Below are 226142 nucleotides of genomic sequence, written 5' to 3'. Positions count from 1 at the left end.
CAGGGCCGCGAGGTCTCGGTGATCCCGATGTGCGAGCGCGACCAGCTCCAGGGCGATGCCGCCTCCGCCGCGCGCGGCTGGAAGCACCCGGTGCTCCCGTTCAATCCGCAGGCGATCGGAAGGCCTGCGCTGATCATCGATGCGCTGTTCGGTGCGGGACTCAGCCGCCCCGTCGATGGCGAGGCGCGCGCGATGATCGAGGCGATCAACGCCAACGGTGCCCCGGTGCTCGCGGTCGACCTGCCGAGCGGCATCAACGGCACCAGCGCGGCCGTAATGGGCGCTGCGGTAAACGCCACCGAGACCGTCACCTTCTTCCGCAAGAAGCCGGCGCATTTGCTGCTGCCGGGCCGGATGCATTGCGGCCGCGTGCGCGTCGCCGACATCGGCATCGACGCGCAGGTGCTGGACGAGATCGCCCCGCAGACCTTCGAGAACAGTCCGGAGGTCTGGGGCGCCGCCTTTCCGCTGCCGCGCATCGACGGCCACAAATACGCGCGCGGGCACGTGCTGGCAGTCTCCGGCGATGCGGCCGCGACCGGGGCCGCGCGGCTCGCCGCGCGGGGCGCGCTGCGGGCAGGGGCGGGCCTGGTGACGCTGGCGAGCCCGCGCGATACGCTCGCGATCAACGCGGCGGCGCTGACTGCGGTGATGGTTCGCCCCGTCGACACCGTCGTCGAATTCGGCGAGCTGCTCGCCGACAAGCGCTACGGCACCTGCATCATCGGTCCCGGCGCGGGCATCGGTGAGCGCACCTGCGATCTCGTCCATACCGCGCTGAGCGCGCAGCGCCATCTGGTGCTCGATGCCGATGCGTTGACCAGCTTTGCCGCGACCCCCGAGCGCCTGTTCGAATCGATCAAGTCCTCACAGGACAATGCCGTGGTGCTGACACCGCACGAAGGCGAGTTTCCACGCCTGTTCTCGGACCTCAGCAACAAGTTCCCGGGCCGTTCCAAGCTGGAGCGAGTGCGCGCCGCCGCCGAGCGGTCCGGCGCCGTCGTGCTGCTGAAGGGGCCCGACACCACGATCGCTGCCCCCGACGGCCGCGCCACCATCGCCGCCAACGCGCCGCCCTGGCTCGCCACCGCCGGCGCCGGTGACGTGCTGTCCGGCATCATCGCAGGCCTGTTGGCCCAGGGCGTGCCGGCGTTCGAGGCCGCGAGCATGGGCGTCTGGATGCATGGCGAGGCGGCAAGCGAAGCCGGGCCGGGACTGATCGCGGAGGATCTCACCGAGACGCTGCCGGCGGTGCACCGGCGAATCTACTCCGCGCTGGGGGTGGAGTACTGAGCGTTCACTCCACGGCGTACCAGCGCACTAGCCGCGGCGCGGCCCAGTCGGTGGCGACGGATTCGAGCAACCATCGGCCGGGCGCCGTCGCCGCGAAGGCGACGCGCTCGGTCTTGCCGGGCTCGATCGCGAGCGTGTCGAGCCAATAGGGCTTCCAGCCGTCGTCGAGCCTGTCGAGCAGGCGGAAGGGATGGCCGTGCAGGTGGAACACGTTGGTGACAGCGCCGGGGTTGCTCAGGGCCAGCACGACGGTGCGGCCGGTTCTGGCCCTGAAGGCGGGTGCGGAAGCCGTGGAGAAGTTCGCCGGCCGGGCCCAGCCGGCATTGGCGGCGCCGGGCGCGACATCGAACCGCAGGGCGCCTTTCAGATCGAGCTTCTCGGGCAGGTCGTTCGGAGCGAGCGGCTGCGGCGGCGCCAGCGGAACGCGCCGCGCCAGCTGGTCTGAGATCTTGAGGCTGCCGACCCGGTGCGCCGCCTTGCCGTCGTGCAGCAGGAACTGGGCTGATGCAGCCGCATCCACGACGGCGTCGGCGCGTGCGCCGGGCGCCAGCACCAGGGCGCCGTTGCGCGCCGAAAACGGCTCGGCGGGCTGTCCGTCCAAGGCCAGCACGCGGACGTCGTGGCTTTCCAGTTTGATAGCCAGAACAGTGCGTTGCGAGCCGTTGATAAAGCGCAGCCGCAGCCGTTGGTGGACCTGGGCTGAGAGTTCGAATGAAGTCTGACCATTGATCGTATAGGCCGGCGTCGCGTCCTTCGGGTCCTGGCCCGGCGGGACGGCGGTGCCATCGGGGCGCAGGCGCCATTCCTCGATCAAGAGCACCTCGTCACGGTCGACGACGGCCGGGCTGGTCTCGGCCGCGACGATCGCGAGCGGGCGTGCCGGCTGCTTCAAGCCGTCCTCGAACAGGCGGAAGTCGGCCAGCAAGGTCCCGGCATGAGGTATTGAAATAATTGATGTTTCGACCGCGTTCGGGGGCGCGGGCGCGCGTCCCCGCAGCGGATCGGCCGGAACGGGACCATTGAGGCCGTACCAGACTGGCGCAAGCGGCACAGCAAGGTCGTTTCGAAACACCACTTCTCAGCGGTCGCCGCGCTTGAGCCGGACGTCCCGGAGATGGCTGACGGCGGCGAGCTCCCAGACCGGTGTGGCCGGCTGCCCCGATCTGAGAGCCAGCGTTGACGCCCTAGCCTGGAGGGCAAGCTGGGCAGTCACTGGCGGGGTTGCTCCGCCTGCGATCAAAGCGGCCGCGGAGGCGCCAAGCCCGGCCAGAACCTCGCGCCGATTGGGGTCAAAGATCCGCGGTTTCATGCGGCAATCCGGACCACGCCGTGCTGGATAAGTCCAGCCATCGTGCCTACTTGAAGCCTGCCTCCATCAGACCATTTTTTTGCTGCGAACAGTCAGGCACATGCTATAAGCCCGGCCGCCCGCGGCATCGCGGCCGGTCTTGATGCAACTTCACGCGGGCGTGGCGGAACTGGTAGACGCGCTGGATTTAGGTTCCAGTGACGAAAGTTGTGGGGGTTCGAGTCCCTCCGCCCGCACCAAGCGCTTATCGCGTTTGCACGGATTACGAGGGCCTGCTTTCGCGCGGATGTCTGTCCGCTGAAGCCGGTCCGATGCAGCACCGGCGTCGAGGGTTTGCCTCGCGCCGGATCGATTAATGACAGCGTCCCGACGCATGCGCGCCGGGACCGAACGAGAAGAAGATTGGACGCCATGCAGGTCACAGAGACCCTCTCGGAAGGTTTGAAGCACGAGTTCAAGATCAGCGTTCCCGCGTCTGATCTCGACGCCAAGGCCGGCGCCAAGCTCGTCGACCTCAAGGACAAGGTCCGCATCAACGGCTTCCGTCCCGGCAAGGTACCGGTCTCGCACCTGAAGAAGGTCTACGGCCGCTCGGTGATGGCCGAGACCATCGACCAGACCATCCGCGACACCAACACGCAGCTGTTCTCCGAGCGCGGCTTCCGCCTTGCGACCGAGCCGAAGATCACCATGCCGAGCGAGCAGGCCGAGGTCGAGGAGCTGCTGAGCGGCAAGACCGATCTGACCTACACGGTCGCGATCGAGGTGGTGCCGGCGATCGCGCTCGCCGACTTCAAGACCTTCGAGGTCGAGAAGCCCGTCGCCGAAGTCACCGAGGCCGACGTCAACGAGGCGATCAAGCGCATCGCCGACAGCAACCGTACCTATGCCGCGAAGGCCGAGGGCGCCAAGGCCGAATCCGGCGACCGCGTCACCATCAACTTCAAGGGCACCATCAACGGCGAAGTCTTCGAGGGCGGCACCGGCGAGGGCATCCAGGTCGCGATCGGCTCCAACACCTTCATCCCGGGCTTCGAGGAGCAGCTGATCGGCATCGGCGCCGGCGAGACCCGCACGCTGAAGGTGTCGTTCCCGCAGAACTATATGAGTGACAAGCTCGCCGGCCAGCCGGCCGAGTTCGAGACCACCGCGACCTTGATCGAGGCGCCGCAGGACGTTGCGATCGACGACGAGTTCGCCAAGACGCTTGGCCTGGAATCGCTGGACAAGCTGAAGGAAGCCGCGCGCGAGCGTCTGGTTGCCGAGTTCGCGACCGCGACGCGCCAGCGCGTCAAGCGCGCCTTGCTCGACCGGCTCGACGAAGCGCATCGCTTCGAGGCGCCGCCCTCGCTGGTGGACGAAGAGTTCAATCTGATGTGGAACTCGGTCAAGGCCGAGATGGCCTCCGCCGGCAAGACCTTCGCCGACGAGGACACCACTGAAGACAAGGCCCAGGAAGAGTACCGCAAGATCGCCGACCGCCGCGTGCGGCTTGGCCTTGTGCTCTCCGAGATCGGCGAGAAGAACAAGATCACCGTGACGGATGACGAGGTCGGCCGCGCCGTGATCGAGCGCGCGCGCTCGATGCCGGGCCGCGAGAAGGAGGTCTGGGACTATTACCGCAGCAACGCCCAGGCGTTGGCCCAGCTCCGTGCACCGATCTATGAGGACAAGGTCGTCGACTTCATCCTCGAGCTCGCCAACGTGACCGAGAAGAAGGTCTCGCGCGAGGATCTCTACAAGGACGACGAGGCGGAAAAGACTGCGGCCTGAGGGCTCCAAAGCGTTTTCAAGCGAAGTGGACACCGGTTCGCGTCGAGAAAACGCGTCAAAACCAAACCCAGAGTCCCGTTCCGACGTCATCGGGATGGGGCTCTGAAACAGCCATCTGTTAAGGATGATCAGCGAAGGGGCCCAGCTAGCCAGATGGCCGGCTGGGCCTCTTTGTGCGAATCAGCTTCAACTGCCCGACGGATTAAGCCTTAATGCGCGCCGCACTTGTCAGAAGCGAATTGGGCTATATCTGTCGGTACGCCTTCTACCCTACCAAGTTCCTGCATCACAGGACGTCCATTCGCCCTTCCGGCAGTTCCAGCTGGCAAGCCTTGCCCGGCGATGGCCGTCTCCGAAAACCCTAGGTGACTCATGCGCGATCCGGTTGAAACCTACATGAACCTCGTGCCCATGGTGGTCGAGCAGACCAACCGTGGCGAGCGCGCCTACGACATCTTCTCGCGCCTCCTCAAGGAGCGCATCATCTTCGTGACCGGCCCGGTCGAGGACGGCATGTCGACGCTGATCGTCGCGCAGCTCCTCTTCCTCGAAGCGGAAAATCCGAAGAAGGAAATCTCGATGTACATCAACTCGCCGGGCGGCGTGGTGACGTCGGGCCTTGCGATCTACGACACCATGCAGTTCATCCGCCCGCCGGTCTCGACGCTGTGCACGGGGCAGGCCGCCTCGATGGGCTCGCTGCTGCTCTGCGCCGGCGAGAAGGACATGCGCTTCTCGCTGCCGAACGCGCGCATCATGGTGCACCAGCCCTCCGGCGGCTTCCAGGGCCAGGCCACCGACATCATGCTGCACGCCCAGGAAATCCTGAACCTGAAGAAGCGGCTCAACGAGATCTACGTGAAGCACACCGGCCAGACCTACAAGTCGATCGAGGATGCGCTGGAACGCGACAAGTTCCTGACGGCGAACGACGCCAAGGAGTTCGGCCTGGTCGACAAGGTCATCGACAAGCGCGCCGAGGAAGCCGCGCCGGCGAAGACACAGTAACACTACCGGGGTGACGGCGATCCCTCGGCAACCCCTGAGGAGATCGCCTGTCGCCTTCAGGTGGCGTTCACGCTATGGACGCATATGCGCGCTGCAAAATGCGTTTTTCCGCCCTGCGACAGGCAGAAGGTTCCGCTTTCGTGCCTGTTTTTCGTGGCAATCCAGCAACGCCGTGGTGATTTCGGTCACTTCGCCCATGCCAAGACCGGAAATCACGGTATTGTCACGGGTAGCCGGCGACCCCCGATTAGCGAATTCTTGATAGTCGGGTGACAGCATGGTTGGCTACGATTGATCGGCTATGATCGCGGGGAATCGAACGACCGTGATTCGCACGGGATGTAATGCGTAGGGTCTTTTTTGGTACGGAATTTGCTCTACTTAAGCTTCATGCCGACCATCGTGTCGGAATGAAGCGATCGAGCGGAACGGGATCGAACCGCGGACGGAGACATGAATGAGTAAGGTCGGCACGAGCGACTCCAAGAACACGCTATATTGCTCGTTCTGCGGCAAGAGCCAGCACGAAGTCCGCAAACTGATCGCGGGTCCCACGGTCTTCATCTGCGACGAGTGCGTCGAGCTCTGCATGGACATCATCCGCGAGGAGAACAAATCCTCGCTGGTCAAGTCGCGCGACGGCATTCCGACGCCGAAGGAAATCTGCAAGGTCCTGGACGACTACGTGATCGGCCAGAGCCATGCGAAGAAGGTGCTGTCGGTCGCGGTGCACAATCACTACAAGCGCCTCAACCACCAGACCAAGCACAACGATGTCGAGCTCGCGAAGTCGAACATCCTGCTGATCGGTCCGACCGGTTCGGGCAAGACGCTGCTCGCGCAGACGCTCGCCCGTATCCTGGACGTGCCGTTCACCATGGCGGATGCGACGACGCTGACCGAGGCCGGCTATGTCGGTGAGGACGTCGAGAACATCATCCTGAAGCTGCTCCAGGCTGCCGACTACAATGTCGAGCGGGCCCAGCGCGGCATCGTCTACATCGACGAAATCGACAAGATCAGCCGTAAGTCCGACAATCCCTCGATCACGCGCGACGTGTCGGGTGAGGGCGTGCAGCAGGCGCTGCTGAAGATCATGGAAGGCACGGTGGCGTCGGTTCCCCCGCAGGGCGGCCGCAAGCATCCGCAGCAGGAGTTCCTGCAGGTGGATACCACCAACATCCTGTTCATCTGCGGCGGCGCGTTCGCGGGCCTGGAGAAGATCATCTCCGCGCGCGGACGGTCAACCTCGATCGGTTTCGCGGCCCAGGTGATGGCGCCGGAAGACCGCCGGACCGGCGAGATCTTCCGTCACGTCGAGCCTGAGGACCTGCTGAAGTACGGCCTCATCCCCGAGTTCGTCGGCCGTCTTCCGGTCGTGGCGACGCTCGAGGATCTCGACGAGACCTCGCTGAAGAAGATCCTCACCGAGCCGAAGAACGCGCTGGTGAAACAGTACCAGCGGCTATTCGAGATGGAGAACATCGAGCTGACCTTCGCCGACGAGGCGCTTGGCGCGGTCGCCCGCAAGGCGATCGAGCGCAAGACCGGCGCGCGCGGCCTGCGTTCGATCCTCGAAGCGATCCTGCTCGAGACCATGTTCGACCTGCCGGGCCTGGAAGGTGTGGAGGAGGTCGTGATCTCCCGCGAGGTCGTGGAAGGCACGGCGCGTCCGCTCTACATCTACGCCGATCGGTCCGATCGCGCCGTCGAGAACGCCAGCGCCTGATCTAGGCGTTGAACGCTCCAATCGTCTCCTCAAGTCGGGCTGCGGAAGAATATCTCCGCAGCCGGTGTTGCGTCGCTTACCGCGTTGCGTAAGCGCCTGATGGCGCGCGTTTTTCAATGACTTGACACCCCCCGGGTCGATAGCCACCTAATGTCGGCGGCGAGCGAAAATTCTCTTCCAGATTCGCCTCAGTTCCGATCCGGCGAGCCGGTCCAACTCGTAACAGGACCGACCGGCCTTGCGGATCACCTCGGCACCTTGTGGCGGTTGCGCATAGGCATGGCGGGCTGCGTGCAAGGGGGCAAAGCAAAAGGAAAAGGCCATGACTAATCCAAAACCCCGGCCAACCATCGTCCATGGCGAAACGCACGCCTATCCTGTGCTGCCGCTGCGCGACATCGTCGTCTTCCCGCACATGATCGTTCCGCTCTTCGTCGGCCGCGAGAAGTCGATCCGCGCGCTCGAAGAGGTGATGAAGAACGACGCGCTGATCATGCTCGCGACGCAGAAGAACGCGTCCGACGATGATCCGGCGCCCGACGCCATTTACGAGACCGGTACGCTCGCCAGCGTGCTGCAGCTCTTGAAGCTTCCCGACGGCACCGTGAAGGTGCTGGTCGAAGGGCTCGAGCGTGCGCGCGTGTCGAAATACACCGATCGCGTCGATTATTACGAAGCGACGGCCGTCGCGCTTGCCGACACTGATGCGAAGTCGGTCGAGGCGGAGGCGCTGGCCCGCTCGGTCGTGTCCGACTTCGAGAGCTATGTGAAGCTCAACAAGAAGATCTCGGCCGAGGTCGTCGGCGTCGTGCAGGCGATCACTGATTTCGCCAAGCTCGCCGACACCGTTGCCTCGCATCTCGCAGTCAAGATCGCCGATCGCCAGGGCATCCTGGAGACGCTGTCCGTCACCACGCGCCTGGAGAAGGTGCTGGGCCTGATGGAGAGCGAGATCTCGGTGCTGCAGGTCGAAAAGCGCATCCGCTCGCGCGTCAAGCGCCAGATGGAGAAGACCCAGCGCGAGTATTATCTCAACGAGCAGATGAAGGCGATCCAGAAGGAACTCGGCGACGACGACGGTCGCGACGAGCTCGCCGATCTCGAAGAGAAGATCTCCAAGACCAAGCTCTCCAAGGAAGCGCGCGAGAAGGCGCAGCATGAATTGAAGAAGCTGCGCCAGATGTCGCCGATGTCCGCGGAAGCGACCGTCGTGCGCAACTATCTGGATTGGCTGCTGTCGATCCCGTGGAACAAGAAGTCCAAGGTGAAGAAGGACCTGGAGCAGGCGCAAGCCATCCTGGACTCCGATCATTACGGGCTCGAGAAGGTCAAGGAACGCATCGTCGAGTATCTCGCGGTGCAGTCGCGCGCCAACAAGTTGACGGGCCCGATCCTGTGCCTCGTCGGGCCCCCCGGCGTCGGCAAGACCTCGCTCGGCAAGTCGATCGCGAAGGCGACGGGGCGCGAATTCGTGCGCGTCTCGCTCGGCGGCGTGCGCGACGAGGCCGAGATCCGCGGTCACCGCCGCACCTATATCGGTTCGATGCCCGGCAAGATCATCCAGTCGATGCGGAAGGCGAAGTCGTCCAACCCGCTGTTCCTGCTGGACGAGATCGACAAGATGGGCGCCGATTTCCGCGGCGATCCGTCGTCCGCCTTGCTCGAGGTGCTCGACCCCGAGCAGAACGGGACGTTCAACGACCACTATCTCGAGGTCGATTACGATCTGTCCAACGTGATGTTCATCACCACCGCGAATACGCTCAATATTCCGGGACCGCTGATGGACCGCATGGAGATCATCCGGATCGCGGGCTACACCGAAAACGAGAAGGTCGAGATCGCGCGCAAGCATCTGATCCCGAACGCGGTGTCCAAGCATGGCCTGGACTCCAAGGAGTTCTCGATCGACGACGACGCGCTGCTGCTGCTGATCCGCCGCTACACCCGCGAAGCGGGCGTGCGCAACCTGGAGCGTGAGCTCTCCACACTCGCCCGCAAGGCGGTGAAGGAGCTGATGATCTCCAAGAAGAAGTCGGTCAAGGTCACCGAGAAGACTCTGGAAGAGCTGCTCGGCGTGCCGAAGTATCGCTTCGGCGAGATCGAGAGCGAGCCGCAGGTCGGCATCGTCACGGGCCTTGCCTGGACCGACGTCGGCGGCGAGCTGTTGACGATCGAAGGCGTCATGATGCCCGGCAAGGGCAAGATGACGGTCACCGGCAATCTGCGCGACGTGATGAAGGAGTCGATCTCGGCGGCGGCATCCTATGTCCGCTCGCGCGCGATCAACTACGGCATCGAACCGCCGATGTTCGACCGCCGCGACATCCACGTGCATGTGCCGGAAGGCGCGACACCGAAGGACGGTCCGTCCGCGGGCGTGGCGATGGCCACCGCGATCATCTCGGTCATGACCGGCATCCCGGTCCGGCACGATGTCGCGATGACCGGCGAGATCACGCTGCGCGGCCGCGTGCTGCCGATCGGCGGCCTGAAGGAGAAGCTGCTGGCTGCGGCCCGCGGCGGCATCAAGACGGTGCTGATCCCCGAGGACAACGCCAAGGATCTCACGGAGATTTCCGATGCGATCAAGGGCGGCATGGAGATCATCCCGGTCTCCCGCCTCGACGACGTCATCGCCAAGGCCTTGGTGAAGAAGCCGACGCCAATCGTCTGGGAAGAGGACACCAAGGTGACGGTGAAGCCCGATGGCGACGAGGCCGCCGGCGGTCTGACCGCTCACTGAGTGTGTGGCTCGAAAAGATGATAAAACGGCGCCTTCGGGCGCCGTTTTTATTTGGGGCAAGGAGAGAGGGGCGATGCAGATCGACGGGCAATGCCATTGCGGCAAGATCGCCTATCAAGCCGAGATCGACCCCGAAGCCGTATCGGTTTGCAATTGCACCGATTGCCAGACCCTGACCGGCTCGCCGTTCCGCGTGACCGCCATCTGTGCGGGGGCCGACGTCCGCCTGACCCGCGGCACGCCAAAAATCTACGGCAAGCGCGGCGACAACGGCCGGATGCGCTTCCAGCACTTCTGCGCCGATTGCGGTTCCCCGCTGTTCACCAGCGGTGAGGGCGACCAGGCCGACGATTGGGGCATCCGCTGGGGCTCGATCCGCCAGCGCGACCAGCTGCGCCCGGTCCGGCAGATCTGGTGCCAGTCGGCCGCGGTGTGGATCGACGCGGTGCCGCTGCTGCCGGGGCGGCCGCAGGATTGAGCCTGGAATGACGTTCCGCGCTTGCCCGTCCGGGGCCTGGGAGGCTAAAGAGGCGGCGAGGGCGGTTAGCTCAGCTGGTTAGAGCATCTCGTTTACACCGAGAGGGTCCGCGGTTCGAATCCGTGACCGCCCACCAGCATTCATCCCGTTGCGTCGGGTCACCCGATCGGCAAATCCTGGCGCGCGACGTCGCCGCTGCGCTCTGTGGCCTTGTATCCGCCTCGTGCCATTGCCGGCTGCCATTGCCGAAGCCAGCCGATCGGATCGGTCAGGAAACGGGTCAGCGGCTTGATGGTGGGTTTTTCGACCAGCGCGTAGACCAGCCAGGCGACGGCAGCGAGGAATGCGGGAAGCACGAACGCGCGGATCAGCATGTCGCCCGCGGAGTCACGGCCCACTTGCGCCCAGTGCAGGATCATCATCCCGACGTCCTGATGAATCAGATAGAGCGGATAGCTGATGACGCCGATGAAGGCGAGGGCGCTCGACCACCGTGGCAGAAGGTGGTCATACCGCGCGGCAAGATAGACGGCGGCCGTGCCAAACCACAGCAGCAGCGACCGGTACAGCTCGATCTGGGCGGACGGCTGCTTGACGCCCATCTTCAGGTGATAGAGCTCCACCGAGAACGCCACGACGATGCCCGCGATCGCCTCCCTGGTGCGTCCCCTGACGAGGGCAGCCACGCTCATGCCGGCGATGAAGAACGGAAAGAAGTCGTTGGAGGTGTAATAGTCCGTGCTGGTGGTCACCGTCCGGAAGATGGTCACCGCGCACAGCAGTGCCAGCAGCCGCTGCTTGAGCCCCAGCACCATCATCAGGAAGCAGAAGAAGTAGAATTGAAACTCGATCTGCAACGACCAATAGGCACCGTCGGGCAGGTTATAGTTCACCTGCAGGACGTTGAGCGTCGGAAGCGCGATCAGCGTATAGACGTAGTGGATCCATTTCAGCCCGCGGCCGGGCTCGACCAGCTCGGGCGCCAGAAACTTGAACAGCGTCGTCAGGAAGCCGCAGACGATCAGCGCGGGAAGCAGGCGGCCGAGCCGCTTGGCATAGAAGTGCCAGGCCGTTTGCGATGTCTCGGCGCTGAACGCGATGCAATAGCCGCTGATGATGAAGAACAGCAGCACGCCGAACGTGCCCCGGTTGAAAGCCTGCAGCGGGACAAAATGGTAGAGCAGCACCCAGATGATGGAGATGGCGCGCAGGCAATCGATGCCGACCGATCGTTCGGATTTCAAAGGGTTTCCTCAGGTTTCCAAAGTTAGAACAGTGGCTTCCCATTGTGTCAACTCTGGACCCCGTGCTCGCGCCGGTCCGGTGCCGACTGCGCGCGACGGCGGCGGCACTTAGATCGTCTCGCCGGAATTGGTCTTGCGTCCGGCAACTGCATGCGGATATGCGTCTTCTGGTTTGGCGGACGACCGGCGCTCCGAGGGAGAATGCAATGCAACAGCCTGGCCACGAGCAAAACGCCGACCAGATCGCCTATTGGAACGGCCCGAGCGGGCAGCGCTGGGCCGATCGCCACGCAGCCCAGGAAAACCTGCTCGGACCCATTGCCGACGTGCTGATCGACCGCGCCCGGCCCAAGCCGGGTGAGCGCGTCCTCGACGTCGGCTGCGGCTCCGGCGCGACGACGTTCGCGTTCGCCAAAGCCGTTGCGCCTGACGGATTCGCGCTCGGCCTCGACGTGTCCGAGCCGATGCTGTCGCAGGCGCGTGCGCTGGCACCAAAAGGCCTGCCGCTCGATTTCGTGCTGGCGGATGCGACGGTCCATCCGTTCGAGCCGGCCAGCTTCGATCTGCTCGCCTCACGCTTCGGCGTGATGTTCTTCGCCGATCCCGTTGCGTCCTTCACCAACCTCCGCCGAGCGCTGAAGCCGTCCGGCCGGCTCGCCTTCGCCTGCTGGCGCGAGCCGAAGGAGAATCCCTGGATGATGGCGCCGCTGATGGCGGTCTACAAGCACGTGCCGAAGATGCCGCCGGTCGGGCCGGAGGAGCCCGGCCCGTTCGCCTTCGCCTCGGAGGAGCGCGTGATGCGAATCCTCAAAGCGGCCGGCTTCGTCGACGCGGCGATGGAGCCGCACAATCTGCCGATGGATGTTGCGATCGGCGGCGGCCTCGATGCGGCGGTCGACGGCGCGTTGCAGATCGGCCCGGCCAGCCGTGCCCTGCAGGGCCATCCGCCCGAGACATATGAGGCTGCCAAGGCTTCGATCCGCGAGGCGCTCGCGCCGTTCCTGAAGGGGCAGCGCGTTGAGCTGCAGGGCGCGATCTGGATCGTGACGGCAAAGGCGGGGTGAGGCTGCCGCGGCGGTGCCGATCTATGATCGTGACGGACGGGCGAGGAGAATGAGCTGAATTGCGCGATCAGAGGTGAAAGCGGTGTGGTTGTGCCAGACCGTGCATTCTGCTAAGCGCAGCCTCAAATGTCCGATCATCAGCTTCATGGGCGGCTGCCAGGCATCCAGCTCGGGCGCGCATTCGCCGCCCTGGCGGTCTTTTACTTCCATACGCATCTCGCGCTGAAATACTTTGATCCCGCCGGGCTCTATACATGGCGGTTCTTGGCCGATCGCGGTGCGGCCGGCGTCGATCTCTTCTTTGCGATTTCCGGTTTCATCGTTTGCTACGTCTCGAAGGCGCCGGGCTATACGCCCACCAGCTTCCTCGCCAAACGATTCTTCCGGATCTATCCTCTCAATGCCCTGGCCACGCTCGTCATGATCGTGCTCTTCAGCCGCAGCATTGGTGCCCCGCCGCATGAGATCGAGTTCGGCCGGGTGTTGAAGTCGCTCCTGATCATCCCGCAACAGACACCGATGAATGCGGTGGGCTGGACACTCGAATACGAAGTCATTTTCTACATCGTCTCCGCCATCCTCATCCCTATCGGCGGCGTCAGGCTGTTGTTGCTCTGGTGCATTGCGGCTGCTGCCATCGGAACCGAAATAGCGCCACAGCCTCCGCAGATCTCGCGTTTCGGTGACGATCACTACGCCGACTTTGCCGCAGGGGTGTTCGCCTACATGACGGTTTCGCGGCTTCAGCCTAGCTGGCGCTCCAGTCTGGCATTGCTGACGCTCGCGATCTGGGTTTACGCATTCGGGCTGCCCTTGTCGTCATGGATGACACCGGTCGCATGCTGGCTCGCCGTTGCCGGGCTTGCGCTCTTGCCGGCTGCGCCGCGCCTCGGCGTCAAGCTTGGCGACATCTCTTATGGCCTCTACATCTGGCACTGGCCATTGTTCTTGATCCTGCCCTGGCTGGCGCTGCGAAAGCAGCTCGACCCTGGCACCGGCGAGATGTGGCGCTGGATTCTGCTCGCGCTTCTCCTCGCCATCGCGTCTGCGTCCTGGATGTGCTTCGAGCGCCCGATCAATCGCTGGGCGGCGCGCTGGCTGGCGCAGCGCTCGAGGACCAGCGGTGTCGTCGCCGGCGGACAGCGCCCCGATGCGGTGACATAGCCGACGTCCTTCGCGCCATCGGTGTCGTTCCTTCGCACGCGGGAATTGGCGCGGGCAGCGCAATGGCTCAAACGACATCATCCGGCGCCAGCGCACAGCCGTTGTCGGGAAGGGTCTCGACCTGAAGCGTGGTGTGGCCGATGCGGAACGACGTCTTCAAGAGCTGCGCGGTCTCCATCAGGAATGCATCGCCGGTGCCGGCGGGCATGACGAGGTGACAGGTCAGCGCCGTCTCGGTGGTCGAGATCGGCCAGACATGGAGATCGTGGATCGCCGAGACGCCCGGGCGGGCCAGCAGGAACGCCCTGATCGCGGCGAGGTCGGTGCCCTTGGGCGCCGCGGCCATCGACATGTCGATGGAGCCGCGCAAGAGGCTGGTGGTGCTCCACAGGATCGTGGCGCAGATGACGAGGCTGGTGACCGGATCGAGCCAGAGCCAGCCGGTCCAGATGATCAGCGCCGCCGAGATCACGACGCCGAGCGACACCGCGGCGTCCGCGGCCATGTGCAGGTACGCGCCCTCGATGTTGATGTCGTCCTGGCGTCCGCGCGCGAACAGCAGCGCGGTGAAGCCGTTGATGACGATGCCGATGCCGGCGACCACCATCACGGTGATCCCCGCGACCGGCTCCGGCTCGCGCAGGCGCAGGATCGCCTCCCAGCCGATCGCGCCGGTCGCGACCAGCAGAAACACCGCGTTGGCCAGTGCGGCCAGGATGGTGGAGGCACGAAAACCGTAGGTGAAGCGGCCGCGCGGCGCGCGGCGCGCCGCGATCGAGGCGCCCCAGGCGATGACGAGGCCGAGCACGTCGGACAGGTTATGGCCGGCGTCGGCGAGCAGGGCGGTGGAGTTACCGATGTAGCCGTAGATCGCCTCGGCCACGACCAGCGCGATGTTGAGCGAGATGCCGAGCGCGAACGCCTTGCCGAAATTGGCGGGGGCATGGACATGGCCGTGCCCGTGATCATGCCCATGGCCATGATCATGCGAATGGCCGGCATGATCACGGTGGTGGTGATGACCGTGATGGTCGTGGTCCAATTCTAGCGCTCCCCGGACGCCGCCAAATCGGCGTCATTGTAGGCGCTTCCCGCGTCCCGTCACGGCGGAACAGCACGTAGAGCGCCGGCAGCACCAGCAGCGTCAGGATGGTCGACGAGATGATGCCGCCGATCACCACGGTCGCGAGCGGCCGCTGCACCTCGGCGCCGGCGCCGGTGGCGAGCGCCATCGGCACGAAGCCGAGCGAGGCGACGAGGGCCGTCATCAGCACCGGTCGCAGCCGCGTCAGTGCGCCTTCGCGAACAGCCTCGATAACGGATCGTCCCTCGCTGCGCAGCCGCTCGATGAAGGCGATGATGACGAGCCCGTTGAGCACGGCGACGCCCGACAGCGCGATGAAGCCGACGCCGGCGCTGATGGACAGGGGGATGTCGCGCAGCAACAGCGCCGCAACGCCGCCGGTCAGCGCCAGCGGCACGCCGGAGAACACCAGCGCGGCGTCGGCCGCCGATCCCATGCTCATGAACAGCAGCAGGAACACCATGAGCAGCGCCACCGGCACCACGATGGTCAGCCGCTTGGTCGCCGAGACCAGCTGCTCGAACTGGCCGCCCCAGCCGATGAAATAGCCCGGCGGCAGCTTGACCTTCTCGGCCACCGCCGCCTCGGCCTCGGCCACGAAGGAACCGAGGTCGCGGGCGCGGACATTGGCGGTGACGACGATCCGTCTCTTGCCGTTCTCGCGGCTGATCTGGTTGGGCCCGGGCGTCGCATCGACGGTCGCGACCGACGACAGCGGCACGTAGCGCATCTGGGCGAGGGGAGAGGCGGCCAATGTCGTTCGAATGGCCGGGCCTGAGCCGGCGTCCTCGCCGGGCGGCAGCGGGATCGGGATCGCCCGGATCGCCTCGAGATTGCCGCGCAAATGCTCGGGCAGGCGGACCACGATGTCGAAACGGCGATCGCCCTCGAACAGCTTGCCCGCGGACTTGCCGCCGACGGCGATCTCGACGATGCCCTGCACCTCGGCGACGCTGAGGCCGTAGCGGGCGAGCGCCTGGCGGTCGAGGCGGACGGTGAGGATCGGCAGGCCTGCGACCTGCTCGATCTTGACGTCGCTGGCGCCTCGGATACCCCGGATCGCGGCCTCGACCTGCTTTGCGGCACCTTGCAGGATGTCGAGGTCGTCGCCGAAAATCTTGACGCCGACATCGCTGCGCACGCCGGAGGTCAGCTCGTTGACCCGGAACTGGATCGGCTGGGAAAGTTCATAGGCGCTGCCCGGAATGTCGTCCGCGGCATGATCGATGGCCTCGACCACCTCCGATTTCGGCTTGTCCGGGTCGGGCCATTCGCTGCGCGGCTTGAGCATGATGTAGCCGTCGGTCTGCGCCGGCGACATCGGGTCGGTCGCGATCTCGGCGGTGCCGATGCGGGTGAAGAACTCCTTCACTTCGGGAATTTGCGTGACGCGCTTTTCCAGCGCCTTCTGCAGATCCAGCGATTGCGTCAGGCTGGTGCCGGGAATCCGGATCGAGGCGAGCGCCACGTCGCCTTCGTCCAGGCTCGGAATGAACTCGCCGCCCATCCGCGAAGCGGCGATCCCGCTGGCGATGACGATGAGCCCGGCCATGATGGCGACGGCCGCGCGGTTGTCGATGGCCCAGCGGAGCAGGGGGAGATAGCCGCGCTTGGCCATCCGCATGAACAGGTTTTCGTGCTCGGACACCTTGCCGGTGACGAAGATCGCCACCGCCGCCGGCACGAAAGTGACGGAGAACAGCACGGCGGCGCCCAGCGCCATCAGCACGGTCAGCGCCATCGGCGTGAACATCTTGCCCTCGACGCCGGTCAGCGTCAGCACGGGCAGATAGACCACCGCGATGATCAGCGTTCCGAACAGGCTCGGCTTGATGACTTCGCCCGACCCGCGCAGGATCGCGCGCAGCCGCTCCGTGGTCGTGAGCAGGCCGCCTTTCTCGCGTTGGGCTGCCGCCAGCATGCGCAGGCAATTCTCGACAATGATCACGGCGCCGTCGACGATGATACCGAAATCGATCGCGCCCAGGCTCATCAGATTGGCGCTGACCTTGGTCTCGACCATGCCGGTGATCGTCATCGCCATCGACAGCGGAATGACGCAGGCCACGACGAGCGCCGCGCGGATGTTGCCGAGGATCAGGAACAGCACCGCCACCACCAGCGCCGCGCCCTCCAGCAAATTGTTCCTGACGGTGCGGATGGTGGCTTCGACGAGGTCGGTGCGATCGTAGACGGTGCGCGTCACGACGCCTTCGGGCAGCGACTTGGCGATGTCCTCGAGCCGGGCCGCGACGCGGCGCGCCACCGTGCGGCTGTTCTCGCCGATCAGCAGCATGGCGGTGCCGAGCACGGTTTCCTCGCCGTCGCGTGTCGCAGCGCCGGTGCGCAGATCGCGGCCCTCGGTGACGGTCGCGACGTCCCTGATCCTGACGGGATTGCCGCCGCGCGAGCCGATCACGACGTCCTGGATCTCGGCGATGTTGCCGACCTGGCCCGGCGAGCGCACCAGATATTGCTCGCCGTTGCGCTCGATATAGCCGGCGCCGACATTGGCGTTGTTGGCGGCCAGCGCCGTCATCACGTCGCGGAAGCCGAGCCGGTAGGCCATCAGCTTGCCGGGATCAGGCAGCACGTGGAATTGCCGTTCGAAGCCGCCGATGGTGTTGATCTCGATCACGCCGGGCACGTTGCGGAGCTGCGGCTTGATGATCCAGTCCTGGACGGTGCGCAAATCGGTCAGCGAATAATCGTGGCCGCCTTGCGTCTTCGCGCCCGTCTTGTCGTCCCTTTTGGCTTCGACCGTGTACATGAAGATTTCGCCGAGCCCGGTCGAGACCGGGCCCATCGCGACCTCGACGCCAACAGGCAGCTGGTCCTTCACCTGCTGGATCCGCTCGCCGACGAGCTGGCGAGCGAAGAAGATGTCGGTGCCGTCCTTGAAGACGACCGTCACCTGGCTGAGGCCGTAGCGCGACAGCGAGCGGGTGTAGTCGAGTTTCGGCAGCCCTCCCATCGCGGTCTCGACCGGGAAGGTGATGCGTTGCTCGGTCTCGAGCGGCGAATAGCCGGGCGCGCGGGTGTTGATCTGGACCTGAACGTTGGTGACGTCGGGGACGGCGTCGATCGGCAGGCGCTGGAAGTTCCAGGCCCCGAAGGCGACGGCGCCGAGTGCGAGCAGGAGGACCAGCCAGCGCTGGGCAAGCGAGGCTGCGATGAGGCGCTCAATCATGCTCGGCCTCGCCCTTGCCCATCTCCGCTTTCACGACGAAGCTGTTCTCTGCGACGTAGTGCTCGCCGGCCGCGAGCCCGGCCTTGATCTCGACGAATCTCGGATCGGAATCGCCAAGCTCGACCGGGCGGGCCTCGATCTTGTCGCCGTCCTCGCGGACGAACACGATGGTCCGGCCTTCCAGCGTCTGGATCGCGCTCCGGCGCACCGCGACCGCGACGTTGCGTGCGGCGAGGATCAGCCGCGCCGTGACGAACAGGCCGGGGCGCAGGCGTCCGTCCGGGTTTTGCAGCACCACGCGTGCCAATGCGGTCTGGGTCTCGCTCGATCCGATCGGCGCCATGTAGGAGATCGTGCCCTTGATCTCGCCGCGGCCGTCGTCGGGATCGATCAGCACCTCGTCGTTGAGGCGGACGCGCCGGAGGTCCTGCCGGTAGATCGACAGGTCGACCCAGATAGTGGAGAGGTCGGCGACGACGAAAGCGGGCTTCTGCTCGGAGGCGTATTCGCCGAGCGAGATCTGCCGCTCGATGACGGTTCCGGCCATCGGCGCCTTCAGCTCGTAGACGGTGAGGCTCTGGTTGCTCTCGATCGCGGCCAGCAGGTCGTCCTTGGCGACCTTGTCGCCGATGCGCTTCAGGATCGATTTGGCGAGGCCCGGAAAGCGCGGCGTCACCTGGACCACGGCTTCCTGGTTCGCGCGCAGGATGCCGTTGAAGGCGAGCGTGTCGGTCAGCGTCGCGCTTGCGGCTTCCGCCAGCGTGACGCCGGCCGCCGCCAGCTTGACGTCGGAGATGCGGATGCGGTCGGCGCCGTGCTCGTCCTGCTCGACATGGTCGTTCGGCTTCTTGTGTTCGGAATGCTCGGCATGCTCGGTGTGCGCGACCTTGGCCGGCGCGAGCAGGGCGTAACTGTAAGCGCCGAGCGCGGCGCCAACGAGTGCGACGAGAACGGTGGAGGACATCTTCATCGTGCGCTCTCCCGCGCCAGCGTAAAGGGATTGCCGACGAGGCCTTCGATGGTCGCCACCCCTACATGAAAATTCTGCAGCGCCTCCTGCTCGCGCAGCCGCGCCTGGGTGACGCTGGCCTGGGCGTCGAGCACCTCGAGCAGGGTGAAGCGGCCCTGGCCGTAGCCTTGCGAGATCGCCTCGGACGCCTCAACCGCCTTTGGAATGGCGATCTCGCGCAGCACCGCGAGCTCGCGCAGGGAGCCCTGCAGCGAGTCGTAGGCCCGCCCGGCGATCACGATCAGCGTGTTGCGGTTGGCCTCGCGCTCGGCCTTGGTCTTGGCGAGGCTCTCCTGCGCCGAGAGGATGTTGCCCTGGTTGCGGTCGAACACGGGAATGGGCACCGAAAGCGTGAAGCGCACGGCATCGTCATTGGTTTCGTTGAAATGACGCCAGCCGGCCGCGATCCGCACGTCCGGATAGGGCTTGAGCCGCGCCAGCAAGAGCTCGGCGTTGCGCTGGGCAAAGACCGCTGTCCAGCGCACCAGCTGCGGATTGGCGTCGATCGCGGCGACGACGGATTGGAACGTCGGCGGCTTGCCCATGGTGTCGAGCCGGCCGGAGACCTCGCCGAATTGCGTGGCGGGATCGCCCATCAGCACCGCAAGCTCGCGCCGGGCGCTGGCCAGCGTCGCCTTGAAGCGTTCGCGGTCGGCCTTCACCAGGGCGGAGGCGACCTCGGCGCGGCCGGTCTCGGCCGGTGAGGAGGCCCCGGCCTCGACGCGGCGGCGCAGCAGCGGGGTCAGCCGGTCGATGGCGGCGATCTGCTCGTCGAGGATCTGGATGCGGCGCTGCGCGCCGAGCACGCTGAGGAAGGCGATCGCGGTTTCCGACAGCACCTCGAGCCTGACGGCCTTGCGCTGGATCGCCGCGACTTCGACACCGGCCGCTCCGGCCGCGATCCGCGCGTCGCGCTTGCCGAACAGCTCGAAGGCCTGGCTGATCTGCAGCGTGGTCTCGGCCGATCGCGTCCCGCGATATTTGCCCGAGCCGAGTGAATCGTCCTGTTCGTAGGACAGCTCTGGATTGAGCAGCGCGCCGGCCTGGATGCGCTGGCCCGTGGCGATGCCAACGTCGCGCTCCGCCGCCGTCAGCCGCGGGCTCGCGGCCAGCGCGCGCGACAGTGCGCTGCGCATCGTCAAAGTCTGGGCCTGCGCCGGCGGCGCAAGCGCCCCTCCGGCAATCAGGCACGCTGCCGCGCACGCCAGGCGCGCAGCCGTTCCCCTGCGAAACATGAAACCGACCTGTGAAGGATGAACTCAATGGGCGCGGAACGCCCGACCAATCCGTTCAGGCAATGTGTTTGGGAGGCGGAGAATCTGTCTCGGGGATAATGCCGGCGAGCCGGGAGGCATGTTGCGGGCGTGTTGCCGGCGCAGGCGCGACCAATGCCGCCGATGGCACCGGCTGGGTGACCGTCAGCGAGAAGCAGCCATGGCAATGATGTCCGGCGATGGCCCTGTCGTCGCCATGGTCCGAGGGGCCGTCCAGCACCGCGGCGATCTCCGAGCCGCCCCCGGGCGTGGTGACGTCGATATCGTGCGAGCCGTGCAGCGCGCCCGCGAGCAGATAGATCACCGCGATCAGCACGGACAGCACTCCGCGCCAATGGCGCGGGCGGCAGGTTCCTGAGGGCTGGCGGTTGGCGAGCACGACGTCACTCTCGTTGCGGTCGATGCCCGGCCTAGCATGGCGGCCGGAACAGTGTCGACCCGCAACATTGTTACGTCCCTGGAACAATTGCCGCAGCGGCGCGTCCGTCGTGATCGCCTCTTACTGGCGGGCGATGATGCGGCGGTGGGAGGCCACGGTTTCGATGAGAGGCGTGCGGTTCGCCTCCGGAGCGTGGCTGCCCTCGTCGGCCTCCACGGTGATCGCGGCGCGACAACTGGCCTCCATTGCTCGTTCCAGCCACTTGATGGCCTCGTCGATCCATTGGTCGTGGTGCTCGGGATCGGCAAGGGCCTTCTCCCGGAATGCGTCCGCCTGGTGCAGGCACGCCGTTCTGCGGTCCACGGGCCTCTCCCGATCTACAGGCTCCGCCCCGATAGCATCTTTGATGATCTAAAGGCCGGCGTCGTTAACATAGGACAGGAGGCGGGGGTCTCAGACGCGGAAAGGCCCCAGCCGGACTCGCCGACTGAGGCCTTGTGCTCACAATCTTCATCCTCGGGACTCCAGCACTCAATTCGGATCTCGCCCATTCGTTCCGCCGATCTGTCTAATTTGGAACGTTCCTCATACGCCGCGATTAGCGGTCAGAAGAAACTGAGGAGGACGGACAATGGACGGACTGATTTATCTGATCGGCTTGATCGTCGTCATCATGGCGATCCTGTCGTTCTTCGGCCTGCGCTGAGAGAGCCGCAATGACGGTTGAAACGCTCATGCGGGAAGAAATCATCGAAGGCGGCCTGGAGGGCGAAGCTCCCCGAACCATCCAGTGGAGCTCGGTGTTCGCGGGTGCTCTCGCCGCCGGCGCAATGTCGTTCATCCTGGTCGGATTTGGTGTCGCGGTCGGCTTGGGGGTTAGTTCGGCCTCGCCGACCTGGCGCGACGCGTCGGCCGCGCTGGCGCTGCTCTCCGGGCTCTACTTGATCATCCAGGCAATCGTCAGCTTCGGCTTCGGCGGCTACATCGCGGGCCGGACCACCCGACCGGCGCCTGCGCTGGCAACGATCGAGGATGATGGCGAGCGGCGGGACGGCCTGCACGGGCTCACCTCCTGGGCCCTGGCCGTGCTGGCCGGCGCGGCTCTGCTTGCGCTTCTCGGCGCTGCTGCGCTCGACCGCTCGCCGATGCGAAGCTCGGCCAGCAATATGTCCGCAGCCGAGCCTCTGCTGAGCTATGAGCTCGATAAGCTGTTCCGCGCACCCCGCCGCGCGCCGAACATCGACCTGAGGGAGGCGCGTGCCGAAGCGGGACGCATTCTGATGACCTCGTCCAGCCACAGCGGCGTCAGCACCGATGACCGGACCTACTTGATACAACAGGTTGCTGGTCTGACGGGGCTGCAGGCCGCCGACGCCGAACGGCGCGTCGATGCGCTGATCGCGGACTCGAAGACGGCGATCAACCGTGCGCGGCGCAACTCGATCATCGTCGCATTCTCGGTCGCCGCCGCGACCCTGATCGGCGCTGCGGTGGCCTGGGCGGCGGCGGTTGCCGGCGGACGGCACCGCGATGGCGAGCCGTTGCCGAACTGGATGGCGAGCTCAAATCGCTTCCATCGCAATCCACGCGCGATGCCGGTGCCGTAAGCTCGAAAACCAATGGCCGGGCGCCAGCCCGGCCATGACGGACGCCGTCGAGAAGCCTCAGGCCTTCTCCTCCCAGATCATCGCGAGATGGACGATGGTCTGCACCGCCTTTTCCATGTCCTGCCGGCTGACCCATTCGAGCCGGGAGTGAAAGGCGTGCTCGCCGGCAAAGATGTTGGGGCAGGGCAGGCCCATGAAGGACAGGCGCGAGCCGTCGGTGCCGCCGCGGATCGCGGTGCGCATCGGACGAAGTCCGGCGCGGCGGATCGCCTCGATGGCGTATTCGAGCACATGCGGGTGACGGTCGATCACCTGCTTCATGTTGCGGTACTGCTCCTTCACCTCGAATTTGTAGGTCGAGCGCGGATAGTCCTTCATCACGTCCTTGACGATGGTCTCGAGCAGGTCCTCCTTCTCCTTCAGCCCTTCCTCGGTGAAGTCGCGGACGATGAAGGACAGCGTCGCCTGCTCCAGCGCGCCCTCGATGCCGATCGGATGCAGAAAGCCCTGCTTGCCCGAGGTCGTCTCCGGCGAGCAGCCCTCGCGAGGCAGCCGCTCGACGATGGCGGCCACGATCTTGATGGCGTGCTCCATCTTGCCCTTGGCGTAGCCGGGATGAGCGCTGACGCCGTTGATGGTGATGGTGGCGCCGTCGGCCGAGAAGGTCTCGTCCTCGACGCAGCCGGCGCTTTCGCCGTCCATGGTGTAGCCGAAATCGGCGCCCAGCTTGTTCAGGTCGACATTGTCGACCCCGCGGCCGATCTCTTCGTCCGGCGTGAACAGGATCTTGATGGTGCCGTGCTTCACCTCGGGATTGTTGATGAAGAAATGCGCGGCATCCATGATCTCGGCGACGCCGGCCTTGTTGTCGGCGCCCAATAGCGTCGTGCCGTCGGTGGTGATGATGTCGTTGCCGATCTGGTTCTTCAGCGCCGGATGTTCATTGAAGCGGATCACCTGGCTGGGGTCGCCGGGCAGGGCGATGTCGCCGCCGCGATAATTCTTCCAGATCTGCGGCTTGACGTCCTTGCCGGTCACGTCGGGCGAGGTGTCCATATGCGAGCAGAAGCAGATCACCGGCACCTTCTTGTCGGTGTTGGCCGGAATGGTGCCGTAGACGTAGCCGTACTCGTCGAGATGCGCATCCGCGACGCCCATCGCTTTCAGCTCGGCAGCGAGCACGCGGCCGAGATCCTTCTGCTTCTCGGTCGAGGGTGAGCGGGGGGAGTCCGGATCGGACTGGGTGTCGATGGTGACGTAGCGCAGGAAGCGTTCGGTCACGGTATGCGAAAAGGTGAGGGAAGACATTTCTGGTCAATCCACCGGGGTCAGGGGATGACAGGCGGTATACCAGAAAGCGGGCCGCGTCGCGGCTGGATCGAGATGAGATCAGGCCTAACGAAACCTTGCCTCAGATCGCCTCTTTCAGTTCCTTGACCGGACGGAAGGTGACCTTCTTGCTGGCCTTGATGTGGATCGCCTCGCCGGTTGAGGGATTGCGGCCGGTGCGGGCGGCGCGCTTGCGGACCTGGAGGATGCCGAGCCCGACGATGCGGACACGGTCGCCCTTCCGCAGGTGCTTGGCGATCAGGTCGACCATGTCGGTCAGGACCGCCTCGGCGTGCTTTTTCGAGAGGTCCTGGCTCTCGGCGATATCGGCGGCGAGGTGCTTGAGCGTGATCGTGGCGGGAGTGGCCGCCTTCTTCGCCGTATCCTTCTTAGCCAAATCCTTCTTGGACATGTCTGGCCTCCTCGATTCCTGGCGACCATGAGGCGCGAGCCCGGGAACCGCACAAGTCACGGAAGCCGTAGACGATTCGGGCCCGAATTGACTACGTCGCGCGCATGGAGGGGGCAGCCTCGCTACGCGATCGTGACGAGACGGGAGTATTCCGGCTTTGGGTGCCAACGTCCTTGACTTCACCCGGGCCCGCCTTTAATTCCCCCCTCGTTCCGCGCGGACACATACGCGTCACGCGGGAGTAGCTCAGTTGGTTAGAGCGCCGGCCTGTCACGCCGGAGGTCGCGGGTTCGAGCCCCGTCTCTCGCGCCATTTTTGGCAAATAAATCAAGCAGTTGTTATTTGAGCTCCCAGCCGCCTCTGGGGCTGTTGCACCTTGGCCGCCACCCCCGCCGGATTTCGCCTATCGCGCTTTGGGCTCGACATGAGCCAGGATGCGCCGGGCGTCCGCGCTGCCGGCCTGCGCCGCCTTGGCCAGAAGCCGTCTGGCCTGGCCTAGGTCGCGCGGGCCGCCGATCCCATTGGCGTAGCATCGGGCGAGATTGACCATGGCTTCGAGGTCGCCCATTGCGGCGCTCTTCTGGTAGAAGGCCCGAGCCGATTTCAGGTTCTGCCTGGTCCCCAGTCCTTTCTCGGCAAGCTCGCCCATCCTGTTGAGGGCGGTCGCATCGCCGAGCTCGGCGGCCCGCTGGTACAGGGCATAGGCTCGTGCAGGGTCGCTCGCCGTGCCGATTCCGCGCTCCTGTTGCAGGCCGAGGCTGACGAGCGCCGGCGCAATCTTCTTCTCGGCGGCCATCTCGTAGTAGAAGCGGGCGCGGGCGGGATCTTTCTCGACGCCGTTGCCGCTCTCGTACATCAATCCGAGCTCGTAGAGCGCCCGCGCGTTGCCGAGTTCGGATGCCGCCTTGTAGCTCGCCATCGCCCCGGCGTAGTCGCGCGCGGCGTGCAGTGAGCGCCCGAGCTGATAGTGCAGCCGGTCCGCTCCCGGAGACAGCTTGACCGCATCCGAGCACGCCGCAACCGCTGCGACCGCGATCGGATTCTCTCGCGCCTCGTCCTGGTCGGCGCCGATCGCCCTAGCTTCCGCAAGGCCAGCAACGGAATTGTCGCAGCGCTGCAGGACGGCGGGATCACCGTGCGCGACCTGCTTGACGGGATTGAGATAGATCCTCTCCTTGGAGAGCTGGCCATACATGTACGGCGTCTGCTTGCGCCGCGTTGCCAGCCGGACGTCGTCGCGAACGTTGCGAAACATGAAGTTGATCTCAAGGTCGGCTTGCGGCAGGTATTTGAGCAGCGCAGCAGCAAAAGGACTGTTGCGGCCTTCGCCTTCTTCCACCGTCCGACCCGGCTCCGCCGGAAAGAACATCAGCGTGTTGCGGATCGGTGCTCGTGCGGCCGAGGCAACGGAAGCGCCGTTGCGGCGGCCATCCGGCGTGGCAGGAAACGGATTCTCCCGCATGGCATCCAGGATCACCAGGCCCAGCTTGCGGGCCCGCGCCGCGGCGGCCGTCACCGCAGCCAAGGGAACGGTCTCCGCGATCGCGGACTGAGGCGTCGCCAGATGCGCATCGACAGGGATCAGGTAACCGCCGACACCCGCAGCTGCGCTGTATCCGGCAAAATAGAAAATCGCGATGTCCGCGCCGGCGGACTTTTCGGTGAAGGCGCCAAGTCCCGCGCGCAGATCGCCGATGGTCGCGTCCTTGCGCAGATCGACGTCGAAGCCGAGGCCGACGAGAGCTGCGGCGATGTCCTCGGCGTCGTTGACGGGAGTGCCGAGCCGCGGCGCATGCGCGTAGCTCGCGTTTCCAACGACCAGGGCGATGCGGCTGCTGGAGGCATCTGCTTCGGCGTCGAAGAGGAGCCCGATGGCGATGAACAGGGCCAGCCAGCGCACAATCAAGTCGCGTCCCTCAGTCGATGTCGGAATGGGGTTGCCGCCCGATCCAGTCGCGATAGGTCAGGAAATCGAGGCCGAGCAGACCATAGTCAACGCGCAGGAACCCGTCCACTCCCGATGACACCGCGGCGGGAGCCAGCCGAGCGACCTCCTGCGCCATCACGCCGACATAGAACGTTGCATCGCCCTTGTATCTGTAGCGATAGAGGTTGAGACCGCCGGCCGTCCGGCCGAGAGCAGTGATGTCCTCCTTGAGCCGGACGTCGGACGGAATGGTGACACGGCTCGCCGCATTCGAGGCGGCCGCAGACGCGGCTCTGCCGGCCGCGCTCGATGCGGCACTCGACGCCGAGCGGCCGGCGGCGTTCGACGCGGCAGACGACGCGGCGCGGCTGGCTGCATTTGATGCGGCCTGCGATGCTGCGCGGCTGGCGGCGCTGGATGCGGCGTTGCTGACCGCCGTCGAAACGGCATTGCTGACGACGTTGCCGACCACATTGCTGACGACGCCGCTGACCACGTTGCCGACATTCTGATTCACGCGGGCAACGACGCGGCGATATTCGCGATTGCGAACCTTTTCCTGTTCCGACCGGGTATACGCGGAAACCAGGAGCCCGCGCCTGCGCGCCTCGGCCACCGCGTTGGCCATGCATCCCCTGGGATTGCCCTTGGACCGGCACAGCTGGAATTGCAGCTGGACGTAGTCGGGGTATGTCTTGATGGATCTGACGCAAGCCGCGGCATCGCCGTCGAAGCAGGCGTTCACGTCGCCGTCCTGGGCTGATCGCAGCATCAGTTCGGTGGAACTGACCGGGCGCAATGCGAGGTCGCTGCCCGGCGGCAGCCGGTTGTGGCGCGAGCTCGGGTAGCGCTCGGCAAACCGGCCGACCACGCTCTTGTCGCGCGACTCCTTCAGAACGTCCCATGCCTTCTCGATCGCCTCCGAATTGCCGGCGGTCGTTGCGGCCGATGCGAGCTGATAGCTCGCGGGCGGCGGCGCGGGCATGTCGATCTGGCCGCCGGCCTGGCCCGGCTTCGCCGACTTCTCGAGCGCGGCCAACGTCACCCGCGCGCTTTCGACATGCTCGCCGAACGGATAGAGATCCAGATAGGCGCGGTAGGCCGCGGGCGACTTCTGTCGCTCGACGACGGTCCAGGCGTTGGCTTCGGCGGTCTGCAACTGCGCAATGCGCTGATCGATTGCGGCGGCATGGGGGCTCGCCGGGAATTGCTGGACGAAACGACGCAAGGTCGCGATCTCGGTGGTCGAGCGGACGAATTCCCAGGCGAGCTGCTCGGCATCGGCTCCGCCATCGCCGTGTGCCACGGCGGCTTCGCCGTAGAGATAGATGTCGTCCTTCGGGAGCGTCCCATAGATCGCGGGCTCCTGCGTCCCGGTCTCTTTCCAGACCTCGTCGTGCACGATCCGGAAGAGATAGTTGATCTCGAGCTGCGGCGTTTCGACATGACGCAGCAGCGAGCCGGAGTAGGGGCTGTTGCGCCCGGCGCCGTCGCTCGCCGTCGTGCCGGCAGCGGCCGCGAAGGCAACGAGCACGTTGTCGCTGACCTCGACAGGGGCGAGGCCGCGTGCGCCGGCCGCGAGCGGCGTCGGGGCACCGGACGGGCCGGATGCCGTCTTGGGCGGCCGCGGCGACAGCGCGCGCCCCGCAGCGGCAACCTTGGTCGTTTCGAACGGATCATTGCGGCAGGCGTCGAGAACCACGAGGCCGATCGTCTTCGGCATCACCGAGATGTCGATCAGGGTCTCGAGATTGATCGCCTCGGCATAGACGTCGATCTCGGACTTGATTTCGGCATCGACCGGGATCAGCCAGTTCTTGCCGTCCAACTCGACGCCGTGGCCGGCGAAGAAGATCACCGCCTTGTCGGCCGTCTTCGCCGCGTTGCCGAATTCGATGAGGGCCTGCCGGAAGCGGTTGTAGTCGAGGTCGGCGAGGTGCCTGACGGAGTAGCCGAGCCGGCCCAGCGAAGCCGCCATGTCCGCGGCGTCGTTGGCGGGGTTGATGAGTTTGGGGACCTTGCGATAGTCGCTGTTGCCGACGACGAGCGCAATCCTGTCGCCAGCGGCGGCCTGCAGTTTCGTCGACACCAGGATCGACAGCGCGACGCAGCCGAGAACGGCGACCCGGCGCGCCAGATCCTGCAACTTGAAGACGGGACGCGCGCTTGCGAGAACGAAGATCCCGAAATGACCAGGCATCAGTGGAAACTCAGAAAATGAAAAAAGCGAAGAAACGCGCTTGGGTGGCTCGTTCCGGGATTCTACATCAAGGGATGCGGGATGACGACATCAAAGGCCCCGGTGTTCAGCGCTTCGTGAACCGGGTCCGGCGACGCCTCGACCAAATGCTGCCCGTCGCGAGCGGTGAAACCAACCGTGCTGCGCTGTGTTGAGGGCGAGCAGGGCGGCCCAAGCCGGCGACATGTTCGGAGACTCCGATGATCAGGACCGTCAATTTCGCCCGTGCGCCGATGCTCGCCCTTCCGCTGCTCGTCGCTTTGTGCGGCGTGGCCCGCTGCAATGATCCGGCCGAGTCGTCGCGCGACACGATCATCCAGAACGTGCGTGAGGACGTGCGGCGACACATCCGATCACGGGAAGCAGGCAAGGCCACGAAACGTCCGGAACAGAGCCAAGCGGCAACGCAGGCTCGCGCCACGAAGAAGCGAAACCGTGCGGGGGCGGAGTAGACGGAGATCGGCGCGCGCCCCCGTGGCCCGGGGAAAGTGTTGCAAATGAGTATCAGGTGAGCGCGCTTGATGCACCCGCCCCCACAATTCAGCCAATCGGGTGAAGACGCGGCGGGTGGTCTGCCCATAAAACTCTGCACCAGAAGCTTGCGGGATTTTTCTCCCGCCAAGGCTCGGGCTGAACCAAGCAGGGGGCTGATCGAATACCATGAAGGCAGGAATTCTCCGCCGCGGCTTTGCCGTTGCCGTACCTTTTTTGCTTAGTCTGTTTGCGACGCGATCGGCCTCGGCACAGGAGGTCAATGTTCCGCAGCAAGTCATCAACAACACCGTCCAGAACATCATCCAGACCGTTCGCGATCAGATCCAGAAGCGCAGGGTCGTTGCGCCTCCGGGAATGCTGCGCTTCAGCGGAGAGGAGTCGGATTTCGACCGCCGCGACCCCTTCGCGTCCAGAGGGGTCAGCAATCCGTTCGGCGCGCTGGCCTACGCCAAGGATCCGTACGTCAAGGCTCCGGCCCTTGCGGCGCCGCCCCCCGCCGCGTGGCTTTACGGCGCGAACCTGGTCGGCAGCGGCGACAGGGCGCAGGCGTCCGGGGTCGAAGTCAGCGTCGCGACGATGACCGGCGCGGTCGATGTGACCAGGATCGGCATCTTCACCGCAACCGACGCGCTGACCTTCATTGCGACCGGCTCCCATTCATGGGCGCACACCTTCACGACGGGCGGAGTGACGACCGATGGCTCAATTCCATCGACCTCCGGCACCCTCTCTTATCTCAACGGTGGTTTTTCGACCGACTTCACGGCGCTCGCGAGCTGGACGCGCAACACGTCCAGCGTGGCCCTTGTTGCGCCCGCGGACGGCAGCAGCATGGCCTATACCTGGAACGGCCAATATCGGTTCGACTTCCCGTACACGGTGTGGATGGAGCCCACCGTCGGGTTGACCTATTCGGAGAGCTATACCGCCAATTTCGGCACCAAGGCGGGCGATTCAACCGAATTTCACGGTGGCATGCGCGTCGGATTCGAGGCGGACTTGCTGGGCTTTAAGATCCAGCCGTCGATCTCGGGTCAGTACTACAGGATCGTGGATGCGGGCGGCGCCGGCGCCCTTGGAGGTGCGGTTCCCGTTGCGGCCGGCGTGATCGGTACCAATGGCCTTCGCGGTTCCGCAAAGGTCAACGTGCTCTGGACGCCGCAGCTGTCGTCCTACCTCGAAGTTCATGGCAGCAGCATCAACGTGCCGAACCCGCTTCTGCCTGGCGTTGGCGGACTCGGAACCTCGATCGCCGGTACTCAGGCCGGCCTTCGCTATACCTGGTAGGGCGATTTCCAAGACGGATGCCCGCCGTAGCCAAACGGAAAGGCCGCCCAAAGGCGGCCTTTTTGTACCAAATCGGACCTTTTCGGTTGTTTAGCGGATCGCCGACGTCCCGGCGCTGGTCACCACCACCGGCTTGCCGGCCTTGATCACCTGGCTGGACTGGGCGGTCTGGCTGTAATCGGCATTGGTGCGGGCCGCGATCCCGAAGCCGGCCACCATGATGCCGGCAACCAGCGCCACCACCACGATCTTCAGGTGGGTCGCACGATCAGCAGAGTGAATTGAGTGGTTCATCTGAGCCTCCCGACGGGCTTTGCCGCCGTCTATGGCTCTTGTCTTAAGGACCATCTGTTTCCGGATGGTTTCGCGGGTTCCGCAAAATGGTTTCATCTTGCCGCCCGGCTGGTTTCGTCGCTCGGCAGCCTGAAGCCGGGAGCCCGCTGGTCGCGTCCGGCTCCGCCGGCGCCTGGCGAGCGCCCGGGCTTCCGCTAGCGGACCCGTGGATCGGCTAATCCGAAGAGTGCGTCGGCCGCAATCTTGGGAGCAATTGGATCGGTTCTAAGAGTCTTTCTAAGAAGCTTTCAATTAGGGAATTTGCGCGCCCTCCCATAAGCGTGACCTCCAAGCGCATGCCGTCGGGGGACAGGCGGCATGTCGTAGCGAACATGCAGCTTTGGGGTGGCGCGTTGAACAGTCTTGGAATGCTGCGGTCGGCCGTGTTGGCGACCGCATCCGCTTTGGTGTTGATGCCGCAGGCATCGCTTGCCCAATCGTCCGCGCAGAGTGGGGCGCAAAATTTGCCGGCGGTGACCGTCACCGCGCCGGAAGCGCGTCGCCGCGCAGCCACGACCTCGCAGCGCCGTGCGCCGCGGGCGTCGGACCAGGTCGCCACGCGAAACAGACCGCAGCAACCGCAGCGCAATGTCGGCTTCGTCGAGACGCCGCGCGGTCCGGTGAACGGCTACGTCGCCGGGCGCAGCTCGTCCGGCACCAAGACCAACACGCCGATCATCGAGACGCCGCAATCGGTGTCGGTGATCGGCGCCGAGCAGATCCGTGACCAGAAGCCGAACAAGCTCGACGAGGTGCTGCGCTACACCGCCGGCGTGCGGGCAGGGACGTTCGGCACCGACACCCGCAACGATTGGTGGCTGATCCGCGGCTTCAAGTCCGAGGATATCGGGCTGTTCCTCGACGGCATGCAGCTGTTCTACACCTCCTATGCCAGCTGGAAGCTGCAGCCGTTCAACATGGAGCGCGTCGAGGTGCTGCGCGGTCCGTCGGCGGTGCTGTACGGCGGATCGAGCCCGAGCGGCATCGTCAATGTCATCAGCAAGATGCCGCCGGCCGAGCCGATCCGCTACGTCGAGACCGGCGTCAACAATTTCGGCAACGCCTATGTCGGCTTCGATTTCGGCGGACCGGTCACGGTCGCGCCCGAGAACGGCAAGCTGTTCTATCGCGTCGTTGGCCAGGTCCAGAACGGTGGTACCCAGGTCAACTTCACGCCCGACAACAATTATTTCATCGCGCCGTCGTTTACGTGGAAGCCGGATGCCGACACCACCTTCACGGTGCTGGCCTCGGCCTCGAAGCAGGATACCCGCGGTATCAACTTCCTGCCCTACCAGGGCACGGTGACCTCCGCACCCTTCGGCAAGATACCCACCAGCTTCTTCGTCGGCGACCCCACCGTCGACAAGTTCACGCGCGAGCAGGAGATGCTGGGCTATCGGTTCGAGCGCAACCTCACCGACGACCTGACGTTCCGTCAGAACGCTCGCTTTGCGCATGTCGATATCAGCTATCGCGGCTACGTCGGTAACGATTGGGCCAACATCAATACGGCGACGCTCAATCGCTACAATTGGTATGCGAAGAACACGGCCAATCAGGCCAATCTCGACAACCAGCTCGAGTATCGCTTCAACACCGGTCCGGTCAGGCACACGATGCTGTTCGGGGTTGACCTGAAGGGCTATCAGATCGACGACTACCAGGCCTTCGGGTTCGGTGTGCCCTCGATCAACGTCTTCAATCCGGCCTATGGGGCAGCCGAGGTTTCCTTGCCGAGCGCGCCGTTCCGTAACTTCCTCATTACGCAGAAGCAGGCCGGCACCTATCTCCAGGACCAGATGAAGCTCGGCAATTTCACCCTAGTGCTGAGCGGCCGCAACGACTGGGTCGAGACGACACAGGAAGCCCGTGACACCGGCGGTTTGGTCAGCAGCCGCGACGACAGCAGGTTCAGCGGACGCGCCGGCCTGATCTACAATTTCGACAACGGCATCGCGCCCTACGTCTCTTATTCGACGAGCTACAATCCGATCATCGGGCTCAACGCGGCGAACCAGCTGTTCCTGCCGGAGACCGGCAAGCAGGCCGAAATCGGCGTGAAGGTCGCGCCGGTGGGATTCGACGGCTATTTCACGGTCTCGGCTTTCGATCTGGTCCGTCAGAATGTCGCGACCACATTGCCGGGCAGCGTCCCGATTCTGCAAAATCAGACCGGCGAGGTGACCTCGCGCGGCATCGAGCTTGAAGCGGTGGCCAATGCCACCAAGGAGCTGAAATTCATCGGCTCCTTCACGTCCTACAATCTCTTTGTGAGCAAGGATCTCGATCCGACGCTGATCGGCAAGACGCCGACCAACACGCCCGAACTTCTGGTCTCGGGCTGGGCCGACTACACATTCCGGGACGGACCGCTCGCAGGATTCGGCTTCGGCGGTGGCGTGCGCTACATCGGCGCGTCCTGGGCGGATACAGCCAATACGCTCGAGGTCCCCGCAGTCGTGCTCGGCGATCTCGCGCTCCACTACGAATGGCAGAACTGGCGTACCGCGCTGAACGTGATCAACCTGACCGACAAGATCTACGTCGCGAGCTGCGCGTCTGCCGCGTCATGCTTCTACGGCGATCGCCGGCGCGTGACCGCCAGCGTGTCCTACAAATGGTGAGGAGGGGCGAGGGGCGATATCGGTCGGGCCGGCCTGATCTCAACGGTCCTTCCGTCCCTGTTTGGCCTGCCGCAACGCTTCCCTCAGGAGATAGATGAGCTCCCGGGCCATGCCTCCGGCCCGAAGCTCATCCGAGCGCGGCACGCGCGACGGCCCTCCACGTCGCCGTCGCCGCGCTCGCGGCGGGGCCCCGGCCGGCTCCGTCCCTACCGCGATGCATGGCTCGTCTGATGGCCTGCGCCTGTGGATAGGTGTCCTTGCTCCAGCTTGACCTGGACCTGTTTTGGCTCGCGGCTGCACAACCCCCGGGCCCTCGGGCGTTGAAGCCGATAAGGCCAGCCAAGATGTCACCGGCGGGGGGCAGGGCGAAGGTTCCTGAAGTGGGTCTTATCCCGGGTTGCCTGTGCTGCCGCAGCCGAAAAGCCGGTATTTTTCTCAGGCGATCGACGGCAAGACGCTGCCGTGGCCCGCGCGCCGCAATCTCCGCGTTGCTCCCCTGCAAAACCGGCGGCTGCCCTTGCTGGGCCCTGCGATCTGCTCCATACCAGCGCGGGGTGATTCCGGGATTTTCACCATTCTGGCAGCGGCAAAGGGCCTGAAAAGAGCGTGTCTTGCGCCCATTGGTGCACTGCGCTAAGGCTCAGAATAATTCCAAATCGGACGAATCCGTGGCTGTCCCGAGGCTGCGGGAAAAAGGGCTCGCCAATGAGCGGCATTCTGCAGAACTATCTTCCACTCGTCGTCTTTATAGGGGTAGCGGGCCTGATTGGCCTCGTGCTGCTGATCGCGCCGTTCATCGTGGCGTTCCAGCAGCCGGATCCGGAAAAGCTGTCGGCGTATGAGTGCGGCTTCAACGCCTTCGACGACGCGCGCATGAAGTTCGACGTCCGCTTCTACCTGGTCGCCATCCTCTTCATCATCTTCGACCTCGAGGTGGCGTTCCTGTTTCCCTGGGCGGTGGCGTTCGGCAAGCTTGGCGCGACCGGCTTCTGGTCCATGGTGGTGTTCCTCGCCGTGCTGACGGTCGGGTTCGCCTATGAATGGAAGAAGGGAGCACTGGAATGGGATTGACCCCTGCAGCGTCCACGGGTCCGGTCGTCGCGCCGGCCCCCAAGGGCATCCTGGACCCGTCGACCGGCAAGCCGGTCGGGGCCAATGATCCGTTCTTCCTCGAGGTCAATTCCGAGCTGTCCGACAAGGGCTTCTTCGTTGCCGCGACCGACGACCTCATCACTTGGGCGCGCACCGGCTCGCTGATGTGGATGACCTTCGGTCTCGCCTGCTGCGCGGTCGAGATGATGCAGGTGTCGATGCCGCGCTACGACGTCGAGCGCTTCGGCTTCGCGCCGCGCGCCTCGCCGCGCCAGTCCGACGTGATGATCGTTGCCGGCACGCTGACCAACAAGATGGCGCCGGCGTTGCGCAAGGTCTACGACCAGATGCCAGAGCCGCGCTACGTCATCTCGATGGGCTCCTGCGCCAATGGCGGCGGCTATTATCACTATTCCTACTCGGTCGTGCGCGGCTGCGACCGCATCGTGCCGATCGACATCTACGTGCCGGGCTGCCCGCCCACGGCGGAAGCGCTGCTCTACGGCGTGCTGCTGCTGCAGAAGAAGATCCGGCGTACCGGCACCATCGAACGCTAAGGTTTTACGTCATGGACGACGCCAAGCTCGACGCCCTGGGGCAGACGATCGTTAGCGCGCTTCCGGGCGCCGCCACCGGTCATTCGGTCGCCTTCAACCAGCTCACGGTCGAGGTCGAGGCCAGCAAGATCGTCGAGGTGGTCAAGTACCTCCGCGACGACCCCGGCTGCCGCTTCGTCAACTTCACCGACATCACCGCCGCGGACTATCCGTCGCGCGAAAAGCGCTTCGACGTGATCTATCACTTCCTGTCACCGACCCTGAACGCACGGATCCGGCTCAAGGCACAGGCTGACGAGACCACCCAGGTGCCGTCGCTGATCGACGTCTTCCCCGGCGCCGACTGGTTCGAGCGCGAGGCCTATGACCTCTACGGCGTATTCTTCGTCGGCCATCCCGACATGCGCCGCATCCTCACCGATTACGGCTTCGAAGGGCATCCGCTGCGCAAGGACTTCCCGACCACCGGTTTCGTCGAGGTCCGCTACGACGACCAGGAGAAGCGGGTGGTGTACGAGCCCGTGCGTCTGAACCAGGAATTCCGCAAGTTTGATTTCTTGTCGCCTTGGGAGGGTGCGGATTACCCGCTGCCTGGCGATGAGAAAGCAGGACCGAAGGCCTGATCATGAACGAGCAACCTGAACAGCTTCGCAACTTCACCATCAATTTTGGACCGCAGCATCCCGCGGCCCACGGCGTGCTGCGCCTTGTGCTCGAATTGGACGGCGAAGTCGTCGCGCGCGTCGATCCCCATATCGGCCTGCTGCACCGCGGCACCGAAAAGCTGATCGAGCAGAAGACCTATCTGCAGGCGATCCCTTACTTCGACCGGCTCGACTACGTCGCGCCGATGAACCAGGAGCACGCCTTCTGCCTCGCGGCCGAAAAGTTGCTCGGCATCGAGGTGCCGCGCCGCGGCCAGTTGATCCGCGTGCTCTATTGCGAGATCGGCCGCATTCTCTCTCACCTTCTCAACGTTACCACGCAGGCGATGGACGTCGGCGCGCTGACCCCGCCGCTGTGGGGCTTCGAGGAGCGCGAGAAGCTGATGGTGTTCTACGAGCGCGCCTCGGGCAGCCGTATGCACGCAGCTTACTTCCGTGTCGGCGGCGTGCATCAGGATCTGCCGCAGAAGCTGGTCGACGACATCGAGGCCTGGTGCGATCCGTTCCTGAAGGTCGTCGACGATCTCGACCGCCTGCTCACCGCCAACCGCATCTTCAAGCAACGCAACGTCGACATCGGCGTGGTGCCGCTGAAGGAGGCCTGGGAGTGGGGCTTCTCCGGCGTGATGGTGCGCGGCTCGGGCGCGGCCTGGGACCTGCGCAAGTCGCAGCCCTATGAGTGCTACGCCGAGATGGATTTCGACATTCCGATCGGCAAGAACGGCGATTGCTACGACCGCTATCTGATCCGCATGGAAGAGATGCGCCAGTCCGTGCGCATCATGAAGCAGTGCATCCAGAAGCTGAACGCGCCTGACGGCAAGGGTCCGGTCGTCGTTGAGGACAACAAGGTCGCGCCGCCGCGGCGCGGCGAGATGAAGCGCTCGATGGAAGCGCTGATCCATCACTTCAAGCTCTACACCGAGGGCGTGCACGTGCCGGCCGGCGAGGTCTACGCCGCGGTCGAGGCGCCCAAGGGCGAGTTCGGCGTCTATCTGATCTCCGATGGCACCAACAAGCCGTACAAGTGCAAGATCCGCGCGCCGGGCTTCGCCCATCTGCAGGCCATGGACCACATCTGCCGCGGCCATCTGCTCGCCGACGTCTCCGCGATCCTCGGCTCGCTCGACATCGTGTTCGGAGAGGTCGATCGTTGATGGGGCAACAGGCGCCGATCCAGTTCGACCGTGCCTCGGGGGCCCTGGAAGGGGCCAACCTGTGGGAGCGGACGGCTGCCTTGGCGCTGGTGACGGGATCGAAGATCTCCTCGCACTTCTCGCACATGGGCTACATCGCCTGCGCGAATTTGCTGCGCAAGACGCTGCCCGAGCGCAACATCGCGATCAGGCTCAACCCCGACGCCGTGTTCGAATTCCCCTACGGCGACGGCTATTGGAGCAAGCTGCTCAACCGCTCCTACAATTACGAGGACGAGCTCGAGCTGCTGTTCGCCAATTCCATCGACGTCGACTACACCTTGCTCGATTGCGGCGCCAATTACGGCTACTGGTCGGTGCTGGTCTCGAGCAAGCCGTTCGGCGCGCACAAGGCGATCGCGATCGAGCCGTCGAGGCAGAACTACCCGAAGCTCGTCAACAACGCCCGCGTCAACGGCAATCGCTTCGAGACCATGAAATGCGCGATTGGTGCCGTCCGCGGCACCGCGCGGCTGTCCGGCACCAAGCACGAGGCCTTCAGCATCGCCGGCGATCCCTCGGCGGGCGGTGAGGAGGTGCCGGTCATCTCGCTCGACGATCTGATCGAGGACGGCAAGGTCGCGGCATCAGGCAAGTATCTGATCAAGCTCGACGTCGAGGGCGTCGAGATCGAGGCGATCAAGGGCGGCGCGCGGCTGCTCCAGGCCGACAGCGTCATCATGTGCGAGGAGCACGGCAGCGACCGCAATCACTCGGTGTCGCGCTACATCCTCGAACAGACCCCGCTGAAGCTGATCGTGTTCGATCCGCGCAGCAGACGGATGGAGACCGTGACCGAGCTGTCGATCCTCGACCGCATCAAGGTCTCGACTCACGTCGGCTACAACGTTTTCGGCACCGCAAGCGCATTCTGGCAGGACAGGATCGAAGCCCTGAATGCGAAGACCGCGCGCCGTATGCAGTGAGAGATTGAAGAGATGTCCGTTCGTCGATTAGCACCGAAGGAAGTCCAGCCCGCGAGCTTCGCGTTCACGGAGGAGAACCTTGCGTTCGCCAGGCAGCAGATCGCGAAATATCCGGCCGGTCGGCAGGCTTCGGCCGTCATCGCCATCCTCTGGCGCGCGCAGGAGCAGAACGAGGGCTGGGTGTCCGAGGCCGCGATCCGCGTCATCGCCGACATGCTCGACATGCCCTATATCCGGGTGCTGGAGGTCGCGACCTTCTACACCATGTTCCAGCTCGCCCCGGTCGGGAAGAAGGCCCACGTCCAGGTCTGCGGCACCACGCCGTGCCGGCTGCGCGGCGCCGAGGATCTGATCCACGTCTGCGAGCACCGCATCCATCACGAGCCGTTCCATCTGTCCAAGGACGGCAATTTCAGCTGGGAAGAGGTGGAGTGCCTGGGCGCCTGCGTGAACGCGCCGATGGTGCTGATCGGCAAGGACACCTATGAGGACCTGACCAAGGAAAGCTTCGGCAAGGTGCTCGACGGCTTCGCCTCGGGCAATCCGCCCAAGCCCGGTCCGCAGAACGGCCGCCAGTTCTCGGCGCCGATCACCGGGCCGACCACATTGAAGGAGATCACCTGATGCGTGATCTCGTCGCAATCGGAGGGACCGAGGTCGTGAAGAAATGGGGCTTCGTCGCCATGCACGCCGCGATCGCGGCTTCCTTCATGTTCCTGCTGCAGCGTTTCTTCCTGAACGCGTCGCAGGAGACCAGCTTGCTCTGGGCGCTGTTCTTCGCAGTCTGCGCCGCCGGACTTGCCTACAAGCAGTCCACTCGTTGATCGGAAAGCACTGACATGCTCGAGGACAAGGACCGCATCTTCAAGAACCTCTACGGCCTCCACGATTGGGGTCTCGAGGGCGCGCGGCGCCGGGGCGCCTGGGACGGCACCAAGGCCATCATCGACAAGGGCCGCGACTGGATCATCAACGAGATGAAGGCCTCAGGGCTGCGCGGCCGCGGCGGCGCCGGTTTCCCGACCGGCCTGAAATGGTCCTTCATGCCGAAGGAATCCACCGACGGTCGTCCCAGCTATCTCGTCGTCAACGCCGACGAGTCCGAGCCCGGCACCTGCAAGGATCGCGAGATCATGCGGCACGACCCGCATCTTCTCGTCGAGGGCTGCCTGATCGCCAGTTTCGCGATGAACGCGCATGCCTGCTACATCTACGTCCGCGGCGAGTTCATCCGCGAGCGCGAGCGCCTGCAGGCCGCCATCGACCAGGCTTATGAGGCCAAGCTGGTCGGCAAGGACAACGTCAACGGCTGGCCGTTCGACATCTATGTCGCGCACGGCGCCGGCGCCTATATCTGCGGCGAGGAGACCGCGCTACTCGAAAGCCTCGAAGGCAAGAAGGGCCAGCCGCGCCTGAAGCCGCCGTTCCCGGCCAATGTCGGCTTGTTCGGCTGCCCGACCACCGTCAACAACGTCGAGTCAATCGCGGTTGCGCCTGATATCCTGCGCCGCGGCGCGGCCTGGTTCGCCGGCATCGGCCGCCCGAACAATGTCGGCACCAAGCTGTTCTGCATCTCCGGCCATGTCGAGCGGCCCTGCAACGTCGAAGAGGCCATGGGCATTCCGTTCCGTGAGCTGATCGAGAAGCATTGCGGCGGCATCCGCGGCGGCTGGGACAATCTCAAGGCCGTGATCCCCGGCGGCTCGTCGGTGCGCATGGTGCCGGCCGAGCAGATCATCGACACGCCGATGGATTTCGACTCCTTGAGCAAGCTGCGCTCGGGCCTCGGCACCGCGGCCGTGATCGTGATGGACAAGTCGACCGATCTGATCCGCGCCATCGCCCGCATCTCCTATTTCTACAAGCACGAGAGCTGCGGCCAGTGCACGCCGTGCCGCGAGGGCACGGGGTGGATGTGGCGCGTCTTGACCCGCATGGCCGAGGGCCGCGCCCACAAGCGCGAGATCGACATGCTGCTCGAGGTGACCAAGCAGGTCGAAGGCCACACCATCTGCGCGCTCGGCGATGCGGCGGCATGGCCGATCCAGGGCCTGATCGCGCATTTCCGTCACGAGATCGAAGCGCGCATCGACCAGTATTCGCACAGGGCAGACATTGACGATATCGGCGTCCGCGATCCCGTGAACATGGTCGCGGCGGAGTAAGAGACATGACCAAGCTCATCATCGACGGCAAAGAGATCGATGTCCCGCCGGAGTACACGCTGCTTCAGGCGTGCGAGGCGGCCGGCGCCGAGATTCCGCGCTTCTGCTACCACGAGCGGCTGTCGATCGCCGGCAATTGCCGGATGTGCCTCGTCGAGGTGAAGGGTGGACCGAAGCCGGTCGCGAGCTGCGCCTGGGGCGTGCGCGACTGCCGTCCGGGCCCCAAAGGCGAGCCGCCGGAGATTTCGACGCGTTCGCCGATGGTGAAGAAGGCGCGCGAAGGCGTGATGGAATTCCTGCTGATCAACCATCCGCTGGACTGCCCGATCTGCGACCAGGGCGGCGAGTGCGATTTGCAAGACCAGGCGATGGGCTATGGTGTCGACACCAGCCGCTTTGCCGAGAACAAGCGCGCGGTCGAAGACAAATATCTCGGCGCGCTGGTCAAGACCTCGATGAACCGCTGCATCCAGTGCACGCGCTGCGTTCGCTTCTCGGCGGAAGTCGCCGGCGCGCCCGAGATGGGTGCCACCGGCCGCGGCGAGGACATGGAGATCACGACCTATCTCGAGCACGCGCTGACCTCGGAATTGCAGGGCAACCTCGTCGACATCTGCCCGGTCGGCGCCTTGACCTCGAAGCCCTATGCCTTCGCGGCGCGTCCGTGGGAGCTCGGCAAGACCCAGTCGATCGACGTGATGGACGGCGTGGGCTCTGCGATCCGCGTCGACACCCGCGGCCGCGAGGTGATGCGCATCCTGCCGCGCATCAACGAGGCCGTGAACGAGGAGTGGATCTCCGACAAGACCCGCCACGTCGTCGACGGACTGCGCACGCAGCGGCTCGACCGCCCCTATGTCCGTGAGGCCGGCAAGCTGCGCGCGGCGAGCTGGCAGGAAGCCTTTGCCGCGATCGCCGCCAAGGCGGCGCGCACCGACGGCAAGCGCATCGGCGCGATCGCCGGCGACCTCGCCGGTGTCGAGGAGATGTTCGCGCTGAAGGACCTGCTCGCCAAGTTCGGCTCCGGCAATCTGGCGGTGCAGGGCGGCGATGCCTTCGATCCCGCGCTCGGCCGCGGCTCCTATATCTTCAACCCGACGCTGGCGGGCGTGGAGCAGGCGGATGCGCTGCTCATTATCGGCGCCAACCCGCGGAAGGAGGCGGCCGTGTTCAACGCCCGCATCCGCAAGCGCTGGCGCGCCGGCGGCTTCAAGGTCGGCGTGATCGGCTCCAAAGTCGATCTCACTTACGACTACGATCATCTCGGCGCGGGCACCGAGACCCTCGGTGAGCTTGCGGCCGGCAAGCACTCCTTCATGGACGTGCTGAAGAACGCCAAGAATCCGATCATCCTGGTCGGCGGAGGCGCCACCTCGCGCCACGACGGCGCCGCCATCCTCGCCGCCGCTGCCAAGCTCGCGCTCGACGTCGGCGTGCTCAAGGACGGCTGGAACGGCTTCGGCGTGCTGCACGAGACCGCCTCGCGCGTGGGCGCGCTCGACATCGGCTTCTCCGCAACCGGCGGCGGCCTGAACGCCGCGCAGATGACGACCTTCGGCACGCTCGACCTGCTGTTCCTGCTGGGGGCCGACGAGATCAACGCGCCTGATGGCACCTTCGTCGTCTATATCGGCACCCATGGCGACCGCGGCGCGCACCGCGCCGACGTCATCCTGCCGGCGGCAGCCTACACCGAGAAGTCCGCGATCTATGTCAACACCGAGGGCCGCGCGCAGATGACGGGCCGCGCCGCGTTCCCGCCGGGCGAAGCCCGCGAGGACTGGGCGATCGTCCGCGCATTGTCCGAGGCGCTCGGCAAGAAGCTCGGCTACGACTCGCTCGCGCAGCTGCGCCAGGCGATCTTCAAGGCCGTGCCGCACCTGATCCGTCTCGACCAGATCGAGGCCGGCTCCGCCGACCAGGTCAGGAAGCTGGCTGGGAAGGGCGGCTCGCCCGAGAAGGCGCCGTTCAAGCCGCTGGTCGAGGACTTCTATTTGACCAACCCAATCGCGCGTGCGTCCGCCGTGATGGCGGAATGCTCGCGCCTCGCCTCCGGGCACATGCTGACCGCAGCGGAGTGAGCGTGATCTGATGGAATTCTTCGAAAGCGCATTCTGGACCGGTTTCCTCTGGCCGCTGATCATCATGGTCGCGCAGAGCGTGTTGGTGCTCGTCGTCCTGCTGGTGGCGATCGCCTACATCCTGCTCGCCGACCGCAAGATCTGGGCGGCGGTGCAGATCCGGCGCGGCCCGAACGTGGTCGGCCCCTGGGGCCTGCTGCAATCCTTCGCCGACCTCTTGAAGTTCGTGCTGAAGGAGCCGATCATTCCGGCCGGCGCCAACAAGGGCGTGTTCCTGCTGGCGCCGCTGGTCTCATGCGTGCTCGCGCTCGCCGCCTGGGCCGTGATCCCGACCAATCTCGGCTGGGTGATCGCCGACATCAATGTCGGCATCCTCTTCATCTTCGCGATCTCGTCGCTGTCGATCTACGGCATCATCATGGCCGGCTGGTCGTCGAACTCGAAATATCCGTTCCTGGCCGCGCTGCGCTCGGCTGCACAGATGGTGTCCTACGAGGTCTCGATCGGCTTCGTCATCATCACGGTGCTGCTCTGCGCCGGCACGCTGAACCTCACCGGCGTGGTCGAGGCCCAGCACGCGCGCGGTCTCGCCAGCCTGATCGGCCTGCCGCAGCTCACCATCCTGAACTGGTACGTCTGGCCGCTGTTCCCGATGTTCGTGGTGTTCTACGTCTCGGCGCTGGCGGAAACCAACCGTCCGCCCTTCGACCTCGTCGAAGCCGAATCCGAGCTCGTCGCCGGCTTCATGGTCGAATACGGCTCGACGCCGTATCTGCTGTTCATGCTCGGCGAGTATGTCGCGATCGTCACGATGTGCGCGCTGGCGACGATCCTGTTCCTCGGAGGCTGGCTGCCGCCGGTGGACCTGCCGCCCTTCAACTGGGTGCCGGGGATCATCTGGTTCTCGCTGAAACTGTTCTTCATGTTCTTCCTGTTCGCGATGGCGAAGGCGATCGTGCCCCGCTACCGCTACGATCAATTGATGCGCCTCGGCTGGAAGGTGTTCCTGCCGCTGTCGCTGGTGATGGTGATCGTGGTGGCCGGCGTGCTGCATTTCGCCGGCATCGCGCCGAAGTGAGGGCTGTCATGGGTATCAACGTCAACGCCACTGCACGCTCGCTTCTGCTGTCGGAATTCGTCTCGGCGTTCTTCCTCGCCATGCGCTATTTCTTCCAGCCGAAGCCGACGCTGAACTATCCGTTCGAGAAGGGCCCGATCTCGCCGCGCTTCCGCGGCGAGCACGCGCTGCGCCGTTATCCGAACGGCGAAGAGCGCTGCATCGCCTGCAAGCTGTGCGAAGCGGTCTGCCCGGCGCAGGCCATCACGATCGAAGCCGGCCCGCGCCGCAACGACGGCACCCGCCGCACCGTGCGCTACGACATCGACATGGTGAAGTGCATCTATTGCGGCCTCTGCCAGGAGGCCTGTCCTGTGGACGCCATCGTCGAAGGCCCGAACTTCGAGTTCGCGACCGAGACCCGCGAGGAACTGTTCTATGACAAGGCCAAGCTGCTCGCCAACGGCGACCGCTGGGAACGCGAGATCGCGAAAGCGATCGAGCTCGACGCGCCGTACCGGTGAGGTGAGGGCATGATCCTTCCCGCGCTGTTCTTCTATCTCTTCGCCGGAATCTGCGTCGCCTCGGCGGTGATGGTGATTGTCTCGCGCAATCCCGTGCACTCCGTGCTGTACCTGATCCTGGCCTTCGTCAACGCCTCCGGCCTGTTCGTGCTGATGGGGGCCGAATTCCTCGGCATGATGCTGATCGTCGTCTATGTCGGCGCGGTCGCGGTGCTGTTCCTTTTCGTGATCATGATGCTCGACGTCGACTTCCTCGAGCTGCGCGAAGGCTTCATCGAGTACCTGCCGGTAGGCCTGGTGATCGGCGGCATCTTCCTGTTCGAGCTGCTGCTCACCGTCGGCTTCTGGGTCATCAATCCCGGCGTCTCCAAGACGATCACGGCGGCGATCCCGGCCAACGTCTCCAACACCGAGGCGCTCGGGCTCGTGCTCTATACGAAGTACATCCACTACTTCCAGCTCTCGGGCATGGTGCTGCTGGTCGCCATGATCGGCGCCATCGTGCTGACGCTGCGCCACAAGGCGAGCGTGAAGCGGCAGGACATCAACGTTCAGAACGCGCGCACGCCCGAGATGGCGATGGCGATGCGCAAGGTGGCGCCGGGGCAGGGGCTCTCGGATGCCGATGCGGCGGAGTGGGTGAAATGACGATCGGGCTCGGACATTACCTGGCGGTCGGCGCGATCCTGTTCACGCTCGGCATCCTCGGCATCTTCCTGAACCGCAAGAACATCATCGTCATCCTGATGTCGATCGAGCTGATCCTGCTCTCGGTCAACATCAACCTCGTGGCATTCTCGACCTTCCTCGGCGACATCGTCGGCCAGGTCTTCGCGCTGCTGGTGCTCACCGTCGCGGCGGCTGAAGCTGCGATCGGTCTTGCCATCCTGGTGGTCTATTTCCGCAACCGCGGCTCGATCGCGGTTGAGGACGTCAATCTGATGAAGGGCTGAGCTCTCAAATGGTTCAGGCAATCGTTTTCCTGCCTCTCTTGGGCGCCATTCTGGCCGGCCTGATCGCGCTCGTCGGCGCGCATGCCCGCAACCCCTCGGGTGACGAGCTCGATCATCACGGCGACCACGGACATGGCGACGCTCACGCCTCGACGGCCCATGACGCCCATGCCCATGACGCCCATGGCCATGACGACTATGGCCACGACGATCACGCTCACGGCCCGGCCGAGCCGCCGGCCGCCGGCTCGCGCGCTGCCGAGCTGATCACGACCGCGCTGCTGTTCGTCTCGGCCGCGCTGTCCTGGATGACGCTGGTCGATGTCGGCTTCATGCACCATGACGCCCGCATTCAGCTGCTGCCCTGGATCTTCTCCGGCGACCTCCAGGTCTGGTGGACGCTGCGGGTCGACACGCTCACCGCCGTGATGCTGGTGGTGGTGACCACCGTGTCCTCGCTCGTGCACCTCTATTCCATCGGCTACATGGACGAGGACCCGAACCGGCCGCGCTTCTTCGGTTATCTCAGCCTGTTCACCTTCGCGATGCTGATGCTGGTGACCGCGGACAACCTCGTGCAGCTGTTCTTCGGCTGGGAAGGCGTCGGCCTCGCCAGCTACCTCTTGATCGGCTTCTGGTACCAGAAGCCGTCGGCGAACGCGGCCGCCATCAAGGCTTTCGTGGTCAACCGCGTCGGCGACTTCGGCTTCGCGCTCGGCATCTTCGCCGTCTTCATGCTGGTCGGCTCGACCGATTTCGAGACGATCTTCCATGCCGCACCTGGCCTCACCGGCAAGACCATCAACTTCCTCGGCTGGCACGCCGACGCGCTGACCCTGACCTGCCTGCTGCTGTTCATGGGCGCGATGGGCAAGTCGGCGCAGTTCCTGCTGCACACCTGGTTGCCCGACGCGATGGAAGGCCCGACCCCCGTGTCGGCGCTGATCCATGCCGCGACCATGGTCACCGCGGGCGTGTTCATGGTGGCGCGCCTGTCGCCGCTGTTCGAGCTCGCCCCGACCGCGCAGGCCGTCGTGATGTTTTTCGGCGCCACCACGGCGTTCTTCGCGGCCACGATCGGCCTCGTCCAGAACGACATCAAGCGCATCGTCGCCTACTCGACCTGCTCGCAGCTCGGCTACATGTTCGTGGCGATGGGAGCGGGGGCCTATTCGGTCGGCATGTTCCACCTGTTCACGCACGCCTTCTTCAAGGCGCTGCTGTTCCTAGGCTCCGGCTCGGTGATCTACGCGATGCACCACGAGCAGGACATCCGCAACATGGGCGGGCTCTGGAAGAAGATCCCCTACACCTATGCAGTGATGGTGGTCGGCACCCTGGCGCTGACCGGCTTCCCGCTCACCGCCGGATACTTCTCCAAGGACGCCATCATCGAAGCGGCCTACGCCTCGCACAATCCGTTCGGGATGTACGGCTTCCTGATGACGATCGTCGCCGCCGGCCTGACCTCGTTCTACTCCTGGCGCCTGATCTTCAAGACCTTCCACGGCGAGCCGCATGACGAGCATCATTACGAGGCCGCGCATGAAGCTCCGCTCTGGATCCTGGTCCCGATCGGCGTGCTCGCGGTCGGCTCGTTCGTCGCGGGGTTCCCGTTCAAGGAGCTGTTCGCCGGTCACGGCGTCGAGGAATTCTTCCGCGAGTCCGTGAAGATGAACCCGCACATCATCGAGGAGATGCACCACATCCCGCAGACCATCGCATTCCTGCCGACGGTCATGATGGTGCTGGGCTTCCTGGTCTCGTACCTGTTCTACATCCGTCGGCCCTATCTGCCGGTCGAGCTCGCGAACACGCAGCCGATGCTGTACCAGTTCCTGCTCAACAAATGGTACTTCGACGAGCTCTACGACATCATCTTCGTCCGTCCGGCGAAGTGGCTCGGCTACCAGCTCTGGAAGAAGGGCGACGGCTTCGTCATCGACGGCTTCGGTCCCGACGGCGTCTCGGCCCGCGTGCTGGATGTCACCCGCAACGTCGTGAAGATCCAGACCGGCTATCTCTATCACTACGCGTTCGCCATGCTGATCGGTGCCGCCGGCCTGATCACCTGGTTCATGTTCGGCTTTGGAGGCCAGTAAATGACAACCTGGCCCATCCTTTCGGTCACGACGTTCCTGCCGCTGGTCGGCGCGCTGATCGTCTATCTCAGCCGCGGCGACGACGAGGCGGCCAAGCGCAATTCGCGCTGGATCGCGCTCTGGACCACGCTGATCACCTTCGCGGTGTCGGTGATCCTGGTCATGCGCTTCGACCCCGCCAATCCCGACTTTCAGTTCGTCGAGAAGGCGAACTGGCTCGCCACCGGCATCACCTACCACATGGGCGTCGACGGCATCTCGCTGCCGCTGGTGATCCTCACCACTGCCGTGATGCCGTTCTGCATCATCGCGAGCTGGAAGGCGATCAACAACCGCGTTCGCGAATATATGATGGCGTTCCTGATCCTGGAAACGCTGATGATCGGCACCTTCTCGGCGCTCGATCTCGTGCTGTTCTACCTGTTCTTCGAGGGCGGCCTGATCCCGATGTTCCTGATCATCGGCGTCTGGGGCGGCCCGCGCCGGGTCTACGCGTCGTTCAAGTTCTTCCTCTACACGCTGCTCGGCTCGGTCCTGATGCTGCTCGCCATCATGGCGCTGTACTGGAACGGCGGCACCACTGACATCCCGACCCTGATGCATACCGCCGTGCCGCGGAACTTGCAGACCTGGGCCTGGCTCGCCTTCTTCGCCTCCTTCGCGGTGAAGATGCCGATGTGGCCGGTGCACACCTGGCTCCCGGACGCGCACGTCGAAGCGCCGACCGCGGGCTCGGTGGTGCTGGCCGCGATCCTGCTGAAGATGGGCGGCTACGGCTTCCTGCGCTTCTCGCTGCCGATGTTCCCACTGGCCTCGCACGACTTCGCGCCGCTGATCTTCACGCTCTCGGCCATCGCCATCATCTACACCTCGCTGGTGGCCTTGATGCAGGAGGACATGAAGAAGCTGATCGCGTACTCCTCGGTGGCGCATATGGGCTTCGTCACCATGGGCATCTTCGCCGGCACCATGCAGGGCGTCGCCGGCGGCGTGTTCCAGATGATCTCGCACGGCATCGTCTCCGGCGCGCTGTTCCTCTGCGTCGGCGTCGTCTACGACCGCCTGCACACCCGCGAGATCGCGGCCTATGGCGGCCTCGTCAACCGGATGCCGCTCTACGCGATGACCTTCATGGTCTTCACCATGGCCAATGTCGGCCTGCCCGGCACCAGCGGCTTCGTCGGCGAGTTCATGACGCTGCTCGGCACCTTCAAGGTCTCGATCCCGACGGCGTTCTTCGCCAGCTTCGGCGTGATCCTGTCGGCGGCCTATGCGCTGTGGCTCTACCGCAAGGTCGTGTTCGGGGCGCTGGCCAAGCCGTCGCTGGCGAGCATGAAGGATCTCACCTTGCGCGAGTGCGTGATCCTGTTCCCGATGATCGCGCTGACGATCCTGTTCGGCGTCTATCCGAAGCCGGTGCTCGACATGTCGGCCGCCTCGGTCCAGCAACTCGTCAACAATTACAACAACGCTGTGACGGCCGTGAAGGCCGCCGCACTGCTCCATTGATCGGGCAGGTCAGGATATCGCCATGAGCTTCGAGACTGCAGGTTATCAACTGGCGCCAGTGCTGCCCGAGATCGTGCTCGCGATCGGCGCCATGGCTCTGCTGATGCTGGGCGCCTATCGCGGGCAGGGGACGACCGGTGCGATCACCTCCCTGGCGGTCGTGCTCCTGGTCGTGGTCGGCGTGCTCGAATACATGCTGCCCGCCGGCAAGCATGTGACCTTCGGCGGCAGCTTCATCGTCGACGATTTCGCCCGCTTCATGAAGATCCTGGCGTTGATCGGCTCGGCGGTGACGCTCGTGCTGTCGACCGAGTTCCTGTCCGACCCGTCGCGCCGCATCTTCGAATATTCCATCCTGGTGCTGCTCTCGACGCTCGGCATGATGGTGCTGATCTCGGCCGGCGACCTGATCTCGCTCTATCTCGGCCTCGAATTGATGTCGCTGGCGCTCTATGTCGTGGCGGCCTCCAACCGCGACAACGCCAAGTCGACCGAAGCCGGCCTGAAGTACTTCGTGCTCGGCGCGCTGTCCTCGGGCATGCTGCTCTACGGCGCCTCGCTGGTCTACGGCTTCACCGGCACGGTCAGCTTCACCGGCATCGCCGCGGCCGCGACGGTCTCGAATGTCGGGCTGGTGTTCGGTCTCGTCTTCCTGCTGGTCGGTCTCTGCTTCAAGGTTTCGGCGGTGCCGTTCCACATGTGGACGCCCGACGTCTACGAGGGCGCGCCGACCCCGGTCACCGCCTTCTTCGCCTCGGCGCCGAAGGTCGCTGCACTCGCCGTGTTCACCCGCGTCACGCTGACCGCTTTCCCGGGCATCGTCTCGCAGTGGCAGCAGATCCTGGTGTTCGTCTCGATCGCCTCGATGGCGCTCGGCTCCTTCGCCGCGATCGGCCAGACCAACATCAAGCGCCTGATGGCCTATTCCTCGATCGGCCACATGGGCTTTGCCCTGGTCGGTCTTGCCTCCGGCACGGTCGAGGGCGCCCAGGGCGTCCTGATGTACATCGTGATCTATGTCGCGATGACGCTGGGCTCGTTCTCGATCATCCTCGCCATGCGCCGCAACGGCCAGGCCGTCGAGCAGATCAGCGATTTCGCCGGCCTGTCGCGCACCAATCCGCTGCTCGCCTTCATGTTCGCGATGCTGCTGTTCTCGCTCGCCGGCATTCCGCCGCTCGCCGGCTTCTTCGCCAAATGGTACGTCTTCGTCGCCGCCATCAAGGCGAATTTGTTCACGCTCGCCGTCGTCGGCGTGCTGACCAGCGTGGTCGGCGCCTACTATTATCTCGCCATCGTCAAGACGATGTATTTCGACGAGCCGGCCGGACAGGTCGATCCGGTGCGCGTCGAGGTGAAGACGGTGCTGGCGGTTGCCGGCCTTTTCAACATCCTGTTCGCGCTGTTCGCAGGTCCCGTGGTGAGCGTCGCCTCCGCCGCGGCAAAGTCGCTGTTTTAGGATGGCTTTCGCGCTCGGTCCTCGCGCCTCATCCGCGGGCTACAAGCTCGCGGCGTTCGAGCGGACCGGCTCGACCAACACCGAGGCGATCGAGCGCGCCAGGGCCGGCGAACGCGGCCCGATGTGGTTCGTCACGTCCGAGCAGACCGCCGGCCGCGGCCGCCGTCAGCGGCCCTGGATCGCGCCGCGCGGCAATCTCGCCGCCAGCGTCCTCGAAGTCCTGGACGTCGCGCCGGCAATTGCCGCCACCATCGGCTTTGCCGCCGGGCTGGCCGAGGAGGCCGCCCTGGAGAAGGTCAGCCTCGAGGCCGCGCTCCGGCTCGGCGAGGGCCGTCCCCGCTACGCGCTGAAATGGCCCAATGACGTGCTGGCCAACGGCAAGAAGCTGGTCGGCATCGGTCTGGAAGCCGAGGCCGTCGGCGACCGCCTCGCCATCGTCGTCGGCATCGGCACCAATGTCGTCGCGGCGCCCGAGGGCACACCGACGCCCGCGGTGTCGCTGGCGGCGCTCGGCGTCCAGATCAGCGCCGAGGAGCTGTTCTCGGCCCTATCTGATGCCTGGGTCGAGTTCCGCGGGATCTGGGACAATGGAAGCGGCTTTGTCGAGATCCGAAGACTGTGGCTGGAGCGCGCCGCCGGCCTCGGCGAGAAAGTCTCGATCCACACGGGGGCGATGACGCTGGAAGGCATTTTTGACACCATCGACGACACCGGCTGCCTGATCGTGCGCACCGATGACGGCCGACGCCTGCCGGTGGCGGCAGGCGAGGTGTTCTTCGGCCCGGTCCGCTCGGTGGGAGCTGCATGATGGCGAAGCCCGAGGAACTGGTCTTTGCGCCGCTCGGTGGTGTCGGCGAGATCGGCATGAACCTGTCGATCTACGGCCTAGGCAACCGCCAGCAGCGCGCCTGGATGGCCGTCGATCTCGGCGTCTCCTTCGGCGACGAGGAGCATCTGCCGGGCATCGACCTGATCATGCCGGACATCTCCTTCCTGGAGAAGGAGCGCAAGAATCTGATGGGCCTGGTGCTGACCCATGCCCATGAGGATCATTTCGGCGCCATCATCGACCTCTGGCCGAAGCTGAAATGCCCGATCTATGCGACGCAGTTCAGCGCCGCGCTGTTCGAGGCCAAATGCGCCGCCGAGCGCAACGCGCCAAAAATCCCGGTGACGGTGGTGCCGTCAGGCGGGCGCATCGACGTCGGCCCGTTCAACGTCGAATTCATCCCCGTCGCGCATTCGATTCCCGAAGCGCACGCGCTGGCGATCCACACCTCGGCCGGCACGGTGCTGCACACCGGCGATTGGAAGATCGACCCGACCCCGACGCTCGGGGCTCCCACCGACGAGAAGCGGCTGCGTGAGCTCGGCGAAGAGGGCCTGCTCGCCTTGATCGGCGATTCCACCAACGCGGTGCGCGACGGGCGCTCGCCCTCGGAAGCCGAGGTCGCCCGGACCATCATCGATCTCGTGAAGGCTGCCAAGGGCCGCGTCGCCGTGACGACCTTCGCCTCCAACGTCGCGCGCATCAAGGCGGTTGCCGCCGCCGCCAAGGCCGCCGACCGCGAGGTCGTCGTGGTCGGCCGCGCCATGGAGCGCGTGGTGCAGGTCGCGCGCGAGACCGGCTATCTCGACGGCGTGCAGAATTTCCGCTCGCCCGAGGTCTACGGCCATCTGCCGCAGGACAAGGTGCTGGCGCTGTGCACCGGCAGCCAGGGCGAGCCGCGCGCCGCGCTGGCGCGCATCGCCAATGACGACCATCCCGAGATCACGCTCAACCGCGGCGACAGCGTCATCTTCTCCTCGCGCACCATTCCCGGCAACGAGAAGGCCGTCAGCTCGATCGTCAACAATCTGGTGCTGCAGGGCGTCGAGATCATCACCGACCGCGACGCGCTGGTTCATGTCTCCGGCCATCCCCGCCGAGACGAATTGCGCGACCTGATCGCCTGGACCAGGCCACAGCTCCTGATCCCCGTCCACGGCGAGGCCCTGCATCTGCACGAGCACGCCAAGCTGGCGCGGGCCGCCGGCGTGCCGCGCGTGCTGGTCTGCCGCAACGGCGACCTCGTCAAGCTCGGCCCCGGCGATCCCGGCATCGTCGGCGAGGTGCCGTCGGGGCGCCTCTACAAGGACGGCTCGATCTTGGAGGATTCCAAGTCCCGCGCCGTGGTCGAGCGGCGGCGCATGGCCTTCTCCGGCTGCGCCTTCGTCGCCATTGCCATGACCGAGCAGGGGGAGCTCGCCGACGATCCCGAGGTCGACCTGGTCGGAATCCCCGAGAAGAACCGGGCGGGCGAGCCGTTCGACGACATCGTCTTCGACGCCGTGATGTCGACGATCGAGGGTCTGCCGAAGGCGCGCCGCCGCGATGCGGATGCGCTGGCCGAGTCGGTGCGACGCGCCGTCCGGGCCGTCATCAACGAACATTGGGGCAAGAAGCCCCCCTGTCTGGTACACGTACTGACAGTCTAATTTGGGCATGATCTTTTCGGAAAACCGCTTCACACTTTTCCGGATCATGCCTTAAGGGGAGAGAACCATGCTGGGCCGGCTCAACCATGTCGCGATCGCGACCAAGGATGCCGTCAAGGCGGCCAGGATCTACGGTGCCGCGTTCGGCGCCCAGATCTCGGACGCGGTGCCGCTGCCCGAGCACGGCGTCATCACCGTATTCGCAACCCTGCCCAACACCAAGATCGAGTTCATCGAGCCGCTAGGGGAGGCCTCGCCGATCGCGAAATTCGTCGAGCGCAACCCCGACGGCGGCATCCACCACGTCTGCTACGAGGTGGTCGACATCATCGCCTCGCGCGACACCCTGGTGAAGGAGGGGGCACGGGTGCTCGGTGACGGCGTGCCGAAGATCGGCGCCCACGGCAAGCCGGTGCTGTTCCTGCATCCGAAGGACTTTTCCGGCGCGCTAGTCGAAATCGAGCAGGCATAAGCCCGTCCCATGGCCATCCAGATATCGACCGCGATCGCGATCTACTTCGTCATCTGGTGGGTGGCGCTGTTCGTGACGCTGCCGTTCGGCGTGCGCAGCCAGCACGAGGACGGCGTCGGCGCGCCCGGCACCGATCCCGGCGCCCCGATCCTGACCCGGATGGGCCGCAAGCTGATCTGGACCACGATCATCTCTGCGATCGTCTACGGCCTCGGCATGGTCGCCTATCAGGCCGGCTATCTCTCGATCGAGCGCCTGTCGAAGCTGATGGGCATGCCGTTCTAGGTCTATCTGCGTGCGGCCCATCCTTCGAGACGCCCGCCTTGGGCGGGCTCCTCAGGATGAGGACGGCGTGCGCGGCCGCAGTTTCAACGGGCGGCGATGTCCGTTAGCCTCATCCTGAGGAGACCGCGAAGCGGTCGTCTCGAAGGACGAGGCGCTTGCTTCATCTCGCCGCGTGCTTAGATTTTTTCGCTTGGCGCATTGTTTCGGGGGGACACAAATGACTTTTCAACGCATCGTCATTGCGCTTCTGGTGCTGATCGTCGCAGGGCTCGGCGCCATCGGCTATGTCGAGTGGAAGATGGCCGTGCAGGTGCGAACGCTGAAGGCGTTCGTCGAAGGCTACGTCTTCAACGAAGCGGTGATGGCCTGCGAGCAGGCCAAGAGTTCGACACCGTTCAAATGGAACGGCGGCAAGAGCACCTCGGTGATCGGCCTAAACTCGGTCAAGCTCGACAAATACAACGTCAGCGCCAGCTATACGCTGGTCGCAGATCTCGTTTATTGTGATTACGATCCGATCAAGAGAAAGGCCGAGATCGGCTCGAGCTTCCTGGAGCGGGAGTAATTGTTCGGTGTCCTGCGTGAGCGCGGCGCAGAACTGCGCAGCTCCTGACAGGAGTGCGCAGCCTCGTCGCGCTTTTCACGCAAGACCATCAAATCGTTCGGCGTTGGCGGCCCGCGATCATTCCGTAGACGAGCAGCACGATGATCGCGCCAACGACCGCGCCGATCAATCCTGCTCCTTCTTCGGGGCGATACCAGCCGAGGGCCTGGCCGAGGTAGGTCGCAACGAATGCGCCCACGATGCCGAGGATGGTCGTCAGGATGAAGCCGGACGGCTCGTTGTCTCCGGGCATGATGAATTTGGCTATGACGCCGGCGACGAAGCCGATGATGATCGTCCAGAGAATGCTCATTTCAAACCCCTTCGAGTTAGGCAGCGGCAGTCAAGCCTGCGGCAGGCGCCCGTCCGGTGTGTACTTGTCGATCGCCGACGGCAATTCCCGGGACAGCCTTGCAAGGATCTCGTCTTGAGAGAGCCCCGTCTGCTGTTCGAGCTTCTCGAGCACGTCGGCGCCAACGGCGGTTTTCAGCTCAGGCGGCGCAATCTCCTTGTTGGGGCCGGGCTTGACCCAGGAGTCGGCTACCTCGCCCCGTCCATTCTGGTTAAACCTTTCCAGGAGCTCGCCAATTCCTCCATTGAGCAGCCCACCGATGCCGCCCGCGCCGAGCATGCCGCCCAAATTGCCCAGCATTCCCCCAAGCGGCTCCTGAGCACTCCCGCCGGCACGCCCTCCGCCCGCAGACCCTGCGCCTGAACCCTTCAGCAGTTCGGCCAGCTTGTCGCGGTTTTGATAGCCAGCTATGGCCAGCATTGCCAGAAGGGCAGTCATGGAAGGCATTCCGCGCGCCATTGGCGTCTCCTTGAGATCCGGGATCCGAGAAGAGCGAAACTGTCTCGACACGCCTGAGTTCCCGAGATCGCACATGATCAGTCGCGGCGAAGCGTCTCGCTGCCGTGAGGGGAGAGAAGCAAGGACGGGGTGGGGCTGGCCGGAGATGGCGGCAGGAGGTAGTAAACCCGATCTCAGCTCGACCCCGGCGGAGCCGGACGATCTCAGGACCAAGCGCCGCGCGAGAACGCATATGCCGTCATCGGAAGCCGCCGACCGGATCATCGATCTCTACCAGCGCCAGGCCTCGGACTGGATCGCGAAGCGCGCCCAGAGCCGCCTGTTCGAGCGAGCCTGGCTCGACCGCTTTCGCGCGCTGCTGCCTCCCGCCGGCCCGGTCCTCGATTTGGGCTGTGGCTCCGCCATGCCGATCGCCGGGTATCTGATCGGTCTTGGTCACCCCGTCGTGGGCGTGGATTCCGCCCCGGCGATGATCGCGGAGTGCCGACGTCGTTTCCCGCAGCAGGAGTGGAATGTCGGCGACATGCGCCAGCTTGCGTTGGGGCGACGCTTCTGCGGAATCCTGGCCTGGGACAGCTTCTTTCATCTGTCCTTTGAGGACCAGCGCCGCATGTTCCAGATCTTTCGCGAGCATGCCGCGCCGGATGCGGCGCTGATGTTCACGAGCGGTCCCGCGCACGGGGAGGCAATCGGACAATTCGGCGGCGAGCCGCTGTATCATGCGAGCCTGGATGCCAGCGAATATCGGTCGCTCCTGGGCCGGAACGGCTTCCGCGTCGTGTCGCATGTCGCCGACGATCGCGATTGCGGCGGGCACACGATCTGGCTTGCACAGCGCATCGAGACGCTCGGTTTAGTCGAATGATCGTGGCGATAGGCGCCAGGGCGCTTTGCGGCTATGATGATCCGAAAAGAAGGCCGGCTCAAATCCTGACATGGGAGTGAACAGCTGCTCCCGCCGGCATAGTGGGGGAGACCGGCATGAGTTCAGCGCCTCGACCGTTGGCCGATCCGCGGCGGCAGGATTATCGAATTCTCCATGAAGCCGATTTGCGGGATTACATTGCCGAGGTCTTCGATGTTGCGGCCCGGCTGGGCGGCGAGCCGGCGTCCTGGACCATCACCGAGGTCGGCGACGGCAACCTCAACCTCGTCTTCATCGTCAAGGGCCCGCGCGGCGGCATCGCCGTCAAGCAGGCGCTGCCCTATGTCCGCCTCGTCGGCGAGAGCTGGCCGTTGCCGCTGTCGCGGGCCCATTACGAATATCTGGCGCTGTCGAAGCAGGCCCAGCTCGCGCCCGGCCTCGTGCCGGCTTTGCTGCATCACAACGAGGATCTGGCGCTGACGGTGATGGAGCTGCTCGAGCCCCATATCATCATGCGCAAGGGGCTGGTTGCCGGCACGCGATATCCCGGCTTCGTCGGCGACATCACCACCTTCATGGCGCGAACGCTGTTCTTCACCTCCGATCTCGCGCTGTCCGCGGCCGAGAAGAAGGAGGGCATCGCAGCCTTCGCCGGCAACCACGCGCTGTGCAAGATCACCGAGGATTTGATCTTCACCGATCCCTACCGTATCGCCGAGCAGAACCGCTGGACCGCGCCGTATCTCGATGGCCTTGCCGCTGAGCTGCGCGACGACATGGAGCTGCACGTCGCGATCTCCCGGCTGAAGCTGAAGTTCATGGCAAGCCCGGAAGCGCTGCTGCACGGCGATCTCCACACCGGATCGATCATGGTCACGGAGAGCGAGACCCGGGTGATCGATCCCGAATTCGCATTCTACGGCCCGATGGGCTTCGACGTCGGCGCCGTGCTCGCCAACCTCCTAATGGCCTATTTCGCCTCCGCCGGCCACGAGCGTGCGCCGGGCGGGCGGGCCGCGTTCGAGGCCTGGGTCCTGGAGACGGTCGAGCAGGTCTGGAGCGAGTTCGCTCGCAAATTCCTCGAGCTCTGGCGCGCCGGCGCGGCAGGCGACGCCTACCCGGCCTCGCTGTTTGCCGGAGAGAAGGGCGCCGCGCGCCTGGAGGCCGAGCGGCAGGCTTACATACAACGCCTGTTCGCCGACACGATCGGCCTCGCCGCCGCAAAGATCATCCGCCGCATCTTCGGTCTCGCCCACAACATCGACTTCGAGCTGATCGAGGATCCGAAGACGCGCGCCATCAGCGAAGCGCGCGCGGTGCGGCTGGCACGCGCCATGATGGTCGAGACGCCGACGTTCCGGACGATCGCCGACGTCACGGGTGCTGCGCGAAAACTGCGGCACTGGATGCCGGAATTGTCGGGCTGAAGACATCGCGAAGGGGCAGTGCCGCACCCTCCGTCATTGCGAGGAGCCCTTGCGACGAAGCAATCCAGACCGTCGCCGCGCAAAGGCTCTGGGTTACTTCCGCCGTCGCCAAGGCTTCGGCGGACAAGTCGCTGGCGCCGGCAATGTCGGAGAGAGCTCGGACGGTCGCCAAAACGGTCGCAAAGGGAAGGGGGCGTCGGCTGCCCGATGACGCACTGCGTCAATGCGGATTGCATCGCTGCGGGGATGCAACCCCATCCTCGGGATCTCCGCCGAAGCGCCACTTCCAGGAACTGACATTGGTCTCCAGCAAAAACGAAGCTTGCATTCGATGGGCTGCGAATGATCAAATCTCTGATCGGCATCGACCTGCGTTGTTGGGGGACACATGATGTTCAGGATGATCGCAATCATCGCGGGGATGGGGCTGGCGCTCGCCGCAACGGCGGAGGCCCAGACGCCGCGCAAGGGCGGAACCATCCGCATGACGGCGCCTTACGGCTCGAGCTTCACCAGCCTCGACATTCACACCACGCAACGCGCCCAGGACGAGATCTACGCCAAGGCGCTGCATCGCTCGCTCTACATCTGGAATTCCGCGGAGGGTAAGCCGGTTCTGGAACTCGCCAAGGAGGATGTGGTCTCCGGCGGCGGCCTGGTTCACACCTTCAAGCTGCGCGACGACGCTTATTTCCACAATGGCGTCAAGATGACGGCCGACGACGTCATCTGGTCCTATAACCGCATCATGGACGGCACCAAGGCTTATCCCGGGGCGCGCTTTGTCCGCGTCATCGAGGGCGCCGCCGCGGTGGAGAAGGGCCAGGCCAAGGAAATCTCCGGCCTGAAGAAGATCGACGATTTCACCATTGAGATGAAGCTGACCGACAAGGTCGATCCCGGCTTCTACTTCTTTACCGCGCTGACTTCGATCTATCCCGCCGACGAGGGCGCCAAGGAGAGCTTCATCCAGAAGCCGATCGGTCTCGGACCGTTCAAGTTCGTCGAGCACGTGCCGGGGTCACGCATCGTGCTGGAGCGGTGGGACCGGTTCTACAAGCCCGGCAAGCCCTACGCCGACAAGGTCATCGTGTCGATCATGGCCGAGGCCGCGGCGCGCGACGTCGCCTTCCGCAACAAGGAGATCGACACCTCGGTGCTGGGGCCAGCGCAATACGTCGCCTATCAGTCCGACGCCGCCCTCAAGGGCACCATCGTCGAGGTCGCCGAGGTCTTCACCCGCTACATGGGCATGAATCCCACGTTCAAGCCGTTCTCCGACAAGCGCGTGCGGCAGGCGATCAATTACGCGATCGATACCGATCTGATCATCAACAAGCTGGTCAAGGGCAAGGCCTATCGCGCCACCAGCTGGCTGCCGCTGACCTCGCCCGCCTACGACAAGGCCATGAAGCCTTACCCCTACGACCCCGCCAAGGCCAAGCAGTTGCTCGCCGAGGCCGGCTATCCCCAAGGCTTCGAGTTCGAATGGACCGCCAGCCAGAATGAAAGCTGGGGCCTGCCGATCGTGTCGGCGGTGATCCCGATGCTGGACAAGGTCGGCATCAAGGCCAAGGTCAAGCAGGTCGAGACCGCCGTGCTGGCGGAGGTGGTCCGCACCGGCGACTACCAGGCCTTCATCTATTCCCAGGCCAGCGGGCCGGATCCGCTGGCCGCCCTCAAATGCTTCCACTCGTCGACGCCGCAGCCGGCCTGCAACTACATGACCTACAAGAATGCCGATTTCGACAAGCTCGTCGATCAGGCAGGGCAGGCCGACGACGTCGCAAAGCGCAGCGAACTGCTGCAAAAGGCCAATGCGCTGCTCTATGAGGAGGCTCCGGTCTGGTTCTTCAACTACAACAAGGCGGTCATGGCGGTGCAGCCTTGGCTGAAGGGGATCCAGTTGAACGCGACGGAGCTGACCCATCAGAACGTCGAGGATCTCTGGGTCGACGAGACCTCGCCCGCGAAGTGACGTACGCTCGCGCGCTCCCTCCATCGCCTCAAGCGATGGAGGGAGCGAGGAATGGTGCCGATGCTCTCCTTCCTGATCCGTCGATTGCTGCAGACCGTCCCGACCGCGCTCGCCGTCGTGCTGCTGGTCTTCGTGCTGTTCAGCGTCGTTCCCGGCAGCATCGTCACCTCCATGAGCGACGACAGCGACCCGCAGGTCGAGCTGCGCATGAAGAAGCAGCTCGGGCTCGACGATCCCGTTCATGTGCGTTTCGGCACCTACATCGCCAAGCTGGCGACCGGTGATTTCGGCACCTCGTTCCGGACGCGCGAGCCGGTCACGACCATGATCGCCAAGCGGGCATGGCCGACGCTGCAGCTGATCTTCGCGGCCATGGCGTTCGCGATCGTGATCGGCGTTCCCCTCGGCTTCATCGCCGCGCTGAAACCCGGCGGCATCGTCGACACGCTCGCGATGGTCGTGGCGGTGTCGGGCCTCTCCATCGCCAAGTTCTGGCTCGGCCTCGTCCTGATGTACCTGTTCGCGCTGAAGCTCGGCTGGCTGCCGAGCTTCGGCTATGGCGACGGCGGATTGAACTATCTGCTGCTGCCGGCCGTCACGCTCGGCGTCTCGCCGATGGCGCTGTTTGCCCGAACGACGCGCGCCGCGGTCCTGGAGATCATGACGGCCGATTTCGTCCGCACGGCGCGCTCCAAGGGCATGAGCGAATTCAGGGTCGTGAAGTGGCATGTGATGCGCAATGCGCTCGTCATCATCCTCACCACCGTCGGCCTGCAATTCGGCGGGTTGATGGGGCAGGCGGTCGTCGTCGAGAAATTGTTCTCCTGGCCGGGCATCGGCTCGCTCCTGGTCGACAGCGTTCTGCAGCGCGACATTCCGGCGGTCCAGGGCTCCATCCTCGTGGTGGTGATGGCCTTTCTCGCGATCAATCTGCTGATCGATGTGCTCTACGGCGTGATCGATCCCAGGATCAGATACGCATGAAGCTCCGCCCCAACCTCGTCATCGGTGGCGTCTTGTTCGCGCTGGCGATCCTGGTCGGCCTGCTCGCGCCTTGGCTCGCACACACCGATCCCGTGATGGACGCCAACCTGATGAACGCGGAAGAGCCGCCGAGCTGGACCTGGTGGTTCGGCACCGACGATCAGGGCCGTGACATCTATTCACGCGTCGTGTACGGCGCGCGGGTCTCGCTGACGGTCGGCATCGTCTCGCAGCTGATCAACAGCGTCATCGGCGTGGCCCTGGGGCTGAGCGCCGGCTATTTCGGCGGCTGGTGGGACGATTTCGTCAACGCCCTGACCAATCTCATGCTCGCCATCCCTTCGCTGATCTTCGCGCTGGCCATCATGGCCGTGCTGGGCCCCGGCCTCACCAGCCTGTTGATCGCGCTCGGGCTGACCAACTGGTCCTTCACCTGCCGGATCGCGCGGGCCTCGGCGCTGTCGCTGCGCAGCCAGGGCTATGTGCAGGCGGCGACCGTGCTCGGCTACGGCGATCTGCGCATCATGATGACGCAGCTGCTGCCGAACATGCTCGGGCCGATCATCGTCATCGGCACGCTCGGCATGGGCAGCGCGGTGTTGTCCGAGGCCGCCCTGTCGTTCCTCGGCCTCGGCGTCCGTCCGCCCTTTCCAAGCTGGGGCAGCATGTTGTCGGAGGCCCGCGAGCAGATCACGACGGCGCCGTGGCTTTCGGTGTTTCCGGGCCTCGCCATCTTCCTGACGGTGCTCGGCCTCAATCTGCTCGGCGACGGCCTGCGCGACATTCTCGATCCGCAATCGCGGAGCCGGCGCACATGACGGGCGCGCCGCTGCTCGAAGTCGAGAATCTCCGGCTCGATATCGATGTCGGATCGGGCCGTGTCGCGGCGGCTGAGGACGTTTCATTCCGCATCGATCGCGGCGAGACCTTCGGCCTCGTCGGCGAATCCGGCTGCGGCAAGAGCATCACGGCGCTCGCCCTGATCGGCCTGTTGCGCCCGCCCTTGGCGATCGGCGGCGGCGTCATCCGGTTCGAGGGCAGGGAGATCCAGCATCTTTCGGCAGCCAGGCAGCGGGAGCTGCGCGGCAACCGGATCGCCATGATCTTCCAGGAGCCGATGACGGCGCTGAATCCGGTCTCACCGGTGGGCCGGCAGATCGCCGAGATGTTCGTGCTGCACAAGGGCAAGAGCTGGCAGGAAGCCAACCGGCTGGCGGTCGAGGCGTTGGCAAGCGTCCGCGTGCCCGCGCCGGAGCGGCGGGTGAAGGATTATCCGCACCAGCTGTCCGGCGGCATGCGCCAGCGCGTGATGATCGCCATCGCGCTGGCCTGCGGTCCGGATCTGCTGATCGCCGACGAGCCGACCACCGCGCTCGACGTCACCGTGCAGGCGGAGATCATCGAGCTGATGCGCAATCTCTGCGCCGAGCGGGGAACCGCGATCCTGATGATCAGCCACGATCTCGGCCTCGTCGCCAATGTCTGCCGCCGCGTCGCGGTGATGTATGCCGGCCGCATCGTCGAGGAGCGCGGCTCGGCCGATATCTTTCGGGCGCCCTCGCACCCCTACACGCAAGGGCTGGTCGACTCGCTGCCGCGGCTCGGCAGCCGCGCCGCGCTCGGCCGCGCCAGGCTCCAGGAAATCGCGGGCGTCGTTCCCGCCATCACCAACTTCCCCGATGGCTGCCGGTTCAATCCGCGCTGCGCGCAGGCGACCGAGATTTGCCGGAGGGTCGTGCCGGAGACGGACTTGCTGGCGGCAGGCGGCCTGGTGAGGTGTCATCACCATGCATGAGCCGCACAGCATGCCGGGTGAGCGGCGGCCGGACGACGATCTCATTCTCAGCGTCGAGGATCTCGCGGTTCATTTTCAACTGGGCGGCGGCCTGCTGGGCCGCGGCCGCCGGCTGCTTCGTGCCGTGGACGGTGTCGACCTCAAGCTGAAGCGTGGCGAATGCCTCGGCCTCGTCGGCGAGTCCGGCTCGGGCAAGTCGACGGTCGCCTTGTCGATCCTCGGCCTGCTGACGCCGACGCGCGGCCGCATCGTGCTGGACGGGGAGGTCGTCAGGACCAGGCAATCCGGCGACCGCAAGGCGCTGGCGCGCACCGTGCAGATGGTGTTTCAGGATCCCTACGCCTCGCTCAATCCGCGCCAGACCGTCCGCCGCACGCTGGAAGACCCGCTGCGGGTGCACGGCGTGACCGCCAAAAGCGAGATCGAGGACCGCGTCGCGACCATGCTGCGGCATGTCGGCCTGCGGCCCGAGCAGGCCGGCCGCTACCCGCATGAGTTCTCCGGCGGCCAGCGCCAGCGCATCGGCATCGCCCGCGCCCTGATCCTCAATCCCAAGATCGTCATCTGCGACGAGCCGGTGTCGGCGCTCGACGTCTCGATCCGGGCCCAGATCATCAATCTACTGCTGGAGCTGAAGGAGACGCTCGGCCTGTCCTACATCATGATCAGCCACGATCTCGGCGTGGTCGAGCACATGAGCGACCGCGTCGCCGTGATGTATCTCGGCCGCATCGTCGAGAACGGCCATTGGCGCGAGATCTTCGAGCGGCCGGCGCACCCCTACACGCAAGCCCTGATATCAGCCATCCCCGATCCCCTGCGCCACGCGCCGCTGGCGACGACGGGCGGCGACCTTCCCAACCCGCTCAATCCGCCGAACGGCTGCGCCTTCAGCCCGCGCTGTCGTCATGCGGAAGCGGTGTGCCGGAGCGAGCCCGGCCCGGCGCTGGAGACGCGCGCCGATGGACATGCGGTGCGGTGCTGGCGGAGCGAGGAGATTGGTGCAGCGAGTCTCGCGCTATCGCTGTCACCCTAAAGCATGATGGAGCGAGGCTTGATCGGCGCGGTCGCCTCAGCTTCCGACGCCGCCAACCAGGCGCGGGCGGCGGTTGGCGCGCGGCAGCTCGGTCGGCGGGGCCCGCAGCCATGCGCGAAAACTGACGATCTCAGGACAATCCGCAGTGCCCTCGGGGGCAATCAGCCAATCGCCCAGGCCCGCATCTTCGCTGATCCGCTCGCAGCGATAGCCCGGATGATGGCGGAGGCCGCGGGCGATCAACAGGTCGACCTTGCCCTCGACCAATTCGTGCAGGCCGGCCGGCTGCAGCACCCGCAAGCCGATCTCCGCATGCGTGCTGCGGAACGCCGCCAGATCGAGGCGGCGCAAGTCGAAACTGCCATGGACTCCCAATTGAAGCTGCACCGCGCCTGCCGGTTTCAATTGGGAGGTCGCCTCCGCAATGTGGCGAAAGCCTTCGGATATGCCGGGCAGGTAGGCCCGGCCGGCCGCGGTGAGGATGAGCTGCTTGTGCAGCCGCTGGAACAGCTGCACACCGAGGCGCGCCTCCAGCGCCTTCACCTGCTGCCCCACCGCAGCAGGCGTGACGTGGAGCTCGTGCGCGGCCAGCTTGAAGCTGAGATGCCGGGCGGCGGCTTCGAAGGCGCGGAGCGCGTTAAGTGGTGGAAGAGCGTAGGTCATTGCGCGCACTTTGACACCGATGGCAGGCGGCCTTGCAATAGATTTTCTTGCGCTGAACCGCAGGAATGATGCTTTGCGCGGCCGCGAGTCCGGCGGGTAGGGTCGGCTCGCAATCCGGAGAAACGTCATGCCGCCAGCTCACCTCGTCTGCCACAATCCCGCAACGATCAACGCGCCCCTGGGCGGCTACAGCATGGGACTCGAGCTGAGGCAGCATCGCCGCCTGCTGTTCATCAGCGGCCAGGTCCCTGAAAGCGCAGGCGGCAGCGTGCCGCAGGGTTTCGAGGCGCAATGCGAGCAGGCCTGGCGCAACGTCAAGGAGGTGCTCGCCGCGGCTGGCCTTGGCGTGGAGCATCTGGTCAAGATCACGACGTTCCTGACCGACCGTAACCAGGTCGTGCCCAACCGCATCATTCGGCGCGCGATGCTCGGGGAGCACCAGCCCGCGCTGACGGTCGTGATCGTCGAGACTGTCGACAGCAAATGGCTGCTGGAGATCGAGGCGATCGCCGCGGAGTGAAACCGGGCCATGCCAGCCTCGCAATGAAACGAACCGAAATGGGGGTCCAATGACCGAGATCGTCCATCCCTTCTACGAGGCCCATCGCAGCGCCATGGAGGCCGCCATGCGCGACCGCATCGACCTTGCCGGAACGATGTTGCGCGAGCGCGGGCACCTGTCCGAGACCGGCAGACTCAGCCGGGAGGTGATGGACGAGTTCGAGATCGTGCTCACCCAGATGCCCTATGTCGGCGGCGCGGCAAGCCGCATGAGCGATTTCTTCATGCGTCTGACCGGCTTCATGGCCATCAGCCGGGTGCTGCAACGGCATGGCGTGCCGGTGGCCGTGATCGGCGAGATCGAGCGGGACACCTACAAGGCGCAATTGCTCGGGGTGCCCGAAGCCGAGCGCCTCGCCGCGGGCCGCCATTTCATGTCGCCGGAGAACCAGGCGTTGTTGCGCGAGCAGGCGGCGAGCAGCGTCACGGAGAGCCATCAGCAGCAGTTTCCGGAAGACTTCGTCTACGATTTCGTCGAGCCGGGTCCGCAGGACAGGTTCGAATTCGGCATCAATTACAAGGCCTGCGGCTTCTGCAAGCTCGCGGCGCGCCACGGCGACAAGGACATCCTGCCGAACATTTGCGGGCTCGACTTCGACGCCTATGCGACGCGAGGCATCCGTCTGGAAAGGACGCAAACATTGGCTTGCGGTGCGAGCCACTGCGATTTCAGATTTTCGCGCCTTGCGGAAATCGAACCGTCACCCTGAGGTTCTGATGACATCGTGGCCTGTTTTGCCCGACGCGTCAAACGGACTTCGTGAAATCCGCAAGCTCGCTGCGTCGCCGGCAAGCCATTGATTCCACTGGCCCCGGCTACTGTGCATGGGGTTGTTTTCGCACTTTTTGCTTTGGCGGTCGTCTACTCCGCCGCCTTCTCCCTCAAGCGCTGCGCGTAGACGTTGATGACCAGCGCCGCCAGCAGGATCAGGCCGCGGATCAGGATCTTCAGGAAGCTGTCGATGTTGACGTGGTCGAGGCCGTTGTTGAGAACACCGAGCACGAACAGCCCGACGATGGTGTTGCCGATGCCGCCGCGGCCGCCGAACAGGCTGGTGCCGCCGACCACGACCGCGGCGATGGAATCGAGCAGATAGGTGTCGAACTCGTTCTGCTGCGCGCTGCCGAAATGGGCGACGCCGAGCATGCCGCCGATGCCGGAGCAGACCGCCGAGATCACCATCACGGCGCCGAGGATGAGCTTGACGTTGAGGCCGGAATATTCGGCCGCCTCGCGGTTGCCCCCGACCATGTAGACGTAGCGGCCGAAGCGCGTGTAGGTCAGCACCAGGTGACCGCCGAGCAGCATCAGCGCGGCGATGATGACGAGCCAGGGGATGCCGCCGATCGAGCCGGAGCCGAGCGTCGTGATCAGGCTCGGCACCTTGTAGGCGATCTGGCCGCGCACCAGCAGCGCGGAGATGCCGGCGGCGATCTGCATCATCGCCAGGGTCATGATGAAGGAGGGGATGCCGATCACGGTCAGCCCCAGCGCGTTGACGAGGCCAAGCAGGGCGCAGAGCAGGATCGACAGGATGATCGCGACCGCGCCGGGCAGCGGCACGTTGGCGATGTTGACGTAGGATTCCTGCAGCGTGAAGTAGGCGACCGCGATGCCGGTGACGTTGGCGATGGCGGCAATCGACAGATCGATCTCGGCGCAGAGGATCACGAAGGTGAGGCCGACGGCGATGATGCCGGTGATCGATACCTGCGTCAGGATGTTGCCAAGATTGTCCAGCGTCGCGAAGGAGGGGCTGGCGAAGGCGAAGAAGGCAGACAGGAAGATCAGGGTGAGGAACGGCGCGATGTTGCGCATCTGCGAGCGCAGGAAGGGCGCAAGGCCCCGCGGCCGCCGTCCTGTCGCCAAGGCCGTCTCGCTGCTCATGTGCTTCTCCGTCACGCCGCTTCCAGCAGGCGGTCCTTGCTAACCGGCTCGTTCTTGAATTCCCGCACCAATGCGCCGCGCTTGAGCACGAGGATGCGGTCGGCCAGCGACAGCACCGTCTCCGGCTCGGTCGACAGCACGATGATCGCCAGCCCCTTGGCGCGGAGGTCGCGGACGATATTGATGACGTCGTTCTTGGCGCCGACGTCCATGCCGCGGGTCGGCTCGCACAGCACCAGCAGCTTTGGCGGATAGGTCAGCCATTTCGCCAGCGCAACCTTCTGCTGGTTGCCGCCGGAGAGCATGCCGAGGTCGAGACCGACCACCGGCGGCCTGATCTGCAGCTGCTCGACCTGACGCTTGGCGATGTCGCGCTCCTGCGCCGGCTTGAGCAGCAGCGCGGAGATGCGATCGAGGATGCTGATCGAGATGTTCTTGTAGACCGGCTCCTGGTGGAACAGCATGTCGCGCCGGCTCTCCGGCACCAGCGCCACGCCGGCGCGCCGCGCCGCCGCCGTGCTGGCGAAGGTTTTCGGCGTGCCGCCGACGACAAGCGTGCCGCTATCGGGCTTGAGCTTGCCGAACAGGATGCGCGACAGCTCCTGCTGGCCGCAGCCCATGAAGCCGTAGATGCCGAGCACCTCGCCGGCACGCGCCTCGAACGAGACGTCCTTCAGGCTGCGGGACAGCGAGAGCTGATCGACCTTGAGAACGACCTGGCTGTCGCTCGGCCGCGGCAGCATCAGATCGTCGGTGTAGCTGTGCTCGAGCGCCTCGCCGCCGCGGCCGATCATGGCCTCGATCAGCGCGCCCTTGCTGGTCGCGGCGCTCGCGGTCTCCGCGACCTTCCGCCCGTTGCGGAACACGGTCACCGTGTCGGAGACGAGCAGGATGTCCTCGATGAAATGCGAGATGAAGACGATGGCAGTGCCTTGCTCGCGCAGCCGCCTGAGCGTTGCGAACAGCCGCTCGACCTCGGGCGGGGAGAGCGCGGAGGTCGGCTCGTCCAGGATGACGATGCGGGCGCCGGAGAACAGCACGCGCGCGAGCTCGATCAGCTGCTGCAGCCCGATCGGGAGATCGCCGAGCCGCGCCATCGGGTCGACGTCGATGCCGAAACGGGCGAGCTGCTCGCCCGCTTCCCGCGCCATCCGCCGCCATTGCACGAGGCCGAGGGCGTTGGTGGGCTGGTTGCCCAGGAAGACGTTCTCCGCGACCGTCAGGTCGGGCGCAACGCTGAGCTCTTGATGCACCATGGCGATGCCGGCGGCATGTGCATCGCGGGCCGAGCGGAAATGCATCTCCTTCCCGTCGACCAGGAAGCGGCCGGAGAACTCGGTGTGCACGCCGGCGATGATCTTCATCAGCGTGCTTTTCCCGGCGCCGTTCTCGCCGACGAGACCGTGGATCTCGCCGGGATGGAGCGCGAAATCGACACCACGAAGTGCTTCGACGCCGCCGAAGCTCTTCGTGATGCCCTGCAGTTCAAGGATGGGCGAACGACCCTCGGACATGAAAGTTCAGATCAGGAAGTGATCCTGCATCCACTGCATCCCGGCGGCATTGGCCTTGGTCACGACCGGGCCGTCGGTGACGACGTTCTTGGGAATGCCCTGTCCGCTCTTCTCGCCGCCGACCACGGCCGAGACGCCGGCGATGATGGCGCCGCCGTGGATGCGGCAGGAGGGATTGCGCACGGTCGCGAACATACGGCCTTCGCTCACCGCCTGAATCGCCGGCGGCATGGCGTCGACGCCGCCGATCAATATGTTGGTGCGGCCTCGTGCCTTCATGATGTTGGCGGCGGCAAGCGCCATGTCGTCGTTGTGGAAGAATGCCGCGTCGATCTGCGGATATTTGGTCAGGTAGGTTTCCCACAGACGCGCCGTCTTGGAGACGTCCCAGTCGGCGGGCTGGGTGTCGAGGACCTCGATGCCGGGGAATTGCTTGACCACCGAGTTGAAGCCCTTGGCGCGTCCTTGCGCGCCGGTATGTCCGAGCGCGCCCTGCGTCATGATGATCTTGCCTTTGCCGCCCATCGCGTTGCAGAGGGCCTGCGTCACCGAGGCGCCCATGAACTCGTTGTCGGGCGCGAGGAAGGAATGGACGTTGATCTGGTCGAGCGGGGCGATCAGCGTGTCCATGTCGATCACCGGCGTGCCGGCGTCGATCATCTTCTGCACGGGCTGGGTGAGGGTGCCGATGCCGAAGGCCTGGATCGCGACGAAGTCCCATTTCTGCGAAGCCATGTTGTCGATCGCTGCGCGCTGCTTCACCGCGTCGAGCTGGCCGTCGAACCAGGTGACCTCGACGTTGAACAGCTTGCCCCAGAATTCTGCGGCCTGCTTGCCCTGCGCGCACCAGGTGGCCTGCAGGCCTGCGTTGGAGAACGCCGCCTTCAGCGGCTTCTCGCTTCGCCCGGCTGCGGCGGCCAATGCGGGGTTTATGCCCATGCTGCCGAGAAGGGCAGCTCCGGCGCCGGCGGTCGCGGCCGCCTGAAGAAGATCGCGCCTCGTCGTCGAGAAATCTTTCGTCCCGGACATCGCTCGCTCCCATAAAATTTAGCGTCGGTGCGTCATTGGTTGCGCTACCGATCTCCGAAAGTGTCTCACAAGAGTTGGCGCCACTCAATCCGCAATCACTCGCACCGTGGCAGCACGCCGCGTTGGTGCAGCGCAAAGAGTCAGGTCGCTGCGTCGGCGAATGCGTCGATCTCGACGAGCAGCTGGTCCCAAGCGCGGGCCATCTCGGTTGACCATTGATCGCCGAGCAGGTCGCGCAGCGTATCCCTGATGATGGCGAAGAACGCGATGAACAGCTGACGCGGCGTGCCATAGCCATCGTGCGAGGCGACCTCGCAGGCGATCAGCCGGAAATGTCCGCGACGTTGACCGGCGAAATCGAGGATCGCCTCGATCGCCAGCGCGAGCATCGACCCCGTCACGAGGTCGCGGCCCTCGATACGGAACATTCTCTGTGTCTCGGGATGGACGTCGAACAGGCGTCGGTAGACGAGGGGCGTGAGATCTTCGCAGCGCGAGGCCGCCAGTTCGAAACTGATTTCGATCGGATTGGGCGAAGCATTCATCCGCGCGTCAGCCCCTTGCCAACAAAACTTGCGGACAAAAAAAGAGCGGGGCCCTGGCCCCGCTCAAAAATTGTGTCGACCCTATTATCCCCGATTCTAAGATTTGCTCTTGATTGGCGGGGCGACGCTGCATTTTGCGCGTCAGGGGCTCCTCCCGAGACTTGGACCACCAGACTTCGACCTCGCGGCCAGCCTGAGCGAGGGGGATGCTAGATCAACTTTTCTCACTTGTCATCATTTTCGGCAACGAATGTTCAAAATTCGATCAGTGGACGAAATGATCGGGCGCCGCGGCGCGCAAGTATATGACAAATAAAAGAAATCTGTGGAGGGCGGCGCCGTTTGACCTGCCTCAAATGGCCTCCTCGGTCCGATGCGCGGTTATCCAGGTCACGATTTCCGAGAAATTTGCGCTGGGCCAAGAAGGGAGGCGGAACTGGCCTCGACTTGGGGCTTGGTGCGGTGTTTAGTTAGCAGGCGAACGAACGGTTCGGCGGATGCGCGCTCGGCTACAAAAATTCCTGCCTCTGGTCCTGCTCGCTTTGGCGATGCAGGTGCTGGCGCCGATTGCCGCCTGCTGGGCGACCGGCCTGGCCATTGCCGATCCGCTGTCTGCCGCCGTCATCTGCCATAGTGCGAGCGCGCAGGGCGGCCTGAACGGTCAGACCGGCGTGCCGACAGCGCATGCGGGCGCTTGCGCCCTGTGCTGCCTGGCCCAGGCCAACGCCTCGCTCGATTCGCCGACGCCTGCGGCATTCTCGATTCCCGTCCGCCATGCCGAGCGGGTGGTGTGGCATCCGGTCGATGCGTTCGCCATCGCCGCCCCAGAGGGCTCGAGTGCCCAGGCGCGCGGCCCGCCTCAATTTTCCTGACGTAGCGACAAACCGAACCGTTGGCGCGCCATTGCTGTGCCGACGGCGTGCTCAATGGACCGGCCGACGTGCCGGATGTCAGGAATTCAGGAAATGTTACGCATTCGTGCGATCGGGCGCGCGGGCTTGCCCGTGCTTGTCGGATTGGTGTCGCCGATCGGTTCAGACGCGCTGGCCCAGCCAGCCTCGGAAGCGATCCCCGCGGTGACGGTCGAAGCGCCGCAGAGATCCCGTCCCAAACCCATCATCCGGTCGTCGCGACTGCGCACCAGTGCGACGGCCAACACAGCGAGGCCGGTTGCGCAGAACGCGACCGATGGCAGCCAGGGGCAAAACAACACGAGGAGCGCCGGCGAGGTGCGGGCTGGCCTCAACCAGTCGCCGGCCGGACAGACCGCGACCACGATCGATCGCGGCCAGTTCGACAATCGCCCGTCGTTCTCGGTCAGCGACGTCTTGCGGGACAGTCCGGGCATTTCGATCAAGCAGGGCAACGGCCCCAGGGATTTCGGCATCTCGATTCGGGGCTCCAATGCGCGCAACGGGTTCGCCATCCGCAATCTCGTGATCTTCGAGGACGGCTTCCCGGTGACGCAGCCGGACGGCCTGTCGCGCAGCGACCTGATCGATCCCCACGCCTATGGTGCGATCGACGTGATCCGCGGGCCCTCGTCGGCGCTCTACGGCAATTACGCGACCGGCGGCGCGCTCAATTTTCGGACGCGCCCGGGCGGCACGATCGACGGCGTCGAATATGGTGTGGACGGCGGCAGCTATGGCTATCTCAACAATTACCTGGCGGCCGGCAAGAAGGTCGGGAATTTCGAAGGCTCGCTGTTCGCGAGCGACGTGCGGGGTGACGGCTATATCGGGAACAGCTGGTTCAACACCCAGACCGTCAACTTTCTTGGCACGCTCCGGGCGACGCCGGACGACCGCTTCACGGTCAAGATCATCAACAATGATCTCAGCGCGCGACTGCCGATCCGACAATCGCTGAACCAGTATCATCTCAACCCGTTCCAGCAGGGATGTGCGACCGGTGCCACCGCCGCGCCGGGATGCGGCACGGTCCGGCTGTTCAACAACGGCTTCAACGCAACAGCCGGGACCGACACGGAGACGGCCCTGCAGGCCGGGCTCGGCCGCAACGATCGCCGAACCATTGTCGGCGGCCGGTGGGACCACGATTTCGACAACACCATGACGTGGCGCAACCAGTTCGTCTTCGACGACCGAAACATCAGCCAGCCGACCGGTACGACCGGCTCGATCGGAGATTTTCCGTCGTACAATTACATGAGCGACCTGACCAAGCGCGGCGAGTTTCTTGGCCTGGAGTCGACCACGTTCTTCGGTGCGTTCTACAACACCCTGACGGCGTCGAGTGACACGCGGAACGTGATGCCAGGGGGCAATGCGACGCTCGGCAGGCTCTCGCGCAATCTCTTCAGTGAGACGACCAATTATGGCGTGCGTGCCAGGCAGGAGGTCAGGCTGACGACCTCGCTGACGGCGATCGCCGGCGTCGGCTGGGAGACCACCCTGCTGAAGGGGACGAATACGGCCTACGCGTATGCAGGTCCCACCGGTATCACCACAACGACCCTCACGACGGCGGACCGGCAGTTCCAAAATGCTGCGCCGGAGTTGGCACTCCTCTACAATCTCAACAACGAGTGGCTGTTCCGCGGACGGGTCGCGACGGGATACGGCACGCCGCAGGTTTCGGATCTCTTCGTTCTTCCGACCGGCTTGTCAGGCAATAACACCCAGCTTCAGGCGCAGAAAAATCTCGGCTATGATCTCGGTTTCGACTGGACCCCGAACAATACGCTCAAGCTCGGCGCGACCGGCTTCTACGAGTTCTTTCGCAACGAGATCGTCAGTCAGGCGACGCCTGCCGGCTCACCCAACACGACTTACACGTTCAACGCGCCGCGATCGGAGCACCGCGGCATCGAACTCGCCGCCGACTGGAAGTTCTATCCGGGCTGGCGGTTCATGGCGGCGTATACCTATCTCGACGAGGTCTATACCGAATATGTCGAGAACATCACCAACGGCGCGGTGTTCAGCTTCAACCGCGCCGGCAACAAGATCCCAGGAATATCGCCCAACGAGCTGACGGCCCGAATTGGCTACGACGAGTTCGCCGGGCCGCTGGCAGGCCTCGGTGGTTTCGTCGAGGTCCAGTGGAAGGACTCCTTCTACATGGACAACGCAAACCTGCTGAAGGCGCCGGGCTATGAACTGGTCAATGTGAACGTTCACTACAAGACCGACCTGATGTCCGACACCTTCAGATCCCTGAACTTGTTTCTCGAGGTCAGGAACGCGTTCGATCGCACCTACATCGCCTCCGCCAACAACATTGCCAACACCGTCACCGGCGCAGGCCTTCAAAATCCTGCGAGCGTGCTGGCAAACACGACGGGATCGATCTATGCGGGCTCGCCGCGCACATTCGTTGCGGGTATGAAGGTGGCATTCAGATGATCCGGACTCTCTCGGCGAACAGGGCCATGATGCGAACTGGCCTGATTTCCATCGTCGCGCTCGCATTCGCGCATGGTTCAGCGCTCGCACAGATGCGAGCTCCGCCCGCATCTGAAGCGGCCTGTGAGCAGCCGACGCTGCGCTGTGCGACCAAGGCGACGCCGGCCTTCGGTCCGGATGGGACCTTGTGGCTGGTCTGGATGGCGGGAGGGCAGGTCTCTGTCGCAAGCTCGCAGGATGAGGGGCGCAATTTTTCGGCGCCGACGCAGGTCACGACGAAGCGCTTGAACCTCGATTGGGGGCCGGATGCGCGGCCGAAGATCGTGGTCGATCGCAACGGCGGCGTCGCGCTCGCATTCTCGACCTTCAGGGACGAGGCCTTCAACGGAGAAGTGCTCTACACGCGCTCAGCCGACGGGGGAAAGAGCTTTGCGGAGCTGAAGCCCATCACCGCCAACCACGAGAGCCAGCGGTTCGAGGCGCTGGCGCTCGATCAGGATGGAACGGTCTTTGCAACCTGGATCGACAAGCGCAATCGTGTCCCTGCGAAAGAGGCGGGGCGGAAGTACGAGGGCGCGGCGCTGTTCTTTGCCGCCTCGCGCGACGGCGGCGCCGGTTACACAGAGGCCAGTCTCGCGCGCGACGGCACCTGCGAGTGCTGCCGTTTGGGGCTGGCATTCGCCGCGCCCGGGCGGCCGGCCGTGATCTTCAGGAACATTTTCGACGGTGGCGTGCGCGATCATGCGGTGATGACCTTCACCGACGTTGCAACGCCGGGTGAGATCCGCCGGGTCAGCACCGACGAGTGGCAGATCAACGCCTGCCCGCATCATGGGCCGAGCCTCACGGTGGCGCCGAACGGGACCTATCATGTGGTCTGGTACACGAACGGGAAGGCGCGAAAGGGGGTGTTCTATGCGCATTCCCGCGACGAAGGCCGCAACTTCTCCGCGCCCATGGCGCTGGGGCAGCCGGGCCGCAACCCGACGCGGCCCTTCGTGCTGGCAGGGCCTGTGGGGACGGTGATGGTCTGGAAGGAATTCGACGGCGAGAAGACCTCGGTGCAGATGACGATCTCCCGCGATGATGGCGAGACCTGGTCACCGCCGAAGACGATATCGAGCACGAGCGACACCTCCGATCACCCCTTGCTCGTCTCCAACGGCAAGAAGACTTACCTGTCGTGGATGACGAAGGCGGACGGCTATCGGCTGACAGTTATCGAGGACACGCCATGAGATTTCGATTCGCAGCCATTGCGAGCCTTGCCGTTCTGATCGCGTCAGCGGCGGCGCTGGACGCATCTCCCGCCCTGAAGCCGTTCGAACGCGGCACCTGGCAAAGCGTCCTCAAGGGACACGCCGGCCGCCCCGTGCTCGTGCATTTCTGGGGCGTGACCTGTGGCCCCTGCAAGATCGAGCTGCCGCTGCTCGGGCAGTTTGCCAAGGATCATCCTGACGTCGACGTCGTCACGGTCAGCGCCGATCTCGTGCCGAACCTGCCGGCGGCGACGCAAGCGATGCTCGACAAGGCGGGTCTGTCGTCGACCGAGAACTTCATCTTCAACGACGGCTTCGTCGAGCGCCTGCGGTTCGAGATCGACCCGACGTGGCAAGGCGACATCCCCAGGACCATGCTCATCTCTCCGGAAGGGACCATCACGACGATCGAAGGCTCGGCCGAGATGGCCGATCTCGAAAAATGGTCGTCGCAACAACGCTCCAAACACTGAACCTCAAATCTGCAAAGGGAATACCGATATGAAGACGATCTCGAAAAACGTGCTGCTCGCCGCGTTCGCTCTCGCGATCTCCGCAGCGCCGGCAATCGCCGACGACGTCAAGGCCGGCGATCTCGTCATCTCGCAGGCGTGGAGCCGTGCGACCCCGGGCGGTGCAAAGGTCGCCGGCGGCTATCTCGTCATCGAGAACAAGGGGACGGCGCCGGACAGGCTGGTCGGCGTCTCCGCCGATATCGCCGGCAAGTCCGAGATCCACGAGATGGCGATGGACAACGGCGTGATGAAGATGCGCGCGCTCGACAAGGGGCTGGTGGTCGAAGCCGGCAAGACGGTGAAGCTCGCGCCCGGCGGCAATCATTTGATGCTCCAGGAGCTGAAGGGTCCGCTCAAGCAGGGCGACAAGGTGCCGGTGACGCTGCAATTCGAGAAGGCCGGCAAGGTCGCCGTCTCCCTCGACGTGCAGGGCGTCGGCGCGCAGGCTCCCGGCGATGCCGGACATTCCGGGATGGACATGAAGAAGATGCCGGATCATTCGGGAATGAAGATGAAATGAGGCTGATCCGGGCTCTCGAAAGGCCTGATATGCCGAACTGATCCAGACTATCTCGTTGCAGCGCTCGCCGCCTTCCGGCGGCGGCGCACGTGTCCCTCGACACCAAGCGAGCGGAGGTGGGCGCGGCGTCCCACAAGCTGTTCGCTCCATTGCGGAGGGCTCGCGAACACCGTCAGCCGTTGGATCGAGATCCGGTCGAGGGGTAGGGCATTGTTCAAGGGCAAGCCGGCAGCGCCGGACGTGAAGCTGCTGTCCTTCCCTGCGTCTGAAGTTCGCGCTGAACTTGAAGTCCGACGGAAAAATGACAGGAATTCCGCTGCTTAGCGGCTTTTCCTCATTCCCGGTCTTGTGTTTTCGCTCTTAATCCGGTTTCACTGCAACCGATCACTGATTCCCAGAGTATTGCCATGCGGTTGTCGCGGTTCTTTCTGCCCATCCTGAAGGAAAATCCGAAAGAGGCGGAGATCGTCTCGCATCGGCTGATGCTGCGCGCCGGCATGATCCGGCAGGAGGCGGCCGGCATCTATGCCTGGCTGCCGCTCGGCTTCCGCGTGCTGAAGAAGATCGAGCAGATCGTGCGCGAGGAGCAGGACCGCTCCGGCGCGATCGAGGTTTTGATGCCGACGCTCCAGCTGGCCGATCTCTGGCGCGAGAGCGGCCGTTACGACGCCTATGGCCCGGAGATGCTGCGCATCGCCGATCGCCACAAGCGGGAGCTGCTTTACGGGCCGACCAACGAGGAAATGATCACCGAGATCTTTCGCGCCTATGTGAAGTCCTACAAGAGCCTCCCGCTCAATCTCTATCATATCCAATGGAAATTCCGCGACGAGCAGCGTCCGCGTTTCGGCGTGATGCGCGGCCGCGAGTTCCTGATGAAGGACGCCTATTCGTTCGACCTCAACGAGGCCGCGGCGCGCGTCGCCTACAACAAGATGTTCGTCGCCTATTTGCGCACCTTCGCACGGATGGGGCTGAAGGCGATCCCGATGCGCGCCGAGACCGGCCCGATCGGCGGCGACCTCAGCCACGAGTTCATCGTGCTGGCGGAGACCGGCGAATCCGGCGTGTTCATCAATCGCGACGTGCTGGATTTGCCGGTGCCCGGCGAGGATGTCGACTACGAGAGCGACCTGACGCCGATCATCAAGCAATGGACGTCAGTCTATGCGGCGACGGAGGACGTGCACGACGCCGCGCGCTTCGAGCAGGAAGTGCCCGCAGACAAGCGGGTGAACACCCGCGGCATCGAGGTCGGCCAGATCTTCTATTTCGGCACGAAGTATTCCGAACCGATGAAGGCGCTGGTCGCCGGCCCCGATGGCGTCGACGTGCCGATCCATGGCGGGTCCTACGGCGTCGGCGTCTCGCGCCTGCTCGGTGCCATCATCGAGGCCTGCCATGACGATGCCGGCATCAAATGGCCGGAAGCCGTTGCCCCGTTCCGCGTGTCGATTCTCAACCTCAAGCAGGGGGATGCCGCGGTCGACGCAGCCTGCGAGAAGCTCTATGCCGAGCTCACCGCCAAGGGCGTCGACGTGCTCTACGACGACACCGACCAGCGCGCCGGCGCCAAGTTCGCTGCCGCCGACCTGATCGGCATTCCCTGGCAGATCATGATCGGGCCGAAGGGGCTCGCCGACGGCAAGGTCGAGATCAAGCGGCGAAGTGACGGCTCCCGCGAGACCATGTCGCCTGCGGACGCGGTCGCAAGACTTGTGGGCTGATAAGGCTGTCGGCTGAATATTGTTCATCGCGCGATATCGCGGCCGCCAATCCGGCCACAATTGACCCCGAATCATGGGATTATCGAGCGATGGATGAGACCATGACCGAAACCGTGCAGACCGCGCCTTTTGCGCCATTCGAGTGGATGCTGTCGGCGCGCTATTTGCGGGCGCGCCGCAAGGAGGGATTCATCTCGGTCATCGCCGGGTTCTCCTTTCTCGGCATCATGCTGGGCGTGGCGACGCTAATCATCGTCATGGCGGTGATGAACGGCTTCCGCAAGGAGCTGCTCGACAAGATCCTCGGGCTCAACGGCCACATCCTGGTGCAGCCGCTGGAATCGCCGCTGACCGACTGGAAGGACGTCGCCGATCGCCTCAGCCAGGTCGGCGGCATCCGGCTCGCCGCACCCGTGGTGGACGGCCAGGCGCTGGCGTCCTCGCCATGGAACGCCTCGGGCGTCCTGGTGCGCGGCATCCGCTCCGACGACCTCAACAACCTCACCTCGATCGCCAAGAACATCAAGCAGGGCTCGCTCGAAGGCTTCGACGAAGGGCAGGGCGTGGCGATCGGCCGGCGCCTCGCCGACCAGCTCTCGCTGCATGCCGGCGACAGCATCACGCTGGTGGCGCCGAAGGGCGCGGTGACCCCGATGGGCACGACGCCGCGCATCAAGCCGTACAAGATCGTCGCGGTGTTCGAGATCGGCATGTCCGAATACGACCTCGGCTTCGTGTTCATGCCGCTCACCGAAGCGCAGGCCTATTTCAACCGCAGCAACGATGTCACCTCGATCGAGGTGTTCACCACCAATCCCGACAGGATCGACGCCTTCCGCAAGGCGGTGACGGAGGCCGCGGGACGTCCGGTGTTCCTGGTCGATTGGCGGCAGCGCAACTCGACCTTCTTCAACGCGCTCCAGGTCGAGCGCAACGTGATGTTCCTGATCCTGACCATGATCGTGCTGGTCGCGGCGCTGAACATCGTGTCGGGCCTGATCATGCTGGTGAAGGACAAGGGCAGCGACATCGCGATCCTGCGCACGATGGGCGCCTCGCAGGGCTCGATCATGCGGATATTCCTGATCACGGGCGCCTCGATCGGCGTGGTCGGCACGCTGGTCGGCTTCTTCGTCGGCCTCGTCATCTGCCTCAACATCGAATCGATCAGGCAATTCCTGTCCTGGCTGACCTCGACCGAGCTGTTCTCGCCAGAGCTCTATTTCCTGTCGAAGCTGCCTGCCGAAATCGACATCGGCGAGACCACGGCCGTCGTCATCATGGCGCTGACGCTGTCGTTCCTGGCGACGCTGTATCCGTCGTGGCGCGCCGCGCGCCTCGATCCCGTCGAAGCGCTGCGGTACGAGTGAGGGGCTGATGGAGCAGCAGGGGGCTGACGATGTACCGGTCATTTATCTCCACGAGATAAAGCGGCAGTACTTGCAGGGCGAGGTGCCGCTGACGATCTTGGACGGTGCCAAGCTGGCGCTGTGGGCCGGTCAATCGGTCGCGCTGGTGGCTCCCTCGGGCTCCGGCAAGTCGACGCTGCTGCATATCGCAGGGCTGCTCGAGGCGCCGGATTCCGGCGAGGTCTATGTCAACGGCGCGCCGACCTCGCAGCTGCCCGACATCGAACGCACCCAGCTGCGCCGTACCGATATCGGCTTCGTCTACCAGTCGCACCGGCTGTTGCCGGAGTTCTCCGCGCTCGAGAACGTCATGCTGCCGCAGATGATCCGCGGCCTGAAGAAGTCCGAGAGCGTCGTCCGCGCCAAGGAGATCCTCGGCTATCTCGGCCTCGGCGACCGCATCACCCATCGCCCCGCCGAGCTGTCGGGCGGCGAGCAGCAGCGCGTCGCGATCGCCCGCGCGGTGGCCAACGCGCCGCGGGTGCTGTTCGCGGACGAGCCGACCGGCAACCTCGATCCGCACACGGCCGATCACGTGTTCCAGGCCCTGATGCAGCTGGTCAAGGCGACCAAGGTGTCGATGCTGATCGCCACCCACAACATGGAGCTCGCCGGCCGCATGGACCGACGCGTCTCGCTGTCCAACGGCCAGGTCATCGAGCTCGACTAGCAAAATGTGCGAAAACAACCCCATGCACAGTAGCCAAGTGCTTGGACCGACTGACGAAAAAATCGGCGACGACGGGCACTCCGTCGCCTGAAGTTCTCAAGGCCTGATCACCGTCATCTTGAACGGCCCGCCATTGGCAGCGGCGTGCGCCACGGCCTCGTTGGCGTGGTCGAGGTCGAAGGAAGTTGCCTGGTACTCCTCCAGTCTCAGCAATCCTGCACGGACCAGCGCGATCAGACGGCTCGCGGCATCCGGCGGGTACATCCAGACGCCGTGGATGCTGATGCAGTTGCGCATGATCCAGGGATAGGGCAGCTCGAGCCCCGCGCCGCCGGCCATGCCGACGCCGCCCATCAGCGCGACGCGTCCATAGGGGCGCACCGTCATGATCGCGGCCCGCACCACCGTCGGGCTGACCGAGGGCGGCATGATGTCGAGCACGCAATCGATCGGCGAGGGCGTCGCGCGCTTCATCGCTTCGCGGTCGTGATCTTCATGGCCTGTGAGCTTGACCGGTTGCACGCGGCTGCCGAAGCGGCGGACGAGGTCGGCAAGGATTTTCTCGTTGCGGCCCGGCGTGACCACGCAGGCCGCGCCCATCGCGAGGGCCACCGAGACGGCGGCGCTGCCGAAATTACCCGTGGCGCCACTCACCAGCACGGTCTCGCCGGGCTGAAGGTTTGCGGCGAGGAAGCCGCCATAGGGCACCAGCAGCGTTCCCAGCGCGCACCATTGTGTCGCGTCCTCCGACGCGATCGGCCCGAGGGGTTTGACGTTCTCCGTCGGTACGCGCATTTGCTCGGTAAACGAGCCGTGGCGAAAATGCTGTTGCAGGCGCATGCCGCCGGGGCCGGCGGCAGTGAGCCCTTGCAGCGCGATGTCGGGCGCCACCGCGTCGTCGCGCGAACGCACTGTCGGATCGCAGAACACCCAGTCGCCGATGCTGAGCCGGGTTGCGTCCGGGCCGATCGCGCGCACCCGGCCAATGCCGCCGGGGCCCGGGATGATCGGCAGGTCGAGTGCGTAATTGCGCGTCCCGTCGAAGACTTCGTTCATGTAGGACAAGACGCGCGTGGCGACGACATCGACGATGATCTCGCCGGTGCCGAGCACCGGTTCAGGTACATTCTCGATCGCCAGTGGCGAACCGAAGGATTTGAGCACGGCAGCTTTCATGATGTTTACCTCGAAGTCGGATGATGCCGATATGCGCCGCCTCGGAAGAGCCATGAAGGCCTGGTATTATCCTAGTATTCTGGAGACCCTCCATCCGCGGGAGCGACAGCGATGGCCGATCCACGCCGCGTCGAGTTCGGCGATTTTCTCAGGTCCCGCCGCGAGAAGCTGTCGCCGAAGACCGTCGGGCTTCCGGCAGGGCGCCGCCGGCGCACCGCGGGGCTGCGCCGCGAGGAGGTCGCGCAGCTGGCCGGTATCGGCGTCGACTGGTACATCCGCCTCGAGCAGGGCCGTACCGTCAGCCCGTCCGTCACCACCATCGACGCGCTGGCCCGTGCGCTCCGTCTGAGCAAGGCCGAGCACGCGCACCTCAAGGCATTAGCGCGTGATGGCGCCAGAGGTGCGTTCACGCGAGAGATCGTGCCGGCGTCGATCCGGCGGATGATCGCGAGCCTGCAACACCCGGCCTATGTCACCGGCCGGCGATGGGACGTGCTGGCCTGGAACGAGGCCGCCGAGGATATCTTCGCCTTCGGGCAATTGCCGGAGCAGGATCGCAATACGCTGCTGCTGGTGCTGACGAACAAGCAGACGCGAAAGTTCTACGGCGCGAGCTGGACCGACGTCGCCAAGAGCATGGTCGCGATGTTTCGCGCCACCCACGACGTCTGGGCCGGCGATCCCGCCTTTACGGAGCTGCTGACGCGGCTGCGCCAGGGCAGCCCGGAATTCGTCAAATGGTGGGAGGCCCACGACATCCGCAGCACGATGTCCGGCCTCAAGACCATGAACCACCCAACCAGGGGCCTGCTCCGGTTCGAGCACACCAGCTTCCAGGCCAACGACGACCCCGCGCTGAAGCTGGTGATCTACACGCCGGTCGAGAGTGAGGACTGATCGGCAGGCTTCAGCTTCTCCAGATCGACGGCGAGGACCACGCGGTGAATATCGACGCGGCTGCGATCCGGCCCGCGACCTCGCCGGAACCTTAGCGCCTTCATGAGGTTATCAGGACGCGCGGGGCGTCGACCTCTCGCTGGCGTCGTCGTGGCCGGAAGCGGATGTCGCGAGGTTGCCTTGAACGCTATTCGGTGAAACGAGCAAGTGTCGGGGGGAGGCAGATGACAACGGCGGCCGGGGGGACCTCGACCGATCGCAATGCCGTCCTGGCTGCACTTGGCGACTACATCCGAGAGATCAATAATCCCGACGATCTTGCCTACGCCGCGGCCGAGCTGCTCGGCCGGAGTCTGAAGGTCAGCCGGGCAGGCTATGGCACGGTCGATACATCCGCCGAAACCATCACCATCGTCCGCGACTGGAACGCACCAGGCATTTCGAGCCTCGCTGGCGTGCTGCACTTTCGCGACTATGGCAGCTACATCGAAGATCTGAAGCGGGGCGAGACCGTCGTCTGTGCCGATGCGGAAAAAGATCCTCGCGTCGGCGACCGCGCCGCAGCGCTCGAAGCCATCTCTGCGCGCGCGCTCGTCAATATGCCGATCTCCGAGGCCGACGGGGTCGTCGCGCTGCTGTACCTCAATAACGCGGCGCCGCGCGAATGGAGCCCTGACGAGCTGGAGCTCATCCGCGACGTCGCCGAGCGCACGCGCACCGCGGTCGAGCGTCGCCGCGCGGAGACGGCCGTGCGGGAGAATGAGGCCCGGCTGCTCTTTCTGGACGCACTCAACAAGGAGACGGCCAAGATCCAAGATGCCGATGGTGTGATGGCGGTGACGACCAGGATGCTCGGCAAGCATCTCGGCGTTTCCAATTGCGCCTACGCGGACATGGATCCCGATCAGGACGGCTTCACCATTCGCGGCGATTGGGCCGCGCCCGGTGCGATACACATCCTTGGGCATTACAGCCTGGCCGATTTCGGCCGGAAGGCGGTGCGAGAGCTTGGGGCCGGCAGGCCTCTCATCATCAACGACAATTTGAAGGAGATCGCGCCCGAGGAAGCTGCCGCGTTCCAGAATATCGGGATCGGTTCGACGATCTGCATGCCCCTCGTCAAGGAGGGCCGGCTCAGTGCCCTGATGGCCATTCATCACCGCGGCCCGCACCGCTGGACGTCGCGCGAACTCGCCTTGCTCTCCGAGGTGACCGAACGATCATGGGCGCATATCGAGCGCGTCCGCTCGGAGCAGGCGGCCCGGAACGCGGCCGAACGGCTGGTCCTCGCGAACAAGGCGGCCGGCATCGGCACGTGGGACTACGACCCGGTCAGCGACGTCTTGCGATGGGACAGCCGTTGCAAGGAGGTGTTCGGCCTCTCGCCCGACGCCGAGGTCAGCTATGAGGGATCGTTCCTGAAGGGCATCCATCCCGATGACAGGCAGCGCGCTCACGAAGCCGTTTCGGCGGCGCTGAATTCTCATGCTCCGACGAGTTACAACATCCAATACCGAACCGTCGGCATCGAGGATGGTATCGAGCGCTGGATCGCCGCGACGGGGCAGGCCTTCTTCTCCGATGGCCAGGCCGTTCGTTTCATCGGGACGGTGCTGGACATCTCAGCGCAAAAGAAAACCGAGCGCCACCTGAGGATATTGAACGACACGGGCGCGTCGGTGGCCCGCGAGCGCGACCTCGATAAGATCGTGCAGATCGTGACGGATGCCGGCGTCGAGCTGACGGGCGCGCAGTTCGGGGCCTTCTTCTACAATGTCGTGACGGCGGATGGCGGCAGCTACATGCTCTATTCGCTATCGGGCGCGCCGCGATCCGCTTTCGAGAGCTTCCCGATGCCGCGCAGCACGGCCGTGTTCGAGCCGACGTTCAAGGGCGTGGGCGTGGTGCGGTCCGACGACATCCTGCAGGACCCGCGCTATGGCAAGAATGCGCCGCGGAAGGGCATGCCCGAGGGCCATCTTCCGGTTCGATCTTATCTGGCGGTGCCGGTGATCTCGCGAACGGGCGAGGTCCTGGGCGGGCTTTTCTTCGGCCACGCCGAGACCGGCAAATTCCAGGCCGAGCATGAGGCCGCGCTGCTCGGAATTGCCGGTCATGCCGCCACCGCGATCGACAACGCCCAGCTTCTGACCCGGCTCGAGGCGCTCAATGCCGATCTGGAGCAGCGCGTCGCCGACGAGATCGCCGAACGCATGAAGGCCGAGGAGCAATTGCGGCAATCCCAGAAGATGGAGGCCGTCGGGCAGCTGACCGGCGGGATCGCGCACGACTTCAACAACATGCTGGCCGTGATTCTCGGCAGCTTGAATCTCGCCAAGCGACGGCTCGGCAAGGGAGAGGTCAACATCGACCGTTTTCTCGAGGGGGCCATCGACGGTGCGAACCGCGCTGCCACCTTGACCCAGAGGCTGCTTGCGTTCTCGCGGCAACAGCCTCTGGCGCCGGAAGTCGTGGACATCAACAAGATGGTCGGGGGGATGAGCGAGTTGCTCGAACGCTCGCTCGGAGAGCTTATTCGCCTCGAGACCGTGCTGGCGGCCGGCCTTTGGCGCGTCAAGGCCGATCCGGCTCAGCTGGAAAGCGCCATTATCAATCTCGCGGTCAATGCGCGCGATGCCATGCCGAAAGGCGGCCGGTTGACGTTGGAGACCAGCAACGCCTCGATCGACCGCAAATATGCCCGCGAATTTGCATTGTCGCCCGGGCAGTACGTCCTGATTGCGGTCACGGACAACGGCACCGGAATTCCGACCGACCTGCTGGGAAAGGTGTTCGATCCGTTCTTCACGACCAAGGTCGTGGGCAAGGGCACCGGTCTCGGCCTCAGTCAGGTCTACGGCTTCGTGCGGCAGTCGGGCGGGCACGTGAAAATCTACTCGGAAGTCGACGTCGGCACGACGGTGAAGATCTATCTTCCGCGCTTCGCGGGCGAGGAGGCTGTCTCGACTTCGTCGCCAGGCGCGGCGCATCCCGGTGCAAGCCTTCAGGGCGAGACCATCCTGGTCGTCGAGGACGATGAGCGGGTCCGCAGCGTCTCGTCCGAAAGCCTGCGTGAGCTTGGCTATACGGTCGTCGAAGCGGCGAGCGCCAAGGACGCGATCAAGACGATTGAAGACGGTTTCGTTCCAGATCTGCTGTTTACCGACGTCGTCATGCCCGACATGACCGGCGCCGAACTTGCTGCCGAACTGTCGAAGCGGCGCCCGGATCTGAAGGTGCTGTTCACCACCGGTTACACGCGCAACGCCATCGTCCACAACGGCATGCTCGATGCCGGCAAGCATCTGCTGTCCAAGCCCTTCGCGATCGAAGACCTCGCTGCCAAGGTTCGCAGTCTGCTCGACGAGGTTTGAAGAGCTATCGCATCGCGCCGCAGGCTCGACAGGAATGCAAATGTGGGCGAGTGCGAGCGAAAATGTGGCGACAATGGGGAGCAATTCGTCCGCGCATTTTCAGCTCTGCATCACGCGAATGTGCGCGCGACGATCTTGCGCGAGTTCGCAGCCCAAGCTCCGCAGCAAATACTCGAACTACGGAAAAACACTTGTTTCAAACGCTTTCGGACGCGTGCTGGTAAATCTTCACTAACGAAGCGCGGCCCTTTGGCGCGAACTGTGGCGTCGCGGTTACAGCAATTCTGTCGATCGCTGATATGACGACGGCACGGCCCGGGGGCCTCTGAAGAAACTGGAACGGGAATCAAATGAGAAAGAATTTGTTGCTTGCCGGTGTGAGCCTCGTCGCGCTGAGCGCGGCGGCGCCGGCGCTGGCTGCTGACCTCGCGGCGCGGCCTTACACCAAGGCTCCGCCGGCGGCGCTCGCTGCGGTGTACGACTGGAGCGGTTTCTACATCGGCATCAACGGCGGCGGCGGTTCCGCGCACAGCACCTGGGATCTCGTCGGTGGTGGCCGCGAAGGTTCGCACGACGCGACCGGCGGCACGGTCGGTGGTCAGATCGGCTATCGCTGGCAGTCCGGTCAGTTCGTGTTCGGCCTCGAAGGCCAGGGCAACTGGGCCGACTTCACGGGCGACAACGTCAGCGCACTGTTCGCCACCCGCAACCGCTCGAAGATCGACTCGTTCGGTCTGATCACGGGCCAGGTCGGTTACGCCTGGAACAACGTGTTGCTCTACGTCAAGGGCGGTGCGGCTGTGGTCGGCGCCAAGTACGACGTCTACAGCACGGCTTCGGGTGCGCTGCTGGCCTCCAACGACCAGACCCGTTGGGGCGGCACGGTCGGTGCCGGCCTCGAGTTCGGCTTCGCGCCGAATTGGTCGGTTGGCGTCGAATACAACCACATCTTCCTGCAGGACAAGGACGTCACGTTCGCCCTGGTGCCGTCGACCGACCGCATCCGTCAGGACGTCGACATGGGCCTCGTCCGCCTGAACTACAAGTTCGGCGGTCCGATGATGGGTCGCTACTGATATAGACCGCTCTCCTTCGAGTGGTCGTCGAAAGCCCCGGCCTTGGCCGGGGCTTTTTTGTTGCGTGGATTCAGCGAGTTAACCATTGGCCCTCGAGATGTTTCGCTGAGCTTGACTCCCGAGAACGAAATGAGAACAATGTTCTTCATACGTTCTAGCAAGGGAGCGAGACATGTTCAGGGTTTTCGTTGAAGAAGCCGCCGCGTTGGCGTCGATCACGCTGTTCGTCGGGATGATCGCGATCTGGGCCCAGGTCATACCGCAGCTCTGAGTCCGGAGGCTTCAAGCGTGTCTGGTTGGGGAAAAGCGGGACGACGGGGCGAAGTCGTCGCTCCGGCGTGGACTCTCGCGGCGCGGCACCCCACCATTGGGCTGCGAGTCGGCCAGACAGGCGCATGATGCCTTGAGGAGCCGGCGACCGCTCCATTCCATCTGCAAGAGGCCGTCACGCGACCATGCCGAGCGCCGGATTTGTCCACCTTCACGTTCACTCGGCCTATTCGCTGCTCAAAGGCTCGATCAAGATCGCCAAGCTCGCCGAGCTTGCCAAGAAGGACCACCAGCCGGCGCTGGCGCTGACCGACACCGACAACATGTTCGGTGCGCTGGAGTTCTCCGACAAGATGGCGGGCTCGGGTATCCAGCCGATCGTCGGCTGCGAGCTGGCGATCGATTTCGGCGACCAGGATCCGAATGCCCGCAACGCGATGGGGCCCTCGCGCGTGGTGCTGCTGGGGGCGCAGGAGCGCGGCTATCGCAGCCTGATGCGGCTGAACTCACGCGCGTTCCTGGAGACGCCGGACAGCCATGCGCCGTTCATCAAATTCGACTGGCTTGAGGGGGAGAGCGAGGGTCTGATCGCGCTGACGGGTGGACCGGACGGGCCGATCTCGCTGGCGCTTGCCGGCGGTCATGCCGAGCTCGCGGCCTTGCGCTGCGAGCGTCTGGCCGGCCTGTTCGGCGATCGCCTCTACATCGAATTGCAGCGTCACAACACCGAGAAGGAGCGGCGGGTCGAAAGCGGCTTGATCGACATCGCCTACGCCAAGGGCCTGCCCCTGGTCGCGACCAACGAGCCTTATTTCGCGACGACCGACGATTACGAGGCGCATGACGCGCTGCTCTGCATCGCCGGCGGGCGGCTGATCGCCGAGACCGAGCGCGAGCAGCTCACGCCCGATCACCGTTTCAAGACCCGCGCCGAGATGGCGGTGTTGTTCGCCGACATTCCCGAGGCGCTGGCCTCGACGGTGGAGATCGCCGAGCGCTGCTCGTTCCGCCCGATGACACGCAAGCCGATCCTGCCGTTCTTCACCGTCGGTGCCGCGCAAAGCTCGGACGCCGCGTCGGTGGAGGCCGCCGAGCTGAAGCGCCAGGCGGAGGAGGGGCTCGCCAACCGTCTCCGCGTTCACGGCCTGTCGCAGGGCACCACCGAAGAGGACTACAGCAAGCGCCTGGCGTTCGAGCTCGACGTCATCATGCGCATGAAATACGCGGGCTACTTCCTGATCGTGTCCGACTTCATCAAATGGGCGAAGAGCCAAGGCATTCCGGTCGGGCCGGGCCGCGGCTCGGGCGCGGGCTCGCTGGTGGCCTGGGCGCTGACCATCACCGACCTCGATCCGATCAAGTTCGGCCTGCTGTTCGAGCGCTTCCTCAATCCCGAACGCGTCTCGATGCCGGACTTCGACATCGACTTCTGCCAGGACCGCCGCGTCGAAGTGATCAGGTACGTTCAGGAGCGTTACGGCCGCGACCAGGTCGCGCAGATCATCACCTTCGGAACGCTGCAGGCGCGCGGGGTGCTGCGCGACGTCGGCCGCGTGCTGCAGATGCCCTATGGCCAGGTCGACAAGCTGACCAAGCTGGTGCCGCAGAATCCGGCAGCACCGGTGACCCTTGCGGCCGCGATCGAGAGCGAGCCGAAGCTCCAGGCGTTCCGCGACGAAGATCCCATCGTGGCGCGCGCCTTCGACATCGCGCAGCGCCTCGAAGGCCTGACGCGGCACGCCTCGACCCACGCCGCCGGCATCGTGATCGGCGATCGCCCGTTGAGCGAGCTCGTGCCGCTCTACCGCGATCCCAAATCCGACATGCCAGTGACCCAGTTCAACATGAAATGGGTCGAGCCGGCCGGCCTCGTCAAATTCGACTTCCTCGGCCTGAAGACGCTCACCGTCCTCGACGTTGCGGTGAAGCTGCTCAAGCCGCGCAACATCCACGTCGATCTCGCCACGCTGCCGATCGACGATGCCGAGAGCTACCAGATGCTGGCCCGCGGCGAGGTGGTCGGCGTGTTCCAGGTTGAAAGCCAGGGCATGCGTCGCGCGCTGGTCGACATGCGCCCGGACCGTTTCGAGGACATCATCGCGCTGGTGGCGCTGTATCGGCCGGGCCCGATGGCGAACATCCCGACCTATTGCGCGCGCAAGCACGGCGACGAGGAGCCGGAATACCTGCATCCCGTGCTGGAGCCGATCCTGAAGGAGACCTTCGGCGTCATCATCTACCAGGAACAGGTGATGCAGATCGCCCAGGTGATGTCGGGCTATTCGCTCGGCGACGCCGACCTGCTCCGCCGCGCCATGGGCAAGAAGATCCGCGCAGAGATGGACAAGCAGCGCGACATCTTCGTCGCGGGCGCGGTGAAGAACGGCGTGCCGAAGGGGCAGGCCGAGACCATCTTCGAGCTGCTGGCGAAGTTCGCCGATTACGGCTTCAACAAGAGCCACGCGGCAGCCTACGCGCTGGTGTCCTACCACACCGCCTACATGAAGGCGCATTACCCGGTGGAGTTCATCGCGGCGTCGATGACGCTCGATCTCAACAACACCGACAAGCTCTCCGAATTCCGCTCCGAGGCGCAGCGCCTCGGCATCAAGGTGGAGCCGCCGAACATCAACCGCTCGGGGGCGACCTTCGAGGTCGGCGACAAGACGATCTACTACGCGCTCGCAGCGCTCAAGGGCGTCGGCATCCAGGCGATCGAGCAGATCATCGAGGAGCGCACCAAGCGCGGATTGTTCACCTCGCTCGCCGACTTCGCTGCACGGGTCAATCCGCGCGCGATCAACAAGCGCATCATCGAAAGTCTCGCCGCCGCCGGCGCCTTCGACACGCTGGAGCCGAATCGCGCCCGGGTCTTCGCCGGCGCGGACTCGATCCTGGCCGCCTGCCAGCGCGCGCATCAGGCCGAGACCATCGGCCAGAACGACATGTTCGGGATGTCGGCGGATGCGCCGACCATCATGCTGCCGCAGATCGAGCCCTGGCTGCCGGCCGAAAAGCTCCGCCGCGAATACGACGCCGTCGGCTTCTTCCTGTCGGGCCATCCGCTCGACGATTACGCCACCGTGCTGAAGCGGCTGCGGGTGCAGAGCTGGGCGGAATTCTCCCGCGCGGTGAAGACCGGCGCCACCGCCGGCAAGGTCGCCGCCACCGTGGTCTCGCGCATGGAGCGGCGCACCAAGACCGGCAACAAGATGGGCATCATGGGACTGTCCGATCCCACCGGCCATTTCGAGGCGGTGCTGTTCTCCGAAGGCCTCGCGCAATATCGCGACGTGCTGGAGCCCGGCGCCGCCGTGCTGCTGCAACTGGGCGCCGAGCTGCAGGGCGAGGACGTCCGCGCCCGCGTGCTGCATGCCGAGCCGCTCGATGATGCCGCCGCCAAGACGCAGAAGGGCCTGCGCATCTTCGTGCGCGACACCAAGTCGCTGGATTCGATCGCCAAGCGTCTGGTCGGCCCCGACATGGCGGCCTCGAACGGCGCTGCGCCGAAGGTCGGCAGTCCGGGCATCGCGCCACGCGGAAACGGCGACGGCGAGGTCTCGCTGGTGATGATGCTCGACCTCGAGACCGAGGTCGAGATGAAGCTGCCCGGCCGCTTCAAGGTCTCGCCGCAGATCGCCGGCGCGATCAAGGCGGTCGCGGGCGTGGTGGACGTGCAGCAGATCTGACGCGGCCTGCATCGCCGCAAACCAAAGCTTAACTATCAAGCTCACGCATGGTTTCGAAGTCTGCCGGGCACAGCTATCAGTTGCTTCCCGGCGCGCAACCAAGAAAGAACAACCATGTGTGACAAATGCTCTGAAAATCCGCATCAATCGCTCGCTCCCTCCCGCCGCTCGATGATGCTCTTCGCCGCCTCCGCGCTCGGAGCCGCCGCGCTTGGCGGGGCGGCGTCGGCCAAGGAGGCGAAGGCGCCGCCGAAACCCCAGAACGTGCTGTCGCCCGATGCGGCGCTGAAGCGGTTGATGGAGGGCAATTCGCGCTACGTGTCGGGCGTGTCGCGCCGTCACGATTTCAAGCATGAGCGCGAGGCACTGGTCGGCGGCCAAAATCCCTATGCGGCCGTTCTGAGCTGCGCCGATTCGCGCATCGCGCCCGAATATGCCTTCGACAGCGGACGCGGCGATCTGTTCGTGTGCCGCGTCGCCGGGAATTTTGCCGGCGATGAGACCGTCGCGAGCATGGAATATACCGTCGCTGTGCTCGGCACGCCGCTGATCCTGGTGCTCGGCCACGACAATTGTGGTGCCGTCGACGCCACGATCAAGTCGCTGAAGGACGACAAGCCGCTGCCCGGGCACATCCCGACGCTGGTCTCCGCGATCGCGCCGGCGGTGAAGACGGCGGCCCAGCAGAGCGGCAATGCGCTCGACAACGCCATCCGTCAGAACGTCGTCGACAACGTCGCCAAGCTGAAATCGGCCGCACCGATCCTCAATGCGGCGGTCGAGCAGGGCAAGCTCAAGGTGGTCGGCGGCATCTATCGGCTGAGCACGGGCGCCGTCGAGTTGCTGGCCCAGGGCTGAGCGCATCGGATGCCAGACTGTCGCGCCTCTAGCCGCGAGAGGCCGGCCGCCAGACGTTCGGCCGGCTCGATTGTCCGGTCTGATCGCATGTTGGGGACTTGAACGAGCCTCGCGCGTTTTCCAGGCTGCGCCGCGGTTGCCGTGAGGCTGCTGCGGCGCTGACGCGCGCGGCGGCATGGCCACGCCTCCGCCTCAATCCGAGCTTTTCGTTCAAGCGCCGTTCAGCCGGCCGCGCGCCTGATGCGTGGTGGCACCTCAACAAGAATAACGGGCAGGCGAGCCATGCGCGGGACGTTCAGAGCCTTCATTTGCCTTCTCCTGCCGATCATGGCCCTTGCCGCCGGCGCGCCGGACGCGGCCCGCGCGCAGCAGCCGGAAAAGCGCATTGCGCTCGTGGTCGGCAATGGCGCCTATGCCAAGTCGCCGCTGGCGACCACTGCGAACGATGCCGGCCTGATCGCGCAGACGCTGCAGGCGGCCGGCTTCGACGTCGTCGGAGCGCGCGATCTCGACGGCGACACGCTGCGCAAGAGCCTTCGCGACTTCATCCAGAAGGCCCAGGCCTCCGGGCCCGGAACCGTCGCGATGATCTATCTTGCCGGCTATGGCGTGCAGCTTGCCGGCGAGAACTATTTCATCCCGGTCGATTCCAACATCGCGCGCGATACTGACATTCCGACCGAAGCCCTGCGCATCAGCGATTACGTGCGTCAGCTCGCTGCCATTCCGCTCAAGGCCAACATCGTCGTGCTCGACTCGGCCCGCGCGCAGCCCTTCATCGAGGGCGGACAGCCGATCGCGGGCGGCCTCGCGCTGGTCGAGCCCGAGGCGAACATGCTGATCGCGTTCAACGCGGCGCCCGGCACGGTGGCGCCGGAGGAGCCGGGGCCGTACGGCATCTATGCGCAATCGCTGGCCGAGATGATCCGCACTGGCGGCCTGCCGCTGGCGGAGGTGTTCGACCGCGTGCGCCTGCGCGTCAACGAAGCCAGCAAGGGCGCGCAGGTGCCCTGGCACGAGCAGAAGATCTCGGCGCCATTCTCGTTCTTCGAGCGCGGGCCCGACGCGCCGCCGGAGGCCGCACCCGACCAGGTCGCCGCGATCCGCAGCAAGCCGATCCGCGATCTCGGCGTGCAGGACGCCTACGCCGCCGCGCTCGCGCGCGACACGCTGGCGGCCTATGAGGAATTTCTCGCGGCGTATCCGGGCGATCCGCTCGCAAAGCGCGTCTTGGCGATCGTGGCGGCGCGCCGCGAGGCGATCACCTGGAGGCGGACCTATCGCGCCGATACGCCGGACGCCTATTGGTCGTATCTGCGCCGTTATCCGCGCGGGCCGCATGCCGGCGATGCCCGGCGCCGGCTCGCGATCCTGACCGCGCCACTCGAACCGCCGCCGACATTCACGATGCTGGACTACGACGTGCCGCCACCGCCGCCGGAGGAGGTGATCTATGTCGACCGTCCGGTGCTGTATTTCAGCGATCCCGATTTCGGCTTCGCGCCGCCACCGCCGCCGGCGGTCTATTACCTGCCGCCGCCGCCGCCGGATTTCGTCGTGCTGCCGCCGCCGCTGCCGGTGATCGGCCTGTTCGTGCTGCCGCAGCCGGTGTTCGTGCCGATCCCGGTGTTCGTCCGGCCGCCGGTCTATGTCGCGCCGCCGCCGAACAACATCATTTACCAGAACATCCACAATACGACGGTGATCAACACGGTGATCAATCGCCCGCCGGCACCTGCGCCGGTCGCGGGGCCGGGGCCTGGTCCGGCCAATCTGGCGCCCGCGGTTGCCGGCCGTGCCAATCCGGCGGGCCCGGCCGTGCCGCAGGCGGTCGCGCAGCGCGCCGCGCTGATCCAGCAGGGCAAGGCACCGATGCCGCCGAGTGCGACGATCCAGCCGGCGGCAAGGCCGGGTATTCCGGCACCTGCTCCGGCGAATGTCGCTCCCACCACGACAGCGCAGCCTCCGGCCGCGGCCAAGCTGCCTCCGGCCAATCCCCTGCCGGCGCCGGGGACTGCGGGCGCTCCGCCGACGGGGGCGGCGGTTGCGCCCGGCGCTGCTGCGCCGAACGCCGCGCCGAGTCCGACCGCGACGGCCCCTGCTGGCAATGTTGCGGCGACGCCGCAGCCACCCGCATCGGCCAAGCTGCCGCAGGCGAACAAGCTGCCGCAGGCGAATACGCATCCGCAGGCAAACACACTGCCGGTTCCCGGGACCGCTGGTGGACCGCCGCCGTCGTCAGGTGCGGGGCGCGCCACCGGCGCTGCCTCACCCCCCGGCAAACCCGTTGCGACCACCACACCGCCGGCCGGCAACATCCCGCCCGCGCAGCCGAACGCGCCGACCGCGGCGGCGCCCAAACAGCCGCCGTCCGGGGCTGACCGGCAGGGCAGGCCGACCGGGCCCCAGCCGGGCGCATTGCCGCCTCCGAACACGGCCACCGGCCGACCGGGGATCCCGAGCGCGGTCAGGCCGGCGGCGCCTCCGCCGCCACCGGTGGCAGCGCGGGAGCCGTCCAGAGTGCCAGATCGCCGGCCCGTTCCGCCCCCGCAGGCCGCCAAGCCCGTCGCGGCGCCGCCGCCTCCGCAGGCTCTGGCGAGACCGACGCCGCCGCCACCGCCGCGGGTCGCACCGCCTCCGCCGCCCCGGGCTGCGCCACCGCCGGTGGCCGTGGCACGGCCGGCCCCACCGCCGCCCGTGGCCCGGCCCGCACCGCCGCCAATGGCGCGGCCGGCGCCACCTCCGCCTCCGGTTGCACGGCCCGCGCCGCCGCCACCGCCTGTCGCGCGGTCGGCGCCGCCGCCGATGGCCGCCGCGCCGCCGCGTGCGGCACCGCCCCCGCCGCCGCCGCCGCGGCCCGCCGGGCCTCCCTCAAAGCCGTGCCCGCCCGGCCAGCCGAGGTGCTAGCCGGTCGAGCAGGACGCCGGAATCGGCAGGAGCGTGACGACCGCAGCTTTCGGGCGGCCGCGACGGCCGCCTTATTTCCTTGCTTCTGGCCGAAATGGCGCTATATAGCGCGCCATCTCACACGGAAACATGGCTCACAAGGCCGTCCGGTGGCAGCCGGGGCGAACGCTCCGTTTTGCTCACACGTTTCCGGAGGAACCAACCGGAGAATCAGAACGATGGCACTACCCGATTTCACTATGCGTCAGCTGCTCGAAGCTGGCGTGCACTTTGGTCACCAGTCGCACCGCTGGAATCCGAAAATGGCTCCGTTCATTTTCGGCACCCGCAACAACATCCACATCGTCGATCTCGCCCAGACCGTGCCGATGCTGCACCAGGCCCTTCAGGCCGTCAGCGACACGGTGGCCAAGGGCGGCCGCATCCTGTTCGTCGGCACCAAGCGCCAGGCGCAGGACGGCGTCGCGGACGCGGCGAAGCGCTGCGCGCAGTATTTCGTCAATTCGCGCTGGCTCGGCGGCACGCTGACCAACTGGAAGACGATCTCGGCCTCGATCAAGCGCCTGCGTCACCTCGACGACGTGCTGGCCGGTGGCGATGCCAGCTCCTACACCAAGAAGGAGCGCCTGACGCTTCAGCGCGAGCGCGACAAGCTCGACCGCTCGCTCGGCGGCATCAAGGACATGGGCGGTCTGCCCGACCTGATCTTCGTGATCGACACCAACAAGGAAGACATCGCGATCCAGGAGGCCCAGCGCCTCAACATCCCGGTCGCCGCGATCGTCGACACCAATTCGGACCCGAAGGGCATCACCTATGTGGTGCCGGGCAATGACGATGCCGGCCGCGCCATCTCGCTGTATTGCGATCTCATCGCGCGTGCGGCGATCGACGGCATCTCGCGGGCCCAGGGTGATTCGGGCATCGACGTCGGCGCCTCGGCTCAGCCGGTCGCCGAGGAGCTGCCGGCGGCGTCGTCGAGCGGCTTCCAGGGCCTTGCAGGTCCGCGCGGCACCGCCGACGACCTCAAGAAGCTCCCGGGCGTGTCGGGCACGATCGAGAAGAAGTTCAACGACCTCGGCATCTTCCACTACTGGCAGCTCGCCGAGCTCGACCACGACACCGCGCACACGATCGGCGAAGAAGTCGGTCTGCCGAGCCGTGCGGATGCCTGGGTGGCCAAGGCCAAGGCGCTGACCGCGGAAGCGGAATAGTCGAGAGAGCGATGGGCTGGCCGGACGAGATCCGGCCACCATTTCAGTTGACGCGAATTCCTGAGATGGACCGCGGCGGGGCGCCTCCAAGCCACGCCGCGGCGAACCGGCAGGCACAAAGGATTTTCAACGATGGCAACGATCACAGCTGCGATGGTCAAGGACCTGCGCGAGTCGACCGGCGCGGGCATGATGGACTGCAAGGCCGCGCTGACCGAGAACGACGGCAACATGGAAGCGGCGCAGGATTGGCTGCGCAAGAAGGGCCTGTCCAAGGCCGCCAAGAAGTCGGGCCGCGTCGCCGCCGAAGGTCTGATCGGCGCGCTCACCAAGGGCACCAAGGGCGTCGTGGTCGAGGTCAATTCCGAGACCGACTTCGTCGCGCGCAACGGTCAGTTCCAGGGGCTGGTCAAGATGATCGCCCAGGTCGCGTTCGACGTCGGCGCGGATGTCGAGAAGATCAAGGCCGCCAAGGTCGGTGACGTCACCGTCGAAGCCGCCATCAATGACGCGATCGCCACCATCGGCGAGAACATGACGCTGCGCCGCGCAGCTGCGCTCGAAGTGAGCCAGGGCGTTGTGGCGCATTACGTCCACGGTGCCGTCGTCGACGGCGCCGGCAAGATGGGCGTGATCGTTGCGCTGGAATCGCCCGGCAAGGCCGACGAGCTCGCCAGCCTCGGCCGCCAGATCGCGATGCATGTCGCCGCCGCCAACCCGCTCGCGCTCGATCCGTCCGGTCTCGATCCGGCGGTCGTCAAGCGCGAGAAGGACGTGCTCGCCGACAAATATCGCCAGCAGGGCAAGCCCGAGAACGTGATCGAGAAGATCGTCGAGTCCGGCCTGAAGACCTATTACAAGGAAGTCTGCCTGCTCGAGCAGGCCTTCATCCACGACACCGGCAAGTCGGTGGCGCAGGCGGTGAAGGAAGCCGAGGGCAAGGTCGGCGGGCCTGTGAAGATCGCCGGCTTTGTGCGCTATGCTCTCGGTGAGGGAATCGAGAAGCAGGAAAGCGACTTCGCGGCCGAGGTCGCCGCGGCCAGCGGCAAGAAGTAAGCGCCGGAACGTTCCTTCCGGCGTGCCGCCGGAAGCGGCGCCCGGACGAGGAAAGTGCTCATGACTGATCCGGTCTATCGTCGCGTCGTGATCAAGCTGTCCGGCGAATATCTCGCGGGACAGCAAGGCTTTGGCATCGACCAGCCGACCGTCGACCGGGTTGCCGACGATCTGATCGCCGCCCGCAAGCTCGGCACCGAGGTTGCGGTCGTGATCGGCGGCGGCAACATCGTGCGCGGCGTCGAGGTCTCCAGCCGCGGCGTGTCGCGCCCGACCGGCGACACCATGGGCATGCTGGCCACCATGATGAACTGCCTCGCGCTGGAGGCGGCGATCGAGCGCAAGGGCACGCCGGCGCGCACGCTGTCGGCCTTCGTCATGCCCGAGATTTCCGAGCTGTTCACCCGCACTGCGGCGCACAAATACCTCGCCGAGGGCCGCATCGTGCTGCTCGGCGGCGGAACCGGCAATCCGTTCTTCACCACCGACACGACCGCGGTGCTGCGCGCCGCGGAGATCGGCGCCCAGGCGGTGCTGAAAGCGACCAATGTCGACGGCGTCTACTCGGCCGATCCGAAGAAAGATCCCGCCGCCACGCGGTTTGACCGGCTGACCCATTCGCAGGCGATCGAGGGCGGCTACAAGGTGATGGATGCGACCGCCTTCGCGCTTGCCCGCGAGACGTCGCTGCCTATCATCGTATTCTCGATCGCGGAGCCGGGGTCGATCGGCGCGATTCTGCGCGGCGTCGGCCACGGGACCATCGTCGCCGGCTGAAGGCTCGTCTGGCGCGCCCGAAAGCGAAGGCGCGGGAGCGGTCGCCGGGATTTTGAAGGAGAAACGTGATGCCCACGGGTAATTTCGACCTCAACGAAGTGAAGCGCCGCATGCAGGGCGCCGTCGCCTCGCTCAAGCACGAGCTCGGCGGCTTGCGGACGGGCCGCGCCTCCGCCTCGATGCTCGATCCGGTGCAGGTCGATGCCTATGGCGGTCACATGCCGCTGAACCAGCTCGCCACCGTCAGCGTGCCGGAGCCGCGCCTGATCTCGGTGCAGGTCTGGGACAAGTCGATGGTCAAGGCGGTGGAGAAGGCGATCGTCGATTCCAATCTCGGCCTGTCGCCCGCGACCGAAGGCCAGGTGCTGCGCCTGCGCATTCCCGAGCTGAATGAAGAGCGGCGCAAGGAATTGGTGAAGGTCGCGCACAAATATGCGGAAGCCGCAAAGGTCGCCGCGCGCCACGTCCGCCGCGACGGGCTCGACGTGCTCAAGAAGCTGGAGAAGAATCACGAGATGTCGGAGGACGACCAGAAGCGTCACGCCGACGAGGTGCAGAAGGCGACCGACGGCACCATCGCCGAGATCGACCAATTGCTGGCCGCCAAGGAAAAAGAAATCCTCACCGTTTAAGGCATCGCCTTCATGTCCAACGCCGCCGCGCCCGCAACGGAAGGACCTGACAGGTCCGAGGCGCCTGCGCATGTCGCCATCATCATGGATGGCAACGGGCGTTGGGCGGCCGCGCGCGGCCTGCCGCGTGCGGAGGGGCATCGCCGCGGCGTCGAGGCCTTGCGCCGCGTCGTGCGGGCCTCGCACGAGCTCGGCATCCGCTATCTCACGATCTTCTCGTTCTCGTCGGAGAACTGGTCGCGCCCGGCGAGCGAGATCGGCGATCTCTTCGGCCTGCTGCGCCGCTTCATCCGCAACGACCTGGCGAGCCTGCATCGCGACGGCGTCAAGGTCCGCATCATCGGCGAGCGCGAGGGGCTCGAGAGCGACATCTGCGCGCTGCTCAACGAGGCCGAGGAGCTGACACGCGACAATTCCCGCCTCACGCTCGTCGTTGCCTTCAACTACGGCTCGCGGCAGGAGATCGCCAAGGCGGCGCAAAAGCTCGCCCGCGAGGTCGCGGAAGGAATGCGCGATCCGGCCACGATCGATGCCGAGACGCTCGGGGCGCATCTCGATGCGCCCGACATTCCGGATCCCGATCTCATCATCCGCACCAGCGGGGAGCAGCGCCTGTCGAATTTCCTGATGTGGCAGGCCGCCTATAGCGAGCTCGTGTTCGTGCCGATCCACTGGCCCGACTTCGACAAGGCGGCGCTCGAAGGCGCGATCGCCGAATTCGCCAGGCGCGAGCGCCGTTTCGGCGGCCTGGTCGCGAAAACCGCCTCGTGAGCGAACACGATTCCGCACCGGTGGGCGCCAAGCCCGCCCCGAGCAATCTGGTGATGCGAATCCTCGCAGCGCTGGTGCTGGCGCCGCTCGCCATTGCGATCGCTTATGCCGGCGGCTGGCTCTGGGCGCTGCTCGTGACCCTGGTCTCGATCGGGCTGTTCGCGGAATGGCTGACGGTGGTCGGCGCAGCCTCCGTCGCGCTGACCGGGGCAGGGACGGTCGTCATCGCCATGATGGGCGCCGCGGTCGCTTTTGGCGGGCTCAAGACCTCCATCGTCGTCGGCCTCGTCGGCGGCGCGATCGTGACGCTGATCGCGCGCGGCAAGTTCGTCTGGGCCGCGACCGGTTTTGCCTACGCAGCGGCGGCGTTGCTGGCCTCGATCCTGCTGCGCAAGGACCTCGTCAACGGCTTCTCCGCGCTGATGTTCGTGCTGCTCGTGGTGTGGGCGACCGATATCGGCGGCTATTTCGCCGGCCGCAGCATCGGCGGGCCGAAGCTCTGGCCGCGCGTAAGCCCGAAGAAGACCTGGTCCGGCGCGCTCGGCGGCTTCGTGGCGAGCCTTGCGGTGGCCGGAGGTTTTGCCGCCTGCGGTATCGGCAAGGCAGTTCCGCTGCTCCTGGTCAGTGCCGTCCTGTCGGTGGTGTCGCAACTCGGAGATCTCTTCGAATCCGCCGTGAAGCGGCGCTTCGGTGTCAAGGATTCCAGTCACTTAATTCCCGGCCATGGCGGGCTAATGGACCGCCTGGACGGCTTTGTCGCCGCCATCCTGGCGGCTTGGATTATCGGCTTTCTCCGCCATGGTGTGCATAGCGCCGGAAGCGGTCTTATGGTTTGGTGAGGATATGAGCGCGGTCCCATTGCGAAACAACAAGGCTGCGGCGTCATCCGTCCGCAGCGTCACGGTTCTCGGCGCCACCGGCTCGATCGGCGACAGCACGATGGATCTGCTGCGGGCCTCGCCCGAGCGCTACCGCGTCGAAGCGCTGACGGCGAACGGCAATGTCGCGGCGCTGGCGAAGCTCGCAAAGGAATTTTCCGCGCGTTATGTCGCGATCGCCGACGCCTCCAAATTCGCCGAGCTCAAGGCCGCACTGGCGGGAACGAGCACGGAATGCGGGGCCGGCGAAGGCGCGGTGATCGAAGCCGGCGCCCGTCCGGCCGACTGGGTGATGGCGGCCGTGAGCGGCGCCGCCGGATTGAAGCCGGCACTGGCGGCGGTCGATCGCGGCGCGCATGTGGCGCTGGCCAACAAGGAATGCCTGGTTTGCGCCGGTGATTTCTTCATGCAGCGTGCCGCCAAGGCGGGCGCCTGCATCCTGCCGGCCGATTCCGAGCACAATGCGCTGTTCCAGGCGCTGAGCTCCGGCAATCGCGACGAACTGGTCCGCGTCATCATCACGGCCTCGGGCGGCCCATTCCGCACCTGGAAGCCGGCGGACATCGAGCAGGCGACCCTCGCGCAGGCCCTGAAGCATCCGAACTGGAGCATGGGCCAGAAGATCACGATCGATTCCGCCTCGATGATGAACAAGGGCCTCGAGGTGATCGAGGCGTCCTATCTGTTCGCGCTCGCGCCCGAGGAGATCGACGTTCTCGTTCATCCGCAGTCGATCATCCACGGCATGGTCGAGTTCTCCGACTGCTCGGTGGTGGCCCAGCTCGGCGCGCCCGACATGCGCACCCCGATCGCGCATTGCCTCGGCTGGCCCGACCGGATCAAGGGGCCGGCGGCCAAGCTGGACCTCGCCAAGATCGGCCAGCTGACCTTCGAGGCGCCCGATTTCGAGCGCTTCCCCGGCCTGCGCCTGGCGTTCGATTCGCTCAGGACCGGGAAGGGGGCGACAACGGTCTACAACGCGGCCAACGAGGTCGCGGTCGCCGCCTTCATCGCCGGCAAGATCCGGTTCGGCGCGATCGCCCGGCTGGTGGAGGCGACGCTGGACGACTGGATCCGCAGCGGGAACCAGGCACCGCTGACGTCCGCCGACGATGCAATCTCTGTTGACCATGTTGCGCGAAATAGGGCTGCCGCCCTATTGCCTCAAATTGCCTTAAAGGCATCCTAGTTGGTTCGGACCAGGGCCTTGCGGCGCTGGAAGAGGGAATTCGATGATCGATTTTTTCACCCATAGTTTCAATACGTTGAGCCATGGGGTCCTGGGCTACGCGGTTCCCTTCCTGTTCGTCCTGACGATCGTCGTGTTCTTCCACGAGCTCGGCCACTTTCTGGTCGCGCGCTGGGCAGGCGTGCGGGTGCTGACCTTCTCGCTCGGTTTCGGCCCCGAGCTGATCGGCTTCAACGACCGCCATGGCACCCGCTGGAAGGTGTCGGCGATCCCGCTCGGCGGCTACGTCAAGTTCTTCGGCGACGAGAGCGAGGCCTCGACCCCGTCCGCGCAGACGCTTGCATCCATGACGGCCGAGGAGCGCTCCGGCAGCTTCCACCACAAGAAGGTCGGCCCGCGCGCCGCCATCGTTGCGGCCGGCCCGATCGCCAACTTCATCCTGGGTGCGCTGATCTTCGCCGGCATGGCGCTGTATTACGGCAAGCCGAGCACGATCGCGCGCGTCGACGGCGTCGTTGCCGACGGCGCTGCGGCTGCGGCAGGTTTCAAGGTCGGGGACGTGGTCGTCCAGATCGACGGCAAGCCGATCGAGAGCTTTGCCGACATGCAGCGAATCGTTGCTATGAACGCGGGTTCGGCGCTTGCCTTCCAGGTGAAGCGGGACGGTACCATCGTCTCGCTGACGGCGACCCCGGCGCTGCTTGAGCGCAAGGATCCGTTCGGCAACAGCCACCGTCTCGGCGTGCTCGGCATCGAGCACAAGGCGCAGGCCGGCGAGGCCTCGACCGCGCCGGTGGGCATCGGCGAGGCACTCAAGATCGGGGTCGAGCAGGTCTGGTTCATCATCACCAGCACCTTCAAGTTCCTGGGCTCGCTGTTCGTCGGGCAAGGCAATCCCAACGAGGTCAGCGGCGTCCTGGGAATCGCGAAGATGTCGGGGCAGGCGGCCAGCGCCGGGTTCCAGTTCGTGATCAACCTGTGCGCGGTGCTGTCGGTGTCGATCGGTCTGCTGAACCTGTTCCCGATCCCGCTGCTCGATGGCGGCCACCTTATGTTCTACGCGGCGGAAGTGCTCCGCGGCCGGCCGCTGTCCGAGCGGACCCAGGAGATGGGGTTCCGAATCGGGCTCGGCTTGGTGCTGATGCTGATGGTGTTTGCGACCTACAACGACATCCTGCGGATGGCGGCATCTTGATGGAGGCTTTTTTGTGGCGTTGCTGTTGAGCAACGTCTTGGAATGAAATTGAAATCACGACGCTTTCGGCCGTTTGCGGCGTCGGCGAAATTGGCTACAAGCGGCCTCGACTTGGGGAATCTCCGGACCGGCGTTGGGGTTGGGTCTGGCACGGAATGATAAGGGCGCGTTGCGCGATGAAGTTTGGACTGCGACTCCGGGGGGGCTTGCTCGCAACCCTGATCATGTTCGGCGCGCCGGTGGTTGCCCCGGTCGGGGCTGTTTTTGTGTCTTCGTCTGCGCTCGCTCAGACCGTTCAGTCGATTTCCGTCCAGGGAAATCGCCGCGTCGAGGTGGAGACGATCCGCTCCTATTTCAAGCCGGGTCCGGGCGGTCGCCTGGATCAAGGCGCGATCGACGACGGCCTCAAGGCGCTGATCGAGACCGGCCTGTTCCAGGACGTCAGGATCAACCGCGGTCCCGGCGGCCAGCTCGTCGTTTCGGTGGTCGAAAACCCGGTGATCGGCCGGATCGCCTTCGAGGGCAACAAGAAGATCAAGGACGAGCAGCTCACCGTTGAGGTGCAGTCCAAGGCGCGCGGCACCTTCTCCCGCGCCATGGTGCAGTCCGACACGCTGCGAATCGCCGAGATCTATCGCCGGTCCGGCCGCTACGACGTGCGCGTCACGCCCGAGATCATCGAGCAGCCGAACAACCGCGTCGATCTCATCTTCACCGTCGAGGAAGGCGTGAAGACCGGCGTCAAGTCGATCGAGTTCGTCGGTAACAACGCGTTCTCGTCCTACCGCCTCCGGGACGTCATCAAGACGCGCGAGACGAACCTGCTGAGCTTCCTCGGCAGCGGTGACGTCTACGATCCCGACCGCGTCGAAGCCGACCGCGACCTGATCCGCCGCTTCTATCTCAAGAACGGCTACGCCGACGTCCAGGTGGTGGCTGCGCTGACCGAATACGACCCCGAGAAGAAGGGCTTCAACGTCACCTTCAAGATCGAGGAAGGCGCGCAGTACCGCGTCGGCTCGGTCGACTTCCGCTCCAGCATCCCGAACTTCGATCCATCGTCGATGCGCGGCTATTCGCGCGTCCATGCCGGCTCGCTCTACAACGTCGAATCGGTCGAAAAATCGGTCGAGGAGATGCAGATCGAGGCCTCGCGCCGCGGTTACGCCTTCGCCGTGGTCCGTCCCGGCGGCGACCGCAACTTCGAGGCGCACACCGTCTCCGTCGTGTTCAACATCGACGAGGGCCCGCGCACCTATATCGAGCGCATCAACCTGCGCGGCAACACGCGCACCCGCGACTACGTCATCCGCCGCGAGTTCGACATCTCCGAGGGCGATGCCTACAACCGCGCCCTGGTCGATCGTGCCGAGCGGCGCCTGAAGAACCTCGACTACTTCAAGAGCGTGAAGATCACGACCGAGCCGGGCTCGTCGAGCGATCGCGTGATCCTGGTCGTCGACATGGAAGAGAAATCGACCGGCGACTTCTCGATCTCGGGCGGTTACTCCACCACCGACGGCGCTTTGGCCGAAGTCTCGGTCTCCGAGCGCAATCTGCTCGGCCGCGGCCTGTTCGCCAAGGCGGCGGTGACCTACGGCCAGTATGCCCGAGGCTACTCGCTGTCGTTCGTCGAACCCTATCTGCTCGACTACCGCGTCGCGCTCGGCCTCGACCTCTATCAGCGCCAGCAGCTCGCCAACAACTACATCTCCTACGGCACCAAGACGCTCGGCTTCTCGCCGCGCCTCGGCTTCTCGTTGCGTGAAGATCTGTCGCTGCAGCTGCGCTACTCGATCTACCAGCAGGAAATCACGCTGCCGAGCTACCTGGCGAATTGTAACAACAATCCGGCCAGCGGGGCGTTCAATCCAAGCCCGGCCTACGCGGCCGCCAACGGCATCGACCTGAGCTCGACCAGTGGCCTCGGTTGCTACAACGATGGCGAAGCCTCGCTGCCAGTGCGCAGGGAGCTTGCCAACGGCAAGACCCTGACCTCGGCGCTGGGCTACACGCTCACCTACAACACGCTCGACAACAACAAGAACCCGACCGACGGTCTGCTCATCGACTTCCGGCAGGATTTCGCCGGCGTCGGCGGCGACGTGTCCTATCTGAAGACCGTGGCGGACGGAAAGTACTACGCCCCGCTGGTGTCCGACATCGTCGGTCTTGTCCGTCTGCAGGGCGGCATTCTGACCAAGATGAACGACGATCTGCGGATGCTCGACCATTTCCAGATGGGTCCGAACCTGGTCCGCGGCTTTGCTCCCAACGGCATCGGCCCGCGTGACTTGAACCCGTTCGGTTCGCGCGACGCGCTCGGTGGCACCAAGTACTGGGGCGCTTCGCTCGAACTGCAGATGCCGTTCTGGTTCCTGCCGAAGGAAGTGGGTCTGAAGGGCGCGGTCTATGCCGATGCCGGCGGCCTCTACGACTATAAGGGACCGACGAGCTGGACCACGACCAACGAAGTCAATGCGCCGGGCTGCATCCCGTCGAGCATCAACCCGTCAACGACGGGGACCTGTACCGGCCTCGTCTATGACGACAGCAAGGTCATCCGCTCGTCGGTTGGTGTCGGCCTGATCTGGCAGTCGCCGTTCGGTCCGCTGCGCTTCGACTACGCCGTGCCGCTCAGCAAGGGCAAGTACGACCGTACGCAGGAATTCCGGTTCGGCGGCGGCACCACGTTCTAGTTCGATCAGCACGGCACGATCCGGATCAATGGAGCCGGTTTCCGAAGGGGATCGTGCCATTCCAAGAGATGGGGCATGATGCGGCCTGACCGCTTCATGCCGAAGCCGGACCGCGACGGGGTGGAATGGCGCAGCCGATCTTCTTCACAAAGCCGCCTGCCTTAGGGCTGGCCGACATTGCCACGCTGGCAAAGGCCGAGCTGGTCGATCCCGGCAGGGGCGGCCACGTCATCACCGGCCTTGCTTCGCTCGACGAAGCGGGCCCGATGCATCTGGCGTTCTTCGACAACCTCAAATATGCCGACGAGTTGAAGGCGACCAAGGCCGGCGCTTGCCTGGTCAGCCCGCGCTTCGAGGCCCAGGTGCCCGCCCATGTGGCCGTGCTGCGGGTGGCGCAGCCGTTCCGGGCCTTCGTCAGGATCGCGCGGGAATGGCACGGGGACGCGCTGAGGCCGCAATCCTGGGTCGGCAATGACGGTATCGCACCGTCGGCGATCATCGATCCCTCGGCCCGGCTCGAGGACGGCGTGATCGTCGACCCCCTGGCGGTGATCGGCCCGGATGTGGAGATCGGCAGCGGCACCGTGGTCGGCGTCGGGGCGGTGATCGGTCCCGGGGTCAAGATCGGCCGGGACTGCAACGTCGGTGCCCGGACCGTGATCCAGTGCGCCCTGATCGGCAACAACGTCCTGATCCATCCCGGCTGCTCGATCGGCCAGGACGGCTACGGCTTCATCTTCTTCGGCCCCGAGGGCCATCTGAAAGTGCCGCAGACCGGCCGGGTCCTGATTCAGAACGATGTCGAGGTCGGCGCCGGGACCACGATCGACCGTGGCAGCCTGCGTGACACCGTGATCGGCGAGGGGACCAAAATCGACAATCAGGTCCAGATCGGCCACAATGTGACCATTGGCCGGCACTGTTTGCTGGCGGCCCAGATCGGCCTCGCCGGTAGCCTGACCATCGGCGACAACGTGGCGCTCGGAGCAAAGGTTGGCATCAACAACCACCTCAAGATCGGAGATGGAGCCCAGGTCACCGCGATGAGCGGCGTCAAGGACGACATCCCGCCGGGGGGACGCTGGGGTGGCTTCTTTGCCAAGCCGACCAAGCAATGGTTCAAGGAGATCATCGCGGTGGAGCGCCTGGTGCGCGACAGCAAGGCCGATGCGAAGGACGAGGGACGGGAATGACGGCGGAATCACCTGTGAAGTTCGAGCTGGTGGATATCAATGCCATCCTCCAGACCCTGCCGCACCGCTTTCCGATGCTGTTGATCGATCGCGTGATCAACATCCGCGCCGACTACAGCGGTATCGGCATCAAGAACGTCACCTTCAACGAGCCGGCCTTCCAGGGACATTTCCCGGAGCGCCCGGTCTATCCCGGCGTCATGATGATCGAGGCGATGGCGCAGACCGCCGGCGTGATCGGCATCAAGTCGGTCGAAGGCACCGAGAAGCCGCGCGCGGTCTATTTTCTCACCATCGACAAGTGCAAGTTCCGCAAGCCGGTGCTGCCCGGCGACACCATCGAGTATCACATGCGCTCGCTCGGGCGCCGCAAGGCGATGTGGTGGTTTCACGGCGATGCCAAGGTCAATGGCGTCGTCGTCGCCGAGGCCGATGTCGGGGCCATGCTGACGGACTGAGCGGCTCCGGGCCCAGCGGTGGGGGCTCAGGCGCTGCAATCGTAGCGGCCGCCGGCGGCCTCGCGCCGGATGTGCCGGTTGAAGAACTGGCCCATGGACGGCGCGCCGAGCAGGCGGTCGACCGTCTCGGCGGCGACGCCGCAATAGCGCACATAGGAGCCGCCGGTCGCGACGACGAGAGCGTGCCGCGCGCGGTCGTAGCAGACACGCTGAAGCACGGTGCTGCGATTGATGTCGCGGCATTCGAATGCCGCGAGGTCGACCGGTCGGCGATCGCCGGTCTCGACCGTCTCGGATACGATCGGCGCGGCCGCGAGCTGTGCGAGCAGAAGTGCCAAGGCCCTGACCACGGGTGTTGAAGCTCCGCATGAACTCCGGGGCGGACCGGGACGGCCGCCTCATCCGATACTTGAAACACGGCGAGATGATACGTCACTGGACAGATCGGGCATAGACGCGGTAACCACCGGAAAACCGAATGACTTCAACACATAATCAGAACTTCCTGACGAGTAAGATTGCTTGATGAGCAGGATTGATCCCACCGCACGGGTCGCGGACGGCGCCGTGATCGGCGAGGGTACCGAGATCGGGCCCTATTGCATCATCGGCCCGAATGTCGTGATCGGCGCGAACTGCAAGCTGATCGGGCATGTGCATGTCACGGCGCAGACGAGTATCGGCGACGATTGCACCATCTATCCTTTTGCCTCGCTCGGCACGCCGCCGCAGTCGCTCAGCTACCGGGGCGAGCTGACGAAGCTCAAGATCGGATCGGGCTGCACCATCCGGGAATCCGTGACGATGAACGCCGGCACCGTCGCCGGCGGCGGCATCACCACGGTCGGCGATCGCGGCTACTTCATGAATTGCAGCCACGTCGGCCATGACTGCCATGTCGGCAATGACGTGATCTTCGCGACCTCGGCGACGCTCGGCGGTCATTGCGAGATCGGCGACTTCGTCTTCATCGGCGGCCTGTCCGCCGTGCACCAGTTCACCCGCATCGGGCCTCAGGTCATGGTCGGCGGCGTCTGTGGCGTGCGCGACGACATCATCCCGTTCGGCCTCGTCAACGGCCAATATGCGGTGCTGGAAGGCCTCAACCTGATCGGCATGAAGCGGCGCAAGTTCACCAAGCAGCGGCTGGCGACGGTGCGTGGATTCTACCAGAAACTCTTCCTCGGCCCCGGTACCTTCGCCGAGCGGTTGGAGGCATCCAGGCCGCTCGCGGGCGAGGATCCGGCGATCGCGGAAATCCTCGACTTCATCGGCAAGGGCAAACGCCCGCTCTGCCTTCCCGCCATCGCGAAGTGACCTTGGGATGGCCCCGGGCATGACATCGGCGGCTTCGCAGGTCTCATCGCCGGTCGGCATCGTCGCCGGCGGCGGCGCCATGCCGTTCGCGGTTGCCGACTCGCTCGCCGCCCGCGGTATCACGCCGGTGCTGTTTCCGCTTCGCGGGGCCTGCGATCCGGCCCGGGTCGAGAAATTCCGTCACCGCTGGATCTCGGTCGGCCAGCTCGGCCGTGCGATGCGGCTGTTTCGCGAGGAGGGCTGCCGCGACCTGATCTTCATCGGCACCCTGGTGCGCCCCTCGCTCGCGGAGATCCGGTTCGACGTCAAGACGCTGCGCCTGCTCGGCAACGTCATCCGCGCCTTTCGCGGCGGCGACGATCATCTCCTGTCCGGCGTCGGCCGCCTCCTCGAGCAGGACGGCTTTCGCATGGTCGGCATCAAGGATGTCGCCCCGGATCTCCTGATGCCGGAGGGCTGCATCAGCCGCGCCTGGCCGAACGACAACAGCAAGGCCGACATCGAGCGGGGCCGTGCGGTGCTGACCGCGCTCGGCCCGTTCGACATCGGCCAGGCGGCGGTGGTGATCGACGGCCATGTGGTGGCGGTCGAGGACATCGAGGGCACCGACGCGCTGCTCGCGCGCGTGGCGCGGCTGCGCGAGGAGGGACGCATTCGCGCGGCGGCCGGCCGCGGCGTGCTGGTGAAGGCGCCGAAGAGCGGCCAGGACCTGCGCTTCGACCTGCCGACGATCGGCCCGCGCACGCTCGAAGGCGTGGCCGCCGCAGGGCTCGCCGGCATCGCCGTCATCGCCGGCAACACCATCGCGGCCGAGCCGCAGGCGATGATCGCGCTGGCCAACGCCAAATATCTCTTCGTCATCGGTCTGCCGGCGTGATGCAGTCGCGCGATCCTAAGCGCCGGATCTGCCTGATCGCCACCGAGGAATCCGGCGACCGGCTCGGCAGCGCCTTGATGAAGGTGCTGCGCCAGCGCCTCGGCGACGGCGTCGAATTCGTCGGCGTCGGCGGCCGCACCATGGCGCGCGAGGGGCTCGAATCGCTGTTTCCGATCGAGGAGCTGTCGATCGTCGGCTTCGCCGCGGTGGTGCAGCAATTGCCGAAGATATTGCGGTTGATCCGCCAAACCGTGGATGCCGTGCTGGAAGCCGCGCCGGACGCGCTCGTCATCATCGACAGCCCCGATTTCACCCATCGCGTTGCCCGCCGCGTGCGCGCGAAGAATTCCGCGATTCCGATCGTCGATTACGTCTCGCCGCAGCTCTGGGCGTGGCGGCCGGGACGGGCGCGCACCATGCTCGGCTATGTCGACCATGTGCTGGGCCTGTTGCCGTTCGAGCCGGAGGAATACCGCAAGCTCGGCGGACCGCCATGCAGCTATGTCGGCCATCCCCTGATCGAGCAATTGTCCTCGCTGCGGCCGAGCGCCGAGGAGCAGGCGCGCCGCAACGGCGAGCCACCGGTGCTGCTGGTGCTGCCCGGCAGCCGCCGCAGCGAGGTCAGGCATCATCTCGGCGTGTTCGGCGCAACGATCGGCCGCCTGCAGGCGGAAGGCTGTGTCTTCGAGCTGATGCTGCCGACCATGCCGCATCTGGAAGCCACCATCCGCGAGGGCATCGCAAGCTGGCCGGTCAAGCCGAGCATCGTGATCGGCGAGAACGAGAAGCGCGCCGCCTTCCGCATCGCGCATGCGGCGCTGGCCAAATCCGGCACGGTGACGCTGGAGCTCGCGCTGTCGGGCATTCCGATGGTGACGGCCTATCGCGTCGGCGCGATCGAGGCCTTCATCCTGCGCCGCGCCATCCGCGTCTCCTCGGTGATTCTCGCCAATCTCGTATTCGGCAGGGATGTCATTCCGGAATATCTTCAGGAAGACTGCACGCCAGAGAAGCTGGCGCCCGCGCTTCATGACGTGCTGACCGATTCCCCGCTGCGGCGGCAGCAGGTCGAGGCCTTTGCCCAGCTCGACCGGATTATGTCGACCGGCAACAAGTCACCGAGCGTGCTCGCCGCCGACGTCGTGCTGGCCACGATGCGTCAGGGCCGGCGAGGGAGCTGAGGTCGGCTGCTTGCGACCTTATTCGAGTCACTTCTCGAGGAGGCCGCCGAATAAATCGGCGTCCTCAAGTTTGGTGGCCGGGTGACGTGCCGGAAAGATCGTGTTCAGCCCACGAAGCTGGTTTGTACGGTTTGCTGGTCCAGTTTTTCCGGTTTTGACAGTGGCGCGGTCCGATGCGGATGGTCGCGGGTCTCGATCATCTTGATCAGTCTGGCATTCCCCAGATCTTGAGGCTGATAGCCGATTCCGCCGGTGCCCGCGAGCGCGAAGCAGTCGTCGAACGTTACCGAGCCATAATTGGGCAAGCGATAAAGGTCGGTCGCATGCAAGATCGTCGGCCGCTCCGTGACCCATTCTGCCGTACGGCCTCGTGCCGGAAATTCGATCGGAAGTCCAATCGGGTATGGAAGCGGAATCGTCGGCGCTAGGAGATCGACCGAAAGCGACTTTCCGCCCTGCGTTTCATTCTTGATGAAGAAACGGACGTGGTCTTGCGCTATGACGGTCAGAACACATCTGACGTGGTCCCCCGGTTGCACCGGAAAGTTGGGGAGTGTCCACGGGCCAGTGTCGCGGTCACCGCGAAACCACCATTGAACCCATGCTTCCGCGGAAGGCGGAGCAACGCTGCCGTCAGCGGCAACCACAATCCTTTGCGTCGTCCCGATCTGCGGCAGCGAATTATCGAAGCGCCGATGACCATCTATCCCGATCCAGGTCGAACAGCGATAATCGCCCGGCGCAGGCGAGGGAGCACTCGGCTTGGGGACCTCCCAGGCGCCCCACACCTGCGTGAACTGGGTCCCCTCCGTCGCCGCAATACATGCGCCCGACCAATTGAAGCTGGTTTCGTGACGGCCGGGATAGCCCGAGCCCAAACGGCCCCGGTTGACACGAAAGTCGGTCGCGGAGCCCGGATAGATCATAGGCAGAACTTCGATAGGCTTGGAAAGAAGCCTCGCCCATAGTGACTCGGCCCTGCGTCCCGCGCGCAGGGGCGGCTTGGGCGGAAGCCGGTAGAATTCGAGCGCCCGCGCATCAGCACTCAGCGCGTCGAAGTCCTTGGGCGGCGGTGGCGGTGGCAACAATATCTGCCGGCGCAGACCCGCGTTCAAATCGTCCCGCGTAGGAAGCTCGTGTTGTTCGACACCACTCGCGCGCGCGATCATGGCCACTCCCCCTGAGCAGCTGTGATCAAGGCATCAAAACTCGGGACCGAGGTCGTGTCGACTAAGATATTGTAGATGTCACTGGCCAATCGTACGCCGGCGTCCGTGTCACTCTGGTAGTGGAGACCGGCGATCTGGCGGTTTCGCGCGATCCGGCCGGCGAGAACGGTGAGATCATCGGCCATTGGCCTCACCGACGCCGGTATCACCGACTTCAGGCCGAGCGCGATCAAATGCGCCTGAGTCGCGTGCCCGCTGGGATACGATGCGTGGCCGGGAACCTGGATCGGCGGCAATAGCGCTGGACAGATTTGCGACGGTCGCGGCCGCTTGTAGTGGGCTTTCCAGTGCATCGCGACCTGAAGCGCGATCAGGCTTGCCGTGGCGATTACCCGACAAGTGTTTGGATGCGAGTTCGGCGTGACGCTGAGAAGCGCCATGAAGTAGCTTAGAAACTCGTCGTTCTGCGCAAAAATCTCGCCGAGCGCATCCGCCCGCTCGTCTTTGGCCATTGTCACGAGCGCGTCGATCTCAGCCCCGGTGTTCGCTAAGTTTGGTGGGGCAACCGTGATCGAGCTCCACCCGCCGTGAATGGCGAATTCGGCCAGCAGCCGCCAGGCGTACCAGTCCGGAGTCCAGCTCCGGTCAGGGAACTCGGTGACGGTGGTGCGGTTGGTGCTGACGCCCGTTTCCGTAATGAACGGCAAGTCCACGCGATCCGGAAAGATCCAGCCGCCGCCGCCCGAGCCTGCATTAGCGACGTTTCCCGCATTCCCAGCGTTACCTGCGTTTCCCGCATTCCCGGCGTTGCCTGCCATCGCAGCCTCCCAATGATTTGACGCCTATCGCTTGCATAAAACTCAGTCTGGAAATCCTGCCGCCTTGAGTCGTTGCCGAAGGTTGTCGCGGGTGGCCGCGTTGAGGGGCGTGCGGTCCGCCCAAGCCTGCAGACGGAAATGCGGATCGATCAGCATATGGCGTTGCGCGATCTGGCGCGCGTCTACAAATTTTCCGATGGCCACCAGGCTGGCTGCCAGGATGCGGAAGTTCGAGGTGAAACGCTCGTTATGCTTCGCGGCTCGCCAACCCCAGGCGGCCGCTTCATCGAAATTGCCGTTGATGTAGTGCGCCTGGGAAAGCAGGTGCTCGTGCCAGAACACGTGTGAATCCATGGGCGACAAGCGCAGGCCGTGCTCGGCGCGCAAGACCGCGGTAGATCCTTCGCCGAGATAACCGCAGGTCGCACTGCTCATCGTCCACGCCATGGCCGAATTGGGGCCGACCGTGATCGCCCGGTCCAACAGGCGGGTCGCTGTCTCGAAATCCTTGAACAGATACGAATGCACGTGACCGTCGATTGCCAGAGCGAGCGCATCGTTGCTATCGCGCTCGATTGCCTTGGAGGCACTGCGCGACGCCTCGAGGCTATCGGCCGCTGCGTCGGTGGACCAGCCCTGGCCAACCCTGAACATGTACCAATATGCCAGGTATGAATAGGCCGGCGCGTAGTTCGGATCATGCGTGATGGCCTGCTGCAGCAATCCGCGCGCCCGCGAGAACGAGTCGTAGTCCATACGGTACAGATAGCTCAGCGCCTGGAGAACCAGATCGTAGGCCGTCAAATTCTGTGGATGCTTGCGCAGAGCCCGTGCCCGTTCCCACTCGCGAACATGCGGCGCGATCGTCGTGACCACACGCGTCGAGATTTGCTCCTGTAGTGCGAACAGCTCGCTGAGCTCGCCTTCATGACGATCGGAGTAGATGATATTGCCCGACTCGGTGTCGTTGAGCTCGGTATTGATACGCAGCCGCCCGCCGGAGCGGCGAACGCTGCCGTAGAGCACATAGCGCACGCCCAGCTCGCGACCGATGGTGCGGACGTCGATGATCTCGCTGCCATAACCCAGCGTAGACCCGCGCGATATCACGAACAGCTCCTTCAGCGCGGAGAGCGCGTGAATGATTTCGTCGACAATCCCCTCGGCAAAGTAGGCATCATCCTGACTGGCCAGATTGCGAAATGGCAGAACGACGATGGATGGTCGTCCCTGTGCTGTGACCGGACTATCTGCCACCGGATGCGGTGAACGCTCGATGCGCAGCCCGAACGCTTTGACGGGGCGCGACAGATTCCGCAGATGCAGATCGCCGAAGTCGACGACGGAGACGCCGGCCTGCTCAATGATCTGATCCGCGACGGCACCTGAGACGACGATGCCCCCGGGCTCGGAGTAGGTCTGAAGCCGGGCGGCGATGTTCACACCATCGCCATAGATGTCATCCCGTTCAAAAATCGCATCCGCAACGTTGATCCCCATCCGGAGACTGATGAAGCGATGTTCCGGTTCTTCCGCCGACATCGCATTGGCGCCGTGCTGAATTGCAAGCGCACATCGGGAGGCGTCATTTGCGCTGTCAAACACCGCAAGAAAACCGTCCCCGGTGTTCTTGATCACCTGCCCCCTGTACTTCGCGATCATCGGGTCGATAATGGTCGCGCGCAACTCGAGGACCCGCTTGTGGGTATCTTCCTCGTCCGCTTCCATCAATCGGCTATAGCCCACGATGTCGGCCGCGAGCACGGCGACCAGCTTGCGCTGACCAGGAGCAATCTCTCGCGAGGCGTTCGGCGCTACAAGGGAGGCGGGTCCCGGGCTGGCATCGGGTTCACGGGGGGAGGCCATAGCTGTATCCGTGGTCACTCTGACGCGTAGGTCCGTGCCGCCGCTTGGACGCTGCTCCCTAGCTAAGCCTGTTTTCCCAGGTTTCACAAGCCGCGGTTGTCTCGCGCAACTAGATCAATCCTCGTTTTCGCAACCAGCCCGTGAACGACGGTCAGGGGCGGTTGCCGAGTATGCCGGCGAGAACGGCACCGGCCTCAACGTGGTTCATCAAAGATGATCCAAAGCAGGGCGGACCGTAGACGATTTTCATGGCGCCCACCCTAAAGCGTGATGCGATACACTTTTCCGGGACCATGCCCTACGCCAATCCGCCATCGACCCGAAAACACTGGCCGGTGATGCGCTGGCTGTCGTCGGAGGCGAGGAACAGCGCCATGTTGGCGATGTCCTCGGGCGTGACCGCATCCGGAACGGCCTGGCGCGAGCGCATCTCGGCGATGACCTTGTCGTCCGGATACCACAGCCGGCGCTGCCGCTCGGTCACGACCATGCCGGGCGCGATCGCGTTGACGCGGATGCGGTTCGGGCCGACCGAACGGGCCAGCGAGTTGGTGAAGCCGACGATCGCCGCCTTGGCCCCGGCGTAGACCGGCAGCGCCGGGGCGCCGCGCATCCAGGCGATCGAGGACATGTTGATGATCGAGCCGCCGCCGCGCGCCTGCATCTGCGGCACCACCGCTTGCGCCGCAAAGAAGACGTGCTTGAAGTTGACGCCGATCATCCAGTCGAACTCGGCAGGCGTCACCTCGGCCAGCACCTGGCGCTGGTCGTTGGCGGCGTTGTTGACGAGCACGGCGGCGTCGCCGAGCGATCGCCGAACCTCGGCCATGGCGGCGCGCAAGGCTTCGATGTCGAGGAGATCGCAGGGCAGGAACTGCGGCGCGGTGCCGCTTGCGGCTGCGACCTCGGCGGCCAGCGCCTTGCCGGCTGCTGCATCGATATCGAGGAACGCGACCCGGGCGCGCTGGGCGGCGAAGGCGCGCACGAAGGCGGCACCGATGCCGCTGGCACCGCCGGTGATCAGCACCACGCGGTCGGCGAGGCCGGCATAGCTCGTCTTGGTCATACGATCAGTCGCTCCGTCTTGGGGTCGAACAGGCAAATGCGGCGGGTGTCGAGGGCGAAGGAGGCGGACGTGCCCGGCACCGGCCGGATATCGGGCGAGATGCGCGCCATCGCCGGTTCGCCGCCCAGCCGCAGCGACACCATCGTCTCGGCGCCGGTCGGCTCGACCATGTCCACGGGCGCCTCGACGAGGACGGGCGCATCGTTCGAAAACACGCGGCTGCCCTCGGCGATGCATTCCGGCCTGATGCCGAACACCACGTCGCGTCCGACAAAGGAGGCTGCGCTGTCATAGCCGCTCAGGCGCAGGCGGATCTGGTCCGGCCGGCCGGCGCCGATCACGACCGCCAGACCGTCAGTTTCGGCTTCGAGCCGTGCCGGCAGCGTGTTCATCGGGGGCGAGCCCATGAAGCGCGCGACGAACAGGTTGGCGGGATAACGGTACACGGTATCGGGGTCGGCGAATTGCTGCACGCAGCCCTGATGCATCACGGCGATCCGCGTCGCCATCGTCATGGCCTCGATCTGGTCGTGGGTGACATAGACGATGGTGGCGCCGATGCGCTGGTGCAGGCGCTTGATCTCCATCCGCATCTCGACGCGCAGCTTGGCGTCGAGATTGGAGAGCGGCTCGTCGAACAGGAAGAGCAGGGGATCCCGGACCAGCGCGCGCCCCATCGCGACGCGCTGGCGCTGGCCGCCGGAGAGTTGCGACGGCTTGCGGCCGAGTAGCGTCTCGATCTGAAGCAGCTTTGCGACATTGGCGACCGCCGCGTCCTGCTCGGCCTTGGGCACGTGACGGCATTCCATCCCGAAGGTGATGTTCTGCCGCACCGTCATCGACGGGTAGAGCGCGTAGGACTGGAACACCATGGCGATGTCGCGGTCCTTGGGCGGGACGTCGTTGACGACGCGGCCGCCGATCTCGATCGTTCCCGCGCTCGGGCTATCCAGCCCAGCGACGATGTTGAGCAGCGTGGACTTGCCGCAGCCGGACGGTCCGACCAGCACGGTGAATTCGCCGCTCTCGATGTCGAGCGCGATGTCCTTCAGCACTTCCAGATTGGCGTAGCGCTTGGACAGGGCGCGAATGCTCAGTGCTGCCATGACAACTCCATCATTTCACGGCCCCGGCAGTCAGGCCGCGGACGAAGTACTTGCCGCCGAGCAGGTAGATCAACAGCGTCGGCAGCGCGGCGATGATCACCGCCGCGCTCTGCACGCCATGCTGCGGGATGTCGGCGACTGCGGCGGAGAGCGCGATGAGAGCCGCCGTGACCGGCTGCTGCTGGCCGGTCGTGAACGTCACGCCATAGAGGAACTCGTTCCAGATATGCGTGAACTGCCAGATCACCGTGACGATCAGGATCGGCCCCGAGAGCGGCAGAATGATGCGCCAGAAGATGCGGAAGAAGCCGGCGCCGTCGATCCGCGCGGCCCTGATCAATTCATGGGGAATGGCGACGTAGTAATTGCGGCAGAACAGCGTGGTGAAGGAGAGACCCTGGATGGTGTGGATCAGCACGAGGCCCGCCAACGTGTTGATGAGACCGATGTCCCGCAGCACGATGGTCCAGGGAAGCAGACGCATCTGCTGGGGCAGGAAAAGGCCGAGGGTCACGATCCCGTAGATCCAGTTGTCGCCGCGAAAGCGCCAGAGCGACACCGCGTAGCCGGCGATGGCGCCGAGCAAGGTCGAGAAGATCGTCGCGGGGATCGTGACCAGCGCGGAGTTCAGCATGTAGGGCCGGATGCCGGAGCAGGTCTCGGCCACGCAGAAGCCGCTCCAGGCGGCGGCGTAGTTGCTCCAGGCCAGATGTTGCGGCCAGCCGATCATCGAACCTTGCGCGATCTCCTCGTTGGTCCGCAGCGAGTTCAGGACGACGACCACCAGCGGCGCGAGCCAGGCCGCGGCGATCAGTGAAACGACGAGGTAGATCAAGATCCGACTCGGGGTGAAGCTGCGCTCACGCATGGACGGCCCGCCGTCGCTGGAGATATCGCCATGCCGCATAGGGCACGAGCACCGCGAGAAGGATGAGCAGCATCAGCACTGCCGCCGCGGCGCCGCGGCCGAGCAGGCTGCGCTGGAACATGAGGTCATAGACGACGAGGGCTGGCAGCTGGGTCGCAATTCCCGGCCCGCCATTGGTGAGCGCGCGGACGAGGTCGAACGTCGAGATCGCGAACTGCAGCTGGATCACGACGACGGTGATGGTGATCGGCCAAAGCGACGGCAGGATGATGCGCCGGTAGATCCGGACCGGTCCGGCGCCGTCGATCTGTGCGGCCTTGATGATGTCGGCGTCGACGGAGCGAAGGCCGGCAAGAAAGAGAGCCATGGCAAAGCCCGAGGATTGCCAGATCGCGGCGACGACGATGGTCCAGATCGCCATGTCGCGGTCGATCAGCCAGTCGAACTTGAAGGAGGTCCAGCCGAGATCGTGGACCAGCTTCTGAATCCCGAGGCCGGGATTGAGCAGCCAGCTCCAGACCGTGCCGGTGACCACGAACGACACGGCGAGGGGGTAGAGGAAGATGGATCGCAGCACGTTCTCGCCGCGGATGCGTTGATCGAGCAGGATCGCAAGAACGAGGCCGGTCGCCGCACTCAACACCACGAACGCAATGCCGAACAGCAGCAAATTGTCGAAGGCGATCTGCCAGTTCCGCGATGCCAGGACGGCCGTGTAGTTGCGCAAGCCCACCCAGCCCGAGACCGGGATCAGCGTGGAGGGCGTGAACGAGATCCAGATCGTCCACAGCGAGAACGAGACGAGGTGCGCTGCGGAGAGCAGCAGCGGCACCCAGATCATCAGATATTCGGGCAGCCGGCGCACCCATTCAGGAAGCGCCGGCCGGCCCGGTCTTATCGCGGCGGCATTGCTCAACGCGCGCCCTCGACGGCCTCGGCGAGGCGGGTCGCCGCCTGCTCGGGCTTGATGGTCTTGTTCTTCACGAACTCCGTGATCACGTCGATCATCGCTGCGGTCATGCCGTTTTCCTGCGCCATGTTGTGCGCCATGCTGAGGACGGCCTGATTGCTGGCGATGGCGTCCTTCAGGGCCTTTGCGGTGGTGCGTTGACCCTCCGACCAGCCTTCGCCGGACAGATCGACATCGGTGCGCACGGGGATCGATCCGGTGATCTGCGAGTACATGGTCTGGATCGCCGGATCCATGACCAGCTGGGCCATCAGCGTCTGGCCGGCCTGCAGGTCTGCCTCCTTGCGCTGCCAGAAGATGAAGGCGTCGGCATTCAGCAGGAAGACCGGCTTGCTGTTGTCGCTGGGACCTGGCGCAATCACGAAGTCCTCGAGCTTGAAGCCGGCATTGCGCAATACGCCCTGGGCCCAGCCGCCCATGATCATCATGCCCATGTCGCCGTCGATGAAGCGTTTCAGATTGGTCGAGAAGTGCTGGGCGCCGACATTGGGATCCATCCAATCGGCGATCTTGCGCACCTGCGCGAACGCAGCCTTGATCTCGGGACCTTCCAGAGCCTTCTTCTCGAGATTCATGATGGCGGCGCGGTAGGCGAGCGGACTGATGCCGGCCAGCGCGGCCTCGAATTTCTGCCCGTCATCCGGGCGGGTCCCGCCGTTGGCGATCGGATGGGCGACGCCGCCGGCCTTCATCTTTTCAGCAAGGTCGTTGAAGTCCGCCCAGGTGACGGGGACCTTGTCGGCCTTGGCCTTGTCCATGGCGCGCTTGGACAGGAACAGCATGTTGGTGCTGTAGATCTGTAGCGGCAGTGCGATCCATTTGCCGCCCGGCTTGTGCAATTTCGCAAGGTCCGGCGCGACGACCTTCTCGTAACCGGCGGCAGAGACGACGGCGTCGAGATCGACGGTCGGGGCGATCTTCGACCAGGCCGCAATCTCGGGACCCTTGAGCTGCGAGCAGGCCGGCGGATCGCCAGCCATGATCTGAGCGCGCAGCTTGTTCATCATCTCGGTGGTGAAGCCGGGCACGGGCGAATGCTGCCAAACGCCGCCCTTCTCCTCGAACTTCTTGCCGAGCGCGGTGATGGCCGCGCCGTCGCTGCCCGCGGACCATTGCGAGATCGCGGTCAGGCGCGGCTTGACCGCGCCTTGCGCGCGGGCAAAGGCCGGCAGTGCGAGCGTAGCGACGGAGCCAGCGAGCAGACGGCGCCTTGTTGTGGTGATCGGCATGGCAGTTCCTCCCGGTGTGAAGTTTCGGCGCGTGTAGGACGTTCAGGTTCAGCGCATGTCAGGCCGCCTCCGTCGAGGCCGCGGGCATGCCGCCACGGCTGGCGAGACAAAAGGCGGCGAAGGCGAGCGCGGCCTGCGGATCGTTGCCCGTCGACGACGGCACGAAGGCGATGGACACCTGCGCCAATTTGCGCCCGCCGAGCAGGCAGGCATCGATCCCTTCGATCACGGCGTTGCGATCGTCTGCGGCGAGAAGCGACGGCCAACCGCTGATCGCAACGCCACCGCACGGTTTCACGTTCAGCGTGTTGCCGATCGCAAGGCCGAGGCGGAACAGCCGCCGGCGCAGCTCCTGCCGCACGCGCGATGAGATCGGAATCGTGTTCACCCATTCGTTGCCGAGCCGAAGCAGTTCGGCTTCGGCAACGCCGAGAAGCTCGGCCAGGGCCGGAATCGACGCATAGGCCTCGACGCAGCCATGATGTCCGCAGCGGCAGCGCGGGCCTTCGGGCTCGAACACCATGTGCCCGAGCTCGATCGGTTGCAACGCCTCGGCCTTCGCCGGATCATCCATCCAGGCGCCGGCGACGCCGTGGCTGACGAGCACGAACAGATGCGTGTCGCTGAAGGGATAATTCTGGGTGCGGCAGCGGTGAAAGGTGGCGTGGGCGACCACCGAATTGGTGATCTCGAGCGGCACGTCGGCGAACATCTCGTCGAACATCTCGCTGAGGCGCCCGACATCGCAGGGAATGATCGGATTGGCCGAGATGCTGAGACGGCCGAGGCCTGGAATGGAGACGCCGATCTGCGCGAGGATGATGCGGCGGCGCCGCGTCCAGTCGCGCAGCAATGTCATGGCTTCGCGAAATGCCCGGCCGACGGTCTCGGCGGTCGGCGTCTTCGGCAGTTTCACGCGCTCGGCGTAGTGCAGCTCGCCCGACAGGCCGCCGACGCCGACGCTGAGATGCTGCGCGGTCAGCTCGAAGGCTGCGAGGGCGACCGAGCCGTCGAGCGACACGAGGCCGGTCGGGCCGCCGACGTAAGGGGCAGGGCGCCGCACCTCCTCGATCAGGCCTTCGGCCTTCAGGTCGAACAGGATGCGCGACAGGCTCGCTTCCGACAGGCGCACGGCCTTGGCCAGCGGCGGACGGAACGAGCCGCCCGACTGAAGCAGATGGGTCAAAATGGCAGCGCGCGTCTGCCGCCGACTTCTCGGCTGCTCCGGCATTTCCATCCCTGTCGTCATTCTTACTCAGTGTAAGAATGCGCGCGGGGCTGCTCGACTGTCAAGCCGCTTGCCGCCATGTCATGGACTTGTTGTTGTGCGCGGCAGCAAGAGCAAGGGACGGTTTCGTAGGGTGGGCAAAGCGAAGCGTGCCCACGATTTCATACCCGTTGCGGAGAGGTGGTGGGCACGCTGCGCTTTGCCCACCCTACAAGAGCGCAAACAAAAACGGCGCCATCTTGCGATGGCGCCGTTTCGAGAGCCGTAGTGGCTCGGGACTTACTTGCGATCCTTCATCGCGACGTAGTCGCGCTTGGTGACGCCGGTGTAGAGCTGGCGCGGACGGCCGATCTTCTGCTGCGGGTCCTCGATCATCTCGCTCCACTGGCTGATCCAGCCGACGGTGCGGGCGACCGCGAACAGCACGGTGAACATCGAGACCGGGAAGCCCATCGCCTTCAGCGTGATGCCCGAATAGAAGTCGACGTTCGGGTAGAGCTTGCGGTCGATGAAGTACTGGTCGCTGAGCGCGATCTTCTCGAGCTCCATCGCCACCTTCAGCATCGGATCGTCGCCGTGGCCGGTCTCCTTGAGCACGGCGTGACACATCTTCTGCATCAGCTTGGCGCGCGGATCGTAGTTCTTGTAGACGCGGTGACCGAAACCCATCAGGCGGACTTCGGAGTTCTTGTCCTTCACCTTGGCGATGAATTCGGGAATCTTGTCCACGGTGCCGATCTCGGCGAGCATCGCGAGCGCGGCTTCGTTGGCGCCGCCATGCGCCGGGCCCCAGAGGCAGGCGATGCCGGCGGCGATGCAGGCGAACGGGTTGGCCCCGGACGAGCCGGCGATGCGGACCGTCGAGGTCGAGGCGTTCTGCTCGTGGTCGGCGTGCAGGATGAAGATCTTGTCCAGCGCGTCGGCGAGCACCGGGTTGATCTTGTAGTCCTCGCACGGCACGGCGAAGCACATGTGCAGGAAGTTCTCGGCGAACTTCAGCGAGTTCTTCGGGTACACGAAGGGCTGGCCGATCGTGTACTTGTAGGCCATCGCCGCCAGGGTCGGGATCTTCGCGATCATGCGCATGGATGCGATCATGCGCTGCTTCGGATCGTTGATGTCGGTGCTGTCGTGATAGAACGCGGCGAGCGCCCCGACTGCGGCCACCATGATCGCCATCGGATGAGCGTCGCGGCGGAAGCCCTGGAAGAAGCGGGCCATCTGCTCGTGCACCATCGTGTGATGGATCACGCGGTCGTCGAAATCCTTCTTCTGCGCGGCGGTCGGCAGGTTCCCGTAGAGCAGGAGATAGCAAGTCTCGAGGAAGTCACCGTTCTCGGCGAGCTGCTCGATCGGATAGCCACGGTATTCCAGCACGCCCGCATCGCCGTCGATATAGGTGATCTTGGACTGGCAGCTCGCGGTGGAGGTGAAGCCGGGATCGTAGGTGAACAGGCCGGACTGGCCGTAGAGCTTGCCGATATCGATGACATCAGGCCCGACGCTGCCGCTGTGGATCGGGAGATCGTAATTCTTGTTTCCGACCGTCAGCGTAGCGGTCTTTGGGCTTGGTTTTGCGTCCATCAGAGGTCCCCGATGTATGGTGAAACGGGCCGGAGCCGGGGCCCCCGAGGCAGGTCCTGGGGGCGGGCCGGATGTTCCAGAAGGTACGGGGCAGATGGGTATATTATTGCTATGTGCGCTGCAAGATCGCCGCACGCATGGTCGACTTACGTCGTAGACTGATCCTTAAGCCGGCCAAGGCTTTCCTGGCGTCCCAGGACGTCCAAAACCTCAAATATGCCAGGCGACGTCGTCCGTCCGGTCAGCGCCGCCCGCAGGGGCTGGGCGACCGCGCCGAGCTTGAGACTATTTTCCTCGGCAAAGGCGCGCAGCGCGGCTTCGGTGCTGGCGCCGCTCCAGGTCTCGACTGTCTCCAGCGCGGCATGAAGCTGGCCGATCAGCTTGCGGTTTTCCGGCGTGAGCAGGGCTTGCGCCTTGGGATCGAGCTCCAGCGGCCGGTCGGCGAAGATGAAATAGGCGCCGTCGATCAGCTCGATCAACGTCTTGGCGCGCTCCTTCAGGGCCGGCATGGCCTTGACGAGCTGCGCGCGCGTGGTGTCGTTCAACTTGGCCTTGAGCTCGGCCCGACCCGGCACGTGGTCGAGCACGTCCTCGAACATCTTCACGAGCGATTGATCGTCGGCGTGGCGGATATAGTGGCCGTTGAGGTTTTCCAGCTTGGCGAAATCGAAGCGGGCGGCGGCGCGGCCGACATTGGCGAGGTCGAACGCGGCGATCATCTCCTCGGTCGAGAAGATCTCCTGGTCGCCATGGCTCCAGCCGAGCCGGACCAGGTAATTGCGCAGCGCCGCCGGCAGATATCCCATGGCACGGTAGGCATCGACCCCGAGCGCGCCGTGGCGCTTCGACAGCTTCGAGCCGTCCGGACCGTGGATCAGCGGGATGTGGGACATGCTCGGCAGCGTCCAGCCCATCGCATCGTAGATCTGCTTCTGCCGGGCGGCGTTGATCAGATGGTCGTCGCCGCGGATCACGTGGGTGACGCCCATGTCGTGGTCGTCGACCACCACCGCGAGCATGTAGGTTGGATTGCCGTCGCCGCGCAGCAGGACGAGGTCGTCGAGGTTCTCGTTCTGCCAGACCACGCGGCCCTGAACCTGATCCTCGATCACGGTCTCGCCAGTCTGCGGTGCGCGCAGGCGGATGGTCGGCTTGACGTCGCCAGGGGCGCTCGCGGGATCGCGGTCGCGCCACATGCCGTCATAGAGGCGGGTGCGGCCCTCGGCGCGCGCCTTCTCGCGCATCGCAGCGAGCTCCTCGGCACTGGCGTAGCAGCGATAGGCCTTGCCGTCGGCGAGCAGCTGCTCGGCGACCTCGCGGTGACGCGCGGCGCGGGCGAACTGGTAGATGACCTCGCCGTCCCAGCCGAGCTCGAGCCATTTGAGACCGTCGAGAATGGCGGCGATCGCGGCTTCGGTGGAGCGCTCGCGGTCGGTGTCCTCGATCCGCAGCAGCATCTTGCCGCCGTGCTTCTTCGCATAGAGCCAGTTGAACAGCGCCGTCCGGGCGCCGCCGATATGGAGGAAGCCGGTCGGCGAGGGGGCGAAGCGGGTGACGACGGGGGAGGTCATTCTTGGCAGGGCCTATGCATTGGAAGCGGTGGTGTATAGCAGGACCGGCGCATAACTAAAGCCCGACGGCGGACCTGCCGGGCCTGCTTAAGCCCTTGCTTAGGCTCTTGGCTCAGCCCCCCGAATTTGGCAGAAGGACCGCTGATTTCCCGACAGGATTTTGGTAATGACAGAACCGGTGGCAGCTGAGGTTGGGCGCGATTTCATTCGTGACATCATCCAGGCCGACCTCGATCAGGGCAAATACAGGGAAATCGTGACCCGGTTCCCGCCGGAGCCGAACGGCTACCTGCATATCGGCCACGCCAAGTCGATCGCACTCAATTTCGGCATCGCCCAGGAGTTTCCGGGCCGCTGCCACCTGCGCTTCGACGACACCAATCCGGTCAAGGAAGAGCAGGAATACATCGATTCCATCCAGGCCGACGTGCGCTGGCTCGGCTTCGACTGGGGCAAGAACCTGTTCTTCGCCTCGGACTATTTCGACCGCCTGTATGAATGGGCCGAGCAGCTGATCCGCGACGGGCTCGCCTATGTCGACGACCAGACCCAGGAGGAGATCCGCGTCTCCCGCGGCACGCTGACCGAGCCCGGCAAGAACTCGCCGTTCCGCGACCGCAGCGTGGAGGAGAACCTCGACCTGTTCCGGCGTATGAAGGCCGGCGAATTCCCCAACGGCGCGCGCGTGCTGCGGGCCAAGATCGACATGGCCGCCGGCAACATCAACCTGCGCGATCCCGTGCTGTACCGCATCCTGCACGCGCATCATCCGCGCACCGGCACGAAGTGGAGCATCTATCCGAGCTACGATTATGCGCACGGCCAGTCGGACGCGATCGAAGGCATCACGCACTCGATCTGCACGCTGGAGTTCGAGGACCACCGGCCGCTCTACGATTGGTTCATCGAGAAGCTGCCGGTGCCGTCCAAGCCGCATCAGTACGAATTCGCGCGGCTGAACCTGACCTACACGCTCCTGTCCAAGCGCGTGCTGACGCAGCTCGTCCGCGACGGCCATGTCGCGGGCTGGGACGATCCGCGCATGCCGACCATGGCCGGGATGCGCCGCCGCGGCGTGCCGCCGGCGGCCTTGCGCGAGTTCGTCAAGCGCATCGGGGTCGCGAAAGCCAACAGCGTCGTCGACGTCGGTATGTTGGAGTTCTGCATTCGCGAGGAGCTGAACCGCACCGCGCAGCGCCGCATGGCGGTCTTGAGGCCGCTCAAGGTCGTGATCGAGAACTACCCGGAAGGGCAGACCGAGGAGCTCGAGGCGATCAATCATCCCGACGATCCCTCGGCGGGCACGCGGAAGATCACGTTCGGCCGCGAGCTCTATATCGAGCAGGACGACTTCATGGAGAACCCGCCGAAGAAGTTCTTCCGCCTGTCCCCGGGCAACGAGGTGCGGCTGCGTTATGCCTATTTCGTCAAGTGCACCGGCGTGATCAAGAACGACAAGGGCGAGGTGGTGGAGCTGCGCTGCACCTACGACCCCGCGACCAGGGGCGGCAACGCGCCCGACGGCCGCAAGGTCAAGGCGACCATGCACTGGCTGCCGGCGGCAACTTCGGTGCCGGCTGAGATCCGCATCTACAACCAGCTGTTCGCCAATCCGAGCCCGGACGCTTCGAACTTCGCGGCGGATCTCAATCCGAACTCGCTGGAGATCCTGCCCGACGCACGAGTCGAGGCAGCGGTGGCGGAGAGCAACTCGACCGAGCCGATGCAGTTCGAGCGCCAGGGCTATTTCGTGCGCGACAGGGACTCGACGCCCGGCAAGCCGGTGTTCTCGCGCACCATCGGACTGCGCGACACCTTCGCGAAGGAAGTGGCGAAGGGCTGAGGGACCACGATGAGCAACGAAGCCGACGCCATCGCTTCAGCCATCATCGCGAAATGGTGCGCCGGCTTCGCGACGCTCGATGCGACCGCGCTGTCGTCGCTCTATGCGAAGAATGCATTCTTCTTCGGCTCCAACCCGAAGCTCTACCTCGGCAGGGACGGCGTCGCCGACTATTTCAGCGGCCTGCCGCGCTGGCGCCAGCCGCGCGCCGTATTCTCCGACGTGAACGCAGCGCAGGCCGGCCCGGACCTGATCAACATGGCCGCCACGATCTCGTTCGACCTCGCCGGCGAGCGGGACGATCTCATCGTCAAGATGAGCTGGGTCATCATCCGCGAGGACGGCGACTGGAAGATCGTCAATCACCACGCCTCGTCGCAGGCGCCGCTGATCTGACACGGCTCCATCGGTTTCGTCATTCCGGGGCGCGCCACTTGGCGCGAGCCCGGTATCCACACTCACGATGGTGGTTATGGATTCCGGGCTCGCGACTTCGTCGCGCCCCGGAATGACGCCTATAGTGCCGAAGGTTGGGCAAAGGTACAGCGCGCCGCGCCCACCATCTTTCGGTCGCGAAACAGCACACGGCATCGTCATTCCCGAGAGAGAACGAACGTGCCTCGTCTGCGTTGGCGTGGGTTCAACAAGGAACCCGCCATGCAGAACATCGCAGAGCATATGGAAGTCATCGGCGCCGACGGCGTCCATGTCGGCACCGTCGACAAGGTCGAAGGCAACCGCATCAAGCTGACCAAGAAGGACAGCGGCGAGGGCAGCCACAAGGGTCATCATCATTTCATCGACAAGGGCCTCGTCGCCGATGTCGAGGGCAACAAGGTGCGGCTGGCGGCCAAGGCGTCGGTGGCCGTGACGATGGAAGAGGAAAAGTAGGGCGCCTTCTCGCGTTCCCGATCTGTACCGCTATTCGCCCGGCCGCACGTTCCGGTAGCCTTGGCGCCAGTCGCGTCGCGTTAGGTGCAGGGGAATGGCGGAGCAGGGCCGGCCAGTACGCGCCCAGGGGATTGCCGGGACGTGGCCGGTCGGCCGCGCCGCCCCCGCCGGTGGTTTTGCTCCGGCGGGTTTCGGCATCTGGCCCACGATCGTCGAGACATTGCGCGAGTGGGCCCGCGCCGAGGCCGGTCCGGGACGCCTGCTGCCGTGGGTGCCGGTCGCCTTCGGCGGGGGCATCGCGCTCTATTTTGCCGCCGATCATGAGCCGGTGCTGTGGGTCGTCGCAACGACGGCGGCCGCGCTGCTGCTCGGCGCGATCCTGGTGCGGCGGAGCCGGCTGTTCGCGCCGGCGCTCATGATCGCGGCGGTCGCTTCCGGCTTTGCCGGCGCGACCTGGAAGACGGCGCGCGTCACCCATACCGTGCTGGCCAAGCCGCTCTATTCCGTGTCGCTGTCGGGCTTCGTCGAGACACGCGACATCCGCGAGCGCACCGACCGCTTCGTGCTCCGCGTCACCGCCATGGAGGCGCAGCGCAGCGACGTCAAGCTCGAGCGCGTCCGCCTGTCGGTGCGCAAGGGCACCGCGCCCGAGGTCGGCAGCTTCGTTCAACTGAAAGCGCGGCTGATGCCGCCGCTCTCGCCGGTGCGCCCGGGTAGCTACGACTTCTCGCGGGATATGTTCTTTCAGGGCATCGGCGCCTCCGGCTTCGTGATGGGCGCGATCACGGCCTCGACCCCGCCGGACGCCGGCGGCCTGCGGCTGCGCTACGCCGCTTTCATGCAAGGCCTGCGCGATGCGATCGATGCCCGCATCCGCGCGACGCTCGAGGGCGACAACCGCGCGATCGCGACCGCGCTGCTCACCGGGCGGCGCGATGCGATCTCCGCGCCCGTCAACGACGCGATGTTCATCTCGGGGCTCGGGCACGTCCTCTCGATCTCCGGCTATCACATGGCGGTGGTCGCAGGCGTCGTCTTCTTCGCGGTGCGCGCGCTGCTGGCGTTGATTCCGGGCCTTGCCGTTGGTTTCGCCATCAAGAAATGGTCGGCGGCCGCAGCTTTGGTGGCGGCCGCGTTCTATCTGCTGCTCTCGGGCGCCGAGGTCGCAACGCAACGATCGTTCTTCATGACGGCGGTGGTGCTGATCGCGGTGATGGTCGACCGCCGCGCCATCACCTTCCGCACGCTGGCGGTGGCGGCGCTGATCGTGCTCGCGGTCGCCCCGGAGGCGCTGGTGCATCCGAGCTTCCAGATGTCGTTTGCGGCAACGCTCGGTCTGGTGGCGCTGGTGCAGATCGGCATGCCGAACCTGCTGGCCGCGCCCGATCATTCGGCGACCGCACGCGTCGCGCTGTGGGGCGGCCGCGAGATCGCGATGCTGTTCTTGGCCTCGCTGATCGCGGGGCTTGCGACCACGCCCTATGCCGCCTTCCACTTCCATCGCGTCACGCCCTATGGCGTGCTCGCCAATCTCGGGGCGATGCCGGTGGTCTCAGTGCTGGTGATGCCGGCGGGGCTGTTGGGATTGCTCGCAGCGCCGTTCGGGCTCGATGGCGTGTTCTGGTGGCTGATGGGGCTGGGCATCGACTGGATGGTCGCGGTCTCGCGCTGGGTCGCGACGCTTCCGGGCGCGGTCGGCCGCATCCCGGCGTTCGGCATCGCGCCGCTGATCGCCGCGAGCCTCGGCATCATCCTGATGGGCCTGTTGCGCACGCCCCTGCGCTGGTGCGGTGCCGTGGTGCTGCTGGCGTCCATCGCCTGGGGCCTCTCCGCACGGCAGCCTGATGTCCTGATTGCCGGGGACGGCGCCAGCGTCGCGGTGCGGGGCGGGGACGGGCGCCTGCACCTGATCAGGGCGGGCAAGGACAGCTTCCTGCTGAAGGAGTGGCTGGCGGCCGACGCCGATCCGCGCGATGCCGGCAGCAGCACCTTGGCCGAGGGAGTGTCGTGCGACGAGTCCGGCTGCGTGACACCGCTCGCCGATGGGCGCCTGGTCGCGCTGGCCTCGCGCATCGATGCGCTGGCGGACGATTGCAGCCGCGCCGCGCTGGTGGTGACGTCGCGGCCCGCGCCGCCCGATTGCGCGGCGATGGTGGTGGACCGGCAGCGGCTCGCGCGCCAGGGCACGCTGGCGCTGACACGGCATGGCGACGGATTTGCGGTTCAGGCGGTCAAGGCGAGAGGTGCAGACCGCCCCTGGTCGCCGGCAGCCGCCGGCGAGGGAGATTTCGAAGGAGCCCTCATGCCGAGGCCGGCTCCGCGCGTCCGCGACGCTACGCCGTCGGAGGCCGATCTTCAGGCCGAGGACTGAGCTTTCATCAGCCGATCGGCTGGCGCGTGACCGCCGCCCGATTGTCCGCGATGATCTCAGGCTTGTGCTCGCGCTCGCCGACCGGCTGCGTCACCGGCAGCTGCAGCACGGTTGCGCGCTGGCCTTCGACCAGCTGAGTCACCAGCACGTATTTGCCGTCAGGAAATTCGATCGCGTCGTGATGGCGATCGGGAATGTGTGGATCGATCTTGCCGAACTTGCCGACGCGGGAGTTGACGGTGCGCGTCCAGATCCAGCGGTTGTCGTAACGGACGTTGTCGGCAAAGGCGAGCTCCGTCCCCGGCAGCAGGCAGACCGCGACAGAGAGATCGGCTTCGGAGGCGAAGCCGCGCGTCGAGGTGCCGCGGAAGGTTGTCGTGACGATCGTCTCGCCGACTTCGGCGGGACGCGTCGCGACGGCATGCAGGCTGTAGTCACACATCGGGTGCTCCTCATGCGAAGATTGCGACCCGCGTCTCGTCGAGGCGCAGGCCTCAATCAGAGTGGAAGCCTGCAACGCTCTGCTTGGTTATGGGCAAATCTGCGGCTCGCGTCCGCAGCGCGCGATCACTTTATCTTTCCCGGATTCGATAGGAACAAACATCGCATCCTTGCATTTGGCCGGCGTATCGGCGCTGCCGGCACCACTCTGCGCAGGGCTATCGCATGTGGTTATGGTCACCAGCCGCCTCCACAGCGTCATGGCCGGGCTTGTCCCGGCCATCCACGCCTTCGACGCAGCACAATGAACGTGGATGCCCGGGACAAGCCCGGGCATGACGACCCCTGCAAAATTCAAATGCGATTGTCGAAGCGCGCCCGGCGCTTGATGTTGGGTATCAGTACTTCCGGTAAAGCCCGATCAGCTTGCCCTGAATCTTCACGCGGTTCGGCGGCAGGATGCGCACCTCATAAGCGGCATTGGCCGGCTCGAGTGCGATCGAGGCGCCGCGGCGGCGGAAGCGCTTGAGCGTGGCCTCCTCGTCGTCGATCAGCGCCACCACGATGTCGCCGGTATCGGCGCTCTCGTTGCGCTGGATCAGCGCCATGTCGCCGTCGAGGATGCCGGCTTCCACCATGGAATCGCCGCGCACTTCGAGCGCGTAGTGCTCGCCCGAGCCGAGCATGTCGGGCGGCACGCTGATGGTGTGGCTGCGGGTCTGCAACGCCTCGATCGGCGTGCCGGCCGCGATACGGCCCATCACGGGCACCGCAACGGGCCGCTCGCCCTCGTCCATGGACGGGCTGGAGCTGGCGCGGACCTTGCCGAGATTGCCCTCGATGACGCTCGGCGTGAAGCCGCGACGGGCGCCGGCGGCAGCCTGGAGCTCCGGCAGCTTGATCACTTCGATGGCGCGTGCGCGGTTGGGCAGGCGGCGGATGAAGCCGCGCTCCTCGAGCGCGGTGATCAGGCGGTGGATGCCCGACTTCGAGCGCAGGTCGAGCGCATCCTTCATCTCGTCGAAGGAGGGCGGCACACCGCTTTCCTTCAAACGTTCGCTGATGAACCTCAGAAGCTCGTATTGTTTGCGCGTTAACATCTCGACCAAAGTCCCCCGGTTGATGTCGTTCGATTCCGAGACGATGAGTTCAGCGATAAGCCGCTACATGCTCGAAACAAATCATGAACGGACACTATATGTTCGATACATGTTCCGCAACTGCTTAATTTACCGTGAACGGTGGCGAACTCGCGGAATGCGTGTGGCCGTGCACTCAGACGGGGAGACGCAGCACCTCGCAAGGGCTGCCGGCCTCGGCCTTCGGCGCGAACGGTGCGCGCACGAGAAGTACCTGTGCCGCAGCAAGATTCGCAAGCAGAGAGGAATCCTGATGGCTGACGGGAACGGCGACCTGCGCACCATCGTCGCGCAGTTCGAGGCGCGCGCGCAGATAATCCTCGCGCTGGTCGTTGGCGCCGAGATCCTTGCCCAGCACGGCGCGCTCGCGGCGATGATGAATCACTGAACGGCCCGACAAGGCGCGAATCAACGGCACCATGAACAGGAACGCGCACACGTAGGACGACACGGGATTGCCGGGCAGGCCGATCACGCGCATCGCGCCGAGCCGTCCGTGCATCATCGGCTTGCCGGGCCTGATCGCGATCTTCCAGAACGCCATCGAGATGCCTTCGCCCCGCAGCGCCTGCTGGACCAGATCGTGGTCGCCGACCGACGCGCCGCCGGTCGTGATCAGGATGTCAGCACCGCTCTCGCGGGCGCGGCGGATTCCGGCGGAGGTGGCCTCCAGCGTGTCGGCGGCGACACCGAGGTCGATGGTCTCGGCGCCCTCGCTGCGGGCGAGCGCATGCAGGGCGTAGCCGTTGGAATAGACGATCTGGCCGTGCCCGGGCGTGGTGCCCGGCCTCACCAGCTCGTCGCCGGTGGCGAGGATCGCAACCTTGGGACGGCGGCAGACGGCGAGGTGCGGGTGATTCATCGCCGCTGCAAGCGCGAGATCGCGCTCCGTCAGGCGGGTTCCCTTGCGCAGGAGCACGTCACCTTCGCGGAAATCGACGCCGGCCGGGCGGACGTGCCGTCCGGCGATCGCGGCTTCCTTGATGGTGACGCTGTTGCCGTCCGCGACAGTGTCCTCCTGGATCACGACCGCGTCCGCTCCGTCCGGGATGACGCCGCCGGTGAAGATCCGCACGGCTTCGCCGGCGCCAACTGCTCTCGTGACAGGACGGCCGGCTGCGATCTCGCCGATCACCGTCAGCCGGGAATCGACCGTTGCCGCATCGGCCGCGCGCACGGCGTAGCCGTCCATCGCCGACATCGCCTGCGGCGGCTGCGTGCGGAGCGCCGCGACGTCATGCGCGAGCACGCGGTGATAGGCCTCGTCGAGCGAAACCATCTGTTCAGGCAGCGGCTCTGCACCTGCCAGCACCGCAGCAAGGGCGTCGGAAACCGGCATCAGGGCCACGGCAAGCTCCCGCAACACATCGAAGGATTCGAATAGGGTAGGTTCTAGCCGAGGGGAAGAGACGAAGCAAAAGGGAGCGGGGTGGCGAGAGACCATGCTTTCCTTCGGCACTGGTCCGGTCTATTTTATGAGAATGACGAGACTGCTCGAAAAGGCCCTCCAAGCCGTGCGTCAGCTTCCTGCGGACAGTCAGGACGAAATCGCGCGCGCGATGCTGGTTCTCACGGCCAACGCAGGAGAGCCCGAGGAAATTGATCCCGTGCATCTACCTGCCGTCCTTGAGGGGCTTGCACAAGCTAATCTCCGGCAATTCGCATCCGACGCCGAGGTCGAAGCCGCGTTCCGCTGCTTCGAGCGATGAAGCTCAAATTTACGCCCCGGGCGACGCACGATTTGGTCTCCATTGCCGACTACGTTCGGGAACACAGCCCCCAGGCGGCGTTACGGGTGCGCACGGCAATCCTCGAATCGCTCCAAAACCTCGTCCGCTTTCCGCATCTTGGACGGCAGCAGAACGTGGAAGGCGTGCGGAAGGTGGTGACGCGGCGATATCCTTATCTGGTCTATTACACAGTCGATGAAGCGGCAGGCGAGGTCGTCATTCTCACAATCCAACATCCCGCGCGGCAACGAGAGTATTCAGATGCCTGAAACGGTCGGGCCGACGCGGCACGATCCAAGGAACGAGGCCGATCAGCGGCAACGGGGCATAGCAAGACGAGGATGACCTGCGCCAAGGCCCGTGGCGGTCAACTTCCGGTCGGCCTGTCCGGGCTGACGTCCCATGCGACGTCGGGAGGTTTGGGACCCTGGTCCTTGTCGGGGAGCGGATCGGCCTGCGATTTCAGGTCCGCGGCCTTGCTGATCAGCTTGGCGGAAAGCTCGGAATCCGAGGTGTTTCTTGCGAATTCAAGCAGCAGAGAGGCTTGCTTGGTAAGGTAGGTTTTGCCCAGCACGTCGATTAGTCCGATGTAGAAGTCCCAACGGACTCATGAGTCCGAAGGGTGGTATTCCGTTCCGGGAACTCCGTATAAAAATGCACAAAGGGGGCAGGTTCCACAGTTTTTGTAGAATTCGGTTCCGGACGCGGTTTGCAGCGTTGCTTCTAATGCCGGGCCGGGGTCAAATGCCCAACGCCTTCAAGGCCTTCCCGACGTCGCGCGGCGATGTAACGTGCACGGCCGTCAATCCGCGCGCCCGCGCGCCCTCGATGTTCTCTTCGAGATCGTCGAAGAACACGATGCGCCCCGCTGGCACCCCGATCGCTGCGACGACATGGTCGAAAGCGTCGGCATCCGGTTTGCGCAGGCCGATGCTGGATGACAGGTACAGCTCGCGGAAATGGCCGAGCAGATCGGCATATTCCTTCGAGAAATAATCAACATGCGGCCGATTGGTGTTGGAGAAGGCGTAGAGCGGCATCTGCTTTGCCGCACGCGGCAGCAGCTCGGCGATCTCAGGCATCTCGCCGGCGAAGATCGCGTTCCAGCCCTCCAGGAACTGGGCGTCCGAGATGCCGATCCCCAGCGAAGCGCGTAACGAGGCGAAATAGTCCGCGTCGCTGATCTTGCCGACCTCGTGCAGCCGGTAGGCCTCGTCGCGCACATAGCGCGCGACGATGCTTTCGGGCTGGCAGCCGGCGTGCCCCGCCCAGCAGGCGATCGCCTTGGAGAAGTCGATGTCGAGCACCACGCGCCCGAGATCGAACAGAAGCGCATCCGCGCTGCCGGGAGAGAGCGATGTCATTGCGTCCTTTTCACCTCAGGGTCGGCAGGAATCCGCAGGTCAGTACCGATATGGCTCGTGGTCGAACAGCGGGAACGCGCTGAACACGCTCGGCGCGTTGGTGGCGGTCGCCGGATGCAGGAAGGATTTGTCGATCTCGGCAAACGATGTGGCACCCAACAGGCCGAGGCAGCGCAGCACCTCGTCCTCCAACAGCTCCAGCATCCGCGTGATGCCGGCTTCGCCTGAGGCCGCCAGCGCCCAGCATTGCAGCCGGCCGATGCCGACGAGATCTGCGCCTGCCGCGATCGCCTTGACGATGTCGGTGCCGCGACAGATGCCGCCGTCGACCATGATCTTGGCGCGGCCCTTCACGGCCTCGACGATCTCGGGCAGCACCTGCATGGCACCGCGGCCATGGTCGAGCTGGCGGCCGCCATGGTTGGAGACGTAGATCCATTCGACGCCGTGATCGACCGCGATCAGGGCGTCCTCGGCGGTCGCGATCCCCTTCAGGATCAGCGGGATCTTGTACCTGTCCTTGATCATCTTCACGGTCCGCCACTCCAGCCCCTTCTGGTAATCGCCACCGGTGGCGCGCAGGCGGCTTTCGCGAACATAGCGCTTGGCGATGTCACGTTCGCGACGGCTGTAATGGGCGGTGTCGACGGTCAGGCAGAACGCGGCGTAGCCGTTCTTCTCGCTCCGGCTGACGACATCGGCGACGAAAGCATCGTCGCCGCGGACATAGAGCTGGTAGAGCCGGAGCGCATCGGGCGCCGCCTCGGCGGTCTTCTCCAGGCCGGGCTCGGACACCGAGCTCAGCATGTGCGCCGCACCGAAGGTGCCGGCACCGCGCGCGACGCTCGCCGCACCATCCGGATCGAAGATTTCGAGCGCCCCGACGGGCGCGAGCACCACCGGAAGGCGCATCCTGCGGCCGAATTGCTGAACCGAGCCATCCACCTTGCGGACGTCGCGCAGCACCCGGGGGCGAAAGGCGATCTCGTCCAGCGCCATGCGGTTGCGGCGCATCGTGGTCTCGGTCTCGGCGGCGCCGACGATGTAATCCCAAGCGTTCTGGTTGAGGTTGGCCCGCGCTTTCCGGATGAATTCGTGCAGGTTCTGGAACGGCTCGTTGCTGGCGCCGAGTTCGACGTTCCGTTCTGCCCGGATGCCGGGTGCTTCGTTCATTGTTATCCTCCCGAGAATTTGAACCCTTATCTCATCGCCTAACCCGTCCAGCCCTGCAAAACTATCCTAGATTTGCATGGCTGCGAGGCGCGGACCGGCCTACGATTCCGCTTGCAGGTAGGCCAGTCCAGCAACGTTGCCAAAAGTTTAGGTCCGGGCGAAGCAATTTCTGCGGCGTACCCGTCGGCGTGGTATCCCGGCCTTGAAGAAACCAGAATGGTATTGTGAGAAGCGAGCTGGATCGCCAATTGCATGGCGTCTCCCATGTCTCACGAGACAAGCTCAAAGAACCGCCAAAGCAAGAAGGCAAGCCCATCCATGCGGAAATCCCTGCTGTTCCCTCTGGGCGCGCTCACCGGAGCGTGTCTCACCCTTCTTGTGGCCAGTCCGCACGGCGGTGTCTGGGCGGCACGGGCGGCGGCGAGCGCGGACGACGCCTATTCCCAGCTCAATTTGTTCGGCACGGTGTTCGAGCGCGTGAAGGCGAGCTATGTCGAGAAGCCCGACAATGCCAAACTGATCGAGGGCGCAATCACCGGCATGGTGACCTCGCTCGATCCGCATTCGCGCTACATGAATGCCAAGGCCTGGACCGAGATGCAGGAGACCACCTCCGGCGAGTTCGGCGGCCTCGGCATCGAGGTCACGATGGAGGACGGCCTCGTCAAAGTGGTCTCGCCGATCGACGATACGCCCGCCTCAAAGGCCGGCCTGATGTCGGGTGACCTCATCAGCAAGATCGACGGCGAGGCCGTGCAGGGCATGACGCTCGAGCAGGCCGTCAACAAGATGAAGGGCCCGGTCGACACCAAGACCAAGCTCACCATTATGCGCAAGGGCGCGGATGCGCCGCTCGAAGTGGCGATCACGCGCGAGATCATCCATGTGCGCCCGGTGCGCTTCCGGGTCGAGAACGGCGACATCGGTTATATCCGCATCACCTCGTTCAACGAGCAGACCACCGACGGCCTGAAGAAGGCGATCGCCTCGATCTCCAAGCAGGTGTCGCCGGAGAAGCTCACCGGCTACGTCGTGGACCTGCGCAACAATCCGGGCGGTCTGCTCGACCAGGCCGTGTCGGTGTCGAGCGCGTTCCTGCAACGCGGCGAGGTCGTCTCGACCCGTGGCCGCAGTCCGGAGGAGACGCAGCGCTTCACCGCCCATGGCGGCGACCTCACCAAGGGCAAGCCGCTGGTGGTCTTGGTCAATGGCGGCTCGGCCTCGGCCTCGGAGATCGTGGCCGGCGCCCTGCATGACCACAAGCGCGCCACGATCATCGGCACGCGCTCGTTCGGAAAGGGATCGGTGCAGACGATCATTCCGCTCGGGTCCGGCAACGGCGCGCTGGCGCTGACCACGGCGCGCTATTACACGCCGTCGGGCCGCTCGATTCAGGCCCAGGGCATCGCCCCGGACATCGAGATCCTGCAGGACGTGCCGCCGGAGCTGAAGGGCCGCATGGACACCATGGCGGAGTCCCAGATGCGCGGACATCTGTCGGCCGGCGAGGGTGGCGAGCAGACGGGGTCACAGTCTTACGTTCCGCCGGAAGAGAAGGACGACAAGGCGCTGCACGCGGCCTACGACTTCCTGCACGGCGTCACCGCGAACGCCGTTGCGGCAAAACGGGCATCGAAGGGCGCGGTGCCGAACTAGTCCTTGTGAAGAGACAAACGAAATCGCCCGGGAGTGCATCCGCACGTCCGGGCGTTTTCGTCTGAGGCGGTCTGATCGGCAGCCCGCCGGGCTGCATCGGCGTTAACCTGCCTCGCGGCGGCGGCCGCTGCGGCCTTCGCGCTGGGCCAGCCGGCTGCGATGCAGCGCGAACAGCTCCAGCATCTTGTCGGCCGGCTTTGCGGCGCTGAACAGATAGCCCTGCATCTCGGAGCAGCCGAGCGCACGCAGCAGGCGCTGCTGCTCCTCGGTCTCGACGCCCTCGGCCGTGGTCGTCATGCGGCGCGCGGCCGCCAGGTTGACGACGGCCTGGACGATGCTGGCGGAGCCGTCGGGACCGGCGATGTCGTCGACGAAGCAGCGGTCGATCTTGATCTTGTCGAACGGGAAGCGGTGCAGGTAGCTCAGCGACGAGTAACCGGTGCCGAAATCGTCGAGTGCGATGCGGACGCCGATGGCGCGGAGCTGGTGCAGGATCGCCAGCGCGGCATCGTCGTCACGGATCAGCACCGCCTCGGTGATCTCGAGCTCGAGCCGGCTCGCCGGCAGGTTCGAGGCGGCGAGCGCCGCCATGATCTTCAGGGCCAGGGTGCCGCTCTTGAATTGCACCGGCGAGACGTTGACCGCGAGGCGGATGTCGTCGGGCCAGCTCACGGCGTCCCGGCAGGCGGTCGCCAGCACCCATTCGCCGATCTCGTTGATCAGGCCGGTATCTTCCGCGATCGGGATGAACTCCGCCGGCGAGACCATGCCGCGCTCGGGATGGCGCCAGCGCACCAGGGCCTCGCAGCCGGTGATGCGGTCGTCCTTCAGGCTGAGGCAGGGCTGGTAATAGACTTCGAGGCCTCCTCCGAGGCCTCCTTGGGCGATGGCGCGGCGCAGGTCGCCTTCGAGCTGCCGGCGCTCGCGCACCTTGGCATCCATCTCCGGCTCGAAGAAGCGATAGGTGCGGCGTCCGGCGGACTTAGCGGCGTACATCGCCATGTCCGCGTTCTTGAGGATCTGGTCGAGCACCGTGCCGTGTTCCGGCGCGAGCGCGATGCCGATACTGGCGTCGGTGGTGAGATGATGGCCCATGCAGTCGAACGGCGTGCGGATGGCCGCGAACACCCGCGCGACGAGCTCGTCGACCTGGTCTCGTGACGTCACCGCGCTCTGGACCACGGCGAATTCGTCGCCGCCGAGCCGCGCCACGAAATCCGCCGGGCCCGCACAGCGGCGCAGGCTTGCGGCAACCGATTTCAACAATTCGTCGCCGACGAGGTGGCCGAGCGCGTCGTTGACGCCCTTGAACTCGTCGATGTCGATATAGTGCACCGCGATCTCTTCGCCATTGCCGGCCGCGGCCAGCTCGTTGCGCAGATGCTCGTGGAACATGGCGCGGTTGGGCAGATCGGTCAGCGCGTCGTAAAGGGCGAGGTGGGTGATGCGCTCCTCGATGCGGCGGCGCTCGGTGATGTCCTCATGGGTCGCCACCCAGCCGCCGTCCGCGAGCGGCTCGTTGAGGATGTGGATCGAGCGGCCGTCGGAGGTATCGACCACCATGGAATTGCGCGTCTGGATGCCCTTCAGCACGCGCGCGACGTAGGCGTCGACGTCGCCCGTGAACGAGCCGGTTGCCTTGCGATGGGCGATGATGTCGTGAAAACTGCAGCCAGGCTTCACGATTTTGCCCGACAATCCGTACATTTCGATGTAGCGCTGGTTGCAGACCACCAGCCGCTGCTCGGCGTCGAACAGCAGCAGACCCTGCGTCATGTTGTTGACGGCGCGGTCGAGCCGCTGCTTCTCCAGAGTCAGCCGCTCGCGCGAGGCGCGATGCTGCTCCAGCAGCTTGCGCACGACCGCGATCAGCACGCCTGCGATGGCGAGTGCGGAGGCGGCGGCGACCGAGACCAGCATGCCGATCTGCTCGCGCCAGTCGGTCAGGGCCGCGGCACGCGTCGTGGTGGCCATCATCAGGATCGGGAAATTGGGCAATGCGCGCGAGGAGATCAGTCGATCTTCGCCGTCGATGGGGCTGGTGAAACGGCCGGCGAAATGATCGAGCCCGAAAACACGCTGCTGTTCGAACTCACCGGTCTTGAAGTTTCGTCCCATCAATTCGCTGGAGTGGGGATAGCGGGCGAGCAGCGTGCCGTCGCGATGAAGCATCGAGATCGTCGCGCCTTCGCCGAGCGCGACGGAAGCGAAGAACCTTTCGAAATTGGCAGGCTCGATTCCGCGTCCGACGACGCCGAGGAATTCGCCGTTGGGCCCGACGATCCTCCGTGCCACCAAGACGGTCCAGGCACCGGAGATGCGGCTGTGCAATGGCTCGATCAAGACGTCGGGCGAATTGGGATCGTACCTGAAGGTGCGAAAATAGGCGCGGTCGGCCACGTTGACCTTGGGAGCCGGCCACGTCGTCGACGAATTGATCAGGTTGCCTTCGGCATCGATGATGTTGACGCCGCCGATATAGGGCAGCGCCTCGATCTTCGAACGCAGCATCCGGTGCACGTCCTGACCGGAGAGGCGCGCGCGGAAGTCTGCGACGCTCGCGATGCCGATCGAACGGGCGTGATCGACGAAGTCTTTCTGGATGACCGCGAAATCCTGCAATTGCTGGTCGAAGTGATGGGCAAGCATCAGCACGGTGTTTTCCAGCTCGCGGCTGGAGTTGCGCAGCGCCCGGTCGCGGAAATTCTGCGCCATCAGGACGGAGCCTATGGCGATGGCCGCGATCAGCAGCGTGCCGCCCACCACCAGCCAGCGGATCGGTCCGCTGCGCACGAAGGCCTGGTCAAAGAAGCGACTGCCGAATCCTGTCTTCATGCCGATCATTGCCGCGCACACCTCAGGATCAACTTCTGGCCCTGAGAACACCCGTCGGTTTACGGGGACGGTGTGGAGGTAAAGTTAGGAAGCGAGGTTAACGAAGCATGAATTGTCGCAGGCAAAAGCAAGCGACGCGCGTCGCAGGAGCCGGGTCGCTGAAACGAGCGCGCTTCAGGCGCGGTAATGGCCGGACTTGCCGCCGAGCTTCTCGACCAGATGGATGCCTTCGATGCGCACCCCGCGCTCGACCGCCTTGATCATGTCGTAGATGGTGAGGCAGGCGACAGACACCGCGGTGAGCGCCTCCATCTCCACGCCGGTCGGTCCGGTCACCTTGACGCTGGCGCGGACGAGGCAGCCCGGCAGCCTTGCGTCGGGCTCGATGTCGACGATGACCTTCGACAGCGCAAGCGGATGGCACAGCGGGATCAGCTCCGAGGTGCGCTTGGCGGCCATGATACCCGCGATGCGAGCGGTGCCGAGCACGTCGCCCTTCTTGGCATTGCCGGAGACGATCAGATCGAGCGTCGCCTTGGTCATGACGACGCAGCCTTCCGCGACCGCGAGCCGCTCGGTGGCCGGCTTGTCCGACACGTCGACCATGCGTGCCTCGCCGGAGGCGCCGATATGGGTGAGGGCGGGGCCGGCCTTCGTGTTCGAGGCCTTTGTCTTCAAGGACCTGGTCCTGGTCGTGGAAGCCTTGCGCGCCATGTCAGCGCGTACCGGTGGCGCGCGCGCCCGTCTGCCGCGCCAGCAGCGTGCGCGTCGCCGCGGTGACATCGGCCTGCCGCATCAGGCTCTCTCCGACCAGGAAGGTCGACATGCCGACGCGCTCGAGCCGGGCGAGATCGGCGGGCGTGAAGATGCCGCTCTCGCCGACCATCAGACGGTCCGCCGGGATCAGCGGCGCCAAGGCCTCGCTGGTCGCGAGCGTGGTCTCGAAGGTGCGAAGATTGCGGTTGTTGACCCCGATCATCGGCGAACGAAGTTTCAGCGCCCGGTCGAGCTCGGCGCGGTCGTGGATCTCGATCAGCACGTCCATGCCGTAGGCAATCGCTGCATCCTCGAGATCCCGGGCGGTGGCATCGTCGAGCGCCGCCATGATGATCAGGATGCAATCGGCGGCGTGTGCGCGGGCCTCGGCCACCTGATAGGTGTCGAACATGAAATCCTTGCGCAGCACCGGCAGGGAGGTCGCGGCGCGCGCAGCGACCATGAAGTCGAGATGGCCCTGGAACGAGGGCGTGTCGGTCAGCACCGACAGGCAGGCCGCGCCGCCCGCCTCATAGGCCCTGGCGAGCTGCGGCGGATCGAAATCGGCGCGGATCAGGCCTTTCGAGGGCGAGGCCTTCTTCACCTCCGCGATCAGCGCGTAATCGCCGTTGGCATGCTTGGCCTTGATCGCGCGCACGAAGCCGCGCGGAGCCCCTTGCGCCTTCGCCTTTGCCTCGACCGAAGACAGCGGCTGCGCACGCTTGGCGGCGGCGATCTCCTCGCGCTTGTAGGCTTCGATCTTGGTCAGGATGTCCGACATGTCAGGCTCAGCCGTTCGAGACCGCGATCAGGTGCTTCAGGCGCATGTTCGCCGCGCCGCTGTCGAGCGACTTGGTGCCGATCGCAACGCCCTCTTTGAGGTCCTTGGCGCGCCCGGCCACGATCAGCGCGGCGGCGGCATTCATCAAGGCCACGTCGCGGTAGGCGCTCGGCTTGCCATTGAGCACGCTTTGCAGCGCGATCGCATTGGCGTCGGCATCGCCACCCCTGAGCGCGCCGGTCTCGCAGCGCGGCAGGCCGGCGTCTTCCGGCGTCACCTCGAAATTCCGGATCTCGCCGTTGTGGAGCGCGGAGACGAAGGTCGGGCCGGTGAGGGTGATCTCGTCGAGACCATCGGAGCCGTGCACCACCCAGGCGGAGTCGGAGCCGAGGTTCTTTAGCACCTGCGCCAGCGGCTGCACCCACTGCCTGGAGAAGACGCCGACCATCTGCCGCTTCACGCCGGCCGGATTAGACAGCGGGCCGAGCAGATTGAAGATCGTGCGCGTCGCGAGCTCGACCCGGGTCGGGCCGACGTTCTTCATGGCGGGATGGTGGGCGGGCGCGAACATGAAGCCGATGCCGCATTCGCGCACGCAGCGCCCGACCTGCTCCGGCTTCAGATCGATCTTGACCCCGAGCGAGGCCAGCACGTCGGCGGCGCCCGAGCGCGACGACAGCGCGCGGTTGCCGTGCTTGGCCACCGGCACGCCGGCGCCCGCGACGATGAAGGAGGCGCAGGTCGAGACGTTGACCGAGCCGGAGCCGTCGCCGCCGGTGCCGACGATGTCGACGGCGTCCGGCGGCGCCGCGACGGTCAGCATCTTGGAGCGCATCGCCGCGACCGCGCCGGTGATCTCGTCCACGGTTTCGCCGCGCACCCTGAGCGCCATCAACAGGCCGCCCATCTGCGAAGGCGTAGCCTCGCCGCTCATCATGGCGTCGAAGGCGGCAGCGGCTTCGTCACGCGACAGGCTGGCGCCGGTCGCCACTTTTCCAATGATCGATTTCAGGTCGTCCATCGCGTGCTTTCAACTCACTGGTTCGCGCCGGTCACCTGCGCGAAGGCGGCCTGATTAATGGTGGTCCCGATGTCGGTTTCAAGCTTGTTGACGTAGGAGGCGACCTGCTCCTCGGTCTGGGCCCGGTCGAGGGTCTCCTTCAGCTTCTTGACCGCGTCGGAGGCAGCGTCGACCGCGGGATCGACGATGTCGGTGACGCGGAAGACGATGACCTCGGTGCCGCCGGTCACCGGCGTCTGGCCGACGCCATCCTTGGCGGCGCGGAAGGCGGCCGCCACCACTGCTGCGGGCACGCTGGCGGGCGTATCGTCGCGCTTGAAGTCGGTCGCGGTCTCGACCTTGGCGCCGATGGCGGCGGCTTCATCGGCCAGCTTGCCGCCCGCTTCGAGCTTCTTCACCATCTCGCTCGCCTTGGCCTTGAGCTTGGTCGCGATCTGGTCCTGGCGCCAGCGCGCCTCGACCTGGTCGCGGACCTCGTCGAGATTGCGGTCGCGCGAGGGCGTGATGGCGAGCACGTCGTACCAGACATAGCCGCCCTTGTACGAGATCGAGTCGTTGTCGACGCCGACATCGGTGCTGAAGGCCTGCGACACCACGTCGAGGCCCTGCGGAATGTTGGCGACCGGCTGGCCGTTCGGGGCGCGGCCGGAGCGGTCGACGGCGTCGATGGTGACGGCGGTGAGCCCGAGCTTCTGCGCCGCCTCGATCACGCTGGCGCCGCCGCCGCGCTCGTCTTCCATCTTGTCGCGGAGATCATTGACCTTGACGCGCGCGCGCTCGATCGCGATCTCGCGCTTGATGTCGCCGCCCGCGCTGGCGTAGTCCGCCTCCTTGCCCGGCTCGATCTTGTCGACCTTGACGATGGACGTGCCGAGCGCGCCCTGGATCGGCTGGCTGATCTCGCCGGCGGGAAGCGCGAAGGCGGCTTCGCCGACCGCCGTATCCAGCGAAGATTTGCTGACGAGGCCAAGGTCGATATCGGAGGCGCTGAGCCCGCGTTCCTTGCCGAGGTCCTCGAACGACATGCCGCCGACGAGGCGCTCCCGGGCGGCCAGCGCTTCCGCGGCGTTGGGGAAGACGATCTGCTGGATCTGGCGCTTCTCCGGCGTGCCGAGCCGGTCCTTGCGCTGCTCGAACACCTTCCTGGCGTCCTCGTCCGAGACCTCGCTCCACTTGCCGATCTCTTCCGGCGAGACCACCACGAAGGCGATCTTGCGATATTCGGGCGCCCGGAACTGGACCTTGTGATCCTCGAAATAGGCCGCGAGCGCCTCGGGCGAGGGCGCGTCGATCTGGCCTGCTTGGGCGGCATCGAGCCTGACGAATTCAATGGCGCGCTGCTCGTTCTGGTAACGCGTCAGCACGTCGATCATGGCCTTCGGCGGCTCGAGGCCGGCCCCGATCGTGCCGGTGATCTGCCGGCGCAGCGACACCTTGCGCTGCTCGGACACGTAGCGCTGCTCGGTATAGCCGAAATTGCGGATCAGGGCCTGGAAGCGGCTCGCATCGAAATTGCCGCCGACACCCTTGAAGTTGGGGTCGTTCATGATGACCTGGCGGATCTGCTCATCGGACTGACCGAGCCCGAGCCGGCGCGCCTCCTCGTCGAGGGCAGCTTCCGCGATAGTCTGTTGCAGCACCTGGCGGTCGAGGCCGAAGGCGCGGGCCTGGTCGGGCGTCAGCGGTCGGCCGACCTGGCGGCCGATCTGCTGCAGGCGATCGGTGTAGATCTGGCGGAACTCGTTGAGCGAAATCTCAGTGCCGCCGACCTTGGCCACCGTGGACTGCCCGAAGCCCTTGAAGATGTCGGCAATGCCCCAAACGCCGAAACTGATGATCAACACGCCCATCACCACGGCCATAATGATCTTGCCGAGCCAGTTTGATGAGGCCTTGCGCATTCCTCGAAGCATTTGGTCCAACTTGTCTGAGCAGGAGGGGAACGGGAGCGCGTCTTAATGCAGATTCCGCAAAAGCGCGTCACCAAATTGATCCATCATCATAAAGTGGCGGCTTTCCCCCCGCAACCTCGGGTCCTGCGACCGCTTACGGCTGCGGTGAAAAGCCCCAAAGCGTTTTCGAGCGAAGTGGACCCCGGTTCGCCTCTGGAAAACGCGTCAAAACAAGAACCTGGAACTGCGGCAGGTCCTCTGCTAGCGCATGCACAAACCTCATTTTGCTGGGAATTGACATGACCGACGCCATCCGCCCCCTGATCGCCGGCAATTGGAAAATGAACGGCCTGAAGGCCCAGGCCGCCGAGTTCGAGGCCATGCTCGACGGCGCGGCCGGGGTGACCGGCAAGGCCGATCTGCTGGTCTGCCCGCCCGCGACCCTGATTGCCGCCTTCGCCGAGAAGGCGCGCGGCAAGAAGGTCGCGGTCGGGGCCCAGGATTGCCATCCCAAGGCCTCCGGCGCGCATACCGGCGATATTGCCGCGGAAATGCTGGTGGATGCGGGGGCGAGCGCCATCATCGTCGGCCATTCCGAGCGCCGCGCCGATCACGGCGAGGGCGATGCCCTGATCCGCCAAAAGGCCGAGGCGGCCTGGCGCGCCGGCGCGACAGCGATCGTCTGCGTCGGCGAGACGCAGGGGCAGCGCGACGCCGGCCAGACCTTGGAGATTCTGCGCGGGCAGCTTGCGGACTCGCTGCCCGATGGCTCGACCGCCGCGAATCTCGTCGTGGCCTATGAGCCGGTCTGGGCCATCGGCACCGGACTGACCCCCACGGCCAAGGATGTCGAGCAGATTCACGGGTTTATCCGGGAACTCCTGACCACCAGGTTCAAGGCCGAAGGTGGCCGGATGCGCATCCTCTACGGCGGCTCCGTGAAGCCCTCGAATGCGGCCGAGCTGATGGCCGTGAGCAACGTCAACGGAGCCCTGGTCGGCGGCGCCAGCCTGAAGGCGGCCGATTTCCTTGCGATTGCCAAGGGCTGCCCCTAGCTAAGTCCAAAGCGCTGAACAGGACCCGATCGGGGGTGGCAATGCCCCCTCCGATCGTGTAACACCGCGCAACTTCAGGAAAACCCGCGAAGCGCGATCGGCCGACGTCAGGCGCCGCCCGCTTGTGACGGAAGGGCACTATGCAGACCGTTGTCATCGTCATCCATCTCATGATCGTCGCCGTGATGATCGGCGCCGTCCTGCTCCAGAAGTCGGAAGGCGGCGGCCTTGGCATGGGCGGCGGCGCGGGCTTCATGTCGAGCCGCGGCACCGCGAACCTGTTGACGCGAACCACCGCGATCCTGGCCGCCGGGTTCTTTCTGACCAGCATGTTCCTGTCCTGGCACGCCGGCTACAGCCGCGCGCCGTCGTCGATCATCGGCACGCCGGCGTCGCAGGGCCAGCCGGCCGGCGGATCGCCGATCGCGCCGCCGACCTCCGGGGGCATCCTGGATTCGCTGAAGAAGGCGGACGAGCAGCAGCAGGCGCCGGCTCCGACCGGCCCCCAGGTGCCGCGCTCGCAATAAAGCAGGGGGGCCATGCAGGGCGGCTGCTACCGTCCTGCATCAACAATCCCCATCAAGGCACTGTCACCACTCTTAGTTTTGGCTCACCCACAGGCCCGCAGAATCTTTGGGGCGGAATACGAATCGCTTTGGCGAATCGAATGTAGGGGATTAGAGGTTAAGTCCCATGGCGCGGTACATATTCATCACCGGCGGCGTGGTTTCTTCGCTCGGCAAGGGTCTGGCTTCAGCGGCACTCGGTGCGCTGTTGCAAGCCCGGGGCTACAAGGTCCGCCTCCGCAAGCTCGACCCCTATCTCAATCTCGATCCCGGAACGATGTCGCCGTACCAGCACGGCGAAGTGTTCGTGACGGATGACGGTGCGGAGACCGATCTCGATCTCGGTCACTACGAGCGCTTCACCGGCCGGCCGGCGACCAAGGCCGACAACATCACCACCGGGCGCATCTACCAGGACATCATCTCCAAGGAGCGCCGCGGCGATTATCTCGGCGCGACCATCCAGGTGGTTCCGCACGTCACCAACGCGATCAAGGAATTCGTCCTCGACGGCAATGACGACTACGACTTCGTGCTGGTCGAGATCGGCGGCACCGTGGGCGACATCGAGGGCCTGCCGTTCTTCGAGGCGATCCGCCAGCTCAAGAACGAGCTGCCGCGCGATCACGCCGTCTATATCCATCTGACGCTGCTGCCCTACATTCCGAGCGCCGGTGAATTGAAGACCAAGCCGACGCAGCACTCGGTGAAGGAGCTGCGCTCGATCGGCATCCAGCCGGACATCCTGCTCTGCCGCACTGACCGCGAGATCCCGAAGGAGGAGCGGCGCAAGCTCGGGCTGTTCTGCAACGTGCGCGAAAGCGCCGTGATCGAGGCGCGCGACGTCGACAACATCTACGCGGTGCCCGAGGCCTATCACAATGCGGGCCTCGACGACGAGGTGCTCGCCGCCTTCGGCATCGCCTCGCGGATTCCGCCGGAGCTGCGCAGCTGGCAAGAGATCAACGAGCGCGTGCGCAATCCCGAGGGCAACGTCACCATCGCCATCGTCGGCAAATACACCGGCATGAAGGATGCGTATAAGTCGCTGATCGAGGCGCTCTCGCATGGCGGCATCGCCAACAAGGTCAAGGTCAATCTCGACTGGATCGAGAGCGAGATCTTCGAGAAGGAAGATCCCGCGCCGTTCCTCGAGCACGTCAACGGCATCCTCGTCCCTGGTGGATTCGGCCAGCGCGGCGCGGAGGGCAAAATCAAGGCTGCGCAGTTCGCGCGCGAGCGCGACGTGCCGTATTTCGGCATCTGCTTCGGCATGCAGATGGCGGTGATCGAGGCGGCGCGAAACCTCGTCGGCATCGAGGACGCCAATTCCACCGAGTTCGGCCCGACCAAGGAGCCTCTGGTCGGCCTGATGACGGAATGGCTGCGCGGCAACGAGCTCGAGAAGCGCTCACAGGCCGGCGATCTCGGCGGCACGATGCGGCTTGGCGCATACCCCGCGGCGCTGAGCCGCGGCAGCCGCGTCTCGCAGGTCTATGGCGGCGCCACCGAGATCTCCGAGCGCCACCGCCATCGCTACGAGGTCAACACCGCCTACAAGGACCGCCTCGAGCAGCACGGCCTGAAATTCTCCGGCCTGTCGCCCGACGGCGTGCTGCCTGAAATCGTCGAGTACCAGGATCACCCCTGGTTCATCGGCGTCCAGTTCCACCCCGAGCTGAAGTCGCGCCCGTTCGAGCCGCATCCGCTGTTCGCCTCGTTCATTCAGGCAGCGATGGTGCAGAGCCGGCTGGTATAGCCGGCTCGCCCGCCTTTGACGCGCATGCAATTTGTTGCGACAACTCCGCCCCGCAAGAACAACAAAGGGAGTGAACTGCAATGATCTACGAAATGCGCGTCTATCGCTGCGTGCCCGGCCGGCTGCCGGCGCTCTTGAAGCGGTTCGAGACCGCCACGCTGAAGATTTGGGAGAAGCACGGCATCAAGCAGGCCGGATTCTTCACGACGCTGATCGGTGAATCGAACCAGGAGCTGACCTATTTCCTGGCCTGGGACTCGCTCGCCGAGCGCGAGAAGAAGTGGGGCGCGTTCATGACCGATCCGGACTGGATGAAAGCCCGCGCCGAGAGCGAAGCCGACGGCCAGATCGTCGGCAACATCGTCAGCCAGATCCTGACGCCGACCGCATTCTCGGCGGTGAAGTAGCAACCCCTGCCGCGCCCCGAGCTGTCGCAATTGGACCGTCACAATAGGTCGTCATGCCCGGGCTTGTCCCGGGCATCCACGTTCTTGGTGCCGCGTGGCAAGGCGTGGAGGCCGGGACAAACCCGGCCATGACGAAGTGGAGACTCTCGCGCTCCGATGCAATAGTTCTGGCGGCGGCGGGGAACTCTGGCGCAACCCTGATATTCGAACGGTCCGGGCCGAATGGGGTTGATCCGACCCTCATCGCGGCTATGGTCGCGCCGAAACGAGGGATTTGCCTTGAGCTCTTCGCATTCAGCGGCGCCGGTCGTCAGCATCGGAAAGGTCAAATTCGGCAATGATCTGCCGATCTCGATCATTGCCGGACCCTGCCAGCTCGAAAGCCGTCAGCACGCGCTGGAGGTCGCCTCCGCGCTGAAGGAGATCGCTGCGCGGCTGAACATCGGCCTCGTCTACAAGACCTCGTTCGACAAGGCCAACCGCACCAGCGCCTCGGCTGCGCGCGGCCTCGGCCTTGCGCAGTCGCTGCCGATCTTTGCCGAGATCCGCGCCTCGCTCGGCCTGCCGGTCCTGACCGACGTGCATGAGGCCACGCAATGCGCCGAGGTCGCGCAGGCCGTGGACATCCTGCAGATCCCGGCCTTCCTGTGCCGGCAGACCGATCTGCTGCTGGCTGCGGCCGCGACCGGCAAGGTCGTCAACGTCAAGAAGGGCCAGTTCCTGGCGCCGTGGGACATGGCGAACGTCGTCACCAAGATCACGAGTGCTGATAATCCCAACGTGCTCGTCACCGAGCGCGGGGTGTCGTTCGGCTACAACACGCTGGTCTCCGACATGCGCGCGCTGCCGATCCTGGCGCGCACCACCGGCGCGCCCGTGATCTTCGATGCCACCCATTCGGTGCAGCAGCCGGGCGGGAAGGGGACCTCGTCAGGCGGCGAGCGCGAATTCGTGCCGGTGCTCGCTCGTGCTGCGGTCGCGGTCGGCGTTGCCGGCGTCTTCATCGAGACCCATCCCGATCCTGATCGCGCGCCCTCCGACGGCCCCAACATGGTGCCGCTGCGCGAGTTCGAGGGGCTGATCGCCAGACTGATGGCGTTCGACGCGCTGGCAAAGAACCCGCGCTGATGCAGCAAGGCGGGGCGCGGGCGCAGGATCACGGCTTGCCGACAGCGCTCTACGTCATCTCGGGCGCAAGCTTCGCGGCGGCCTTGTCGGCGCGCGCGCTCGATCCGGTGCTGCCGCACGTCGCCGAAGATTTTAACGTCAGCATCGCCACGGCTGCGGGCTTTGCCGCGGTGTTCGCCTTCACCTTCTCGATCATCCAGCCGATCATCGGCGCTGCCGCCGACCTGTTCGGCAAGACGCGGCTGATGATCTTCTGCCTCGCGCTGCTCGGCCTCGCCAACATCCTGGGCGCATTCGCGACCTCGTTCTCGGTTCTGTTCGCGACCCGCATCCTCGCCGGCATCGGCTCGGGCGGCGTGTTTCCGGTGGCGCTCAGCCTGACCAGCGATCTCGTCGGACCCGAGAAGCGCCAGGTCGCGATCAGCCGCACGCTCGCCGGCGCCATGACCGGCAATCTGCTCGGCGCCTCGGCCTCTGGCCTGATCGGCGATTTCCTCGGCTGGCGCGGCGTGCTCGCGGTGCTCGGCGCGCTCGTGATCGTGGCGTCGATCGCAGTCGCCGCCGGCTTTCGCGGCGCCAGGGTCAAGCCCCCGCCGCAGACGAGCCTGTCGGCCCTGAAGGCCGGCTATCGCACCATCTTCACCAACCCGAATGCCTATGTCTGCTATTCGGCGGTGTTCATCGAGGGCTGCTGCGTGCTCGGCCTGTTTCCCTACATCGCCTCGTTCCTGTTCGAGCTCGGCCAGACCTCGCTCTCGATCGCCGGCATCGTCATCGCCGGCTTTGCGGTCGGCGGCCTGTTCTACACGCTGACGGTGTCGCGCCTGCTGCCGTGGCTGGGGGTGAAGGGCATGATGATATCAGGCATGGCGCTGGTGGCCTCGCAGCTCGTCGCCGTCGCGTTCGGACCGCGCTGGGAAGTGCAGGCGCTGAATCTCATTGTGATGGGATGGGGCTTCTACATCGCCCATGGCTGTCTGCAGGTCTTCGCCAGCGAGCTCTCGGTCGAGGCGCGGGCCACCGCGCTGTCGCTGCATTCGTTCTTCTTCTTCATGGGGCAGACCGTGGGCCCGCTCGCCTATGGCTTCGGACTCCAGCACGCCGGCAAGGTCCCGACGCTGTTCGCGAGCGCAGGGATCATGGTGGTGCTGGGCGTTGTCTGTGCCCGGCTGCTCAAGCAGCGGGCGCCGTCGGATGCGAGGGTCTGACGAAAGTCGCGCGGGAACCCTGCAACTAAATCGGACGGTCTGACCTTCAGCGTGCTACAGGCGGGAATGACAAAGTTCCTGATCGCCGCGCTGCTCGCCATGGCTCCGGTCGCCGCGCAGACGTCTCAAGCCCAGCCCAAGCCGCCCGTGACCGATCGCGAGCAGGTGCAGGCTGACCGCGCGAAAGCGGCTGCCGAGGAAAAGAACGCCCCGACCACGCGACCCTGGGACAGAGATGCCAACGGCAAACGTCCCTGGGAAAGGTCATCCGTCTCCAAGTAGCGCGCGCGATGGCAGTTTCGGGAAGCGTGATATTCGGGCCGTAGAAGATCGAGCGAACGAAGTTTGTTACATCCTCGATCGGATCACACCAGACAGCACTGGTCGGCGCTTCGTCGTCGGCAAATTGCTGTCTCAGACATTCCTCGACCTTTTCGACGAGAGGACCATCGCCAAGCAGCGGCTTCTGGCAAACGCTTTCACCGAGCGAGATAAGCCGCATCATCGCCAGTACGTCGAACGCAAATCTGGTCGTCCGTTGTTGTCGTCCATCTCGGCCTTCCGGACGACCTCCGTCCGGATCAATGGGGCGGAAATCTTGAGATTCTTCAGTGGCTTATGGGCCAAGAAGGCCGGCTAGAGTGTTGTAACTTAGTGGATTTTCAGGGCTCGGCGTACTATACTGGAGACAAGGAGAATCCATGTCCGCCCAACGGTCCGCGACCAAGCCTCACTATACTGCTGGCGTCATCCAGCGGTTGGCGACCGCCAACAACGTAGCGGTGGTCGTGACGCCGAACGATGTCTTTGCCCATCACGTTACACGGCTCTCCGGCGACGACGTGAATTTCGATCCCATCGAGAATACCATCGTGGCGCTTCAGCGCGCCGGGATTTTGGATCGTGTCCAGGCCGTGCGCCTTCAGGCGCGCTATCTTCGCGAAAGGCGTCCGTGACGTTTGATCCATTCGGGGATTTCGCGACGCGCGGCTATTTGCGCAACGTTGCAAAGGCCAAGGACCCCGAAATCGTTCAACGTCTTCTGCACAATTCTTTCCTGACCGGCATCGATGCGGCCTTGGATCACCTCAAGGCGCGGCCTTCTTTGAGCTATGACGACGTTCTAAGAACGCACGAAACGCTCTTCGGGGCCGTATTTCCATGGGCTGGAGAAGATCGACACACCAACGCGCCCCACATCCACGTGAAGAAGGGTGCAATCTTCTTCGCTCATCCCGACGACATTCGCAGATCGATCGACTACGCGCTGGATAAGGGACAAGACAAAGCCTTCATGGCGGAGAAGCCTGGCGAAGTGATGGGTTATCTCGCCTACGGTCATCCTTTCCTCGATGGTAATGGCCGCACCATCATGCTGACCCATGCCGAGCTTGCGCGCCGCGCGGGGATCGGCATCGACTGGTCGGCGACGGATAAGGACGAATACCTCGCCGCTTTGACGGAAGAACTCGTAGAGCCCGGTAAAGGCAAGCTGGATGCGTATCTGAAGCCATTCATCCGCAAGGGTTCGCAAATGAAAGACATTGCGGGTGCGATCAAGTCCGCGCCGGGCTTGGATGGCGTTGAAGCCGATACCGTCGCGGGCGACACAACAGATCCTACGGTCAAGGCGCAATACGAAGCGCAGGAAGTCAAGCGCAAGGGCGATCAAGGCTCGGCACAGAAAAGCTAAGCCTTGACGAATGGTCGGCGGACATTCCTTGCGGCTGCAAGATCTGAACGTTGCTTACATCGCGGGCGCATTAAATGCCCAAGTCTACGGAGGAATTGGTCTACGGTGCTCTGACGAGAGGGGCGCTTCGCCGCTCACCTCGTTCTCAGCCCCGCCCGCGATAGGGCGCGACGCCTTGCTCGGGCACCCACAGGCCCTCGGGCACGCAGCCGGTCTGCCAGAACACGTCAATCGGAATGCCACCGCGCGGATACCAGTAGCCGCCGATGCGCAGCCATTTCGGCTTGATCTCGCTCGCGATGCGCTTGCCGATCATCACGGTGCAGTCCTCGTGAAAGGCGCCGTGGTTGCGGAAGCTTGCGATGTAGAGCTTGAGCGATTTCGACTCCAGCAGCCACGCACCCGGCGCGTAGTCGATCATCAAATGCGCGAAATCCGGCTGGCCCGTGACCGGGCAGAGCGAGGTGAATTCCGGCACGGTGAAGCGCACCAGGTAGTCGGTGCCCTTTTGCGGATTGGGCACGCGGTCGAGCTGCGCGTCTTCCGGTGTGTGCGGCCACTCGACCGCACGGCCGAGCTGGAGGGATTTCTTCGCCATCGCTTGCATCCTTTGAGGATGCCGGGATGGACGCAAATATCGCCGCCGTCAACCGGCGGCAATCGTCTGGATCATGACGATGCGGTCGTTGCCGGACTCGCAGCCCCACAGCTCGCCCGGCCGTCCGTCGAGCTGGCGCACATTGGCATTGGCCTTGTCGCTGGCGAAGACGTTGAACGTCTCCGTAGCGGGATCGAAGCGCACGATGGCGTTGGCGGAAAAGTCGGTCAGCCAGACCTTGTCCTTGTCGTCGACGAAGACGGCATAGGCGCGGGGGCGTTCGCCCGGCAGCTTCCACGTCTTCCACGACCCATCGGCGGGATCGTGCACCGAGACGTGGCCGCTATTCCATTCGCTGACCCAGATCCGGCTCCTCGAATCCGACCACACCCGCCGCGAGCCCTGGCGCAGCGTCGGCGGCTCGACGACGCTGGCGTTGCCGGTCGCAAGGTCGATCCTGGCGATATGGCTGCCGGCGAGCGAGGCGTACCAGACATCGCCCTTGGGGGTGACCGTGATGCCGTAGGGACCGACGCCTTTGGGCGCCCTGAACACATTCATATCGCCGGACTTCGGCGCGAGGCGGCCGTAATAGCCGGACTGACCGGTGAACCAATAGGTGCCCTCCTTGTCGAACACGCCGGTGTTGAGGTTGGCGGCAGCGAACTTCTCCGGCAGGCGGAACAGCGTGACCTTGAGATCGGAGGGATCGACCCGCGCGATCGCGTTCTGGCCGCCCTCGGTGATCCAGGGCGCACCGTCGGGGCCGATGGTCACGCCATGCGGGGCGGCGCCTTCGCCGAGGCTGACCGTCTTGAAACGGCCATCCCGGGGATCGAGCCTGCCGAGCAGGCCCTTGCCCTGCGCCGTGAACCAGACCGAACCGTCGGGGGCGGGGGCCAGATCATGCAGGCCGATGCCGGCACTGATCGGGAAATATTTCGTCCGGAACGGGCCCTCCTGGGCGAGAGCTGGCCGGGTCGCGAGCAGCGCGGCGCTCGAGACGAGAAACTGGCGGCGATTCATGGCGTTACCCCGGCTGGTTCAGATTGAGGTTGGACGCGCAGATCAATCGAAGGCGAGCTTAGCCCCGGCCGCCTCACGCGTCAGTCGAAGCCCACCGTCCAAGCGTTCACATTTGCTTGCGGCCCGTGTAAGACCCGCGGCACCGATCAGCCCTAACGAACGGAAGTGCACATCATGACCGCCATTATCGACATCATCGGCCGCGAAATCCTCGACAGCCGGGGCAATCCCACCGTGGAGGTCGATGTCGTGCTGGAGGATGGCGCGCTCGGCCGCGCTGCCGTGCCCTCCGGCGCCTCGACGGGCGCCCATGAGGCGGTGGAACTGCGCGACGGCGACAAGGCCCGCTATCTCGGCAAGGGCGTCAGCAAGGCGGTCGGCGCCGTCAACGGCGAGCTCTTCGAGGCCCTCAGCGGCCTCGATGTCGAGCAGCAGGCCCAGATCGACCAGATCATGATCGACCTCGACGGCACGGCGAACAAGAGCCGGCTGGGGGCCAACGCCATCCTCGGCGTTTCGCTGGCCTGCGCCAAGGCCGCCGCGAACTCGCTCGACATGCCGCTCTATCGTTATGTCGGGGGCACCTCGGCGCGCCTGTTGCCGGTGCCGATGATGAACATCATCAATGGCGGCGTGCATGCCGACAACCCGATCGACTTCCAGGAATTCATGATCCTGCCAGTCGGCGCGTCCTCGTTCGCCGAGGGCCTGCGCTACGGCGCGGAAGTCTTCCACACGCTGAAGTCCGAACTGAAGAAGGCCGGCCACAACACCAATGTCGGCGACGAGGGCGGCTTTGCGCCGAACCTGCCGTCGGCCGACGCCGCGCTCGACTTCGTCATGAACGCGATCGGCAAGGCCGGCTTCAAGGCGGGAAGCGACATCGTGCTCGGCCTCGACTGCGCCTCGACCGAGTTCTTCAAGGACGGCAAGTACGTCTATGAGGGCGAGGGCAAGACCCGCTCGATCTCCGAACAGGCGAAGTATCTTGCAGACTTGGTCTCGCGCTATCCGATCGTCACCATCGAGGACGGCATGTCGGAAGACGACATGGACGGCTGGAAGGAGCTCACCGACCTCGTCGGCAAGAAGTGCCAGCTGGTCGGCGACGACCTCTTCGTCACCAATGTCAAGCGCCTCGCCGACGGTATCAAGGCCGGCCGCGCCAACTCGATCCTGATCAAGGTCAACCAGATCGGCACGCTGACCGAGACGCTCGCCGCCGTCGAGATGGCGCACAAGGCGGGCTACACCTCGGTGATGTCGCACCGCTCCGGCGAGACCGAGGATTCCACCATCGCCGACCTCGCGGTCGCCACCAATTGCGGTCAGATCAAGACCGGCTCCCTTGCGCGTTCCGACCGCACCGCCAAATACAATCAGCTCCTGCGCATCGAGCAGCAGCTCGGCAAGCAGGCGCTGTACGGCGGCAAGGCGGCACTGAAGGCGCTGGCATAAGCCGGCGCCGCGCAAAGACGGACAGGGGAGGACCGACATGAGCGACGACAAGTCCGGACTGCAGCTGCGTTCGCTGCTCAAGAAGAGCGGTGAGCTGGAATTGTCGCTCGTGGAGGTCCCGACACCGGAGCCGGCCGACGACGAGGTCGTCGTCCGCGTCGAGGCGACGCCGATCAACCCCTCCGATCTCGGGCTCCTGATCGGCCCGGCCGACATGTCGGCCGCCAAGGCCTCCGGCACCAAGGAGATGCCGGTTATCACCGCGACGATGCCGGAGGCGGCGATGCGGATGATGGGAGGCCGGCTCGATCAGTCGCTGCCGGTCGGCAACGAGGGCGCCGGCACGGTGATCCGGACCGGCGCGTCGGACGCGGCGAAAGCCCTGATGGGCAAGACCGTGTCGATGATCGGCGGCGCGATGTACACGCAGTACCGCGTGCTCAAGGTCCGCGACGTCATGGAGCTGCCGGCGGGCACCACGGCCGCCGACGGCGCGTCCTGGTTCGTCAATCCGCTGACCGCGCTCGGCATGACCGAGACGATGCGGCGCGAGAACCACAAGGCGCTCGTGCACACCGCGGCTGCGTCCAATCTCGGCCAGATGCTCAACAAGATCTGCATCAAGGACGGCATCGGCCTCGTCAACATCGTCAGGAGCAAGGAGCAGGCCGATATCCTGCGCAAGATCGGCGCCAAGTACATCGTGGATTCCAGCGCGCCGAGCTTCACGGACGATCTCACCAATGCGCTGGTCGAGACCGGCGCCACCATCGCGTTCGATGCCATCGGCGGCGGCAAGCTGGCCAGCCAGATCCTGACCGCCATGGAAGTCGCGGCCAACAAGACCGCGAAGGAATACAGCCGCTACGGCTCCAACGTGTACAAGCAGGTCTATATCTACGGCAGCCTCGACAATCGGCCGACCGAATTGAGCCGGTCGTTCGGTCTGACCTGGGGCGTCGGCGGCTGGCTGCTGACGCCATTCCTCCAGAAGATCGGTCCGGCCGAGATCGGCCGCCTGCGCCAGCGCGTCGCGTCCGAGCTCAAGACCACATTCGCCAGTCACTACACCAAGGTGGTCTCGCTGGCCGAGACGCTCGATCCCGCCAACATCGCCGTGTACGCCAAACGCGCCACCGGCGAAAAATTCCTCATCAACCCGAATAAATAATCGTGATCTGCGACGGCAGGTCACCGAAGGAAAGGTCTTGCCTTCTGCGCGCAGCGCGAGATTAAATTCCGCCGCCATTGCAAGCGGAAAAACCGCAAAGCGCTCAGAAGGGACCTTCCATGACCGATCTCAATCGCCGTCATCTGCTCGCAGGCGCCGCCGCCCTCGGTGCGGCTGCCGCGGCTGGGCTTGGACCGACCGCCGCCAAGGCCGCAGCGCCGCTGGCCGGAACGCAGGCGCCGGGCTTTTATCGCTACAAGGTCGGCAGCTTCGAGTGCACCTCGATCAACGACGGCGCGCGCACCTTTCCGATGCCGGACAAGTTCGTCGCCAACATTCCGAAGGAGGAAGCGCTGGCCGCGGGGGAGGCGGCCTACATGCCGAAAGGCATGGTCACGATCCCGTTCAACCCGCAGCTCATCAATACCGGCTCCAAGTTGGTGCTGATCGATACCGGCAACGGCATCGCCAATCTGGAGGCGAGCAAGGGCGCTGTCGGCCGCACGTTGCAGAACCTGCAGGCTGCCGGCGTCGACCCCAAGAGCGTCGACGTCGTGCTGCTGTCGCATATGCACGGCGACCACATCAACGGCGTCCGCCTGGCCGACGGCGCGCTTGCCTTTCCGAACGCGGAGATCATGGTGCCCGCCAAGGAGTGGGAGTTCTGGACCAGTGAGGACAACGCCGCCAAGGCCGAGTCCAATCAGGGGCTGAAGGCCGCCTTCGCCAACGTGAAGAAAATTTTCGCCGGCCTCGAATCGAAGGTGACGAAGTACGAATGGGGTAAGGAGGTCGCGCCGGGCATCACCTCGATCGCGACGCCGGGCCATACCCCCGGCCACACCTCCTTCGCGGTTGCCTCAGGCGATGCCAAGGTGCTGATCCAGTCCGACGTCACCAACATCCCGGAATTCTTCCTGCGCAATCCGGACTGGCACGTCATGTTCGACATGGACGCCGCGATGGCGCAGCAGACGCGTCACAAGTTCTACGATATGGCGGCAGTGGAGAAGGCGACGGTGGTCGGCTTCCACTTCACCTTCCCGTCGGTCGGTCATGTCGTGAAGGATGGCGCCAAATATCGCCTGATCCCGTCGGCGTGGAATCCGACGATCTGAGCGGGGTTAGCATCTGCGCGCAAGGATGGGGCCGCCGCTTGGCGGCCCGATCGTTTGGACCATCATCTGCTTGCGCGAAACGCAGCGTTTCCAAATCGGGTCGGTTCATGCACTTGCATCCATCGGGCCAGATCGCTTAAGTGCTGTCGGCACCCTCCCTCAAGGTTCAAGGACATCTCATGGGCTACAACATCGTCACGATCGCCGGCAGCCTGCGCAAGGAAAGCTTTTCGCTGAAGATCGCCAACGCGCTTGCCAAGCTCGCGCCCGGCTCGCTGAAGCTGGAGGTCATCACGCCGGCCGGCATCTCGTTCTTCAATCAGGATCTCGAGGGTGCGCCGCCCGCGGACTGGCTGGCCTTCCGCGACAAGCTTCAGAAGTCGGACGGCGTCCTGTTCGTCACCCCCGAATACAATCGCTCGATCCCGGGCGTCCTCAAGAACGCCATCGACGTCGCCTCGCGCCCCTATGGCAAGAGCTCGCTGCTCGGCAAGCCGATCGGCATCATCTCGAACTCGCCGGGACCGCTCGGCGGCGTCAGCGCGGCCAAGCATCTCCAGAACATCCTGCCGGGCATCTCCGGTCCGCTGCTGCAGCAGCCGGAAATCTACCTCAACGGCGTCGGCGATGCCTTCGGCGCGGACGGCAGCCTGACCAAGGACTCCCTGAAAACGGTGCTGCAGCAATACATCGACGCCTTCGCCGCGCACGTGGCGAAACATCAGGGCTGAGGCCAAATATCCCCGCGGCCACACCCCAGGTCCTCATCCTGAGGAGACCGCTAAGCGGTCGTCTCGAAGGATGGCCGCGGGGACAGTCGGGCCTGCATGGTTCGAGACGGCGCTTCGCGCCTCCTCACCATGAGGGTTTGGTGGGGCGGGGAGCCGCTTGCAATTAGTACTCCCTTAACCAACCTGTCTCATCTTGCCAGGATGGTCTCCCGCGCGCGCCTGAAATCGATCCTGACCGGACTTGCCCTCTACGCGATGGCGGCCGCCATCGTCGGCTATTTCGGCGTCAACGCCTATACCGGCAAATACGGCCTCAACGCCCGCCAGGAGCTCGACCAGGAGATCATCGCGCTGACCAGCGAACTGGCCCAGCTCAAGCGTGAGCGCGTCAGGAGCGAGCAGCGGGTCTCGCTATTGCGGTCCGAGCGGATCGATCCCGACATGCTGGACGAGCGGGCGCGCTTCCAGCTCGACTACGTCAATCCGCGCGATCTCGTTCGGATGATCCCGGCGAAGTAGCGTTTTTCGCGAATTGCGAAACCGGCGCGAAAGCCGTTGCCGAAATCCCGCCTCTTGGCGCCATGCTCCTTCGAAGGTCGTAAGTCTGGAATCGGCTGGCCGCCTTGACGACGGCACCGCGGCAGGCTCATGGCTTGTGTAGCGCTCTTTCGAAGTTGACGCGGATCAAACGGGTGGCGCCGGCACGTTCTAGTCTGTCATCTGGAGGAAACTGTGATGAATGGGTCAATGCCCCGGCATCACGCGGCCCGTGTCGAGGCCGCCATCGCGTCAGGCCAGGCGGCACGATCCGCGCTCGTGGCCTCGTGGCGCCGTTCGTCCAGATTGCATCACCTCGATCCCGGCGGCCGCACCTCGCCGATGCGGCTGACCGAAGCCGAGCTGCTCCGGGCGCGCGAGCGCGTCGCGCCGCTGCTGGCGGCCGCGCAAGGCGCGATGGACCGGCTCTATCAGGCCGTCGGCGCCAGCGGTTGTTGCGTGCTGCTCGCCGACGGCGAGGGCGTGCCGGTCGACCGTCGCGGCACGCCGGCGGACGACGCGACGTTTCAGTCCTGGGGCCTGTGGACCGGTGCGCTCTGGAGCGAGGAGCATGAAGGCACCAACGGCATTGGCACCTGCCTCGTCGAGCAGCGTGCGCTGACGATCGACCGCGACCAGCATTTCTTCGCGCGCAACACGCTGCTAAGCTGCACCGCCGTTCCGATCTATGACCATGAGGCCGCGCTCGCCGGCGTGCTCGACGTCTCCTCCTGCCGCGCCGACCGCACCGACGCGTTCTCCAGCCTGATCGCGCTTGCGGCGGGCGAGGCGGCCAAGCGGATCGAAGCGGATCTGTTCCGCAAGGCGTTCGCCCATGCCCGCATCGTGCTGACGCAAGCCGCCGACGGCCAAGGCGGCGGCCTCGTCGCGGTCGATGCGGACGATCTCGTCATCGGTGCGACCCGCTCCGCCCGGGCGGCGCTCGGAATTGCCCCCGGCCGGGCCTTGCGGCCGGTGCCCGCAGCCGATCTGCTCGGCGGCGACGCCGCGCACGATCATCTTGCCGGCGGCCAGCGCGCGGTGGTGCAACGGGCATTGCTCCGCGCCGGCGGCAATGTCTCGGCGGCCGCCAAGGCCCTCGGAATCAGCCGCGCCACGCTGCATCGAAAGCTGAAGCGGTTCGGGCTGAACCACTGAGCCGAGGTTTACGCAAACTCCGATCTCGTGCCCCGGACGCTGCGCAGCGCGTCGTCCTTGCGACCTGGTGCGCTGCTGAGCCGGGGCCCATGCCTCCGCATACCTCCCGTGCCGCCTCTGAGTCCCGGCTCTGCGCAGCAACGCTTACGCGTTGCAGCTTGTCCGGGACACGATGGTGACGCCGCGTCCATGACCTGTCGCAGAACTGCGACAGGTCCGCTCCGCCATCGCTTTCCCCCTGGCTGACAGCGAACCCCTCCCGCGACATCGTCGGCGCAAGTCGTGAACACGCGACGAATTGCGCAAACAGCAATCAACGGGAGTGATCAATGAACAAGGTGGAATTCCTCAGCGTCACCAAGGTTCCCTTCGCCGAACGCTATGACAATTTCATCGGCGGCAAGTTCGTCGCGCCGATCTCCGGCAAATATTTCGACAACGCCTCGCCGGTGACCGGTCAGGTCGTCTGCAAGATCGCGCGCTCCGACGCGCAGGACGTCGAGGCGGCGCTCGATGCGGCGCATGCCGCCAAGGCGGCCTGGGGCCGCACCAGCGTCGCCGAGCGCGCCGCGGTCCTGAACCGGATCGCCGATCGCATGGAAGAGAATCTGGAGCGTCTCGCCATCGCCGAGACCTGGGACAACGGCAAGCCGATCCGTGAGACCCGCGCCGCCGACCTGCCGCTGGCGATCGACCATTTTCGCTATTTCGCCGGCGTGGTGCGCGCCCAGGAAGGCTCGATCGGCGAGATCGACCACGACACCATCGCCTATCATTTCCACGAGCCGCTCGGCGTGGTCGGCCAGATCATCCCCTGGAACTTCCCGCTGCTGATGGCCTGCTGGAAGCTCGCGCCCGCGCTCGCCGCCGGCAATTGCGTGGTGCTGAAGCCGGCCGAGCAGACCCCGGCCTCGATCATGGTCTGGGCTGAGATCATCGCCGACATCCTGCCGCCGGGCGTGCTCAACATCGTCAACGGCTTTGGCCTCGAGGCCGGCAAGCCGCTGGCCTCGAGCCCGCGCATTGCCAAGATCGCCTTCACCGGTGAGACCACGACGGGTCGGCTGATCATGCAGTACGCCAGCCAGAACCTCATCCCCGTCACGCTGGAGCTCGGCGGCAAGTCGCCGAACATCTTCTTCAAGGACGTCACCGCCGAGGACGACGATTTCTTCGACAAGGCGATCGAGGGCTTCGTCATGTTCGCGCTGAACCAGGGCGAGGTCTGCACCTGTCCGAGCCGCGCGCTGGTCCATTCCGACATCTATGACCGCTTCATGGAGCGAGCCTTGAAGCGCGTCGCTGCGATCACGCAGGGCGATCCGCGCGATGCCACCACCATGATCGGCGCGCAGGCCTCCGGCGAGCAGCTGGCGAAGATCCTGTCCTACATCGACATCGGCAAGCAGGAGGGCGCCAAGGTGCTCGCAGGCGGCGGACGGGCCGAGCTCGGCGGCGATCTCGCCGGCGGCTTCTACGTCAAGCCGACCGTGTTCGAGGGCCACAACAAGATGAGGATCTTCCAGGAAGAGATCTTCGGCCCAGTGGTCTCGGTCACGACCTTCAAGACCGACGACGAGGCGCTCGAGATCGCCAACGACACGCTCTACGGCCTCGGGGCCGGCGTCTGGAGCCGCGATGCCAACCGCTGCTACCGCTTCGGCCGGGCAATCCAGGCGGGCCGGGTCTGGACCAATTGCTACCACGCCTATCCCGCCCACGCGGCGTTCGGTGGCTACAAGCAGTCGGGCGTCGGTCGCGAGACCCACAAGATGATGCTCGATCATTATCAGCAGACCAAGAACCTCCTGGTCAGCTACAGCCCGAAGAAGCTCGGCTTCTTCTGATCGGGAATGCGGAGAGGGCGGCGCCATGTCCGGCGCCGTCCACTTCGACGACTGGGATCGGCATGGTGCATAGTTCTTGAGCTGGTCATATCGCCGCATCGTGACGCGTAGATTTGTTGCCCGATCGGCGCCAAAGATTTTCCAATATTTCGACCACGTTGCAGTGCGGCATAATGAAAGTCGTGGCATGCTGCCGCGGTGCTTTCCAAGGGCGTTTGAGTTGGGTTAGAGAGGGCACAAGTTTTCTCTGACCCGGAATTCCTATGGCCGCACCCAAGAAAGCCGCCGCAAGCCCTCCACAGGACAAGACCGACGGCGGTTCGCCTCCGGAATTCACGAGGGAACAGGAGCTCAAGGCGCTCCGCGACATGCTCCTGATCCGCAGGTTCGAGGAAAAGGCCGGCCAGCTCTACGGCATGGGTGCAATCGGCGGCTTCTGCCACCTCTATATCGGCCAGGAGGCCGTGGTGGTCGGCATGCAGATGGCCCTGAAGGAGGGCGATCAGGTCATCACCGGCTATCGCGATCACGGCCACATGCTTGCCACCGGCATGGACGCCAACGGCGTCATGGCCGAGCTCACGGGTCGCCGCGGCGGTTATTCCAAGGGCAAGGGCGGCTCCATGCACATGTTCAGCAAGGAGAAGCACTTCTACGGCGGTCACGGCATCGTCGGCGCCCAGGTCTCGCTCGGCACCGGTCTTGCCTTCGCCAATCATTATCGCGGCAACGATAATGTCAGCGTCACCTATTTCGGCGACGGCGCGGCCAACCAGGGCCAGGTCTATGAGAGCTTCAATATGGCGGAGCTCTGGAAGCTGCCGGTGATCTACGTCATCGAGAACAACCGCTACGCCATGGGCACCTCGGTCTCGCGCGCCTCGGCGCAGCAGGATTTCTCCAAGCGCGGCGCGTCCTTCAACATCCCCGGCAAGCAGATCGATGGCATGGACGTTCGCGCCGTCAAGGCTGCGGGCGAGGAGGCGGCGGCCTGGTGCCGCGCCGGCAAGGGGCCCTTCATCCTGGAGATGCAGACCTATCGCTACCGCGGGCACTCGATGTCCGATCCTGCAAAATATCGCACACGCGAGGAGGTCGAGAAGGTCCGCCACGACCAGGACCCGATCGAGCAGGTGCGCAACCGCCTGTTGGCCGCCAAGGTCAGCGAGGCCGACCTCAAGGCGATCGACGCCGAGGTGCGCGACATCGTCAACGCCTCCGCCGATTTCGCCCAGCATGATCCCGAGCCGGATGCCGCCGAGCTCTGGACCGACGTCTACCGCTGAACGCGCGCAAGCTTTCCTTGGAGAAGATATGCCAATTCAAGTGCTGATGCCCGCGTTGTCGCCCACGATGGAGAAGGGCAACCTCGCCAAATGGCTGAAGAAAGAGGGCGAAGCGATCAAGTCGGGTGACGTGATCGCGGAGATCGAGACTGACAAGGCGACCATGGAGGTCGAGGCGACCGACGAGGGCACGCTCGGCAAGATCCTGATCCCCGAGGGCACCGCCGATGTCGCGGTGAACACGCCGATCGCAACCATTCTCGCCGACGGCGAGAGCGCGGCCGATCTCGCCAAGGCGTCCGCGCCGGCGAAGCAGGAGAAAGCGGCGGAGTCCGCACCGCCCGCCGCCGCCAAGTCCGAGGCGCCTCAGCCCAAGGAGCCTCAGCGCAAGGCTGCGCCGGCGCCGCAGGCCGTTGCCGAACCCGATCCGGAAGTGCCCGCGGGCACCGAGATGATCACGCAGACCATCCGCGAAGCCTTGCGCGATGCCATGGCCGAAGAGATGCGCCGCGATGCCGACGTGTTCGTGATGGGCGAGGAGGTCGCCGAATATCAGGGCGCCTACAAGGTCACCCAAGGGCTGCTCCAGGAATTCGGCGCCAAGCGCGTGATCGATACGCCGATCACCGAGCACGGCTTTGCCGGCGTCGGCGTCGGTGCCGCGATGGCTGGCCTCAAGCCCATCGTCGAGTTCATGACCTTCAACTTCGCCATGCAGGCGATCGACCAGATCATCAACTCCGCCGCCAAGACGCTCTACATGTCCGGCGGCCAGATGGGCTGCTCGATCGTGTTCCGAGGCCCCAACGGTGCGGCTGCGCGCGTCGCCGCCCAGCACAGCCAGGATTACTCGGCCTGGTACTCGCACGTGCCCGGGCTCAAGGTCGTCGCGCCGTATTCGGCCGCCGATGCCAAGGGCCTGCTCAAGGCCGCGATCCGCGATCCCAATCCGGTGATCTTCCTCGAGAACGAGGTGCTCTACGGCCACACCGGCGAAGTCCCCAAGCTGGAGGATTTCATCATCCCGATCGGCAAGGCGCGCATCGTGCGCGCCGGCAGCCATGTCACGATCATCTCCTGGTCGAACGGCATGACCTATGCGCTGAAGGCCGCCGACGAGCTCGCCAAGGACGGCATCGAGGCCGAGGTGATCGACCTGCGTACGCTGCGCCCGATGGACACCGAGACCATCGTCAACTCGGTGAAGAAGACCGGGCGTGCGGTGACGGTGGAAGAGGGCTGGGCGCAGAGCGGCGTCGGCGCCGAGATCGCCGCGCGCATCATGGAGAACGCCTTCGATTATCTGGACGCGCCGGTGACGCGCGTTTCCGGCAAGGACGTGCCGATGCCGTATGCGGCGAACCTGGAGAAGCTCGCGCTGCCGTCGGCGGCCGAGGTCGTCGAGGCCGCCAAAGCCGTCTGCTACAGGTAGACCATGGCGGGCCCCAAGGAGCAGCCACTGCCGCCCGACGTCATGGCCCGCGACGATGCGGTCGAGATCCTGCGCGTGTTCGTGCTGGACGGCGGGCTGTCGATGGCGTTCCAGCGCGCCTTCGAGGAGCCCGACATGTGGGGCCTCCTGCTCGTCGATCTCGCCCGCCATGCCGCGCGCGCCTATGCGCGCGAGAGCGAATACACCGAGGAGGACGCGTTGAACCGGATCCTCGAGATGTTCCAGGCCGAGATCGAGCGTCCCACCGACACCGGCACGACGACGCCGCGCGGCAAGGGGCACTGATCGTGGCGATTGAATCCTATCATTTCGATTTCATGCTGGAGGCGATCCGCGAGGCCGAGGCTTCGATCGCGCAAGGCGGCCTGCCGATCGGCGCGGTGCTGACGCGCGACAACAAGATCATCGCCCGCGGCCACAACAACCGCGTGCAGGAGAACAATCCGATCCTGCACGGCGAGATGAGCTGCCTGCGCGAGGCCGGCGCGATCTCGTTTCACGACACCGTCATGTACACCACATTGTCGCCGTGCTCGATGTGCGCGGGTGCGCTCGGGCTGTTCAAGGTCAAGCTGGTGGTGATCGGAGAATCCGTCACCTTCGAAGGCTCCAAGGACATCCTCGACAAGTTCGGTATCCCCTGGATCGACCTTGCCGACGACCGCTCCATCACCATGATGAAGAATTGGCGTTCCATCCCTGCCAATGAGCGCCTGTGGCAGGGCGACATCGGCAACTAAACCTGGTCGTCTTCGCTGTCGAAAGACGACGTTTTGCAAAGTTCTTCTTGAGGTCAGCATGCCCATCAACATCCTGATGCCCGCTCTCTCGCCGACGATGGAGAAGGGCAACCTCGCCAAATGGCTGAAGAAGGAAGGCGACAAGGTCAAGTCCGGCGACGTGATCGCCGAGATCGAGACCGACAAGGCGACCATGGAGGTCGAGGCCATCGACGAGGGCACGATCGCCAAGATCCTGGTGCCCGAGGGCACGCAGGACGTCCCGGTCAACGACGTGATCGCGGTGCTTGCCGGCGAGGGCGAGGACGTGAAGGCCGCGGGGAGCGCCAAGCCGAGCGCTTCGGCCGCGCCGCCGAAAGCGGAGAAGCCCGCTGAAGCTCCTGCTGCTGCGCCAGCTCCCGCGCCCGCACCTGCCGCGCTCAAGGCCGCTCCGCCGCCTGCGGCTCCCGCGCCGCAGGCCGCAGCTCCGGCCGCGCAGAGCAACGGCCATGGCGGCCGTGTGTTCTCGTCACCGCTGGCGCGACGCCTCGCCAAGGAAGCCGGCATCGACGTCGGCATGGTCACCGGCACCGGTCCGCACGGCCGCGTGGTCGCACGCGACGTCGAGCAGGCCAAATCGGGCAAGGGTCTCAAGGCACCCGCCGCAACCCCGTCGGGCGCGCCCGCGATCGCGCCCACCATGTCGGACAAGCAGATCCTGTCGCTGTTCGAGCCGGGCTCCTACGAGATCGTCCCGCATGACGGCATGCGCCGCACCATCGCGCAGCGCCTGACCGCCTCGATCCAGAACGTCCCGCACTTCTACCTCACCATCGACTGCGACATCGGCAAGCTGCTCACTGCCCGCGAGGAGATCAATGCCGCAGCTCCCAAGGACAAGGAGAAGAAGCCGCTCTACAAGATCTCGGTCAACGACTTCGTCATCAAGGCGATGGCGGTGGCGCTGCAGAAGATCCCGAACTGCAACGTCAGCTGGACCGAAAGCGGCATGGTCAAGCATCACCATTCCGACGTCGGCGTTGCCGTCGCGATGCCGGGCGGCCTGATTACGCCGATCATCCGCAAGGCCGAGACCAAGACGCTCTCGACCATCTCCAACGAGATGAAGGATTTTGCCGCGCGCGCACGCTCGCGCAAATTGAAGCCCGAGGAATACCAGGGCGGCACCACCGCCGTCTCCAACCTCGGCATGTACGGCATCAGCCACTTCACAGCCGTGATCAACCCGCCGCATGCGACCATCCTGGCGGTCGGCACCAGCGAGGAACGTCCCGTCGTGCGCGGCGGCAAGATCGAGATCGCGCACATGATGAGCGTGACCTTGTCCTGCGATCACCGCGCCATCGACGGTGCGCTCGGCGCCGAGCTGATCGGCGCCTTCAAGCAGCTGATCGAAAACCCCGTCATGATGATGGTTTGACGCGGCGGCAGAGGGGGCAACCTTGCATGTCCGAACCCGCTGGCCATGGATATCGCTGCTGCTCGGCGCGGTCGTCGCGCTCAACCCGGTTGGGCTCGATTTTCTTCGGTCCGCCTTCTTCTCGGGGGAGCAGCTGTCGCGGAACATCGCTCAACCGATCGTGTTGAGCGCGCTGGCCATTCTGGTCCTGATCGGGATCATTGAATGGCTGGTCAGATTGATTGTCTTCAAGCGCCGCGCCCGCGGCGCCTCTTGAGTTGAACGGGAGCCGCCATGGCCGACACATCCTTCGACGTCATCATCATCGGCTCCGGTCCCGGCGGCTACGTCACTGCGATCCGCGCCGCGCAGCTCGGCTTCAAGACCGCGATCGTCGAAAAGTCCTACCTCGGCGGCATCTGCCTGAACTGGGGCTGCATCCCGACCAAAGCGCTGCTGCGTTCGGCCGAGATCTATCACTACATGCAGCACGCCAAGGATTATGGCCTGTCGGCAGAGAAGATCTCGTTCGATCCGAAAGCCGTGGTGCAGCGCTCGCGCGGCGTCTCCAAGCGCCTCAACGACGGTGTCGGCTTCCTGATGAAGAAGAACAAGGTCAGCGTGATCTGGGGCGCCGCCTCGATCGACGCGCCCGGCAAGGTCACCGTAAAGAAGTCCGACGTCGAAGCGCCGAAGGGCGCGCTGGGCGAGGGGAGCTATCAGGCCAAGCACATCATCGTCGCAACCGGCGCACGGCCGCGCGTGTTGCCGGGGCTCGAGCCCGACAAGAAGCTGGTCTGGACCTATTTCGAGGCGATGGTGCCGGAGCGGATGCCGAAGTCGCTGCTGGTGGTCGGCTCCGGCGCGATCGGAATCGAGTTCGCCTCGTTCTTCCACACCATGGGAAGCGATGTCACCGTGGTCGAGGTGCTGCCGCAGATCCTGCCGGTCGAGGACGCCGAGATCGCAGGCCTCGCGCGCAAGCGGCTCGAGAAGCAGGGCATCAAGATCATGTCCTCGACCAAAGTGACCAAGCTCGAGAAGAAGGCCGACAGCGTCGTCGCCACCATCGACGACGGCAAGGGCAAGCCGGTCACGACCGAGTTCGAGCGCGTGATCTCGGCGGTCGGCGTCGTCGGCAACATCGAGAATCTCGGCCTGGAAAAGCTCGGGGTGAAGACCGACCGCGGCATCATCGTCGTGGACGGCTACGGCAAGACCAACGTTCCCGGCATCTACGCTATCGGCGACGTCGCGGGTCCCCCCATGCTCGCGCACAAGGCCGAGCATGAGGGCGTGATCTGCGTCGAGGCGATCAAGGGCCTCAACCCGCATCCCATGGACAAGAATCTGATCCCGGGCTGCACCTATTGCCAGCCGCAGGTCGCCTCGGTCGGCCTCACGGAAGCCAAGGCCAAGGAGAACGGCCGCGAGATCCGCGTCGGCCGCTTCCCCTTCGTCGGCAACGGCAAGGCCATCGCGCTCGGCGAGGACCAGGGCCTCGTCAAGGTCATCTTCGACAAGAAGACCGGCCAGCTGCTCGGGGCCCACATGGTCGGCGCGGAGGTCACCGAGCTGATCCAGGGTTACGTCGTCGCCATGAATTTGGAGACGACGGAAGAGGAGCTGATGCACGCCGTGTTCCCGCATCCGACCCTGTCGGAGATGATGAAGGAAGCCGTGCTGGATGCGTATGGGCGGGTGTTGAACATATGACGACTGCCGTCATTGCGAGCGAAGCGAAGCAATCCAGACTGCCTCCGCGGAAAGCGTCTGGATTGCTCCGTCGCACCAGCGCAAAATTGCTTCGCAATTTTGTCGCGGGCTCCTCGCAATGACGCGTGGAAGAGCGGTTTGAACAAGCAAGAAGAAAGAAGCAGCATGCGCGACAACGACAACCTCACCATCGAACGCTCGACCTTCGTCACCCATCTCGAATGCGCGATGGAGGGCGATCACTACGCCGCCGACCAGGTCCATAATCTCTCCAAGGCCGGCAAGCCGTTGCTGGTGCGCTACGATCTTGCGGGCGTGAAGAAGGCGCTGACCAAGGACGCCCTCGCGCAGCGGCCGGGCGACATGTGGCGCTACCGCGAGCTCTTGCCGGTGCGCAAGTGCCAGGACATCGTCTCGCTCGGCGAGGTCACCACGCCGCTGATCCGGCTGCCCAAATTGGCTAAGAAGCTCGGCGGCGGCGAGATCATCGTCAAGGACGAGGGACGGCTGCCGACCGGCTCGTTCAAGGCGCGCGGCCTCGTCATGGCGGTGTCGATGGGCAAGGCGCTCGGCATCAAGCACATGGCGATGCCGACCAACGGCAATGCTGGCGCAGCGCTGGCGGCCTACGCCACGAGCTGCGGCATCAAGACCACGATCTTCTGCCCGGCGGATACGCCAGAGGTGAACGTCAGCGAGATCGAGCTGCAGGGCGCCACGGTCTACCGCGTCAACGGCTATATCGACGATTGCGGCAAGATCGTCGGCGAGGGCAAGGCCAAGGTCGGCTGGTTCGACACCTCGACCTTGAAGGAGCCGTACCGTATCGAGGGCAAGAAGACGATGGGCCTCGAGCTCGCCGAGCAGCTCGGCTGGGACGTGCCGGACGTGATCTTCTATCCGACCGGCGGCGGCACCGGCCTGATCGGCATGTGGAAGGCGTTCGACGAGCTGGAGAAGATCGGCTTCATCGGCTCAAAGCGCCCGCGCATGGTCGCGGTGCAGGCCTCCGGCTGCGCGCCGATGGTGCGGGCCTTTGAGGCCGGCACCGAGCACGCGACGCGCTGGGAGGACGCCCACACCATCGCTTCTGGCATCCGCGTGCCGCAGGCGATCGGCGATTTCCTGATCCTGCGCGCGGTGCGCGAGAGCAAGGGCTTTGCCATCGCGGTCGACGACGACAAGATCTCGGCGGCATTGAACGAAGTCGCGCGCGAGGAGGGGCTGCTGCTCTGTCCCGAGGGCGCCGCCACCTACGCCGCCTACAAGGAGAGCCTTGCCGACGGCCGCGTCTCGAAGGGGGACCGCGTCATGCTGTTCAACTGCGCCACCGGCCTGAAATATCCGCTGCCGCCGGTCACCCGCACGCTCGACCGCCACAAGCCGATCGATTACGCGCAGTTCTAGCGCGGGATAGGCTACGCACGATCCCTCTTCCCGTACGCGGGCAGAGGGCCAAAAAACAACAAAGACATCGCTGGGGAGAAGACAATGACGAAGGCCGTCTGGGCTGCGCTGTTTGCTGTTCTCGCTGCTGTCGGCGCCGCGCGCGCCGATGACTATCCCACCCGTCCGATCACCATCATCGTGCCGTTCGCGGCGGGCGGACCGTCCGATGCGATGGCGCGCGTGCTTGCCGAGCGCATGCGGGTGCCGCTCGGCCAGCCCGTGGTGATCGAGAACGTCACCGGCGCCGGCGGCTCGATCGGCGTCGGCCGCGCCGTGCAATCGCCGCCGGACGGCTACACCATCTCGTTCGGCCATCTCGGCACCCACGTCGCCAACGGCGCCGTCTACAAGCTCAAGTTCGATCTCGTCGCCGATCTCGAGCCGGTGGTGCTGCTGCCGAGCAATCCGATGATGGTCGTCAGCAAGAATGCGGTGCCCGCGACGTCGCTGAAGGAGCTGATCGAGTGGCTGAAATCGCGCAGCTCGGCGCCGACGGCGGGCACCGCCGGCGCCGGCTCCGGCAGCCACATTGCCGGCGTCTATTTGGAAAGCATCTCCGGCGTCAAGCTGCAATACGTGCCGTATCGCGGCACCGCGCCCGCGCTGAACGACCTGATCGCCGGCCAGATCGACATCATGGTCGACCAGGCCTCCAACTCGATCGGTCAGGTCCGCGCCGGCACCATCCGCGCCTACGGCATCACCGACAGCAAGCGCCTGGCCTCGGCGCCGGAGATCCCGACCGTGGAGGAGGCGGGCCTGAAGGGCTTCAACATGACGCTGTGGTCGGGCATGTGGGTTCCGAAGGGCACGCCGAAGGAGATCGTGGCAAAGCTCAACGCCGCGGCCGTGGAAGCGCTGAACGATCCCGCCGTGAGGAAGCAGCTCGAAAACCAGGGTCTGGAGATGACGCCGAAGGACCAGCTCGCCCCCGAAGCGCTCGGCACAAGGCAGAAGGCCGAGATCGCAAAATGGTGGCCGATCATCAAGGCGGCGAACATCAAGGTGGATTGAGATGCTGTCGTAGGGTGGGCAAAGCGCAGCGTGCCCACCAAACGATCGTGGGCACGGCGCTTGCGCGCTTTTGCCCACCCTACGAGGCCGGCGCTTAATCCACCGGCATCGCGCTGGCATCCTTCGTCACGACGCGTTCGTCGCTCTTGCCGGCGACCATGCTGCTATCCTCGAACCGCGCGCGATAGACCAGCACGTTCTCGATCACGCGCTGGACGTAGTTGCGCGTCTCCGACAGCGGGATGCGCTCGACCCAGTCGACCGGGTCGACCTTGGGATCCCGGGGGTCGCCACGCGCCTGCACCCAATCGCGCACGCGGCCGCGGCCGGCATTGTAGCCGGCGAAGGTCATGATCTGGTTGCCGCGATATTCCGAGAAGAGCGCGCTGAGCTCGGCGGCGCCCATCTGCGTGTTGTAGACGGGATCGGAGACCATCCTGTCCCAATCGTAAGTCAGGCCGAAGCGCTTTGCGGTGTCGCGTCCCGCTACCGGCGTCACCTGCATCAGCCCGACCGCGTTGGCATGCGATTTGTCGCGCTGCTCGAACGAGCTCTCGGTGCGCGCCACCGAATAGATCACGCTGGTATCGATCGCGGGCGCGACCTGCTTGTGCTCGGGGATACCGATGGTGGGAAAGGCGTAATGGTCGAGCGCGAGCCCGCGCGACAGCGCCGTCTTGCCGACCTCCAGCATCACGCGGGCATCGTTGCGACGCCGGGCGAGCTCGCCGAGCGCTTCGAGCGCGGCGACGTCGGTGCTCTCCTTGGCAAAGTCCTCGGCGTAATAGAACACCAGGTCGCGCTCGCCGATGCCGTAGAGCATGTCGGCGGCGCGCACGCGCTCGTCCGCGGGTGGCGTATCTGCGGCGGCCAGGACATGCGCGGGCGCACGCAGCTCGACGCGGTCGAGGCCGAGCTTGGCGCGCGCCAGCTGGCCGTAATAGGCGGTCGGATAGCGCGAGGCCGCCCGATAGCTCATGCGCGCATCGGCCGTAGCACCCATCGCCTCGGCGGCGCGGCCGCGCCAGTAATGGGCGCGCGACAGCGCGATCGGATTGGCCGAGCCCTCGTCGACGGCGACGAAGTGCACCATCGCCGTCCTGGGATCGTCGAGGAAGCGTAGCGCGATCCAGCCGCACATGAAATGATAGTCGACGCGATAGACTTCCTTGTCCGGCACCGCAGCCGTGCGCACCACGTCATAGGCGGTCTTGAACTTGCCCTGGTCGAGCAGCTTGCGCGCAAGCATGCGCCGCTCGCGCCACCAGGCATCGGTGTCCTGCGCCGCCATGGTCTCGGGTGCAGCGGCCAGGATCACCTCGGCGGCATCGTCGATACGATCGTTCTGAAGGTGCCATTGAGCGCGGCATAGCTCATAGCCGAGATCGCGCCGCGCTTCGCCCGGCACGTCCTCGAGATAATCCTTGGCCTTGCTGGCCTTGCCGGTCACGGCGGCGCAGGCCTTGACGATCGCGAGCGCGTCCTCGCCGAGCCGTTTCGCGGCGCGCCGCGCAGCCGCGTAATCCTTGGCACCGAGCCGCTTGTCCATGCGGGCGCGATGATCGTCCGCGGTGAGGAGATCTCCGAACGCGTCGTAGGAATCCTGCTCGCTGCGCTCGGACAATTCGTCCGTGCGCCAGGCCTCGCGCACCAGATGCGCGGCCCGATCGGTATCGCCTTCAGCGCGCAGCACGCGGGCGAGCGCGAACTTGCCCTTGGCGCTGATCGGCCGGTCCATGGTGAATTTGTGCACGGTGGCTGCGTCGCTCTTCTCCTGCCACAGCCGCGCCTCGGCACGGCGGCGCAGCAGCGTGCGGCTCGGCCAGTCCGGATTGGCCGCGAGGAACGCGGCGTAGCGCTTGAAATTCGCCGTGCTCTCGGAATGGCGCAGCATGAACCAGTCCGCGAGCTTCTGCCCGGCGGGATCGGCAATGCGCTCGCGCGCCGCGCTAGCATCCTCGCCCTTGCCCTTGCGCGTGAGGTCGATCGCGTCCTTCAGCGCGGCGAGGTCGCCGGTCAGCGGCGGCACAGCCGGTTTGCTGGAAGGCTCGTCGATGGTCTTCGACTTGCGCTTGGCCTCGGCGTGCTTGCCGTGGCGCGACTTCGCCGAGGACTTCGCCGCGGCGTGACGCTGCTTGCCGGCTTTCGCCTCATGCGTCTTCTTCGGCGTGGACGATTTGTGACTGCTTTTTGCCGCCAGCCCGGTGGGAACGAGAGCCAATGCGGCCACGGCAACGACACACGCGAGCGAGCGTAGGCACTGGTTCATTCCATGGTCCCCCTGCGAAACCACCACAAACCAAGGTCCGCGACGACATGCGGCTTGAGAATCAAGATACCGGATACGATGCCACGGCATCGTCCCGCATTCCTCACGCTGTCGCAACAATGCGGCGAAATACGGATGTACTGGGGAACTCCGGGAACGGAGGCGTGGCCGCCCTTAAATCTTTATTAACGATCCGGGCGTGCGCGACGGCGAAGACGGTTCAAGGCGCCGGAAGGAACCAGATTGCGCGTGTTCCCGCGGCCGGATCGGTGTATGGAGTTCCATCCCTCCATCCTTTTGGCCTTTGCCCGCACCTATGCCGATTTTCAACCAGTCGATCCGGCACAAGATCGTCGGCATCGCCCTCGGACTGATCGTCCTGATGCTGGTCACCTCGATCCTGTCGATGGTGATGTCGAGCCAGGTCGGCATCCTGCTGGACGAGCTGACCAATCGCTACATCCCGGCCTACAGCCATCTGGCCCGCGCCAACATCAATTCGCTGGAGCGCGCGCTGGCGCTACGGCGGATGGTCATGACCAAGATGGAGGCGCCATCGGACGAGCAGGCCTATGCGGCGCGGCTTCGCGATTTCGAGGAATCCGACCGCAAGATCGAGGAGGGCGCCGAGGCCGCACGCAAGCTCATCAACGCGATCATCGACGACCCCAAGACCTATTCCGACAATGCCGCGCTGGGACGGATCGATATCCGCATCGAGACCGCCGTCACCGAGCTGCGCCGCGACCTGAACGAGGACCATGCGAAGCTGCTCAAGCAGGTCGACGCCAGGCAGATGACGGAGGCCCGCGGCACGCTTGAGCACATCGACGTGGTGCGCGATCAGTTCAACCGCAAGGTCGATGCGATCCGCGCCGACATGCTGACGCAGGTCTTCTTCTCGACCTCGCAGGTGATCGGCCGCCAGCATCAGGCGATCGTCGTCTCGGGCCTGGTGACGCTGCTCGCGGCGGTCGTCGGCTTCGTCTTTGCGCTGATGGTGTCCAGCGGCATCACCCGCCCGGTGCGGCTGCTGCTCGCCGGCACCCGCGAGGTCGAGGCAGGCCGCTTCGACAAGACCATCACCGTCTCCACCCAGGACGAGATCGGCGAGCTCGCCGCGGCCTTCAACCGCATGACCGAGCAGCTCAGGCACAACGAGCGCATCCGCGAGACCTTTGGCCGCTACATCGATCCCAAGGTGGTGCAGGGGCTGATCGACCGGCCGGAGGTCGCGATCGACGGCGAGCGCCGGGTCATGACCATCATGTTCTGCGACATGAGCGGCTTCACCTCGATGAGCGAGGGCATGACGCCGCGCGGCCTCGTCAAGGTGATGAACCATTATTTCACGGTGATGTCCGCACCCGTCAGGAACAATCGCGGCATCATCGACAAATACATCGGCGATGCCATCATGTCCTATTGGGGGCCGCCCTTCATCGAGGACGACGAGCAGGCGCTGCTTGCCGGCACCGCGGCGATCGAGATGGCCGATCAGGTGCCCGCGCTGCAGCGGCAGCTGCCCGACCTGCTCGGCATCCGCGCCATGCCCGCGCCGTGCGATTTGCGGATCGGCATCGCCACCGGCGAGGTGCTGACCGGCAGCATCGGCTCCGAGCTGATGATGAGCTTCACCGTGATGGGCGATGCCGTGAACCTGGCCTCGCGGCTGGAAGCGGTCAACAAGGTCTACGGCACCCGCATCCTGATCTCGCAGGCCACCGCCGAGGCGATCGGATCGCGGCTCGAGCTGCGCGAGATCGATCGCCTGGCGGTCGCCGGCCAGAGCGCGCCGCAGCCGATCTTCGAGGTGATGGCGAGGGCGGGCGGGCTCACCGATGCGCAAGCCAGCCTGCGCACGCACTATGCCGAGGCGCTCGCCGCCTATCGTATCAGGCGCTTCGATGCGGCGCGCGCTGCCTTCAACGCGGCCCTCGAAGCCGTTCCCGGTGACGGGCCCTCGCGCACGATGCTCGGCCGCATCGCGCAGCTCGAGGCGAGCCCGCCCGACGAGGGATGGGACGACGCCTGGCGTCTCGACAACAAATAGGCTGCCCGCACCGGAAAAATTGCTTCTGCTCGATAACGATGTTCGCCGTGACCTATTTCCCGGGCTTAGGTTGGATGTCCTTGAGGCGTTTGATGGGGACACGCCGATGCCAGAACTTCAGGACAGGCTGGAACGGTTTGAAACGCTCACCGCCGAATGCGAGCTGATCGCCAAGCTCGCCACCGACGGCAGCAAGCGCGAATTCTATCTGAAGCTTTCGGAGCAGTACCGGCAGTTGGCGGTCGACATGCGGCAGGCGATCGCGACCGAGGCTGCGGCCTGAGGCCGGCTGCAATCCGTTCTTAAGGTTTGGCGCGCATCCTGATGGCATGCGGGCGTCGCTGACCGGCGCTGCCCGTGGTGGGAAGGCCGGGGTTCGTTGCAATACAGCGCACACCGGAACGTCATTGTCGTGACAGACAGGGCAATCCCATGCGCCTCGTTGTTGTGATCATGTTCGCGCTCATGACGGCGGCCTGCGACCAGGAGCAGGACATCACCGGCTCGACGACGCCGGCCTGCCCCTTGCGGACCTACAGCTACAATCCCCGCGACCTGAACCAGTGCGTCAACGCCTGCAAGGCATGCGATCGCGGCACCACCGTCACCTGCTCGACCTCCTGCACCCTCAAGGGCGCGCGCTGAGATCCAGCGGCGGCGGGAACGGCGAGCGCGAGATCGCCTCGTTCGCGGGCAGGGCTGTCGCATATGGCTCTCCGTGACAGCTGAGCGCACGCCTCGTCCTTCGAGACGACCGCTCCGCGGTCTCCTCAGGATGAGGCTAAGCAGCAGTTTTGCCTACGAAATGGCTGCCACGCACTCCGACCTCATCCTGAGGGCCCGCCGGAGGCGGGCGTCTCGAAGGATGGCCGCAAGTGAGCTTCTGGTCACGTTGTGACGATATGCGATTGCCCTGCGCTCGCGAGGGAGCTCCGGCGGTGCTTGGGCACCGGAACGATTCACTTGGGTTAATCATTCAAGAGGCGGCAGGACGTGGAGTCCGATGGAAATGGGTATGCTCGATCCCGGTCGATTTCTGGTGTCGTGCTCGCATTGCGAGGCCTGGCCGATGGCCGCCAATGTGAAGCGGTCGAGCTGGTCGGCGTCTCCGCATGAGGTCCGCTTCGTCTGCACGCGCTGCCGCCGCGAGGAAACCGCGATCGTCTCGGCGTCCGGCGAACTGACCCCGGTCAAGCGCGTTGATGTTCCGCCACGCGATGTCACGGCCGCCTGGGCCCAGGCGCAACGTCCGCGCGGACGGACCTGAACGCCGCCTAACGGTCGATTGACACGCTGCCGGGGCGACACGTAAATGGCCGGCGACGGTTCTCCTCACGGAGATCAAAAGGGAATGTGGTGCGGGATGTCCCAATGCCGGGATCTATCTCAACGCCACGGCTGCCCCCGCAACTGTAAGCGGTGAATCTTTCGTCCTGTGCCACTGGGAATCTCGGTCCTGGGAAGGCGACGCAAGGTAACGACCCGCGAGCCAGGAGACCTGCCGTCAGCCGTGGTCACACGCGAAGATGTCGGTCGGGGAGTACAGACATTGGCTTCATCGGAGCAGTCCGCCGCTCTGCCGTGAAACCTCGTTCGCTGTGACGTGCCACTGACGTCATACCGAGGTTACAACAATGTCTCGTCTCGTTTCTGCCGCCTGGCGCCTCAGCGCCGGCCTGCTCGCGTCCGTCTCGTTCCATTCGCTCGATCTATCCTCCGCCTTCGCCCAGCAGGGGCTTGCTGAGCAATTGCCGCCGATCGAGGTGAGCAAGCCCGCCGATCAGAATCGCACGCGGGCGAGGGCGACCGGTGAGGGCGAGGCGACGCGGCCGCGGCGCACCGCGAACCTCGCGCCGGCAGGCGATGGCACCGGCTCATCCGGCTCGGGCTCGGAGGCTGTCGCCGGCGGCGGTGGTATCGTCGGGGCCGCCACGACCGTGATCACGGCCGCGGATATCGCGCATTCGCCGTCGCAGGCGCTTGCCGAGATCATCGCCACGCAGGTGCCGGGAGCCCAGATCACGACGTTCTATGGCGGCCAGATCGGCGCCAAGACCAGCGTGGACCTGCGCGGCTTCGGCGCCTTCGCCACCGCCAACACGCTGATGCTGGTCAACGGCCGGCGGCTCAACGACGTCGACATGGCGCAGGTGGACCTCTCCACCATCCCGCTCAATTCCATCGAGCGCATCGAGATCACGCGCGGCAATTCCGGCGCGGTGCTCTACGGCGACAACGCGGTCGGCGGCGTGATCAACATCGTCACCAGGACCGGCGCCGGCGGACCGCCCGTGACTGCGCGCATCGAGGCCGGCTTCGGCTCGTTCAACACCCGGCTCGGCAACGTCTCGACCGCGCTCAATTCCGGTCCATGGTCGACCTCGTTCTACGGCAATGCCGTCAGGGCCGACGGCTATCGCGACAACAATCGCTATTCCCAGCAGAACGGTGTCGGCAATCTCAATTACACCACGCCAGGCCTGAGCGCGTTTCTCACCGTCACCGGCGACAATCAGGAGCTGCGGCTGCCGGGCGGCCGCACCGTCGATCCCTCGATCGGCCTCGACGAGCTCAGGACCAACCGCCGAGGCACCAGCACGCCGTTCAATGCCGCCAACCAGCAGGGCTTCAGCGCGACGGCCGGGTTCACCAAGACCCTGGTCAACGGCGTCGATCTCATCGTCGACGGCGGTGTGCGCGACAAGAAGCAGCAGAGCACGTTCTTCTCCAGCCCGATGCCGGTTCCGGCCTTCTTCACCTCGACTTATGTCGAGTCCCATCTGACCAATTGGTCGATCACGCCGCGGCTCAGCGTGAAGAGCCTGCTGCTCGGCCTGCCGTCGCAACTCCTGACCGGCATCGATTACTACGATGCGGGCTTTGAGCAGGACCGCGGCGCCGGGCAGGGGCTCGCCGCCTGGCACAATTACGACCTCAGGCAGCAGACGGTCGCCGGTTATTTCCAGCACACATTGAGCGTGCTGCCCACGACCGACGTCTCCTACGGCGCGCGGGTGCAGAACGTCCGTCTTGCGGCACGCGACAATTTCGACGCGGCGGCGCCGTTCAATGCCGATATCGGTGCGCTGCCGCTGACGAGCGACGAGACCCAATATGCGCTGCATCTCGGGGCCGAGCATCGTCTCAACGAGGTGGTCTCGCTGTTCGCTCGTGCCGCGCGCGCTTTCCGCACGCCTGACGTCGATGAGCGCCTGTCCTCGGGGCCGTCCTTCGATCCCCTGACCTTCGCCGCGATCCCGCAAACGTTCCAGCTCAAGACCCAGACCTCGCAGGACATCGAGGGCGGTCTGCGCATCAAGGGCGGCGGTCTGCAGCTGCAGAGCAGTCTCTATCTGATGGACCTCACCAACGAGGTCCATTTCAACCCGGTCCTGTTCTACAACACCAATCTCGACCCGACCCGGCGCTACGGCTCGGAGACCAGTCTGTCCTATCGCGTCAACGACGCCCTGCTGCTGCGCTCCGGCATGGCCTATACCCGCGCGGTCTTCCGCGACGGCGCCTGGGCCGGCAACGACGTGCCGCTGGTGTCGCGCTATACGGCGAGTGCAGGTGTCAGCTGGAACATCTGGCAGAACTACCTGGTGCTCGATGCCACCGCGCGCTTCTGGAGCGAGCGGCGCATGGACAACGACCAGGCGGGCACCCAGAAGCCGATCCCGGCCGGCGGCACGATCGATCTCAAGCTCAGTGGCCAGGTTGAGCGCTATTTCTGGTCGCTCAGCATCAACAACGTGCTGAACGCGCTCTACTACGACTACGCCATCGCCAGCACTTTCACGGACGGCCGCTTCAGTGCCTATCCGCTGCCCGGCCGCACCTATCTGCTCAAGGCCGGCGCCACGTTCTGATCTCAAATGGAACGGCATCCGAAACAGAAGGAATTCACCCATGCTTCCTGACGTCATGGCTCGCAGCATCCAGCTGCCTCACGACGGCCGTCTCCGGCTTCAGCCGGTCGCGCCGCGCCTTGCGCCCATGTTCTGCTTTGCGCTGCTGACGGCGTCATGCGCGCTGGCCAGCTTTGCGTTCGCCTGCGCAACGCCGTTCGCGGCCTTCGCCGTCGTGGCCGCGGCGATGCTGCCGCTGCGTCCAGCGCTGCTCGTCGTCATCGGCGCCTGGCTCGTGAACCAGACCATTGGTTTCGGCGTGCTGCATTATCCCGTTGACGCCGGCACCATCGCCTGGGGCTTGGCCATCGGTGTGGCTGCGTTGCTGTCGACCGCGGCCTCGTCGACGGTGCTCGGCCTGCTGCCCCAGCACCGCACGCCGCTGCTGCTCGCGATCATGCTCGTCGTCGCCTATGGGATTTACGAGCTCGCGCTGCTCGCCCCAACGCCGTTCCTCGGCGGCGAGGGCGCCTTCACCGCCGCGATCGTGATGCGCATCGGCCTGACCAGCGCCGTCTGGCTCGCCAGCCTCGTCGCCGTCTGCGAGATCGTCCGTCTGGTCGATCCGTTCGGCCGCAAGGGCGCGACGTCGGCGTGAGTGCTTCTCGTAGCCCGGATGGAGCGCAGCGCAATCCGGGATCGCGCATTCGGCATCTCGCATCGTCCCGGATTACGCTATCGCTCCATCCGGGCTACGGCACCGTGCCTGTGTCGCCCTCTGTCAATCCATCCGCGTGAAAATATTCCACTTTACCGAAATTCGGTTTTGACGTATGTGTCGCCCATCCCGGCTCAACCATGAGGGGCGATCTCGAGGTCGTCTTGATCGCGAGCCGGGCTTGCGGTGGACGCGGCAGCGTCGGCACGAGAGGTGCGGGCAGGGCGGGTAGTCCCTGTGAGTCCGTAACCGCGTGCGGACGAACGGCGCTGCTAGGCTTCGTCTCGCCTGTAAGTTTCGCAGCTTTGTCGACAGGGCTGGAAATACTGCGGCGACATGGCGGGCCGTGCGTACGGCAAAACCGTGTGGTCCTGGCCGTCGTTGCTACGGTCAAGCCGGATCGAAGATGCGCGCGAGCCCAACCGGGCGGACGGCATCGCCAATTCGAACGGCGAGGGAGGCCAGAAGGAAAGTTCGGCTCCCGGGAGAGCACGGCATAAGCCGTCCGACCATCGCGCAGGGAAGGCCGAGTGATCGGCACCACCTGTATGCTGCTGTGCGGTTCTTCTGCGTGTGCATTTTGCGCAGCGGACCGCGGGTGCGTTGTCAGCACCCGGCCTTCCCTGCACCCTCTTGGATTTGAGGGTGGCGACGGCGACGCAAGCAAAGCTCGGGCGAATTTGAGCCGCGAGGCCGGCGAGTCATGTCTGTCACCACACACGCGCTGTCATCGCCCGCGAAAGCGGGCGATCCAGTATTCCAGAGACGCCAGAGATCAATCCGAGAAGCCGCGGCGTACTGGATTCCCCGCCTTCGCGGGGAATGACAGTGGTGATTGGAGGACCAGCTCGCTCTAGTGCCCCGGACGCCGCGCAGCGTCCCCGGCGATGCGAAGCATCGTCCGGTACGGTGCGCTGCAGAGCCGGGGCCCATGTCGCGGCATGGGACCGTGTCGCTCTGGGTCCCGGCTCTGCGCCGCAACGCTTGCGCGTTGCGGCTTGTCCGGGACACGGCGGAGCGATAGAGGCGACTCACTTTGTGTCTGTTTCTGTCATTCGGCGCCACGCTGGCGCGCTTCCGAGTTTTGAAATCAGAGATTGTGGATTGGCTTGCTCGCGAGGTATCCAAGTATGCCGACCCGTGTCTTCCCGGTAACGATTGTGCCGTCTACGCAACACTCATTCCGGATTTAACCGTCATCGCCGGTGGTTCGCATCACCGCCGCTTTTTGGCCACACCCGAACATGAATAAAATCACTCTAAGTTTTTGAAGGGCAGCGGCGGTCCTAAGGGGCGCCGGAAAATCCCAAGGTCGATTCAAATCTTGGCTCTGATTTTTCGGGTCTGAAAGGGTCGACCGGGGAAACTGGTTTGCGATGGGCGCGAAGTTCGACAAGCAGAAGCTGCCGAGCCGTCACGTGACGGAAGGCCCCGCGCGCGCGCCGCACCGGTCCTATTTCTACGCCATGGGTCTGACCACCGAGCAGATCCACCAGCCCTTCGTCGGCGTCGCGTCCTGCTGGAACGAGGCTGCGCCCTGCAACATCGCGCTGATGCGCCAGGCCCAGGCGGTGAAGAAGGGCGTGGCGTCGGCCGGCGGCACCCCGCGCGAGTTCTGCACCATCACCGTCACCGACGGCATCGCCATGGGCCACGACGGCATGCGCTCGTCGCTGCCGTCGCGCGAATGCATCGCCGATTCCGTCGAGCTCACCGTTCGCGGCCATGCCTATGACGCCCTGGTCGGCCTCGCCGGCTGCGACAAGTCGCTGCCCGGCATGATGATGGCGATGGTCCGCCTCAACGTGCCCTCGATCTTTATCTATGGCGGCTCGATCCTGCCCGGCACGTTCCGTGGGCAGCAAGTCACCGTGCAGGACATGTTTGAGGCCGTCGGCAAGCACTCGGTCGGGGCCATGTCGGACGAGGACCTCGACGAGATCGAGCGCGTGGCGTGCCCCTCGGCGGGCGCCTGCGGCGCGCAGTTCACCGCCAACACCATGGCGACCGTCTCCGAGGCGATCGGCCTCGCCCTGCCTTACTCGGCCGGTGCCCCGGCACCGTATGAAATCCGCGACGCGTTCTGCATGACCGCGGGCGAGAAAATCATGGACCTGATCGCGTCCAACATCCGGCCGCGCGACATCGTCACCCGCAAGGCCCTGGAGAACGCAGCTGCCGTGGTCGCGGCCTCCGGCGGCTCGACCAATGCTGCGCTGCACCTGCCGGCGATCGCGCATGAATGCGGCATCAAGTTCGACTTATTCGACGTCGCCGAAATCTTCAAAAAGACACCATATGTCGCGGATTTGAAGCCGGGCGGCCGTTATGTCGCCAAAGACATGTTTGAAGTAGGTGGCATACCGCTTCTGATGAAGACGCTGCTCGACAACGGCTTCCTGCACGGTGATTGCCTTACCGTCACGGGCCGCACGATCGCCGAAAACCTCAAGAGCGTGAAGTGGAATCCGCACCAGGACGTGGTGCACCCGGCAGACAAGCCCATCACCGTGACAGGCGGTGTGGTCGGTCTGAAGGGCAATTTGGCGCCAGAAGGTGCGATCGTGAAAGTCGCGGGAATGTCCAACCTCAGGTTCACCGGTCCGGCCAGGTGCTTCGACCGTGAGGAGGATGCGTTCGAGGCGGTCCAGAACCGCACCTACCGCGAAGGCGAAGTCATCGTGATCCGCTACGAGGGGCCCAAGGGCGGCCCCGGCATGCGGGAAATGCTCCAGACCACCGCGGCGCTGACCGGCCAGGGCATGGGCGGCAAGATCGCGCTCATCACCGACGGCCGCTTCTCCGGCGCCACCCGCGGCTTCTGCATCGGTCATGTCGGCCCGGAAGCCGCCATCGGTGGCCCGATCGGGCTGCTCGAGGACGGCGACATCATCGAGATCGACGCGGTCGCCGGTACCCTTAACGTAAAATTGAGCGACGCCGAGCTCGCCCAGCGCAAGACCAAATGGAGCGCTCGCGCGACTAACCACACGTCGGGTGCGCTCTGGAAGTATGCTCAGCAGGTTGGACCAGCGGTCGGGGGGGCAGTGACCCATCCGGGCGGCGCGCACGAGAAACAGTGCTATGCGGACATCTAGGCGTGCCATAGTTGCGTTTGTGTTGGGGGCTAGTGCGCTGGCCGCGCCGGCGCTTGCCTTCGACGGCGCTCCGGTCAACCCGAAGGACGCGACCATCCCGGTCGTGACCAACTTGCCGGGGACCGCTGCGACCGTGCGCGGCAAGATCGCGCCGGCGGCCGTGCCGCAGGAGACCTCTCTGAGTGCGCTGCAATATGCGGCGGAGGGCGGCCACCCCATCGCGCAGTGGAAGCTCGGCCGCATGTACGCCAACGGCGACGGCGTCGCCCAGGACGATCTGCGCGCGTTCGAATATTTCAGCCGGATCGCCAACGCCCATGCCGAGGACAGCCCGTCGGCGCCGCAGGCGCAGATCGTGGCCAACGCCTTCGTCGCGCTCGGCCGGTACTATCTCAGCGGCATCCCGAACTCGAAGATCAAGTCGGATCCAGAGCGGGCGCGGGAGATGTTCTCCTATGCGGCGTCCTATTTCGGCAATGCCGACGCGCAATACGATCTCGCCCGGCTCTACCTGAAGACGCCGGACGCCTCGCGCGAGGATTTCCGCTATGGCGCGCGCTGGCTCGGTCTCGCCGCGCAGAAGGGCCAGCACCAGGCGCAGGCGCTGCTCGGCCAGATGCTGTTCAACGGCGACCGTCTGCCGCGGCAGGCTGCCCGCGGCCTGATGTGGCTGACCCTGGCCCGTGACAGCGCGGGCATGGAAGAGACCTGGATCAAGGAAAGCTACAACCGCGCCTTCGCCAAGGCCTCCGACGACGACCGCGCCATGGCCCTGCAAATGCTGGAGCAGTGGGTGCAGGGGCGCAGGGAATAGTCACCTTGCGCTGTCATTCCGGGGCGGCTTGAGGAGCCGAACCCGGACGGCGCTAGTGACTAAGCCGCCTCGAGATCCAGATCCGCCCATACCGGCACGTGATCCGACGGCTTCTCCCAGCCGCGCACATAGCTGTCGATCCCGACATTGGCGAGCTTGTCGCTGGCCTGCGGCGACAGCAGCAGATGGTCGATCCGCAGGCCCTGGTTCTTCTGCCAGGCCCCGGCCTGGTAGTCCCAGAAGGTGTACAGCCCGCCCTCGTCGGTGACCGCCCGCAAGGCGTCGGTCAGGCCGAGGCCGAGCAGGGACTGGAAGCTCTCCCGCGTCTCGGTCTTGAACAGGGCGTCCTCGGTCCAGGCGGCCGGATTGTGCACGTCGCGGGCATGCGGGATGACGTTGAAGTCGCCGGCGAGGATCAGTGGCTCCTCGGTCTTGAGGCGCTCCTTCGAATAGTCAAGAAGCCGGGACATCCATTTGAGCTTGTAGGGATATTTCTCGGTCCCGACCGGGTTGCCGTTGGGCAGATAGAGGCAGGCGATGCGCAGCACGCCCGATTTGAGCGTCACCACGCCTTCGAGGAAGCGGGCGTGGGCGTCCTCGTCGTCGCCGGCGAGCCCCGACTTGGTCTCGTCGAAGCGGAGCTTCGAGAGCAGGGCGACGCCGTTGAAGGTCTTCTGCCCGTGCGTGACCACGTTGTAGCCGAGCGCCTCGATCTCCAGCCGCGGAAAGGCCTCGTCGACGCATTTGATCTCCTGGAGGCAGACGATGTCCGGCTGGCACTCCCTCAACCAGGTCAGCAGGAGGTCGATCCGCTGCCGGACCGAGTTCACGTTCCAGGTGGCTACTCTGATGGTCATGTCGGCGGGCTCCGGGCAGGGGCCATGGTTAGAACAAACTGCAAACGCGGCCGTCAAGGACGCCGCAAAATCTCCCACAAAATTAACCCGGCTTAAGCGGGCGGCAGGCCATTGATCGTCAACAGGTTCCTCGGATGGGCTGGCCGGACAAAGTCGATGAAGCGAGCTGCGCTGCGTGACGGGCTGATCGGCGCCTTCCTGTATTGGCTCGGCGGCTTCGAGATCGAGGACGGACTGACCGCCGGTCTCAGCGAGCGCGAGATCGGCCGCATCCGCGCTAAGCAGATCGATGCCGTGACGCGGCTGATCCCGGTGACGATGGCGGTGACGATGCTGAACGTCGCCATCGTGCTGATCCTGTTCTGGGGCCGCGGCTGGAACGACTTCCTCGCGATCTGGGGCCTGACGCTCGCCGCCACCGCCTCGCTCGCGGTGCGCTCCTGGCGGAAATCGCACCAGAACCCGCCGCAGGAGGCCTCGCCCCGCGCCGCGCGGCAGATGCTGCGGCAGGCCTTTTTCCTCGCCGCGATCTGGGGCGCGCTGCCGCTGGCGCTGTTCAGCCGCATCGAGCCGACCGGCCAGCTGATCCTGGCCTGCCTGATGGTCGGGATGATGTCCGGCGGCGCCTTCACGCTGTCGACCTTCCCGCGCGCCGGCCTCGTCTATCTCGCCACCATGACGGTCGCCTGCGCCGGCGCGCTGCTGCTGTGCGGCACCGGGCCCTACCTGGTGACGGCGGTGTTCCTGCTGCTGTTCGCATTCTTCATGGCGCGCAACATCGTCTCGCAGGGCAATCTCTTCCTCGGCAATCTCAAGGCCCAGCTCGAGCTGGAGCGGCAGACCGAGATCATCTCGCTGCTGCTGAAGGATTTTCAGGCGAACGCCAGCGACTGGCTGTGGCAGACCGATGCCGAGGGGCGCCTGGTCGATGTGCCCGACCGCTTTGCCGACGTCGCGCAAGTGCCGCTGCCGCTGCTGAAGGGATCGTATTTCGCCGACGTGCTCGACATGCTCTGCCCCGAGGACAAGAGCGCGGCCTACAACGTCGTCGGCCTGATGGAGCAGAACGAGCCGCTGCACGAGATGAACCTCAAGGTCGTCGCCGGCGGCGAGGCGCGGCTGTGGTCGCTGACGGCGAAGCCGGCCTATGACCGCGAGGGCCAGTTCCTCGGCTATCGCGGCTTCGGGCGCGACGTGACCGAGCGCTGGCGCGCGGAAAAGGCCGAGGCCGAGAGCCGTGCCAAGTCCGACTTCCTCGCGGTGATGAGCCACGAGATCCGCACCCCCATGAACGGCGTGCTCGGGCTTGCCAGCATGCTGCTCGAGACCAAGCTCGATCCGGAGCAGCGCGAGGCGGTCACCACGATCCGCGAATCCGGCGACAATCTCCAGCGCATCCTCAACGACATCCTCGATCTGTCCAAGCTCGAGGCCGGGCGCTTCCAGTTCGAGGCGATCGATTTCACCCCGCAGATGTTGGTCGAGACTGTCGCCAACGTCGCGCGCGCGAGCGTCAAGAGCAACGGCAAGAGCAAGGATTTGGCAATCAGGCTCGAGCTCGATCCGAACCTGCCGCCAACGCTGCGTGGCGACGTCGCGCGTATTCGCCAGGTGCTGCTCAACCTCGCATCGAACGCGGTGAAGTTCACCGACGAAGGCGAGGTGACGATCTCTGCGACCTGTCAGGCGCGCCGCGACCTGCTGGCGACCGTGGAATGGGCGGTGACCGACAGCGGCATCGGCATCGCGCCCGAAAAGCTCGGCCAGCTTTTCAGCGACTTCGCACAGGCCGATGCCTCGATCAGCCGCCGCTTCGGCGGCACCGGCCTCGGCCTGGCGATTTCCCGGCGCATCATCGAGCAGATGGGCGGCACCATCGGCGTCACATCGACGCCGGGGCAAGGCTCGACCTTCCGTTTCACGCTGGTGCTGCCCTGGAGCCAGGCGCAGGCATCTGGCCACGCGTCGGAGCGCGACGAGGCCGACGTGCTCAAGGCCCGCATCGCCGGCCTCGATCGGCCGCTCAAGGTGCTGGTCGCGGAGGACGATGCGGTCAACCGCATGGTCGTGAGCAAGATGCTAGGGGCCTTCGACGTCGAGCTGCGGGTCGTCACCGATGGCGCCGAGGCCGTCGCGGCGGCATCCGAGGGCAATTACGACGTCGTGCTGATGGACGTGCGCATGCCCGACATGGACGGGCTTGCCGCCACCCGTGCGATCCGCGCGCAGGGCGGGCGCTTCGCAAGCCTTCCGATCGTCGCGCTGACCGCGAACGCTTTCCCCGAGGATGTCAGGATCTGCCGCGAGGCCGGCATGTCGGACTTCCTCGCCAAGCCGCTGCGCAAGCCGGCGCTGGTCGCAGCCTTGTTGCGCGCGCTGGACGGCTACACGATGTCCGACGACGCGCCGCTCCAGCCGGATCTGATGCCGATGGAGACGGAGTGGACGGACGAGGAGAGGCAGGCGACCGGCGCGTAGCCAGTCAGACCGAGAAGCTGGTGCCGCAGCCGCAGGACGCGGTAGCGTTCGGATTGTTGACGCGGAACGAGGCGCCGATCAGGTCATCGACGAAGTCGACCTGCGATCCAGCCAGGAACGGCTGCGAGGCGGAATCGACCAGCACCACCGCATTGTCCTGCTCGATCACGAGATCGTCGTCGGTCCGGGCGCGATCGATGTCGAACTTGTACTGGAAGCCCGAGCAGCCGCCGCCCTCGACCGAGATGCGCAGCATCGCGCCAGAGCCTTCGCCCTTGAGGATCTCCCCGATCCGGCGTGCGGCGCGGTCGCTGATGGTCACGGCAGTGGTCATTGTCGGTCTCCGATCGTCCGGTCGTCCCGCGTCATATCCATTTCATTTGGTATCCCGCGTCCGGCATAGTTAAGTGCAAGGATACGCAGAATCAAATGGATAGGGACTAAATTCGTCGTGTCCGTCGGAATGGCAGCTCCCCGCGCGCCCTATGCCTGCGATCCCGATCGCAGCCGCGGCCGGCTGGTCGCGGAGCCGCCGAGCCGGACCCGCAGCCCGTTCCGGCGGGATTGCGACCGCGTGATCCATTCCACCGCGTTCCGCCGCCTGAAGTACAAGACCCAGGTGTTCGTGTTCCACGAGGGGGACCATTACCGCACGCGTCTGACCCATTCGCTGGAGGTGGCGCAGATCGCCCGCGCGTTGGCGCGGCAGCTTGGCCTCGACGAGGACCTCACCGAAACCCTGGCCCTTGCCCACGATCTCGGTCATCCCCCGTTCGGCCATGCCGGGGAGCGGGCGCTGGATGCCTGCCTGAAGCAGTTCGGCGGCTTCGACCACAATGCCCAGACGCTCCGCGTCGTCGCTTCGCTGGAGCACCGCTATCCCGAGTTCGACGGGCTCAACCTGACCTGGGAGTCGCTGGAGGGCATCGTCAAGCACAACGGTCCGCTGACCGATCGCAGCGGCGCGCCGGTCGGGCGCTATCGCGAGCACGGCATTCCCGTCGGCATCGCCGACTACGTCAGGACCTACGATCTCGAATTGTGGAGCTTCGCCTCGCTTGAGGCCCAGGTCGCCGCCATCGCCGACGACATCGCCTATGACGCCCACGACATCGACGATGGCCTGCGCGCCGGCCTGTTCCATCTCGACGATCTCAAGGTGATGCCGCTCACGGCGGAGATCATCGCCGAGACCTCCGCGCATTATCCCGACCTCGAAGACTTCAGGCGCGGCGCCGAGCTGGTGCGCGAGCTGATCTCGCATCTGATCGGGGCGGTATTCGCACAGGCGCAGAACAATCTCGCCGCGGTGAAGCCGCAATCGGCCCAGGACGTCCGCCAGCAGAGCCGGGCCCTGGTCGCGTTCCCAGCCGAGGTCGCGGAGGAAGAGGCCGCCATCAAGGCCTTCCTCTACCAGCACATGTACCGCCACAAGCGGGTGATGCGGGTGATGGGGGAGGCCGAGCAGATCCTGTTCGACCTGTTCGCGAAATACCTGCAATCCCCTGGCGAGCTGCCGCCGGAATGGCTGCTCGGGGCCGAGGCGGACAATGAGGGCGACCGGGCGCGCCGGATCGGCAATTTCATTGCTGGAATGACCGACCGTTTCGCCCTGACCGAGCACCAGCGGCTCTTTGACTCGACCCCGGATTTGCGTTAGGCGGCGGCCATGCCCGACACATCCTCATCCCTGCATCTGTTCGCCGACGTGCTCGCACGCGTGCACGCCGCCTGCCGCGCGCTTGCGAAGGACGCAGGCTGGCCCGAGGGCATCGATTTCGCGCGCGTGGTGGTCGAGCCGCCGCGCGATGCCACCCATGGCGACATGGCCACCAACGCCGCGATGGTGCTGGCGAAAGAGGCAAAGGCAAAGCCGCGCGACCTCGCCGAGCAGATCGCCGAGCGGCTGCGCGCCGACGCGCTGATCGCCAAGGTCGACGTCGCAGGTCCCGGCTTCATCAACCTGACCTTGAGGCCGGCCGCCTGGGCCGAGGCGCTGCGGACGATGCTGCGCGAGGCCGCCGATTACGGCCGCGTCCGCGGCGGCTCCAAGGTGAACGTCGAATACGTCTCGGCCAACCCGACCGGGCCGATGCATGTCGGCCATTGCCGCGGCGCCGTGTTCGGCGACGCACTGGCGAGCCTGCTCCAGTTCGCCGGCCACGACGTCACGCGCGAATATTACATCAACGACGCCGGCGCCCAGGTCGACGTGCTCGCGCGCTCCGCCTTCCTGCGCTATCGCGAGGCGCTCGGCGAGGACATCGGCGCGATCCCGGAAGGCCTCTATCCCGGCGACTACCTCAAGCCGGTCGGACAGGCGCTTGCGACGGAGCACGGCGACAAGCTCCTCGCGATGAGCGAGGCCGGGTGGCTGCCGACGGTCCGCGCCAAGGCGATCGCGATGATGATGGACGAGATCAAGGACGATCTCGCCGCCCTCAACATCCGCCACGACGTGTTCTTCTCGGAGCGCTCGCTGATCGAGGGCGGCAACAACAAGGTTGCCGAGACCATCGATTTCCTCAAGGCCAAGGGCGACATCTACGAAGGCCGTCTACCGCCGCCGAAGGGCGCCCCGGTCGAGGACTGGGAAGACCGTGAGCAGTTGCTGTTCAGGGCGACCGCTTACGGCGACGACGTCGATCGTCCGCTGATCAAGTCGGACAATTCCTATACCTACTTCGCCTCCGACATCGCCTACCACAAGAACAAGTTCGACCGTGGTTTTGCGGAGATGATCGACGTCTGGGGCGCCGATCATGGCGGCTACATCAAGCGCATGCAGGCGGCGGTGAAGGCGACGACGTCGGGCAAGGGCTCGCTCGACGTCAAGATCGTCCAGCTCGTCAAGCTGCTGCGCAATGGCGAGCCGGTCAAAATGTCGAAGCGGAGCGGGGACTTCGTCACCTTGCGTGAGGTGGTGGATGAAGTCGGTCAGGACGCCGTCCGTTTCATGATGCTCTATCGCAAGAACGATGCGGTGCTCGACTTCGACCTTGCCAAGGTCATGGAACAGTCGCGCGACAACCCGGTGTTCTACGTCCAGTACGGCCACGCCCGCGGCCACTCGATCTTCCGCAACGCGCGGGCCGAAGTGTTCCCGGAGCTTCCCGAGGCGACCGACGAACGAATCGCCTGGCTCAGTGAGTCGGCGGTGGAACGGTTATCGGATCCCGTCGAGCTTGAACTTCTCAAGCGCCTCGCAATATATCCTCGTATGCTCGAAGCCGCCGCAGCGGCCCACGAGCCGCACCGAATTGCCTTTTATCTCTATGATTTAGCCAGCGAATTTCATGCACTTTGGACGAAGGGGCGCGATTTGCCCTATTTACGCTTCATTATCAATAATGATGCAGTTTTAACAAAGGCGCGGCTGGCCATGGTCCAGGGCGTCGTCTCGGTTCTGGCATCGGGCCTCGCCATCCTCGGCGTCCATGCTCCGAACGAGATGCGGTAGTTTGGGGCGAACTACTTAAGGGGAATTCGGGGGTAACCGGCAGAAGCCGGATCGCTTAGACTTGGTTGAAAGCCTTGTGGGTCGAAAGCCGTGCCTTGGTCGAGGGGCGCGCGGCTTTCCCGAAGGGACGCATCATCACGATGGCCGAACGATATCAGGACAGACCGTTTCCTTCCGATGACTATGGTCGCGGTGGCGATCAGCATGGGAAGGCGGACAGCGATCCCTTGGCTGAACTCGCCCGCCTGATCGGACAGACCGATCCTTTCGCCGCGCAGGCGCGGCCCGGTGCGCGTCCGCCAGCAGTATCTTTGCCCGCGCAGAACTATCAGGACGACGACTACCGGCAGGACGATGATCGGCAGGACTATGCCGAGCCTGCACCGCCCGGACCGCCCTCATGGATGCGGCGCGCCAATGTGCAGCCGCAGCCGGCACCCGCGGAGCCCGACTATCCGGTCACCGTCAATCCGGTTCATCCGTTGCATCGCTATTCGGCCCCGCCCGCCGTGCCGGAGCCTGAACTTCGTCAGCCGCAAGCCTATCAAGATCACGCCTATCAGGATCACGCCCATCAGGGGCAGGCTTACCAGCCGCAGGATCAGGCCTACGAGCAGCAAGCGTATCAGCAGCCCGATCCGTCGCGCTACGACGACGCGCTCTATGGCCGGCTCGAGGCGGGCGAGCAGGACTATCAGCGTGAACCGGCCTATCCGGACGATCCTTACGCGTACCAGAGCGAGTATCCGGAGGAGGAGCTCGACGAGCCTAAGAAGCAGCGCGGCGGCATGATGACGGTCGCGGCCATCCTGGCGCTGGCCGTGGTCGGCACCGGCGCGGCCTTCGCCTACAAGACCTATATCGGCTCGTCCCGCAGCGGCGAGCCGCCGATCATCAAGGCGGACAACACCCCGACCAAGATCGTGCCCGCGCCGACGGATTCCTCGGCCAAGGTGCCGGATCGCATGGCGATCGGCGATGGCACCGAGAAGATCGTGCCGCGCGAAGAAGCGCCGGTGGACGTCAACGCCAAGGCAGGCGGTCCCCGCGTGGTGTTTCCGCCGCTGAACCAGAATGCGAACCCGCCATCGGTCGCGAGCGTGTCGCCGTCCGCAGTGCCCCCGCCGGGCGCAAGCAACGGCACGCTGCCGAACAATTCGCCGCGTCCGATCAGGACCGTCGCCGTGAAGGGCGATCAGACCGACAGCGCCGCGCCGCAATCGGCCGCCGCCAAGCCCGCGGCTGCGCCGAAGCCTGTTGCCGCGCCTGCACCGGTTGCGCCGCGCAATCCGCCGACGTCGGCCAATGCCAGCGCCAACCAGCCGATGTCGTTGGCTCCGCAATCGGCTCCGGCCGCCGAGCCGCCGCAGCGGATGGCGGCGACCACTCCGACCCAGATCGCGCCCGCCGGCAGCGGCGGTGGCTACATCGTGCAGGTCTCCTCGCAGCAGAGCGAGGAAAGCGCCGCCGCGTCCTATCGCGTGCTTCAGAGCAAGTATGGCAGCGTGCTCGGCTCGCGCTCGCCGGTGATCAAGCGCGTCGACTTGACCGACAAGGGGAAGGGCGTCGTCTACCGCGCCTTCGCCGGTCCCTACGCCTCGGCCGAGGAGGCGACGCAGGCCTGCAACAGCCTGAAGTCCGCCGGCCTGTCCGCCTGCTTCGTCCAGAGGAATTAACGGCCGTTTCCTTGACCCCCTCGCGGGTCAGGGTTAATCGGCCGTTATGAGCACGCGGGCCTTCATTACCGGCGTATCCGGAACGGAACTGACCGCCGTCGAGCGGGAGTTTATCCGCGAGCAGAGCCCATGGGGCTTCATCCTGTTCAAGCGCAATGTCGCCACACCAGCTCAAGTTGCTGCATTGGTTGCAGAATTGCGCAGCGCGGTCGGGGTTGCCGACGCGCCCGTCCTGATCGACCAGGAGGGCGGACGGGTGCAGCGGCTCGGTCCGCCGCACTGGCCGGTCTATCCGCCGGGCGCCGTGTTCTCGACCTTGTACGACACTGATTCGGCCCTCGGGCTCACGGCGGCGCGCCTGTCCGCGCGCTTGATTGCGGCTGATCTGGCCGATCTCGGCATTACCGTGGATTGCCTGCCGCTGGCCGACGTGCCGGTCGCGGGCGCCGATGCCGTCATCGGGAACCGGGCCTATGGCACCGAACCGGCCAAGGTCGCGGCGATCGCGCGCGCCGTCACCGAAGGGCTGGAGCAGGGCGGCGTGCTGCCGGTCCTCAAGCACATCCCCGGCCATGGCCGCGCCACCGCGGACACTCATTTCAAGCTGCCGACGGTGGATACGCCGAGGGACGAGCTGGAACGGACCGACTTCGCGGCATTCAAGCCGCTGTCGGACCTGCCGATGGCCATGACTGCACATGTTGTGTTTAGCGCGGTCGACCCCGCCCATCCGGCGACGACATCTGCGACAATGATTGCTGACGTGATTCGCGGCGCAATCGGGTTCCAGGGTTTGTTGATGAGTGATGACGTGTCGATGAACGCGCTGTCGGGGACTATCGCCGAACGGACCCGCGCTATCTTCGCGGCCGGCTGCGATGTGGCCCTGCATTGCAACGGCAATATTGAGGAGATGCGTGCGGTCGCCGGCCAGACGCCTGTGCTGTCGGGCCGGGCGCTGGAGCGGGCGAATGCCGCCCTCGGCGCGCGCAAGGCGCCGCAGCCGCTCGACCGTGAGGCCGCACGCGCTGAGCTGGACGCATTGATCGCACGGACAACCACGGCATCCGCATGACCGCAGAAATTCTATCCTTCGAGACCGGGCGGCCCGCAGAGCTTGCCGAGGGCGAGCCGGCGTTGGTGGTGGACGTCGAGGGCTATGAGGGCCCGCTCGACCTGCTGCTCGCGCTGGCGCGGCAGCAGAAGGTCGATCTCGCCAAGATCTCGATCCTGGCGCTGGCCGACCAATATCTCCATTTCATCGAAGCCGCGCGAAAGATCCGGCTCGAGCTTGCCGCCGATTATCTCGTCATGGCGGCGTGGCTCGCCTTTCTGAAGTCGCGCCTGCTGCTGCCGGAGCCGCCGAGCGCGGAGGGCCCGAGCGCCGAGCAGATGGCGACCGCGCTCGCCAACCGCCTGCGCCGGCTGGAGGCCATTCGCGAAGCCGCCAACCGGCTGATGAACAGGCCGCAATTGCAGCGCGACATCTTCCCGCGCGGCGAGCCCGAGCAGATCGCCGAGATCAGGCATCCGAAATACACCGCGACGCTGTACGACCTGCTCACCGCCTATGCCTCGCAGCGCCAATCGCGCGTGCTGGCGAGCGTGCATCTGGCCAAGCGCACGGTGTGGTCGCTCGCCGAAGCACGCGCCACGCTGGAGCGGCTGGTCGGCAGCCTCAACGAACAAGACGATTGGGGCGTGCTGGACGATTTTCTGGTCCGGCATGTCGCCGACCCCACCCAGCGCGCGACGGTGTTCGCCTCCAGCTTTGCTGCCGCGCTGGAACTGGTGCGCGAAGGTCAGCTGGAACTGAATCAGAAAGAGGCGTTTGCGCCCATCTATTTCCGGAAGGGGCGCCCGAAACCGGTCCCGGACGCAGCTCCTGCGCCTGATGCGCCGGTCGCTTAAGTGCAAGAAGGAGAATCTGCCATGGCAAGCCTGGCTGAAGTGCGGGTAGAAGAGGCCGAGCCGATGGAGAACGAATCCCAGGCACGTCCCGAGGAATTGCGGCTGCTGGAAGCGCTGCTGTTCGCTTCGAGTGAACCGCTGGACACTGCGACGCTGGCCAAGCGCATGCCCGAGGGCGTCGACGTCAAGGCCGCGCTGGAACAGCTCCAGGCCGACTATTCCTTGCGCGGGGTGAATCTCGTCCGCGTCGCCAACAAATGGACCTTCCGCACGGCCGGCGATCTCGCCTGGCTGATGACGCGGGAGAGCACCGAAACCCGGCGCCTGTCGCGGGCGGCGATCGAGGTGCTGGCGATCATCGCCTATCACCAACCTGTGACGCGCGCCGAGATCGAGGAAATCCGCGGCGTCGTCACCTCGAAGGGCACGCTCGACGTGCTGCTGGAGACCGGCTGGATCAAGCCGCGCGGCCGGCGCAAGACGCCCGGTCGTCCGCTGACCTTTGGAACCACCGAGGACTTCCTGTCGCAATTCACCCTGGAACAGCTCGGCGATCTGCCGGGGCTGGAGGAGCTGAAGGGCACGGGCCTGCTGGATTCGCGCCTGCCGACCGGATTCAGCGTGCCGACACCGTCCGACGATCCGACGCTGCGCGAGGACGAGGATCCGCTGGAACCGGGCGACGAGCTCGATCTGGCGCTGGCGCCAGCGGTCGAGCCCGAGACTGCGGAAACGGCTGCGGAAACGACCGCGGAAGCCGGCAATGAGGAACACGGCGAGGGCGGCAGCAAAGGCGGCGCCGAGGACTGACGTACCGTCCGCTGACGGGACCCTGCGACCGGTTAACACTAGCAAGATTACGTAGCGCTCACACCGAATTGCCGCTGCCTAGGTCCTTGTTTTTGCGACCTGCCGAGCCTAGGTTTCGGTGAAGATCGGCCGGGTCCCCGGCCATGCGCGTTTGGAGGGTTGCAGGATGGGTTCACTCAGCATTTGGCACTGGATCCTGGTGATCGCAGTGGTCCTGCTGCTGTTCGGCCGCGGGAAGATTTCGGACCTGATGGGCGACGTGGCGCAGGGCATCAAGGCCTTCAAGAAGGGCATGCAGGACGACGACAAGTCCCCCGAGAAGCCCGAGCCGGCCAAGTCCATCGAGCACAATGGTGCTCCGACCGCGGCGCGGACCGACGTCGGCAGCAAGGCCGTCTGAGCCGAGAGCAGCACGCGAGACGTGGGTAGGGCGGCCCCGATCCTGCGCGCAAGGGATTGGGCCGGTTGCGGCTTCGCGTGAACGGAAGACCTCATGTTCGACATCGGGTGGAGTGAACTGGTCCTGATCGGGGTCGTGGCCCTGATCGCCATCGGCCCGAAAGAGCTGCCGGGCGTGCTGCGCATGGTCGGACAATGGATGGGCAAGGCGCGCAAGATGGCCGCCGAATTCCAGGGCCAGTTTCAGGAAGCGATGCGCGAGGCCGAGATGGCCGACCTCAAGAAGAGCTTCGACGAGGTCAAGGAAGCCGCCACCGGATTCAATCCGCTGACCTCGCTCCAGAAGGACGTCAGCGACGCACTGCGCGTCGATGCGCTGGACAAGCCGGCCGAGACGTCCACGACGAATGCTGTCGAACCGCCGGCAACTTCGAGTGAAGCGCCGGCGACTTCAAGTGAAGCGCCGGCAGTGCCGACCACGCCGGAAGCGCCGACGCCTGCAACCTTCATGGAAGCCGAGGCGCATGCGGCAGCCAACGAGCCGCTTGTGATCACCCGTGAGGTCGAGCAGGCAAAGGTGGCGCAGGACACCGCCCCGTCCGAAGCGATCAAGGACGCCAAAGCGTCATGACCGACGCCGATATCGAGGCCAGCAAAGCCCCGCTGATGGACCATCTGATCGAGCTGCGCTCGCGGCTGATCAAGGCGCTGCTCGGCTTCGGCATAGCATTCATCTTCTGCTTCTTCTTCGCCAAGCAGATCTACAACGTGCTGGTCTGGCCGTTCGTGTGGATCGCGGGCCCCGAGAACTCCAAGTTCATCTACACGGCGCTGCTGGAATATTTCATCACCCAGCTCAAGCTGGCGCTGTTCGGGGCCGGCTTCATCTCGTTCCCGATCATCGCGACCCAGATCTACAAGTTCGTCGCGCCCGGCCTCTACAAGCACGAGAAGCAGGCCTTCCTGCCGTATCTGGTCGCGACCCCGTTCTTCTTCGTGCTCGGCGCCGCGCTGGTCTATTTCGTGGTGCTGCCAATGCTGGTCCGTTTCTCGCTCGGCATGCAGCAGGCCGGCGGCGACGAGACCGCCCAGATCCAGCTGCTGCCCAAGGTCGGCGAATATCTGTCGCTGATGATGTCGCTGATCTTCGCCTTCGGCATCGCCTTCCAGCTTCCGGTGATCCTGACTCTGCTCGGCCGGATCGGCATCGTCAGCTCGAAAATGCTGCGCGAGAAGCGCCGCTATTTCATCGTCATCGCCTTCGTGATCGCCGCCGTGCTGACGCCGCCCGACGTGCTCAGCCAGTGCTCCCTGGCGTTTCCGCTGATGGCGCTCTACGAAGGCTCGATCATCGCGGTCGGCATGGTGGAGAGAAAGGCCGCGGCCTCGCAAGCGGCCACCGGCACCGACGTGTCGACGCCGGCCAATCCGGCGGAGTAGGGCGACCAAGCCCACCGGTGTCATTCCCCCGCGAAAGCGGGGAATCCAGTACGCCGCGGCCTCTCGTGAAATCACTGCCGTCTTTGGAATACTGGATCATCCGCCTTCGCGGATGATGACAGCTGTGCTAGGGGAGGCGCGCTGCCGTACAACGTTTCCCGTGTACGTCTACGCGCTGATCCAGGACCACAGCCATGCACGACATCAAATCGATCCGCGACAATCCGCAAGCCTTCGACGCTGGTCTCGCACGGCGCGGTTTGAAGCCGATGTCGAGCTCGCTGCTGGCGATCGACGAGAAGCGCCGTGCTGCGATCCTCGCCTCCGAGCAGGCGCAGGCGCGGCGCAACGCGGCGTCCAAGGAGATCGGTGACGCCAAGAAGGCCAAGGACGAGGCGCGCGCCGCCAAGCTGATGGCCGAGGTCGCCGAGCTCAAGACCACGATGCCTGAGCTCGAAGCCGCCGCGAAGGCCGCCGACGACGAGCTGACCAAAGAGCTGTCGGCGATTCCGAACATTCCGTTCGATGAGGTGCCCGATGGCGTCGACGAGCAGGGCAACGTGCAGCGCCATGTGTTCGGCAACAAGCGCAATTACAGCTTCACGCCGAAGCTGCATGATGATCTCGGCACCGCGCTCGGCTACATGGATTTCGAGGCGGCGGCCAAGCTCTCCGGCGCGCGCTTCGTCGTGCTGAAGAAGGGCCTCGCCCGGCTCGAACGTGCGATCGGCCAGTTCATGCTCGACCTGCACACCACCGAGCACGGCTACACCGAGATCAATCCGCCGCTCATGGTCCGCGATGCGGTGATGTTCGGCACTGCACAGCTACCCAAGTTCAGCGCTGATCAATTCCGAGTGGAAACTGAGGATGATCAGGTACGGAACGCCTACGTAAATTTGGACCTTGCCAAGCAGCACATCTTGGATTTTGTCGAAGAGAACGGCGTTCCGGATGCACGCGAAGCGAAGCATGAAGTATTGGGTTTTGTATACAAGCATAATCCTGACCGTCGCTGGCTGATCCCCACCGCGGAGGTGGCGCTCACCAATCTCGTCCGCGAATCCATTCTCGACGAGAAGCAATTGCCGATGCGGCTCACCGCGCTGACGCCTTGCTTCCGCGCGGAGGCGGGGGCTGCCGGGCGCGACACGCGCGGCATGATCCGCCAGCACCAGTTCACCAAGGTCGAGCTGGTCTCGATCACGACGCCGGAAGTGAGCAAGGACGAGCTGGAGCGGATGCTCTCCTGCGCCGAGCAGGTGCTGCAGAAGCTCGACCTGCATTATCGCGTGATGACGCTGTGCGCGGGGGACATGGGCTTCTCGTCGCAAAAAACCTATGACATCGAGGTCTGGATGCCCGGGCAGGGCGAGGGCGGCATGTTCCGCGAGATTTCCAGCTGCTCGGTCTGCGGCGACTTCCAGGCGCGGCGGATGGATGCGCGCTCGCGCGGCCCCGACGGCAAGCCGCGTTTCGTGCACACGCTGAACGGCTCCGGCACCGCGGTCGGCCGCGCGCTGATCGCCGTGATGGAGACCTATCAGCAGGAGGACGGCTCGATTGCGGTCCCCGACGTGCTCCAGCCCTATATGGGCGGAGTGAAGGTGATCGCGCGCGACTAAAGCGTTTTCGAGCGAAGTGGGTACCGGTTCGCGTCAAGAAGACGCGGCATGACGAGAATTGCGTTGCGAAGACCGGGCGGCCGGTTATCCTGCCGGCCCCTCGACAATGCGAACCCCCCGCTTCATGGCCTTGCACCGCGACATCTTCTGGGTCGGCCGACAATGGGCGGTGACGGGGGCCGGCATCCAGGCCGTCGATCAGCGCCTGCGCGGCGTGCTCGACATCGAGATCGCGCGGCTCTGGGACGACGATCTCGTGCAGAGCCGGCGGGCCAAGCCCGGCGTGAATGCTGCCGATTTCGACAAGGCGCTGACGGTGGCCCGCGAGCGCTTTCGGCAGGAGCCGGCGTCGGACCCGTTGGTCGCGCAGCTGAAGGCGCTCGGCGTGATCGAGACCCCCGTCGTGAGCCCGGCCGTACCGGCGATGCAGCTGCGGGCGGAAGGCCGGCTGGCGCGCTTCCTGCCGCAATGGCGCATCCGCCGCTGACAGGCCCCGCCGGGAACCTGCCATCGGACCGCAATCGCCCAGTTTGCCTGATCGCCCCCAGCCGGATAAGACGGCTCAAACCCCCTTTTTCGGAATCGAACCTTTCGCATGCGCATTCTCTGCACCAATGACGACGGTATCCACGCCCCCGGCCTCAAGATCGTCGAGGAGATCGCGCGCGCTCTGTCCGACGACGTCTGGGTGGTGGCGCCCGAGCTCGACCAGTCCGGCGTGTCGCATTCGCTGTCGTTGAACGATCCGTTGCGCCTGCGCGAGGTCGGACCCCGGCATTTTGCCGTGCGCGGCACGCCGACCGACTGCGTCATCATGGGCGCGCGCCATATCCTTGAACCCAAGCTGCCCGACGTCGTGCTGTCCGGGGTCAACAAGGGCCGCAACGTCGCCGAGGACGTGGTCTATTCCGGCACCATCGCCGGGGCGCTGGAGGGGACCATCCTGGGGCTGCCGTCGTTCGCGCTGTCGCAGGAGTTCAGCCTCGAAACCCGCGAGCGCCCGCCGTGGGACACCGCGCGCAAGTTCGGGCCCGACATCGTGCGCAAGGTGATTGCCGCCGGCGTTCCGAAGGACACCGTCATCAACGTCAACTTCCCGTCCTGCGCGCCGGAGGATGTGCTCGGCATCCGCGTCACCCGCCAGGGCAAGCGCAATCTCGGTTTCCTGCGGGTCGACGAGCGCAAGGACGGCCGCGGCAATCCCTATTTCTGGATCGGCTTCGAGCGCGCCGCGATGATGGACACGCCGGCCGACGGCACCGATCTGGCGGCGCTGCGCGAGCGCTACGTCTCGGTCACGCCGCTGAGGCTCGATCGCACCAATGAGGCTTTTTCGGAAGAGCTCAGCGCGATGCTGAAATAGCGCCTATTCGCCGCGGAGCGCGGCTTCGATGGTCTTGCCGAGCGCGTCGAGCTGAAACGGCTTCTGGAGCGCCGGCCGGTCGCGGTACTGCTCGGGCAGGCCGGATGAGCCGTAGCCGGTGGCGAAAATGAACGGGCAGCCCTTGGCCTGGATCACGTCGGCGACCGGCGAGATGACCTTGCCGTTGACGTTGACGTCGAGAATGGCGATGTCGAACTCGGTCGCCTGGGCGAGCCGCATGGCCTCGGTGATGTCGCCCGCCTCGGCTGCGACCTTGTAGCCGAGCTCCTCGAGCATGTCCGCTACCATCATCCTGATCATCACCTCGTCCTCGACGAGGAATACAGAGCGGCCGGAAAGCCCTGTCGCGGTCATGGTTGAGTCCTTGCCCATTGCCAAAAACGTTCGCAGATAACGCGAATTGACGCAATGCGCGTTTCGACCAACGGATACCTGAAAATGGTCATCGCAGCTCGTCCGCGGCAATCCAATCTGTGGTTAAATGCTCTAGAGGAAGGCTATCATGAGTTCCTGAGCAGGAACATGGATTCTCCCGCCCGGGCTCGAGCCCGCCGGGCCGGCCAAGACAGTACAAGCAGGTAATGACCTCCCATCAGCACCCGCCGGAAAAGATGATGTTTCAGCTCACGCTGAGGCGTCGGGGCATCAGCGATCAGGCGGTGCTGCGAACCATGGAGGAGGTGCCGCGCGAGCAATTCGTCGATGAGGCCGACCGCGACGGCGCCTACCGGGACAGCGCGCTGCCGATCGCCTGCGGCCAGACCATCAGCCAGCCTTTCGTCGTGGCCTACATGACCGAGCAGCTGCAGCTCCAGAAGCAGCACCGGGTGCTCGAGATCGGCACCGGTTCCGGTTATCAGGCGGCCGTGCTGTCGCGGCTCGCCGGCCAGGTCCTGTCGGTCGAGCGCTATCGCAGACTTGCGGACACGGCGCGCGCCCGGCTCGAAAAGCTCGGCTGTCACAATATCGAGGTGATGCTTGGCGACGGCCTCAACCTGCCGCCCAATATCGGCCCGTTCGATCGCATCATCGTCACCGCCGCGATGGAGCAGATCCCGGAGAATCTGGTCGAGCGGCTGGAGGTTGGCGGCATCCTGATCGCGCCGGTCGGCCCGCATCAGGGCGTGCAGACGCTGATCCGCCTGAGCCGGAGCGCGGTGGGGATCGAGCGCAAGGAACTGGTCGATGTCCGCTTCGTGCCGGCGCTGCCCGGGGTGGCGCGGGAGCTGTAGATTTCCGGATCGGCTTTGCGGCCAACATCTTATTGGGAGGGTTAAGCCGTTATTTACTCGGCGCGTGTTTACTTAAAACACCAGTTCTGTTGCGTACGAGTGAGTAACCATGTCCGCTGTCGCCGAGTTGCTTTACTCGCGCCGCGTACCGCAGGTCGCGGTGCTGGCGCTGATCTCCTTCAGCTTCGCAGGGTGCAGCGCCGACATGTCGTCGCGGCTGTCCCAGTCGAATTTCTCCAATCCCTTCTCCTCCGAAGCGACCGGTACCGTGCAGCAGGCCCCGCCGCCGCAGCGCGAGCTGCCGCAATATGCGCGGCCGCAGACCCAGCCCGGCGCCTATCAGTCGCAGCCCTTGCCGCCCCCGGCGGTCTCCGCCCCGCAATCCTATCCCGTCGCGGCAGGTGGCGGGGTGTCCGGAGGCGGGCGTGGCGTCAGCTCCTACGCGCCGCCGGCGCAGCCGCATCTGGAGACCACGGCCACCGTGCCGCCGCGCTCGGTCGCAGCTGCCCAGCCGGCCGGCGGGACCAAGATCATCGTCGGCACCAGCGATACGCTCGAGGTGCTCGCCAAGCGCTATCGCGTCACGCCGCAGGCGATCCTGGCCGCCAACGGCTACAAGGGTCCGCGCGCGCTGTCGCCCGGCCAGCAGCTGATCATTCCGCATCCGGCGACGGCCGCGGCGCCGGCGTCAACTCCGGTCGCGGCAGCTCCTGCCGCGAAGCCGGTTGCCGTCATGGCTGCGCCGCCGAGCACGCACTTCGTCAATCGTGGCGACACGCTCGCCAGCATTGCCCGCAAGAACCATATCTCGTCGGCTGAGCTTGCCCGTGCCAACGGTCTTGATCCCTCGGCCAAGCTGAAGCTCGGCACCAAGCTGACCGTGCCCGGCGCAAAGACCGCCGCCATGGCGGCGCCGGTTGCCGCAGCTCCTGTCACGGCGGCCCCGGTTGCGGGGACGTTGCAGCCCGTTGCAGCCGCTCCCGCGCCCGCCACCAAGATAGCTGCGGCCGGCGCACCCGTGCAGAGCGCGCGCCTCGCCCAGGCCACCACCAATGTTGAAGAGAAGCCCGCCGAGACCCCGGCGAAGGCTGCGGAGACCACCAGCGCGCTGCCGACCTTCCGCTGGCCGGTGCGCGGCAAGGTGGTCACGAGCTACGGCGCCAAGACCAACGGCAAGTCCAACGACGGCATCAATGTCGCGGTGCCCGAGGGGACGCCGGTCAAGGCGGCCGAAGACGGCGTCGTCGCCTATTCCGGCAACGAGCTGAAAGGTTACGGCAATCTGGTCCTGGTTCGGCACTCCAACGGCTACGTCACCGCATATGCCCATGCGAGTGAGCTGTTGGTGAAGCGCGGCGACACCATCAAGCGCGGTCAGGTCATTGCCAAGTCGGGTCAATCCGGGGAGGTGGCGTCGCCGCAGCTCCACTTTGAGATCCGCAAGGGATCGAGCCCGGTTGACCCGCTTCAATTCCTGAACGGGGCGTGAGGCCTACGCAGAGTAGGGCACGCAATCACAACAAGCGCACTGTCATCGCCCGGCTTGGACCGGGCGATCCAGTATTCCAGAGATAGTCATTGTTGAGCCGATAAGCCGCGGCGTACTGGATTCCCCGCCTGCGCGGGGAATGACAGAGCCAGGCACGGCGACGGCTTCCGCTACTTCGCCGTCAGCTTCACGCCGAGCCGGCCCGCCAGCTCCTGCACGAATTGCCAGGCGACGCGGCCCGAGCGCGAGCCGCGGGTGGTCGACCATTCCAGCGCCTCCCGCTCCAGCGCCTCGTCGTCGACCTTGACGCCGAAATGGCTGCAATAGCCGCGCACCATGGCGAGGTATTCGTCCTGGCTGCAACGGTGGAAGCCGAGCCAGAGGCCGAAGCGATCGGACAGCGACACCTTCTCCTCGACGGCTTCGCCGGGATTGATCGCGGTCGAGCGCTCATTCTCGATCATGTCGCGCGCCAGCAGATGACGGCGGTTGGAGGTGGCGTAGAGGATGACGTTCTCGGGCCGGCCCTCGATGCCGCCTTCGAGCACGGCCTTGAGCGATTTGTAGGACGCGTCATTGCCGTCGAAGGAGAGGTCGTCGATGAACACGATGAAGCGGAAGCTGGCGTCGCGAAGCTTCTCCATCAGCATCGGCAGCGTTTCGATGTCCTCGCGATGGATCTCGATCAGCTTCAGCCGCTCAGCCAGCTTGCGGTCCGCGTTGATGCTGGCATGCGCGGCCTTCACCAGCGACGATTTGCCCATGCCGCGCGCGCCCCAGAGCAGGGCGTTGTTGGCGGGCAGGCCGCCCGCGAACCGCTCGGTGTTCTCCATCAGGATGTCGCGCATCCGGTCGATGCCCTTGAGCAGGAATAGCTCGACGCGGCTGACCCGCGGCACGGGCGCGAGGCGGCCGTCGGGGTGCCAGACATAGGCATCCGCCCGTTCGAACGACTCGGGGGAGACGGCCGGCTTGGCCTGGGCGGAGAGATGCGCCGCAATGGTCTCCAGCGCGCGGACGATGCGCTCCTGGGACAGGTTGGGCGCTGCCGCGCGAGGGGCTTTGACGGTCCTCTTGGGACTGCCCTTGGGGCGATTTGCCGCGACGCGGGCCGGCTTTCCGGCAGGGGTGCGGGGGCCTTTGCCGGCCGGGCTTTTGCTGGGGTTTTTGGGCATGTCCGAAGTTCCTGAGAACGCAGCCTTATCGGGCCTGAGGGGCCGCCGCAAGGTGGCTAAAAGGGCGGTCTGGCAGCGTTGCAATTGGGGCAATGGCCGCTATAGTCCGCGCGAATTTGACCGAACCGGTTGCCTTTGAAGGCCTGACCGGTTTTCCCCCGTTTCTCACGAGGATCGTCCGAATGCTGATTACCCCTGCGTATGCCCAGGCCGCGGGCGCCGGTGACACCAACAGCATGTTGATGTCGCTGCTGCCGTTCGCCCTGATCTTCGTGATCATGTACTTCCTGATTCTGCGTCCGCAGCAGAAGAAGGTCCGCGAGCACGCCGACCTCGTGAAGAACATCCGCCGCGGCGACACCGTCGTGACTTCGGGCGGCCTCGTCGGCAAGGTCACCAAGGTCGTCGACGACGACCAGATCGAGTTCGAGATTTCCGACGGCGTGCGGGTGCGGCAGATGCGCCAGATGATCTCCGGCGTGCGCGCCAAGGGCGAGCCGGCGAAGGAATCCAAGGACAGCGCGAAGGACGCCGCCAAGGATAGTGCCAAGGACGACGCCGCGTCGAAGTGAACGCGTTCGCGAGCATCTCAAGTCTCCTGATCTGACAGGTCCAGTCGATGTTGTATTTCACGCGGTGGAGGGCGCTCGGGATCATCCTGACGGCGCTGATCGTGTGCCTCTGCGCGGTCCCGAACTTCTTCCCCGAGGCCCAGGTCAAGACCTGGCCGGCCTGGGCGCAGCGCCGGCTGGTGCTCGGCCTCGACCTTCAGGGCGGCTCCTACCTGCTGCTTGAGGTCGACTCCAATTACGTGAAGAAGGAACGGCTGGATCAGGTCCGCGACGACGTCCGCCGGACGCTGCGCGATGCCAAGATCGGCTTCACCGGCGGCGTCACCGTGCGCAACGACGCGGCCGAAGTTCGTATCACCAAGGAATCCGACGTTCAGGCGGCGCTCGCCAAGCTGCGCGAATTGTCTCAGCCGCTGGGCGGCCTGATGGGATCGAGCGGTCAGCGCGACCTCGAGGTGACCGATGCCGGCGGCGGGGTGATCCGCCTCAGCGTCCCGCAGGCTGCCATGCTCGATCGCCTGCGCAAGACCATCGAGCAGTCGATCCAGATCGTCGAACGCCGCGTCAACGAGCTCGGCACCGTCGAGCCCGTGATTCAGCGCCAGGGCAATGACCGCATCCTGGTGCAGGTCCCCGGCCTGCAGGATCCGACCCGTCTGAAGAAGCTGCTCGGCGAGACCGCCAAGATGGAATTCCGCATGGTCGACACCACCGTGTCGCCGGACCAGGCGCAGCAGGGCAGGTTGCCGCCGGATTCCGAGCTGCTGATGAGCGCGTCGCCGCCGCCGACGCCCTATGTGGTCAAGAAGCAGGTCCTGGTCGCCGGCGGCGATTTGATCGATGCCCAGGCGACCTTCGACCAGCGTACCAGCGAGCCGGTCGTCAGCTTCAAGTTCAATACTTCGGGCGCGCGCAAGTTCGGGCAGGCCACGCAAGAGAATGTCGGGCTGCCTTTCGCGATCGTGCTCGACAACAAGGTGATCTCCGCGCCCCGGATCAACGAGCCGATCACCGGCGGTCAGGGCCAGATCTCGGGCAGCTTCACGGTCCAGTCCGCCAACGATCTCGCGATCCTGATGCGCGCCGGCGCGCTGCCGGCGCCGCTCACGGTGGTCGAGGAGCGCACTGTCGGTCCGGGACTCGGCCAGGATTCGATCGAGAAGGGCGAGCTGGCGGCTTACGTCGGCTCCATCCTCGTCGTCATCTTCATGCTGCTGACCTACCGGCTGTTCGGGGTGTTCGCAAACATCGCGGTGGCCATCAACGTCGCCATGATCTTCGGCCTGCTGTCACTGCTCAACGCCACGCTGACGCTGCCCGGCATCGCCGGCATCGTGCTCACCGTCGGCATCGCGGTGGATTCCAACGTGCTGATCTACGAGCGCATCCGTGAGGAGCTGCGCGGCGGCCGCAACGCGATCTCGGCGATCGATGCCGGCTTCAAGCGGGCGCTCGCGACCATCCTCGATTCCAACATCACCACCTTCATTGCCGCCGCGGTGCTGTTCTACATCGGCACCGGCCCGGTGCGCGGCTTTGCCGTGACGCTCGGCATCGGCATCATCACCACGGTGTTCACCGCCTTCACCCTGACCCGGCTGATCGTCGCGGGGTGGGTGCGGTGGAAGCGGCCGCAGAGCGTGCCGATCTAGGAGCTAAGACCGTGACATACTACGTTCTCATCGGGCTTGGCATTCTGATTGCCGTCCTCACCGTGGTCGCCGCGCTCGGCGTGCTGCCGTCGCTGCGTATCGTCCCCGACGACACGCATTTCGATTTCACGCGCTTCCGCCGCATCAGCTTCCCGATCTCGGCGGCGCTCTCGATCGTCGCCATCACGCTGTTCTTCACCCACGGGCTGAACCTCGGCATCGACTTCAAGGGCGGCACGCTGCTGGAGGTGCGGGCCAAGTCCGGCGCCGCCGACATCGCGGCGATGCGCACGACGCTGGATGGCTTGCGCCTCGGCGAGATCCAGCTGCAGCAGTTTGGCGGCCCCGAGAATGTCTTGATCCGCGTTGCCGAACAGCCCGGCGGCGACAAGGCGCAGCAGGATGCCGTGCAGAAGGTGCGCAACGCTCTCGGCGATTCCATCGAATATCGTCGTGTCGAGGTGCTTGGGCCGCGCGTCGCCGGCGAGCTGCTGGCCTACGGCATGGTCGGCCTGATGCTCGCGATCGTCTCGATCCTGATCTATCTCTGGTTCCGGTTCGAATGGCAGTTCGCACTGGGCGCCATGATCGCCAACGTGCACGACATCGTGCTGACGATCGGCTTCATGTCGATCAGCCAGGTCGATTTCGACCTGACCAGCATCGCGGCTCTGCTGACCATTCTGGGCTATTCGCTCAACGACACCGTCGTCATCTACGACCGCATCCGTGAAATGCTGCGCCGCTACAAGAAGATGCCGATGCCGCAGCTGCTCAACGAATCCATCAACTCGACGCTGTCGCGCTCGATCATCACCCACTTCACGGTGACGCTGGCGCTGCTGGCGCTGTTCTTGTTCGGGGGGCACGCGATCCACAGCTTCACCGCGGTGATGATGTTCGGCGTGGTGCTGGTCGGCACCTACACATCGATCTTCATCGCGGCCCCGATCCTGATTTATCTCGGCGTCGGCGAGCATCGCGAGGATGCGCCGGATACGGCCCCGCCGGCGAAGAAAAGCAAGGCATGATCCGAACCGCACGCTCCCGCAAGAGTTGGCGGGGGCAGTAAGCTCATTCGGACCAGACTCATGGCCGGCGATCCCAACGCACCCCATTTCCCGCGCTCGGCGCCGATCGAGGCCTATGGCAAGGGCGGCTTCGCCTTCGCCGGCATGTCGCACCGGGGCTCGCTGCTGTGCCTGCCCGAGGCAATCTGGGCCTGGGACGTGACGGATCCCCAGAAGATCGACCGCTATTCGCTCGACCGGGTGTTCGCGGCCGCCAACGGCATCGACACGCTCCTGATCGGCACCGGAACCGGGCTCTGGCTGGCGCCGCCGGAGCTGCGCCAGGCCCTGAAGGCGGTGAGGGTGGTGCTGGACACGATGCAGACCGGACCTGCCGTACGCACCTACAACATCATGATCGGCGAGCGGCGGCGGGTCGCGGCTGCGCTGATCGCGGTGCCATGAGCAGCGGCGCGCCGCCGCCCGATTCCGTCGCCTTCTGCGCCGATCTCGTGCGCCGCCACGACTTTCCGCGCTATGCCGCGACGCTGTTCGTGCCCGCCGCCGAGCGCCGCGCGCTGCTTGCGCTCTACGCCTTCAACGTCGAGATCGTCCGCGTCCGCGACCAGGTGAGCCAGCCCTTGCCCGGGGAGATCCGCTTTCAATGGTGGACCGACCTGTTCTCGGGGCTCGTCCACGGCAGCGCCGAGGGCAATCCGGTCGCTGCCGAATTGCTGCGCGCGATCCGTGATTTTAACCTGCCGGTCGAGCCGCTATCGCTGCTCGTCGAGGAGCACCAGTTCGACCTCTACAACGATCCGATGCCGACCATGGCGGCGCTGGAGGGCTATCTGGCCGCGACCTGTTCGGCGTTGTTTGGTCTGGCGGCGCGGATTCTGGCGCCGACGTCCGAGGCGGTCGAACATCTCGCCCGGCATGCCGGGCTGGCAAAGGGCATCGCGCAGGTCATCGTGAACCTGCCGCGCGATGCCTCGCAACGCCAGCTGTTCCTGCCGCAGCAGGTGCTGGAGAGCCATGGCTGCCGGATGGAAGACGTGTTTGCCGGCAAGGAGACGCCGAACCTGCGAGCCGTGCTGGAGCAGCTCGCCGGCGAGGCGCGGCAGCATTTGACCACGGCCTTGTCACTGCTGGCGGACGTGCCGGCAGCGGTGCGTCCGGCATTTCTGCCGCTGAGCCAGGTCAGGGCCGATCTCGAGCGCCTGTCGCAGCCCGGTCGCAATCCGTTCGCGCTGCAGCCGACGTCGCGGCTGCGCACGCTCTGGACGCTGTGGCGGGCTTCACGTTCCCGGGAATTTACCAAATAGCGGCTGGCTTATCGCCTCGAACCGCCCGATGCTCTATGCTGTCCCATGGCTGAGTTGTCCCAAACCCCATCGTCCGATCTCAGCGGCTTTCAAGTCGCACCCGGTGACGTTCATGCCGCCGCCGATATCATTCGCGGCGCCGTCGTCGAGACGCCCTGCAGCTACAGCCGCACGCTGAGCAACATCTGCGGCTGCGAGATCTGGCTCAAGTTCGAGAACCTCCAGTTCACCTCGTCGTTCAAGGAGCGCGGCGCGCTCAACCGTCTCACCGCGCTGACGCCGGAGGAGCGTGCGCGCGGCGTCATCGCCATGTCCGCCGGCAACCACGCCCAGGGCGTCGCCTATCACGCCAGGCGGCTCGGCATTCCCGCCACCATCGTCATGCCAGTCGGCACGCCGATGGTGAAGGTCGAGAACACCAGGCACCACGGCGCGGAAGTTGTCGTCACCGGCGCGACGCTGGAGGAGGCGGCCGCGTTCGCGCGTCAGCACGGCGAAGCCCGCGGCATGATCTTCGTCCACCCCTACGACGATCCGCTGGTGATCGCGGGCCAGGGCACCGTCGGGCTGGAGATGATGCGAGCGGTCCCCGATCTCGATACGCTGGTCGTGCCGATCGGGGGCGGCGGGCTGATCAGCGGCATCGCCATCGCCGCGAAATCGATCAAGCCGTCATTGCGAATCCTGGGCGTCGAGGCCTGGCTCTATCCTTCGATGTACAACGCCATTCACGGCGGCAATCTGCCGGCGCGCGGCGATACGCTCGCCGAAGGGATCGCGGTGAAATCGCCGGGCAAGATCACCACCGAAATCGTCCGCCGCCTCGTCGACGACATTGCGCTGGTGAACGAAGCCGAGCTCGAGCGCGCGGTAGCGACCCTGATCTCGATCGAGAAGACCGTCGTCGAGGGCGCCGGCGCCGCCGGCCTTGCCGCGCTGATGTCCGATCCGCCCCGCTTCGCCGGCCAGAAGGTCGGTCTCGTCCTGAGCGGCGGCAATATCGACACGCGGCTGATCGCATCGGTGCTCACGCGCGAGCTCGCGCGCGAGGGGCGGCTGACCCAGCTCTCGCTCGATATCCCCGACAGACCCGGACAATTGGCCGCGGTGGCCGCGCTGCTCGCCGAAGCCGGCGCCAACATCATCGAGGTCTCGCACCAGCGCACCTTCTCCGAGCTGCCGGCCAAGGCGACGCTGCTGCAACTCGTCATCGAGACCCGCGACGCGGCGCATCTTGACGAGGTGATGGCGCGGCTTAGCGCATCCGGATTGAGCGCGCGCTGCACGTGAGCGGCACGCTTCTCCTATCGCGAGGCCAAACCCGCCAGATGCGCGATCAGCCGGTCGATCTCGGCTTTCGTGTTGTAATAATGCGGTGACGCCCGCACCACATGCGGCAACGCGCGAAGCTCGGCATCGATGCGCGTGCTCGACGGATCCGAGGCGCCGATCGTAATGCCGGCCGCCGCAGCGCTGGCGACGATGGCGTCCGCCTCATGCCCGTCCATGGTGAAGCTGACGATGGCACCCGGCGCGCGGCCGAGGTCGCGAATGGTGACGCCGGGAATATCCGCAAGGCCGCTGCGAAGTCGACCGGCAAGTAGGCGGCAGCGTTGTGCGATCGGGGCGATGCCGATCTCAAGGGCGTAGTCGACAGCCGCGCCCAAGCCAAGCCGGGCTACGTAATTGTTCTCCCAAGTCTCGAAGCGGCGGGCATCGTCCCGCAATTGATAGGCGTCCCGGGAAACCCAGGGGGCGGCAAAGTGGTCGATCATGGGCGGCTCCAGCCGCTGCAGCATGGCGCGGCGGACATAGAGAAAGCCGGTGCCGCGCGGACCGCGCAGGAATTTGCGTCCCGTGGCGGACAGCATGTCACAGCCGATGGCATAGACGTCGACCTCCATCTGGCCGACCGCCTGACAGGCGTCGAGCAGATAGGCGATGCCGTGCGCCCGGGCGATCCTGCCGACCGCGGCTGCCGGATTGACCAGCCCGCCATTGGTCGGAACCCAGGTGATCGCGATCAGCTTCACCCGCTCGTCGATCATCCGTTCGAGCGCGTCGACATCGAGCTCGCCGCTGGCATCGCTCGGCACCACGTCGATGACCGCGCCGGTGCGCTTGGCGACCTGGAGGAAGGCAACATAATTGGCGGCGTATTCCGCTTCGGCGGTCAGGATGCGATCCCCTTTCCGAAACGGAAGTGAATAGAACGCCATCTGCCAGGCCACGGTCGCGTTCTCCACCAGGGCGATCTCGTCCGGTGCGGCATTCAGCAGGCGCGCCACCGAGCCGTAGACCGCGTCGAGCCGGTCGGCTTCGCGGTCGGCGGCGGCATAACCTCCGATCTCGCTTTCCAGATCGATGTGTCCCTTCATCGCCGCGACCACCGGCGCCGGCATCAGGGCCGCGCCTGCGTTGTGGAGATATGCGAGCCGCGAGGCGGCCGGCGTGTCGGCGCGTATTCGGTCGAGGTCGATCAAGTGCCGGTCTCCGCGTCTTGCGATCTCGTGCCTGAATTAGGCGCGTTGCCGAGCCTGAGCAAGAGAGCCCGGGTCGCCTCAGATGCAGAGGCTGAGCAGCTTGATGTGACAGCTGCTGGACTTTGGCTTGCTCGCGGGCGCAGCCTCGCGCTTCACGGCAACGACGGGCTCCTTGTCCTTCTTCTTGCCCTTGCCCTTCGGCTCGTAGTCGCCCGCGATCACCATGGCCCAGTAGGTGCGCTTGCCGCTAGCGTTCTTGGCGCTGGCGATGCCGACGCGGGAGGCGTTGTGCAGCAACAGATTCTTGCGATGCCCGGACGAGTCGATCCACTGTCCCAGCGTCTTCTCGAAATTGTCGTAGCCGTAGGCGATGTTCTCGGCGGCGCGGCCTGCGCCGGCCGGCGCGACGCGGCGGTTGAACGGCCCGAGGGCGTCATGGCTGAGATTGTCCTTGGCGGCCATCGCGCGGGCCTGGTCCATGGCGATGCGGTCGAGAATGGCATCGCGGACGACACGGACTTCGCCGTGCTTGAGGCGGAAGTTCGAGATCAGCTCGGCGGGCGAGTCCGCCATTGCGGGCGCGGCCATGAGCAGCAGGAAGCCCGCAATCAGGCCGCCAACGACACGACGCATCACCGTCCCCTCAATGCCCATGATCCCGCCACGCCCAAATGATCCGACCCGCTTCTCTATCGCCAATGTGGACGCTTCAAGGCGCGGGGAGCCCGGTCAGCTCGTTGGCAGGTCCGCCTCGAAGTTGAAGCGGTCGCGCAGGTTTTTCCGCTGTTCCAGGATGTCCTTGAGGAAGGCGCGGTCCTGGTCGTTCTTCATCATCGGCTCGATCAGGTCGAGCTGGTTCATGGCAACCAGCTGCAGGATCTCGGTGCGCGGCTTGCCGCTGGTGTCGCGCGGCAGCGCGTGCACGACCTGGATGTGTTCCGGCGGCTTCGGGCCCTTGGCGGCGGCGAGCTCGTTGCGCAACTGGCCTTCGAGTGCGGTCTGATCGGCCTCGACGAAGGCATAGAGCCCGACGCCGGAGCGGCGGTCGGCGAAGGCGACGATGGCGGTATCGCGCACGGCCGGATTCTTGCGGATCAACGCAGTCAGCACCGGCGCATCATTGACTAGCCGGCGGCCGCCGCCTTCGCGGTCGGTGAAGTTGAACAGGCCGCGCGTGATGGCGCGGTAGACCTTCTTGCCGGTGGCGAGCCACAGGCTCGCCGCGAACGACTTCTTGGCGAGGATCTTGCGCTCGCGCGGCGTCAGCGCTTCCGGAGCATAGGTGCGCTTGTGCTTGAGCAAATGCCGGAGGTCTTCATAGGCGAGAATGCGGTAGAGCCGGCCGCGGCGCTCAAAGCAGGCCGCGAGCTGGAAGTCGGTCACATAGGCGCGTCCGTCGCGGCCGACCAGCCAGTTCTGCTCCTTGGCGAGATCGTTGTGGCAGATCCCGGCACGGCGCAGCCGGCGCAGCGCCGCCTTGGCCGAACGGAAATAGGCGAGGTCGCCATGGGGCTTTGCCAGATGCAATGCGGCGCCGTCGACGAAGCCACGCACCAGGGCGCGCTGTCCGGCCCAGAGCAGCTCGGGGCCGACATCGAGGCCCTTGGCGCGCGCCAGAGCATGCTTCTCGCGGGCGAACAGATGCCGCGCCAGCAGGAACGACCACCACGGCACTTCGTCGAGTCGGCGCAGCACGGCGTCGACCTCGCCGCTCTCGCCGCTCTCGCCGCGGAACCGGCCGCGCTCGACGGTCGAGAACACGTCGCGCTTGAGCAGCACGCCCTCGGTCCAGCGCGCCGAAAGTGCTGCGGCGTCGTCTTTGGGGAGGCTCATCGACAACTCACGCGGCGGCGGCGATGCGCAGATGATCTGCGATCCAGCGATCGAGATCGGCGAGCGCCCGCGCACTCAGCGCCTGCTTCTTGGCCACCGTCTTCTCGTTGCCGCGCAGCCGCGTGCCGTCGGGCTTCCTGGTCGGCACGGTCGCGAGCGGCGGGAATAGGCCGAAATTGACGTTCATCGGTTGGAACGAGCGCGTGCCCGGCTCGATGGTTTCGATATGGCCGCCGGTGATGTGGCCGAGCAGCGAGCCGAGCGCGGTCGTGCCGGGCGGGCTGACGAGCGCCTCGCCGCGCGCGTCCGCAGCCGCATAGAGACCGGCGATCAGGCCGACGCTGGCCGATTCCACATAGCCCTCACAGCCCGTCATCTGGCCGGCAAAGCGCAGCCGCGGCTGCGCACGCAGGCGCAATTGACCGTCGAGCAGTTTGGGCGAGTTCAGGAAGGTGTTGCGATGCAGGCCGCCGAGACGGGCGAACTCGGCGTTCTCCAGCCCCGGAATGGTGCGGAAGATGCGCTGCTGCTCGCCGTATTTGAGCTTCGTCTGGAAGCCCACGATATTGTAGAGCGTGCCGAGCTTGTTGTCCTGGCGCAGCTGCACGATCGCGTAGGCCTTGGTGGCGGGATCGTGCGGGTTGGTGAGACCGACCGGCTTCATCGGGCCGTGGCGCAGCGTCTCGGGGCCGCGCTCCGCCATCACCTCGATCGGCAGGCAGCCGTCGAAATAGGGCGTGTTGGTCTCCCACTCCTTGAACTCGGTCTTTTCGCCCGCGATCAGTGCGGCGACGAAGCCGTCATACTGCTCCTTGGTCATCGGGCAGTTGATGTAGTCGGCGCCGTTGCCGCCGGGACCGACCTTGTCGTAGCGCGACTGGAACCAGGCCACCGACATGTCGATGGACTCGCGGTGCACGATCGGCGCGATCGCGTCGAAGAAGGCGAGCGCGTTCTCGTCGGTCAGCGCGCGGATGGCCTCGGCCAACGGAGCGGAGGTGAGCGGACCGGTGGCAACGATGACATTGCTCCAATCGGCCGGCGGCAGGCCGGAAATCTCGCTGCGAGCGATCTCGATCAGGGGATGGTCGTTGAGAGCCTTGGTCACCGCAGCCGAGAAGCCATCGCGGTCGACCGCCAGCGCGCCGCCGGCCGGCACCTGGTTGGCGTCGGCCGCGCGCATGATCAGCGAGCCGAGCCGGCGCATCTCTGCGTGCAAGAGGCCGACGGCGTTGTTGGCGGCATCGTCCGAGCGGAACGAATTGGAGCAGACGAGCTCGGCGAGCCCGTCGGTGCGGTGCGCCTCGGTCATGCGGGTCGGCCGCATCTCGTGCAGCACCACGGGCACGCCGGCTTTCGCCACCTGCCAGGCGGCTTCAGAGCCGGCGAGGCCGGCCCCGATCACGTGCACGGGGTTGGATAGGGGTCCTGTCATGGGGCGGACAGGTAGCGCTTTTCGGTGGTCAGTGGAATCGCCGAGATCGAGTTTTCTACCTCCAGACACGACAACGCCCGCACGAGGCGGGCGCTATCGGTTCGTCCGGTGGAGGGCTGAACGATTTCAGCCCTGATACTGACCGGCGGCAACGCGCGGGATGTCCGAGCGATCGAGGCCGATATCGGCCAATTCGCGATCGCTGAGCTGGGACAGCTCGGCAACATTGCGCTGATAGTCCCGGAAGGCCTGGATCATGCGGATGAGCGAGAGCAGCATTGGTAGTCTCCTGTAGTTCGATTCAGCCCTTGCCCGGGCCTCATCGTTGAAATGAATATAGAGGAGAGTGGTGCAGTGCGAAAGTTCCGATGTTGCGATGCAGCTAAGCGGTGGATGCATAGCGACGGTAACGAAGGATTAACCGGACGGCGCTCCTGCACAAAGCTTGCGCGCAGGCATCGACAAGTAGGAAGAAAATCCCGTGAAATCACGGAGTTAAAAGCGCACCCTTGATCTGGATCATTGTGGAAATAAGTTGCGGGCGAGGCCTCGGCCAGCCGATCGCATAGCTTCCTGACCCAAGTCTCTCCTGCGCGATTCGCATAGGTATAATGAATCCATATTCAGTTTATTGGACTGATTCGAGTGCTCGCGCCGTTCAGCGCGGCAGGCCTTGGCAAGTAAGTGTGGGGACAGGCCGTATGATTCGCGCCCCGGCCCGATACAGGTCAGGGAGCGCGAGCAAGCTGGGTGGCGAAATAGGCGATGGTCTTGGAATAGACCTCGCTCTTGTTCCACTGCTTGAGCACCTCGAAATTTGGACTGCCCGGCTGCCAGTCCTTGCCCTTCTGCCAGCCATAGCCGGCGAGGTAATTGGCGGTGGAGGCGAGCACGTCGGGCGCATTGTGCAGCAGATCGCGCTTGCCGTTGCCGTCGAAATCGACCGCGTATTTCATCCAGGACGACGGCATGAACTGGGTCTGGCCGAGCTCACCGGCCCAGGCGCCCTTCATCTCGGCTGGCGCCAGATCGCCGCGCTGGACGATGCGTAGCGCGTCCATCAGCTCGGCGCGAAACTGCTCGGACCGGCGGCAGTCATGGGCCAGCGTTGCGAGCGAGCGGATCGTGGCGAACTTGCCGGTGTTGACGCCGAAATCGGTCTCCAGGCCCCAGATCGCGACCAGGACTTCGCCGGGAACGCCATAGGCCTGCTCGATGCGCGACAGCACCGAGCCGTATTGCTTCATCCTGTTGGAGCCGCGCTCCAATCGCGGCGGCACCATGCGGCCGGAGAATTCCTCGAAGCTCTGGGCGAAGACCTTTTGCGAGCGGTCGCGGTTGAGCACGTTCTGATCCGGCGTGATGCCGGCGAGAGCCGAGGCAATGGCCTGTTGCGAGATGCCCTTGGCCGCAGCTTCGGTTTTGAACTCCGCAAGCCAGGCATCGAAATTACCCGAGCCGCAGGCAACCGCGGCGAACGCTGGCTGGGCGGACAGAATTGACGCGGAGAGGGCGAAGGCTGCGAGAGCAAGACGAGAAATCGTCGAGGTCATTCGAGGTAATGAATTCCGTGAAGCGATCTGACCGGCGGCGCAATCTCGGTCGGAACCGCGGCCAAAGCAAGGCGTGGGACAGGGCGCGATCCTGCCCGAGCCGAATTCAAGCTCAAGCTCGGCAGGATCGCATGTCACGATATCGTCAGGCGTCCGGCCTGTTGCGCCAGGGGAAGAGGTTGGCCGGGAAGTCGGCAGCCGGCTTGCGCGGACGATGCGGCGGGGGCGGCACCGGATGTGCACCGGGCTCCGAGACGATCAGCTTGCGGTAGAGGTGCCAGGTGGCATGGCCGAGCAGGGGGACCACCACGGCAAGGCCGAGGAAGGCCGGAATGGTGCCGAGCGCGAGCAGCACCCCGACGATCAGGCCCCAGGCCGCCATCGGCACCGGGTTCCTCGCGACGACGCGCAGCGAGGTGCTCATAGCCTCGAACGCACCTGCATGACGATCGAGCATCAAGGGGAATGACACGACGCTGAGGCACAGTGCGGCGAGCGCGAACAGGAAGCCGGCGCCGCAGCCGACCACGATCAGCCACCAGCCTTGCTGCGTCGTCAGCACGCGCGTCATGAAGTCCGAGATGCCGGTGACGCCCTCATAGCCGAACGCCGCGATATAGATCGCTTGCGCGGTTGCAACCCAGGTCACGAACAATGCGAGCAGCAGCACGCCGAGGCCGAGCATCGCGCCGAACGAGGGCGAGCGCAGCACCTCCATCGCGTCCCAGGCGGTTGCTTCCTCATAGCGTTCGCGCCGGCTGGAAAGCTCATAGAGACCGAGCGCCGCGAAGGGGCCGATCAGGGCGAAGCCGGCGGCAAGCGGAAACAACAACGGCAGCACCGAATAGCCCATCACCACGCGGGCGAGCACGAGGCCCAGTACCGGGTAGATCACGCAGAGGATGATGGCATGGCTCGGAACGGCCTTGAAATCCTCCCAGCCGCGCCGCAGCGCATCGTGCAGATCGGAGAGTTCGATGGTTCGGATCACGGGTCCCGCCGCATCTGCGGTCCGGTCCATCATGGGGACATTGCCCGGGTAGAGTGTGGCCATGGTCGCTAGCTCCCTTGCCAAGCGGCCGAATTCGGCGCCGGCAAACGGCGCGTGCGGCCGCCATTCTTGAGTTTCGCGAGTCCGACCAGACGCGAATTGCGGACGGCATCGCGAGCTGAGCGCAAAGCGTACGCCTATTTCCGAGTCCTGTCCCTCACGCTTGGGTGAGATTCGATGCCGCAGCGCAACTTTGGCGACGTCATTCGGTCGTCATTTCGCCGCAGATAAGCTGATGCTGCGTATCGGTTCGCAGAACTTCGCGGGCGCCACGCAGTGACTTGGTCTATAAGTGCCACGCAAGCCCTTCCAACGGATCCTTTTCGGGGAGCAGATATGAGCATTTTCGGGAAAATCATGAGCGCGATCTTCGGAAGCCAGCCGGCTTCCGCCGCGCCCGCCGGCGGCGCAGCTTCGCCCTCCGGAGCCGCGCCGGGAGCATCGGCGCCGGCTGCCACACCGATGGCCGCGGTCGACGTGGCGGCGATCGTCGACAAGGCGGCCGCCGCGCACAAGGGCGAGAAGCTCGAATGGCGCACCTCGATCGTCGACCTGATGAAGGCGCTCGACATCGATTCCAGCCTGGCGGCGCGCAAGGACCTCGCCAAGGAGCTCGGCTATAGCGGCGACATGAACGACTCCGCCAGCATGAACGTCTGGCTGCACAAGCAGGTGATGTCCAAGCTCGCCGCCAATGGCGGCAAGCTGCCGCCGGAGATCAAGCACTGACCGAGCGCCGGTCGTGACGGAAGGGTCCGCCATCGCGCGGGCCCTTTTGCTTCAGGCCACCAGATCCGCATCCTCGGGATGCCGGTCGAGATAATCGACGACGAAGCCGCAGCCGGCGATCACCTTCCGGCCGTCGCGTCGGATCAGTTCCAGCGCGCCCTTGACCAGCTCGGAACCGATGCCGCGGCCGCGCAGCGCGCGCGGCGTCTCGGTATGGGTGATGATCACCGCCGTCGAGGTCAGCCGGTAATTGGCGAAGGCGATGTCGTTGCCGACATCGAGCTCGAAGCGGCTCTTGTCCTTGTTGTCCCGTACCGATGCGGCCATGCAAGATCCTTCCGACGTGCTGTCTCTGCCTGATCTAGGCGCCTGAACCGGTGCTTGCCAAGGTGCGACCAAGCTAGGTTGCCGCAGGGGAGATATCCGCAAAATGCGTGTCCCGCTCACTCACATGGCGTTGCTTGCCGCGCTGATCGCACCGCCGCCGGCGGCGGCCAAGGCGGTCCCGCCTGGGATGAATGCGTCGGGCTGGCCAGCACGCCCGACCAGCGGGTCAAGGCCTGCTCCAGCGTCATCGAGACGAGGAGCGAGAGCGGCAAGAGGCTCGCCGGCGCCTATTGCAACCGCGGCCATGGACTGACCGAGAAGCGCGAGCTCGATGCCGCGCTGTCCGACCTCGACGAAGCGGTCAGGCTCGCTCCGGACTATGCCTGCGCCTACAACAATCGCGGCCGCGTCTATTCGTTCAAGCGCGACTACGATCGCGCCATTGCCGATTACGACCAGGCCATCAACCTCGATCCGTCGCTGGCGCTGGCCTACAGCAATCGCGGCGAGTCGCGCTTCAACAAGGGCGACCTCGACGGCGCTTTCACCGATTTCGACGCTGCGATCAAGCGCGACTCCAACTATGCCATGGCCTACGGCAACCGGGCCCTGGTGTATTACCGCAAGCGCGACATGGCGCATGCCATTGCCGACTACACGATGCGGATCAAGCTGGCGCCCGATCTGCTCGCCTATATCGACCGCGGCAACGTCTACCGTGACGCGAGCAGCTCGACCGCGCCGCGGCCGATTATGGCGAGGCCATCCGCCTTGCGCCGACCGACGCACGCGGCTGGCGCAATCGCGGCATGATCCGGCTCTACCAGGGCGACAACAAGGGCGGCCTTTCGGACTACGACAAGGCGCTGCAATACGATCCCTCGGACGTGTTCTCGTGGAATAACCGCGGGCAGGCCCGCTTGCGGCTCGGCGACAAGCAGGGCGCGATCGCCGATTTCAGGAAGGCGCTGGAGTTGAAGCCCGGCCTGTCGTCCGCGCAGGAATCGCTGAGGAAGCTCGGGGCGCTATAGAAGCAGTGCGGTATGACTTCATGACCGGCGGGTATCGAAATAATCCTCGATCCCGGTCTTGCGCGGCCGCCGCCGGTTCCCAAGTCCTTTGCAGGACATGCGTCCGAATGCGGCCGGCAGGGTCGCGGACATTCGGAAGTCGTGATCGCCGGCCGCCGACGTGTGCCTCTGTCATAGGAGGGTACGATGTCGGACTTCGGCTTCTTGAAGACTCATCGAACTTGGGAAGACTGGTGCGGGATGCTGCTCGGCGCGGCGATCGTGGCCTCGCCGTGGTTTCCGATCCAGGATCCAGGGATTACCGGACACCAGACGGCGATCCTGAATACGGTCGCAATTGGTCTGGTCGTCTTTGGCATCAGCCAGCTCGAATATGTCGCCTTGCAGCGCTGGCAGGAGGTGACGACGATCCTGATCGGATTGTGGCTCATCGCCTCGCCCTACGTCCTGGGCTATTCCGGTGAAGGCTTTCTCCGTGTCTATCATACCGGCCTCGGCGCCGTGCTCGTGCTGCTCGGCATCCTGCAGCTGTGGCAGGACTGGGACCTGACCGACCAGGACATGCTCAAGCACGGACAATAGCGCGCCAATATCGGCAGGCCCGCCGGCCGCAGGCGGCGGGCCTGTATCCGTTCAATCGGCGGCTTTGGCGAGCCGGGAATCTTCGGGCTGCTGCTGCGGGCGCAGGCATCCCTGGCAGATGACCAGGGAGCGGTTGACCCTGGCGTCCTGCTCGGCCTCGCTGCCGTCCTGCTGCTGCCACCATTCCTTCGAAGGCAGCTGAAGCCCGGCTTGCGACCTCTCGCGCGCGGATCGGGCCGCGGCGCGTGTCGGTTGCGAAGTTGCATGCGGCCGATTGGGATCCTCGCCGGCGCCATCCCAGGCATAACGGGCAGGCTTGAAGGCGGGGTCGGAAGACAGGTGGGCTTGAGGACCCACGACACATCCGGCGAGCGCCAGCGACAACAGGAGTAGGGCGGGCGCTTTGACCATGATACGGCACTCTGTACGCGAGAACTGAGCGAGGGTGCGCCGATCATGTTTAAAATTCCCTGAACGATTGCGGTCATGCCGGCGACCAACGCGCATGCGCCATCTGATGCTTCTGCTCGCCCTGATCGCCTCCGCCGCGCGTGCCGAGGATGCAAAGCCGTTCAATCCGTCCGACTATCCCCCCGGCGTGCAGCAGGCGCTGCGCTACGCCAATGAGGAATGCACCAGCCAGGACGGCGGCGCGGTGAGCTTCGCGCCCGATACGGTGCGCCGGATCGACCTCTCCGGCGACGGCCGCGACGACTACATCGTCGATTTCAGCGACACCAAATGCGGCGACCGCGAAACCACCTATTGCGGAACCGGCGGCTGCGATATGAACATCCTGGTGACGCTGCCGGACGGCAGCGTGCGCAAGGTATTCGACGGCCGTGTCCTCCGCTACAGGATCATGACGCCGCGGACGAAGCGAGGGTCTGCGCGCGTCCGCTTCGACCTGCATGGCAGCTTTTGCGGCGGCTTTGGCCCGCAGGCCTGCGTCAAGACGCAGACGATCACGGCGGCGCCGTTCGCGTTCAAGCAGCCGTAGGGCAGGTGTGCGGCCGGCAGCCTTGCAGGGCCGCGGGCGATGGCGATAAATGGGCCGCAATGAGCGGGCGGCGAGAGCGCCGTCCGCCCTCGAAGAGGAAGCCCGATGCAGCCCCTGCGCATGTCCCGCCGCGTCATGAATCTCGCTTACATGCTGACCCAGAATGCGCGGCGGCACGGCGCGCGTCCCGGCTTCGTCTGGGGTGACAGATACTGGACCTGGCGGCAGATCGATGCGCAGGTCTCGGCGCTGGCGGCTGCGCTCGCTGCGCGCGGCATCGCCAAGGGCGACCGCATCCTGGTCCATTCCAAGAATGGCGACGAGATGTTCTTGTCGATGTTCGCCGCATTCCGGCTCGGCGCGGTCTGGGTGCCCACCAATTTCCGCCTGATGCCGGACGAGGTCACCTATCTTGCAGAGGCGTCCGGGGCGAAGGCGTTTCTGTGCCATGTCGATTTTCCAGAGCACGCAGCGGCCGTGAAGGGCGGCGCGCTGGAGTTCACCTGGAGCGTCGACGGCAAGGCCGCGTTCGGCGAGACGTCGGTTGCGGAGGCCATCGCCTCGCGAGCCGGCGAGGCGGTCGAGAACGTTGCCGTCGAGCACGACGATCCCTGCTGGTTCTTCTTCACCTCGGGCACCACCGGGCGCTCCAAGGCGGCGGTGCTGACCCATGGCCAGATGGGTTTCGTCGTCACCAACCATCTCGCCGATCTCACGCCCGGCGTGACCGAGAACGACGCATCGCTGGTGGTGGCGCCGCTGTCGCATGGCGCCGGCGTGCATCAGCTGGTGCAGACCGCGCGCGGCGTCTGCACCGTCTTGCTGCCGACCGAGAAGTTCGACATCAACGAGGCGTTCCGCCTGATCGAGACGCATCGGGTCGCCAATCTCTTCACCGTGCCGACGATCCTGAAGATGATGGTCGAGCATCCCGCCGTCGACAAATACGATCACTCCTCGCTGCGTCACGTGATCTATGCGGGTGCGCCGATGTATCGCGAGGACCAGAAGACCGCGCTGAAGAAGCTCGGCAAGGTCATCGTGCAATATTTCGGCCTCGGCGAGGTCACCGGCAACATCACCGTGCTGCCGGCGGCGCTGCACGACGCCGAGGACAGTCCGCATGCCAGGATCGGCACCTGCGGCTTCGAGCGCACGGCCATGCAGGTCTCGATCCAGGACGACGAGGGCCGCGAGCTCGCGGCGGGCCAGAGCGGCGAGATCTGCGTGATCGGGCCTGCCGTGCTCGCCGGCTATTACGACAATCCCGAAGCCAATGCGAAGGCGTTCCGCAATGGTTGGTTCCGCACCGGCGATCTCGGCCATATGGACGAGGAGGGCTTCGTCTACATCACGGGCCGCGCCTCCGACATGTACATATCGGGCGGCTCCAACATCTATCCGCGTGAGATCGAGGAGAAGATTTTGACGCATCCGGCGGTCGGCGAGGTCGCCGTGCTCGGCGTGCCCGATGCGACCTGGGGCGAGGTCGGCGTTGCCGTCTGCGTGCCGCGCGAGGGCGAGAAGGCGGTGAGCGAGGCCGAGATGGCGGCGTTCCTCGGCCCAAAGGTGCCGCGCTACAAGATGCCGAAGCGCTTCTTCTTCTGGGATGCGCTGCCGAAATCCGGCTATGGCAAGGTACCGAAGCGCATGGTGCGCGACGAGCTCGAGGCGCGCGGCCTGCTCGATCTCGACAAGACGAAGGCAGGCTGAGCGCAGGCGATGCGAAGTATCAAGCAGCCGGGCGCGCCCGTCGCGGAACGCATCCAATGGGTGGAGGCGAGGGGGCGCGCGTTCTCGTTCGCGCTTCAGGCGGGTCTGCCGTTGCTGGAAGCCGCGCGGCGCGGCTTTGCGGCCGAAGGTTTTGCGAGCGGCGTGCTCAACTTCCGGCACGGCGCGCTCGGGCCGTTCGCCTATGTCATGCCGGCGCTGTCGAAGACCGGCGAGAACGCCGCGTTCTACAGCGATACGTACCGGCCCGGCGGCATCACCCGCACGCGGCTCGGCAGCATGACGCTCGGCACGCGCGACGGCGCGCCGTTCTTTCACTGCCATGGGCTGTGGACGGAGGCGGACGGCAAGGCCGGCGGCGGCCACATGCTGCCGGACGAGACTGTCGTCGCCGATCCGTTCGAGGTCGAGGCCTTCGGTATCGACGGTGCGATGTTTACCGCCGAACCCGATGCCGAGACCAATTTCAAGCTGTTCGGGCCGGTGCCCGCTGAGCCCACGGGCGCGCGCACGACGCGCCGCGCGTTTGCGCTGCGGCTGCGGCCGAACCAGGATTTTGCCGCCTGTCTCGAAGCGTTCTGCCGCACGCACGGCATCGCGCGTGCGCGGATCCACGGCGGCGTCGGCTCGACCATCGGCGCGCGCTTCACCCATGGCGGGGTGACCGAGCCGTTTGCGACCGAGCTTGCGGTGACGGCTGGGGAGATCGCACCCGGGCCCTCCGGCGCACCCGAAGCCGCGCTCGACGTTGCGCTGGTCGACTATACCGGCGGCCTGGCGGAGGGACGCATGGTCCGCGGCGACAATCCGGTGCTGATGACCATGGAGCTGGTGCTGGAGGCGCTGGACTAGGCTGCGTTCGAGGCTGACGCCGGGCGTATCCTTCTGGTTGCGGAATGTGATCGTTCTCTTTATGTTCCTTCGCGGAATGTCTGTGGTGAAGGGACGGAGACGCGATTATGAGCCGGAGAGGTCATCGCACCATCAACCTGCCGGCGCCGTATCTGAAGCGGGTCTGGCTCGACCCGTTGCAGGTGGGGGATCGCGAGGCCTATCCGTTTTGCCTGCCCATCTTCCCGGATGATTTCGAGCTCAATTTCGACGCCGCCATCACGATCATTGTCGGAGAGAACGGCACCGGGAAGTCGACGATCCTCGAGGGCATCGCATCGCTCGCCGGCTACGACGATGCCGGAGGCGGCAAGGGTTACAGGCCGGTCGACCACTCCGAAGCGCGGGAGAAGATGGGCGGCCAGCTCGCCAAGGCGCTGCGCGCGAGCTGGCTGCCGAAGATCACCAATGGCTGGTTCTTTCGCGCCGAGAGTTTTTTCTCGGTGGCGCGGTATCTCGACAAGGCCGCGCGTGATGCCGGCCAGGCCGGTCCCGATTTCCTGTCGCACTCCCACGGCGAAGGCTTCCTGCGCTTCTTCGAGGAGCGCTGTCAGCGCCAGGGCATCTTCATCTTCGACGAGCCGGAATCGGCGCTGTCGCCTGCGCGGCAGATCGAGTTCTTGAAGCTGCTGCGGCGCATGGAGGACTCCCGCATCTGCCAGGTCATCATGGCCACCCACTCGCCGATGCTGATGGCTTACCCGAATGCGCGGCTGCTGCGGCTCGGGAAATACGGCCTGGAGCCGACGACAGTCGAACAGACCGATCATTACCGGGTGATGCGGGAGTTCTGTGCTGATCCGCGCGGGTTCGTGGAGGCGACGTTGGCGGAGTAGCAGTGCGAAGTGGAACCATCTTCCGCCCTTGTGTCCCGGACAAGCCGCAACGCGTATGCGTTGTGGCGCAGAGCCGGGACCCAGTTGCGCCAGGTAAGCTGCAGTGGGATGGGCCCCGGCTCTGCAGCGCATCGCACCGGACGACGCTTCGCATCGCCGGGAGGGCGCTGCGCAGCGTCCGGGGCACGAAACCGGTATTTATATCTAGACCCGAATTTTAGTGTCACGCGCGGCGTCCCGTTCTCGCGGCGTATTCCGCCCGAGCTTTGCGTTGGTCGCCGCCCTCAAAAATGCCGAGGGCGCAGGGAAGGCCGGGTGCCGGCTGGCACCCACGGTCCACTGTGCGAAAGCGTGTGCTTAAGGAAGTTGCACAGCGGCATACAGGTGTAGCCAAAACATCCGGCCTTCCCTGCGCAGTGGGTTGACGGCTTATGTCGTGCTCTCCTCGGGGAGCGTTGCACTATTGCCCCCGTCGCCTTGCGGCGGATCGATGTGCGCACCGGTTGGCCGCCGCATCGCCGCAAAGCTTGACGCCAGAACCCCGGGCGCCAGGACCACACGATTTTGCCGTACGCGGGCTGCGCCTGTCGTATGCGCGCGTTGCCTGCTCACGGTGTGACCCGCCCTGCAAACCGACTGCGCGCGACGCGGCCCGCGTCCACCACCTCCCATCCCGCGTTCGTGACGATCGCGATCCGCCCCTCGGCCCGGGTTGAGGTGACCGAAACATGCGATAATTCCGAATTCGAGTAAAGCGAATTATTTGCGGCGATGGCATTGACCTTCCCGTTGGGTGTTTTGCCCGACGGGCAGCGCAATTAGTGGTGGGTGGAGAGTCGCCGCAACGGCGCCACGAACCGGTCTCCCCTCGGCCCCAAAATGCGCTAGGATGACCGGGAGCGCGCATCGCAAGTCGCGCATGATCAACTGGACGTATGAGGAACGAGATGAGGGTGACGATTGGACGGCGCACGGTCGTGGCGGCGGTGCTGACGGCCGCGGGGGCGGCGGCCTTGACGGTGGCGCTCGCGCCGGCTTTTTCACCAGCCTGGGCGCACGGCCCGACCCGGCAGAAGGTGCGCGAATCCATCGAGATCAACGCTCCGCAGGACAAGGTCTGGGCCGCGATCCGCAACTTTCAGGACATGAGCTGGCTGCCGCCGGTGACCAAGACCACGGGCGAGAAGGGCAACGAGGTCGGCGCGACGCGGCAGCTGACGCTGACGGGCGGAGCGACCGTCGACGAGGAGCTCTACAAGTACGAGCCCGACATGCTGAGCTATTCGTACCGGATCACCAAGGTCGACGTGAAGGTGCTCCCCGTGACCAACTATTCCTCGACCCTGACGGTGTCGCCGGCGCCCGACGGCAAGTCGAAGGTGGAATGGGCCGGCGCGTTCTATCGTGGCTTTCCCAACAACGATCCGCCGCCGGAGCTGAATGACGAAGCCGCCAAGACCGCGGTGAGCGGGCTCTACAAGACCGGGCTCGAGGCACTGAAGAAGAAGATCGAGAGCGGTAGCTGATCGTGCGGGCACTGGCCTTGCGGGCGCTGCTCCTGGCGGCGCTCGCCGCCGGCCTCTGCTGTGCTGGTCTTGGCCCGGGCCTCGGCAGCGCGTCTGCCGAGGAAGCGTTCGTCACCAACCAGCTCAGCGACGATTTGACGGTCGTGGACCTCGGCAACCTTCGCGCGGTGGCAACCATTCCGATCGGCGGCAAGCCGGCTGGTGTGGCCGTCAGTGCGGACGGGCGCCTTGCCTATGTCACTAGTCCCGACGCCAAGGCCGTGACGGTAGTGGACGCGGCGGCGCGGCAGGTGGCGGGCCGGATCGAGGTCGGCGGCGGCCCGCTCGGCATCGCCGTGGCGCCGGATGGCAAGACCGTCTATGTCGCCGACTGGTACGCGGCGGCGGTGCGAGTGATCGATACGGCCTCGCGCAGCGTCACGGCCAGCATCGCGGTCGGCGCCTCGCCGTCGGGGCTGGCGCTGACGCCTGATGGCAGGCTGCTGCTCTCGGCGGACCGTGACGACGACAGCGTTTCGGTGGTCGACACCGCGACGCGCCGGCGCAAGACGGCCATCAAGGTCGGCACCCGTCCATTCGGCGTCACCATCGATACCGAGGGCAGGCGGGCCTACACCGCCAATGTCGGCTCCGACGACGTCTCCGTGATCGACATCGCGGAGGGGCGCGAGATCGGACGCGTGCCGGTCGGCTTGCGCCCCTATGCCGTGGCGCTGACGCAAGGCCGCGGCTTCGTGACCGACCAATATGGCGGCACCGTCAGCGTGTTCGATGTCTCGACGCTCAAGCCGATCAAGCGCATCAATGTCGGCGACTATCCCGAAGGCATCGCCGCCACCGCCGACGGCAAGCGCGTCATCGTCGCGTGTTGGGAGAGCAACACGCTTGTCATCATCGACGCCGCCGAGCTGAAGGTCGTCGGCGAGGTCAAGACCGGCGACGGCCCAAGGGCGTTCGGGGCCTTCTTGCGCAGGACGGAGTAGGGGAGACAGGTCTCGTAGGGTGGGTTAGCGCAGCGTAACCCACCACGTCTCGGATACGCGGACGCGAAAGAGGTGGGTTACGCTGCGCTAACCCACCCTACGAGTACGGCACAAGACATCCGCAATCTCATCCATCCGCTCGAACACATGATCCGGCCCCAGCGCTCGCAGCGCTGCCGGCGCCGCGTAACCCCAGCACACCGCACCGCAGGCAATGCCGACGGCGCGCGCCGCCTCGATGTCGCGGACCTCGTCGCCGATCGCGATCGCCTGGTCCAGCTCCACGCCGGCGTGTTTGACGACCCGGCGGAATTTCGCCGGCTTGCCGAACAGCGAGGCCGAGCAGTCGAAATGCGTAAACAACGCCCCGGCATCCCCGAGCTTCTCGCGCGCATTAGCTTCGCTGTCGGACGTCACCAGCGCCAGCTGCACGCCGTTCTCGGCCAGCGTCCGCAGCATCGCCTCGACGCCCGCGAACAACGGAATCTCGCTGGCCGCCTCCGCCTTCAGCCCCCGCGCATGGCGCGCGATCGCCGGCAGCTTCCACAAGGGGACTTCGAGCCGTGAGAGGATCTCGCGCGTCGAGGCCTGCCGCAGCCCCTCGATGTCATCGTCGGCGACGCGGCGAAAGCCGAAGCGATCGGCGATGTCGTTGATGGTGCGCAGGAACCAGGGGAAGCTGTCGGCCAGCGTGCCGTCGAGGTCGAAGATGGCGAGAGCGTAGGACATGGAAGAGACTTGCAGCGACTGAGATCCGATTGCTCGGTGGCTCGATATTACTCTGGCGCCTCGCTCGGAAAGTTTGGACCTTTCCAGTAGCCTGTTTTAGCCTGAGGCCTATCTGGAATTCGTTCGATGATCTTACTCTTCATCATCTTGTTGAATATTCGTTTCACGGAGTTTTCAGACCCAATGAAGGTGATTTCACGCGCCTTCGCGTTGTTGATTTCCAAATTCGCTCTCAAATATTCGCAGATAATTTCTTCTGGCGAAGCCAGCTTCTCATGCCGAAGTGTAACTTTCACACTGCCGTCTAGCTGCTCGATGACAGGGTCCCGAAACTTCAACTTTCGCATCGCTTCAAAAGCCGTGTTTAGCCCTTCACCGACATCCTTATTGGGAGGATCTTCATACTTGTTGATTAGGCGCACTATCCGCTGGTTTCGAGCGAAACGCTCTTCGAGAATATTTTCAACAGTAACGTGCGCTGGTAACACTCCAGGACTTTGGACTTCGATTCGGTTGTCATAGATGCGGATGTGAATGTCGTCATTTAAACTGTAGTCTCTATGCAGCACTGCATTCGTGATGATCTCATGGATGGATTCGCGTGGGTAAGATACTTTTTCCAGCCCGGTAGTTCCTACCACCGAGACCTTTTCGACAATATCGACAGTCGTCTGCACGGCCTTTGCGATCAACGCGTAAGCATGTCCCTCGATACTACTGGGATTTCCAACTAGGGTGTCACGCGTTCCTGCCCCGGATGTTTGGTACCGGTAGATTTTTATCCCGGCTTTTGGGAGGGCGGCCTGAGGCTCCTCTGCATATAAAAGCACGGCGGCCACGGTTGGCTTGTCCTCGTCGATAAGTTGCTGCTTTTTGAGCCACGGCAGGGGCTCTGCAGTTGGGATGTTTGCGAGCATAAACTCGAGTACGGGCTTGGAGTTTGTAACCTCAGCAACATCAATCTTGACGATATGATCTTCGTAAGAGGTAATGCCCTTGTTGAACTTGAGTCTTGATATCTGATCTTCTCGCGTTTGAGGCAGATTTTGCGCTCCGCGTCTCAGATAGAAGACGCTATCGCTAGCTGAACGAATATCCGGAGTCTTCAGAATCTCGCAATGCAACAGCAGTCCAGGATAGCGGTCCGATTTCAAGAACTGATACTTGAAGTAGCTCCCAAGCGGGAAGAATTCCTCGAACGCTTGTATATGGCCATTTGCAGCCTCTGCATCAACGAAACCCGACCAGCGCTTAGTCGGAGACCCACTATTCAAAACCCCTATGAAGAGTTCGCCACCATCAGCGTTGGCGAACGCAGAAAGCGATTTGGTGAGCTTCGCAGGTGATACTTCCCTGGCCTTGAAATCTAAGAAGTGACCTTCGCCGCGAGCTAGCAGATCGGCAAATTGAGCATCGGATACGGCTGTAATATCAATCGCCAAGCTCCATCCTCCCCAACTCACGCTTTATCGGGTGAGTTGAAAGAGTAACGAACAGCGTTACAACTTCAAGAAGAAAGGGCGCTCCCATTATCGGGAGCGCCCTTCGCATGGATGGAGAGGGTCACCAACGCTGCTACCCAATTCGTCGCGATCGCCCAAATCGTTTCAATCAGTGCGAAAACAACATTTCGACGGCTACGTTTCATCTGTGCCTTACGGCGACTCATCTTTGTATTGGTCATGACTTCCTCCTTCCATCGACCCAAAATCGGATCACAGCGAGCAGAAAGGTGACCGCAACAAACCAGACGGCAGGATTCGAACCCGCACCCATCCCCGAAGCCAAATTCGAGAATAATTAGTTAAAAAGTCAAGTTTTTCAGTTGATTATTCGGGTTACTCCGCCGCCTCGCTCGTGCTCCGCCGCTTCGGCTTCCTTGCCTTCTTCAGCACCGGCTCCAAAAACTTCCCCGTGTAGCTCCGCGGCGCCTTCGCAATATCCTCCGGCGGTCCCCACGCCACGATCTCGCCGCCGCCGTCGCCGCCTTCGGGGCCGAGGTCGATGACCCAGTCGGCGGTCTTGATGACTTCGAGATTGTGCTCGATGACGACGACCGTGTTGCCCTGCGCCACCAGCTCGTGCAGCACCTCCAGGAGCTTCTTGACGTCGTGGAAATGAAGACCGGTGGTCGGCTCGTCCAGGATGTAGAGCGTGCGGCCGGTCGCGCGCTTGGACAGCTCTTTCGCCAGCTTGACGCGCTGGGCTTCACCGCCCGACAACGTCGTCGCCTGCTGGCCGACATGGATGTAGTCGAGGCCGACGCGGTGCAGGGTCTGGAAGGTCTCGCGCACGCGCGGCACCGCCTTGAAGAACTCGGCGGCTTCCTCGACGGTCATGTCGAGCACGTCGGCGATGCTCTTGCCCTTGAACAGGACCTCCAGCGTCTCGCGGTTGTAGCGCTTTCCCTTGCAGACATCGCAGGTGACGTAGACGTCGGGCAGGAAGTGCATCTCGATCTTGATGACGCCGTCGCCCTGGCAGGCCTCGCAGCGGCCGCCCTTGACGTTGAAGGAGAAGCGGCCGGGCTCGTAGCCGCGCGCCTTGGACTCGGGCAGGCCGGCGAACCATTCGCGGATCGGCGTGAAGGCGCCGGTATAGGTCGCCGGGTTGGAGCGCGGGGTGCGGCCGATCGGCGACTGGTCGATGTCGATGATCTTGTCGATGTGCTCGAGGCCCTCGATGCGATCGTGCGGCGCGGCGCCTTCGCTGGCATTGTTCAGCTTGCGGGCGATGGCGCGGTACAGCGTATCGATCAGCAGCGTCGACTTGCCGCCGCCGGAGACGCCGGTGACGCAGGTGAACAGGCCGAGCGGAATTTCCGCCGTGACGTTCTTGAGGTTATTGCCGCGCGCGTTGACCA

Annotated in this window: 205 protein-coding genes, 3 tRNA genes, 1 pseudogene and 1 riboswitch (2 of these 210 running past the window's edge); of the genes and pseudogenes, 145 read left to right on the top strand and 64 right to left on the bottom strand. The window is 65.2% G+C overall.

Annotated elements, in window-relative coordinates; all coding sequences use genetic code 11:
* Positions 1-1293 carry the 3' portion of an NAD(P)H-hydrate dehydratase gene (locus DCM79_RS12205; protein ID WP_257180052.1) on the top strand. It extends 207 nt beyond the left edge of the window, so the window shows 1293 of its 1500 coding nt (coding positions 208-1500); its start codon lies off the left edge, out of view; its stop codon occupies positions 1291-1293.
* Positions 1294-1297: 4 nt separating this feature from the next.
* Here the strand turns inward: DCM79_RS12205 and DCM79_RS12200 are convergent.
* Positions 1298-2602: pseudogene (locus tag DCM79_RS12200) on the bottom strand (multicopper oxidase domain-containing protein).
* A 154-nt stretch (positions 2603-2756) separates the two neighbouring features.
* On the opposite strand from DCM79_RS12200, the gene DCM79_RS12195 reads away from it, so the two are divergent.
* From DCM79_RS12195 to DCM79_RS12165, 7 genes are all read left to right on the top strand, one after another.
* Positions 2757-2841, top strand: a tRNA-Leu gene (locus tag DCM79_RS12195).
* Between the two features lie 172 nt (positions 2842-3013).
* The gene (gene tig, locus DCM79_RS12190; RefSeq protein WP_257180051.1) at positions 3014-4375 is read left to right on the top strand and encodes a trigger factor; all 1362 of its coding nucleotides are present in this window, start codon (positions 3014-3016) and stop codon (positions 4373-4375) included.
* Positions 4376-4747: 372 nt separating this feature from the next.
* Positions 4748-5383 (top strand): ATP-dependent Clp protease proteolytic subunit, encoded by a 636-nt coding sequence (locus DCM79_RS12185; RefSeq protein WP_128917433.1) that lies wholly within the window; start codon positions 4748-4750, stop codon positions 5381-5383.
* Positions 5384-5840: 457 nt separating this feature from the next.
* Positions 5841-7112 carry an ATP-dependent Clp protease ATP-binding subunit ClpX gene (gene clpX / locus DCM79_RS12180; RefSeq protein ID WP_018320118.1) on the top strand — a complete coding sequence of 424 codons (1272 nt, stop codon included), beginning with the start codon at positions 5841-5843 and terminating at the stop codon, positions 7110-7112.
* 322 nt (positions 7113-7434) lie between these two features.
* A complete protein-coding gene (gene lon / locus DCM79_RS12175; RefSeq protein ID WP_257180050.1) occupies positions 7435-9858 on the top strand; it encodes an endopeptidase La in 2424 nt (807 codons plus the stop codon).
* Positions 9859-9931: 73 nt separating this feature from the next.
* Positions 9932-10336, top strand: a complete 405-nt coding sequence (locus DCM79_RS12170; RefSeq protein ID WP_257180049.1) for a GFA family protein — start codon at positions 9932-9934, stop codon at positions 10334-10336.
* A gap of 59 nt (positions 10337-10395) precedes the next feature.
* Positions 10396-10472: transfer RNA gene (locus DCM79_RS12165), tRNA-Val, on the top strand.
* Positions 10473-10494: 22 nt separating this feature from the next.
* On the opposite strand, the gene DCM79_RS12160 is transcribed toward DCM79_RS12165, so the two are convergent.
* Positions 10495-11580, bottom strand: a complete 1086-nt coding sequence (locus tag DCM79_RS12160; protein ID WP_257180048.1) for an acyltransferase — start codon at positions 11578-11580, stop codon at positions 10495-10497.
* 206 nt (positions 11581-11786) lie between these two features.
* On the opposite strand from DCM79_RS12160, the gene DCM79_RS12155 reads away from it, so the two are divergent.
* Together DCM79_RS12155 and DCM79_RS12150 are read left to right on the top strand one after the other, a co-directional pair.
* Positions 11787-12644 carry a class I SAM-dependent methyltransferase gene (locus tag DCM79_RS12155; RefSeq protein WP_257180047.1) on the top strand — a complete coding sequence of 286 codons (858 nt, stop codon included), beginning with the start codon at positions 11787-11789 and terminating at the stop codon, positions 12642-12644.
* A 126-nt stretch (positions 12645-12770) separates the two neighbouring features.
* The gene (locus DCM79_RS12150) at positions 12771-13808 is read left to right on the top strand and encodes an acyltransferase (protein ID WP_257180046.1); all 1038 of its coding nucleotides are present in this window, start codon (positions 12771-12773) and stop codon (positions 13806-13808) included.
* A 67-nt stretch (positions 13809-13875) separates the two neighbouring features.
* On the opposite strand, the gene DCM79_RS12145 is transcribed toward DCM79_RS12150, so the two are convergent.
* The 6 genes from DCM79_RS12145 to DCM79_RS12120 all read right to left on the bottom strand — a co-directional run bounded on the left by DCM79_RS12145 (position 13876) and on the right by DCM79_RS12120 (position 21107).
* Positions 13876-14850, bottom strand: coding sequence for a cation diffusion facilitator family transporter (locus DCM79_RS12145; RefSeq protein ID WP_257180045.1), 975 nt, complete (start codon positions 14848-14850; stop codon positions 13876-13878).
* The gene (locus tag DCM79_RS12140) at positions 14813-18082 is read right to left on the bottom strand and encodes an efflux RND transporter permease subunit (RefSeq protein ID WP_257180044.1); all 3270 of its coding nucleotides are present in this window, start codon (positions 18080-18082) and stop codon (positions 14813-14815) included. Before DCM79_RS12140 ends, DCM79_RS12145 begins: the two co-directional genes overlap by 38 nt.
* Positions 18075-19052, bottom strand: a complete 978-nt coding sequence (ihpB, locus tag DCM79_RS12135; RefSeq protein WP_257180043.1) for a divalent metal ion exporter adaptor subunit IhpB — start codon at positions 19050-19052, stop codon at positions 18075-18077. The genes DCM79_RS12140 and ihpB overlap by 8 nt, the downstream gene beginning before the upstream one ends.
* Positions 19049-20326, bottom strand: coding sequence for a divalent metal ion exporter subunit IhpA (gene ihpA, locus DCM79_RS12130; protein WP_257180042.1), 1278 nt, complete (start codon positions 20324-20326; stop codon positions 19049-19051). Before ihpA ends, ihpB begins: the two co-directional genes overlap by 4 nt.
* Positions 20327-20381: 55 nt before the next feature.
* Positions 20382-20744: a hypothetical protein gene (locus DCM79_RS12125; RefSeq protein WP_257180041.1), complete on the bottom strand. Its 363-nt coding sequence runs from the start codon at positions 20742-20744 to the stop codon at positions 20382-20384.
* A gap of 120 nt (positions 20745-20864) precedes the next feature.
* Entirely contained in the window at positions 20865-21107 is a 243-nt protein-coding gene (locus DCM79_RS12120) for a hypothetical protein (RefSeq protein ID WP_257180040.1), read from the bottom strand.
* A gap of 353 nt (positions 21108-21460) precedes the next feature.
* On the opposite strand from DCM79_RS12120, the gene DCM79_RS12115 reads away from it, so the two are divergent.
* On the top strand, positions 21461-22351 hold the full coding sequence (locus DCM79_RS12115) for a hypothetical protein (protein WP_257180039.1): 891 nt from the start codon (positions 21461-21463) through the stop codon (positions 22349-22351).
* A gap of 57 nt (positions 22352-22408) precedes the next feature.
* Here DCM79_RS12115 and pepT read toward each other — a convergent pair whose 3' ends face one another.
* Together pepT and DCM79_RS12105 are read right to left on the bottom strand one after the other, a co-directional pair.
* The gene (gene pepT, locus DCM79_RS12110) at positions 22409-23659 is read right to left on the bottom strand and encodes a peptidase T (RefSeq protein ID WP_257180038.1); all 1251 of its coding nucleotides are present in this window, start codon (positions 23657-23659) and stop codon (positions 22409-22411) included.
* 103 nt (positions 23660-23762) lie between these two features.
* Positions 23763-24092 carry an HU family DNA-binding protein gene (locus tag DCM79_RS12105; protein ID WP_257180037.1) on the bottom strand — a complete coding sequence of 110 codons (330 nt, stop codon included), beginning with the start codon at positions 24090-24092 and terminating at the stop codon, positions 23763-23765.
* Between the two features lie 235 nt (positions 24093-24327).
* Between DCM79_RS12105 and DCM79_RS12100 the strand changes: the two genes are divergently transcribed.
* Positions 24328-24404: transfer RNA gene (locus tag DCM79_RS12100), tRNA-Asp, on the top strand.
* 91 nt (positions 24405-24495) lie between these two features.
* Here DCM79_RS12100 and DCM79_RS12095 read toward each other — a convergent pair.
* Positions 24496-25992 (bottom strand): caspase family protein, encoded by a 1497-nt coding sequence (locus DCM79_RS12095; RefSeq protein ID WP_257180748.1) that lies wholly within the window; start codon positions 25990-25992, stop codon positions 24496-24498.
* Positions 25993-26008: 16 nt separating this feature from the next.
* Entirely contained in the window at positions 26009-28219 is a 2211-nt protein-coding gene (locus DCM79_RS12090; RefSeq protein WP_257180036.1) for a caspase family protein, read from the bottom strand.
* Between the two features lie 17 nt (positions 28220-28236).
* Between DCM79_RS12090 and DCM79_RS12085 the strand changes: the two genes are divergently transcribed.
* The 3 genes from DCM79_RS12085 (at position 28237) to DCM79_RS12075 (ending at position 30040) form a co-directional block, all read left to right on the top strand.
* Positions 28237-28413 carry a hypothetical protein gene (locus DCM79_RS12085; protein WP_257180035.1) on the top strand — a complete coding sequence of 59 codons (177 nt, stop codon included), beginning with the start codon at positions 28237-28239 and terminating at the stop codon, positions 28411-28413.
* 45 nt (positions 28414-28458) lie between these two features.
* A complete protein-coding gene (locus tag DCM79_RS12080; protein ID WP_257180034.1) occupies positions 28459-28710 on the top strand; it encodes a hypothetical protein in 252 nt (83 codons plus the stop codon).
* 208 nt (positions 28711-28918) lie between these two features.
* The gene (locus tag DCM79_RS12075; RefSeq protein WP_257180033.1) at positions 28919-30040 is read left to right on the top strand and encodes an autotransporter outer membrane beta-barrel domain-containing protein; all 1122 of its coding nucleotides are present in this window, start codon (positions 28919-28921) and stop codon (positions 30038-30040) included.
* Between the two features lie 90 nt (positions 30041-30130).
* Here DCM79_RS12075 and DCM79_RS12070 read toward each other — a convergent pair whose 3' ends face one another.
* Entirely contained in the window at positions 30131-30334 is a 204-nt protein-coding gene (locus tag DCM79_RS12070) for a hypothetical protein (RefSeq protein WP_028136062.1), read from the bottom strand.
* 407 nt (positions 30335-30741) lie between these two features.
* On the opposite strand from DCM79_RS12070, the gene DCM79_RS12065 reads away from it, so the two are divergent.
* The 22 genes from DCM79_RS12065 to DCM79_RS11960 all read left to right on the top strand — a co-directional run bounded on the left by DCM79_RS12065 (position 30742) and on the right by DCM79_RS11960 (position 53086).
* A complete protein-coding gene (locus DCM79_RS12065; RefSeq protein ID WP_257180032.1) occupies positions 30742-33000 on the top strand; it encodes a TonB-dependent siderophore receptor in 2259 nt (752 codons plus the stop codon).
* Positions 33001-33705: 705 nt separating this feature from the next.
* Positions 33706-34071, top strand: a complete 366-nt coding sequence (locus DCM79_RS12060; RefSeq protein WP_008136158.1) for an NADH-quinone oxidoreductase subunit A — start codon at positions 33706-33708, stop codon at positions 34069-34071.
* On the top strand, positions 34062-34649 hold the full coding sequence (locus DCM79_RS12055; protein WP_167772036.1) for an NADH-quinone oxidoreductase subunit B family protein: 588 nt from the start codon (positions 34062-34064) through the stop codon (positions 34647-34649). The genes DCM79_RS12060 and DCM79_RS12055 overlap by 10 nt, the downstream gene beginning before the upstream one ends.
* Positions 34650-34660: 11 nt before the next feature.
* A complete protein-coding gene (locus DCM79_RS12050) occupies positions 34661-35272 on the top strand; it encodes an NADH-quinone oxidoreductase subunit C (protein ID WP_257180031.1) in 612 nt (203 codons plus the stop codon).
* Between the two features lie 2 nt (positions 35273-35274).
* Positions 35275-36471 (top strand): NADH-quinone oxidoreductase subunit D, encoded by a 1197-nt coding sequence (locus DCM79_RS12045; protein WP_028136066.1) that lies wholly within the window; start codon positions 35275-35277, stop codon positions 36469-36471.
* Positions 36471-37436, top strand: a complete 966-nt coding sequence (locus tag DCM79_RS12040) for an FkbM family methyltransferase (protein WP_257180747.1) — start codon at positions 36471-36473, stop codon at positions 37434-37436. Before DCM79_RS12045 ends, DCM79_RS12040 begins: the two co-directional genes overlap by 1 nt.
* 12 nt (positions 37437-37448) lie before the next feature.
* Positions 37449-38060: an NADH-quinone oxidoreductase subunit NuoE gene (gene nuoE, locus DCM79_RS12035; RefSeq protein WP_091885987.1), complete on the top strand. Its 612-nt coding sequence runs from the start codon at positions 37449-37451 to the stop codon at positions 38058-38060.
* On the top strand, positions 38060-38260 hold the full coding sequence (locus DCM79_RS12030; protein WP_257180030.1) for a hypothetical protein: 201 nt from the start codon (positions 38060-38062) through the stop codon (positions 38258-38260). The genes nuoE and DCM79_RS12030 overlap by 1 nt, the downstream gene beginning before the upstream one ends.
* Positions 38261-38275: 15 nt before the next feature.
* Positions 38276-39601 carry an NADH-quinone oxidoreductase subunit NuoF gene (gene nuoF, locus DCM79_RS12025; RefSeq protein ID WP_028136070.1) on the top strand — a complete coding sequence of 442 codons (1326 nt, stop codon included), beginning with the start codon at positions 38276-38278 and terminating at the stop codon, positions 39599-39601.
* 5 nt (positions 39602-39606) lie between these two features.
* The gene (gene nuoG / locus DCM79_RS12020; RefSeq protein ID WP_257180029.1) at positions 39607-41682 is read left to right on the top strand and encodes an NADH-quinone oxidoreductase subunit NuoG; all 2076 of its coding nucleotides are present in this window, start codon (positions 39607-39609) and stop codon (positions 41680-41682) included.
* A 10-nt stretch (positions 41683-41692) separates the two neighbouring features.
* Positions 41693-42760, top strand: coding sequence for an NADH-quinone oxidoreductase subunit NuoH (gene nuoH / locus DCM79_RS12015; RefSeq protein WP_257180028.1), 1068 nt, complete (start codon positions 41693-41695; stop codon positions 42758-42760).
* A gap of 8 nt (positions 42761-42768) precedes the next feature.
* Positions 42769-43263, top strand: coding sequence for an NADH-quinone oxidoreductase subunit NuoI (nuoI, locus tag DCM79_RS12010; protein ID WP_191093171.1), 495 nt, complete (start codon positions 42769-42771; stop codon positions 43261-43263).
* Positions 43264-43272: 9 nt separating this feature from the next.
* Positions 43273-43911, top strand: a complete 639-nt coding sequence (locus tag DCM79_RS12005) for an NADH-quinone oxidoreductase subunit J (protein WP_028136073.1) — start codon at positions 43273-43275, stop codon at positions 43909-43911.
* Positions 43908-44216, top strand: a complete 309-nt coding sequence (gene nuoK / locus DCM79_RS12000) for an NADH-quinone oxidoreductase subunit NuoK (RefSeq protein WP_008547737.1) — start codon at positions 43908-43910, stop codon at positions 44214-44216. Before DCM79_RS12005 ends, nuoK begins: the two co-directional genes overlap by 4 nt.
* An 8-nt stretch (positions 44217-44224) precedes the next feature.
* The gene (gene nuoL / locus DCM79_RS11995) at positions 44225-46318 is read left to right on the top strand and encodes an NADH-quinone oxidoreductase subunit L (RefSeq protein WP_257180025.1); all 2094 of its coding nucleotides are present in this window, start codon (positions 44225-44227) and stop codon (positions 46316-46318) included.
* The gene (locus DCM79_RS11990) at positions 46319-47827 is read left to right on the top strand and encodes an NADH-quinone oxidoreductase subunit M (RefSeq protein WP_257180024.1); all 1509 of its coding nucleotides are present in this window, start codon (positions 46319-46321) and stop codon (positions 47825-47827) included. It abuts the gene before it with no gap.
* 22 nt (positions 47828-47849) lie between these two features.
* A complete protein-coding gene (gene nuoN / locus DCM79_RS11985) occupies positions 47850-49286 on the top strand; it encodes an NADH-quinone oxidoreductase subunit NuoN (RefSeq protein ID WP_257180023.1) in 1437 nt (478 codons plus the stop codon).
* Position 49287: 1 nt separating this feature from the next.
* Positions 49288-50094, top strand: a complete 807-nt coding sequence (locus DCM79_RS11980) for a biotin--[acetyl-CoA-carboxylase] ligase (RefSeq protein WP_257180021.1) — start codon at positions 49288-49290, stop codon at positions 50092-50094.
* On the top strand, positions 50094-51764 hold the full coding sequence (locus DCM79_RS11975) for a ribonuclease J (RefSeq protein ID WP_257180745.1): 1671 nt from the start codon (positions 50094-50096) through the stop codon (positions 51762-51764). Before DCM79_RS11980 ends, DCM79_RS11975 begins: the two co-directional genes overlap by 1 nt.
* Positions 51765-51831: 67 nt before the next feature.
* On the top strand, positions 51832-52236 hold the full coding sequence (gene mce / locus DCM79_RS11970) for a methylmalonyl-CoA epimerase (RefSeq protein WP_028136079.1): 405 nt from the start codon (positions 51832-51834) through the stop codon (positions 52234-52236).
* 9 nt (positions 52237-52245) lie between these two features.
* The gene (locus tag DCM79_RS11965) at positions 52246-52521 is read left to right on the top strand and encodes a DUF1467 family protein (protein WP_257180020.1); all 276 of its coding nucleotides are present in this window, start codon (positions 52246-52248) and stop codon (positions 52519-52521) included.
* Between the two features lie 217 nt (positions 52522-52738).
* Positions 52739-53086, top strand: coding sequence for a hypothetical protein (locus tag DCM79_RS11960; protein ID WP_257180019.1), 348 nt, complete (start codon positions 52739-52741; stop codon positions 53084-53086).
* Between the two features lie 88 nt (positions 53087-53174).
* Here the strand turns inward: DCM79_RS11960 and DCM79_RS11955 are convergent, their stop codons facing one another.
* Positions 53175-53438: a GlsB/YeaQ/YmgE family stress response membrane protein gene (locus DCM79_RS11955; protein ID WP_257180018.1), complete on the bottom strand. Its 264-nt coding sequence runs from the start codon at positions 53436-53438 to the stop codon at positions 53175-53177.
* 30 nt (positions 53439-53468) lie between these two features.
* A complete protein-coding gene (locus DCM79_RS11950; RefSeq protein ID WP_257180017.1) occupies positions 53469-53936 on the bottom strand; it encodes a YidB family protein in 468 nt (155 codons plus the stop codon).
* Here DCM79_RS11950 and DCM79_RS11945 point away from each other — a divergent pair.
* The 7 genes from DCM79_RS11945 (at position 53887) to DCM79_RS11915 (ending at position 62021) form a co-directional block, all read left to right on the top strand.
* Positions 53887-54801 (top strand): class I SAM-dependent methyltransferase, encoded by a 915-nt coding sequence (locus tag DCM79_RS11945; RefSeq protein ID WP_306556660.1) that lies wholly within the window; start codon positions 53887-53889, stop codon positions 54799-54801. The two genes, DCM79_RS11950 and DCM79_RS11945, sit on opposite strands and share 50 nt — an antisense overlap.
* A 116-nt stretch (positions 54802-54917) precedes the next feature.
* Positions 54918-56228 (top strand): S-methyl-5-thioribose kinase, encoded by a 1311-nt coding sequence (gene mtnK / locus DCM79_RS11940; protein ID WP_257180016.1) that lies wholly within the window; start codon positions 54918-54920, stop codon positions 56226-56228.
* Positions 56229-56616: 388 nt separating this feature from the next.
* Positions 56617-58206, top strand: a complete 1590-nt coding sequence (locus DCM79_RS11935) for an ABC transporter substrate-binding protein (RefSeq protein WP_257180015.1) — start codon at positions 56617-56619, stop codon at positions 58204-58206.
* A gap of 60 nt (positions 58207-58266) precedes the next feature.
* Positions 58267-59190: an ABC transporter permease gene (locus DCM79_RS11930; protein ID WP_257180743.1), complete on the top strand. Its 924-nt coding sequence runs from the start codon at positions 58267-58269 to the stop codon at positions 59188-59190.
* On the top strand, positions 59187-60008 hold the full coding sequence (locus DCM79_RS11925; RefSeq protein WP_257180014.1) for an ABC transporter permease: 822 nt from the start codon (positions 59187-59189) through the stop codon (positions 60006-60008). The genes DCM79_RS11930 and DCM79_RS11925 overlap by 4 nt, the downstream gene beginning before the upstream one ends.
* On the top strand, positions 60005-60985 hold the full coding sequence (locus DCM79_RS11920) for an ABC transporter ATP-binding protein (RefSeq protein ID WP_257180013.1): 981 nt from the start codon (positions 60005-60007) through the stop codon (positions 60983-60985). Before DCM79_RS11925 ends, DCM79_RS11920 begins: the two co-directional genes overlap by 4 nt.
* A complete protein-coding gene (locus DCM79_RS11915; RefSeq protein WP_257180012.1) occupies positions 60978-62021 on the top strand; it encodes an ABC transporter ATP-binding protein in 1044 nt (347 codons plus the stop codon). Before DCM79_RS11920 ends, DCM79_RS11915 begins: the two co-directional genes overlap by 8 nt.
* Positions 62022-62057: 36 nt before the next feature.
* Here the strand turns inward: DCM79_RS11915 and DCM79_RS11910 are convergent, their stop codons facing one another.
* On the bottom strand, positions 62058-62684 hold the full coding sequence (locus tag DCM79_RS11910) for a LysR family transcriptional regulator (protein ID WP_257180011.1): 627 nt from the start codon (positions 62682-62684) through the stop codon (positions 62058-62060).
* Between the two features lie 127 nt (positions 62685-62811).
* On the opposite strand from DCM79_RS11910, the gene DCM79_RS11905 reads away from it, so the two are divergent.
* Together DCM79_RS11905 and DCM79_RS11900 are read left to right on the top strand one after the other, a co-directional pair.
* On the top strand, positions 62812-63204 hold the full coding sequence (locus DCM79_RS11905) for a RidA family protein (protein ID WP_257180010.1): 393 nt from the start codon (positions 62812-62814) through the stop codon (positions 63202-63204).
* Between the two features lie 49 nt (positions 63205-63253).
* Positions 63254-63955 carry an L-2-amino-thiazoline-4-carboxylic acid hydrolase gene (locus tag DCM79_RS11900; RefSeq protein ID WP_257180009.1) on the top strand — a complete coding sequence of 234 codons (702 nt, stop codon included), beginning with the start codon at positions 63254-63256 and terminating at the stop codon, positions 63953-63955.
* Positions 63956-64107: 152 nt separating this feature from the next.
* Here DCM79_RS11900 and DCM79_RS11895 read toward each other — a convergent pair whose 3' ends face one another.
* The 4 genes from DCM79_RS11895 to DCM79_RS11880 form a co-directional block, all read right to left on the bottom strand.
* Positions 64108-65133 carry an ABC transporter permease gene (locus DCM79_RS11895; RefSeq protein ID WP_257180008.1) on the bottom strand — a complete coding sequence of 342 codons (1026 nt, stop codon included), beginning with the start codon at positions 65131-65133 and terminating at the stop codon, positions 64108-64110.
* Positions 65134-65144: 11 nt separating this feature from the next.
* On the bottom strand, positions 65145-66647 hold the full coding sequence (locus tag DCM79_RS11890; protein ID WP_257180007.1) for a sugar ABC transporter ATP-binding protein: 1503 nt from the start codon (positions 66645-66647) through the stop codon (positions 65145-65147).
* 6 nt (positions 66648-66653) lie between these two features.
* Positions 66654-67676 (bottom strand): sugar ABC transporter substrate-binding protein, encoded by a 1023-nt coding sequence (locus DCM79_RS11885; protein WP_257180006.1) that lies wholly within the window; start codon positions 67674-67676, stop codon positions 66654-66656.
* Positions 67677-67816: 140 nt separating this feature from the next.
* Complete coding sequence (locus tag DCM79_RS11880; protein WP_257180005.1) at positions 67817-68221, bottom strand: globin; 405 nt, start codon at positions 68219-68221, stop codon at positions 67817-67819.
* 497 nt (positions 68222-68718) lie between these two features.
* Here DCM79_RS11880 and DCM79_RS11875 point away from each other — a divergent pair, with 497 nt between their 5' ends.
* From DCM79_RS11875 to DCM79_RS11840, 8 genes are all read left to right on the top strand, one after another.
* Positions 68719-69093, top strand: coding sequence for a DUF2946 domain-containing protein (locus DCM79_RS11875; RefSeq protein ID WP_257180004.1), 375 nt, complete (start codon positions 68719-68721; stop codon positions 69091-69093).
* Between the two features lie 93 nt (positions 69094-69186).
* On the top strand, positions 69187-71592 hold the full coding sequence (locus tag DCM79_RS11870) for a TonB-dependent receptor (RefSeq protein WP_257180003.1): 2406 nt from the start codon (positions 69187-69189) through the stop codon (positions 71590-71592).
* A 26-nt stretch (positions 71593-71618) separates the two neighbouring features.
* Positions 71619-72830: a sialidase family protein gene (locus DCM79_RS11865; protein ID WP_257180002.1), complete on the top strand. Its 1212-nt coding sequence runs from the start codon at positions 71619-71621 to the stop codon at positions 72828-72830.
* Positions 72827-73324: a TlpA disulfide reductase family protein gene (locus tag DCM79_RS11860; protein WP_257180001.1), complete on the top strand. Its 498-nt coding sequence runs from the start codon at positions 72827-72829 to the stop codon at positions 73322-73324. Before DCM79_RS11865 ends, DCM79_RS11860 begins: the two co-directional genes overlap by 4 nt.
* Positions 73325-73352: 28 nt before the next feature.
* Positions 73353-73886: a copper chaperone PCu(A)C gene (locus tag DCM79_RS11855; protein WP_257180000.1), complete on the top strand. Its 534-nt coding sequence runs from the start codon at positions 73353-73355 to the stop codon at positions 73884-73886.
* 407 nt (positions 73887-74293) lie between these two features.
* A complete protein-coding gene (gene proS / locus DCM79_RS11850; RefSeq protein ID WP_257179999.1) occupies positions 74294-75613 on the top strand; it encodes a proline--tRNA ligase in 1320 nt (439 codons plus the stop codon).
* 89 nt (positions 75614-75702) lie between these two features.
* A complete protein-coding gene (locus DCM79_RS11845; RefSeq protein WP_257179998.1) occupies positions 75703-76983 on the top strand; it encodes a lipoprotein-releasing ABC transporter permease subunit in 1281 nt (426 codons plus the stop codon).
* A gap of 7 nt (positions 76984-76990) precedes the next feature.
* Complete coding sequence (locus DCM79_RS11840) at positions 76991-77692, top strand: ABC transporter ATP-binding protein (protein ID WP_257179997.1); 702 nt, start codon at positions 76991-76993, stop codon at positions 77690-77692.
* 96 nt (positions 77693-77788) lie between these two features.
* Here DCM79_RS11840 and DCM79_RS11835 read toward each other — a convergent pair whose 3' ends face one another.
* Positions 77789-78868: a zinc-binding alcohol dehydrogenase family protein gene (locus tag DCM79_RS11835; protein ID WP_257179996.1), complete on the bottom strand. Its 1080-nt coding sequence runs from the start codon at positions 78866-78868 to the stop codon at positions 77789-77791.
* Positions 78869-78979: 111 nt separating this feature from the next.
* Here DCM79_RS11835 and DCM79_RS11830 point away from each other — a divergent pair, with 111 nt between their 5' ends.
* From DCM79_RS11830 to fabZ, 17 genes are all read left to right on the top strand, one after another.
* A complete protein-coding gene (locus DCM79_RS11830) occupies positions 78980-79765 on the top strand; it encodes a helix-turn-helix transcriptional regulator (RefSeq protein ID WP_257179994.1) in 786 nt (261 codons plus the stop codon).
* Between the two features lie 224 nt (positions 79766-79989).
* On the top strand, positions 79990-83139 hold the full coding sequence (locus DCM79_RS11825; RefSeq protein WP_257179993.1) for a GAF domain-containing protein: 3150 nt from the start codon (positions 79990-79992) through the stop codon (positions 83137-83139).
* Positions 83140-83489: 350 nt separating this feature from the next.
* On the top strand, positions 83490-84215 hold the full coding sequence (locus DCM79_RS11820; protein ID WP_257179992.1) for an outer membrane protein: 726 nt from the start codon (positions 83490-83492) through the stop codon (positions 84213-84215).
* A 455-nt stretch (positions 84216-84670) separates the two neighbouring features.
* The gene (gene dnaE, locus DCM79_RS11815; protein ID WP_257179991.1) at positions 84671-88174 is read left to right on the top strand and encodes a DNA polymerase III subunit alpha; all 3504 of its coding nucleotides are present in this window, start codon (positions 84671-84673) and stop codon (positions 88172-88174) included.
* A 114-nt stretch (positions 88175-88288) separates the two neighbouring features.
* On the top strand, positions 88289-89032 hold the full coding sequence (locus DCM79_RS11810) for a carbonic anhydrase (protein ID WP_257179990.1): 744 nt from the start codon (positions 88289-88291) through the stop codon (positions 89030-89032).
* Positions 89033-89314: 282 nt separating this feature from the next.
* Complete coding sequence (locus DCM79_RS11805; RefSeq protein WP_257179989.1) at positions 89315-91939, top strand: caspase family protein; 2625 nt, start codon at positions 89315-89317, stop codon at positions 91937-91939.
* 218 nt (positions 91940-92157) lie between these two features.
* A complete protein-coding gene (locus DCM79_RS11800; protein ID WP_028136108.1) occupies positions 92158-93153 on the top strand; it encodes a 30S ribosomal protein S2 in 996 nt (331 codons plus the stop codon).
* Positions 93154-93285: 132 nt separating this feature from the next.
* Positions 93286-94209 (top strand): translation elongation factor Ts, encoded by a 924-nt coding sequence (tsf, locus tag DCM79_RS11795; protein WP_257179988.1) that lies wholly within the window; start codon positions 93286-93288, stop codon positions 94207-94209.
* Positions 94210-94269: 60 nt separating this feature from the next.
* On the top strand, positions 94270-94986 hold the full coding sequence (gene pyrH / locus DCM79_RS11790; protein WP_028136110.1) for a UMP kinase: 717 nt from the start codon (positions 94270-94272) through the stop codon (positions 94984-94986).
* Positions 94987-95054: 68 nt separating this feature from the next.
* Positions 95055-95618, top strand: a complete 564-nt coding sequence (gene frr / locus DCM79_RS11785) for a ribosome recycling factor (protein ID WP_028136111.1) — start codon at positions 95055-95057, stop codon at positions 95616-95618.
* Positions 95619-95630: 12 nt separating this feature from the next.
* Positions 95631-96389 (top strand): isoprenyl transferase, encoded by a 759-nt coding sequence (locus DCM79_RS11780; protein WP_257179987.1) that lies wholly within the window; start codon positions 95631-95633, stop codon positions 96387-96389.
* Positions 96386-97228, top strand: a complete 843-nt coding sequence (locus tag DCM79_RS11775; RefSeq protein ID WP_257179986.1) for a phosphatidate cytidylyltransferase — start codon at positions 96386-96388, stop codon at positions 97226-97228. Before DCM79_RS11780 ends, DCM79_RS11775 begins: the two co-directional genes overlap by 4 nt.
* A 4-nt stretch (positions 97229-97232) precedes the next feature.
* Positions 97233-98456, top strand: a complete 1224-nt coding sequence (gene dxr, locus DCM79_RS11770; RefSeq protein ID WP_257179985.1) for a 1-deoxy-D-xylulose-5-phosphate reductoisomerase — start codon at positions 97233-97235, stop codon at positions 98454-98456.
* Between the two features lie 43 nt (positions 98457-98499).
* A complete protein-coding gene (gene rseP / locus DCM79_RS11765; protein ID WP_028136115.1) occupies positions 98500-99651 on the top strand; it encodes an RIP metalloprotease RseP in 1152 nt (383 codons plus the stop codon).
* Between the two features lie 176 nt (positions 99652-99827).
* Positions 99828-102350 (top strand): outer membrane protein assembly factor BamA, encoded by a 2523-nt coding sequence (gene bamA, locus DCM79_RS11760; RefSeq protein WP_257179984.1) that lies wholly within the window; start codon positions 99828-99830, stop codon positions 102348-102350.
* Between the two features lie 125 nt (positions 102351-102475).
* Positions 102476-103543, top strand: coding sequence for a UDP-3-O-(3-hydroxymyristoyl)glucosamine N-acyltransferase (lpxD, locus tag DCM79_RS11755; RefSeq protein WP_257179983.1), 1068 nt, complete (start codon positions 102476-102478; stop codon positions 103541-103543).
* Complete coding sequence (gene fabZ / locus DCM79_RS11750; RefSeq protein ID WP_028136118.1) at positions 103540-104001, top strand: 3-hydroxyacyl-ACP dehydratase FabZ; 462 nt, start codon at positions 103540-103542, stop codon at positions 103999-104001. Before lpxD ends, fabZ begins: the two co-directional genes overlap by 4 nt.
* Positions 104002-104027: 26 nt before the next feature.
* On the opposite strand, the gene DCM79_RS11745 is transcribed toward fabZ, so the two are convergent.
* Positions 104028-104351, bottom strand: coding sequence for a KTSC domain-containing protein (locus DCM79_RS11745; protein WP_257179982.1), 324 nt, complete (start codon positions 104349-104351; stop codon positions 104028-104030).
* Between the two features lie 175 nt (positions 104352-104526).
* Here DCM79_RS11745 and lpxA point away from each other — a divergent pair, with 175 nt between their 5' ends.
* Genes lpxA through lpxB form a run of 3 tightly spaced genes read left to right on the top strand, consistent with a single transcriptional unit; the run spans position 104527 to position 107376 of the window.
* A complete protein-coding gene (gene lpxA, locus DCM79_RS11740) occupies positions 104527-105318 on the top strand; it encodes an acyl-ACP--UDP-N-acetylglucosamine O-acyltransferase (RefSeq protein WP_257179981.1) in 792 nt (263 codons plus the stop codon).
* A gap of 19 nt (positions 105319-105337) precedes the next feature.
* Positions 105338-106195, top strand: coding sequence for an LpxI family protein (locus DCM79_RS11735; RefSeq protein WP_257179980.1), 858 nt, complete (start codon positions 105338-105340; stop codon positions 106193-106195).
* Positions 106192-107376, top strand: a complete 1185-nt coding sequence (gene lpxB, locus DCM79_RS11730; RefSeq protein WP_257179979.1) for a lipid-A-disaccharide synthase — start codon at positions 106192-106194, stop codon at positions 107374-107376. The genes DCM79_RS11735 and lpxB overlap by 4 nt, the downstream gene beginning before the upstream one ends.
* Positions 107377-107480: 104 nt before the next feature.
* Here the strand turns inward: lpxB and DCM79_RS11725 are convergent, their stop codons facing one another.
* From DCM79_RS11725 to gltX, 11 genes are all read right to left on the bottom strand, one after another.
* A complete protein-coding gene (locus DCM79_RS11725; RefSeq protein WP_257179978.1) occupies positions 107481-108545 on the bottom strand; it encodes a G1 family glutamic endopeptidase in 1065 nt (354 codons plus the stop codon).
* Positions 108542-109363, bottom strand: coding sequence for a phosphatase PAP2 family protein (locus DCM79_RS11720; RefSeq protein ID WP_257179977.1), 822 nt, complete (start codon positions 109361-109363; stop codon positions 108542-108544). Before DCM79_RS11720 ends, DCM79_RS11725 begins: the two co-directional genes overlap by 4 nt.
* A gap of 42 nt (positions 109364-109405) precedes the next feature.
* A complete protein-coding gene (locus DCM79_RS11715) occupies positions 109406-111229 on the bottom strand; it encodes an adenylate/guanylate cyclase domain-containing protein (RefSeq protein WP_257179976.1) in 1824 nt (607 codons plus the stop codon).
* Positions 111230-111527: 298 nt separating this feature from the next.
* Complete coding sequence (locus DCM79_RS11710) at positions 111528-112295, bottom strand: SDR family NAD(P)-dependent oxidoreductase (RefSeq protein ID WP_257179975.1); 768 nt, start codon at positions 112293-112295, stop codon at positions 111528-111530.
* Positions 112292-113401 (bottom strand): ABC transporter ATP-binding protein, encoded by a 1110-nt coding sequence (locus tag DCM79_RS11705; RefSeq protein ID WP_257179974.1) that lies wholly within the window; start codon positions 113399-113401, stop codon positions 112292-112294. The genes DCM79_RS11710 and DCM79_RS11705 overlap by 4 nt, the downstream gene beginning before the upstream one ends.
* Before the next feature lie 10 nt (positions 113402-113411).
* On the bottom strand, positions 113412-114269 hold the full coding sequence (locus DCM79_RS11700) for a carbohydrate ABC transporter permease (RefSeq protein ID WP_257179973.1): 858 nt from the start codon (positions 114267-114269) through the stop codon (positions 113412-113414).
* On the bottom strand, positions 114262-115185 hold the full coding sequence (locus tag DCM79_RS11695) for a carbohydrate ABC transporter permease (RefSeq protein ID WP_257179972.1): 924 nt from the start codon (positions 115183-115185) through the stop codon (positions 114262-114264). Before DCM79_RS11695 ends, DCM79_RS11700 begins: the two co-directional genes overlap by 8 nt.
* Positions 115182-116468, bottom strand: coding sequence for an ABC transporter substrate-binding protein (locus DCM79_RS11690; RefSeq protein ID WP_257179971.1), 1287 nt, complete (start codon positions 116466-116468; stop codon positions 115182-115184). Before DCM79_RS11690 ends, DCM79_RS11695 begins: the two co-directional genes overlap by 4 nt.
* Before the next feature lie 58 nt (positions 116469-116526).
* Positions 116527-117705 (bottom strand): ROK family transcriptional regulator, encoded by a 1179-nt coding sequence (locus tag DCM79_RS11685; protein WP_257180742.1) that lies wholly within the window; start codon positions 117703-117705, stop codon positions 116527-116529.
* Positions 117706-117975: 270 nt separating this feature from the next.
* Entirely contained in the window at positions 117976-119280 is a 1305-nt protein-coding gene (gene gltA / locus DCM79_RS11680) for a citrate synthase (protein WP_028136129.1), read from the bottom strand.
* 146 nt (positions 119281-119426) lie between these two features.
* Positions 119427-120851, bottom strand: coding sequence for a glutamate--tRNA ligase (gltX, locus tag DCM79_RS11675; protein ID WP_257179970.1), 1425 nt, complete (start codon positions 120849-120851; stop codon positions 119427-119429).
* A 166-nt stretch (positions 120852-121017) separates the two neighbouring features.
* Here gltX and DCM79_RS11670 point away from each other — a divergent pair, with 166 nt between their 5' ends.
* The 4 genes from DCM79_RS11670 (at position 121018) to DCM79_RS11655 (ending at position 125956) form a co-directional block, all read left to right on the top strand.
* The gene (locus tag DCM79_RS11670; RefSeq protein ID WP_257179969.1) at positions 121018-122694 is read left to right on the top strand and encodes a glutamine--tRNA ligase/YqeY domain fusion protein; all 1677 of its coding nucleotides are present in this window, start codon (positions 121018-121020) and stop codon (positions 122692-122694) included.
* A 9-nt stretch (positions 122695-122703) separates the two neighbouring features.
* Positions 122704-123090 carry a nuclear transport factor 2 family protein gene (locus DCM79_RS11665; protein WP_257179968.1) on the top strand — a complete coding sequence of 129 codons (387 nt, stop codon included), beginning with the start codon at positions 122704-122706 and terminating at the stop codon, positions 123088-123090.
* A gap of 261 nt (positions 123091-123351) precedes the next feature.
* Positions 123352-123585: a DUF2171 domain-containing protein gene (locus tag DCM79_RS11660; protein WP_257179967.1), complete on the top strand. Its 234-nt coding sequence runs from the start codon at positions 123352-123354 to the stop codon at positions 123583-123585.
* A 94-nt stretch (positions 123586-123679) separates the two neighbouring features.
* Positions 123680-125956, top strand: coding sequence for a ComEC/Rec2 family competence protein (locus tag DCM79_RS11655; RefSeq protein WP_257179966.1), 2277 nt, complete (start codon positions 123680-123682; stop codon positions 125954-125956).
* A gap of 7 nt (positions 125957-125963) precedes the next feature.
* Here the strand turns inward: DCM79_RS11655 and DCM79_RS11650 are convergent, their stop codons facing one another.
* The 3 genes from DCM79_RS11650 to glp all read right to left on the bottom strand — a co-directional run bounded on the left by DCM79_RS11650 (position 125964) and on the right by glp (position 128884).
* On the bottom strand, positions 125964-126398 hold the full coding sequence (locus tag DCM79_RS11650) for a hypothetical protein (protein WP_257179965.1): 435 nt from the start codon (positions 126396-126398) through the stop codon (positions 125964-125966).
* A 397-nt stretch (positions 126399-126795) separates the two neighbouring features.
* Positions 126796-127497, bottom strand: a complete 702-nt coding sequence (gene lexA, locus DCM79_RS11645) for a transcriptional repressor LexA (RefSeq protein ID WP_257179964.1) — start codon at positions 127495-127497, stop codon at positions 126796-126798.
* Positions 127498-127672: 175 nt separating this feature from the next.
* On the bottom strand, positions 127673-128884 hold the full coding sequence (gene glp, locus DCM79_RS11640) for a gephyrin-like molybdotransferase Glp (protein ID WP_257179963.1): 1212 nt from the start codon (positions 128882-128884) through the stop codon (positions 127673-127675).
* Positions 128885-128978: 94 nt separating this feature from the next.
* On the opposite strand from glp, the gene DCM79_RS11635 reads away from it, so the two are divergent.
* Positions 128979-129245 carry a hypothetical protein gene (locus tag DCM79_RS11635; protein WP_257179961.1) on the top strand — a complete coding sequence of 89 codons (267 nt, stop codon included), beginning with the start codon at positions 128979-128981 and terminating at the stop codon, positions 129243-129245.
* A complete protein-coding gene (locus DCM79_RS11630; RefSeq protein WP_257179960.1) occupies positions 129242-129535 on the top strand; it encodes a type II toxin-antitoxin system RelE/ParE family toxin in 294 nt (97 codons plus the stop codon). Before DCM79_RS11635 ends, DCM79_RS11630 begins: the two co-directional genes overlap by 4 nt.
* A gap of 98 nt (positions 129536-129633) precedes the next feature.
* Here the strand turns inward: DCM79_RS11630 and DCM79_RS11625 are convergent, their stop codons facing one another.
* The 3 genes from DCM79_RS11625 to DCM79_RS11615 form a co-directional block, all read right to left on the bottom strand.
* Positions 129634-129840, bottom strand: coding sequence for a hypothetical protein (locus tag DCM79_RS11625; protein WP_257179959.1), 207 nt, complete (start codon positions 129838-129840; stop codon positions 129634-129636).
* A gap of 166 nt (positions 129841-130006) precedes the next feature.
* Complete coding sequence (locus DCM79_RS11620) at positions 130007-130630, bottom strand: HAD family phosphatase (protein WP_257179958.1); 624 nt, start codon at positions 130628-130630, stop codon at positions 130007-130009.
* A 39-nt stretch (positions 130631-130669) separates the two neighbouring features.
* Positions 130670-131803 carry an alpha-hydroxy acid oxidase gene (locus DCM79_RS11615; RefSeq protein ID WP_257179957.1) on the bottom strand — a complete coding sequence of 378 codons (1134 nt, stop codon included), beginning with the start codon at positions 131801-131803 and terminating at the stop codon, positions 130670-130672.
* A 318-nt stretch (positions 131804-132121) separates the two neighbouring features.
* Between DCM79_RS11615 and DCM79_RS11610 the strand changes: the two genes are divergently transcribed.
* A complete protein-coding gene (locus DCM79_RS11610) occupies positions 132122-133459 on the top strand; it encodes a S41 family peptidase (protein ID WP_257179956.1) in 1338 nt (445 codons plus the stop codon).
* Positions 133460-133561: 102 nt separating this feature from the next.
* Here DCM79_RS11610 and DCM79_RS11605 read toward each other — a convergent pair whose 3' ends face one another.
* The 5 genes from DCM79_RS11605 to DCM79_RS11585 form a co-directional block, all read right to left on the bottom strand.
* Positions 133562-136294: an EAL domain-containing protein gene (locus DCM79_RS11605; RefSeq protein WP_257179955.1), complete on the bottom strand. Its 2733-nt coding sequence runs from the start codon at positions 136292-136294 to the stop codon at positions 133562-133564.
* 174 nt (positions 136295-136468) lie between these two features.
* A complete protein-coding gene (gene moaC, locus DCM79_RS11600; RefSeq protein WP_257179954.1) occupies positions 136469-137008 on the bottom strand; it encodes a cyclic pyranopterin monophosphate synthase MoaC in 540 nt (179 codons plus the stop codon).
* 1 nt (position 137009) lies between these two features.
* Entirely contained in the window at positions 137010-137831 is an 822-nt protein-coding gene (trpC, locus tag DCM79_RS11595; RefSeq protein ID WP_257179953.1) for an indole-3-glycerol phosphate synthase TrpC, read from the bottom strand.
* Positions 137832-137838: 7 nt separating this feature from the next.
* Complete coding sequence (trpD, locus tag DCM79_RS11590; protein ID WP_257179952.1) at positions 137839-138852, bottom strand: anthranilate phosphoribosyltransferase; 1014 nt, start codon at positions 138850-138852, stop codon at positions 137839-137841.
* Between the two features lie 14 nt (positions 138853-138866).
* Positions 138867-140765, bottom strand: coding sequence for a peptidylprolyl isomerase (locus DCM79_RS11585; protein ID WP_257179951.1), 1899 nt, complete (start codon positions 140763-140765; stop codon positions 138867-138869).
* A 278-nt stretch (positions 140766-141043) separates the two neighbouring features.
* Between DCM79_RS11585 and tpiA the strand changes: the two genes are divergently transcribed.
* The 9 genes from tpiA to DCM79_RS11540 all read left to right on the top strand — a co-directional run bounded on the left by tpiA (position 141044) and on the right by DCM79_RS11540 (position 148560).
* Complete coding sequence (gene tpiA / locus DCM79_RS11580; protein WP_257179950.1) at positions 141044-141799, top strand: triose-phosphate isomerase; 756 nt, start codon at positions 141044-141046, stop codon at positions 141797-141799.
* 140 nt (positions 141800-141939) lie between these two features.
* Positions 141940-142326, top strand: a complete 387-nt coding sequence (gene secG / locus DCM79_RS11575; protein ID WP_028136194.1) for a preprotein translocase subunit SecG — start codon at positions 141940-141942, stop codon at positions 142324-142326.
* A 166-nt stretch (positions 142327-142492) separates the two neighbouring features.
* Positions 142493-144124 (top strand): CTP synthase, encoded by a 1632-nt coding sequence (locus DCM79_RS11570; RefSeq protein ID WP_257179949.1) that lies wholly within the window; start codon positions 142493-142495, stop codon positions 144122-144124.
* 80 nt (positions 144125-144204) lie between these two features.
* Positions 144205-144531 (top strand): NIPSNAP family protein, encoded by a 327-nt coding sequence (locus DCM79_RS11565; protein WP_028136196.1) that lies wholly within the window; start codon positions 144205-144207, stop codon positions 144529-144531.
* Positions 144532-144810: 279 nt separating this feature from the next.
* Entirely contained in the window at positions 144811-145659 is an 849-nt protein-coding gene (gene kdsA / locus DCM79_RS11560) for a 3-deoxy-8-phosphooctulonate synthase (RefSeq protein ID WP_257179947.1), read from the top strand.
* On the top strand, positions 145659-146867 hold the full coding sequence (locus tag DCM79_RS11555) for an MFS transporter (RefSeq protein WP_257179946.1): 1209 nt from the start codon (positions 145659-145661) through the stop codon (positions 146865-146867). Before kdsA ends, DCM79_RS11555 begins: the two co-directional genes overlap by 1 nt.
* Positions 146868-146933: 66 nt before the next feature.
* A complete protein-coding gene (locus DCM79_RS11550) occupies positions 146934-147149 on the top strand; it encodes a hypothetical protein (RefSeq protein WP_028136199.1) in 216 nt (71 codons plus the stop codon).
* Positions 147150-147568: 419 nt separating this feature from the next.
* Positions 147569-147823: a hypothetical protein gene (locus DCM79_RS11545; protein WP_028136200.1), complete on the top strand. Its 255-nt coding sequence runs from the start codon at positions 147569-147571 to the stop codon at positions 147821-147823.
* Complete coding sequence (locus tag DCM79_RS11540) at positions 147820-148560, top strand: Fic family protein (protein WP_257179945.1); 741 nt, start codon at positions 147820-147822, stop codon at positions 148558-148560. Before DCM79_RS11545 ends, DCM79_RS11540 begins: the two co-directional genes overlap by 4 nt.
* A gap of 145 nt (positions 148561-148705) precedes the next feature.
* On the opposite strand, the gene queF is transcribed toward DCM79_RS11540, so the two are convergent.
* Together queF and DCM79_RS11530 are read right to left on the bottom strand one after the other, a co-directional pair.
* A complete protein-coding gene (queF, locus tag DCM79_RS11535; protein ID WP_257179944.1) occupies positions 148706-149167 on the bottom strand; it encodes a preQ(1) synthase in 462 nt (153 codons plus the stop codon).
* Positions 149168-149206: 39 nt separating this feature from the next.
* Complete coding sequence (locus tag DCM79_RS11530; RefSeq protein ID WP_257179943.1) at positions 149207-150184, bottom strand: lyase; 978 nt, start codon at positions 150182-150184, stop codon at positions 149207-149209.
* 174 nt (positions 150185-150358) lie between these two features.
* Between DCM79_RS11530 and eno the strand changes: the two genes are divergently transcribed.
* From eno to DCM79_RS11450, 16 genes are all read left to right on the top strand, one after another.
* Entirely contained in the window at positions 150359-151642 is a 1284-nt protein-coding gene (gene eno / locus DCM79_RS11525) for a phosphopyruvate hydratase (RefSeq protein WP_135164479.1), read from the top strand.
* A gap of 37 nt (positions 151643-151679) precedes the next feature.
* Positions 151680-152813, top strand: coding sequence for a zinc-binding dehydrogenase (locus tag DCM79_RS11520; RefSeq protein ID WP_257179942.1), 1134 nt, complete (start codon positions 151680-151682; stop codon positions 152811-152813).
* A gap of 119 nt (positions 152814-152932) precedes the next feature.
* The gene (locus DCM79_RS11515) at positions 152933-153931 is read left to right on the top strand and encodes an MBL fold metallo-hydrolase (protein WP_257179941.1); all 999 of its coding nucleotides are present in this window, start codon (positions 152933-152935) and stop codon (positions 153929-153931) included.
* A 179-nt stretch (positions 153932-154110) separates the two neighbouring features.
* Positions 154111-154662, top strand: coding sequence for an NADPH-dependent FMN reductase (locus DCM79_RS11510; protein WP_257179940.1), 552 nt, complete (start codon positions 154111-154113; stop codon positions 154660-154662).
* Positions 154663-154863: 201 nt separating this feature from the next.
* Complete coding sequence (locus DCM79_RS11505) at positions 154864-155181, top strand: septum formation initiator family protein (RefSeq protein WP_028136207.1); 318 nt, start codon at positions 154864-154866, stop codon at positions 155179-155181.
* A 216-nt stretch (positions 155182-155397) separates the two neighbouring features.
* Positions 155398-156357 carry a GAF domain-containing protein gene (locus DCM79_RS11500; RefSeq protein ID WP_257179939.1) on the top strand — a complete coding sequence of 320 codons (960 nt, stop codon included), beginning with the start codon at positions 155398-155400 and terminating at the stop codon, positions 156355-156357.
* A 329-nt stretch (positions 156358-156686) separates the two neighbouring features.
* Positions 156687-158204, top strand: a complete 1518-nt coding sequence (gene adh / locus DCM79_RS11495) for an aldehyde dehydrogenase (RefSeq protein WP_257179938.1) — start codon at positions 156687-156689, stop codon at positions 158202-158204.
* Positions 158205-158467: 263 nt separating this feature from the next.
* Positions 158468-159490 (top strand): pyruvate dehydrogenase (acetyl-transferring) E1 component subunit alpha, encoded by a 1023-nt coding sequence (pdhA, locus tag DCM79_RS11490; protein ID WP_028136210.1) that lies wholly within the window; start codon positions 158468-158470, stop codon positions 159488-159490.
* A 28-nt stretch (positions 159491-159518) separates the two neighbouring features.
* A complete protein-coding gene (locus DCM79_RS11485) occupies positions 159519-160922 on the top strand; it encodes a pyruvate dehydrogenase complex E1 component subunit beta (protein WP_257179937.1) in 1404 nt (467 codons plus the stop codon).
* 3 nt (positions 160923-160925) lie between these two features.
* Positions 160926-161228 carry a DUF5076 domain-containing protein gene (locus DCM79_RS11480; protein ID WP_028136212.1) on the top strand — a complete coding sequence of 101 codons (303 nt, stop codon included), beginning with the start codon at positions 160926-160928 and terminating at the stop codon, positions 161226-161228.
* Positions 161229-161230: 2 nt separating this feature from the next.
* Complete coding sequence (locus tag DCM79_RS11475) at positions 161231-161683, top strand: nucleoside deaminase (RefSeq protein WP_194393784.1); 453 nt, start codon at positions 161231-161233, stop codon at positions 161681-161683.
* A gap of 58 nt (positions 161684-161741) precedes the next feature.
* Complete coding sequence (locus DCM79_RS11470; protein ID WP_257179936.1) at positions 161742-163103, top strand: pyruvate dehydrogenase complex dihydrolipoamide acetyltransferase; 1362 nt, start codon at positions 161742-161744, stop codon at positions 163101-163103.
* A 22-nt stretch (positions 163104-163125) separates the two neighbouring features.
* Entirely contained in the window at positions 163126-163359 is a 234-nt protein-coding gene (locus tag DCM79_RS11465) for a hypothetical protein (protein WP_257179935.1), read from the top strand.
* Positions 163360-163376: 17 nt separating this feature from the next.
* Positions 163377-164798: a dihydrolipoyl dehydrogenase gene (gene lpdA, locus DCM79_RS11460; protein WP_257179934.1), complete on the top strand. Its 1422-nt coding sequence runs from the start codon at positions 163377-163379 to the stop codon at positions 164796-164798.
* A 165-nt stretch (positions 164799-164963) separates the two neighbouring features.
* Complete coding sequence (locus DCM79_RS11455; RefSeq protein ID WP_257179933.1) at positions 164964-166205, top strand: threonine synthase; 1242 nt, start codon at positions 164964-164966, stop codon at positions 166203-166205.
* An 84-nt stretch (positions 166206-166289) separates the two neighbouring features.
* Positions 166290-167261, top strand: coding sequence for a tripartite tricarboxylate transporter substrate binding protein BugD (locus DCM79_RS11450; RefSeq protein ID WP_257179932.1), 972 nt, complete (start codon positions 166290-166292; stop codon positions 167259-167261).
* Between the two features lie 94 nt (positions 167262-167355).
* Here DCM79_RS11450 and DCM79_RS11445 read toward each other — a convergent pair whose 3' ends face one another.
* Positions 167356-169530, bottom strand: coding sequence for a lytic transglycosylase domain-containing protein (locus DCM79_RS11445; protein WP_257179931.1), 2175 nt, complete (start codon positions 169528-169530; stop codon positions 167356-167358).
* A gap of 316 nt (positions 169531-169846) precedes the next feature.
* On the opposite strand from DCM79_RS11445, the gene DCM79_RS11440 reads away from it, so the two are divergent.
* The 8 genes from DCM79_RS11440 (at position 169847) to DCM79_RS11405 (ending at position 180064) form a co-directional block, all read left to right on the top strand.
* Entirely contained in the window at positions 169847-171583 is a 1737-nt protein-coding gene (locus DCM79_RS11440) for an adenylate/guanylate cyclase domain-containing protein (protein ID WP_257179930.1), read from the top strand.
* 106 nt (positions 171584-171689) lie between these two features.
* Positions 171690-171866 (top strand): hypothetical protein, encoded by a 177-nt coding sequence (locus tag DCM79_RS11435; RefSeq protein WP_196236021.1) that lies wholly within the window; start codon positions 171690-171692, stop codon positions 171864-171866.
* Between the two features lie 149 nt (positions 171867-172015).
* A complete protein-coding gene (locus tag DCM79_RS11430; RefSeq protein WP_257179929.1) occupies positions 172016-172228 on the top strand; it encodes a hypothetical protein in 213 nt (70 codons plus the stop codon).
* A gap of 358 nt (positions 172229-172586) precedes the next feature.
* Positions 172587-172850 carry a hypothetical protein gene (locus DCM79_RS11425; protein ID WP_257179928.1) on the top strand — a complete coding sequence of 88 codons (264 nt, stop codon included), beginning with the start codon at positions 172587-172589 and terminating at the stop codon, positions 172848-172850.
* A 39-nt stretch (positions 172851-172889) separates the two neighbouring features.
* Positions 172890-173104, top strand: a riboswitch (cobalamin riboswitch).
* Positions 173105-173217: 113 nt separating this feature from the next.
* The gene (locus tag DCM79_RS11420) at positions 173218-175455 is read left to right on the top strand and encodes a TonB-dependent receptor (protein ID WP_257179927.1); all 2238 of its coding nucleotides are present in this window, start codon (positions 173218-173220) and stop codon (positions 175453-175455) included.
* 55 nt (positions 175456-175510) lie between these two features.
* Positions 175511-176092 (top strand): hypothetical protein, encoded by a 582-nt coding sequence (locus DCM79_RS11415; RefSeq protein WP_257180741.1) that lies wholly within the window; start codon positions 175511-175513, stop codon positions 176090-176092.
* 1436 nt (positions 176093-177528) lie between these two features.
* Complete coding sequence (gene ilvD / locus DCM79_RS11410; protein WP_257179926.1) at positions 177529-179250, top strand: dihydroxy-acid dehydratase; 1722 nt, start codon at positions 177529-177531, stop codon at positions 179248-179250.
* Positions 179237-180064, top strand: coding sequence for a tetratricopeptide repeat protein (locus DCM79_RS11405; RefSeq protein WP_257179925.1), 828 nt, complete (start codon positions 179237-179239; stop codon positions 180062-180064). The genes ilvD and DCM79_RS11405 overlap by 14 nt, the downstream gene beginning before the upstream one ends.
* Positions 180065-180123: 59 nt before the next feature.
* On the opposite strand, the gene xth is transcribed toward DCM79_RS11405, so the two are convergent.
* Positions 180124-180921, bottom strand: coding sequence for an exodeoxyribonuclease III (xth, locus tag DCM79_RS11400; RefSeq protein WP_049820088.1), 798 nt, complete (start codon positions 180919-180921; stop codon positions 180124-180126).
* A 156-nt stretch (positions 180922-181077) separates the two neighbouring features.
* On the opposite strand from xth, the gene DCM79_RS11395 reads away from it, so the two are divergent.
* Positions 181078-183399 carry an ATP-binding protein gene (locus DCM79_RS11395; RefSeq protein WP_257179924.1) on the top strand — a complete coding sequence of 774 codons (2322 nt, stop codon included), beginning with the start codon at positions 181078-181080 and terminating at the stop codon, positions 183397-183399.
* A gap of 4 nt (positions 183400-183403) precedes the next feature.
* On the opposite strand, the gene erpA is transcribed toward DCM79_RS11395, so the two are convergent.
* The gene (erpA, locus tag DCM79_RS11390) at positions 183404-183733 is read right to left on the bottom strand and encodes an iron-sulfur cluster insertion protein ErpA (RefSeq protein WP_024342679.1); all 330 of its coding nucleotides are present in this window, start codon (positions 183731-183733) and stop codon (positions 183404-183406) included.
* A 129-nt stretch (positions 183734-183862) separates the two neighbouring features.
* On the opposite strand from erpA, the gene DCM79_RS11385 reads away from it, so the two are divergent.
* From DCM79_RS11385 to surE, 12 genes are all read left to right on the top strand, one after another.
* Positions 183863-185059, top strand: coding sequence for a deoxyguanosinetriphosphate triphosphohydrolase (locus DCM79_RS11385; RefSeq protein ID WP_257179923.1), 1197 nt, complete (start codon positions 183863-183865; stop codon positions 185057-185059).
* A 9-nt stretch (positions 185060-185068) separates the two neighbouring features.
* A complete protein-coding gene (argS, locus tag DCM79_RS11380; protein ID WP_257179922.1) occupies positions 185069-186859 on the top strand; it encodes an arginine--tRNA ligase in 1791 nt (596 codons plus the stop codon).
* 140 nt (positions 186860-186999) lie between these two features.
* The gene (locus DCM79_RS11375; RefSeq protein WP_257179921.1) at positions 187000-188535 is read left to right on the top strand and encodes an SPOR domain-containing protein; all 1536 of its coding nucleotides are present in this window, start codon (positions 187000-187002) and stop codon (positions 188533-188535) included.
* 46 nt (positions 188536-188581) lie between these two features.
* Positions 188582-189610, top strand: a complete 1029-nt coding sequence (gene nagZ / locus DCM79_RS11370; protein ID WP_257179920.1) for a beta-N-acetylhexosaminidase — start codon at positions 188582-188584, stop codon at positions 189608-189610.
* Positions 189607-190446, top strand: a complete 840-nt coding sequence (locus DCM79_RS11365; protein ID WP_257179919.1) for a ScpA family protein — start codon at positions 189607-189609, stop codon at positions 190444-190446. The genes nagZ and DCM79_RS11365 overlap by 4 nt, the downstream gene beginning before the upstream one ends.
* 21 nt (positions 190447-190467) lie before the next feature.
* On the top strand, positions 190468-191256 hold the full coding sequence (gene scpB / locus DCM79_RS11360; protein WP_257179918.1) for an SMC-Scp complex subunit ScpB: 789 nt from the start codon (positions 190468-190470) through the stop codon (positions 191254-191256).
* A gap of 166 nt (positions 191257-191422) precedes the next feature.
* Positions 191423-191656 (top strand): twin-arginine translocase TatA/TatE family subunit, encoded by a 234-nt coding sequence (locus DCM79_RS11355; RefSeq protein ID WP_257179917.1) that lies wholly within the window; start codon positions 191423-191425, stop codon positions 191654-191656.
* Between the two features lie 93 nt (positions 191657-191749).
* Positions 191750-192286 (top strand): Sec-independent protein translocase protein TatB, encoded by a 537-nt coding sequence (gene tatB / locus DCM79_RS11350; RefSeq protein WP_257179916.1) that lies wholly within the window; start codon positions 191750-191752, stop codon positions 192284-192286.
* Positions 192283-193095, top strand: a complete 813-nt coding sequence (gene tatC, locus DCM79_RS11345; protein WP_028136239.1) for a twin-arginine translocase subunit TatC — start codon at positions 192283-192285, stop codon at positions 193093-193095. Before tatB ends, tatC begins: the two co-directional genes overlap by 4 nt.
* Positions 193096-193289: 194 nt before the next feature.
* Positions 193290-194720, top strand: coding sequence for a serine--tRNA ligase (serS, locus tag DCM79_RS11340; RefSeq protein ID WP_257179915.1), 1431 nt, complete (start codon positions 193290-193292; stop codon positions 194718-194720).
* Positions 194721-194844: 124 nt separating this feature from the next.
* Positions 194845-195207, top strand: a complete 363-nt coding sequence (locus DCM79_RS11335; protein ID WP_257179914.1) for a hypothetical protein — start codon at positions 194845-194847, stop codon at positions 195205-195207.
* A gap of 108 nt (positions 195208-195315) precedes the next feature.
* On the top strand, positions 195316-196083 hold the full coding sequence (gene surE / locus DCM79_RS11330; RefSeq protein WP_257179913.1) for a 5'/3'-nucleotidase SurE: 768 nt from the start codon (positions 195316-195318) through the stop codon (positions 196081-196083).
* Between the two features lie 3 nt (positions 196084-196086).
* On the opposite strand, the gene DCM79_RS11325 is transcribed toward surE, so the two are convergent.
* Positions 196087-196458, bottom strand: coding sequence for a response regulator (locus tag DCM79_RS11325; RefSeq protein ID WP_028136243.1), 372 nt, complete (start codon positions 196456-196458; stop codon positions 196087-196089).
* 227 nt (positions 196459-196685) lie between these two features.
* Between DCM79_RS11325 and DCM79_RS11320 the strand changes: the two genes are divergently transcribed.
* Positions 196686-197336: a protein-L-isoaspartate(D-aspartate) O-methyltransferase gene (locus tag DCM79_RS11320; protein WP_257179912.1), complete on the top strand. Its 651-nt coding sequence runs from the start codon at positions 196686-196688 to the stop codon at positions 197334-197336.
* A 109-nt stretch (positions 197337-197445) separates the two neighbouring features.
* Positions 197446-198825, top strand: coding sequence for a peptidoglycan DD-metalloendopeptidase family protein (locus DCM79_RS11315; RefSeq protein WP_257179911.1), 1380 nt, complete (start codon positions 197446-197448; stop codon positions 198823-198825).
* Between the two features lie 170 nt (positions 198826-198995).
* Here DCM79_RS11315 and DCM79_RS11310 read toward each other — a convergent pair whose 3' ends face one another.
* A complete protein-coding gene (locus DCM79_RS11310) occupies positions 198996-200000 on the bottom strand; it encodes an ATP-binding protein (RefSeq protein ID WP_257179910.1) in 1005 nt (334 codons plus the stop codon).
* A gap of 182 nt (positions 200001-200182) precedes the next feature.
* Between DCM79_RS11310 and yajC the strand changes: the two genes are divergently transcribed.
* From yajC to DCM79_RS11280, 6 genes are read left to right on the top strand one after another with little or no spacing between them, the layout of a single operon-like run.
* On the top strand, positions 200183-200572 hold the full coding sequence (gene yajC, locus DCM79_RS11305; RefSeq protein ID WP_028136247.1) for a preprotein translocase subunit YajC: 390 nt from the start codon (positions 200183-200185) through the stop codon (positions 200570-200572).
* A gap of 47 nt (positions 200573-200619) precedes the next feature.
* Complete coding sequence (secD, locus tag DCM79_RS11300; protein WP_257179909.1) at positions 200620-202224, top strand: protein translocase subunit SecD; 1605 nt, start codon at positions 200620-200622, stop codon at positions 202222-202224.
* A gap of 11 nt (positions 202225-202235) precedes the next feature.
* The gene (gene secF / locus DCM79_RS11295; RefSeq protein ID WP_257179908.1) at positions 202236-203255 is read left to right on the top strand and encodes a protein translocase subunit SecF; all 1020 of its coding nucleotides are present in this window, start codon (positions 202236-202238) and stop codon (positions 203253-203255) included.
* Positions 203256-203315: 60 nt separating this feature from the next.
* Positions 203316-203699 (top strand): Mth938-like domain-containing protein, encoded by a 384-nt coding sequence (locus DCM79_RS11290; RefSeq protein ID WP_257179907.1) that lies wholly within the window; start codon positions 203316-203318, stop codon positions 203697-203699.
* Positions 203696-204559 carry a phytoene/squalene synthase family protein gene (locus DCM79_RS11285; protein WP_257179906.1) on the top strand — a complete coding sequence of 288 codons (864 nt, stop codon included), beginning with the start codon at positions 203696-203698 and terminating at the stop codon, positions 204557-204559. Before DCM79_RS11290 ends, DCM79_RS11285 begins: the two co-directional genes overlap by 4 nt.
* A 45-nt stretch (positions 204560-204604) precedes the next feature.
* Positions 204605-205849, top strand: coding sequence for a threonine ammonia-lyase (locus DCM79_RS11280; RefSeq protein ID WP_257179905.1), 1245 nt, complete (start codon positions 204605-204607; stop codon positions 205847-205849).
* A 14-nt stretch (positions 205850-205863) separates the two neighbouring features.
* Here the strand turns inward: DCM79_RS11280 and DCM79_RS11275 are convergent, their stop codons facing one another.
* From DCM79_RS11275 to DCM79_RS11245, 7 genes are all read right to left on the bottom strand, one after another.
* Positions 205864-207042 carry an aminotransferase class V-fold PLP-dependent enzyme gene (locus tag DCM79_RS11275; protein ID WP_257179904.1) on the bottom strand — a complete coding sequence of 393 codons (1179 nt, stop codon included), beginning with the start codon at positions 207040-207042 and terminating at the stop codon, positions 205864-205866.
* Between the two features lie 78 nt (positions 207043-207120).
* Positions 207121-207675: a CAP domain-containing protein gene (locus tag DCM79_RS11270; protein WP_257179903.1), complete on the bottom strand. Its 555-nt coding sequence runs from the start codon at positions 207673-207675 to the stop codon at positions 207121-207123.
* A 96-nt stretch (positions 207676-207771) separates the two neighbouring features.
* Complete coding sequence (locus tag DCM79_RS11265; protein ID WP_257179902.1) at positions 207772-208875, bottom strand: serine/threonine protein kinase; 1104 nt, start codon at positions 208873-208875, stop codon at positions 207772-207774.
* A gap of 7 nt (positions 208876-208882) precedes the next feature.
* The gene (trmFO, locus tag DCM79_RS11260; protein WP_257179901.1) at positions 208883-210310 is read right to left on the bottom strand and encodes a methylenetetrahydrofolate--tRNA-(uracil(54)-C(5))-methyltransferase (FADH(2)-oxidizing) TrmFO; all 1428 of its coding nucleotides are present in this window, start codon (positions 210308-210310) and stop codon (positions 208883-208885) included.
* 126 nt (positions 210311-210436) lie between these two features.
* Entirely contained in the window at positions 210437-210589 is a 153-nt protein-coding gene (locus DCM79_RS11255; protein ID WP_007590701.1) for a DUF1127 domain-containing protein, read from the bottom strand.
* A gap of 449 nt (positions 210590-211038) precedes the next feature.
* A complete protein-coding gene (locus DCM79_RS11250) occupies positions 211039-211863 on the bottom strand; it encodes a lytic transglycosylase domain-containing protein (protein ID WP_257179900.1) in 825 nt (274 codons plus the stop codon).
* A 145-nt stretch (positions 211864-212008) separates the two neighbouring features.
* Positions 212009-212917 (bottom strand): DUF2189 domain-containing protein, encoded by a 909-nt coding sequence (locus tag DCM79_RS11245; protein ID WP_257179898.1) that lies wholly within the window; start codon positions 212915-212917, stop codon positions 212009-212011.
* Positions 212918-213250: 333 nt separating this feature from the next.
* On the opposite strand from DCM79_RS11245, the gene DCM79_RS11240 reads away from it, so the two are divergent.
* Positions 213251-213643 (top strand): DUF3597 domain-containing protein, encoded by a 393-nt coding sequence (locus tag DCM79_RS11240; protein WP_257179897.1) that lies wholly within the window; start codon positions 213251-213253, stop codon positions 213641-213643.
* Positions 213644-213694: 51 nt separating this feature from the next.
* On the opposite strand, the gene DCM79_RS11235 is transcribed toward DCM79_RS11240, so the two are convergent.
* Positions 213695-213970: a GNAT family N-acetyltransferase gene (locus DCM79_RS11235; protein ID WP_257179896.1), complete on the bottom strand. Its 276-nt coding sequence runs from the start codon at positions 213968-213970 to the stop codon at positions 213695-213697.
* 78 nt (positions 213971-214048) lie between these two features.
* Here DCM79_RS11235 and DCM79_RS11230 point away from each other — a divergent pair, with 78 nt between their 5' ends.
* The 3 genes from DCM79_RS11230 to DCM79_RS11220 all read left to right on the top strand — a co-directional run bounded on the left by DCM79_RS11230 (position 214049) and on the right by DCM79_RS11220 (position 215583).
* Positions 214049-214783, top strand: a complete 735-nt coding sequence (locus DCM79_RS11230; RefSeq protein ID WP_257179895.1) for a tetratricopeptide repeat protein — start codon at positions 214049-214051, stop codon at positions 214781-214783.
* A complete protein-coding gene (locus DCM79_RS11225) occupies positions 214780-215001 on the top strand; it encodes a tetratricopeptide repeat protein (protein WP_373568075.1) in 222 nt (73 codons plus the stop codon). Before DCM79_RS11230 ends, DCM79_RS11225 begins: the two co-directional genes overlap by 4 nt.
* A gap of 186 nt (positions 215002-215187) precedes the next feature.
* Positions 215188-215583: an SPW repeat protein gene (locus DCM79_RS11220; protein WP_257179894.1), complete on the top strand. Its 396-nt coding sequence runs from the start codon at positions 215188-215190 to the stop codon at positions 215581-215583.
* Positions 215584-215634: 51 nt separating this feature from the next.
* Here the strand turns inward: DCM79_RS11220 and DCM79_RS11215 are convergent, their stop codons facing one another.
* Entirely contained in the window at positions 215635-215994 is a 360-nt protein-coding gene (locus DCM79_RS11215) for a hypothetical protein (RefSeq protein ID WP_257179893.1), read from the bottom strand.
* Between the two features lie 94 nt (positions 215995-216088).
* Between DCM79_RS11215 and DCM79_RS11210 the strand changes: the two genes are divergently transcribed.
* The 6 genes from DCM79_RS11210 (at position 216089) to DCM79_RS11185 (ending at position 222550) form a co-directional block, all read left to right on the top strand.
* Positions 216089-216583, top strand: a complete 495-nt coding sequence (locus tag DCM79_RS11210; protein ID WP_257179892.1) for a hypothetical protein — start codon at positions 216089-216091, stop codon at positions 216581-216583.
* Between the two features lie 105 nt (positions 216584-216688).
* Positions 216689-218296 (top strand): acyl-CoA synthetase, encoded by a 1608-nt coding sequence (locus tag DCM79_RS11205; protein WP_257179891.1) that lies wholly within the window; start codon positions 216689-216691, stop codon positions 218294-218296.
* A gap of 9 nt (positions 218297-218305) precedes the next feature.
* A complete protein-coding gene (locus DCM79_RS11200; protein WP_257179890.1) occupies positions 218306-219166 on the top strand; it encodes a DNA-binding protein in 861 nt (286 codons plus the stop codon).
* A gap of 107 nt (positions 219167-219273) precedes the next feature.
* On the top strand, positions 219274-220041 hold the full coding sequence (locus DCM79_RS11195) for an AAA family ATPase (RefSeq protein ID WP_257179889.1): 768 nt from the start codon (positions 219274-219276) through the stop codon (positions 220039-220041).
* A 947-nt stretch (positions 220042-220988) separates the two neighbouring features.
* The gene (locus tag DCM79_RS11190) at positions 220989-221567 is read left to right on the top strand and encodes an SRPBCC family protein (protein ID WP_257179888.1); all 579 of its coding nucleotides are present in this window, start codon (positions 220989-220991) and stop codon (positions 221565-221567) included.
* Between the two features lie 17 nt (positions 221568-221584).
* Positions 221585-222550, top strand: a complete 966-nt coding sequence (locus DCM79_RS11185; protein WP_257180739.1) for a cytochrome D1 domain-containing protein — start codon at positions 221585-221587, stop codon at positions 222548-222550.
* An 87-nt stretch (positions 222551-222637) separates the two neighbouring features.
* Here DCM79_RS11185 and DCM79_RS11180 read toward each other — a convergent pair whose 3' ends face one another.
* From DCM79_RS11180 to uvrA, 4 genes are all read right to left on the bottom strand, one after another.
* Positions 222638-223279 (bottom strand): HAD family hydrolase, encoded by a 642-nt coding sequence (locus DCM79_RS11180; protein WP_257179887.1) that lies wholly within the window; start codon positions 223277-223279, stop codon positions 222638-222640.
* A 47-nt stretch (positions 223280-223326) separates the two neighbouring features.
* Positions 223327-224721: an ATP-binding protein gene (locus tag DCM79_RS11175; RefSeq protein WP_257179886.1), complete on the bottom strand. Its 1395-nt coding sequence runs from the start codon at positions 224719-224721 to the stop codon at positions 223327-223329.
* A gap of 65 nt (positions 224722-224786) precedes the next feature.
* Positions 224787-224963, bottom strand: coding sequence for a hypothetical protein (locus DCM79_RS11170; RefSeq protein ID WP_157460920.1), 177 nt, complete (start codon positions 224961-224963; stop codon positions 224787-224789).
* Between the two features lie 154 nt (positions 224964-225117).
* Positions 225118-226142, bottom strand: partial view of an excinuclease ABC subunit UvrA gene (gene uvrA, locus DCM79_RS11165; protein WP_257179884.1) — the final stretch only. Its footprint extends 1951 nt past the window's final position; the window shows 1025 of its 2976 coding nt (coding positions 1952-2976); the start codon falls outside the window, past its right edge; the stop codon is at positions 225118-225120.

Source organism: Bradyrhizobium sp. WBOS07, from assembly GCF_024585165.1.
Lineage (GTDB): Bacteria > Pseudomonadota > Alphaproteobacteria > Rhizobiales > Xanthobacteraceae > Bradyrhizobium > Bradyrhizobium japonicum_B.
Note: the sequence above shows the minus strand (reverse complement) of the source record. Positions and strands in the feature narration are given on the sequence as shown.

What these genes read in the sequence shown, in the direction of transcription:
- DCM79_RS11720 (WP_257179977.1), bottom strand. Translation starts at nt 109,363, where the DNA reads ATGGCAGGCAACGCCGGGAATGCGGGAAACGCAGGTAACGCTGGGAAT.
- DCM79_RS12170 (WP_257180049.1), top strand. Translation starts at nt 9,932, where the DNA reads ATGCAGATCGACGGGCAATGCCATTGCGGCAAGATCGCCTATCAAGCC.
- nuoL (WP_257180025.1), top strand. Translation starts at nt 44,225, where the DNA reads ATGGTTCAGGCAATCGTTTTCCTGCCTCTCTTGGGCGCCATTCTGGCC.
- DCM79_RS11710 (WP_257179975.1), bottom strand. Translation starts at nt 112,295, where the DNA reads ATGACCAAGACGAGCTATGCCGGCCTCGCCGACCGCGTGGTGCTGATC.
- nuoF (WP_028136070.1), top strand. Translation starts at nt 38,276, where the DNA reads ATGCTCGAGGACAAGGACCGCATCTTCAAGAACCTCTACGGCCTCCAC.
- DCM79_RS11955 (WP_257180018.1), bottom strand. Translation starts at nt 53,438, where the DNA reads ATGAGCATTCTCTGGACGATCATCATCGGCTTCGTCGCCGGCGTCATA.
- DCM79_RS11660 (WP_257179967.1), top strand. Translation starts at nt 123,352, where the DNA reads ATGCAGAACATCGCAGAGCATATGGAAGTCATCGGCGCCGACGGCGTC.
- DCM79_RS11715 (WP_257179976.1), bottom strand. Translation starts at nt 111,229, where the DNA reads ATGGCCTCCCCCCGTGAACCCGATGCCAGCCCGGGACCCGCCTCCCTT.
- DCM79_RS11210 (WP_257179892.1), top strand. Translation starts at nt 216,089, where the DNA reads ATGCGCCATCTGATGCTTCTGCTCGCCCTGATCGCCTCCGCCGCGCGT.
- tpiA (WP_257179950.1), top strand. Translation starts at nt 141,044, where the DNA reads ATGACCGACGCCATCCGCCCCCTGATCGCCGGCAATTGGAAAATGAAC.
- gltX (WP_257179970.1), bottom strand. Translation starts at nt 120,851, where the DNA reads ATGACCTCCCCCGTCGTCACCCGCTTCGCCCCCTCGCCGACCGGCTTC.
- nuoG (WP_257180029.1), top strand. Translation starts at nt 39,607, where the DNA reads ATGACCAAGCTCATCATCGACGGCAAAGAGATCGATGTCCCGCCGGAG.
- nuoK (WP_008547737.1), top strand. Translation starts at nt 43,908, where the DNA reads ATGACGATCGGGCTCGGACATTACCTGGCGGTCGGCGCGATCCTGTTC.
- DCM79_RS11840 (WP_257179997.1), top strand. Translation starts at nt 76,991, where the DNA reads ATGGAGCAGCAGGGGGCTGACGATGTACCGGTCATTTATCTCCACGAG.
- dnaE (WP_257179991.1), top strand. Translation starts at nt 84,671, where the DNA reads ATGCCGAGCGCCGGATTTGTCCACCTTCACGTTCACTCGGCCTATTCG.
- DCM79_RS11810 (WP_257179990.1), top strand. Translation starts at nt 88,289, where the DNA reads ATGTGTGACAAATGCTCTGAAAATCCGCATCAATCGCTCGCTCCCTCC.
- frr (WP_028136111.1), top strand. Translation starts at nt 95,055, where the DNA reads ATGCCCACGGGTAATTTCGACCTCAACGAAGTGAAGCGCCGCATGCAG.
- DCM79_RS11470 (WP_257179936.1), top strand. Translation starts at nt 161,742, where the DNA reads ATGCCCATCAACATCCTGATGCCCGCTCTCTCGCCGACGATGGAGAAG.
- DCM79_RS11245 (WP_257179898.1), bottom strand. Translation starts at nt 212,917, where the DNA reads ATGGCCACACTCTACCCGGGCAATGTCCCCATGATGGACCGGACCGCA.
- DCM79_RS12115 (WP_257180039.1), top strand. Translation starts at nt 21,461, where the DNA reads ATGACGGTTGAAACGCTCATGCGGGAAGAAATCATCGAAGGCGGCCTG.
- DCM79_RS11500 (WP_257179939.1), top strand. Translation starts at nt 155,398, where the DNA reads ATGAATGGGTCAATGCCCCGGCATCACGCGGCCCGTGTCGAGGCCGCC.
- moaC (WP_257179954.1), bottom strand. Translation starts at nt 137,008, where the DNA reads ATGGCGCGCAAGGCTTCCACGACCAGGACCAGGTCCTTGAAGACAAAG.
- DCM79_RS11830 (WP_257179994.1), top strand. Translation starts at nt 78,980, where the DNA reads ATGGCCGATCCACGCCGCGTCGAGTTCGGCGATTTTCTCAGGTCCCGC.
- DCM79_RS12030 (WP_257180030.1), top strand. Translation starts at nt 38,060, where the DNA reads ATGCGTGATCTCGTCGCAATCGGAGGGACCGAGGTCGTGAAGAAATGG.
- DCM79_RS11650 (WP_257179965.1), bottom strand. Translation starts at nt 126,398, where the DNA reads ATGTGTGACTACAGCCTGCATGCCGTCGCGACGCGTCCCGCCGAAGTC.
- DCM79_RS11200 (WP_257179890.1), top strand. Translation starts at nt 218,306, where the DNA reads ATGCGAAGTATCAAGCAGCCGGGCGCGCCCGTCGCGGAACGCATCCAA.
- queF (WP_257179944.1), bottom strand. Translation starts at nt 149,167, where the DNA reads ATGCAAGCGATGGCGAAGAAATCCCTCCAGCTCGGCCGTGCGGTCGAG.
- DCM79_RS11570 (WP_257179949.1), top strand. Translation starts at nt 142,493, where the DNA reads ATGGCGCGGTACATATTCATCACCGGCGGCGTGGTTTCTTCGCTCGGC.
- DCM79_RS11615 (WP_257179957.1), bottom strand. Translation starts at nt 131,803, where the DNA reads ATGAACGAAGCACCCGGCATCCGGGCAGAACGGAACGTCGAACTCGGC.
- DCM79_RS11685 (WP_257180742.1), bottom strand. Translation starts at nt 117,705, where the DNA reads ATGGAAATGCCGGAGCAGCCGAGAAGTCGGCGGCAGACGCGCGCTGCC.
- DCM79_RS11885 (WP_257180006.1), bottom strand. Translation starts at nt 67,676, where the DNA reads ATGTCCGGGACGAAAGATTTCTCGACGACGAGGCGCGATCTTCTTCAG.
- DCM79_RS12070 (WP_028136062.1), bottom strand. Translation starts at nt 30,334, where the DNA reads ATGAACCACTCAATTCACTCTGCTGATCGTGCGACCCACCTGAAGATC.
- DCM79_RS11170 (WP_157460920.1), bottom strand. Translation starts at nt 224,963, where the DNA reads ATGACCAATACAAAGATGAGTCGCCGTAAGGCACAGATGAAACGTAGC.
- DCM79_RS11430 (WP_257179929.1), top strand. Translation starts at nt 172,016, where the DNA reads ATGCGCCTCGTTGTTGTGATCATGTTCGCGCTCATGACGGCGGCCTGC.
- proS (WP_257179999.1), top strand. Translation starts at nt 74,294, where the DNA reads ATGCGGTTGTCGCGGTTCTTTCTGCCCATCCTGAAGGAAAATCCGAAA.
- DCM79_RS11420 (WP_257179927.1), top strand. Translation starts at nt 173,218, where the DNA reads ATGTCTCGTCTCGTTTCTGCCGCCTGGCGCCTCAGCGCCGGCCTGCTC.
- lpxD (WP_257179983.1), top strand. Translation starts at nt 102,476, where the DNA reads ATGGCGCAGCCGATCTTCTTCACAAAGCCGCCTGCCTTAGGGCTGGCC.
- nuoN (WP_257180023.1), top strand. Translation starts at nt 47,850, where the DNA reads ATGAGCTTCGAGACTGCAGGTTATCAACTGGCGCCAGTGCTGCCCGAG.
- DCM79_RS11905 (WP_257180010.1), top strand. Translation starts at nt 62,812, where the DNA reads ATGCCGCCAGCTCACCTCGTCTGCCACAATCCCGCAACGATCAACGCG.
- DCM79_RS11215 (WP_257179893.1), bottom strand. Translation starts at nt 215,994, where the DNA reads ATGGTCAAAGCGCCCGCCCTACTCCTGTTGTCGCTGGCGCTCGCCGGA.
- lexA (WP_257179964.1), bottom strand. Translation starts at nt 127,497, where the DNA reads ATGTTAACGCGCAAACAATACGAGCTTCTGAGGTTCATCAGCGAACGT.
- pepT (WP_257180038.1), bottom strand. Translation starts at nt 23,659, where the DNA reads ATGTCTTCCCTCACCTTTTCGCATACCGTGACCGAACGCTTCCTGCGC.
- DCM79_RS11895 (WP_257180008.1), bottom strand. Translation starts at nt 65,133, where the DNA reads ATGAGCAGCGAGACGGCCTTGGCGACAGGACGGCGGCCGCGGGGCCTT.
- DCM79_RS11520 (WP_257179942.1), top strand. Translation starts at nt 151,680, where the DNA reads ATGAGCGACGACAAGTCCGGACTGCAGCTGCGTTCGCTGCTCAAGAAG.
- DCM79_RS11620 (WP_257179958.1), bottom strand. Translation starts at nt 130,630, where the DNA reads ATGACATCGCTCTCTCCCGGCAGCGCGGATGCGCTTCTGTTCGATCTC.
- lpxA (WP_257179981.1), top strand. Translation starts at nt 104,527, where the DNA reads ATGAGCAGGATTGATCCCACCGCACGGGTCGCGGACGGCGCCGTGATC.
- DCM79_RS11545 (WP_028136200.1), top strand. Translation starts at nt 147,569, where the DNA reads ATGTCCGCCCAACGGTCCGCGACCAAGCCTCACTATACTGCTGGCGTC.
- DCM79_RS11415 (WP_257180741.1), top strand. Translation starts at nt 175,511, where the DNA reads ATGGCTCGCAGCATCCAGCTGCCTCACGACGGCCGTCTCCGGCTTCAG.
- DCM79_RS11935 (WP_257180015.1), top strand. Translation starts at nt 56,617, where the DNA reads ATGATGTTCAGGATGATCGCAATCATCGCGGGGATGGGGCTGGCGCTC.
- DCM79_RS11875 (WP_257180004.1), top strand. Translation starts at nt 68,719, where the DNA reads ATGCGCGCTCGGCTACAAAAATTCCTGCCTCTGGTCCTGCTCGCTTTG.
- DCM79_RS11925 (WP_257180014.1), top strand. Translation starts at nt 59,187, where the DNA reads ATGAAGCTCCGCCCCAACCTCGTCATCGGTGGCGTCTTGTTCGCGCTG.
- DCM79_RS11195 (WP_257179889.1), top strand. Translation starts at nt 219,274, where the DNA reads ATGAGCCGGAGAGGTCATCGCACCATCAACCTGCCGGCGCCGTATCTG.
- xth (WP_049820088.1), bottom strand. Translation starts at nt 180,921, where the DNA reads ATGACCATCAGAGTAGCCACCTGGAACGTGAACTCGGTCCGGCAGCGG.
- DCM79_RS11515 (WP_257179941.1), top strand. Translation starts at nt 152,933, where the DNA reads ATGACCGATCTCAATCGCCGTCATCTGCTCGCAGGCGCCGCCGCCCTC.
- DCM79_RS12150 (WP_257180046.1), top strand. Translation starts at nt 12,771, where the DNA reads ATGTCCGATCATCAGCTTCATGGGCGGCTGCCAGGCATCCAGCTCGGG.
- DCM79_RS12185 (WP_128917433.1), top strand. Translation starts at nt 4,748, where the DNA reads ATGCGCGATCCGGTTGAAACCTACATGAACCTCGTGCCCATGGTGGTC.
- DCM79_RS11700 (WP_257179973.1), bottom strand. Translation starts at nt 114,269, where the DNA reads ATGCGTGAGCGCAGCTTCACCCCGAGTCGGATCTTGATCTACCTCGTC.
- serS (WP_257179915.1), top strand. Translation starts at nt 193,290, where the DNA reads ATGCACGACATCAAATCGATCCGCGACAATCCGCAAGCCTTCGACGCT.
- surE (WP_257179913.1), top strand. Translation starts at nt 195,316, where the DNA reads ATGCGCATTCTCTGCACCAATGACGACGGTATCCACGCCCCCGGCCTC.
- DCM79_RS11440 (WP_257179930.1), top strand. Translation starts at nt 169,847, where the DNA reads ATGCCGATTTTCAACCAGTCGATCCGGCACAAGATCGTCGGCATCGCC.
- ihpA (WP_257180042.1), bottom strand. Translation starts at nt 20,326, where the DNA reads ATGTTTCGCAGGGGAACGGCTGCGCGCCTGGCGTGCGCGGCAGCGTGC.
- DCM79_RS11960 (WP_257180019.1), top strand. Translation starts at nt 52,739, where the DNA reads ATGACTTTTCAACGCATCGTCATTGCGCTTCTGGTGCTGATCGTCGCA.
- DCM79_RS12140 (WP_257180044.1), bottom strand. Translation starts at nt 18,082, where the DNA reads ATGATTGAGCGCCTCATCGCAGCCTCGCTTGCCCAGCGCTGGCTGGTC.
- dxr (WP_257179985.1), top strand. Translation starts at nt 97,233, where the DNA reads ATGAGCGCGGTCCCATTGCGAAACAACAAGGCTGCGGCGTCATCCGTC.
- DCM79_RS11835 (WP_257179996.1), bottom strand. Translation starts at nt 78,868, where the DNA reads ATGAAAGCTGCCGTGCTCAAATCCTTCGGTTCGCCACTGGCGATCGAG.
- DCM79_RS12055 (WP_167772036.1), top strand. Translation starts at nt 34,062, where the DNA reads ATGGGATTGACCCCTGCAGCGTCCACGGGTCCGGTCGTCGCGCCGGCC.
- rseP (WP_028136115.1), top strand. Translation starts at nt 98,500, where the DNA reads ATGATCGATTTTTTCACCCATAGTTTCAATACGTTGAGCCATGGGGTC.
- DCM79_RS11865 (WP_257180002.1), top strand. Translation starts at nt 71,619, where the DNA reads ATGATGCGAACTGGCCTGATTTCCATCGTCGCGCTCGCATTCGCGCAT.
- DCM79_RS12005 (WP_028136073.1), top strand. Translation starts at nt 43,273, where the DNA reads ATGATCCTTCCCGCGCTGTTCTTCTATCTCTTCGCCGGAATCTGCGTC.
- DCM79_RS11610 (WP_257179956.1), top strand. Translation starts at nt 132,122, where the DNA reads ATGCGGAAATCCCTGCTGTTCCCTCTGGGCGCGCTCACCGGAGCGTGT.
- lpdA (WP_257179934.1), top strand. Translation starts at nt 163,377, where the DNA reads ATGGCCGACACATCCTTCGACGTCATCATCATCGGCTCCGGTCCCGGC.
- tatC (WP_028136239.1), top strand. Translation starts at nt 192,283, where the DNA reads ATGACCGACGCCGATATCGAGGCCAGCAAAGCCCCGCTGATGGACCAT.
- DCM79_RS11310 (WP_257179910.1), bottom strand. Translation starts at nt 200,000, where the DNA reads ATGCCCAAAAACCCCAGCAAAAGCCCGGCCGGCAAAGGCCCCCGCACC.
- DCM79_RS11205 (WP_257179891.1), top strand. Translation starts at nt 216,689, where the DNA reads ATGCAGCCCCTGCGCATGTCCCGCCGCGTCATGAATCTCGCTTACATG.
- DCM79_RS11800 (WP_028136108.1), top strand. Translation starts at nt 92,158, where the DNA reads ATGGCACTACCCGATTTCACTATGCGTCAGCTGCTCGAAGCTGGCGTG.
- DCM79_RS11805 (WP_257179989.1), top strand. Translation starts at nt 89,315, where the DNA reads ATGCGCGGGACGTTCAGAGCCTTCATTTGCCTTCTCCTGCCGATCATG.
- DCM79_RS11965 (WP_257180020.1), top strand. Translation starts at nt 52,246, where the DNA reads ATGGCCATCCAGATATCGACCGCGATCGCGATCTACTTCGTCATCTGG.
- DCM79_RS11890 (WP_257180007.1), bottom strand. Translation starts at nt 66,647, where the DNA reads ATGTCCGAGGGTCGTTCGCCCATCCTTGAACTGCAGGGCATCACGAAG.
- DCM79_RS11845 (WP_257179998.1), top strand. Translation starts at nt 75,703, where the DNA reads ATGGATGAGACCATGACCGAAACCGTGCAGACCGCGCCTTTTGCGCCA.
- DCM79_RS11550 (WP_028136199.1), top strand. Translation starts at nt 146,934, where the DNA reads ATGACAAAGTTCCTGATCGCCGCGCTGCTCGCCATGGCTCCGGTCGCC.
- DCM79_RS11395 (WP_257179924.1), top strand. Translation starts at nt 181,078, where the DNA reads ATGAAGCGAGCTGCGCTGCGTGACGGGCTGATCGGCGCCTTCCTGTAT.
- scpB (WP_257179918.1), top strand. Translation starts at nt 190,468, where the DNA reads ATGGCAAGCCTGGCTGAAGTGCGGGTAGAAGAGGCCGAGCCGATGGAG.
- DCM79_RS12040 (WP_257180747.1), top strand. Translation starts at nt 36,471, where the DNA reads ATGGGGCAACAGGCGCCGATCCAGTTCGACCGTGCCTCGGGGGCCCTG.
- DCM79_RS11225 (WP_373568075.1), top strand. Translation starts at nt 214,780, where the DNA reads ATGATCCGGCTCTACCAGGGCGACAACAAGGGCGGCCTTTCGGACTAC.
- clpX (WP_018320118.1), top strand. Translation starts at nt 5,841, where the DNA reads ATGAGTAAGGTCGGCACGAGCGACTCCAAGAACACGCTATATTGCTCG.
- DCM79_RS11405 (WP_257179925.1), top strand. Translation starts at nt 179,237, where the DNA reads ATGCGGACATCTAGGCGTGCCATAGTTGCGTTTGTGTTGGGGGCTAGT.
- DCM79_RS11980 (WP_257180021.1), top strand. Translation starts at nt 49,288, where the DNA reads ATGGCTTTCGCGCTCGGTCCTCGCGCCTCATCCGCGGGCTACAAGCTC.
- DCM79_RS11385 (WP_257179923.1), top strand. Translation starts at nt 183,863, where the DNA reads ATGGCAGCTCCCCGCGCGCCCTATGCCTGCGATCCCGATCGCAGCCGC.
- DCM79_RS11270 (WP_257179903.1), bottom strand. Translation starts at nt 207,675, where the DNA reads ATGCGTCGTGTCGTTGGCGGCCTGATTGCGGGCTTCCTGCTGCTCATG.
- DCM79_RS11510 (WP_257179940.1), top strand. Translation starts at nt 154,111, where the DNA reads ATGGGCTACAACATCGTCACGATCGCCGGCAGCCTGCGCAAGGAAAGC.
- DCM79_RS11565 (WP_028136196.1), top strand. Translation starts at nt 144,205, where the DNA reads ATGATCTACGAAATGCGCGTCTATCGCTGCGTGCCCGGCCGGCTGCCG.
- secD (WP_257179909.1), top strand. Translation starts at nt 200,620, where the DNA reads ATGTTGTATTTCACGCGGTGGAGGGCGCTCGGGATCATCCTGACGGCG.
- trpD (WP_257179952.1), bottom strand. Translation starts at nt 138,852, where the DNA reads ATGGACGACCTGAAATCGATCATTGGAAAAGTGGCGACCGGCGCCAGC.
- DCM79_RS11860 (WP_257180001.1), top strand. Translation starts at nt 72,827, where the DNA reads ATGAGATTTCGATTCGCAGCCATTGCGAGCCTTGCCGTTCTGATCGCG.
- DCM79_RS11665 (WP_257179968.1), top strand. Translation starts at nt 122,704, where the DNA reads ATGAGCAACGAAGCCGACGCCATCGCTTCAGCCATCATCGCGAAATGG.
- DCM79_RS12060 (WP_008136158.1), top strand. Translation starts at nt 33,706, where the DNA reads ATGAGCGGCATTCTGCAGAACTATCTTCCACTCGTCGTCTTTATAGGG.
- ilvD (WP_257179926.1), top strand. Translation starts at nt 177,529, where the DNA reads ATGGGCGCGAAGTTCGACAAGCAGAAGCTGCCGAGCCGTCACGTGACG.
- DCM79_RS12105 (WP_257180037.1), bottom strand. Translation starts at nt 24,092, where the DNA reads ATGTCCAAGAAGGATTTGGCTAAGAAGGATACGGCGAAGAAGGCGGCC.
- lon (WP_257180050.1), top strand. Translation starts at nt 7,435, where the DNA reads ATGACTAATCCAAAACCCCGGCCAACCATCGTCCATGGCGAAACGCAC.
- DCM79_RS11220 (WP_257179894.1), top strand. Translation starts at nt 215,188, where the DNA reads ATGTCGGACTTCGGCTTCTTGAAGACTCATCGAACTTGGGAAGACTGG.
- DCM79_RS11190 (WP_257179888.1), top strand. Translation starts at nt 220,989, where the DNA reads ATGAGGGTGACGATTGGACGGCGCACGGTCGTGGCGGCGGTGCTGACG.
- DCM79_RS11605 (WP_257179955.1), bottom strand. Translation starts at nt 136,294, where the DNA reads ATGAAGACAGGATTCGGCAGTCGCTTCTTTGACCAGGCCTTCGTGCGC.
- tig (WP_257180051.1), top strand. Translation starts at nt 3,014, where the DNA reads ATGCAGGTCACAGAGACCCTCTCGGAAGGTTTGAAGCACGAGTTCAAG.
- DCM79_RS11820 (WP_257179992.1), top strand. Translation starts at nt 83,490, where the DNA reads ATGAGAAAGAATTTGTTGCTTGCCGGTGTGAGCCTCGTCGCGCTGAGC.
- DCM79_RS12090 (WP_257180036.1), bottom strand. Translation starts at nt 28,219, where the DNA reads ATGCCTGGTCATTTCGGGATCTTCGTTCTCGCAAGCGCGCGTCCCGTC.
- fabZ (WP_028136118.1), top strand. Translation starts at nt 103,540, where the DNA reads ATGACGGCGGAATCACCTGTGAAGTTCGAGCTGGTGGATATCAATGCC.
- DCM79_RS11555 (WP_257179946.1), top strand. Translation starts at nt 145,659, where the DNA reads ATGCAGCAAGGCGGGGCGCGGGCGCAGGATCACGGCTTGCCGACAGCG.
- DCM79_RS11655 (WP_257179966.1), top strand. Translation starts at nt 123,680, where the DNA reads ATGGCGGAGCAGGGCCGGCCAGTACGCGCCCAGGGGATTGCCGGGACG.
- nuoE (WP_091885987.1), top strand. Translation starts at nt 37,449, where the DNA reads ATGTCCGTTCGTCGATTAGCACCGAAGGAAGTCCAGCCCGCGAGCTTC.
- DCM79_RS12065 (WP_257180032.1), top strand. Translation starts at nt 30,742, where the DNA reads ATGCTGCGGTCGGCCGTGTTGGCGACCGCATCCGCTTTGGTGTTGATG.
- DCM79_RS11690 (WP_257179971.1), bottom strand. Translation starts at nt 116,468, where the DNA reads ATGCCGATCACCACAACAAGGCGCCGTCTGCTCGCTGGCTCCGTCGCT.
- DCM79_RS11450 (WP_257179932.1), top strand. Translation starts at nt 166,290, where the DNA reads ATGACGAAGGCCGTCTGGGCTGCGCTGTTTGCTGTTCTCGCTGCTGTC.
- nagZ (WP_257179920.1), top strand. Translation starts at nt 188,582, where the DNA reads ATGAGCACGCGGGCCTTCATTACCGGCGTATCCGGAACGGAACTGACC.
- DCM79_RS11280 (WP_257179905.1), top strand. Translation starts at nt 204,605, where the DNA reads ATGGCTGAGTTGTCCCAAACCCCATCGTCCGATCTCAGCGGCTTTCAA.
- DCM79_RS11250 (WP_257179900.1), bottom strand. Translation starts at nt 211,863, where the DNA reads ATGACCTCGACGATTTCTCGTCTTGCTCTCGCAGCCTTCGCCCTCTCC.
- DCM79_RS11445 (WP_257179931.1), bottom strand. Translation starts at nt 169,530, where the DNA reads ATGAACCAGTGCCTACGCTCGCTCGCGTGTGTCGTTGCCGTGGCCGCA.
- DCM79_RS11870 (WP_257180003.1), top strand. Translation starts at nt 69,187, where the DNA reads ATGTTACGCATTCGTGCGATCGGGCGCGCGGGCTTGCCCGTGCTTGTC.
- DCM79_RS11455 (WP_257179933.1), top strand. Translation starts at nt 164,964, where the DNA reads ATGCGCGACAACGACAACCTCACCATCGAACGCTCGACCTTCGTCACC.
- DCM79_RS11235 (WP_257179896.1), bottom strand. Translation starts at nt 213,970, where the DNA reads ATGGCCGCATCGGTACGGGACAACAAGGACAAGAGCCGCTTCGAGCTC.
- DCM79_RS11975 (WP_257180745.1), top strand. Translation starts at nt 50,094, where the DNA reads ATGGCGAAGCCCGAGGAACTGGTCTTTGCGCCGCTCGGTGGTGTCGGC.
- DCM79_RS11780 (WP_257179987.1), top strand. Translation starts at nt 95,631, where the DNA reads ATGTCCAACGCCGCCGCGCCCGCAACGGAAGGACCTGACAGGTCCGAG.
- secG (WP_028136194.1), top strand. Translation starts at nt 141,940, where the DNA reads ATGCAGACCGTTGTCATCGTCATCCATCTCATGATCGTCGCCGTGATG.
- DCM79_RS12155 (WP_257180047.1), top strand. Translation starts at nt 11,787, where the DNA reads ATGCAACAGCCTGGCCACGAGCAAAACGCCGACCAGATCGCCTATTGG.
- DCM79_RS11915 (WP_257180012.1), top strand. Translation starts at nt 60,978, where the DNA reads ATGCATGAGCCGCACAGCATGCCGGGTGAGCGGCGGCCGGACGACGAT.
- DCM79_RS12080 (WP_257180034.1), top strand. Translation starts at nt 28,459, where the DNA reads ATGATCAGGACCGTCAATTTCGCCCGTGCGCCGATGCTCGCCCTTCCG.
- DCM79_RS11365 (WP_257179919.1), top strand. Translation starts at nt 189,607, where the DNA reads ATGACCGCAGAAATTCTATCCTTCGAGACCGGGCGGCCCGCAGAGCTT.
- DCM79_RS11290 (WP_257179907.1), top strand. Translation starts at nt 203,316, where the DNA reads ATGGCCGGCGATCCCAACGCACCCCATTTCCCGCGCTCGGCGCCGATC.
- adh (WP_257179938.1), top strand. Translation starts at nt 156,687, where the DNA reads ATGAACAAGGTGGAATTCCTCAGCGTCACCAAGGTTCCCTTCGCCGAA.
- DCM79_RS11180 (WP_257179887.1), bottom strand. Translation starts at nt 223,279, where the DNA reads ATGTCCTACGCTCTCGCCATCTTCGACCTCGACGGCACGCTGGCCGAC.
- DCM79_RS11355 (WP_257179917.1), top strand. Translation starts at nt 191,423, where the DNA reads ATGGGTTCACTCAGCATTTGGCACTGGATCCTGGTGATCGCAGTGGTC.
- erpA (WP_024342679.1), bottom strand. Translation starts at nt 183,733, where the DNA reads ATGACCACTGCCGTGACCATCAGCGACCGCGCCGCACGCCGGATCGGG.
- gltA (WP_028136129.1), bottom strand. Translation starts at nt 119,280, where the DNA reads ATGGACGCAAAACCAAGCCCAAAGACCGCTACGCTGACGGTCGGAAAC.
- DCM79_RS12075 (WP_257180033.1), top strand. Translation starts at nt 28,919, where the DNA reads ATGAAGGCAGGAATTCTCCGCCGCGGCTTTGCCGTTGCCGTACCTTTT.
- DCM79_RS11265 (WP_257179902.1), bottom strand. Translation starts at nt 208,875, where the DNA reads ATGAGCCTCCCCAAAGACGACGCCGCAGCACTTTCGGCGCGCTGGACC.
- DCM79_RS11950 (WP_257180017.1), bottom strand. Translation starts at nt 53,936, where the DNA reads ATGGCGCGCGGAATGCCTTCCATGACTGCCCTTCTGGCAATGCTGGCC.
- pyrH (WP_028136110.1), top strand. Translation starts at nt 94,270, where the DNA reads ATGACTGATCCGGTCTATCGTCGCGTCGTGATCAAGCTGTCCGGCGAA.
- DCM79_RS11435 (WP_196236021.1), top strand. Translation starts at nt 171,690, where the DNA reads ATGCCAGAACTTCAGGACAGGCTGGAACGGTTTGAAACGCTCACCGCC.
- trmFO (WP_257179901.1), bottom strand. Translation starts at nt 210,310, where the DNA reads ATGACAGGACCCCTATCCAACCCCGTGCACGTGATCGGGGCCGGCCTC.
- tatB (WP_257179916.1), top strand. Translation starts at nt 191,750, where the DNA reads ATGTTCGACATCGGGTGGAGTGAACTGGTCCTGATCGGGGTCGTGGCC.
- pdhA (WP_028136210.1), top strand. Translation starts at nt 158,468, where the DNA reads ATGGCCGCACCCAAGAAAGCCGCCGCAAGCCCTCCACAGGACAAGACC.
- trpC (WP_257179953.1), bottom strand. Translation starts at nt 137,831, where the DNA reads ATGTCGGACATCCTGACCAAGATCGAAGCCTACAAGCGCGAGGAGATC.
- ihpB (WP_257180043.1), bottom strand. Translation starts at nt 19,052, where the DNA reads ATGAAGATGTCCTCCACCGTTCTCGTCGCACTCGTTGGCGCCGCGCTC.
- DCM79_RS11480 (WP_028136212.1), top strand. Translation starts at nt 160,926, where the DNA reads ATGGCGGGCCCCAAGGAGCAGCCACTGCCGCCCGACGTCATGGCCCGC.
- DCM79_RS11335 (WP_257179914.1), top strand. Translation starts at nt 194,845, where the DNA reads ATGGCCTTGCACCGCGACATCTTCTGGGTCGGCCGACAATGGGCGGTG.
- DCM79_RS11900 (WP_257180009.1), top strand. Translation starts at nt 63,254, where the DNA reads ATGACCGAGATCGTCCATCCCTTCTACGAGGCCCATCGCAGCGCCATG.
- DCM79_RS11585 (WP_257179951.1), bottom strand. Translation starts at nt 140,765, where the DNA reads ATGCTTCGAGGAATGCGCAAGGCCTCATCAAACTGGCTCGGCAAGATC.
- DCM79_RS11635 (WP_257179961.1), top strand. Translation starts at nt 128,979, where the DNA reads ATGCTTTCCTTCGGCACTGGTCCGGTCTATTTTATGAGAATGACGAGA.
- DCM79_RS11325 (WP_028136243.1), bottom strand. Translation starts at nt 196,458, where the DNA reads ATGACCGCGACAGGGCTTTCCGGCCGCTCTGTATTCCTCGTCGAGGAC.
- DCM79_RS11375 (WP_257179921.1), top strand. Translation starts at nt 187,000, where the DNA reads ATGGCCGAACGATATCAGGACAGACCGTTTCCTTCCGATGACTATGGT.
- DCM79_RS11910 (WP_257180011.1), bottom strand. Translation starts at nt 62,684, where the DNA reads ATGACCTACGCTCTTCCACCACTTAACGCGCTCCGCGCCTTCGAAGCC.
- bamA (WP_257179984.1), top strand. Translation starts at nt 99,828, where the DNA reads ATGAAGTTTGGACTGCGACTCCGGGGGGGCTTGCTCGCAACCCTGATC.
- DCM79_RS11930 (WP_257180743.1), top strand. Translation starts at nt 58,267, where the DNA reads ATGCTCTCCTTCCTGATCCGTCGATTGCTGCAGACCGTCCCGACCGCG.
- DCM79_RS11735 (WP_257179980.1), top strand. Translation starts at nt 105,338, where the DNA reads ATGACATCGGCGGCTTCGCAGGTCTCATCGCCGGTCGGCATCGTCGCC.
- DCM79_RS11485 (WP_257179937.1), top strand. Translation starts at nt 159,519, where the DNA reads ATGCCAATTCAAGTGCTGATGCCCGCGTTGTCGCCCACGATGGAGAAG.
- yajC (WP_028136247.1), top strand. Translation starts at nt 200,183, where the DNA reads ATGCTGATTACCCCTGCGTATGCCCAGGCCGCGGGCGCCGGTGACACC.
- DCM79_RS11240 (WP_257179897.1), top strand. Translation starts at nt 213,251, where the DNA reads ATGAGCATTTTCGGGAAAATCATGAGCGCGATCTTCGGAAGCCAGCCG.
- DCM79_RS11425 (WP_257179928.1), top strand. Translation starts at nt 172,587, where the DNA reads ATGGAAATGGGTATGCTCGATCCCGGTCGATTTCTGGTGTCGTGCTCG.
- DCM79_RS11255 (WP_007590701.1), bottom strand. Translation starts at nt 210,589, where the DNA reads ATGCTGCTCTCGCTCATCCGCATGATCCAGGCCTTCCGGGACTATCAG.
- DCM79_RS12045 (WP_028136066.1), top strand. Translation starts at nt 35,275, where the DNA reads ATGAACGAGCAACCTGAACAGCTTCGCAACTTCACCATCAATTTTGGA.
- DCM79_RS11705 (WP_257179974.1), bottom strand. Translation starts at nt 113,401, where the DNA reads ATGGCAGCACTGAGCATTCGCGCCCTGTCCAAGCGCTACGCCAATCTG.
- DCM79_RS11285 (WP_257179906.1), top strand. Translation starts at nt 203,696, where the DNA reads ATGAGCAGCGGCGCGCCGCCGCCCGATTCCGTCGCCTTCTGCGCCGAT.
- eno (WP_135164479.1), top strand. Translation starts at nt 150,359, where the DNA reads ATGACCGCCATTATCGACATCATCGGCCGCGAAATCCTCGACAGCCGG.
- DCM79_RS11945 (WP_306556660.1), top strand. Translation starts at nt 53,887, where the DNA reads ATGGCCAGCATTGCCAGAAGGGCAGTCATGGAAGGCATTCCGCGCGCC.
- DCM79_RS11505 (WP_028136207.1), top strand. Translation starts at nt 154,864, where the DNA reads ATGGTCTCCCGCGCGCGCCTGAAATCGATCCTGACCGGACTTGCCCTC.
- argS (WP_257179922.1), top strand. Translation starts at nt 185,069, where the DNA reads ATGCCCGACACATCCTCATCCCTGCATCTGTTCGCCGACGTGCTCGCA.
- DCM79_RS11920 (WP_257180013.1), top strand. Translation starts at nt 60,005, where the DNA reads ATGACGGGCGCGCCGCTGCTCGAAGTCGAGAATCTCCGGCTCGATATC.
- nuoH (WP_257180028.1), top strand. Translation starts at nt 41,693, where the DNA reads ATGGAATTCTTCGAAAGCGCATTCTGGACCGGTTTCCTCTGGCCGCTG.
- DCM79_RS11315 (WP_257179911.1), top strand. Translation starts at nt 197,446, where the DNA reads ATGTCCGCTGTCGCCGAGTTGCTTTACTCGCGCCGCGTACCGCAGGTC.
- nuoI (WP_191093171.1), top strand. Translation starts at nt 42,769, where the DNA reads ATGGGTATCAACGTCAACGCCACTGCACGCTCGCTTCTGCTGTCGGAA.
- mce (WP_028136079.1), top strand. Translation starts at nt 51,832, where the DNA reads ATGCTGGGCCGGCTCAACCATGTCGCGATCGCGACCAAGGATGCCGTC.
- DCM79_RS11320 (WP_257179912.1), top strand. Translation starts at nt 196,686, where the DNA reads ATGACCTCCCATCAGCACCCGCCGGAAAAGATGATGTTTCAGCTCACG.
- DCM79_RS11855 (WP_257180000.1), top strand. Translation starts at nt 73,353, where the DNA reads ATGAAGACGATCTCGAAAAACGTGCTGCTCGCCGCGTTCGCTCTCGCG.
- DCM79_RS11825 (WP_257179993.1), top strand. Translation starts at nt 79,990, where the DNA reads ATGACAACGGCGGCCGGGGGGACCTCGACCGATCGCAATGCCGTCCTG.
- DCM79_RS11880 (WP_257180005.1), bottom strand. Translation starts at nt 68,221, where the DNA reads ATGAATGCTTCGCCCAATCCGATCGAAATCAGTTTCGAACTGGCGGCC.
- DCM79_RS12085 (WP_257180035.1), top strand. Translation starts at nt 28,237, where the DNA reads ATGAAAAAAGCGAAGAAACGCGCTTGGGTGGCTCGTTCCGGGATTCTA.
- DCM79_RS11725 (WP_257179978.1), bottom strand. Translation starts at nt 108,545, where the DNA reads ATGATCGCGCGCGCGAGTGGTGTCGAACAACACGAGCTTCCTACGCGG.
- DCM79_RS12050 (WP_257180031.1), top strand. Translation starts at nt 34,661, where the DNA reads ATGGACGACGCCAAGCTCGACGCCCTGGGGCAGACGATCGTTAGCGCG.
- DCM79_RS11630 (WP_257179960.1), top strand. Translation starts at nt 129,242, where the DNA reads ATGAAGCTCAAATTTACGCCCCGGGCGACGCACGATTTGGTCTCCATT.
- DCM79_RS11530 (WP_257179943.1), bottom strand. Translation starts at nt 150,184, where the DNA reads ATGAATCGCCGCCAGTTTCTCGTCTCGAGCGCCGCGCTGCTCGCGACC.
- DCM79_RS11990 (WP_257180024.1), top strand. Translation starts at nt 46,319, where the DNA reads ATGACAACCTGGCCCATCCTTTCGGTCACGACGTTCCTGCCGCTGGTC.
- mtnK (WP_257180016.1), top strand. Translation starts at nt 54,918, where the DNA reads ATGAGTTCAGCGCCTCGACCGTTGGCCGATCCGCGGCGGCAGGATTAT.
- tsf (WP_257179988.1), top strand. Translation starts at nt 93,286, where the DNA reads ATGGCAACGATCACAGCTGCGATGGTCAAGGACCTGCGCGAGTCGACC.
- DCM79_RS11670 (WP_257179969.1), top strand. Translation starts at nt 121,018, where the DNA reads ATGACAGAACCGGTGGCAGCTGAGGTTGGGCGCGATTTCATTCGTGAC.